The organism is Gammaproteobacteria bacterium (assembly GCA_030949385.1).
In the GTDB taxonomy this organism is placed as follows: Bacteria; Pseudomonadota; Gammaproteobacteria; order JAUZRS01; family JAUZRS01; genus JAUZRS01.
In genome coordinates this window covers 172270-402955 of the sequence record JAUZSP010000006.1, presented here as the reverse complement: position 1 = coordinate 402955, position 230686 = coordinate 172270, and the positions used below count along the sequence as shown (strand labels likewise).

The 230686-nt window shown below is 49.0% G+C and carries 200 protein-coding genes, 1 tRNA gene, 7 pseudogenes, 1 CRISPR repeat array and 1 riboswitch (1 of these 210 cut by a window edge); of the genes and pseudogenes, 61 read left to right on the top strand and 147 right to left on the bottom strand.

From position 1 onward, the window contains the following. Complete coding sequence (locus Q9O24_09225) at positions 1-813, top strand: inositol monophosphatase family protein (GenBank protein MDQ7075313.1); 813 nt, start codon at positions 1-3, stop codon at positions 811-813. 18 nt (positions 814-831) lie between these two features. On the opposite strand, the gene Q9O24_09220 is transcribed toward Q9O24_09225, so the two are convergent. The 3 genes from Q9O24_09220 to Q9O24_09210 all read right to left on the bottom strand — a co-directional run bounded on the left by Q9O24_09220 (position 832) and on the right by Q9O24_09210 (position 2283). Continuing rightward, the gene (locus tag Q9O24_09220; protein ID MDQ7075312.1) at positions 832-1257 is read right to left on the bottom strand and encodes an adenylyltransferase/cytidyltransferase family protein; all 426 of its coding nucleotides are present in this window, start codon (positions 1255-1257) and stop codon (positions 832-834) included. A 60-nt stretch (positions 1258-1317) separates the two neighbouring features. After that, positions 1318-1968: a CDP-alcohol phosphatidyltransferase family protein gene (locus tag Q9O24_09215; protein MDQ7075311.1), complete on the bottom strand. Its 651-nt coding sequence runs from the start codon at positions 1966-1968 to the stop codon at positions 1318-1320. Between the two features lie 225 nt (positions 1969-2193). Then, positions 2194-2283: transfer RNA gene (locus Q9O24_09210), tRNA-Ser, on the bottom strand. 190 nt (positions 2284-2473) lie between these two features. Between Q9O24_09210 and Q9O24_09205 the strand changes: the two genes are divergently transcribed. Next, positions 2474-3145, top strand: a complete 672-nt coding sequence (locus Q9O24_09205; protein MDQ7075310.1) for a Bax inhibitor-1/YccA family protein — start codon at positions 2474-2476, stop codon at positions 3143-3145. 57 nt (positions 3146-3202) lie between these two features. Here the strand turns inward: Q9O24_09205 and Q9O24_09200 are convergent, their stop codons facing one another. From Q9O24_09200 to Q9O24_09165, 8 genes are all read right to left on the bottom strand, one after another. Beyond that, the gene (locus Q9O24_09200; protein MDQ7075309.1) at positions 3203-4702 is read right to left on the bottom strand and encodes a translocation/assembly module TamB domain-containing protein; all 1500 of its coding nucleotides are present in this window, start codon (positions 4700-4702) and stop codon (positions 3203-3205) included. Positions 4703-4724: 22 nt separating this feature from the next. After that, positions 4725-7475, bottom strand: a complete 2751-nt coding sequence (locus Q9O24_09195) for a hypothetical protein (GenBank protein MDQ7075308.1) — start codon at positions 7473-7475, stop codon at positions 4725-4727. 65 nt (positions 7476-7540) lie between these two features. Further along, positions 7541-9346: a BamA/TamA family outer membrane protein gene (locus tag Q9O24_09190; GenBank protein ID MDQ7075307.1), complete on the bottom strand. Its 1806-nt coding sequence runs from the start codon at positions 9344-9346 to the stop codon at positions 7541-7543. Further along, positions 9343-9900 carry a heme-binding beta-barrel domain-containing protein gene (locus Q9O24_09185; GenBank protein MDQ7075306.1) on the bottom strand — a complete coding sequence of 186 codons (558 nt, stop codon included), beginning with the start codon at positions 9898-9900 and terminating at the stop codon, positions 9343-9345. The genes Q9O24_09190 and Q9O24_09185 overlap by 4 nt, the downstream gene beginning before the upstream one ends. 21 nt (positions 9901-9921) lie before the next feature. Next, positions 9922-13296 (bottom strand): hypothetical protein, encoded by a 3375-nt coding sequence (locus Q9O24_09180; GenBank protein MDQ7075305.1) that lies wholly within the window; start codon positions 13294-13296, stop codon positions 9922-9924. Then, positions 13293-13547, bottom strand: coding sequence for a hypothetical protein (locus tag Q9O24_09175; GenBank protein ID MDQ7075304.1), 255 nt, complete (start codon positions 13545-13547; stop codon positions 13293-13295). Before Q9O24_09175 ends, Q9O24_09180 begins: the two co-directional genes overlap by 4 nt. Positions 13548-13558: 11 nt before the next feature. After that, the gene (locus Q9O24_09170; protein ID MDQ7075303.1) at positions 13559-16750 is read right to left on the bottom strand and encodes a hypothetical protein; all 3192 of its coding nucleotides are present in this window, start codon (positions 16748-16750) and stop codon (positions 13559-13561) included. A gap of 12 nt (positions 16751-16762) precedes the next feature. Further along, complete coding sequence (locus Q9O24_09165; protein ID MDQ7075302.1) at positions 16763-17266, bottom strand: hypothetical protein; 504 nt, start codon at positions 17264-17266, stop codon at positions 16763-16765. Between the two features lie 39 nt (positions 17267-17305). Here Q9O24_09165 and Q9O24_09160 point away from each other — a divergent pair, with 39 nt between their 5' ends. Next, entirely contained in the window at positions 17306-17716 is a 411-nt protein-coding gene (locus tag Q9O24_09160; protein MDQ7075301.1) for a hypothetical protein, read from the top strand. Between the two features lie 81 nt (positions 17717-17797). On the opposite strand, the gene Q9O24_09155 is transcribed toward Q9O24_09160, so the two are convergent. From Q9O24_09155 to Q9O24_08985, 35 genes and pseudogenes are all read right to left on the bottom strand, one after another. Then, positions 17798-18820 carry a hypothetical protein gene (locus Q9O24_09155; protein ID MDQ7075300.1) on the bottom strand — a complete coding sequence of 341 codons (1023 nt, stop codon included), beginning with the start codon at positions 18818-18820 and terminating at the stop codon, positions 17798-17800. A gap of 22 nt (positions 18821-18842) precedes the next feature. Next, positions 18843-19052 carry a hypothetical protein gene (locus Q9O24_09150; protein MDQ7075299.1) on the bottom strand — a complete coding sequence of 70 codons (210 nt, stop codon included), beginning with the start codon at positions 19050-19052 and terminating at the stop codon, positions 18843-18845. Positions 19053-19154: 102 nt separating this feature from the next. Continuing rightward, positions 19155-19637, bottom strand: coding sequence for a 2-C-methyl-D-erythritol 2,4-cyclodiphosphate synthase (ispF, locus tag Q9O24_09145; GenBank protein ID MDQ7075298.1), 483 nt, complete (start codon positions 19635-19637; stop codon positions 19155-19157). After that, positions 19637-20347, bottom strand: a complete 711-nt coding sequence (gene ispD / locus Q9O24_09140) for a 2-C-methyl-D-erythritol 4-phosphate cytidylyltransferase (protein MDQ7075297.1) — start codon at positions 20345-20347, stop codon at positions 19637-19639. The genes ispF and ispD overlap by 1 nt, the downstream gene beginning before the upstream one ends. Positions 20348-20353: 6 nt before the next feature. Next, complete coding sequence (gene ftsB / locus Q9O24_09135) at positions 20354-20668, bottom strand: cell division protein FtsB (protein MDQ7075296.1); 315 nt, start codon at positions 20666-20668, stop codon at positions 20354-20356. A 9-nt stretch (positions 20669-20677) separates the two neighbouring features. Next, positions 20678-21952 carry a phosphopyruvate hydratase gene (gene eno, locus Q9O24_09130; protein ID MDQ7075295.1) on the bottom strand — a complete coding sequence of 425 codons (1275 nt, stop codon included), beginning with the start codon at positions 21950-21952 and terminating at the stop codon, positions 20678-20680. A gap of 90 nt (positions 21953-22042) precedes the next feature. Beyond that, entirely contained in the window at positions 22043-22882 is an 840-nt protein-coding gene (gene kdsA / locus Q9O24_09125; GenBank protein MDQ7075294.1) for a 3-deoxy-8-phosphooctulonate synthase, read from the bottom strand. 3 nt (positions 22883-22885) lie between these two features. Further along, positions 22886-24517: a CTP synthase gene (locus Q9O24_09120; protein MDQ7075293.1), complete on the bottom strand. Its 1632-nt coding sequence runs from the start codon at positions 24515-24517 to the stop codon at positions 22886-22888. A gap of 343 nt (positions 24518-24860) precedes the next feature. Further along, positions 24861-25148, bottom strand: a complete 288-nt coding sequence (nadS, locus tag Q9O24_09115) for a NadS family protein (GenBank protein ID MDQ7075292.1) — start codon at positions 25146-25148, stop codon at positions 24861-24863. Continuing rightward, complete coding sequence (locus Q9O24_09110; GenBank protein MDQ7075291.1) at positions 25141-25443, bottom strand: type II toxin-antitoxin system RelE/ParE family toxin; 303 nt, start codon at positions 25441-25443, stop codon at positions 25141-25143. Before Q9O24_09110 ends, nadS begins: the two co-directional genes overlap by 8 nt. Before the next feature lie 31 nt (positions 25444-25474). After that, positions 25475-25789: a HigA family addiction module antitoxin gene (locus tag Q9O24_09105; GenBank protein ID MDQ7075290.1), complete on the bottom strand. Its 315-nt coding sequence runs from the start codon at positions 25787-25789 to the stop codon at positions 25475-25477. An 11-nt stretch (positions 25790-25800) separates the two neighbouring features. Then, complete coding sequence (locus tag Q9O24_09100; protein ID MDQ7075289.1) at positions 25801-26094, bottom strand: type II toxin-antitoxin system RelE/ParE family toxin; 294 nt, start codon at positions 26092-26094, stop codon at positions 25801-25803. Next, on the bottom strand, positions 26072-27397 hold the full coding sequence (gene tilS / locus Q9O24_09095; protein MDQ7075288.1) for a tRNA lysidine(34) synthetase TilS: 1326 nt from the start codon (positions 27395-27397) through the stop codon (positions 26072-26074). Before tilS ends, Q9O24_09100 begins: the two co-directional genes overlap by 23 nt. Before the next feature lie 47 nt (positions 27398-27444). Beyond that, complete coding sequence (accA, locus tag Q9O24_09090; GenBank protein ID MDQ7075287.1) at positions 27445-28407, bottom strand: acetyl-CoA carboxylase carboxyl transferase subunit alpha; 963 nt, start codon at positions 28405-28407, stop codon at positions 27445-27447. A gap of 70 nt (positions 28408-28477) precedes the next feature. Next, positions 28478-29233 (bottom strand): protein phosphatase 2C domain-containing protein, encoded by a 756-nt coding sequence (locus Q9O24_09085; protein MDQ7075286.1) that lies wholly within the window; start codon positions 29231-29233, stop codon positions 28478-28480. A gap of 120 nt (positions 29234-29353) precedes the next feature. Beyond that, positions 29354-32863 carry a DNA polymerase III subunit alpha gene (gene dnaE, locus Q9O24_09080; GenBank protein ID MDQ7075285.1) on the bottom strand — a complete coding sequence of 1170 codons (3510 nt, stop codon included), beginning with the start codon at positions 32861-32863 and terminating at the stop codon, positions 29354-29356. Between the two features lie 94 nt (positions 32864-32957). Next, the gene (locus Q9O24_09075; GenBank protein MDQ7075284.1) at positions 32958-33293 is read right to left on the bottom strand and encodes a hypothetical protein; all 336 of its coding nucleotides are present in this window, start codon (positions 33291-33293) and stop codon (positions 32958-32960) included. Continuing rightward, a complete protein-coding gene (locus tag Q9O24_09070; protein MDQ7075283.1) occupies positions 33293-33760 on the bottom strand; it encodes a chemotaxis protein CheW in 468 nt (155 codons plus the stop codon). Before Q9O24_09070 ends, Q9O24_09075 begins: the two co-directional genes overlap by 1 nt. Positions 33761-33769: 9 nt before the next feature. After that, positions 33770-34528: a ParA family protein gene (locus tag Q9O24_09065; GenBank protein MDQ7075282.1), complete on the bottom strand. Its 759-nt coding sequence runs from the start codon at positions 34526-34528 to the stop codon at positions 33770-33772. A gap of 2 nt (positions 34529-34530) precedes the next feature. Further along, positions 34531-36465, bottom strand: coding sequence for a chemotaxis protein CheA (locus tag Q9O24_09060; protein MDQ7075281.1), 1935 nt, complete (start codon positions 36463-36465; stop codon positions 34531-34533). A gap of 8 nt (positions 36466-36473) precedes the next feature. Continuing rightward, positions 36474-37118 carry a protein phosphatase CheZ gene (locus Q9O24_09055; GenBank protein ID MDQ7075280.1) on the bottom strand — a complete coding sequence of 215 codons (645 nt, stop codon included), beginning with the start codon at positions 37116-37118 and terminating at the stop codon, positions 36474-36476. 102 nt (positions 37119-37220) lie between these two features. Beyond that, positions 37221-37607 carry a chemotaxis response regulator CheY gene (cheY, locus tag Q9O24_09050; protein MDQ7075279.1) on the bottom strand — a complete coding sequence of 129 codons (387 nt, stop codon included), beginning with the start codon at positions 37605-37607 and terminating at the stop codon, positions 37221-37223. A gap of 23 nt (positions 37608-37630) precedes the next feature. Then, the gene (locus tag Q9O24_09045; protein ID MDQ7075278.1) at positions 37631-38359 is read right to left on the bottom strand and encodes an RNA polymerase sigma factor FliA; all 729 of its coding nucleotides are present in this window, start codon (positions 38357-38359) and stop codon (positions 37631-37633) included. Further along, positions 38356-39238 (bottom strand): annotated as a pseudogene (locus Q9O24_09040) (MinD/ParA family protein). Before Q9O24_09040 ends, Q9O24_09045 begins: the two are co-directional and overlap by 4 nt. Beyond that, positions 39231-40475, bottom strand: coding sequence for a flagellar biosynthesis protein FlhF (flhF, locus tag Q9O24_09035; GenBank protein ID MDQ7075277.1), 1245 nt, complete (start codon positions 40473-40475; stop codon positions 39231-39233). Before flhF ends, Q9O24_09040 begins: the two are co-directional and overlap by 8 nt. Before the next feature lie 19 nt (positions 40476-40494). Further along, complete coding sequence (flhA, locus tag Q9O24_09030) at positions 40495-42585, bottom strand: flagellar biosynthesis protein FlhA (protein ID MDQ7075276.1); 2091 nt, start codon at positions 42583-42585, stop codon at positions 40495-40497. Positions 42586-42606: 21 nt separating this feature from the next. Then, entirely contained in the window at positions 42607-43746 is a 1140-nt protein-coding gene (gene flhB / locus Q9O24_09025) for a flagellar biosynthesis protein FlhB (GenBank protein MDQ7075275.1), read from the bottom strand. 6 nt (positions 43747-43752) lie between these two features. After that, a complete protein-coding gene (gene fliR, locus Q9O24_09020) occupies positions 43753-44526 on the bottom strand; it encodes a flagellar biosynthetic protein FliR (protein MDQ7075274.1) in 774 nt (257 codons plus the stop codon). A gap of 4 nt (positions 44527-44530) precedes the next feature. Continuing rightward, positions 44531-44800 carry a flagellar biosynthesis protein FliQ gene (gene fliQ / locus Q9O24_09015; protein ID MDQ7075273.1) on the bottom strand — a complete coding sequence of 90 codons (270 nt, stop codon included), beginning with the start codon at positions 44798-44800 and terminating at the stop codon, positions 44531-44533. Continuing rightward, on the bottom strand, positions 44800-45561 hold the full coding sequence (gene fliP / locus Q9O24_09010) for a flagellar type III secretion system pore protein FliP (GenBank protein ID MDQ7075272.1): 762 nt from the start codon (positions 45559-45561) through the stop codon (positions 44800-44802). The genes fliQ and fliP overlap by 1 nt, the downstream gene beginning before the upstream one ends. Further along, positions 45558-45875 carry a flagellar biosynthetic protein FliO gene (gene fliO / locus Q9O24_09005; GenBank protein ID MDQ7075271.1) on the bottom strand — a complete coding sequence of 106 codons (318 nt, stop codon included), beginning with the start codon at positions 45873-45875 and terminating at the stop codon, positions 45558-45560. Before fliO ends, fliP begins: the two co-directional genes overlap by 4 nt. Positions 45876-45964: 89 nt before the next feature. Then, on the bottom strand, positions 45965-46378 hold the full coding sequence (gene fliN / locus Q9O24_09000; GenBank protein ID MDQ7075270.1) for a flagellar motor switch protein FliN: 414 nt from the start codon (positions 46376-46378) through the stop codon (positions 45965-45967). 3 nt (positions 46379-46381) lie between these two features. Further along, entirely contained in the window at positions 46382-47386 is a 1005-nt protein-coding gene (gene fliM, locus Q9O24_08995) for a flagellar motor switch protein FliM (GenBank protein ID MDQ7075269.1), read from the bottom strand. A gap of 1 nt (position 47387) precedes the next feature. Beyond that, complete coding sequence (locus Q9O24_08990) at positions 47388-47909, bottom strand: flagellar basal body-associated FliL family protein (protein MDQ7075268.1); 522 nt, start codon at positions 47907-47909, stop codon at positions 47388-47390. Positions 47910-48119: 210 nt separating this feature from the next. Beyond that, complete coding sequence (locus tag Q9O24_08985) at positions 48120-48686, bottom strand: flagellar hook-length control protein FliK (protein MDQ7075267.1); 567 nt, start codon at positions 48684-48686, stop codon at positions 48120-48122. 49 nt (positions 48687-48735) lie between these two features. Between Q9O24_08985 and Q9O24_08980 the strand changes: the two genes are divergently transcribed. After that, positions 48736-49053 carry a hypothetical protein gene (locus Q9O24_08980; GenBank protein MDQ7075266.1) on the top strand — a complete coding sequence of 106 codons (318 nt, stop codon included), beginning with the start codon at positions 48736-48738 and terminating at the stop codon, positions 49051-49053. Between the two features lie 39 nt (positions 49054-49092). On the opposite strand, the gene cysG is transcribed toward Q9O24_08980, so the two are convergent. Then, the gene (gene cysG / locus Q9O24_08975; protein ID MDQ7075265.1) at positions 49093-50547 is read right to left on the bottom strand and encodes a siroheme synthase CysG; all 1455 of its coding nucleotides are present in this window, start codon (positions 50545-50547) and stop codon (positions 49093-49095) included. A gap of 319 nt (positions 50548-50866) precedes the next feature. On the opposite strand from cysG, the gene Q9O24_08970 reads away from it, so the two are divergent. Continuing rightward, positions 50867-52636 (top strand): tetratricopeptide repeat protein, encoded by a 1770-nt coding sequence (locus Q9O24_08970; GenBank protein MDQ7075264.1) that lies wholly within the window; start codon positions 50867-50869, stop codon positions 52634-52636. A gap of 91 nt (positions 52637-52727) precedes the next feature. Continuing rightward, entirely contained in the window at positions 52728-53999 is a 1272-nt protein-coding gene (locus Q9O24_08965; protein MDQ7075263.1) for an HDOD domain-containing protein, read from the top strand. A gap of 10 nt (positions 54000-54009) precedes the next feature. On the opposite strand, the gene Q9O24_08960 is transcribed toward Q9O24_08965, so the two are convergent. Beyond that, positions 54010-54567, bottom strand: a complete 558-nt coding sequence (locus Q9O24_08960) for a hypothetical protein (GenBank protein MDQ7075262.1) — start codon at positions 54565-54567, stop codon at positions 54010-54012. Between the two features lie 199 nt (positions 54568-54766). Between Q9O24_08960 and Q9O24_08955 the strand changes: the two genes are divergently transcribed. Next, positions 54767-56983 (top strand): adenylate/guanylate cyclase domain-containing protein, encoded by a 2217-nt coding sequence (locus Q9O24_08955; GenBank protein MDQ7075261.1) that lies wholly within the window; start codon positions 54767-54769, stop codon positions 56981-56983. A 48-nt stretch (positions 56984-57031) separates the two neighbouring features. Here the strand turns inward: Q9O24_08955 and Q9O24_08950 are convergent, their stop codons facing one another. Together Q9O24_08950 and Q9O24_08945 are read right to left on the bottom strand one after the other, a co-directional pair. Next, positions 57032-58912 (bottom strand): FecR domain-containing protein, encoded by a 1881-nt coding sequence (locus tag Q9O24_08950; GenBank protein ID MDQ7075260.1) that lies wholly within the window; start codon positions 58910-58912, stop codon positions 57032-57034. A gap of 193 nt (positions 58913-59105) precedes the next feature. Beyond that, positions 59106-60458 carry a hypothetical protein gene (locus tag Q9O24_08945; protein ID MDQ7075259.1) on the bottom strand — a complete coding sequence of 451 codons (1353 nt, stop codon included), beginning with the start codon at positions 60456-60458 and terminating at the stop codon, positions 59106-59108. A gap of 326 nt (positions 60459-60784) precedes the next feature. Here Q9O24_08945 and Q9O24_08940 point away from each other — a divergent pair, with 326 nt between their 5' ends. Continuing rightward, a complete protein-coding gene (locus Q9O24_08940; GenBank protein ID MDQ7075258.1) occupies positions 60785-61210 on the top strand; it encodes a DUF2914 domain-containing protein in 426 nt (141 codons plus the stop codon). On the opposite strand, the gene Q9O24_08935 is transcribed toward Q9O24_08940, so the two are convergent. From Q9O24_08935 to Q9O24_08925, 3 genes are all read right to left on the bottom strand, one after another. Then, positions 61207-63360, bottom strand: coding sequence for a bifunctional (p)ppGpp synthetase/guanosine-3',5'-bis(diphosphate) 3'-pyrophosphohydrolase (locus Q9O24_08935; protein ID MDQ7075257.1), 2154 nt, complete (start codon positions 63358-63360; stop codon positions 61207-61209). The genes Q9O24_08940 and Q9O24_08935 overlap by 4 nt on opposite strands. Positions 63361-63555: 195 nt before the next feature. Continuing rightward, positions 63556-63924: a DNA alkylation repair protein gene (locus Q9O24_08930; GenBank protein MDQ7075256.1), complete on the bottom strand. Its 369-nt coding sequence runs from the start codon at positions 63922-63924 to the stop codon at positions 63556-63558. Between the two features lie 7 nt (positions 63925-63931). Continuing rightward, entirely contained in the window at positions 63932-64360 is a 429-nt protein-coding gene (locus Q9O24_08925; protein ID MDQ7075255.1) for a hypothetical protein, read from the bottom strand. Positions 64361-64611: 251 nt separating this feature from the next. Between Q9O24_08925 and mfd the strand changes: the two genes are divergently transcribed. From mfd to Q9O24_08910, 3 genes are all read left to right on the top strand, one after another. Then, positions 64612-68046, top strand: a complete 3435-nt coding sequence (gene mfd, locus Q9O24_08920) for a transcription-repair coupling factor (protein ID MDQ7075254.1) — start codon at positions 64612-64614, stop codon at positions 68044-68046. Positions 68047-68083: 37 nt separating this feature from the next. After that, positions 68084-68923, top strand: coding sequence for a CsiV family protein (locus tag Q9O24_08915; GenBank protein MDQ7075253.1), 840 nt, complete (start codon positions 68084-68086; stop codon positions 68921-68923). 62 nt (positions 68924-68985) lie between these two features. Next, a complete protein-coding gene (locus Q9O24_08910; GenBank protein ID MDQ7075252.1) occupies positions 68986-69972 on the top strand; it encodes a LysR family transcriptional regulator in 987 nt (328 codons plus the stop codon). Here the strand turns inward: Q9O24_08910 and Q9O24_08905 are convergent. Beyond that, positions 69945-70667: a glycosyl hydrolase 108 family protein gene (locus Q9O24_08905; GenBank protein ID MDQ7075251.1), complete on the bottom strand. Its 723-nt coding sequence runs from the start codon at positions 70665-70667 to the stop codon at positions 69945-69947. The genes Q9O24_08910 and Q9O24_08905 overlap by 28 nt on opposite strands. A gap of 61 nt (positions 70668-70728) precedes the next feature. Then, positions 70729-72978, bottom strand: coding sequence for a DNA internalization-related competence protein ComEC/Rec2 (locus Q9O24_08900; GenBank protein MDQ7075250.1), 2250 nt, complete (start codon positions 72976-72978; stop codon positions 70729-70731). A gap of 105 nt (positions 72979-73083) precedes the next feature. Between Q9O24_08900 and Q9O24_08895 the strand changes: the two genes are divergently transcribed. Then, entirely contained in the window at positions 73084-73605 is a 522-nt protein-coding gene (locus Q9O24_08895; GenBank protein MDQ7075249.1) for a DUF2062 domain-containing protein, read from the top strand. 14 nt (positions 73606-73619) lie between these two features. Here the strand turns inward: Q9O24_08895 and glgB are convergent, their stop codons facing one another. Continuing rightward, the gene (gene glgB / locus Q9O24_08890) at positions 73620-75803 is read right to left on the bottom strand and encodes a 1,4-alpha-glucan branching protein GlgB (protein MDQ7075248.1); all 2184 of its coding nucleotides are present in this window, start codon (positions 75801-75803) and stop codon (positions 73620-73622) included. 180 nt (positions 75804-75983) lie between these two features. Here glgB and glgC point away from each other — a divergent pair, with 180 nt between their 5' ends. The 5 genes from glgC to Q9O24_08865 all read left to right on the top strand — a co-directional run bounded on the left by glgC (position 75984) and on the right by Q9O24_08865 (position 82450). Then, on the top strand, positions 75984-77252 hold the full coding sequence (gene glgC / locus Q9O24_08885) for a glucose-1-phosphate adenylyltransferase (protein MDQ7075247.1): 1269 nt from the start codon (positions 75984-75986) through the stop codon (positions 77250-77252). Further along, on the top strand, positions 77242-78939 hold the full coding sequence (locus Q9O24_08880) for a glycoside hydrolase family 57 protein (GenBank protein ID MDQ7075246.1): 1698 nt from the start codon (positions 77242-77244) through the stop codon (positions 78937-78939). The genes glgC and Q9O24_08880 overlap by 11 nt, the downstream gene beginning before the upstream one ends. 10 nt (positions 78940-78949) lie before the next feature. Then, positions 78950-80437 (top strand): 4-alpha-glucanotransferase, encoded by a 1488-nt coding sequence (malQ, locus tag Q9O24_08875; GenBank protein MDQ7075245.1) that lies wholly within the window; start codon positions 78950-78952, stop codon positions 80435-80437. 214 nt (positions 80438-80651) lie between these two features. Further along, a complete protein-coding gene (locus tag Q9O24_08870; GenBank protein ID MDQ7075244.1) occupies positions 80652-81698 on the top strand; it encodes a DUF4325 domain-containing protein in 1047 nt (348 codons plus the stop codon). 347 nt (positions 81699-82045) lie between these two features. Then, positions 82046-82450 (top strand): transposase, encoded by a 405-nt coding sequence (locus Q9O24_08865; GenBank protein MDQ7075243.1) that lies wholly within the window; start codon positions 82046-82048, stop codon positions 82448-82450. A 76-nt stretch (positions 82451-82526) separates the two neighbouring features. On the opposite strand, the gene Q9O24_08860 is transcribed toward Q9O24_08865, so the two are convergent. The 13 genes from Q9O24_08860 to Q9O24_08800 form a co-directional block, all read right to left on the bottom strand. Next, entirely contained in the window at positions 82527-82745 is a 219-nt protein-coding gene (locus Q9O24_08860; GenBank protein MDQ7075242.1) for a hypothetical protein, read from the bottom strand. 294 nt (positions 82746-83039) lie between these two features. Further along, a complete protein-coding gene (locus Q9O24_08855) occupies positions 83040-83735 on the bottom strand; it encodes a site-2 protease family protein (protein MDQ7075241.1) in 696 nt (231 codons plus the stop codon). Between the two features lie 80 nt (positions 83736-83815). Then, positions 83816-84301, bottom strand: coding sequence for a low molecular weight protein-tyrosine-phosphatase (locus tag Q9O24_08850; GenBank protein ID MDQ7075240.1), 486 nt, complete (start codon positions 84299-84301; stop codon positions 83816-83818). After that, on the bottom strand, positions 84298-85728 hold the full coding sequence (locus tag Q9O24_08845) for a dynamin family protein (protein ID MDQ7075239.1): 1431 nt from the start codon (positions 85726-85728) through the stop codon (positions 84298-84300). The genes Q9O24_08850 and Q9O24_08845 overlap by 4 nt, the downstream gene beginning before the upstream one ends. A gap of 135 nt (positions 85729-85863) precedes the next feature. After that, the gene (locus Q9O24_08840; protein ID MDQ7075238.1) at positions 85864-86445 is read right to left on the bottom strand and encodes a DUF302 domain-containing protein; all 582 of its coding nucleotides are present in this window, start codon (positions 86443-86445) and stop codon (positions 85864-85866) included. Positions 86446-86621: 176 nt separating this feature from the next. After that, the gene (locus Q9O24_08835) at positions 86622-87251 is read right to left on the bottom strand and encodes an AAA family ATPase (protein MDQ7075237.1); all 630 of its coding nucleotides are present in this window, start codon (positions 87249-87251) and stop codon (positions 86622-86624) included. Positions 87252-87256: 5 nt separating this feature from the next. Further along, positions 87257-88021 (bottom strand): hypothetical protein, encoded by a 765-nt coding sequence (locus Q9O24_08830; protein MDQ7075236.1) that lies wholly within the window; start codon positions 88019-88021, stop codon positions 87257-87259. A 1-nt stretch (position 88022) separates the two neighbouring features. Further along, positions 88023-88370, bottom strand: coding sequence for a hypothetical protein (locus Q9O24_08825; protein MDQ7075235.1), 348 nt, complete (start codon positions 88368-88370; stop codon positions 88023-88025). Positions 88371-88415: 45 nt separating this feature from the next. After that, the gene (locus tag Q9O24_08820) at positions 88416-88676 is read right to left on the bottom strand and encodes a hypothetical protein (GenBank protein ID MDQ7075234.1); all 261 of its coding nucleotides are present in this window, start codon (positions 88674-88676) and stop codon (positions 88416-88418) included. A gap of 10 nt (positions 88677-88686) precedes the next feature. Then, positions 88687-92106, bottom strand: a complete 3420-nt coding sequence (locus tag Q9O24_08815; GenBank protein MDQ7075233.1) for an efflux RND transporter permease subunit — start codon at positions 92104-92106, stop codon at positions 88687-88689. 89 nt (positions 92107-92195) lie between these two features. Beyond that, complete coding sequence (locus tag Q9O24_08810) at positions 92196-93401, bottom strand: efflux RND transporter periplasmic adaptor subunit (GenBank protein ID MDQ7075232.1); 1206 nt, start codon at positions 93399-93401, stop codon at positions 92196-92198. A gap of 200 nt (positions 93402-93601) precedes the next feature. Further along, on the bottom strand, positions 93602-94066 hold the full coding sequence (locus tag Q9O24_08805; protein MDQ7075231.1) for a Uma2 family endonuclease: 465 nt from the start codon (positions 94064-94066) through the stop codon (positions 93602-93604). Positions 94067-94129: 63 nt separating this feature from the next. Then, entirely contained in the window at positions 94130-95137 is a 1008-nt protein-coding gene (locus tag Q9O24_08800; protein ID MDQ7075230.1) for a diguanylate cyclase, read from the bottom strand. A 177-nt stretch (positions 95138-95314) separates the two neighbouring features. Between Q9O24_08800 and Q9O24_08795 the strand changes: the two genes are divergently transcribed. Further along, on the top strand, positions 95315-96613 hold the full coding sequence (locus Q9O24_08795; GenBank protein MDQ7075229.1) for a citrate synthase: 1299 nt from the start codon (positions 95315-95317) through the stop codon (positions 96611-96613). 76 nt (positions 96614-96689) lie between these two features. On the opposite strand, the gene lptE is transcribed toward Q9O24_08795, so the two are convergent. Continuing rightward, on the bottom strand, positions 96690-97217 hold the full coding sequence (lptE, locus tag Q9O24_08790) for an LPS assembly lipoprotein LptE (GenBank protein MDQ7075228.1): 528 nt from the start codon (positions 97215-97217) through the stop codon (positions 96690-96692). Next, a complete protein-coding gene (gene leuS, locus Q9O24_08785; GenBank protein ID MDQ7075227.1) occupies positions 97218-99668 on the bottom strand; it encodes a leucine--tRNA ligase in 2451 nt (816 codons plus the stop codon). 182 nt (positions 99669-99850) lie between these two features. Here leuS and Q9O24_08780 point away from each other — a divergent pair, with 182 nt between their 5' ends. Next, positions 99851-100357: a zinc ribbon-containing protein gene (locus Q9O24_08780; protein MDQ7075226.1), complete on the top strand. Its 507-nt coding sequence runs from the start codon at positions 99851-99853 to the stop codon at positions 100355-100357. On the opposite strand, the gene lnt is transcribed toward Q9O24_08780, so the two are convergent. Genes lnt through miaB form a run of 5 tightly spaced genes read right to left on the bottom strand, consistent with a single transcriptional unit; the run spans position 100354 to position 105589 of the window. Then, positions 100354-101874: an apolipoprotein N-acyltransferase gene (lnt, locus tag Q9O24_08775; protein MDQ7075225.1), complete on the bottom strand. Its 1521-nt coding sequence runs from the start codon at positions 101872-101874 to the stop codon at positions 100354-100356. The two genes, Q9O24_08780 and lnt, sit on opposite strands and share 4 nt — an antisense overlap. Then, positions 101871-102725, bottom strand: a complete 855-nt coding sequence (locus Q9O24_08770; protein MDQ7075224.1) for a transporter associated domain-containing protein — start codon at positions 102723-102725, stop codon at positions 101871-101873. Before Q9O24_08770 ends, lnt begins: the two co-directional genes overlap by 4 nt. A 45-nt stretch (positions 102726-102770) precedes the next feature. After that, the gene (gene ybeY / locus Q9O24_08765) at positions 102771-103238 is read right to left on the bottom strand and encodes an rRNA maturation RNase YbeY (protein MDQ7075223.1); all 468 of its coding nucleotides are present in this window, start codon (positions 103236-103238) and stop codon (positions 102771-102773) included. After that, positions 103238-104209 (bottom strand): PhoH family protein, encoded by a 972-nt coding sequence (locus Q9O24_08760; GenBank protein ID MDQ7075222.1) that lies wholly within the window; start codon positions 104207-104209, stop codon positions 103238-103240. Before Q9O24_08760 ends, ybeY begins: the two co-directional genes overlap by 1 nt. Positions 104210-104269: 60 nt before the next feature. After that, entirely contained in the window at positions 104270-105589 is a 1320-nt protein-coding gene (gene miaB / locus Q9O24_08755; protein ID MDQ7075221.1) for a tRNA (N6-isopentenyl adenosine(37)-C2)-methylthiotransferase MiaB, read from the bottom strand. 172 nt (positions 105590-105761) lie between these two features. On the opposite strand from miaB, the gene metK reads away from it, so the two are divergent. Further along, on the top strand, positions 105762-106928 hold the full coding sequence (gene metK, locus Q9O24_08750; protein MDQ7075220.1) for a methionine adenosyltransferase: 1167 nt from the start codon (positions 105762-105764) through the stop codon (positions 106926-106928). A gap of 71 nt (positions 106929-106999) precedes the next feature. Here metK and Q9O24_08745 read toward each other — a convergent pair whose 3' ends face one another. Next, positions 107000-108400: an undecaprenyl-phosphate glucose phosphotransferase gene (locus tag Q9O24_08745; GenBank protein ID MDQ7075219.1), complete on the bottom strand. Its 1401-nt coding sequence runs from the start codon at positions 108398-108400 to the stop codon at positions 107000-107002. A 190-nt stretch (positions 108401-108590) separates the two neighbouring features. Between Q9O24_08745 and rfbD the strand changes: the two genes are divergently transcribed. The 17 genes and pseudogenes from rfbD (at position 108591) to Q9O24_08660 (ending at position 126939) form a co-directional block, all read left to right on the top strand. Next, positions 108591-109496, top strand: coding sequence for a dTDP-4-dehydrorhamnose reductase (rfbD, locus tag Q9O24_08740; protein ID MDQ7075218.1), 906 nt, complete (start codon positions 108591-108593; stop codon positions 109494-109496). A 34-nt stretch (positions 109497-109530) separates the two neighbouring features. Beyond that, positions 109531-110088: a dTDP-4-dehydrorhamnose 3,5-epimerase gene (gene rfbC / locus Q9O24_08735; protein ID MDQ7075217.1), complete on the top strand. Its 558-nt coding sequence runs from the start codon at positions 109531-109533 to the stop codon at positions 110086-110088. A gap of 22 nt (positions 110089-110110) precedes the next feature. Continuing rightward, positions 110111-110920, top strand: coding sequence for a sulfotransferase family 2 domain-containing protein (locus Q9O24_08730; protein ID MDQ7075216.1), 810 nt, complete (start codon positions 110111-110113; stop codon positions 110918-110920). 19 nt (positions 110921-110939) lie between these two features. Further along, positions 110940-114566, top strand: coding sequence for a glycosyltransferase (locus Q9O24_08725; protein MDQ7075215.1), 3627 nt, complete (start codon positions 110940-110942; stop codon positions 114564-114566). Positions 114567-114572: 6 nt separating this feature from the next. Next, positions 114573-115421, top strand: a complete 849-nt coding sequence (locus tag Q9O24_08720; GenBank protein ID MDQ7075214.1) for a sugar nucleotide-binding protein — start codon at positions 114573-114575, stop codon at positions 115419-115421. Positions 115422-115434: 13 nt separating this feature from the next. Next, positions 115435-116448, top strand: coding sequence for a GDP-mannose 4,6-dehydratase (locus Q9O24_08715; GenBank protein MDQ7075213.1), 1014 nt, complete (start codon positions 115435-115437; stop codon positions 116446-116448). Positions 116449-116463: 15 nt separating this feature from the next. Further along, on the top strand, positions 116464-117489 hold the full coding sequence (locus Q9O24_08710; GenBank protein MDQ7075212.1) for a dehydrogenase: 1026 nt from the start codon (positions 116464-116466) through the stop codon (positions 117487-117489). Continuing rightward, a complete protein-coding gene (locus Q9O24_08705; GenBank protein ID MDQ7075211.1) occupies positions 117489-118073 on the top strand; it encodes a D-sedoheptulose 7-phosphate isomerase in 585 nt (194 codons plus the stop codon). The genes Q9O24_08710 and Q9O24_08705 overlap by 1 nt, the downstream gene beginning before the upstream one ends. Continuing rightward, a complete protein-coding gene (locus tag Q9O24_08700; GenBank protein ID MDQ7075210.1) occupies positions 118073-118765 on the top strand; it encodes a nucleotidyltransferase family protein in 693 nt (230 codons plus the stop codon). The genes Q9O24_08705 and Q9O24_08700 overlap by 1 nt, the downstream gene beginning before the upstream one ends. Beyond that, entirely contained in the window at positions 118762-119307 is a 546-nt protein-coding gene (gmhB, locus tag Q9O24_08695; protein ID MDQ7075209.1) for a D-glycero-beta-D-manno-heptose 1,7-bisphosphate 7-phosphatase, read from the top strand. Before Q9O24_08700 ends, gmhB begins: the two co-directional genes overlap by 4 nt. 10 nt (positions 119308-119317) lie before the next feature. After that, the gene (locus Q9O24_08690) at positions 119318-121300 is read left to right on the top strand and encodes an acyltransferase (protein ID MDQ7075208.1); all 1983 of its coding nucleotides are present in this window, start codon (positions 119318-119320) and stop codon (positions 121298-121300) included. Between the two features lie 38 nt (positions 121301-121338). Further along, positions 121339-122757, top strand: a complete 1419-nt coding sequence (locus Q9O24_08685; GenBank protein ID MDQ7075207.1) for a hypothetical protein — start codon at positions 121339-121341, stop codon at positions 122755-122757. 38 nt (positions 122758-122795) lie between these two features. Continuing rightward, positions 122796-123209, top strand: a complete 414-nt coding sequence (locus Q9O24_08680) for a GtrA family protein (GenBank protein MDQ7075206.1) — start codon at positions 122796-122798, stop codon at positions 123207-123209. Between the two features lie 14 nt (positions 123210-123223). After that, positions 123224-124027, top strand: coding sequence for a class I SAM-dependent methyltransferase (locus Q9O24_08675; protein MDQ7075205.1), 804 nt, complete (start codon positions 123224-123226; stop codon positions 124025-124027). After that, a pseudogene (gene rffA, locus Q9O24_08670) lies at positions 124024-125167 on the top strand (dTDP-4-amino-4,6-dideoxygalactose transaminase). The gene Q9O24_08675 and the pseudogene rffA overlap by 4 nt, the downstream one beginning before the upstream one ends. 106 nt (positions 125168-125273) lie before the next feature. Then, on the top strand, positions 125274-126224 hold the full coding sequence (locus Q9O24_08665) for a glycosyltransferase family 2 protein (protein MDQ7075204.1): 951 nt from the start codon (positions 125274-125276) through the stop codon (positions 126222-126224). Beyond that, entirely contained in the window at positions 126208-126939 is a 732-nt protein-coding gene (locus Q9O24_08660) for a GNAT family N-acetyltransferase (protein MDQ7075203.1), read from the top strand. Before Q9O24_08665 ends, Q9O24_08660 begins: the two co-directional genes overlap by 17 nt. Before the next feature lie 10 nt (positions 126940-126949). On the opposite strand, the gene Q9O24_08655 is transcribed toward Q9O24_08660, so the two are convergent. The 22 genes and pseudogenes from Q9O24_08655 to Q9O24_08550 form a co-directional block, all read right to left on the bottom strand. Next, positions 126950-127657: an ATP-binding cassette domain-containing protein gene (locus Q9O24_08655; GenBank protein ID MDQ7075202.1), complete on the bottom strand. Its 708-nt coding sequence runs from the start codon at positions 127655-127657 to the stop codon at positions 126950-126952. 2 nt (positions 127658-127659) lie between these two features. Continuing rightward, entirely contained in the window at positions 127660-129144 is a 1485-nt protein-coding gene (locus Q9O24_08650) for an ABC transporter permease (GenBank protein MDQ7075201.1), read from the bottom strand. Positions 129145-129154: 10 nt separating this feature from the next. Continuing rightward, a complete protein-coding gene (gene cysC / locus Q9O24_08645) occupies positions 129155-129778 on the bottom strand; it encodes an adenylyl-sulfate kinase (protein ID MDQ7075200.1) in 624 nt (207 codons plus the stop codon). Beyond that, the gene (locus Q9O24_08640) at positions 129771-130700 is read right to left on the bottom strand and encodes a glycosyltransferase (protein ID MDQ7075199.1); all 930 of its coding nucleotides are present in this window, start codon (positions 130698-130700) and stop codon (positions 129771-129773) included. Before Q9O24_08640 ends, cysC begins: the two co-directional genes overlap by 8 nt. 68 nt (positions 130701-130768) lie before the next feature. Further along, on the bottom strand, positions 130769-131653 hold the full coding sequence (rfbA, locus tag Q9O24_08635) for a glucose-1-phosphate thymidylyltransferase RfbA (protein ID MDQ7075198.1): 885 nt from the start codon (positions 131651-131653) through the stop codon (positions 130769-130771). Next, positions 131650-132737: pseudogene (gene rfbB, locus Q9O24_08630) on the bottom strand (dTDP-glucose 4,6-dehydratase). Before rfbB ends, rfbA begins: the two are co-directional and overlap by 4 nt. A 110-nt stretch (positions 132738-132847) precedes the next feature. Beyond that, on the bottom strand, positions 132848-134287 hold the full coding sequence (locus tag Q9O24_08625; protein ID MDQ7075197.1) for a mannose-1-phosphate guanylyltransferase/mannose-6-phosphate isomerase: 1440 nt from the start codon (positions 134285-134287) through the stop codon (positions 132848-132850). Beyond that, positions 134277-135398, bottom strand: coding sequence for a glycosyltransferase family 4 protein (locus tag Q9O24_08620; protein MDQ7075196.1), 1122 nt, complete (start codon positions 135396-135398; stop codon positions 134277-134279). The genes Q9O24_08625 and Q9O24_08620 overlap by 11 nt, the downstream gene beginning before the upstream one ends. 66 nt (positions 135399-135464) lie before the next feature. Beyond that, positions 135465-136757 (bottom strand): oligosaccharide flippase family protein, encoded by a 1293-nt coding sequence (locus Q9O24_08615; protein ID MDQ7075195.1) that lies wholly within the window; start codon positions 136755-136757, stop codon positions 135465-135467. Between the two features lies 1 nt (position 136758). Further along, positions 136759-137508 carry a hypothetical protein gene (locus Q9O24_08610; protein MDQ7075194.1) on the bottom strand — a complete coding sequence of 250 codons (750 nt, stop codon included), beginning with the start codon at positions 137506-137508 and terminating at the stop codon, positions 136759-136761. Position 137509: 1 nt separating this feature from the next. Then, on the bottom strand, positions 137510-138841 hold the full coding sequence (locus Q9O24_08605) for a hypothetical protein (protein ID MDQ7075193.1): 1332 nt from the start codon (positions 138839-138841) through the stop codon (positions 137510-137512). Positions 138842-138850: 9 nt separating this feature from the next. Next, the gene (gene pseI, locus Q9O24_08600; protein ID MDQ7075192.1) at positions 138851-139909 is read right to left on the bottom strand and encodes a pseudaminic acid synthase; all 1059 of its coding nucleotides are present in this window, start codon (positions 139907-139909) and stop codon (positions 138851-138853) included. After that, positions 139902-140414 (bottom strand): UDP-4-amino-4,6-dideoxy-N-acetyl-beta-L-altrosamine N-acetyltransferase, encoded by a 513-nt coding sequence (pseH, locus tag Q9O24_08595; protein MDQ7075191.1) that lies wholly within the window; start codon positions 140412-140414, stop codon positions 139902-139904. The genes pseI and pseH overlap by 8 nt, the downstream gene beginning before the upstream one ends. Before the next feature lies 1 nt (position 140415). Further along, positions 140416-141507, bottom strand: coding sequence for a UDP-2,4-diacetamido-2,4,6-trideoxy-beta-L-altropyranose hydrolase (pseG, locus tag Q9O24_08590; protein MDQ7075190.1), 1092 nt, complete (start codon positions 141505-141507; stop codon positions 140416-140418). After that, the gene (gene pseF, locus Q9O24_08585; protein ID MDQ7075189.1) at positions 141504-142193 is read right to left on the bottom strand and encodes a pseudaminic acid cytidylyltransferase; all 690 of its coding nucleotides are present in this window, start codon (positions 142191-142193) and stop codon (positions 141504-141506) included. The genes pseG and pseF overlap by 4 nt, the downstream gene beginning before the upstream one ends. Next, positions 142190-143338, bottom strand: a complete 1149-nt coding sequence (gene pseC / locus Q9O24_08580; GenBank protein MDQ7075188.1) for a UDP-4-amino-4,6-dideoxy-N-acetyl-beta-L-altrosamine transaminase — start codon at positions 143336-143338, stop codon at positions 142190-142192. The genes pseF and pseC overlap by 4 nt, the downstream gene beginning before the upstream one ends. Positions 143339-143353: 15 nt before the next feature. Continuing rightward, positions 143354-144361 carry a UDP-N-acetylglucosamine 4,6-dehydratase (inverting) gene (gene pseB, locus Q9O24_08575; GenBank protein ID MDQ7075187.1) on the bottom strand — a complete coding sequence of 336 codons (1008 nt, stop codon included), beginning with the start codon at positions 144359-144361 and terminating at the stop codon, positions 143354-143356. Between the two features lie 100 nt (positions 144362-144461). Continuing rightward, the gene (ssb, locus tag Q9O24_08570) at positions 144462-144995 is read right to left on the bottom strand and encodes a single-stranded DNA-binding protein (protein ID MDQ7075186.1); all 534 of its coding nucleotides are present in this window, start codon (positions 144993-144995) and stop codon (positions 144462-144464) included. A gap of 89 nt (positions 144996-145084) precedes the next feature. After that, positions 145085-145321: a MoaD/ThiS family protein gene (locus Q9O24_08565; GenBank protein MDQ7075185.1), complete on the bottom strand. Its 237-nt coding sequence runs from the start codon at positions 145319-145321 to the stop codon at positions 145085-145087. A 30-nt stretch (positions 145322-145351) separates the two neighbouring features. Next, positions 145352-145708 (bottom strand): annotated as a pseudogene (locus tag Q9O24_08560) (gamma-butyrobetaine hydroxylase-like domain-containing protein). A 39-nt stretch (positions 145709-145747) separates the two neighbouring features. After that, entirely contained in the window at positions 145748-146446 is a 699-nt protein-coding gene (locus tag Q9O24_08555; GenBank protein ID MDQ7075184.1) for a hypothetical protein, read from the bottom strand. Then, a complete protein-coding gene (locus Q9O24_08550) occupies positions 146427-149771 on the bottom strand; it encodes a M4 family metallopeptidase (GenBank protein MDQ7075183.1) in 3345 nt (1114 codons plus the stop codon). Before Q9O24_08550 ends, Q9O24_08555 begins: the two co-directional genes overlap by 20 nt. A gap of 189 nt (positions 149772-149960) precedes the next feature. On the opposite strand from Q9O24_08550, the gene Q9O24_08545 reads away from it, so the two are divergent. Next, positions 149961-150392: a hypothetical protein gene (locus Q9O24_08545; GenBank protein ID MDQ7075182.1), complete on the top strand. Its 432-nt coding sequence runs from the start codon at positions 149961-149963 to the stop codon at positions 150390-150392. A 191-nt stretch (positions 150393-150583) separates the two neighbouring features. Here Q9O24_08545 and Q9O24_08540 read toward each other — a convergent pair whose 3' ends face one another. From Q9O24_08540 to Q9O24_08515, 6 genes are all read right to left on the bottom strand, one after another. Continuing rightward, positions 150584-151483: an inositol monophosphatase family protein gene (locus Q9O24_08540; GenBank protein MDQ7075181.1), complete on the bottom strand. Its 900-nt coding sequence runs from the start codon at positions 151481-151483 to the stop codon at positions 150584-150586. Next, the gene (locus tag Q9O24_08535) at positions 151480-151905 is read right to left on the bottom strand and encodes a type II toxin-antitoxin system VapC family toxin (GenBank protein MDQ7075180.1); all 426 of its coding nucleotides are present in this window, start codon (positions 151903-151905) and stop codon (positions 151480-151482) included. The genes Q9O24_08540 and Q9O24_08535 overlap by 4 nt, the downstream gene beginning before the upstream one ends. Further along, positions 151902-152156, bottom strand: a complete 255-nt coding sequence (locus Q9O24_08530; protein MDQ7075179.1) for a type II toxin-antitoxin system Phd/YefM family antitoxin — start codon at positions 152154-152156, stop codon at positions 151902-151904. The genes Q9O24_08535 and Q9O24_08530 overlap by 4 nt, the downstream gene beginning before the upstream one ends. A 58-nt stretch (positions 152157-152214) precedes the next feature. After that, positions 152215-153192, bottom strand: coding sequence for a phosphotransferase (locus Q9O24_08525; protein ID MDQ7075178.1), 978 nt, complete (start codon positions 153190-153192; stop codon positions 152215-152217). Positions 153193-153311: 119 nt separating this feature from the next. Further along, positions 153312-154034, bottom strand: a complete 723-nt coding sequence (gene cmoA / locus Q9O24_08520) for a carboxy-S-adenosyl-L-methionine synthase CmoA (protein ID MDQ7075177.1) — start codon at positions 154032-154034, stop codon at positions 153312-153314. 6 nt (positions 154035-154040) lie between these two features. Next, positions 154041-155423 carry a class II fumarate hydratase gene (locus tag Q9O24_08515; protein ID MDQ7075176.1) on the bottom strand — a complete coding sequence of 461 codons (1383 nt, stop codon included), beginning with the start codon at positions 155421-155423 and terminating at the stop codon, positions 154041-154043. 187 nt (positions 155424-155610) lie between these two features. Here Q9O24_08515 and Q9O24_08510 point away from each other — a divergent pair, with 187 nt between their 5' ends. Then, on the top strand, positions 155611-156558 hold the full coding sequence (locus Q9O24_08510) for a PDC sensor domain-containing protein (protein ID MDQ7075175.1): 948 nt from the start codon (positions 155611-155613) through the stop codon (positions 156556-156558). On the opposite strand, the gene Q9O24_08505 is transcribed toward Q9O24_08510, so the two are convergent. From Q9O24_08505 to rluC, 7 genes are all read right to left on the bottom strand, one after another. Next, positions 156550-158571, bottom strand: coding sequence for an LTA synthase family protein (locus Q9O24_08505; GenBank protein MDQ7075174.1), 2022 nt, complete (start codon positions 158569-158571; stop codon positions 156550-156552). The two genes, Q9O24_08510 and Q9O24_08505, sit on opposite strands and share 9 nt — an antisense overlap. 53 nt (positions 158572-158624) lie before the next feature. Then, positions 158625-163283, bottom strand: a complete 4659-nt coding sequence (locus tag Q9O24_08500) for a DUF5011 domain-containing protein (GenBank protein ID MDQ7075173.1) — start codon at positions 163281-163283, stop codon at positions 158625-158627. 250 nt (positions 163284-163533) lie between these two features. Then, positions 163534-164751, bottom strand: coding sequence for an N-acetylmuramoyl-L-alanine amidase (locus Q9O24_08495; GenBank protein MDQ7075172.1), 1218 nt, complete (start codon positions 164749-164751; stop codon positions 163534-163536). Positions 164752-164884: 133 nt separating this feature from the next. Continuing rightward, positions 164885-165307 carry a tRNA (adenosine(37)-N6)-threonylcarbamoyltransferase complex ATPase subunit type 1 TsaE gene (tsaE, locus tag Q9O24_08490; GenBank protein MDQ7075171.1) on the bottom strand — a complete coding sequence of 141 codons (423 nt, stop codon included), beginning with the start codon at positions 165305-165307 and terminating at the stop codon, positions 164885-164887. Between the two features lie 9 nt (positions 165308-165316). Continuing rightward, positions 165317-166270 (bottom strand): S49 family peptidase, encoded by a 954-nt coding sequence (locus tag Q9O24_08485; protein MDQ7075170.1) that lies wholly within the window; start codon positions 166268-166270, stop codon positions 165317-165319. 30 nt (positions 166271-166300) lie between these two features. Further along, a complete protein-coding gene (locus tag Q9O24_08480; protein ID MDQ7075169.1) occupies positions 166301-166981 on the bottom strand; it encodes an HAD-IA family hydrolase in 681 nt (226 codons plus the stop codon). A gap of 6 nt (positions 166982-166987) precedes the next feature. Beyond that, complete coding sequence (rluC, locus tag Q9O24_08475; protein ID MDQ7075168.1) at positions 166988-167923, bottom strand: 23S rRNA pseudouridine(955/2504/2580) synthase RluC; 936 nt, start codon at positions 167921-167923, stop codon at positions 166988-166990. Between the two features lie 549 nt (positions 167924-168472). Here rluC and rne point away from each other — a divergent pair. Continuing rightward, complete coding sequence (gene rne / locus Q9O24_08470) at positions 168473-171832, top strand: ribonuclease E (GenBank protein MDQ7075167.1); 3360 nt, start codon at positions 168473-168475, stop codon at positions 171830-171832. Positions 171833-171873: 41 nt separating this feature from the next. Here the strand turns inward: rne and cobW are convergent, their stop codons facing one another. The 5 genes from cobW to Q9O24_08445 form a co-directional block, all read right to left on the bottom strand. After that, complete coding sequence (gene cobW / locus Q9O24_08465) at positions 171874-172950, bottom strand: cobalamin biosynthesis protein CobW (protein MDQ7075166.1); 1077 nt, start codon at positions 172948-172950, stop codon at positions 171874-171876. An 84-nt stretch (positions 172951-173034) separates the two neighbouring features. Further along, positions 173035-173316 (bottom strand): oxidative damage protection protein, encoded by a 282-nt coding sequence (locus Q9O24_08460; protein MDQ7075165.1) that lies wholly within the window; start codon positions 173314-173316, stop codon positions 173035-173037. An 80-nt stretch (positions 173317-173396) separates the two neighbouring features. Beyond that, a complete protein-coding gene (amrS, locus tag Q9O24_08455) occupies positions 173397-174491 on the bottom strand; it encodes an AmmeMemoRadiSam system radical SAM enzyme (GenBank protein MDQ7075164.1) in 1095 nt (364 codons plus the stop codon). 163 nt (positions 174492-174654) lie between these two features. Continuing rightward, positions 174655-175881, bottom strand: coding sequence for an aminotransferase class I/II-fold pyridoxal phosphate-dependent enzyme (locus Q9O24_08450; GenBank protein MDQ7075163.1), 1227 nt, complete (start codon positions 175879-175881; stop codon positions 174655-174657). A 140-nt stretch (positions 175882-176021) separates the two neighbouring features. Next, a complete protein-coding gene (locus Q9O24_08445; GenBank protein ID MDQ7075162.1) occupies positions 176022-177887 on the bottom strand; it encodes a hypothetical protein in 1866 nt (621 codons plus the stop codon). A 253-nt stretch (positions 177888-178140) separates the two neighbouring features. Between Q9O24_08445 and Q9O24_08440 the strand changes: the two genes are divergently transcribed. From Q9O24_08440 to Q9O24_08405, 8 genes are all read left to right on the top strand, one after another. Then, positions 178141-179511, top strand: coding sequence for a metallophosphoesterase (locus tag Q9O24_08440; GenBank protein ID MDQ7075161.1), 1371 nt, complete (start codon positions 178141-178143; stop codon positions 179509-179511). Then, positions 179508-180494, top strand: coding sequence for a hypothetical protein (locus Q9O24_08435; protein MDQ7075160.1), 987 nt, complete (start codon positions 179508-179510; stop codon positions 180492-180494). Before Q9O24_08440 ends, Q9O24_08435 begins: the two co-directional genes overlap by 4 nt. A gap of 208 nt (positions 180495-180702) precedes the next feature. Further along, positions 180703-181536: an NYN domain-containing protein gene (locus Q9O24_08430; GenBank protein ID MDQ7075159.1), complete on the top strand. Its 834-nt coding sequence runs from the start codon at positions 180703-180705 to the stop codon at positions 181534-181536. Between the two features lie 140 nt (positions 181537-181676). Continuing rightward, entirely contained in the window at positions 181677-181919 is a 243-nt protein-coding gene (locus tag Q9O24_08425) for a BolA/IbaG family iron-sulfur metabolism protein (protein ID MDQ7075158.1), read from the top strand. Positions 181920-182214: 295 nt separating this feature from the next. Next, a complete protein-coding gene (locus tag Q9O24_08420) occupies positions 182215-182406 on the top strand; it encodes a hypothetical protein (GenBank protein MDQ7075157.1) in 192 nt (63 codons plus the stop codon). 143 nt (positions 182407-182549) lie between these two features. Next, entirely contained in the window at positions 182550-184439 is a 1890-nt protein-coding gene (locus tag Q9O24_08415) for an ATP-binding cassette domain-containing protein (protein MDQ7075156.1), read from the top strand. Positions 184440-184563: 124 nt separating this feature from the next. Beyond that, entirely contained in the window at positions 184564-185835 is a 1272-nt protein-coding gene (locus Q9O24_08410; GenBank protein MDQ7075155.1) for a nitronate monooxygenase, read from the top strand. A 1-nt stretch (position 185836) separates the two neighbouring features. Further along, positions 185837-186106 (top strand): hypothetical protein, encoded by a 270-nt coding sequence (locus Q9O24_08405; GenBank protein MDQ7075154.1) that lies wholly within the window; start codon positions 185837-185839, stop codon positions 186104-186106. A gap of 54 nt (positions 186107-186160) precedes the next feature. Here Q9O24_08405 and Q9O24_08400 read toward each other — a convergent pair whose 3' ends face one another. The 3 genes from Q9O24_08400 to Q9O24_08390 all read right to left on the bottom strand — a co-directional run bounded on the left by Q9O24_08400 (position 186161) and on the right by Q9O24_08390 (position 188386). After that, positions 186161-187447, bottom strand: a complete 1287-nt coding sequence (locus Q9O24_08400) for an HDOD domain-containing protein (protein ID MDQ7075153.1) — start codon at positions 187445-187447, stop codon at positions 186161-186163. Positions 187448-187524: 77 nt separating this feature from the next. Continuing rightward, positions 187525-187929 carry a DUF2914 domain-containing protein gene (locus Q9O24_08395; GenBank protein ID MDQ7075152.1) on the bottom strand — a complete coding sequence of 135 codons (405 nt, stop codon included), beginning with the start codon at positions 187927-187929 and terminating at the stop codon, positions 187525-187527. Positions 187930-188029: 100 nt separating this feature from the next. After that, positions 188030-188386, bottom strand: a complete 357-nt coding sequence (locus Q9O24_08390) for a hypothetical protein (protein ID MDQ7075151.1) — start codon at positions 188384-188386, stop codon at positions 188030-188032. Positions 188387-188627: 241 nt separating this feature from the next. On the opposite strand from Q9O24_08390, the gene Q9O24_08385 reads away from it, so the two are divergent. Continuing rightward, positions 188628-189638 (top strand): OmpA family protein, encoded by a 1011-nt coding sequence (locus Q9O24_08385; GenBank protein MDQ7075150.1) that lies wholly within the window; start codon positions 188628-188630, stop codon positions 189636-189638. A 6-nt stretch (positions 189639-189644) separates the two neighbouring features. On the opposite strand, the gene Q9O24_08380 is transcribed toward Q9O24_08385, so the two are convergent. The 11 genes and pseudogenes from Q9O24_08380 to cas3 form a co-directional block, all read right to left on the bottom strand. Then, on the bottom strand, positions 189645-189974 hold the full coding sequence (locus Q9O24_08380; GenBank protein MDQ7075149.1) for a hypothetical protein: 330 nt from the start codon (positions 189972-189974) through the stop codon (positions 189645-189647). Positions 189975-190040: 66 nt separating this feature from the next. After that, entirely contained in the window at positions 190041-190565 is a 525-nt protein-coding gene (locus Q9O24_08375) for a hypothetical protein (GenBank protein ID MDQ7075148.1), read from the bottom strand. Positions 190566-190567: 2 nt separating this feature from the next. Then, positions 190568-190996 carry a hypothetical protein gene (locus Q9O24_08370; protein MDQ7075147.1) on the bottom strand — a complete coding sequence of 143 codons (429 nt, stop codon included), beginning with the start codon at positions 190994-190996 and terminating at the stop codon, positions 190568-190570. A gap of 839 nt (positions 190997-191835) precedes the next feature. After that, positions 191836-192126, bottom strand: coding sequence for a type I-E CRISPR-associated endoribonuclease Cas2e (gene cas2e, locus Q9O24_08365; protein MDQ7075146.1), 291 nt, complete (start codon positions 192124-192126; stop codon positions 191836-191838). Continuing rightward, positions 192107-193018: a type I-E CRISPR-associated endonuclease Cas1e gene (gene cas1e, locus Q9O24_08360; protein ID MDQ7075145.1), complete on the bottom strand. Its 912-nt coding sequence runs from the start codon at positions 193016-193018 to the stop codon at positions 192107-192109. Before cas1e ends, cas2e begins: the two co-directional genes overlap by 20 nt. Before the next feature lie 140 nt (positions 193019-193158). Then, positions 193159-196485: a CRISPR direct-repeat array (repeat unit 29 nt; unit sequence CGGTTAATCCCCACGACTGTGGGGAACAC). A gap of 98 nt (positions 196486-196583) precedes the next feature. Next, positions 196584-197255: a type I-E CRISPR-associated protein Cas6/Cse3/CasE gene (gene cas6e, locus Q9O24_08355; GenBank protein ID MDQ7075144.1), complete on the bottom strand. Its 672-nt coding sequence runs from the start codon at positions 197253-197255 to the stop codon at positions 196584-196586. After that, complete coding sequence (gene cas5e, locus Q9O24_08350) at positions 197255-197986, bottom strand: type I-E CRISPR-associated protein Cas5/CasD (protein MDQ7075143.1); 732 nt, start codon at positions 197984-197986, stop codon at positions 197255-197257. The genes cas6e and cas5e overlap by 1 nt, the downstream gene beginning before the upstream one ends. Before the next feature lie 3 nt (positions 197987-197989). Beyond that, entirely contained in the window at positions 197990-199093 is a 1104-nt protein-coding gene (gene cas7e / locus Q9O24_08345; GenBank protein MDQ7075142.1) for a type I-E CRISPR-associated protein Cas7/Cse4/CasC, read from the bottom strand. Positions 199094-199149: 56 nt separating this feature from the next. Next, on the bottom strand, positions 199150-199647 hold the full coding sequence (gene casB, locus Q9O24_08340) for a type I-E CRISPR-associated protein Cse2/CasB (protein MDQ7075141.1): 498 nt from the start codon (positions 199645-199647) through the stop codon (positions 199150-199152). Then, positions 199644-201243, bottom strand: a pseudogene (casA, locus tag Q9O24_08335) (type I-E CRISPR-associated protein Cse1/CasA). Before casA ends, casB begins: the two are co-directional and overlap by 4 nt. Before the next feature lie 282 nt (positions 201244-201525). After that, the gene (cas3, locus tag Q9O24_08330) at positions 201526-204252 is read right to left on the bottom strand and encodes a CRISPR-associated helicase Cas3' (protein ID MDQ7075140.1); all 2727 of its coding nucleotides are present in this window, start codon (positions 204250-204252) and stop codon (positions 201526-201528) included. Positions 204253-204407: 155 nt separating this feature from the next. Between cas3 and Q9O24_08325 the strand changes: the two genes are divergently transcribed. From Q9O24_08325 to Q9O24_08310, 4 genes are read left to right on the top strand one after another with little or no spacing between them, the layout of a single operon-like run. Beyond that, complete coding sequence (locus Q9O24_08325; GenBank protein ID MDQ7075139.1) at positions 204408-204638, top strand: AbrB/MazE/SpoVT family DNA-binding domain-containing protein; 231 nt, start codon at positions 204408-204410, stop codon at positions 204636-204638. After that, positions 204635-205033, top strand: a complete 399-nt coding sequence (locus Q9O24_08320; protein MDQ7075138.1) for a type II toxin-antitoxin system VapC family toxin — start codon at positions 204635-204637, stop codon at positions 205031-205033. The genes Q9O24_08325 and Q9O24_08320 overlap by 4 nt, the downstream gene beginning before the upstream one ends. Before the next feature lie 15 nt (positions 205034-205048). Continuing rightward, positions 205049-205882, top strand: coding sequence for a hypothetical protein (locus tag Q9O24_08315; protein MDQ7075137.1), 834 nt, complete (start codon positions 205049-205051; stop codon positions 205880-205882). A gap of 13 nt (positions 205883-205895) precedes the next feature. Further along, positions 205896-206336, top strand: a complete 441-nt coding sequence (locus tag Q9O24_08310) for a hypothetical protein (GenBank protein MDQ7075136.1) — start codon at positions 205896-205898, stop codon at positions 206334-206336. Between the two features lie 168 nt (positions 206337-206504). On the opposite strand, the gene Q9O24_08305 is transcribed toward Q9O24_08310, so the two are convergent. Together Q9O24_08305 and Q9O24_08300 are read right to left on the bottom strand one after the other, a co-directional pair. After that, positions 206505-208226 carry a hypothetical protein gene (locus tag Q9O24_08305; protein ID MDQ7075135.1) on the bottom strand — a complete coding sequence of 574 codons (1722 nt, stop codon included), beginning with the start codon at positions 208224-208226 and terminating at the stop codon, positions 206505-206507. Positions 208227-208619: 393 nt separating this feature from the next. Beyond that, the gene (locus tag Q9O24_08300) at positions 208620-209510 is read right to left on the bottom strand and encodes an ROK family protein (protein ID MDQ7075134.1); all 891 of its coding nucleotides are present in this window, start codon (positions 209508-209510) and stop codon (positions 208620-208622) included. Between the two features lie 711 nt (positions 209511-210221). Here Q9O24_08300 and Q9O24_08295 point away from each other — a divergent pair. The 5 genes from Q9O24_08295 (at position 210222) to Q9O24_08275 (ending at position 216219) form a co-directional block, all read left to right on the top strand. After that, complete coding sequence (locus Q9O24_08295) at positions 210222-213836, top strand: ribonucleoside-diphosphate reductase subunit alpha (GenBank protein MDQ7075133.1); 3615 nt, start codon at positions 210222-210224, stop codon at positions 213834-213836. Beyond that, positions 213826-214059 carry a hypothetical protein gene (locus tag Q9O24_08290; protein ID MDQ7075132.1) on the top strand — a complete coding sequence of 78 codons (234 nt, stop codon included), beginning with the start codon at positions 213826-213828 and terminating at the stop codon, positions 214057-214059. The genes Q9O24_08295 and Q9O24_08290 overlap by 11 nt, the downstream gene beginning before the upstream one ends. Continuing rightward, on the top strand, positions 214029-214202 hold the full coding sequence (locus Q9O24_08285) for a hypothetical protein (GenBank protein ID MDQ7075131.1): 174 nt from the start codon (positions 214029-214031) through the stop codon (positions 214200-214202). The genes Q9O24_08290 and Q9O24_08285 overlap by 31 nt, the downstream gene beginning before the upstream one ends. 156 nt (positions 214203-214358) lie before the next feature. Then, complete coding sequence (locus Q9O24_08280) at positions 214359-214964, top strand: hypothetical protein (protein ID MDQ7075130.1); 606 nt, start codon at positions 214359-214361, stop codon at positions 214962-214964. Between the two features lie 109 nt (positions 214965-215073). Continuing rightward, on the top strand, positions 215074-216219 hold the full coding sequence (locus tag Q9O24_08275; GenBank protein MDQ7075129.1) for a ribonucleotide-diphosphate reductase subunit beta: 1146 nt from the start codon (positions 215074-215076) through the stop codon (positions 216217-216219). A gap of 97 nt (positions 216220-216316) precedes the next feature. On the opposite strand, the gene groL is transcribed toward Q9O24_08275, so the two are convergent. From groL to Q9O24_08255, 4 genes are all read right to left on the bottom strand, one after another. Continuing rightward, on the bottom strand, positions 216317-217981 hold the full coding sequence (gene groL, locus Q9O24_08270) for a chaperonin GroEL (GenBank protein MDQ7075128.1): 1665 nt from the start codon (positions 217979-217981) through the stop codon (positions 216317-216319). Between the two features lie 51 nt (positions 217982-218032). Next, a complete protein-coding gene (groES, locus tag Q9O24_08265; GenBank protein MDQ7075127.1) occupies positions 218033-218323 on the bottom strand; it encodes a co-chaperone GroES in 291 nt (96 codons plus the stop codon). Between the two features lie 147 nt (positions 218324-218470). Beyond that, positions 218471-218917, bottom strand: a complete 447-nt coding sequence (locus Q9O24_08260) for an FxsA family protein (GenBank protein ID MDQ7075126.1) — start codon at positions 218915-218917, stop codon at positions 218471-218473. A gap of 54 nt (positions 218918-218971) precedes the next feature. Then, the gene (locus Q9O24_08255) at positions 218972-219322 is read right to left on the bottom strand and encodes a hypothetical protein (protein ID MDQ7075125.1); all 351 of its coding nucleotides are present in this window, start codon (positions 219320-219322) and stop codon (positions 218972-218974) included. Positions 219323-219469: 147 nt separating this feature from the next. Here Q9O24_08255 and Q9O24_08250 point away from each other — a divergent pair, with 147 nt between their 5' ends. From Q9O24_08250 to Q9O24_08240, 3 genes and pseudogenes are all read left to right on the top strand, one after another. Further along, entirely contained in the window at positions 219470-221350 is a 1881-nt protein-coding gene (locus Q9O24_08250; GenBank protein MDQ7075124.1) for a protein-disulfide reductase DsbD, read from the top strand. After that, the gene (locus Q9O24_08245; GenBank protein MDQ7075123.1) at positions 221347-222828 is read left to right on the top strand and encodes a YdiU family protein; all 1482 of its coding nucleotides are present in this window, start codon (positions 221347-221349) and stop codon (positions 222826-222828) included. The genes Q9O24_08250 and Q9O24_08245 overlap by 4 nt, the downstream gene beginning before the upstream one ends. Positions 222829-222990: 162 nt before the next feature. Next, a pseudogene (locus Q9O24_08240) lies at positions 222991-223521 on the top strand (transposase). Positions 223522-223762: 241 nt separating this feature from the next. Here the strand turns inward: Q9O24_08240 and Q9O24_08235 are convergent. From Q9O24_08235 to Q9O24_08190, 10 genes and pseudogenes are all read right to left on the bottom strand, one after another. After that, positions 223763-223963, bottom strand: a complete 201-nt coding sequence (locus Q9O24_08235; protein MDQ7075122.1) for a cation transporter — start codon at positions 223961-223963, stop codon at positions 223763-223765. A gap of 15 nt (positions 223964-223978) precedes the next feature. After that, on the bottom strand, positions 223979-224338 hold the full coding sequence (locus Q9O24_08230) for a diacylglycerol kinase (protein MDQ7075121.1): 360 nt from the start codon (positions 224336-224338) through the stop codon (positions 223979-223981). Beyond that, positions 224338-225797, bottom strand: a pseudogene (gcvPB, locus tag Q9O24_08225) (aminomethyl-transferring glycine dehydrogenase subunit GcvPB). Before gcvPB ends, Q9O24_08230 begins: the two are co-directional and overlap by 1 nt. 13 nt (positions 225798-225810) lie before the next feature. Then, complete coding sequence (gcvPA, locus tag Q9O24_08220) at positions 225811-227211, bottom strand: aminomethyl-transferring glycine dehydrogenase subunit GcvPA (GenBank protein MDQ7075120.1); 1401 nt, start codon at positions 227209-227211, stop codon at positions 225811-225813. Positions 227212-227285: 74 nt separating this feature from the next. Beyond that, a complete protein-coding gene (locus Q9O24_08215) occupies positions 227286-227855 on the bottom strand; it encodes a DUF3365 domain-containing protein (protein MDQ7075119.1) in 570 nt (189 codons plus the stop codon). 81 nt (positions 227856-227936) lie between these two features. Continuing rightward, positions 227937-228326 carry a glycine cleavage system protein GcvH gene (gcvH, locus tag Q9O24_08210; GenBank protein ID MDQ7075118.1) on the bottom strand — a complete coding sequence of 130 codons (390 nt, stop codon included), beginning with the start codon at positions 228324-228326 and terminating at the stop codon, positions 227937-227939. Between the two features lie 156 nt (positions 228327-228482). After that, positions 228483-229565: a glycine cleavage system aminomethyltransferase GcvT gene (gcvT, locus tag Q9O24_08205; protein ID MDQ7075117.1), complete on the bottom strand. Its 1083-nt coding sequence runs from the start codon at positions 229563-229565 to the stop codon at positions 228483-228485. Between the two features lie 138 nt (positions 229566-229703). Further along, positions 229704-229789: riboswitch (glycine riboswitch) on the bottom strand. Between the two features lie 93 nt (positions 229790-229882). Beyond that, positions 229883-230167: a type II toxin-antitoxin system RelE/ParE family toxin gene (locus Q9O24_08200; GenBank protein MDQ7075116.1), complete on the bottom strand. Its 285-nt coding sequence runs from the start codon at positions 230165-230167 to the stop codon at positions 229883-229885. Beyond that, a complete protein-coding gene (locus Q9O24_08195; protein ID MDQ7075115.1) occupies positions 230157-230408 on the bottom strand; it encodes a type II toxin-antitoxin system Phd/YefM family antitoxin in 252 nt (83 codons plus the stop codon). The genes Q9O24_08200 and Q9O24_08195 overlap by 11 nt, the downstream gene beginning before the upstream one ends. A gap of 217 nt (positions 230409-230625) precedes the next feature. Beyond that, on the bottom strand, positions 230626-230686 hold the 3' end of the coding sequence (locus Q9O24_08190; protein MDQ7075114.1) for a UbiH/UbiF/VisC/COQ6 family ubiquinone biosynthesis hydroxylase. 1139 nt of this gene lie beyond the right edge of the window; 61 of the gene's 1200 nt are visible here — the last part of the coding sequence; its start codon lies off the right edge, out of view; the stop codon is at positions 230626-230628.

Below are 230686 nucleotides of genomic sequence, written 5' to 3'. Positions count from 1 at the left end.
ATGAACCCCAAACAAGCCCTGTTAAACTCGCTCGAAACCCTGCTGCGCGATGCCGCCGCCACGGAACTGATGCCCCGCTTTCGGCACATGGAACGCCAATTCAAAACCGACGGCAGCATCGTCACCGAAGCCGATCACGCCTGCCAAGAAAAACTCACCCGCGCTCTGCAACAGCAGTGGCCAGAAATTGCCCTGCTGGGCGAAGAGATGAGCGAGACGCAGCAACAGAGTGTGATGGACAACAGCCAGAACGGCCTCTGGGTGCTTGATCCACTGGACGGCACCAGCAATTTTGCCGCCGGTATTCCCTGTTTCTCCATCTCCTTGGCGCTGCTGATCGACAATCAGGTGCAACTGGGTTTGATCTACGACCCAACGCGAGAAGAGTGTTTTAGTGCCATTGCCGGAGAAGGTGCGTGGCTGAACGGTGAACCACTGAACGCCACTGAACAGACGTTGCTGCCGCTGAATCAATGCATGGCGCAGATCGACTTCAAACGTCTGCCAAAATCCTTAGCCGCGCAGATGGCCAGCCATCCGCCTTACAGTTCACAACGCAGTTTTGGGTCAGGGGCATTGGATTGGTGTTGGTTGGCCGCCGGTCGAGTGCAGGTGTATCTGCACGGCAAACAGAAATTATGGGACTACAGTGCAGGTCAGCTGATTTTAACCGAGGCCGGTGGACAGAGTTGTACCCTTGAGGGTGAGGCCGTGTTTCAAAATGCCCTCACACCCCGTTCGGTTATTGGTGCATCTCAAGCGGGGTATTTTGACGTTTGGCGGAACGCTGTATTTGCAGCGCTGGCGTTGTAACTCATCAAAATGGGGTTATTATTGAACCCCTCTTTGAAATTGAGTCACAATACTTTGTTTTATTTTTGTCGAAGAGGTGCGTGGATTGTATTTAATTTGAACGATTTTTTTCCCTTGAGCGTTCAAATAATTTTCTACGCCTTGATTGTGAGGTTTTCTACCCCAGTCTTCTCCGATGACAAAAATGTCGGCTTTAACCTCCTTGCAGACAGAAATGTAATCAAGCTCATGGTATGGAAGAGCAATGTCCACACAGCTCAATGCTTGCAGCATTTCTATGCGTTGTTCAAGTGGGATAACAGGCACATTCGGTTTATACAACTTAACCACGTCATCCGCAGCAACGCCAACGGCAACCGTATCGCCTAATGTGGCACAATATTCCAACAATGCCAGATGCCCGACATGCAATAAATCAAACGTACCTACCGTGTAGACGACCATCGTGCTCATTAACTCCTAGATAAACATGGTTTTGCAAAATTTTTCTAATCTAAGTACCTCCTATAAAAGGAGCCAAGCATAAACAGCCGTTATTCCAAGCGTATAAAACGCCAGAATATACACATAGATGGGGTTGCCAGAAAATTTGGGGGTTTTAAGTTGCGACACATTCAACGCTGCCAGCCCTAAACCACTCATATAAAGAATGACAGAAAAAGTTCCCGTACTAAAAAGGCCTTCAAACAAAAAGATGAACACAAGTATAATGCTGTTGTTATCCAGAGCCAGCCCGGTGTATTTCGAACCACCAGAAAGACCGAATACGCTAAAATAACTTAACCTGATTGCACTCGCGGCGAGCATGATAAAAGCACCGAATAAAAAGATCGGCTCAAATTTCCCGTAGCTCAACAGCAGAATCGCTGGGGTAACACCATAACTCACAATATCAATTAAGACATCCAGCTGCCCACCAAACGCTCGATCACTGCCCGTTCGCCCTTTCATTCTTCGAGCAATAAGGCCGTCTGCCCAGTCAAAGGCAACCGCCCAAATCATTCCAATCATTGCCGCGTGATAAACGCCCAAAATGCTGAAATAAATGGCCAGCACCGTACAGGCCAAACCCAACAGCGAACACACGTTAGGAAGATCCTTCACAAAGGATACTATCGTTGGCGGTAACTCTGGAGATTCCGTCTTAGAGGTCATTAAAATCCTAAAAACGATCATTATAGCATCTATCTTAGTCAGGATCTGATGGATTTCACCAAAACCTCAGGCAGATAAAATTATGAGTGAGTCACTTCACTCTCTGCAACCACACTCGCATCAAGTAATGGGCATTGATGATCAGACCAGTCCTCTCTGTTTACTTCACTGATGTTACTTCAGACACAAAAAAGGCGCTCCTAAGAGCGCCTAGATCATTACATATGGCGGAGAAGGTGGGATTCGAACCCACGGAAGGGACAAACCTTCAACGGTTTTCAAGACCGCCGCTTTCGGCCACTCAGCCACCTCTCCAGAGCCGCGCATGATACTGAAATCCGTCCTGATTGGCCAGAGTTTTGCGAGAAAAAAGAGCGTTTTTCGCAAATTTCTTCGCAATGGCTGATTGACAACCCCTCAAAGCAGACGTAAAAGGAGACTCAGAGAACCAATCCCCCTTTTTATGATCCTAGAAAAGTACGCCTTTTTAAGCACGGAGATCCGCATGAAACAACAAGAAAACATCAGCTACGCCCCTCAAGAGAGCGTTCTAGCCAGCAACAAAGTCATTCGCAACACCTACATGTTGCTCTCCATGACTCTGCTCTTTAGCGCCGCCATGGCGGGTATTTCCATGACCCTCAACTGGCCCCATCCCGGCATGATCATCACTCTGGTCGGCTATTTTGGCCTGCTGTTTTTAACCAGTAAATTCAGCAACAGCGGCTTGGGTCTGCTGTTTGTCTTTATGCTGACCGGCTTTATGGGCATCACCCTCGGACCGATCATCAACAGCTACGTCAACGCCTTCTCTAACGGCACCGAGCTGGTCATGATGGCTCTGGCCGGTACCGGCACCATCTTCATCGGCCTCTCTGCCTACGCACTGACCAGCAAAAAAGATTTCAGCTTTATGGGTGGATTTTTGATGGTGGGGATTTTGGTCGGTTTTCTGGCTGGAATTGGCGCAGCGGTTTTTGAAATCGCCGCCCTCTCTCTGGCCGTCTCAGCCATGTTCATTCTGTTGATGTCGGGCTTGATTCTGTATCAAACCAGTGACCTCATTCACGGCGGCGAAACCAATTACATTATGGCCACCGTCACCCTCTATGTGAGCATCTACAACCTCTTCTTGAGTCTGCTGCATCTACTGGGCTTTATGAGCGGCGACGACTGATACATCCTGGGGCAGAACATTTTCTGCCCCTACATCCTCCGTGGAAATACAGACTCTCTAATAATCCCACTCCCACTTCAAACTGCTGCGGTTTTTATTCGCTTCCCCCACCCGACTCTCAAACTTCACCTCCGGCGAGATTTCGATCTCCACCGTCACTTCACTGTCCTCCGGTTGCGCGCCTTGCCGAACCCCCACATAAACACTGTCGCTGAGGTATTTTCCCATATCCACTGTCGCACCCTCTCCTTCGGCATCCCCCGCCCGAATACGCAGCACATCAAAACCAAACGCTTGACGCAACGCCCCCAAAATAGAATCCAAACTGACTCCACCACCACCGCCACTCAGCAAACCACTCAACTCCGCCACCGCTTGAGTTAACTCCAACACCTCCAATGGCGACAGATCCGTGCTGCCTTTATCAAACAGCATTTTGGACAACACCTCATCTTCAGGCAGATTGGGGTCATCGGAACTGAGGGTTAAGGTTGGTTTTGAAGCCAGACCAGAGAGCAAGAACTGCGTGGTCATGGAAGCCGACGGGTGACTGAGCAGAAAATCAAGCTGCGGGTCGATCTCATCACTGCCGTAAAACTCAATGCTGCCGCGCTCAAAATCAAACTGACGACCAACAAAAACAAAATCGCCACTCAAAACCTGCAACCGGCCACTCACACGCGGCTGTGCAGTGTCGCCTTTCACCTTCAACGAACCACCCCACTCCGACTCCAGACCTCGACCGCGCAAATAGACTCGTCGTGGCATATCCACATGCAGATCCAGTTTAATTCTATTCGCCTCCGCCGAAGCCGTGCCACCCTCAAGCGACAAAGCCTCATCGTTCAGCTCAATCACCTCCAGATCCACCACTGACGGAGGTAGCTGCTGCGCCAAATTCAACAACACCGATTTGGCTTCTGCTCGCCCACTCAACAGATAACCGTCAGCCTGATCAACAAAATCCAAATCCGCATCCGCTTGCAAGCGCAGGGCATCGTTGCGTAACAACAACGCATTCTTAATCACAATATTCAGAGCGGTTTTTTCTGGCGCAAACAGACCCACCGCTCCACTCAGCTTCACCGTCCCTCTTTGACCATCCTCGGCAGACAGTTGCAACAGCACACGTTTCGCCTCTTGCAACGTTGCTTGCAGAGTCACGTTCTGTAACAACGTCCCGTGAGTGAGATTTTCGTATTGGGCATCTGCCAGAGAAACGGCTCCCTGCCAACTGGGTTTATCGAATGAGCCTCGCAACGCCAAGGACATCGTCGCCTCGCCTTGCAGACGGTGTTCAGGCAATGGCAACAGCGTCCAAAGGGGTTCGATATCGCCCTGCCAATCCAGATTCATCTGTAATTTTTTATCCTCTTCGAGCTGCGGCAGATGACGTTCACCGCTGGCTTTTACGGGCAAGCTGGCACTCAAAATCAGCGGATTGCCTCGCGCCTCTTGCAACTGCGCGCTTAACGCCACCTTGCCTTTGCGCCACTCTGCCTGCACCTCAGCCTCAAACTCAGGACTGTCTTCCAATTTCAACTCACTCAGGCTCAACTTTATATCCGCTTGAGGATTTTTAGCTCGACCCTTGCAAACGCACCTGAGCGTCCAGCTGCCCCGACCACGCCTGATCTGGCAACAGCAACCGAATCACCTCCAGAGGCAACTGCTTGACTTCCAACGAAAGGCTCAGAGCCTGAGCCTGCATTTGAAACGCAGAGTCCAAACGTCCCTCACCCAGACCCAGCGAAAGGTTTTTCCAGCCCACGTTATCACCCAGCGCAATCTCGGTCGGTTGCAACAGCAGTAATTTCTGCTCAGCCAACCAACCGTGCAAAGAAGTGAGCTGCACACTCGACTCATCTAAATCCAGACGGCTGCTGAAATCCAGCTCCAGTCGTCCTGGCAACTCCGCCAATAAACGCCCTTCAACGGTGTATTTATCCTCCCTGCCAGCCACATCAAGCGAAACGTCCGCCTGCTGTAAAAGACCACTGCGAATCTGTTTGGCGCGCAGAGAGAGTTTCAAATCTTGTTTTGCCATCAGATCGTGCAGATCAATACTAAGGTGCAGATTTTGCACCCCATGCTGCTCAAATTGCAGCTCACTGCTGCGCAGATCCAGTTGTAGATTTTGTTCTTTGCCTTTCGCCGACAACGCCAAATCCAATTCAGCACGGCCTTGCAGAGCCAACTCCGATTCCGAAAGCGATTTAATCAACGTCATGCTCGGCATTTTCAAGTTCAGCTTGCCCACCAGCGGCAGACCTGAAGCAGGTACTTTCACCTCACCGCGCAGATCAAGATCCGCCGCCTGTAAGCTCAATTGGCTTAATTTCAGCTCACCTTTGACGCTGCGCTGTAGATCACCGCTCAAAAGGATCGCCCCCAAACTGCCGCCACTTTTTAGCGACAGTTTGCCTCGACCCTTTCCCAATAGATTGGAGAAGGTAAGCTGGCCTTGCAGGTCATCGAATTGATGCTGCTGCCAATTCAGCTTCTTTGATTTCAGCTTAAAATTCAAACTTGGGCGTTGCACTGAACCACCCAACTCGGCACTCAACAGAGCGGCTCCGCTCAACTCTACCGCCAAAGGATTCAAATCATCCAAAACCAGATCCACTTCTGCCTTTAAATTCTGATCAGATGTCAGCTTACCACTGGCTTGTAAATTCAAATGCTGCGCCCGCAATTGCAGCTGAGTTAAACGCAGCTCACCGCCCAGATCACCGCGACTCTCCAACTGCAATTTCACCTCAGACCCCAGCAACTGCTGCACTGGCTCAGATTTCAGCGCCAGTTTTTTCAGCTCAGTGGCCAATGAAAGCACATAGTGACTGCCCTCCAGATGCCCATGCAAATCAAGGTGCAAATGACCTTCAGCGGGAAATGCCAGCACCGTTGCCAAAGAGTTAATCTCAGCCACAGTTGCACGCAGAGAAGCCTTGGCTTGCTGACCATCCAGAGTCGTTTTTGCACTACCATCCAGTTTCAGCATCGAGCTGGTAAAACTCACGCTGGGAACCGTCAAGGTCTGATCCCTCAGATTCAAAGCCGCTTCCAGATTCAGAGCCAACCTGCCAGACAACAACGCCTGCAATTCAGCTGATGAAAAATTCGCTTCCGCTGCGCTCAATTTCAGTTTGATAACGTCTAAATTGCTCAGATCGGCCTGAGCATCAATCCAAAGGCTTGGAAACAAGGCTATCTTATCCAGCAACAGATCTTTGAGCCGCAGCTGCGCTGAAATTTTGGGTTCTGTCAGCGCACCGTGCAGCTGCGCCTTTAAGACCGCCTGCTGAATCTTCACTCCCTCCAGCCACGGCTGCATTAATTTAGGCTGTTTTATCCTCAATTTCAGATCGGTTTTTGAGAGCTGCAACTGCGGTGAAAGCACCCCGTTCAAACTCAGATCCGCCACCGCTGTTTGCAACTCAAATTGACGTAACACCAGTGGCGATTGCCAGTCGTAAGCCACATCCAACTCCAAAGCCAGACGCTCGCCCAACAGAGTGCGATACTGCACCGGCACTTTTTCTCTTGGACGAGCCAAGAGCTGCACCTTCAACTGTTGTGGCAAACGTAAATCAGCTCGCAGACCGCCCTCCAATTCACCCCAACCGGCCACGGTAGAGTGCAATTCGGCTTGCCACTCGGAAAGAGGCCCCCGACCGCTCAAATGCAATTGCAATGCGGGTGCATCAGGGTGTATCAGATGTGATAACAGTCCACCCTCTGGAGAGACCACACTCAGATCACCCTGCAAACCAACGTTGCGCTGCCAATTGAGCACCAGCTGATACGCCTCACCGCGTCGATCTTGGCGCACCAACGAAAACAACACTTGCACGTTTTGACCATTTTGATAAATGAGCTGCGCGTCAATGTCCAGCACCACCGCCTGCCCCAATACCGCTTCGGCCAGTTGAATGTTTTTCAGTGACAATCGATCCAACTGCACCCCAAAAGGCAGGTTCGGCAACTGTGGCAAACGGGCTTCCGTTTTAGCCGGTGTTGTGCGAGCCTGTGGCAAACGCATCACCTGCACCTCTTCAACCAACACCTTGAGCAGTTTTAAGTCACCGCGCAATAAAACCCACGGCGACCACTGCAACCTTACCCTTTCGGCCAAAAGCCATTCACCCTGTTCATCGCGCAGCGACAGGCCGCGCAGAGTAATATTTTGTGGGAATTGACCTTCGATTTTACGAACCGTAAAGGGGCTATTTTTAGGGGCAGAGTCGGCTAAGGGGATCACCTGTTGCAGCAGCCAACGCGCCCCATCTGGCTGTTGCCCCAGCAAAACCAACAGGCTCAAAAGCAACAAAAGTATTGCCAATAAGGACAACAGCGTCAGAAAAAATCGCCTCGGCATAGACACCACAAAAGAGATCAAAACACCTGCCCAATGCTAATGTAAATTTGATACGACTCATCAATGCCTTCACGCCGATCCAGCGGCTCGGCGTAATCAAAACGAATCGGCCCGATGGCAGTGTAATAACGAATGCCCAAACCCACACTGCGGCGCAGTTCCCGTTTGCCGTCGGGAAAACGGTCGTCGTAGACATTGCCTGCATCAAAAAAAGGCACCAACCCAAAACTCTCGCTGATGCGAGAACGCAGCTCAAAACTGAACTCCACTACTGACAGGCCGCCGGTGGGATTGTTGTTGCTGTCCAGAGGCCCAACCCGATCCAAACCGTAACCGCGAATCGCCCCGCCCGCATAAAACCGTCGGTTGGCCGGAATATCTAGCAAAGCTTCGCCTTGCAGAGAACCAAATCGAAAGCGACTGGCCAACAACTGCGAACCGCTTTTATTCAGACGCAAATAATACGAAGCCCGACTCTCCAGTTTAAGAAACCGCAAGTCCATCTCCAAGCTGCCCGCAAAGGGAGTGGCAATTAATTTAAATCGAAAACCATCGCGGGGATCAAGCAAGTCATCCCGACTGTCCCAACTCAAACTGTTTGGCAAACCCAGCAACACTGCTCGATGGTCGCCTTCGTTGTCATCCAAATTATCGTAACTGACCGAAATACCGTAGGTCCAACTCAGGTGCTCATTCAATTTCAGCTCTTGGCCTAAGGTGGCCTCAGCCCCGTATTGATCAAAGGCATCGCTCTGTTTTTGCGTTGCCGTACCGGTAAAAAAGAGCGTTTTACCCAAGTGTTCTAAATTCGGGCGGCGCAGCGTCACTTCTTGGTATTGGCGTTGCGGCAACCAATCCAAATCCACCCGCACATTATCCCCCACACCAGTAAAGTTACGATGCTGCCAAGAGCCTTCGATCCCCATGCCATCGGTGCTGGCGTAGGTAATCCCCGTGCCTAAGGTGCGGTGCTCATTTTCTACCAAGACCACCTGCAACGGCACCACGCCCTCATTTTCACTGCCTGCGCGCACCCTCACGGTCTCAAACAGATGGGTTTTAATCAGCCGTGAGCGCATCTCATTCAGTTGCTGCTGCTGATACAGATCACCTTCCAATCCATCACGCCGCGCCGCCACAAACGACGGTTTCACCTCTTTCAGACCCACAATCTGCACTTCACCCATTTTGGCCAATGGCCCCAAATCCAGATCCAATACCACCCGCAGACTTTTTTTGCTCTGCTGTAGATACACTTTGCGCTGCAACACACCCGGAAAGGGATAACCCCGCTCTTTAAACCAAGACAATAACAGACGCTGAGCAGCAATGATGCGCTCTGCTTTCGCCCCCATATTGACTCTGATACCCAGCTCTTTTAAAGGCGGCAACGCCGGACAATGTGCGTCATCTTTCAAGCAAGTAATTTCACCTCGATAGAGCCGAATTTGATACGCCGCAAGCCGGTAAAGCACGCCTTTTTTAATCGTGATCTGCACTTGGTAAGGGCTAAAATCACTCTGACGTGAACTGATTTTATGACGTAGATCAGGCTGGTAATACCCTTCGGAACGAAGCACCTGCTGAAAACGTTTTAGATCTGCTTGCAAACGTCGTTTCAACCCCAGCAGCGACTCTGGTGGTCGATCTTGCAAACTCTGCAAAGTAGAACTGCCTTGTAACAAGGGCTGCAAGCCGCGCGAATCCACCTCAATCTCCAACTCGTAAGCAAAGTCACGGCTCGACTCCGCACACAACGGCGAGAGCCAGAGGCTGAATAACAGCCCTAGAACAAGTGATTGATACCGTCCTACAAACCTCATACTTTAACTAACGTATTTTCATCCGTATGATTAAAAAGGGCTTCATTCACCGGTATCCATAATTGAGTGGTCTCTTTATAACTAAAACGGCCATTATCATGAATCACCACATCTAAAATATACTTCATGGTTTTATACGATTCATCCAAATATTTATTGGACAAGATCCCATACGTTTCAGAACCCACCTCGGCGGACAAATGCAACCGCTTACTCTCAACATACGCATCACCGCCCGCGTTAATCAACACCCCACGCGGCACCATAAAACAGCGCAACACCTGTTCATTGGCCGCATCCCACAACCAATATCCCAGCTCTTCATGAAACGCATCGTTTTCACCCAAGCGCCATGCCGTCATCGAGTAACGTAAGCCGTACAGCTCTTGCGGTCCATTTCTAACCGGGCCGAGCGCTTCAAAGGTCACCTTTTCACGATAGCGAGTCTCTTTCACTTTGCTGTGAACACGGGAAACATCAACGCCTTTATCTCCCTCCCAACAGCCAACAAGAGCCGCTAAAGGGCCCAATTTATTTGTTATCTTTTCGCTCATTTTATTCTCCTAATGGGTTATTCATTGTCCTAGCACACTCTCAGAATACCTTTCCCACAACCGGCGCAATCGCGCCTCTTGCTCCAGCAACACTTCAGAACGATAAACGGCACTTTCAAAACCCTGCAAAGCTGCGTTCACCCATTCGCCTAACGGCTCAAGCTGATGCTGCTTAGCTTCTTCGGGATGCAACAGAGAAAAACTAAGCCCATTAACCAAGCTACGATAAATCACCGGCCCCGTGCTGTTTTCACTCTCTTCACTCCACTGTGCTGCACTGTGCAAAGCGGCATTCATAGCTTGGAATGCCTCATCTAAACGCCCCACCTGTTCCAACGTCAACGCCAATTGCTGCTGATCTTTGCACAGAAACGAGAGACGGCTCGCCTCACTGTAAGCGTACGTTTCTGGTTCTGCTTCAATCTGCTGCCAAAGAGCGATCCGTGTTTGATGATGCACAACGGCCTTATCCGCCCCATTCAACTGCGCTAAAAAACCGTGCGCCAACAGTTGATAACGCACCGCATCGGTTTTCAACAGCTGGGTTTGGCTTTTTTCTTCTGGTTTCAATTGAGCACTTAATTGCAAAACCCGCTGATACTGATCAACGGCTTGCCTATTTTTCTGCTGTTTTTTCAGGGCATAAGCATACGCTAAACGGGCTTTAATTTGGTTGTTAACACTTAATTTATCCGACTGCGCCAACAGCGTTTTATAACGTTGCTCAGCCTCAATGTAATGCTCCGCTTGCAAAGTATAAAAAGCCCATTTCTCCAAAAAAGGCAACGACTCTAAGCTAGGGGCCTGTTTAGCCAACAGATAGGCTTGCTCGGCCTGCTGCTGCGCTTCTTGTGGTTGATTGCTGTAAAACAGCGCCCGCGCCGCAAACCAGCGCAGATTGGCCTCCCGTTTCGCATTTAAAAAAGGCGCAGTCAAGCGGTGCTGAAAAAACCCAGAGGCCAAACCGTAATGCCGCACATCCAGATGCAAGTGAGCCAAGTTCTCCCACACCACGGCATTGATACGCTGGTTTTCACGACCAAAATCAAGCGCCATCATATAATGATGATGCGCCTGCTGAAACAGGGGCTGATCAAAACGGTAGCCTTGCTGAGAACGACGTAACTGCCGATGGTAAATCACCCCCATTAACAGCTCCTGCATCGCTGGCGTACTGCTGCGGTGATCCATTGTTTGCAGCAGCGCCAGCGCTTTTGCCTCTTGCTCTTCGGTACTTTTTTCATCCAACATGAGTTGCAACGCCTGCACATAAGGCGCACTGACCGCCAACAGTTTCTGCTTTTCCAGTAGCTCATAAACCTGTTTCAGGTTCTCTTTTTTATTCAGACTCGGAATGGCCGCCAGCTCAATCAGCTGGTAATGCGCTTCCAGATCATCGGTCTGGCGAATGGCACTGTAAAAGGTATTATAGGCTTTGGCCAGCTGACTCTGCTGCATCAGACCATAGGCTTTATCCAACATAATGGTGGCGTATTGATCACGGCTGTTTATAAATTCCATCTCAGAAATATGAGTCAATAACAGCCAACTGCGCGACATCAACTCCATAAAATCGTAACGCTCAGCAGCAGCCAAAATTTGAATGGCACGAATATGAGCCACTTTACGCAGCAACGGCTGATGCTGGCTGTCACGCAACAGTTGGCTCATACGCGCAAAAGCCTGCTGCTGTTGCAGTGGCTCAGCGGCTTGCACCAAGGTTAAACCGGCCAGCTCAAGCGCAAACAACTTTTGCACCTCCGTTACCACGCTCTTTTTTTGCAATGTCAGCAACTGCTGGCGCTGTGCCAGATCCGGCTCCAATTGAGCCAATAATTTCAGATAGTGAAACGCATAATAAAGTTGTGCTTCTAGGGAAAAATCAGCGTGATTAAACATCTCCGGATAGAGACTTAACAATCGCTTTGAATCGCTTTCTTGCAGCAACAATTTATACAGTTCAAAGGCTAAATAACCCTCCAATGGAAACTGCCCTGCTTGCAAACCCACTTGATTCAAGCGCTGCAAAGCACTCTCTTGCTGTTCTAACTCATAATCAAGATAAGCATGAACTAAGTTTTTTAACTCTGGCCACTGCGACCCCTGTTGCAATTGCTGACGTTCATCTTTAACCCAGCGCTGAAAACGCGCGGTCACAATACCCACCGGTATTTTCTGCTTACTGGAGCGAATGGCTAACAAACGATTCAGGCTTTGGTAAAAAAGGGCTAAATTGGGCTGTTGACTCTTCTCCTGTTGCAACTGAGCCAAATAATAACGCGCCGCAGAAAATTCAGCGTTGTCCAAATGGTGACTCAAAATACGTTCGACAATCGAATTATCAACCGCAGGAAAACGGTAACGCAACGTATTGAGAATCAACAAACGCGCTGCATGGCTGCGCGCAGCACGATGCGCTTCCCATAACTGCTCCACTCCCCACTGCTGTGGCACCACACCTTGCAAACGAGTGCGGTAGATGTCCAGCGAACCTTCAAAAGCACAGGTCAAATAGAGGTGGCTATCACTCAGTTCAGGGAATTTACAGTTATTGCTTACCGAAGTAAGCTGCTCAGGCAGCAGCCGTTCTTTGGCGTGTAAAAAACGTTGCCACGGAATGCGAAAAATCACCCCATTATCATTGCCGTCAATCAGTTGATCGTTGTTGGTGTCGCTCATAAAACGGCTGAAATAGAGCCACTGACCGTCATTAGAAAAACGTTGAAAACCACTGATACCAGGCAGATCAAACTCAGGCAATATTTTTAGGGATTGATCCTCAAAATCATACCGTTTTGTTTGTCGCTTATTTTCTGTAGTGATTTCACTCAACAACAGATAACGACCGTCAACCGAGGCGGTGGCAGAAGAAAAATTACCGTGAAACAGCACCTGATCTTGTTTACTGTTCAGATCATACAGCACCAGTTGCCACTGCAACTGCAAGGCACTGCGACGCAGATAAGCCACTTTATCTTCACCAACCCAAAAGGGTGAGTGATCAATGGTCGCAGAATCGGTAAAACAGTCAGGCTCCTGCTGACCCAAGGTTAACAGACAGATATTACCTTGTGCATCACGCCGATAACGGGTAAACAGCAACCGCTTACCATCGTGGCTAAAAGTGGCATCTTTGGCATCGTCTCGCCCCCGCAACACCGCCTGTAAGGTTTTTTTATCTGGATCCAGCTGAAATAAATTAGGGATCTGATTACGGTCACGGGTAAAAACAACCTGTTGATCATCACGACTGACCGTGGCTTGAAAATTATCCCACGGCCCTACAGTGATTTTATCCAACAACGCAATGCGATTATTACGCCATTCGTCCGACTCTTCAGCTACAGAAACCGACACCAAACCCAGCAAAAAAAACAGCATCAATAACCGGTTCATTGCGACTTTGACTCCACCACAAATTCACCATTAAGAACGCTAAAGGCTCTTTTTTTACGCGGATCATCCTGACCGATGAGCAGCGACTCTGGCCCCAATTTTAGCGCCTGCTGTGCTAAACGTCGCTCCAGCTCTGGCCACTCACCCGACGCTTCAGCTTCCATTACCGTATGTCGATCAATTAAATAGACATCCGGAAGCGCCACACAACCAGAGACCAACACGCTTATTAAAAACAGTCCAAATTTCATCAACAACTCCTTTATTGCAGCGGTAACGCCTCAATATTATTCAATGCCTCACCGGCAAAACGTTCCAAAATGGGGCTCAGCGGTAAATTTTGTACCCGCAACGTACCTGGTATTAATGACAGTGACAGCTCCAAATCCAGCAAGCCTTTTTGCATCTTGAGCGCCAGCCATTCTGGATAAGCAATTTGCACTGCGGCACGAATTTTCGCCAACTGCTCATCTTCATAATTTGGATCAAACAGTTCCAGCAGTTGCAACAGCTGCTCACGACTGATATCACTGATGTCAACGCGGCCTTCCAACAAGCGCCGCTTGAGATCAAACTCCAACGCAGTACGCGCACTGATGGGGTTTTGTGGGCTGTCTTTATAAACTGAATCTTCTGCCAACAACGGCTGGAGGTTAATTTGACTGAGACGACTTAACAAACCAATTTTCCAATTGCCAGGCGTGGCATCAAGGTAAAACTGGCCGGTAATAAACCCTCCGTACAGCGCCAAATCAAACTGTTGCAACTTCAATAAATTTTGCTCCAAACCCAAGCTGGCGTGCAGCGGCCCCACTTGGTAATGATCGAGTTGCAGCTGTTCGATGCTTAAGTTTTGCCGACTCAACAATTGCGGTTGCACACGGCTGTAATCCACTCGTTGAAACGGATCAACGTGCAACAGATAACGAAAACCCACGGTATTATCGTCGTTGAGCTGCAACTCTTCGGCAATTTTCAGCGAGCCATTGATGTTATTCAGCGCCATTTGATCCAGTGACAGAGCAAAATCGGTAAAAGTCATCTCCGCCTCCAAACTCGCCCGCCGCCCCTCTTCGAGAGTCAGTTGCCACGGCAATGCCACACTGCCGCTGCCCGAGAGCGCCGGTTGATGCAATAAATGGGGGCGCAGATAGCTCTGCAACAGACCACTGGCCTGACCGCTGTTGTTCTGCGGATTAAAGTTAGCTGACAACTTCAGATTCAATAATTTTTTACTCAAGTCCACGTTAAATTCATCCAACACCAACTGCTGACCCGTTTGCCGCCCTTTGGCACTCAAGCGCACAGGAAACAGCAGAGCAGCGGTTTCAAAACCGTCTTTAAAAATCAGTGACTCTGCATCGGCAGTAAGTGTTAATTTAGCTTTTTTCGGGATTGGCACAACATCTGTTTCAAGCTGTAGTTGTGCTTGTAAATTTTTTGTTTTAAACAGATTGTTTACCTTTAAATGCCCCGCTGTGAATTGACTGGCCAACTCAAGTCCGCGCCCTGACCAGTTCAACTGCTGTTTTAGCTCAAGGGGTTGTTTAAACTGCAACAACGTACCGCGACTGCGCTGCTTCACCCTGATATTGGATTGCAGCTGAATTTGGCCTTGGGATAGATCCTCTGCCAACAAAGACAACAAATTCGGTTTACGATGCTGCAACGTGGCGTGCAGATTCCAGTTAAGGTCGCTGCGCCCCAATTGATCCAACTGCGCCAAATTGGAATGATAACGCCGCCACTTTGGATCTAACGTTAGATCCAAAGTGGCACTTATTTTTGCCTCTTTTTCTCGATCACTCAGCTCTAGTTGGTACGACAGTACGGGTTTTTGATCCAAGCTCAAAGAACCCTTGATGCTGCTCTGTTGCAGAGGCCATTGAAATTCACTGCTGTTTTGCCACTCAAGGGCAATGGCGCGTTTTAATTCGGCCAGTTTGAGCTGGGGGGCTTTAAGCTGCCATTCGACCTGATACCGACCCTCTTTTTTAAGGGAAAAATTCACATTAATTGGCTGTTTATAAATCGGACTGTTTTTCTGTTTCGGCTGACTTAACTGAGTCAAGCTCATTTGCCCTTCCACACTCGCAGGCCACTGCATAAAACGGCTAAAATCAGCAGATTGAATGTTCTGCTGCTGATGATGCAGTGTTACTTCGGCTTGCAATTCTATTTTTTGCCCTCCAAATTGAGCCAGCGGCTTGGCTAAATCACTGTAGGCCAATAAATTTTGCCGAACGTACAACATCAGATCAGGCTTTAACATCAAGCTATTTTCTGTATTTTCTGCACTTATATTCAGAGCAAGAAGCTGCTGACCTTGCAAAAAAAACTGGATTTCTAACTGCGGTTTAGTCAGAGCCACATCGCTGCTTAGGTGAATCAGCTGTTTTGTATTCACCCATTTTTTCAGTTGCGGCAACTGTAACTGCTGCTGAACCAGCTCACCCTGAAGTTGAATGTGACCCTTTTTATACTCACCACTGAAAACAGCCTGTTGTTTTGCCAACCGAGTCGTTTCAACTTTGCCTTTCTCTTCACGCTGCTGCTGCAACTCAAATCGCTCTATTAAAAAATTCTGTTCAAATTCAAAATATAAACTTTCCAGAGGCTTGCTTAACTCACTCAGATTACCATTAAGGCTTAATTGCCCTTGCGGTTGAAAAACTAATTGAAGCGTTGAGGTTTTGTGCAACAGCTTGCCCGCATTGAACTCTAACTCTGAATTAAAATCCAACTTGGGTTCATGCTTCAAATCCAGCAGATCCAGATCCAATTTCAGCGATAAATCCGCCTTAGATAAGGTCTGCTGCACCTTGTTATGCCACCGTGAAAAATTGAGAGCACTGAGTTCAACACGCTGTTGGCTTTTTATTTCATCTCCTTGCCACTGCAACTCGCCTTGATAATCCAAACCGGTCTCAATTTGCACTTTTTCTTCTGTTTTTAACAAGGTTATTTTCAGCTGGCTCTGCGTAAGGGATATGTTTTTTACCACCAGAGGTAAAGCCTGCTCGCTGATCTTCTGTTGCCAATCAATCGGTTCTTCGGTTTGTTTTTCAAGCTGTGCTACTGCCTGTAACTCCGCCTCTAAATCAAGCTTTTTCAACGTCAACGCTTCAATAAACAGACGTTGTTGCCATAATTCTGACAGAGAATAACGCAGTTCAAATTCAGCCAACTGCAACGAAACCCAGCTTTTTTCGTTGTCTTGCCAATGCAAGCTGAGGCCAGAAATTTTGATGCCACGCAACAGATCAATTTCCAAGGATTGCAATTGCTTAATGCGAAGGCCATTTTGTTGCAAAATGGGCTGTAATTGGGGCAATAGGGTGTGATAAAAAAAAGGAGATCTGAGCAAAAGATAACTGGAAAGCAATAACAAAACAGCAGCCACCAGCAAAGTTGAGAGCATAGCCAGCAGCCATTTAAACAGCCAATACATCATTCAATGTGCTTTTTAATTGTTCAGCGCCCCTTTATTGATCCATGAGGTCAGATCAACAATGCCTGTCGCACTCAAACTCACACGATTAGCAACATGGACGTTATATGAGGTAATGCAATTGGTGGCTGCGGCCAAAATATCAGACTGAGCTTGAACAAAGGTTGCCAGCAACATCGACTGAGCCGCATCACCTGGCTTGATAAAACTCAGTGCAAGGCTGCATGTGGAACCTTTAATCCAGAGAGGCGATAGATAATCCAAAGAATTTTTATTGACCAATGAAGTGCGAAAGGTCTCTTTAGTGCTCATATTAGGACCATTTTCCTCACTGCCGCCAGGAGAATGACAGTTCAAAGCGCAGCCTTTGAGTTCACGCTCAAATAGGCTGCTGAGGGTATCGGTTGCTGTATTGGTGTTGATGGTCGAGCCTCCATCACCACCACAGCTGGCTAAAAAAGTTGCGAACATCAATAACATGATAATTTTCAGTGGGTTAAATAAATTTTCTGAACTCATTGTAAATCTCCTTATACTGTCTGTTAACCATAGCTGAAAATGGTGCTCTGGCAAGCTTTTTTTCCTAACAGGATATTCATAATGGACAGCTCAAACACCAACACACGATCCGCTTTTTTAGCTTACTTGATGCCTCTCCTGGGTGTTATTGGCCTTTCGGTTGTTTTATGGTTTTTCATGCTGTTTCTAAATCCAGATGCCAGCACCACAGAGAAAGTGACCAATATCGCAGCGGGTTATATTTTCGCGCTGCTGCTGATCTTCTCTTGGCAAAGCTTGATCGAAAACGCATTTATGCTGATCTTATGGAACATTCTGCTCTTCACCCTGATGTTTGCCACGGGTGATGCATTAAGCGAGAACATGCGCCTGCTGGTTTGGTCTTTGCTGGCCACAATCTGGTACCTGCCGCTGTTTGTACTCTTCCTCGCACTGCCCTATCGTTTCTAAACCCACCCACCTCTGCACTGTAAAATAATACGGCCTTTATTCTAAAGGCTCATATTAATAGTCTCTCAGACACCCTAATTATTAATTAGTCATTCGATCTTGAATCGTTTTTTCAAATCCCGCAAAAATCAAATGACTCAAGGCATGTAAATCCTCAATACCACTGACTTTAACTCTAAAATCACCCAAAGAATTCTTTGGTAAGACCTCTAAATGAGATGGCATTAACTTTCTCCCTTCCTCTGGGTCAATATTAATTGCAATCCACTTCACCTTAACTTCCAAGTATAAACGCACAATCCACCAAGATGGTTTGTTAAAATAAACACCAAAATATCCAGTGGTATCTTTATAACCAAGCTCCAAGGGAGACATCTTTTTTATAGATGGATTATAAATCTCTTTATCAAAAAGGGATGAGCTTTCAAATTGCTTTTTTATGATAGCGAAACTGTCTAACTCAATATCTGTAGTAACAATCCCCTTTCTATTTCCTGAGGGTTTAACAACCTCATCTTGTTCTGAATCATTAGGTGACGACACAACATCTTTCGGATTATCTTCTTTCTGACAATCCTCAACTGGCGAGGATGAGACTCCCTCATCAATCGCTGCAACAGAGCGCCTAACAATACTCCTAAGCACTTTCTGAAGCGCATCTTTTGCAATTGGCCTAAAATGATCAACCACATTAGCCGTCACCCTACTTTCACACATACCTTTAGATGACAACAGCCAACGCATAAATGACTCGCTTAATTCTCCATCCCTTATATCTAATTCAAGCTTCAAAAAATCATACATTTTTTCAGTGTAGGTAAGCTCTGTGGCAAATTCCCTTATGGCTTCACCAGAAAAAACATCCTTTTGAAATCTAGCTAAAATATCCAGCCCATTATCTATTGAATCCAATTCTGCAACAAAAAATGGTAAATCATCTTGAATATTTATTTCACTCGTATCCGTAAAAAACCTATATTCAATACCATTAGTTAATATCCCTAAAGAAACTGAGGTTGTTGATGTAAAGTAACGTTTTAATTGACCATGATGGCCATCAAGATCTTCATCAATTGATTTAACCTCGACAAATATTTTTGGCACTCCATTAATTAAAATAGCGTAATCAACTTTTTCTTTTTGACCACTCTTTTTTTACTGCTGTATCTGCTTCAAATTCAGGACAAACTTCTGAGGGGTTCCAAATATCATACCCTAAAGCTTCAATCATCGGTAAAACCATAGCCTGTTTTGTCGCTTCTTCTCCTTTACCTTTCACCAACTCAAGTCTAGGCAGGATTTTTTCAACTGCTGTTTTAATCTCTTCTATTGACATCTATAAATCCTCGTATGTTAAAAACAAACCCATCAAATATTATCACTAATTAAAATACTAAGCAATTGCGAATAAACCAATCAACGCCAAAATTAGTAGCTGCTACTCAGCAAACACCATAACCACCGCATGAGCCGCAATACCCTCTTCACGTCCCGTAAAACCCAGCTGTTCCGTCGTGGTCGCCTTCACATTCACCTGCGCAAGCGTCACTTCCAGATCAACGGCCAAATATTGACGCATGGTGTTGATGTGCGGTGCCATTTTCGGCGCTTGAGCAATAATCGTCAGATCAACGTTGCCCACCCGATAGCCCTGCTCTTTCACCAACGCCATCACCTGATGCAACAGGTTTCGGCTGTCGGCATTTTTAAACGCCGGATCGCTGTCGGGAAAATGGCGACCAATGTCCCCCAAGGCCAGCGCCCCCAACAGCGCATCACAAAGCGCGTGAATCGCCACATCGCCATCGGAGTGCGCTTTTAGCCCCTTGGTGTGCGCAATTCTGACCCCACCGAGGATCACAAACGCCCCCTCTTCAAACGCATGAACATCGTAACCGTGACCGATGCGTGGCAATTTCATCAACCTAACTCCCCTCGTTGCTCTAATAAATAGATTTCCGCCAAACGCAGATCCCGTGGCCGAGTGATTTTGATGTTGTCCTCACAACCCTCGATCAATTTTGGCCGAAAACCCACCCGCTCCATCGCCGAAGCGTCGTCGGTAATGGCAAGACCCTCTTCGATGCACTGCTCAATGGCCGCTTGTAACGCCCCCAAACGAAACATCTGCGGGGTCAACGCATGCCACAACGCCTCTCGATCCACGGTCTCACTCACCTCACCATCCGAAGTCGCCCGCTTCATCGTATCGCGCACCGGCAAAGCCAACAAACCGCCCACCTCATCCTCAGCCAAGACCGCCAACAGACGATCCAAATCCGCGCGGCGCAGACAAGGACGAGCGGCATCATGCACCAGCACCCAATCGTTTTCATCCGCCTGCTCAGCAAGCACACTCAGACCGTTCAAGACCGAATGAAAACGCTCCTGCCCCCCCTTAGCACGTCTGATTTTAGGGTGTGATGCCAGCGGCGAATCGGGCCAATAGCCATCCTCATGCCCCAGAACCAACACCACACCTTTAATTTTGGGGTGGCTTAAAAAACAGTCGAGGCTCTGTTCAAGCACGGTTTTATTTAACAACGGTAGGTATTGTTTGGGGCAATCGGCCTGCATCCGCTTACCGACACCGGCAGCGGGCAGCAGCGCCCAAAAGGTCTGTTTTGACATAAAAAATTACTGCGGAAATAACTGTTCTGGCGGATCGCCAATGATTTGAAAAAAGGTCTCGCCCTCTTTCATCATACCCAAATCGTAACGGGCGCGTTCTTCAATCGCCCCCACGCCCTGCTTGAGGTCTTTTACCTCAGCGGCCAAAATGGCGTTGCGCTCTTGCAGGCGTTGCACCTGCTGTTGCTTCTCCGCCAAGCTCTGACGAAAACGCCAGACCTCCGCCAAACTGCCGCCGCCCACCCAAAGTCGATACTGCAAGCTGAACAACAACAGCAACATGACCGAAGCGATGACGACAACCGCCGTTTTGGCTTTCATAAGATCAACTTACGAAAACGCCTTAGCACCTGCATAAACGGCACGATCACCCAAAATCTCTTCAATGCGCAGCAGTTGGTTGTATTTCGCCACCCGATCCGAACGCGACAACGAGCCGGTTTTGATCTGGCCGGAGTTGGTCGCCACAGCCAAATCGGCGATGGTGGTGTCTTCGGTCTCACCGGAACGATGGGAAACCACAGCGGTGTAACCGGCTTTGTGTGCCATATCAATCGCTTCCAGTGTTTCGGTCAAGGTGCCGATCTGGTTCACTTTGATCAAAATGGAGTTGGCGATCTTTTTGTCGATGCCCTCTTGCAAGATTTTGGTGTTGGTGACAAACAGATCATCGCCCACCAACTGAACTTTGTCGCCCAGCTTCTCGGTCAGCAGTTTCCAGCCGTCCCAATCGCCTTCGTCCATGCCGTCTTCGATGGTGATAATCGGATATTTATCCACCCACACCGCCAAATAATCGACAAACTCCGCCGCTGTGAATTTACGCCCTTCTGAAGCCAGATCATAAACGCCGTCACTGAAGAACTCCGAGCTGGCCACATCCAGACCCAAAGCAATGTCTTTGCCTGGCTCGTAACCGGCCGCTTTGATGGCGGTCAAAATCACTTCGATGGCCTCTTCATTGGAAGAAAGATCAGGAGCAAAACCACCCTCATCACCCACAGCGGTGTTCAAACCTTTGTCCGACAAGACTTTTTTCAGCGCATGAAACACCTCGGTACCGTAACGCAGCGCCTCTTTAAAGCTCGGCGCACCAACAGGCACAATCATAAACTCTTGCAGATCAACGCTGTTGTCAGCGTGTGCGCCACCGTTGATGATGTTCATCATCGGCACCGGCAAGGTCACTGCCGCATCGCCACCCAAGTGCTGAAACAACGGCTTACCGGCACTCAACGCCGCCGCGTGCGCGTTGGCCAGCGAAACCGCCAGCAGCGCATTGGCACCGAGACGATCTTTGTTTTCATTGCCGTCCAGCGCCAACATGCAGCGATCCAAAGCGACCTGATCAAAGACATCAAAACCGAGCAGAGCGGTGCGAATTTCGCCATTGATGTTGGCCACGGCGGTCAAAACCCCTTTACCCAAATAACGGTTTTCATCGCCGTCACGCAGTTCAATCGCTTCGCGCACACCGGTAGAGGCACCGGAAGGCACCGCTGCACGTCCCATTACACCCGAGGCGAGATACACATCCGCTTCAATGGTGGGGTTACCACGGGAATCCAAAATCTCTCTTGCTTTGATATCAACAATCTTTGTCATGATGACTCTCCAGTTGTTTGAACTGCGGCTGTTGACCGCCTTGTTCGTGATTTACCTTGTGGGCAAAAAATTAAAATTCAGTTTACAACGCTACTTCATCAACTCCGTTTCCGGCATCGGGCGGGATTTCACCAGCTGATCCAGCTCCAGCAACGTCTCCAGCAATTCCTCCATCTGATCCAGTGGCCACGCATTCGGGCCGTCGCTCAAGGCCTTGGCTGGATCAGGGTGGGTCTCCATAAACAGACCCGACACCCCAGCGGCCACCGCCGCCCGTGCCAGCACCGGCACAAACTCACGCTGACCACCAGAGACATTACCCAACCCCCCCGGCTGCTGCACCGAGTGGGTAGCATCAAACACCACGGGGCACTCGGTTTGGCGCATCACCGCCAAAGAACGCATGTCAGAGACCAAGGTATTGTAACCAAAGGAGACCCCCCGCTCACAGACCATGATGTTCTCATTGCCCGTAGCACGGGCTTTATCCACCACGTTCTGCATGTCCCAAGGGGCCATAAACTGCCCCTTTTTGATGTTGATTGGCTTGCCGGTCTTGGCAACGGCTTGAATAAAATTGGTCTGGCGACACAAAAAGGCCGGAGTCTGCAACACATCCACCGCCTCGGCCACTTCGTCCAGCGGCGTGTCTTCATGCACGTCGGTCACCACCGGCAGGTGCAGTTCGTGGCGCACCTTCTGCAAAATCTTCAGCCCCGCATCCATGCCCAAGCCGCGAAAACTGCTCAAGGAGGAGCGGTTGGCTTTATCAAAAGAGGATTTATAGATAAAGGCTACATTGAGATTTTCACAGATCTCTTTAAGCTGCCCTGCGGTTTCCATCGCCAATGCTTCCGATTCAATCACACAAGGGCCTGCCATCAAAAACAGCGGCTGATCCAGACCCACATCCATACCACAGAGTTTCATCGCTTAACGCTCCCGATTTTTATGGTCTAAAGCGGCCTGAATAAAGCCGATAAACAGCGGATGAGAATCACGGGGGGTGGAGGTGTATTCAGGATGGAACTGACAACCGATAAACCACGGATGATCTTCCAGCTCCACCACTTCCACCAGCGAGTCATCCACGGATTTACCCGAAAACGTCATGCCCGCCTGCTGCAACGGCTGCAAGTAGTTGTTATTGAACTCATAACGGTGGCGATGACGCTCCACAATCGACGCTTCGCCGTACACCCGACGAATGTTAGAACCCTCTTGCAACTGGCAACGCTGACCACCGAGACGCATGGTGCCGCCCAGATCCGTATCTTCAGAACGGCTCTGCTTCTCACCGCTTTCAGTCTGCCACTCGGTGATCAGGGCGATCACCGGCTCGGCGGCCTCGCGGTTAAATTCGGTGCTGTGCGCCCCTTCCAAACCCGCGCAGTGGCGGGCAAATTCAATCACCGCCACCTGCATCCCCAAACAGATGCCCAGATAGGGGGTTTTGTTTTGACGCGCAAAATGCGCAGCTTCAATCTTACCCTCCACACCGCGATTACCAAACCCACCGGGCACCAAAATCGCATCCAATTCCGCCAAACGATCATCGCCTTCGGTCTCAATCTGCTCGGCATCCAGATAGACGATCTTGACCTTGGTGTGCAGTTTACTGCCCGCGTGAGAAAGGGCTTCATTGAGGGATTTATAGGATTCGGTCAAATCGGTGTATTTACCCACCATGCCAACCGTGACTTGATGTTGCGGGTGCGCCATCGCTTCCACCACCGCATCCCATTCGGTCAAATCTGCCGCTGGAGCCGGAATGTGGAAGCGTTTCAGCACGATGTCGTCCATGCCCTGTTTGTTCAATTCGTGGGGCAAGCTGTAGATGTTCTCCACATCAAAGGCGGAGATCACCGCCGCTTCTGCCACATTAGTAAACAGAGCAATTTTGCGCCGCTCCTCGTCAGGCAGGGGCAACTCAGAGCGGCAGACCAAAATATCAGGCTGAATGCCGATGGAGCGCAGCTCTTTAACCGAATGCTGAGTCGGTTTGGTTTTCAGCTCACCCGCCGAGCTGATGTAGGGCACCAGCGTCAGGTGCATAAAAAGGGCATTTTCATGCCCCATCTCAAGGCCCAGTTGACGAATCGCTTCCAAAAACGGCAAGGACTCAATGTCACCGACGGTACCGCCGATCTCGATCAAGGCGATGTCTGCCCCTTCGGAACCGGCACGCACACGGCGTTTGATCTCATCGGTGATGTGTGGGATGACCTGCACGGTGGCACCCAGATAATCACCACGGCGCTCTTTACGAATCACGCTCTCGTAAACGCGACCGGTGGTGAAGTTGTTTTTCTGGCCGGTGGTGATGCGCATAAAACGCTCGTAATGACCCAGATCCAGATCGGTCTCGGCACCGTCTTCGGTGACAAACACCTCACCATGTTGGTAGGGGCTCATGGTGCCGGGATCAACGTTGATGTAAGGGTCGAGCTTCATCATGGTGACGCTTAAGCCACGAGCTTCAAGCAACGCGCCCAGAGAGGCCGCTGCGATGCCTTTGCCAAGAGAGGAGACCACACCGCCGGTAACAAAAATAAATCGTGTCATATTGAGTTCAATTGGGAGAGTTAATCCGCTTAATTAAGGGCTGTAAAATCGCTGCGCAGCGTAGCAGAAAGCGCCTTTAAGCACAATTTCAAAAACACACTGGTAAAATCAAGTAATTGATTTTTAATGTTTTTTACTTTTCGAGGCACGGGTGTCAGACCGCCTGAGTTTGAACCCAGCGATCAATTGATCTTCACGATAAATCGGCGCTTGCTGTGAGGTTTGTTATGGAAGAGATTTGGCTTCCTTAAAGTGGTTGAATCAGGTAGGGGAAGATCACGCTGCTGTGGTTTAGAAATTAACGCTTAAGTGTTGGATTTGACCCTATTACAGCCAGACTTACCTACCCAGCCAATGCATTTAGAACAGCTTTGGGTTCTTTTTCTACCACATTTAAAAGAACCAACGCTGCTCCCTGAGGAACTCTATCGCCACGCTCCCAATGCCGCAGTGTACTGACACTAATCCCAAACGCTGAAGCAAACTCAACTTGGCTCATCGCCATTTTAGTTCTTATATTCCTTACATCAACAGGACTAAACTCGTGAACAATTGCTTTAGAAACAGTTCCTGTTGAATAATCTATTGCTTCGTTTAAACCCTGCTTAATACTTTCAAAGAATTCAGACATCGGTATCACCGTAATTTTTAACCAAGATTCGCATGATTTTAGCTAATTCATTTCTTTCGGCTTTAGAAAGATTAGCCTGCTCACTTTTACCAAATACTGATAAAAGGAACACTGGTACAGTTTCATTGTGATAGTAATACACGATTCGAACGCCTCCGCTTTTACCCTTGCTACCAGATGCCCAGCGAAACTTCCGAATACCGCCAGTGCCTTGCATAATCACACCTGAGCGGGGATGTGCAGCCAAATAAAGATTTAAAAACTTTATTTGTACATTTTGCCATAGAATAGTCATCGCTAAAACTTGACCCATCCAACACATCGGTTTATGCCATTTTTTTCATATGCTTATAATCTTGAATTGTTTCAATCTCTTCTTCCTCAATTCGTTGTGCTTTATACAACTCCCATCTCATTTGCAGTGTCAACCAAAAATCAGGGGATACAGCAAAAAACTTTGACAAACGCAAAGCGGTGCTGGGCGTAACCCCACGCTTTTGATTTACCAGTTCATTAATACGCTGATAAGGAACATGGAGTGCATCTGCCAATTCACGTTGAGTGATGTTCATTGGCAGTAGAAACTCCTCCCGTAACATCTCGCCCGGATGAGTTGGCTCTCGATCTGTTGGAATCCGCATCTATTTCACCTTTAATGATAATCCGTTATTTCTACATCGGTTGGCCCAAACTCACCCCACGAAAAACAGATCCGATATTGTTCGTTAATACGGATGCTGTATGAGCCAGCCCTATCTCCAAAAAGGCCTTCCAAACGATTGCCTGGGGGTACTTTCAGTTCTTCCAAATTTTGGACTGAATCTAATTGATCCAACTTTCTTGCCGCAATTCGCCATAAAGTTTGAGGGCAAGCCTTGCGCGCCAACTTTGAATTAACACCGTTAAAAAGGTCTTCTGTTGGCTTATCTTTGAAAGAAACAATCATAATCACATGATAACATGGACTCCATGCTAATCATCACCGCAACCAATTGATCCTCAAAATAAATCAATGGCAAACGCTCGCGCTGCCACGGGGGGATTTTCGCCTCTTGAAACCATTTTTTCAGTGGCTTGCTCACGCCCCGCCCCGCCAAACGCAGCACCTCCCCCCCTTGGCGAAAAGCGACCGTTACAGAAACACCGCGAGGCAACACCAACCCCAGCTCCCTCAACAACTCAGGCTGCAACGGCTCCGGCAGACCTTCAATACTCAAAGGGTGTTGTAAATCCCACGGATAACGTCGGCTTGCATCCCATTTTTGCAACGGCGGCATGGCGTAAATACGGCCATCAAAACGACGCAACTCCACGCCCGGCCAATGAACCAACGGCTGACGATCCTGCGCCGCCACCAACAATTCAGCACTCACCCGCTGCAACTGCGCGTGGCTCGGTGTGGGCAAGTTCAACTGCGCCAACCAGTAACGCAGCAGATTGTTCAAACGTGGCAAAGAGAGCTGGTGTAATGCCACCACCGGCAAACTCTCTTTTCCGTAGCTTGAATTGTGCTGCAACTTAGCCAGATCCTCCACCGCCACCTCTTGCAACAGCGCATTGGATTCCGCCACCCGCTCCGTGGCACGAGCGAGGGTTTTCACCGCCCCCAACCAGCGTTCACTGAGCCGAGGCATGATCTGATGACGCAAGTAATTGCGGTCGTAATCGAGCGATTGATTGCTCGGATCTTCCCACCACGACAGGCTGTGCCGCTGAGCGTAGGCCAATACAGCCGCGCGTGAATAGGTGAGCAATGGGCGTACTAAATGTCCCTGAGCAAAGGTTCGACACTCGGCCATCGCCGCCAAACCACTCAAACCACTGCCGCGCAACAGACGCAGCAATAGGGTTTCCGCTTGATCGTCTTGATGGTGCGCGGTCAATAACAGACCACCCGCTTGCAGATGTTGAGCAAACACACGGTAACGCGCCTCACGCGCCGCCGCCTCAACACCTTCCTTGCCTTGCGGTTGAGCGTTCACCCGCTCAATCACACAGGGCATCGCCAGCGTTTCACACCGGTTTTGGCAACCTTGCGCCCACAGATCCGCCTCGGATTGCAAGCCGTGATGAACGTGTATCACTTGAAGGTTAGCGGATTTAAAAAAAGGATCGTGGCAAATCTGTGCGAAGGCGTGCAGCAACACCACCGAATCCAGACCGCCACTGAGTGCCAACAAATAATGAGGCGCTGGCGGCTGTTGTTGCAGACGACGGAGCAGAAATTCAGCTTGGAAAGCGGCAGGCATTAAGGCAAGCGCATAAGATCAGGAGGTAATCTTATGCTTTAAGCGAATCAGGAAACGTCGTTGACGTTACCGATGGAGCAGAGACGTTCGTAACGCAGCTCCAACAGACGCTCTTCGGGAATGGCCTGCAACTGTTCAAGGGTCTCCAACAAAGAGTGCTTTAGAGACGCGGCAATGGCATCCATATCACGATGAGCACCACCGAGAGGCTCGGGAATAATGCGATCAATCAGACCTAACTCCTTCAAACGCTCGGAGGTGATGCCCATCGCTTCGGCGGCATCGGGGGCTTTATCGGCGCTCTTCCACAAGATGGACGCACACCCCTCAGGTGAAATCACCGAGTAGGTGCTGTATTGCAACATGTGGGTACGATCCCCCACGCCGATGGCCAACGCACCACCAGAGCCACCTTCACCGATCACCGTACAGATCACCGGCACACTCAGATCCGCCATTTCAAACAAGTTACGCGCAATGGCTTCGCTCTGACCGCGCTCCTCTGCGCCCACTCCTGGATACGCACCGGGCGTATCAATAAAGGTCAAAATCGGCAGACGAAATTTTTCCGCCATCTTCATCAGACGCAGCGCACGACGATACCCTTCAGGACGCGGCATACCAAAATTACGCTTCAGCTTCTCTTTGGTATCACGGCCTTTTTGATGGCCGATCACCATCACCGGCTTGCCGTCGATGCGTGCCATACCGGCCACAATCGCCGCATCATCCCCGTAAGCACGATCACCGTGCAACTCTTGGAAGTCGGTGAAAATACGTTCAATGTAATCAAGGGTGTAAGGACGCAGCGGATGACGCGCCAGTTGAGAGATCTGCCAAGGAACCAATTTGGAAAAAATCGATTCGGTTAAGCTTTTACACTTCCCCTGTAGATCGGAAATCTCTTCGTTAATGTTGATCTCGGCATCGTCACCGACGTAACGCAACTCTTCAATTTTCGCCTCAAGCTCGGCGATGGGTTGTTCAAACTCAAGAAAATTTGGATTCATTATTCTGTGTCTTGTTGCACATAAAAAGGCGTTGCAATGATACACCGAGCCACCTGCCACGGCCAGCGGCTTAATCAATCTTGGGCTTTTTATCCATTTTGGCTTCCACCACGGTCACGGTCACGTTGTCACGCGCACCTCGTTGCAGCGCCAACTCAACCAGAGCCGAGCTGGCTTTTTCCACCGAGCAGCAACCCAACAGAGTGGCAATTTCATCGTCAGCCACTTCGTTATTCAGACCATCGCTACAGAGCAAAAACAGATCACCTGAACGCACATCGAAGCGCCCCAGATCCATCTGCAAATGAGTATCCACCCCAACCGCACGGGTAATCGCACTGGAGATGGGCAAGGCTTCGGCCTGCTCACGATTCATAATACCTTGCGCAATCAACGCCTCCACTTGACTGTGATCGCGGGTCAAACGCTGCAAAATATGATTACGAAACCGATAGATACGGCTGTCGCCCGCCCAGAGACAAACACAATTGTTCTGCTCGGCCAATAAAATCGCCACCGTACTGCCGATGATGCGTTTACGGCGCAACGCGGCAATGTTAATCAACTGCTGATTGACCTTCTGCAAACGCTCACAGACATCCGCAACCAAGGCGTTTAGGTCTGCCGCAACAGAGTCCAAACGCAAGGAGTTGACCACCATCTGGCTGGCCACATCACCGGAAGCGTGCCCTCCCATGCCGTCGGCCACCACCCACAGCCCCATCTCACTCAGAGAGAGACAGGAATCCTCATTTAATTTACGCACTTTTCCCACATGCGTACGACTGGCCGAAGACCAGACAAACGAACCGGCACTGCTTATCATCGGCACCACTGTTTTTAAATGGCTGAAGTTTTGAACCCACCTCTTATCCTATGGGTTCTCCTTGATCTCCTCCTTCGATCCCACTCAAAAGAGGAAATTTTTTCGCCACTATAGCACAACTCATTCGTACAGCAGCTGCACCTGTTCCGCGCCCAGCAACTGACGCAAATTCAATAACAGCTCATCATCGGGTCGAATTGACCAGTTGCCAGCCAACAACAAACGCGCTTGAGCTGCCTTCGAGCCGTACTCCACCAAAACCCGACAGCCCTCATCAGAACGAAACGGGCTTAACTGCACAGCCAACGCTGGAATCAAGTCTGCGCTTAACTGTTCACTCTCCAGAGACAGCGACACCCCTTTCACGTACCTCGCACGCGCCTGATTTAGAGTGTAAATCGTCCGCGCCCGCAAGCGAAAACCGCCATTAAAATCATCAATGCCCAAACCGCCCTCCGCCACCAGCACCTGATCCATGACAATGCGATCCGCATAACGCTCGTAATCTTCAACGCCGATGACCACATCCACTCGACCACTGCGATCATCCAAGGTAGCAAAGGCCATCTTGCCCCGCTGCGTGGGGCGAGTGCGAAAGGCAATCACCAAGCCCGCCAACAGAACCTGTTTGTCTTTTTGCCGATAACGAGAGTCGGGCGCAGGATTGGCTGGCGCATCCAGCTGCGAACAGAGGTGATGAATACGCCCCGAGGTCATCTGATCCAGCTCTTGCAGGTGCTGCTCAATGGGGTGACCGGTGAGGTACAATCCTAAGGTCTCCTTCTCCCCTTGCAGACGCTGGCCATCGCTCCAATCGGCTTGCACTGGAATCTGCTCTGATAAAGAGGCCACGGTCTCACTCTCAAACGCAGCAAACAGATCATCAATACCCACAATCAGATTACGCTGCTGCTGCTCCGCCGCCTGCAGTGCCGCAGGCAAACGTGCGGTCAACGTGGCACGATTTTCCGCCAAAGAGTCCAGCGCACCGGATTTAATCAGCGAGTCCAAAACACGTTTATTAACCTTGCCGCCCATAATCCGCAAGCAAAAATCATCCAAGCTCTTAAAGTCGCCCTGCTGATCCCGCTCCGCCAACAGATTCTCCAGCGCCGCCTGCCCCACACCCTTAATCGCGCCCAAACCGTAGAGGATTGTTTTATCATCCAAGGCGGTAAACACGTATTTGGAGCGATTGATGTCCGGTGGCCCAACGTGCAACGTCATCTGTTCGCAATCTTCCATCATGATCACCACCTTATCGGTGTTGTCCATATCCGAAGAGAGCACCGCCGCCATGTAAGCCGAAGGGGAGTGGGATTTGAGCCACATGGTCTGATAAGAGACCAGCGCGTACGCCGCCGAGTGAGATTTGTTAAAACCGTACTTGGCAAATTCCGCCATCAGATCAAAGATGTGGGTCGCTTGCGCCTCCTCCACGCCATTTTTTACCGAACCCTCGGTAAAAATCGCCCGCTGCTGATCCATCACCTCGGCTTTTTTCTTACCCATCGCCCGACGCAGTAAATCCGCACCACCCAAACTGTAACCGGCCAGCACCTGCGCAATCTGCATCACCTGCTCTTGATAAAGGATCATGCCGTAGGTGGGTTTGAGAATCTCTTCCAGATCAGGGTGCGGGTAGCTGACCTTCTGCAAACCCTTTTTACGCGCAATAAAATCATCCACCATGCCCGAGCCCAGAGGGCCTGGTCGATAGAGTGCCACCAACGCCACGATGTCCTCAAAACAATCCGGCTGCATTTTTTTAATCAGCTCTTTCATGCCCCGTGACTCAAGCTGAAAAATCGCCGTGGTCTCAGCACGCTGCAACAATTCAAACGCCAAACGGTCGTCCAAAGGCAAGCGGCTGATGTCCAACGGCTCCTCTGCACTCGCCTCGCGCTGGAGATTAATCGCCTTCACCGCCCAATCAATCACGGTCAAGTTACGCAGACCAAGGAAATCGAACTTAACCAGACCCACCGCCTCCACATCGTCCTTATCGAATTGAGTCACCAGACTGCCGCCACCGGCCTCACAATAGAGCGGTGAAAAATTGCTCAGTTCCGAGGGCGCAATCACCACCCCACCGGCGTGTTTACCGGCGTTGCGCGACAGCCCTTCCAAACTCAGCGCCATCTCCAACAGCGCCGCCACTTCTTCATCTTCTTCGTTGAGCTGCGCCAACTCCGGCGACTCTTGCAAGGCTTTGCTCAGGGTCATGCCGATCTCAAAGGGGATCAGTTTGGCGATGCGATCCACAAAGCCATACGGATGCCCCGAAACCCGCCCGACATCGCGCACCACCGCTTTGGCCGCCATCGAACCGTAAGTGATGATCTGTGAGACTTTTTCCGCGCCGTAACGCCTCGACACATAATCAATCACCCGATCTCGGCCTTCAACGCAAAAATCAATATCAAAATCGGGCATGGAGACCCGCTCAGGATTCAAAAACCGCTCAAAAAGCAGGTCATAAGCCAGCGGATCAATGTCGGTGATTTTCAGCGCATAGGCCACCAACGACCCCGCACCGGAGCCACGCCCTGGCCCCACGGGCACATCGTTGTCTTTCGCCCACTGAATAAAATCCGCCACGATCAAGAAATAACCGGGAAAACCCATCTGAATGATGACCCCCAACTCCTCTTTGAGGCGCTCATCGTAGACCACTCGCTGCTGCTCAAAATCCGGCGCAGAGCGATCCAACAAACGATCCAAACGCCACTCCAAACCCTCTTCTGAAAGCTGGCTAAAATACTGCGCTTCGGTCAAACCATCAGGAATGGGAAAATCAGGCAGATAATAGGTTCCCAGTTCCAGAAGAAAATTGCAGCGTTTGGCAATCTCCACGCTGTTTTGCAACGCCTCGGGCAGGTCGAAAAACAACACCTCCATCTCTTCAGCAGAGCGCAAATACTGTTGGTCACTGTAATTTTTTGTTCGGCGTGGATCATCCAAAGTGCAGCTTTGGTTAATGCAGACCCGCACTTCATGACCGGCAAAGTCCGTCTGCTGCAAAAAACGCACATCGTTACTGGCCACCAAAGGCACCTTCTGCTCTGCCGCCAAGGCCACCGCAGCGACAATGTACGCCTCCTCTTGCGGTCGTCCTGTGCGCTGCAACTCCAAATAAAAGGCATTGGGAAAACAGACTTGCCAGCTTCCCAGCCGCTCTGCTGCCAACGCCTGATTACCCGCCAACAGCGCTTGCCCCACATCGCCCTCACGCCCCGCCGACAAGGCCAGCAAACCCTGACAGCTCTCTGCGTTCAACCAATCGCGCTGCAACACCGGAATACCGCTCTGCTGGCCGTGCTGATAACTGCGCGACACCAGCCGTGAGGCACTCAAATAACCGTCGCGGCTCATGCAAAGCAAAATTAAACGAGACACCCCTTCGCCTTCCGTCGCCTGCACCCAAACCTCCACGCCAAAAATCGGCTTGAGACCCGCAGCCAGAGCAGCACGCTGAAACTTCACCATCGCAAACATGTTGCTCTGATCCGTCAGCGCCACGGCGGGCATGTTCAGCTTAGCCACTTCGGCCATTAAAGGTTTGATGCGGTTGAGACCATCAACCAAGGAGTATTCGGTGTGCAGATGCAGATGGACGAACGAGGTCATATTGGCTCAATAACGATGATTGGGCCGACGAGTTTAAGGCTAAAAGGGCTATGAAGAAAGGCTGAGGAAATGCGCAGGGCAACTCAAAACGTGGCTAGGAGGAGGTTATTTTTTTCATTTTTTCAATTAAAGCCCGCTCTGCTTGCGGCTCCTCACTGCTGTTGCGGCACAGTTCAGCCTTCTGCTCCAGCTCATCCTGCTCGGCTTCCAAACTCAGTAACGAAGCAGGCTCCACCACCGGCTCGTGGCTCACCTTATCAGCCACTTCCAGCAAATTAACTTTTTTAGTCACCCCAACCAAGGTGGCTTCAATCACCGCGATGTGTTTTTCATAGGACAGTAATTTTTTTTTCAGATCCCACAGAGAAACTGCCGTATAAACCAGCAACGACAGGGCAATAAAAAACAGCAATAGGGGCAACACGGTCATCAAAATTCCTCAGAGAGATCTTGGTCAAGCAAGCGAGACAGCTCAACCAAAATCAACAAAAATCCTTCTCGGCTAACAATACCATGAATGTAACGAGCAGACTCTTCATTGCCAACATTAGGCGGTTTGCCCACTTCATCCTGTTGAACCTCCACCACCTCACCGACACTGTCAACGATGATTCCCACCGTTTGCTGGTCCATTTCAACAATGATGATTCGAGTTGATTCATCGGTCTCACGAGATGGTAAACCAAAGCGGTTTCGAGTATCAAGAACACTGACCACATTGCCGCGCAAATTGATGATGCCCATCACATATTCTGGCGCACCTGGAACGGGAGCAATATCAGAAACCCTCAACACCTCCTGCACCTGCATCACATTAATACCGTAACACTCACCTTCCAGATAAAACGTAACCCATTGCGCTTCGTAAAGAGAATCGACCTCAACCACAGCATTCATAACAGCTCCCTAATTTACAAGGTTATTGGTGATGTAATGATGATATTGCTCACAGCTTCGTGAATAACCGTCCAAATGAGACACCGGCAGAGACAACATGCTGGCGTTTCTTAGCTTAGTGTCCACTGAAATCACATCACCGTGCAGGTAATCGCCGTAACGTTCTTTAATGTCCCGCAGTGAACGTCTTGAAGCGTTGGTACGCCGATCGTACATGGTGGGCAAAACATGCCAATTCACTTCTGGTTTGGTCTTTTTTATCATCTCAATGGTGGAGTCCATTTTAGCCAAACCTTGCAGAGCCAAATATTCGGTCTGCACCGGCACCACCAACACATCACCCGAATAGATCACATTGATCATAATCAACCCCAACGTGGGCGGGCTGTCGATCAAGATAAAATCGTATTGATAAACAAATTTTTCCATATTTTTTTGCAACACCGTGCCCATGCCTTGTTTTAACCCCAGATCCCGCTCCAACATCGCCAAAGCTGAACAGGCTGGAATCAAATCCAACTTATTCACCTCGGTTTGCAAAATCAATTTGGAAGGCGAAAAAGGTTTATCTTGAAACAAGACATAAGAACAACGACTGGAACGCTCAGGAGTCAGGCGAAAATAAGAGGTCATCGAGGCATTTGGGTCTACATCAACCAACAAAACTCGATAGCCCATTTGCACCAAAATCCCACCAATAGAGACCACCGTAGTGGTTTTACCAACACCGCCTTTTTGACTCGCAATGGAAATTATTTTTGCTTTCATAATCAGTGGTAATTCCTCGATCTTAGCATGGTTGGAATATCAAGGATTAAAGCCACATTTCCATCTCCCGTAATAGTGGCACCGGCCAAACCAGTTACACCGTTTAAAAACACCCCTAAAGGTTTAATCACCACTTCTTCTTGACCAATAACTTGATCCACAACAAAACCCAAAGATTGATTTCCCGCTTGAATCATAATCACTTGCTCATTTTTAGATTCTTTACCTGATCTTATGCAATCAAACGATAACCAAGTTTTTAAAAAAAACAGAGGTGGTGCTTTGCCACGATTCAAAATCACATCTCTACCTCCAATCACACAGCGTTTTTTTGTGTTCAGCTCAAATATTTCATTTACAATCGAGAGTGGCAAAGCGTATTTTCTACCGTTCACAACCACCATCAAGGTCGGCAAGATGGCCAAAGTCAAGGGCAACTTAACCACAATATTAGTGCCTTCGCCAAGCGTAGACTCAATCTCAATACTGCCATTTAATTTAGCAATGCGTGTTTTCACAACATCCATACCCACACCACGCCCAGACACATCAGAGATGCTCTCTTTAGTGGTAAAACCTGGCATAAAAATAAGCTCAAAGCATTCGCTGTCCGTCATACTCAGCGCCTTTTCATCACTGATAATACCTTTTGTTAACGCCTTTGATTTCAACTGATCCGCATCTAAGCCTTTGCCATCATCACTTATTTTAAGTAGAATATGATCCCCCTCTTGCTCTGCCGAAAGCACCACTTTACCAACACGGTGCTTGCCTTTTTTCTCACGCTCAGATGGGGTTTCTATGCCATGATCAACGGAATTTCGAATTAAATGAATCAAAGGATCCGACAGCTCTTCTACCAAATTTTTATCCAGATCCGTCTCTTCACCCAGTAAAACAAGATCAACCTCTTTATTTAATGAACGTGATAAATCACGAATCATACGAGGAAAACGACCAAAAACCTTTTTAATCGGTTGCATCCGCGTTTTCATCACCGCAGACTGTAAATCAGCCGTGACAATATCCAAATTTGAAATGGCCTGAATGACTTTTTTATCGTTAAAATTATCCCGCAAAGCGGTTAAACGATTACGCGACAAAACCAGTTCACCGACCAAATTCATAATGTCATCCAAGCGGCGCGTATCCACTCTGACCGTGGTATCTGCTTTTTTAACCGTACTGGGCTTTTTCTCTTTTTTCGTCACCGCCTGCGATGCTGACTGACTTTTTTCAACCTTAGCCACCTGCGGCGGCGCTTCTGGCACATCTGTGCTCGCCGGCTTATCCTCTTTTTTTGCATTCAGGGTATCTAAAAGCTGTTCAAACTCTTCCTCCGTAATGGTCTCTGCTAAGCTGTCGCTGCTGATTGCAGACGTTTCAATCGAGTCCACCACCGGCGCTGACCCAGCACTCTGTTTCTCTCTCGTTGATAAAGAGGCCGTGATCATCGCTTCAAGCTCGGCATCATCAGAATCTGAAAATGCCTCGCCTACCACCTCAACGTCTACCCTAGCCTTTTCAACGAGCTGATCCCCACCCTCATGGCAAGAGAGCAAATACTCATTTAGCTTATGGATCAACTCATCATCTTGGCTTGGTTCCTCATTGCCCTCTCTTAAGGCACTGATAATCACATTAACGTAATCGGAGCCTTGTAAAATAAGATCCATCAAACCAGAATCAATTTTTATTTGAGACTGGCGTAATAAATTAAAAATATCTTCCAATTTATGGCATGAGTTCACCAATGAAGTGAATCCTAAAAACCCGCCCCCTTTAATGGTATGAAACCCCCTGAAAATAGAGTTTAATATTTCACTGTTTTCTGGGTCTTTTTCGAAATCTAATAACTCATCACCCAAGCGCTCTAAAATCTCAGAGGTCTCAATCAAAAAATCTTCTAAAATTTCATCATCCACATACGATGTCATGAGCGCTCCTAAAACCCCAAACTGGACAGAAGATCATCCACTTCATCTTGATTTTTCAAGCGGTTATCCTCCTTACTGTTTGGCACCATAGGCCCAAAACCATTGCTTTTCACAGGCTCACTCACCTCGTTTTTTTGACCCACATCGGAACCCGCAACAGAGACGATATCAATCAACTTATCTTCAGCTTCATTAACAATATCAATCACTTGACGAATCAATTGGCCACTTAAATCCTGAAAGGACTGAGCCATTAAAATATCCTGAAAATGCCCGCCCAAACTCTTATTTTTCACTTTCATATCTTCAATAAAGAACGAAATATCCGACACCAAACTCTTAAATTCATCTACCGACAGATCACGGGTTAAAAATTTCTGCCACTTCATTTGAATTTTATCGATTGAAGTATGAATCCCATCCACAATCGGCAAACCTGCTTCAACAGATTGCAGGGATTTATGCGCTGACTGCTCGGTTAGTTCAATCACATAGGAAAGTCGATCTTTTGCATTGGGAATGGATTCAGTGGCTAATTTTTCAACCAGCGGATCGCCTCTCAAGTCACGTAAAGATTCGTGCATGGTACGAGTTAAACGACCAATCTCTTCAAATATTTTCACCTCCCGGATGGTGGTTAACTCATCAATCAAGCGATTAACTTCACTGGCATCACCGCCCTCTAAGGCTTTAATAAGACCGTTTGTCCTATCAAAGTACTCTTGATTTGAAGCGGATGCTGAGGACACCCTCTGTTACGCCTCTATTCTTTCAAAAATTTTGTCAATCTTCTCTTTGAGTGTCACCGCCGTAAATGGCTTTACAATATAACCGTTAACACCCGCCTGAGCCGCCTCGATAATCTGCTCACGTTTTGATTCTGCCGTCACCATCAACACAGGCAATCCTTCTAAACGTTCATCGGCACGCACCGCTTTTAACAGCTCGATGCCCGACATACCAGGCATATTCCAATCGGTCACCAAAAAATCAAAGTTTCCTGCTTGCAAAATCGGCAAAGCCGTACCTCCGTCATCTGCCTCCTCGGTGTTATGATAACCAAGATCCCTCAATAAGTTTTTAATGATACGGCGCATAGTAGAAAAATCGTCTACTACTAAAATTTTCATATTTTTATCCAAAACAGACTCCTTAATTGATTCGGTTATTTGACCCAGTCACCCAACCTAGCCCTTAACCTAATCAGTGCTTGACCATGAATTTGACACACTCTTGATTCACTGACGCCCAGTATCGCTCCAATCTCTCGCAAATTAAGCTCATCATTGTAATACAATGACATAACCAAACTTTCACGCTCAGGTAAATTGCTTATCTCTTTTTTAATGTCATTAAAAAAGTCTTCTCGATGGATATGGCTCATCGGCCCTCTGTTTTTCTTGTCCTCAGGAACATATTGTATATCACCTTGAGACTCATCAGCTTGATCCAAGCTAAACACACGAGAAGCTAAACTTTCTTTTAATATCTTATGATAATCCTTTAAGGATATATCCATTTTTTTTGCCACATCGCAATCTTTCGCATCTCGCCCTATTCTCTGTTCTAATTTCCTGAGAACTTCTGATGCTTCTCTCGCTTTACGATGCACGGATCTTGGAGTCCAATCCGACTTGCGAATTTCATCCAACATTGAGCCTCTGATCCGAATACCAGCATAAGTATCAAAACTGGCTCCTTGCGAAGAGTCATAATGACGATGCGCTTCCAAAAGCCCAATCATGCCTGACTGAATAAGATCTTCGACTTGAACATTGGGTGGCAATCTGTTCAACATATGAAAGGCTATTCTTTTCACCAGTTTGGCGTGCTTTGCAATTAAATTATCCTGATCACCCTGTTGAATAGCAGTGTACATCGCATGAGCATTCATAATGACACCTCATTTTTGTCAGCATGATAATGAATCAAACGCTCTGCAAAAAATTCCAAATTACCTTCTGATTTTTTTGGAAAGGGCCATTGACTTATTTTCTTAGCAATATTTTTTAGCGCCACCGAAGCTCTGCTTCTTGGGAAAACTTCTACCACAGAGCGTTGTTTCTGAATTGCTTTTTGCAAACAAGCGTCATATGGAACCGAACCTAAATAGATCAAGTTGACATCCAAAAAATGATCTGTAACCTTGACCATCTTTCGATACAGGTCAAGACCATTTTGCGCTGACACCGTCATATTAGAAATCACATAAAACTTGTTAACATCATGCTCTTTGCTTAAAACTTTAATCATTGCATACGCATCTGTTATTGATGCTGGCTCATCACAAACAACCACAATAACCTCCTTGGATGCTCTAGAAAATGCCAAAACACTTTCACTCATCCCTGCTGAAGTATCAATAATCAATGTATTCACAGGGTTGCAGATGTTACTAAAATCCCGAATAATCCCTGCTGTTTGCACTGAATTCTAATCCCGCCATTTTTTCTATACCTGATGATCCAGGTACAACTTTTATGCCTGATGGACCATCGATGATAATTTCATTAATGGTCCTCTCACCCGAAATAAGATGCGAAAGATTGTATTTTGGATACAAACCTAATAACACATCAATATTAGCCAAACCCAAATCTGCATCCATTAACATCACATCCTCACCTGAAATAGAGAGGGATACGGCTAAATTAGCCGAAATATTACTCTTGCCAACACCGCCCTTACCACTAACAATAGAGATCACTTTAATAGGGCCTTGGTTAAGCGCCCGTTTCAAACCCACCTCTTGATCTGCTCTCTGCTCAGACATTTATGCGTGCCTTAATGCTGTTTTTATGAGCATAAACAAATTTATTTACCCCCCCAGACTCCGTCAGCCCCTCCATTATTATATTTTTTCTTGCTACCGTAATGTCTTCAGGTATTTTTTGACCTGAACAGAGATACGAAATAGGCAGATTACGCTTTATGCAAGCCGACAAAAAATCGCCGTATAAAATAGCTTCATCCAGCTTTGTAATCACACAACCCGCCAAAGAAACGTCTTTAAAAGCACGAATCGTATCATCAAGCGTGACGTATTGTGTGCTGGCAGAAAGAACCAGATAATTTTTCAATAATGGGTGACTGTCTTTAATAATATCAAGCTGAGTCGTTAATCGAGAGTCCTTCTGACTCAGACCTGCGGTATCAATCAAAACCAATTTTTTATCATAAAGTTTATTTAATGTACTGGATAGCTCTTCTTTATTTTCAACAAAATAGAGTGGTATATTCAATATTCTTGCAAAGCTGCTCATCTGATCATGTGCTCCCACACGCACATTGTCGATTGTAACCAAAGCCAAACTGTCACTGCCATTTCGAATCGTATAGAGAGCAGAAAGCTTGGCTATTGTGGTTGTTTTCCCCACACCTGTCGGCCCTACGAATGCAAAAATACCACCACTGTCAACCAAATCATCATTCACAACAGAAAGATCTGCTTCTATGTGTCGTAAAATCCGACTGACGTTATTATTAAAATCCAAATTCAATATTTTTTCATCAATGGATTCTTTATAAATGTCTTCTTTCAGACCCAAAGACCTAAAATACTCAAAAACCTCTTCTGCCAAAGGGCTCTTAAGATAGCCTTTATCACTCCCCACCGAGCCATTTAACAGAGACTTTAAGCTCTTAATGTCACCGCGCATCTCTTCCATCATCATTTTTTGTGATAAAAATTCATCTTCTTTGTTTACCGTATCATTGGACCAACTTACTTTTTCATTGTGCTTAACACTGCTCCTAGGCAAGGAAGTAGGATTGTTGAATTTTTTTATCTTATTTAAAACTCTATTTTTTTCTGAAACGTCACTTTCCGATCGATTTGGTTGAATTTTGTTTTTATTGAATTCACCCTCATCATAATCAATCGCAACAACGACTTCGACACCCTCACTTACATTGCGTGTTGATAAAATAACTGAATCAGCCCCAAGCTCCTCTTTAATCGCCTTCATCGCACTGCGAATATCGGGTGCTACAACACGTTTAATGTTCATATATGATGTCTCGTATCATTCATTGGATGTTATTACCAATGGTGGAAATAATTTTTATCTGCTTATGATCTGGTATTTCGTTGTAGCTCAAAATAACCAACGACGGAATCGCGTGTTTCAACCACTTAGCCATACCGTTTCTCAACGGTGGCGATACAGCCAAAACAGCAGGCTCCCCTCTGACCTCTTGCTGCTGAGCAATCTCATTCAATGCTCCATGCAGCCTTTCTGCCATGTTCGGCTCCAGCACAATAGTCTCATTATTCATATCTTGAACTGAGTTTTGCAACAACTGTTCCAATGCTGAGTCCAAAGTAATGACAGGTAATTTTTCATCTACCCCATTGATTTCTTGAACAATAATTTTACCCAATGCCACACGAACGTGTGCGATCAACACATTAGGCTCTTGGGTACGCGACGCAAATTCACTCAAAGTCTCAACAATGGTTCGCATATCCCGTATCGGCACCCCTTCCGATAACAGACTTTTTAACACCTTTACCACAACCGCCAGCGACAACATGTTCGGCACCAAACCTTCAACTAATTTTGGCGCCGTTAACGCCAAGCGATCCAATAATTGTTGCACCTCTTCATAACCCAGTAATTGTGCTGAATTCGACTGCAACACCTTGCTCAGATGGGTTGCAATAACCGTACTGGCATCCACCACCGTATAACCCAGGGTCTGTGCATGATCTTTTTGCTGTGCCTCAATCCATAAGGAGTCCATGCCAAACGCAGGATCCTTGGCTTCAATGCCTTGCAAAGAGCCATAAACAGTACCTGGGTCAATGGCCAACTCTCTATCACTGTAGATTTCGCCTTCACCTGCTAATACACCCGATAAATTAATCCGATACACATTGGGCAACAGCTCCAAATTGTCACGAATGTGGACAGATTGAATCAAAATACCCAGCTCCTGAGACACCTTTTTACGCACCCCCTTAATCCGCTCCATCAACTGCCCGCCCTGCTCTCGATCCACCAGTGGAATCAAACCGTAACCCACCTCCAAACCAATCGTATCCAATACCGGCACATCATCCCAACTCAATTCTTTCAGCTCTGTCACCGCCTCTGCTTCAAGATTCTGCTCAGGCAGCGGCTCCAATGCAGCCTCTCGATCACGTTTATTAAGTAGGTAAGCAGCACCACCTAAAAGAATCGCTAATGTCAAAAAAGCGACGTTTGGCATTCCCGGAATAATACCGATACCGCCCAAAATACTCGCTGTTACAATAAGTGGTTTGGGGTTACTGAACATCTGCTCACTGATCTGTTTGCCCATATCTTGAGCGGATGACACACGAGTAATAATCATCGCTGCTGCGGTTGACAGCATCAGGGAAGGAATTTGTGCCACCAACCCATCGCCAATGGTCAATAGGGTGTAGTTGTGCATCGCCTCATCAAACGAGAGATCATGCTGACTCATCCCAATGGACAGACCACCAATCACATTGATAAATAAAATAATAATTCCCGCCACTGCATCACCACGTACAAATTTATTCGCTCCGTCCATCGAACCGTAAAAATCAGCCTCCTGTGCCACATCTTTGCGTCGTTGCAATGCTTCATCTTGCCCAATCAAACCGGCATTGAGATCCGCATCAATCGCCATCTGTTTACCAGGCAATGCATCCAAAGTAAAACGCGCCGACACTTCAGCAATACGCCCTGCACCTTTTGTCACCACGACAAAATTAATGATTACCAATATAGAAAAGATCACCAAACCAACGGCGTAATTACCGCCAATAACAAACTCACCAAAGGCTTCGATGACCTTGCCAGCAGCTCCCGTTCCCGTATGCCCCTCCAACAAAACCACCCGTGTTGAAGCAATGTTCAAAGAAAGTCGCATCAAGGTCGCAATCAACAAAATAGTTGGAAATGCAGCAAATTCCAGTGGTCTGGCCACATAAATAACGACCATCAAAATAATCAGAGACAAAGCAATATTAAAAGTAAAAAAAAGATCCAGCAAAATGGCAGGCAGTGGCAAAATCATCATCGCCAAAACAATGATGACCAACAGCGGTGCTACCAAGCCCTGGTCGAGCATCTTTTTTAACAATGTAAGAGCAGATGAGTTCATAACCTGTTTCTCCATGACTTTTTATTTGAATGGCTCAACTTGATACTCATGGGGTATCTCAGGTTGAGGGATTGGAGGAGCTTGCTTACCCGCAGCCCGAGCTGCCCGCAGTTGAAAGACAAAAGCCAAAACTTGAGCCACGGCCATATAAAGAGGCCCAGGAATGGCTTCGTTTAAATCGGTATTAACAAACAGCGACCGAGCCAAGGGTGCAGACTCAACCACTTCCACCTCATGCAGTGCAGCCACCTCCTGAATTTTATGAGCAATCAAATCCGTACCTTTAGCGACCAACAGCGGTGCTCGCATGGTCTTCTGGTCATAACGCAGAGCCACTGAAAAATGGGTAGGGTTAACAATAATAACGTCCGCATTGGGTACTTCTTCCATCATTCTCGACTGCGCCATCTGCTGCTGAAGTTGTCGGATTCGAGATTTAACTTCAGGTTTACCCTCAGTATCTTTCATCTCATCACGAATTTCTTGCTTACTCATTTTTAATTTTTTCTTATGCTGAAACAGTTGAAATGGCACATCAATAAAGGCAATAACCACCAAACCCATAGCAAAAAAAATTACCCCCCAAACCAAGAGCTCAAACGTCTCCTCTAAGCTGACAAAAAATGAATATTGTGACAGAGACAAAAGCTGATCTAATGAATCCAAAATAACCCAAAAAGCAATCAATGCAACCAAAACAAACTTCAAAAATGCTTTTAACAACTCCACCAACCCATTTACGGAAAAAATACGCTTCAAGCCAGAAAAAGGATTAACCTTGTTTATTTTAAAGGCAATGGATTTTGCACTAAAAACCCAGCCACCCAACAACAGAGGTGACACAGCAGCGATAAAAAACATCAGCAGTAAAAAAGGTATTAGAAGAACAATAAAATTTATTATTATCTTTGACATTGAAGCATACAAATAATGTACATCACGACTGTTTTGCGCTGAAATCACAAATGAGTCGGCCAAAATAGCTTGCAACTGCTCCAACATAGAGGGACCTAAAAACAAAATACCCACAGAACCAAACAGCGTCATGGTCATGGTGGCCAAATCTTTGGAACGTGCAACTTGACCCTTCTTTTTTGCATCATTTAGCCGCTTGGGGGTGGGGTCTTCTGTTTTATCCTGACCGGATTCATTTTCTGCCATAACGAATTATTGCAACACCACGGTTCTAATAAAATGAAAGCCCGCATCAACATAACCCTCAAATAAGGAAGGCAGTGCAGGCAGCGTTAACAGCAACATCAGATAACCGGAAAGAATACCAATGGGAAACCCTATTGAAAAAATATTCAATTGAGGCGCTGCGCGTGTGATTACCCCCAGCGCCAAAGTAATGGTTAACAAAGTCGCAATGATCGGTAGGGCTATCTGCAACGATGCCTTAAAAATCAGACCAGCCCATTGCGCCAACTGTAAAAAATCACCTGTATCAACCCCCCTAACAGAGACCGGCAACAGGGTAAAACTTTCAAAAATCACCGTAATTAATACTGTATGGCCGTCATACACCAAAAACAGCAATGTACCCAAAATAAGTAAAAACTGTGAAATCACCGGCACACTAACGCCGTTTTGTGGGTCAATCATGGATGCAAATCCCAGCCCCATCATCGATGCAATCTGATGACCGGCCAACACCAAAATTGAAAAAACCAACTGCATAACAAAACCCATCATCAGACCAATCAAAATCTGCTGAATGGAGATCAACAAAGCTTGCCACGTTAAAATACCCACTTGTGGTACATCAGGTAACAATGGTGCAATCAACAACGTAATCGAAAAAGCCAATAACACGCGAATTCTAACCGGCAACAGACGGGTACCAAACAAAGGCATAGAGATAAACAACGCTGAAATACGCAAAAAAGGCCAAAAAAAACCGGCAATCAAGGCCGTCAGTTCAGCACTGTTAAAGGTCATGTTCTCAACCAATCATGTAAGGTATGTTTTCAAACAGGTTGCGAGTAAAATTTATCAACAACGCCAACATCCAAGGTCCTGCAAACAACAGTGCCACCACCAAACCTAATAATTTAGGAATAAAACTCAAGGTCATTTCATTAATCTGGGTTGCCGCCTGAATCAGACCAACCAACAGACCAATCACTAGAGCAGAAATCAATAAGGGAGCAGCCATCAGAGCCGTCACTCGCAGTGCTTGTTGTCCAATGTCTACCACCATTTCCGGTGTCATTATGAGGTTCCCAGATAAAAACTGGAAGCCAGCGTGCCCATAATCAAACTCCAGCCATCAACCAAAACAAACAGCATTAATTTAAAGGGCAAGGAGATGATCATCGGTGACAACATCATCATCCCCATCGCCATTAAAACACTGGCCACCACCAGATCAATCACCACAAAAGGGATAAAAATAATAAAACCAATTTGAAAAGCCGTTTTCAACTCACTGGTAACAAAGGAAGGAATCAAAATAGAAAAAGGCGTCTCTTCAGGAGTGGCAATGTCTTCATGCTCGGAAATGTTGACAAACAAAGCAATATCATCTTCGCGAGTCTGAGCCAACATAAACGCTTTAATCGGTTTAGCAGCCCGCTCCAATGCTTGCGACTGTGTGATCCGCTCTTCCATATAAGGCTGTAATGCATCGCCATACACTTTATCAAATACCGGACTCATAATAAAAAAGGTTAAAAACAAAGAGATGCCAAGTAAAATTTGATTGGACGGTGTTTGTGCTGTGCCCAAAGCCTGCCTTAAAATAGCCAAGACAATGATAATTCGAGTAAACGAAGTCATCATCAAAATCATTGCTGGCAGCAGGCTCAAAGCGGTCATAACGGCCAATATTTGCAAACTGACGGTATAAGTCTGCTCACCGTCAGCCCCAGGAGTCATGGTGACCGCTGACATGGAAAAATCTTGAGAAAATCCCTGCTCAGATAAAATCAGGCAAACAACAGCCAGTATGTACTTAATAAGATGAGCTTTCATGACAGGCTCTTTTCTGGTTTAGAGCTTATCTCTGGCTGATCCGCTTCAATCGGTTTTTTTAACCGATGCAACGTATTAATGCGATCTTGGCTGATGCCAAGCAAAATCTGTTCATCACCGATTTGAACCAAGACCGCTTTCTGTTTACTGCCGAAGGGCAGAACAGAAACCACTTTAAATTTTTTATGCATATTTGCACTAACTGGATTAAACCTCTTAACCACATAAGCCACAGCAAACATCAACAACAACACCAAAATAAAGGAACCCACCAACCGATACACCGACTCGTATGGCAATACGTTAGCAACCACGTTAGTGTCTATTTCAGCTTCGGCCAACAATCCATCCGAAAACACCAATAAAAAACAAACAACAAAAAATTTATCTCGAAAATAAAACATTATTTTATATTCTTGATCCGTTCAGAAGGGCTAATAATATCGGTCAACCGAATACCAAATTTTTCATTCACCACCACAACCTCGCCATGAGCAATCAATGTTCCATTCACAATCACATCCAAAGGCTCACCGGCAAGGCGATCCAGTTCTACAACTGAACCTTGATTTAACTGCAATAAATTTCGAATACTAATACGAGTACGGCCAATTTCCATCGCGATAGTGACGGGAATATCCAAGATCACATCAATATTAATGTCCGTTTCTGTATTATGATCACTCTCATCAGTCAAAGGCTCTATCTCTGCACGTTCAGCCACCGCCACCGAAGGCCTCGTTTGCTGCTCCTCTTGCATCGCCTCGGCCCACTGATCTTCAACCTCAGACTGCGTTCCAGATTCGTCAATGCTCATATTTTATAACTCCTGAAGTGGATCACTCGGCTGGTTCACTCGTACCACCTCATCTATTTTTAAGGCGTATTTCTCTCGTGAGACACCATAATGCCCCATCATAATAGGAATATCTTCCGCCATTAAAAAATTCACCTCCGGCATCTCAAAAGGAATAATATCGCCTTTTTTTAACTCCTTAACTTCACGCAAAAGCATTTCCACTTCCACCAGAGTACTGCTCACCTCCACTTTGGTTCGCATAATCTCCTCCCGCAAAGAGTTATTCCAGCGGTCATCTCGATCCATCTGATCGCTGTGCATACCTGCATCCAACAACGATCTAATCGGCTCAATCATCGAATAAGGCATGGTGAAATGCAGCTCCCCGCCACCACCCTCAAGCTCGACTCGAAAGCTCGACACCACCACCACCTCACTGGGGCTGACAATGTTGGCTAAATTTGGGTTAACTTCATGATTCAAATGAGTAAAGACAATATCCAACACAGGCTTCCACGCTTTTACAAAACCTTTAAACGCCTCTTCCAGTAAAATTTTTATGACCCTTAATTCAATTTGAGTAAACTCACGCCCCTCAATTTTTACCGGAAAACGACCATCACCGCCAAAAAAATTATCCACTATGGCAAACACCAATTTAGGGTCAACCATAAACAGAGCTGTACCCCGCAAAGGAGCCACTCGCACCAAAGTCAAACTGGTTGGCACATACAAACTGTGTACGTACTCTGAAAACTTCATCATCTGCACGCCCTCTACCGAAATATCTGCTGAACGGCGTAACATATTAAAAACACTGATTCTAAAATAGCGCACAAAACGTTCGTTTATCATTTCTAAAGTCGGTAAACGCCCCCGCACAATCCGATCTTGATTGGCAAAATCATAGTTGCATGCACCGCCCTCTAAAGCATCCTCAGGCTCATCGGTATCAACATCGCCACCGTCCACCCCATGCAGTAACGCATCGACCTCTTCCTGACTTAAAATGTCTTTTGTCGCCATCTTATTGCATCACAAATTTAGTAAAAAAAAGAGCCTCAATATCAAATTTTTCGCCTCGTTCAGACAAGACTTTTTTTACCGCATCCAAGGCTTTACTACGTAATATTTCTTTAGATTTAACATCCCCTAACTTCTGTGATTCCTGCTCGCCAAACAGCATTAATAAACTGTTACGAATTTCTGGAATATGACGTTGAATCGACTCTTCACTGTCGTCGTAATAGGTCAAAATAGAAACGGCAACTTGTAAAAACTTCGAGCTGCTGCCACCCATCAAATTCACCGTAAAAGCCGGATCCAGCTCTACATAAATGGCATTGGCCAATGGCTTTTCACTCACACTGGGTTCAACAGCAACTGCTTCGGTACTGGCTACCTGTGCGCTTGACTCTCCACCCATAAAAAACAGAGTCCCGCCCACACTCAAAGCAACCAACACTAGAGTTATCCCAGCAAACATCAACATATTATTTTTAGGTTTTTCTGCTTGCTCTGAATCAACGCTTTCTTTTTCGTCTGCCATTTTGACCACCCCTTCTAAAAGACCCAATGACTGAAGAGCAATCTAAATGCCAATAAAAAATATTCTATATTTTTCAATTACTTACAACATACAATCACTTAGGTAACCGTTTTTTGACAGACTGAAAAGGCCGGTTACAAAAAAATTCAGACGAAAAAAAACCTCATCCACTGCTCGACTGCAACGGTCATGAGGTTGTTTTAAACGGACTTAAGCGTAAAAATCGATGGCACTCAATGCGATATTAAGCTGATTTTGGCCAACCGTGGCCTGAGCAACGTCTTGATCATCTTCAGAGTCCAGCGCAGAACCCTTTCCTGACTCATTTTGCTGGAATCCATGACTATTTTGCGACCCCAATTGAAAACCCAAACTCATATTATTTTCCATCGACAACATCTCATGCAAACGAGGAAAAGCCCGCTCTAAGGCCTCTTTGACTTCGCGCTGTTCGGTGTGAAAGACCACCTGAGTTCCCGCATCATTCACCTGAATCTGCACATCCAATTTACCCAACTCTGGTGGATCAAGACGAATTTGAATGTGATTTGCCTGCTGTTGCAGCAACGCCTGCACCCGCTGTCCGACCGCAGCAGCCCATTCAGGGTGACGCACCGCAACGGACAAACGCGCCTCACCGTTCGCTTCAGACAGTGCTTGAACTCGATCAAAAAAAGCCACTTTAGGATCCGTAGTCATGCTGTTCGTTACACCGTCACCCACCACAGAATTGACTGTCAGTAACGCCTCAGCCTTATCTACATTAGGCAATGCCACAACCCATGCTTCCGGTAACGGCGGTGTTATAGGAGCAAGCGGCATTTGATTGGCTGGTAATGGCTCACCGGTCAGGCTTTCTGGAGTCAAAAAAGGCGTTACCTCCACCTGCTGCGGCGCAAGCCCCTCGACGGATAGAGGCGGCGCAGGAAACTCTGCAAAAGATTTTAATTCTTCAAAAGAGTCCGATAACGTCTGTGGTGATTTTTTTTCCGAGGAATTTAAAGTTTTTAACAGTTGCGAAAAAGGCGAAGCCACGCCGTCGCTGTTTGAATCAGGAGAAAACACAGCCCCCTCTTCAAAAGAAGAAAGAGCTGTTAATGCAACAGAAGGGGTTGGTGGTATCGAAATCACAATGCACTCCTAGTGGGTTACTCACTTGAAGTGCAAAATACAGGCTAGGTTTTTATGAACGGGAGTCCAAAGTGCGTCCATCCATGCCACCCAGAAGATGAATCGCTTCCGCTTGCACTGCATCACCGGGTTTGAACCAGCTCAATTTTTCATGCAGTTGCACCACTTCGCCGACAATGATCAGGGTCGGTGCTTTGACGTTGTTTTTCGCCACCAGCTCGGACAGATTACTCAAATCACCGATAAACACACGCTGATCCGGTGTTGTGCCCTGCTGCACCAACGCCGCTGGCGTGGATTTGTCACGCCCATGAGCAATCAACTGCTCACAAATAATCTTGACGCCGTGCAGCCCCATATAAAAGACCACCGTCTGATTGGCGTGCGAGAGCATCGGCCAGTTCAGATCCACACTGCCGTCTTTCAAGTTGCCCGTAACAAAAATACACGCTTGGGTATGATCACGATGAGTCAAGGGAATGCCCGCATACGTCGCACAGCCAGAAGCAGCAGTAATCCCCGGAACCACTTGGAACGTAACCCCCTCATCAATCAAAGTGGCAATCTCTTCCCCACCTCGACCAAAGATAAACGGATCACCGCCTTTTAAGCGTAGAACCCGTTTGCCCTCTTTGGCCAGACGCGCCAACAAAGAGTTAATTCCCTCTTGCGGAATGGAGTGATTGTCCCGCTCCTTACCGGCATAAATCCGTTCTGCATCGCGACGCACCAACTCCAAAATGGGTTCAGCAACCAGACGGTCATACACCACCACATCCGCTTGCTGCATCAAACGCAAGGCACGAAAGGAGAGCAGATCGGGATCACCCGGACCGGCTCCCACCAAATAGACCTCACCCGTATCACTGCTGACCTGCTCACGCTGAGAGACGGCTTGATCCAAAGCACTGCGCGCTTCGCCATCACGCCCAGCAAAGACCAACTCCGCCACCGAACCTTCCAAAGTACGTTCCCAAAACGCCCGACGTTTTTCCACATTGGGGAACGCCTCCTTCACCTTGCCACGAAAGCCATCCACTAAGGTTGCCAAACGACCGTAGGCAGCAGGGATTAAGTTTTCCAAACGGGTGCGTAACATGCGCGCCAATACCGGCGAGGCTCCACCGGTAGAGATGGCAATTTGAACCGGTGAACGATCAATAATCGACGGCATAATAAAACTGCACAAAGGCTGATTGTCCACCACGTTCACCGGCGTATTTTGCGCTTGACACAGCGCAGAGATAGCTTCGTTCAAGGGTGTGTCGCTGGTCGCTGCAATCACCAGCACCCGACTTTGTACATCAGCCGCCTCAAAAGGCCGTTTTATATGCTCAATTTCACCTGCTGCGACCGAACGAGCGACTTCCTGGCACAATTCCGGCGAAACCACCGTCACCTGCGCATGAGCCTGTTTTAACAACAGCACCTTACGCGCAGCCACCTTACCACCACCGACCACCAAACAACTCTGTGCTTTGATGTTTAAAAAAATGGGTAAAAAAATCCACAACTCACCTGTATAGTTTTATAGAAATGGAGAAATTCACCTTAAAGATGTCAAAAAACCCACATTTCAGAAAGAATATGACGCTAAAAAGCGGACACTAGCCTAGCTTTGAACCGAAGGTTAGGTGAATACTGCTTTAGAGATAGGAGAGAACATTAATCAATCTGATGAAAATAGGTACGCTGGGTTAAAATCGTCGCCGTTGTGCCGATAAATGTTAACTTAAGCCAATCTTAGCCGTGGCTCAAGAGAGTTACGGGATGTTTCACCATAAATCAGCCCGTAAGCAAAGATTAACCAACCAGAGCGGTGAGGCATGGAAAAGCCATCAATTAAACACTGTCATTTTATCGCCTTCTACGCCTATCAAGGCGGTGTGGGTAGAACTTTGGCTCTCGCAAATTGCGCCCGAACTCTAGCTGCCAGAGGAAAACGGGTGTTGGTCATTGATCTGGATCTCGACACCCCTGGCCTAGATCACTTTTCTGTTTTTAAACCAGCTGAGCCACAGGCGCAACAGACCTCTCTGTTACGCGGCATCGCCGAATACCTGCACATCAGTCAGCACCAAGGTGCACCAAAATCCCTGCAAGCCTACATTCACCGCTGTCAAAAGCAACAAGGTGATAAAGGCGAAGTCTGGATGATGCCTGCCGGACGCTACGGCGAAGCCTATTACTTAGAAATTCTTAATGCTCTGAATAAAAATTACAACCAGCCGGGCGAGCAATACGAACGATTGATCAAACAACTGCGTCGTCAAATTGTTGACGAAATTCGCCCCGACTACGTCTTGATCGACTCTCGCACCGGTTTTTCCGAGCTGGGCAGTGGCATCGCCACCCATCTATTGGCCAACTTAACCGTTTTGGTCACCAACCTTGACGCTCAAAACATCGACGGAATTCAGAGAATGTATCACTCTCTCAGCCAGCACCCTTTCATGCCCACCATGATGCTGATGTTCTCGCCGCTGCCCAGTATGAACACCGGCTCCAACAGCCCCTTTCAACGCCGCATGAGTTGGATCCAAAAAAATCTACCCAAAATTCACAACGTCAAAACACCCGCCATGATTCCCTATCAGCCACTGCTGGCGATAGAAAAACGAATTCTGGTAGATGAAAAGGACAATTCACTGCAACTGGCCTCCCCTTACTACCGCTTGGTGCGCCAAATCCAAGAAGTCGTACAAGATCTCGACATCTTCCTAGAGCGCGCCTCAAGCTGCTGGCGTGAAGGCCGTTTAGAAGACGCAGAAACCGCCCTCAGCAACGGTTTGCGCCAAAATCCGCAACACACCCACCTGCTTCACCAGCGTGCGCGGCTGCGTCTCGACATGGCCATGCACGGCAGTAAAAATTGGGATCCCGCTCTGGAAGATCTAAGTCACTTAGCCCAGCTCAAACCCAATGATGCTCGCTCTTGGATCAACTTAGGCATCGCCTTGGGGCAAGCCAACCGTCTATCCGATGCCATCGCAGCCCACCGTAAAGCGACTCAATTAACGCCCAAAAGCGCCAAAGCATGGGACAACCTTGGCATCGCTCTGGGACGCTCTGGACTCTATTCCGAGGCCATTGAAGCGCACCGAAAAGCGACCGAGTACAACAAAACAGATTACAAAGCATGGTACAACCTCGGTGTGGCGTTAATGGAGTCCGGTCGCCAATCGGCAGCAGCCGATGCCTATTTCAAGGTCATCAACCTACAACCCCATGACGCGCTTATTTGGTACAAATTGGGCAACGCCCTGCGTCACATTCGCCGTTACAACGAATCCATTAATGCCTATCGAACCGGCCTGAAACTGCAACCCAACAACCATCGCTGTTGGGACAGCATGGGCGTTACCCTAGGTCATGCACGCCGCTTTAAAGAGGCCATTACCGCCCATCGTCGCGCCCTAAAAATCAAACCTAAGGAAGCCAATATCTGGCACAACCTTGGCGTGGCTCTAGCAGAAGACAACCGGCACGATGAAGCACTTGAGGCCTATCGCAAAGCCTTGGCTCTCAAAAATCAAACGGATGAACAACCCCTACCAATCCAAACTGTAAAACAAGCCGACAGCGCCAGCGCTTAACGCCAGTTATTTCCACCACTGAGAAGTAATCTGGCTTACATATTGTAATTCTCATCTGAGGAAATCACTCCTCAGAAAGGCGAAAGACACTATGGCAACTGCGACCGCATTTAAACTCACCCTGCACGCCTTACAGAAACTCACCCCCCTTAAGAAACTGGATCAAAAATCCTTACTGCAACTGACCCAACAGAGCAAGCTGATCGAATGCCCCGCAGGCAAACAACTGCAAATCGAAGGCGACTCACAACACCACCTGTTGTTTCTGCTCGACGGCGAAGTATTATTAAATGAAACAGATAAAAAACAGACCTATTTGGTCAGCAACACCGCAGCAGCCAATCACGCCTTGGCCAGCAACCCACCGCGTCAGCTCAGCTTAACCACCCTCTCCGACATCCACTTAATTGACATCAACAAACCCCTGCTGGAAAAAATACAACGTCAAGAACCCGCACCACCGCCCCTCGAAACCATAGGGGTTGACACCACATTAAGCGGCCAAGCAGATGAAGCTCCAGACAATCCGTTATTCCAAGCACTGTTTCAACAGTACATGTGTGGCCAACTGGAAACACCGTCCTTACCGGCCTTAGCCATTCGCATCAGCAACGCCGTCAACAACCCCACCATCAGCCTAGAGCAGATTGCAAAATTGATCCAAGCGGATCCTGCCATCACCGGCCATCTGCTCGAAATCGCCAACAGCGCCCTCAATCGAGGCAATGTGCAGGTCAGCAGCTGCCTTGATGCCATCACACGGATGGGGCTGAATTTTACCCGCGATCTGGTCACCAGTTTGGCCATGCGACGGCTGTTTAAAACAAAATCAGCGCCGCTAAAAAAACGCATGGTGGCTCTTTGGCACCACAGCACCCAAGTCGCCGCCCTCAGTGCCGTGATTGCCAAACAGGTACCCAACCTAGATCCCAACCGAGCTTTGCTGGCGGGTCTCACCCACGATGTGGGCTGCCTTGCCATTCTCGCTTTTGCCGATGCCAATCCAGAACTGGCCACAAAGAGTGCTCACCTTGACCATTGTTTAGAAAAGTTACGCGCCCCTTTAGGTGCAATGGTATTGAAAAAATGGAATTTCGACGATGATTTAATCGAAGTGGCGCTGGAGTCGGAACAGTGGCAGCGAGACTCACAAAAGAGCGCCGATTACTGCGACATTGTCTTGGTAGCACAACTGCACAGCTACATCGGCACTTCTGAAATGGGCAAGCACCCTCGCCTGATTGATCTACCCGCCTTTCAAAAGCTCTCCCTTGGCACCTTGGCACCGAAAAAAAGTTTAGAAATGCTCAATATTGCCGAATCGGAGCTCAACCAAATGAAACGTTTGTTAAATGGCAACTAAACCTTTGTCATCACTTGTCCAGCGGTGAAACAGCAAAATGCAGCTTTTTGCCTTCTACTCGGGCGCGATCCAACTGCATCCCGCTGCGACCACTGGCCTTTTGCAACCCTTGTTGAAGAAACATATCTGCCATCCAAGTGGGCCACTCATCATCACCGACCTGCAAAAAATCGGTGCGCAGCTGCCCCTCCTCATCAACCGACATCTCCGCTCGTAGGTTGACAAATTTACCCTGCATTGGCACTGACATTTTTACCAATACGTTCTCGCCCAGCAACGTAACCTCACTGCCAATGCGGCTCTGCCTGCTGGTAAAGGTGGCTGCCGTACGCAAGATGTTTTCCAACTCCTTGACCGTCAATGAGATATCAGAAATTTCACCACTTTTCAGTTTTGCCACTGGATAACGCTGCAATAAACGCCGCACTCCGGCTTTAGCACTGCCGCCATCGGCACGCAGCGACACTGTGGGCTGTTCTTGCATGTTCATTCCTGCTGAAATAAACGGTGTCACCAGATACACCAGCAGAGCCAACAACAACAGAGTAATCAATAAAAACCAACGCACGACACACCCTCCTTGAAAAACAGATTATTTGGGCTGCCATTATACGAATTTCCTACTGCAATAATCCGATATTTTAAGCTAAAAAATACCTACAGCGACCGCCATCCATCACCACCCCCAAACTTAAAATTGTGCTACTGTTAAAACTGTTAAAATAACTGAATTTGGTCACGATCACGTTGCAAATACCCCATTCACCATGATTTCAAAACCACTGCGACACAAACTGCTGGCCATCAGCATCAATCTAATTTTTGTTTTTGTTGCCCTCAGTTGGCAGCAGACCGAGCTCTCCTTTTTTAAAAAACTCCGAGAACGACTGGAATTTATTGCCTTTGACCTGCGCTTTAACATCACCTTAAACGAACCCAAAGCACATGACACCGTAGTCATCGTTGATATTGACGAAAACTCACTCACAAAAGAGGGTCGCTGGCCTTGGCCACGGAGTAAAATGGCCGAACTGCTGCGCAAAATGCATCAAGATTACGGCGTAGTCGTAACCGCCATTGACGTGGTTTTTTCCGAAAAAGAACGCAACCCCGTTGAGCAAATACTCAAAGCCAAATCGCAACAAATCAGCCCCGCACTGCTACAGCAACTCACACAATTAAAACCAGAACTGGACGGGGATCTAAAATTAGCCGCCGTACTCAAAGAGTACGACGTTGTCCTAGGCGAGATATTGCTTGAATCGGGTTATCACAAAGGTCATCTCGGCCAGCCCCTGCAACAGAAAAACCCCAAACACGCTTCGGAATTAAACGTCGCTCGTAAGAATTTTTACACCGGTAATTTGGCCGCTTTGGTTGAAGCCTCCCCCAATGCGGGGTTTTTTAACATCGAAGCCGACAGCGACGGCATCTTCCGACATTACAATTTGATTATGGCTCACGACAACGACCTCTATCCCTCTCTCGGTTTGGAAACGGTACGTCTCTATCTGCTCTTGGATCAAATCGAATTAATCACCTCTAAAATCCAAAATGACCAACCACTGGAAGCGGTCTCTTTACCCGGCCTGCTTGATATTCCCACCGATCAAAGGGGGCGCATCATCATCCCCTTTCGCGGCCCCAGCCCCAGTTTTACTTACATCTCTGCCACCGACATTCTCAATGGCACCGTGTTGCCCAACTTGCTGAACGGTAAAATTGCCCTAATCGGCTCCAGCGCCAAAGGTCTGTTCGATTTTCGCAGCACCCCGTTAGCAGGCTCTTTTCCCGGAGTTGAGGTACACGCCAACGTCATCGCAGGCATTTTAGATCAGAAAATACCTCAAGAACCGGTCTGGGCCAAAGGCAGCAACTTCATCATTCTTTTGGCCATTGGCATTTTATTGGCTCTTCTGTTGCCCTTTATGGGCGCACTATGGCAACTGGGTTTTAGTACACTGCTGACGCTGATTCTGGCCAGTTTAAACCTCTGGTTGTGGTACGCCGAACAGTTGGCCACCGATTTTGTCTTGCCTCTGCTGACCATTCTCTTTCTGACCGCCCTCAATGCCCTCTACGGCTTTTTAAGTGAGAACCGCAGCCGTAACCTGCTGCAAGAGATGTTCGGCCAGTACATCCCCCCTTCCTTGGTGGATAAAATGGTTCACAGTGAGGAAGATTATGGCTTTGAAGGTCGAAGATTAGAAATGACCGTGCTGTTTGCCGACATTCGCAATTTCACCAACCTCTCTGAAGGACTCTCACCGCAACAACTGACCAACATGTTAAACCAGTACCTCACCCCGATGACCAGGATCATCTTTGATCAGCAAGGCACCATCGACAAATACGTCGGTGATATGGTGATGGCTTTTTGGGGCGCACCCCTAAGCGACAAACAGCACGCCAAACACGGCTTGGAAGCCGCCTTTTTAATGCTCGAAGCGGTCGAAAAACTCAAGGCCGATTTTAGCAAACAAAACCTACCTGAAATCACCATCGGCATCGGCCTTAACAGCGGTGTTATGAGCGTTGGCAACATGGGTTCCAGCTACCGGCGTGCTTACACCGTGTTGGGAGATTCCGTTAATTTAGGCTCTCGCTTGGAAGCCTTAACCAAATTTTACGGCGTTGATCTGATTGTCGGAGCCGCCACTCAAAAAGACCAAAAAGAGTATCTGTTTCGACCGCTCGACATTGTGCAGGTCAAGGGAAAAAGCAGCTCGGTAAAAATTTACCAGCCTCTGTGTAGACAACAAGAAGCCAGCAAAGCGCTAAAAAAAGAGCTAACAGAATACCGCTACGCTCGTCAACTCTACCTTGACCGACGCTGGGTTGATGCACGTAAAACATTCAAAAAACTGCTGAAAGAATACCCCGACACACGCATATATGAGATCCACCTAGAACGCATGGCCGCTCAAAGAGTGACCTCACTGCCAAAAGAGTGGCAAGGGGTCTACACCCACACCAGCAAATAAAAAAGGCTCCCTTAGGAGCCTTAGTTGATAGGTGGCTGGCTTGAGTGTTTACGGCTGCGCTTCAAACACACCCACAGCGGTTACACCGCGTCCTCCATTCGCATCCTGCAAACCAATGCTGCTAATGGCACCTTGAGCATCATTGCCAACAAAACCCAGACCTGCTGTACCGGTCACCGCTGTGCCAGCAGCACCACAATCCACGCCACTGCACGTACCACTGAGAGACATATTGCCTGCCATCGCCTCACTTAAACTCACAGAACCCGTACTCAAACCGGCGCTGTACTCGCGGCCGCTGTCCATGTTCAGCTGATAATGAGCCGAATCCACGGTTTGCGAGCCAAAGTTAACCGTAACCGATGAACCACTCATAGAACCCGTACCACCCAATTCATCCACCGCAGCGGGCCCACCCACATGGTTAAACTGCACAACACCGGTTTTTGAAGTAATCGTTTCAATGGGTGTCATATCAGGTGTGTAGATGTACAGCATTGATCCAGAGCTTTCTTGAAGATTATTTGAATCGTCCTCAACCTTAAAGCCATTCTGCCAACGCCCCCAATACACATCGGCACCCCCCACTGACATCATTGAAGCATCCGAGTTTGTGCTGCCATCTCTATCCAAATGGAAGCCCGTAGCACTGATATCGGCCTCTTCCAAAATACCGCTGTTGCTCACTTTAAGATCATCACCCTTTGCAACAGACAGCACCGACGTTGATGCCCCCTGATTTTGGGGACGATGAACCGTAACCGCACCGGCTGACTTGGGCGCATCCACCACTTTGTTGTCGAGATAATCTGACTCATCGTCCAGTTCAACATCGTCTGTAGAAGACGCACCAGAGTTGTTCAACTCTTCGTCCACATCCGGCTGATTCTGTTCTAAATCATGACGAACGTCATTGTCATCGCTTTCATCGGGTGGCTGCAGAGATTCTGGCATAACATCATCAGACGCTGAATCATCTATTTCCGTCGACGCTGACGTCTCCGAAGCAGAGGGTAACTCAACCTCATTATCGTTATCGCTGCTTTCCGCAGAGGCAACAGATTCTGTCGATACGACATTGTCTTGATTTTCAGCAGAATCACTCACCTCATCATCAGAAGGTTCGGAAAAATCCGATGACTCATCAGACTCACGCTCCGTTGAATGAGAATCATCATTAGAATTAGCATCCTGAGAGGAGTCTGAACTCTCTTCTTCACGGCTCTCTTCTCCACGCTCAGAACCACCATCACGGTCTTCAGATTGAGCGCTTTTATTCGGAGCACCGTCTGCAAACACAACCCCCGGCGGTTTTGTAAGCGCTCTAGGCAGTGCGTTTGAGTTGGCAACAAAGAAGTACTCATCACCACTGAAGCTCTTTTGACCGCCTGAATTGGTCACAATCACGCCGCCATTCACCACGCCACCGTAGAGTCCGGCTTCCAACTTAACCCCCGTTGCTGAAACACATTCCGACTCGCACCAATGTGCTCCCCAATGAGTCCCACGCAAACCAATGGTAGCCACCGGTGTCTCCACTTTGTAGTTCTTTTTATTGGTTTGACCAATCAATCCCGTCACCGTACGCATGCCACCCTTAAGCAAGCTGTAACTGGCTGCACGCTTGTTATAGTCGTCATCAAAATGATAGGTTTCAATCAAAAAACGGGTGTTCGCCTGCAACTCCAGCAAACCCTTATCAGAAAAACGAATCTGCACTCGACCGTTTTTACCGGTGACCAAAGTATCACCTGCAAAAATTTTGGCACGGCGTTTCAAAACACGCACAACGCCATCAAGCTGTTCTGCCACCACCTCACCACGGCTGACAATAACCCGTCCAACACTCTCATAAGCCGCCCAGCTCACACTGGGAAACAGCAGCAAAGATAACAACACCGTCTGTAGTACGCTTTTGAGAGAAGACATTCGCAAATCTTTATTGGTTAGACAGTGCATGAGGATCTCCTTTTTAAACACCAACAAATAGACCCATAAAGGGCAAATAGATAAACTTACGACCATTATTGGACAAGATGTTTGCTGCTGCTGTTGTGCTGCTCACAAAAACAACAATCACATTCTACGTTTTGGGCAATGGGTCACAGAACCCAGAGGAGGCTTAATAATCGTAACGCAAACTCAGTGAAAACTTATTTCTTTGATACTCTCTTAAGGCTAGATTGGATAGATTAACACTGCGACCCACGCTACCAATCAGACTCCACTTCTTTACGAGAGACCATTCATGATCCAATTGAACGTGCCAATAGTCGTCTTCACGAAGCGTGTTGAACACCGTATCGACCACCTCATACTGACTGCTTTCATACTGAAGCATGGCCTTCATAAGCCACTTTGCACTCAACTTCACCTTCGCCCGCACATCTAAGCCGTACACCCCTTTTAAAGAGAGTACCTTGGCATCAAGTAAATTCAGCACCGACGACTCATCGGGGCGATCATCACCAAAATAAACAGAACCCGATAGGGTGAGTGGGAATGCGCCAAGCGGCTTATAATGCCCGCCCATAAACAGGCGGGAACGAATGAAATCTCGGTTCACTTGACCTGGAAAACCTGCCTGCGCATAACCCAAAGAGCCATGTAAACCCGAACGTGCATCCACGCGATGATTCACTGCCAACCCTCCCGCCCACACATTCTGATTGGCCGTTTGATCAATATTGAGGCTCCGATTTCCCAACACCAAAGTCCAGCGATTACGCTTTTGTTTGTAACTGCCTGCAAGATGAAACTCCAAACTTTCCGTATCAATAAACCCCTGTTGATTGTCCACCCGTGTGTAACGCGCATCCGCCATAAACTCCAACCTCGACTGCACGAGCTTACTCACACCCGCACCGATGGCCGTTCTCATAAAAGCATCTGGGGTCTGTCTGGAGGTGGAAATCAGGGTGCCAACACCTTGTGGTGTACTGACACTGCTCACATCTGGAGCTGCATTCACATTGCTATCGTAACCCAAACCCGACATCGCAAAGCCCGTCACAAACAGAGTTTTTCGGCGCGCCCTTGCCTCTGCATGGCGACGTTCTATGGCAGATAAATAACTGCCAATGTTATGTTCAACAGGCACGGGAGGTTTTTTAGCCAAGACGATTTTAAATTCTGCCGCCGAGCGATCGTTCTCACCCGCAGCAAAATACCCTCGTGCCAATTCCAAACGAGCGCGATAATGCTTGGGATTGACCATCAACACCCGCTCTAAAGCAAAAATCCCTTCGCTCAGCTTACCCACATCAATGGCCGACACGCCATAATAGAGGTCAAAACGAGGCTCACCCTCCCATTCATCCAATAACGTCAGCGCCAAAGCATAAGCTTCTTGATTACGCCCAGCCTCAGAAAGACGCGCCAATTTTTCCACCTCAGGTGACAAAGAAAGTGGCATCGCCCCCCAAACAAGCACAGGCAACAAACTGGTAATAATAACTAACAATACTCTTTTCATGTTTTCCACACACAGCAACAACAGCACAGTCAAACACCAGCGAAGTCTATTCTTGGCAGCGCTCTGATACCAGCGCCCCCAAACAATTCACACTTCTTTCTTAGAGATGAGAATCACAAACTGACTAACGCGCACTTTTAAGACCTCGACGCGCATCATGCCACAAAATTCCTAACGGCTGCAAAACAGCCATCACAAAGAGAGACTGACCCAAAATTTACTCCATGAGTTTCCCAACAAAATGTTTTATGCTTGTCCGCATTATCTTAATCGAATCTTAATATTTAGTAATAAAATTACTGTTTATCGCAACTCAAAGGAAACCCATGATGCGACTGATACTTTTTTTGTCCGCCTTACTGCTCAGCCCCCCCACTTTATACGCCGCCACCAGCAGCCCTTCGGCCAGCAACAGTCCAGATGAACGTGCTTACGTCAGGCGCGCTTTTTTTACCTCAGGAATTGAAAATCGAGAACCTACCGGCAAAAGCGACTTTTTTTACACCACCAGCAACACCGTATTTTTCTTCACCGAACTGCGCGGCATGCAGGGTGAAACCGTGCGTTATCGTTGGAGTTACGCTAACAAAGTCGTCGCTGAAGTGGAGTTTTCGGTAACATCACACCGCTGGCGCAGTGCATCCAGCAAAGATCTGTTACCAGAGTGGATTGGCGAATGGAATGTCGAGCTGCTCAACAGCCAAGGAGAAATTTTGGTTAAAAAAAGCTTCACCTACAAAGAAGCCCCTTAACCCTCCCGCCCCACCTCCAAAATATTCGGCAGCTGCTCTATTTTGAGTAACACGCTGCCCAACTGACGCATATCCACAACCTCTAAAGTAAAATGAAAACGGGCGGTCTGTTTTTTAAAGTCCGAATGGGTGTTCAACGCCGTCACATTAATCTGTTCATTGCTCAGGATGGAGGTAATGTCTTTCAACAGACCCGTACGATCATACGCAATCACCCTCACGTCCACCGAATAATGACCTTTGCCCTCACCCCAAGACACCTCCACCAAACGGAGCTGCTCCGCATCAGAGAGGTTTTGCACGTTGTTGCAATCAAAGCGGTGTACCGTCACCCCCTTACCTTGAGTGATAAAACCAATGATCTCATCGTAAGGCACCGGTTTACAGCAATTGGCAATCCGCGTTAACAAGTTACCCACCCCCAGCACCCGTACCTCACTGGCCACCGAACGCTCTGCGGAGACCACAGGCCGACAGGGCTCTTCTGTTTCCAGCGGAGCCAACAGAGACTCAATGCCTTCCACCAGATGCCCTGCATTGATCTGATTTCGCCCCAAAGCCTCCAATAACTCGCTCTGTTTCTTATAACCCAGTCGATGTACCAGCGCTTCCAGATCCACATTTTTCAGGTTCAGACGTTTCAGCTCACGGGCTAAAATATGCCTGCCCTCATCCAGATGCTGTTCGTGATCTTGAATATTAAACCAAGCACGAACCTTGGTACGGGCACGGCTGGTGTGCAAATAAGACAAACTTTTATTCAACCAATCGCGGCTCGGTTTCGGCACATTGTTGGTCAAAATTTCCACCTGATCGCCGTTTTTAAGCACATAAGCCAACGGCACAATACGACCGTTTACCTTAGCCCCTCGACAACGATAGCCAATCTGGGTATGAACCTGAAAAGCAAAATCAAGGGGCGTAGCGCCTGCCAACAAATCCAAAACCTCACCTTTGGGAGTCAAAACAAACACCCGATCACCAAACATCTCGCCGTCGAAGCTCTCCAGCAAAACATCATCCTCTTGGCCAGGCTCCAGCAACTGACGCAACACCGCGATCCCATCGTCCAGCTTTGAATCGTTCGGTGTCCCATCTTTATAACGCCAATGAGCCGCCACACCGTGTTCGGCGTGTTCGTGCATCTCTCTGGTGCGAATCTGCACCTCCACCGACTTCCCTTCCGGCCCTAAGACAGCGGTATGCAGTGAGCGATAGCCGTTCGGTTTTTGATTGGCAATGTAATCATCAAATTCCTGTGGAATGTGCCTCCACAAGCTGTGCACCACACCCAGAACCGCGTAACACTCCGAGACCCGACTGACCATCACGCGTACCGCACGGACATCAAACAGCTCTTGAAACTCCATCCGTTTTTTCTGCATTTTTCGCCAAATGCTGTAGATGTGTTTGGGGCGACCGCTGATCTCAACCCTTTCCAGCCCCTCCTTATCCAACTCCTCTTGCAGCAAGATCATAAAACTGTGGATAAAATACTCTCGATCCTCACGGCGCTCTTCCAGCGCTTTGGCAATCTGCTTATACGCCAACGGCTCCAAATAACGAAACGCCAGATCTTCCAGCTCCCACTTCAACTCACCGATACCCAAACGGTTGGCTAACGGTGCATAGATGTCCAAGGTCTCTTTTGCCACCCGATGTCGCATTGCCTCATCTTCTTGATTGAGGTGGTGCAAACGCTGCGCACGATAAGCCAACTTAATCAGTACCGCGCGCACATCATTGACAATCGCCAACACCATACGCCGCACACGTTCGGCCTGATCGGCTGCCTCCGCATGCGCCTCTTTGTATTCCAAAGAGTGCAGCCAGCGGGTGCTTTTCACCAACGCCGCCACCGTCTCGCCGTACTCTTGCGCGATGAAGTCCAGTGACTGTTCTTGCTCCATCAACGGCGCACTGAACAAAGCCGCCATCAAAGTCTCCTCATCGGCACCCAAATTCTTTAGCCGAAAAGCCACCCTCAAACTGCTGACCAACACCCTCTGATTCTGCTCCAACAACCACGCCGCCTCAATCGCTTTCACCAGCAAAACACGATGCTCATCTGCAACGTGCAAACAGAGGTGTGTCGTCGTTTGAGACAATTCAGAAAAAATTTTATCCTGAGGCGTTAATGCATGTTTCATGATTTTTCCGTTAAAAATGTGCATTTTAGCGGCAAGTTAGCCACACAATCCGTTTTATAACACACCCAGACCCAATCTCGTAAGATAAAATCCATCGCGCCACAAAGCCAATAACAGTGACCAAGACTCCGTAACTCGCGGCAAGTTCCGTCCGTAATCCAAGCGTACAGAAATAGGCTCCATTACACCTGTAGATCAAATTCTTTTTCCCCAACAGAGACCCCGTTCAAGCGCTCTCTGCTCACCCTGTTTGATCAAACTGCGGCACGCATGACGAATCAATTGCCGCCGCTCTTTGCTCGCTTCGGTTATCCAATCTTCCACAAGCGACAACAGTGCAGCAGGGTTGTCCTTACCAATGTCATTAAGGTTGTTGGCCACCGAACGACGCACATAAGAATCCTTGTCGTCTTTAAGACGCTCCAACAACGCCAAAACCGGCAGCGGGTCTTTGATAAACAGCGGCAACCGCGTTGCCCACGGCAACCGAGACCGCGTGCCTTCTGACACCAAACGCCGCACATGTCGATCTGGATCACTGCACCACTGTTTTAAAACAGCCAAGGTCTTTTCAGGCTGCTTCAGCAGAAAAAAAACGGATGCCAAACTCCGATGAAAAACGTTGTGTCAGCGCTTTAAACAGCGTCATGGAAAGCTCAAAATGGTCTTGTCCATACAAACCCACATAATCAGCTAAAGGCATAATCGCCCAACCCGAAAGCCCCTGATCATCGCTTTTCTGAGGAAAAATACCTGGCTCCACAGCCGGACTTAATGTCTTTAATAACAGCTCACCGGTGAGCTGGAAATCCTTCGGCACGTATTCCAACATTGCCGTTACGATCTGCTGAGAACGGGCTTTCAGCTCCAACGTCTCTATATCATGAGAGGCAACATTCACAAAACCCTCCTGATCAAAACCCGCCCACTGACGTTGGAAATGATGCGCCATAATGGCAATCAATTCTTGATTAAAAACCGCTTTAAATGGCTCTGGCATGGCTTACTCTTTTATAAAATTACACTTGACTGTTCCAACTCTAATAAATTTTGTACCCCCATTAACGGCTCAATCCACCCAGTTCCAATCAAATAACTGATGTTACACACTAACAAGGATTTCTTGCTATTAGTTACTCAGCCATAAATACACACCCTTAACACCCCATAAACCAAAGCCAACCGACCAACAGACTTGCCCAAACAGCCAATTATGGGACAATAGCCCCTTTTTTTGCGCAGGCACCTCTCATGGCAGCAGCAAAACCCGCCTCTCTGCTGGTCAACTCCAACCACCTTCAACAGCCCTCGTGGGGCAAACTCTACGGCAGTGCCAAGGCGCTGGCCATTGCCGAAGCGGCGCGCAACCACGACGGCTTACTGTTGGTGATCACCCCCGACATGAAAACCGCTCAGAGCCTACAAGAATCACTGCGCTTTTTTCTGGCCGAGAGCTGCCCCACGCTGGTCTACCCCGACTGGGAAACCCTGCCCTACGATCACTTCTCCCCCCACCGCGAAATCGTCTCGCAACGCCTAGAGACCCTCTACCGCCTGCCGCAGCTCAAACAGGGCATTCTTATCGCCCCCGTAGCCACCGTAATGCAGCGTCTGCTGCCCATCGACTACCTCAATGCCCACTCACTGATGTTGGAAGTAGGCGAGGTCATTGATCTGGATCAGATGCGCTTGCAACTGGACAAAAGCGGTTATCGCCTCGTTACCCAAGTGATGGAACAGGGCGAATTTGCCGTGCGTGGCAGCCTCTTAGATCTGTTTCCCATGGGCAGCAAAACCCCCTATCGCATTGACCTGTTTGATGACGAAATCGACACCATTCGCACCTTCAACCCCGAAGATCAGCGCAGTCTGGAAAAAGTCGAACACATTCACCTGCTGCCTGCACGGGAATTTCCCCTCGACGAAACGGCGATCAAACGCTTTCGCAACGCCTTTCGAGACCGCTTTGATGTGGTAGCCAATGAGTCGCCCATTTATCGTGATGTCAGCAACGGCATCGCCCCTTCTGGGATCGAATATTATCAACCGCTCTTTTTTGAACGGCTCTCACGGCTGAGTGACTACCTGCCCGACAACACCCTGACTCTGGCGCTCGACGACTGTCAAAGCGCCGCCGAACTCTTTTGGCAACAGCTCAACAGCCGTTTTGAACAGCGCCGCCACGACCCAGAACGCCCGCTACTGGAACCACAACAGCTCTTTCTGCCCTGCGCAGAGCTGGCAACGGTGCTGGAAAACAGTCTCTCAATACAAAATTTTAAACAGGAAAACGGCCATAATTTTGCCAGCGAACTGCCCCCCAAACTGACCCTCGACAGCCGTGCTGAAACACCCTTAGCAGCACTAAAAGAGTTCTTAAACACCTTCGATGGCAAAGTGCTACTGCTGGCCGAATCCGCTGGGCGACGTGAGGCGCTGCTTGAACTGCTGCGCGACAACCAGATCAACCCCAAACTGAGCAAAAGTTGGCCGTGGTTTCTCAACGCCAAAGGTGCTCTTTATCTTGCCGAAGGCAGTTTAGAAGAGGGGTTGCAGCTGCCCGAAGCAGGCGTTGCGATCCTTGTCGAATCCCAACTGCTCGGTGAGCGAGTGCGGCAAAACCGTCGTCACAGCCACCCAACGCGGGATGCCGATGCGGTCATCGCCAACCTCACCGATCTGCACCTCGGCGCGCCCGTGGTTCACATCGACCACGGCGTCGGGCGTTACACCGGCATGGTAACCCTTGAGGTGGGCGGTCTGGAGACCGAATTCCTGCTGCTCGAATACGCTAAAAAAGACAAACTCTATGTGCCGGTTTCGGCGCTCAATTTGATCTCCCGCTACAGCGGCTCCAACCCCGACAACGCACCGCTGCACCGTTTGGGTGGCGAACAGTGGCAAAAGCTGAAACGCAAAGCGACAGAAAAAGTTCACGATGTGGCCGCCGAACTGCTGGAAATTCATGCTCAACGTGCCGCTCGTGGCGGACACGGTTTTAAAATCAACCCAACGGAACACGCGCTGTTTGCCGAAGCCTTTCCCTTCGAAGAGACCCCCGATCAACTGACGGCCATCAACGCCGTACAGGCGGATATGGTGCGAAGCCAATCTATGGATCGGGTGGTCTGCGGTGATGTGGGTTTTGGTAAAACTGAAGTGGCCATGCGCGCCGCCTTCACTGCCGCCAACGGTGGGCGGCAGGTGGCGGTCTTAGTGCCGACGACCTTGCTGGCACAGCAACATCAGCAAAATTTTCTCGATCGTTTTGCCGATTGGCCGTTTCGAATTGAATCCCTGTCCCGATTTCGCAGCAAAAAACAGCAAGACGACAGCCTCTTAGCCCTAGCCGAGGGCAAAGTGGACATCATTATCGGCACCCACAAACTGCTGCAAAAATCGATCAAATTCAAAAATCTAGGGCTGGTGATCATCGACGAAGAGCACCGATTTGGGGTGCGCCACAAAGAACAGCTCAAAACCCTGCGTGCCGAAGTGGACATTCTCACCCTCACCGCCACCCCCATTCCGCGTACCCTTAATATGAGCTTGGCGGGGATGCGCGACCTCTCCATTATCGCCACCCCGCCAGCGCATCGTCACGCGATCAAAACCTTTGTCAGTCAGTGGCAAGACGAGCTGATCGAAGAGGCCTGTCGGCGAGAGCTGGCTCGTGGGGGACAGATCTATTTTCTGCACAACGAAGTAAAAAGCATTGATCTGATCGCACGCCAAATCGAAGCCATACTGCCCGAAGCGCAGATTCGCGTTGCTCACGGCCAAATGCGTGAACAAGAGCTGGAACAGGTCACCCTCGATTTTTATCACCAGCGTTTTAATATTCTGGTCTGTACCACCATCATCGAGAGCGGCATCGACATCCCCACCGCCAACACCATTATCATCAACCGCGCTGACAAACTCGGTCTGGCACAGCTGCATCAACTGCGTGGCCGGGTTGGGCGCTCGCACCATCGCGCTTACGCCTACCTATTCACCCCACCCAAAAAACTCATGACCCCAGACGCACAAAAGCGCCTCAGCGCCATCGAAGCCCTGGAAGAGTTGGGCGTGGGTTTCACCTTGGCCAGCCACGATCTGGAGATTCGCGGTGCCGGTGAGCTGCTTGGAGACGGCCAGAGCGGACAGATTCAGGAGATCGGTTTCACCCTCTATCAAGAGCTGCTGCAACGGGCGGTCAACGCCCTCAAAGAAGGCAAAACGCTGTCGCTGGATCAACCGTTGCACACCGAAAGCGAAGTGGATCTGCATCTGCCTGCCCTGCTGCCGAGCGACTACGTGGGCGATGTTCACAGCCGTTTGATCCTCTACAAGCGCATCGCCAGCGCACGAGACAAAAGCGAACTGCGCGAGCTGCAAGTGGAGCTGATCGACCGATTTGGCCTGCTTCCGGAACAGACAAAAAACCTATTTCGACTCTCAGAGCTGAAACTGCGCGTTAAAGAACTGGAGATTAAAAAAGTCGAAGCGGGTCCAAAACACGGTCACCTACTCATTGATGAACAGGCCAGTATCGACATTGGCAAGGTGATTCAACTGGTGCAACTGCTGCCCAATGTTTATCGCTTTGCACCGCCGTTTGTATTACGCTTCAGCGCAGATTTAGAGCAGGTCGAAACACGTTTTGACTTTATCGACACACTGCTCAACAAACTCAGCGCCTAAACACAAGACTCAATTCACCCAGCCAAGACAGACTCTTATGAAAAAAATCATCACTGCGTTTTTTATCTTACTCAGCCTCTTGATGAGTGGCAGCACCCTGCACGCTGAAATAGAAAAAGAGCAACGTTATTACGACATCGAGATGATTTTTTTCCGTCATCTTGGCCCAACTGACCCCAATGAACAGTGGCCAGTGGGCTATTTTCCAGTAAATACAGAAAAGGCCTTAGAGTTGCACTGGAAAAAACCACAGGGTGGTTTTATCAGCTTACCAAAAGAAGCGTATCAGCTTACTAAAGAAGCCAATCACCTCAAATATTCAAAACGCTACCAGCTGCTGCAACACCTCGCTTGGCGACAACCTGGACTGGCTGAAAAAGAGGCCATTGCGATTCACATTCGAGCAGGCAAACCACTGGGGTTACGGCCCGAACTAGAAAACAAAGAAACGGAGCTGGCTGCCAATAGTTTCCGTTCTCGACCGTTGAGAAGCAGACAAAGAAGCAACAACGCCGAGGCCGAATTAGCCAATCAATTTGTCTACCCGCTTGAAGGCACCGTAACCGTAATACTGAAACGCTACCTGCATCTTTACACCGACCTGAACTTCACCCAGCAAGAGCAGATGCCCGTTGTGATACCAGAAGCCATTACGACAGAAAGCAGCTCGTCAGAAAACATTAAAAAGGTAATGACAACTGAAATTCAAGTGATGCCTCTAAACGATAATTCAACCCAAGAACCACGCTTCTATTTTCAATCCTATCCCGTTCAAGGACATCGAAAAATGCGCAGCAAAGAGGTTCACTACTTGGATAACCCACGTATTGGAATTGTGGTTTTGATGACGCCAGTGAAAATGGTCAAAAAGCCGTAATTTCTGCTGAATTTCAGGTATAAAAAACCAATGCCTTCCATTAAATCCATAGAGAATAATCTATGAAAAATGCGCTTACCAGAAATTTCATTCGCCAACTCACCCTGCGCCAAATGCAGATCTTTGAAACCGTCGTTCGCCTAGAGAGTTACACCCGCGCCGCCGAAGAGCTGCACCTCAGCCAACCCACCGTCTCCATGCAGGTGAAAAAGCTCAGCGAAACCATTGGTCAAACTCTGCTGGAAAAAACCGGCAAGCATCTGCACACCACGGTGGTGGGCGAGGAAGTCTACAACTCCGCGCTCGACATCCTCAGCAGTGTCATGTCGTTGGAAGAGTCCACCAGCGTGCTCGAAAGTGTCATTAAAGGGCCACTGCGCATCGCGGTCATCACCAGCGCCAAATATTTTATGCCCCATCTTCTCGGTGCCTTTATCCAACAGCATCAACTGGTGGAACCAAAATTGAAGGTCACCAACCGCTCACGGGTGCTGGAACGCTTGAAGTCCAATCAAGACGATTTGTTGATTATGGGCAAGGTTCCCAAAGAGCTGCCGGTCAAGTCTTACCCCTTTGTGGACAATGAACTGGTGGTGGTGGCGCACAGAAATCACCCACTGATCCACTGCCAGAACATCAGCCTGCAACAGTTACAAGAAGAACGTTTTTTGATTCGTGAAGCAGGCTCTGGCACACGACTGGCCATTGACCGTTTGTTTGCCGAACAGAATTTGAAAATCAAACCCTATATGGAATTAGGCAGCAGTGAGTCCATTAAACAAGCGGTGATGGCGGGCTTGGGGATCTCTGTTTTATCCAAACACAATTTACGTCTGGAATTAGAGCACAACCACATTGCCGTGCTTGATGTGCAAGGCTTCCCGCTGTTTCATCGTTGGTACGCCGTACATCTAAGAGACAAAAAACTCTCTTTGGCTGCGCGCACCTTTCTGGACTTTCTATTAATGCAAGGCAAAGAGATGCTGCGGACTGCGCCGGAATCAGCACCCAACCCACGGATCTACGCAATCAAACCCAACGCTCGATAGGTATCACGACCGGCAATGCCATCGGCCTGCAAACCGTGATTGCCTTGCCACTCACGCAAGGCGGCATCGGTATCTTCACCAAACACCCCATCCACCAACAGATCCAAAGCCTGTTGTAGGTTTTCCACCCAGACACTTCGAGAGCCGAGCTTGACCGTCTCATAATCAATCGAGGGGATAAAACCACCGGCCAATTTCAGCCCTTGTTTACGCACCCCTTCCACACGTCGCCCCCAACCCAAACCGAAGACCTTCCACGTTCGCAAGCTCTGTAAAAAGGCCAAACGACGATCACAAATCAAATCACACATCTGCGCTGGCTCTTTTTCCGCCACTTTAGCCAATGTTTTCGGACCGACGCCACCGTCCTGCTTGGCACCGATGACCCCTTGCAACCACTTAGCACTGCGTCCAGGCCCTGAGTTCACCGCACCATCAAAGACCACATAATCCACCCCCTCCGGCAGATCATCGCAGTGGCATTTATCCCAATAGCCCGAACGGTAAATCTGTTCCAGCTGAACATCGCTGATGTTACGCAGCTCTTCCTTACTGCGATCCTTGCCAAAATGCCGCCGAAAAGTGATCAACGTGACCCCCTTCATGGTGGCTCCACCCGGGTCTTTGGGATGATCTGCCCAACCGCCTTCATGAACCAGAACGTGTTTTAGTGCTTCTTTAAAATTATTTTTCATTCCTTGTGCCTCTCCAATTATTTTTTATAAACGATCTCCAACCAACCTTCCTAAGAGTAGTTTATTTCACTTTCATCGGCAACACACTTAGCGTAGAAGCCAAATGCACCCGCACCGCTCCCACCTCAGCGGTATTAAACGCCACCACCCCCAACGTCTGGAACCGCGCCACCACCGACGGATGAGGCAAGTGAAAACGGTTTTTATAACCGGTTGAATAAATCACATACTGCGGTCGCACCGCCTGAATAAAAGCCAAACTAGAGGAGGAGTTACTGCCATGATGAGCTGCGATCAACACCGCTGCCTGCAAATCAGCCCCCGCCCGTAACAGGCTCTTCTCCACTGGCTTCTCAATGTCTCCTGTCAACAAGACCGAACCCCACTGCGTCGTCACCTTTAACAAACAAGAATAATTATTATCGCCCTTTTCTTCTCTCTCTGTTGGGTGCAAAAATTCAAAGCGCACCTCATCCCAGACCCAGCTCTGACCGGCACGACAGACATCCACTCGCAAATGCGGCCAACGCTCTGGCTGACCGCTGCTCAACTGTTTTACTGGAAACACATCCAACAATGGCGGCAATGCCCCCACATGATCGCCATCATCGTGGGATAAAATCAGCCGATCAATCTGCTTAATGCGTTGCTGGCGCAGCAAAGGAATAATCACTGCCCGCGCCGCATCAAAACGGACGCTGAATTTCGCCCCCGTATCGTAAAGCAGAGTGTGCTGCTGTGTTTGCAGCAGTACCGACAACCCCTGCCCCACATCCAACACCGTCACAAACAGCTCACCCTGTTTTGGCCGCTGCGGCTGGTATAACAACAGCGGCATTAATAACGGCATAAACAACCAACGTGCTGGAAAACCACGGGGGGCAAACAGCAGCAGCAGCGCCAAAATTGTCGAGGGCAACAACCAAAGGGATGAAACAGCAAACGGCCACGCCGCCCACGGCACGTCTGCCAAACGTTGCAAAAATAACCACAGCAGCCACAGCGCCGAATTAGCCCATTCAAACAGCCAACCGCTCACGGCAGCATCCAATGGCAAAATCAGCGTAGCCAACAACGACAGAGGCACCACCACCATCGTCATCCACGGTACCGACAGCAGATTTGCCAATGGAGCCACCACTGAACTCTGCTGAAAAAAGAGCAGCAACAGCGGCGACAACCCCAGTGCCAAGGCTAAATGCAGACGACCCCACTGCAACCAACGCACTTCGTGCTGCAAACGCCCCACAAAGAGATAAAAAATCAGCGCCACCGCAGAAAACGAGAGCCAGAAACTGGCCGAAAACGCCGCCAAGGGATCAAGAAGCAACACCCCCAACAGCGCCAGAGAGAGGCCTCGCAACGGCTTCAAGGGTCGCTGAAAGATCACCGCACCCAGCCAGACCGACAGCATGATCAACGCCCGTTGCGTCGGTAGAGAAAACCCCGCTAACGCGGCATACACAAGCGCGAACAGCAACGCAAAATAGGCGGCAAAAACAAGCCGACCGATGCGCAAGCGCCAGCCGCCCAAACAGCGCCACAACAACGATGCCAGCAGATGCCCAAGAGCGGCTGCCAAACCGATGTGCAGCCCCGAAATAGCCACCAAATGTGCGGTGCCGGTTTTGCGCAGCACCCGCCACTGATCTTCCTCAATGCCGTTTCGATCCGCCAACACCAACGCGCGCAAAATCCCCTGCAATGAATCCTTTGGCAACAACCGTTGCAGTTGATCCGATAGAGTTTGCCGCCAACGCAGCAATCCGTAAGCCGCAGAGGTTTCCCCTAGAAAAACACGCTCCGCTTTAGGCCGCACATAGCCCGTAGCGTGAATGCCCTGCATCATTAACCAACGTTGGTAATCAAACCCCGCTGGATTTTTAAAGCCGTGCGGTCGTTTTAGTCGCACCAACAACGACCACGACTCACCGCCACGCAACGGTTTATCCTGACCGTATTCGCTCAATTTCAAACGCCACTTGACCGGCAGCCAGACCCCCTCTTTTTGCCATTCACCGACTTGAAACAAAAAGCGTTTTTTTGCCCCCGCAACCGCAAGCAGCGAAACCACCACTCCACGCACGCGCAGATCCTTTCCTTCCAGCTCCGCTGGCAACAAACGACTCTGATAGATCAATAGAGCACTGCTCGCCCAACACCAGCCCAGTAACAACCACATCAACCAACGCCAGCCAGCCCCATAATAAAAAACCAAAGCCGCCAGCAAAAACACCAACAAGAGTGGGATAAAAAAAAGGGTACTGATATGAATCAGAAAAACGCCCAGCAAAAAAGCGAGCGCGCTCACAAGCTGGTTCCTGTTTTGCTCATAAAGGTGGATAATGCCTAAATTGATTTATACGCTTCCCAAGCACACGCTGTGACAACTTTTCATTGAGACCGATACCCCCTCATGCCAAAGCAGATTTTCAAACGTCTTATGCCAGACCCGAACAAAGTTCGTAAACATAAGAACCTTCAATGCCTTGGCACGCTGCTGCACGACCCCAATCTATGGCACATTAACCGCCGCTCCATCGCCAATGCCTTTGGCGTCGGCCTCTTTATGGCATGGATGCCAGTGCCGTTTCAGATGCTGTTTGCCGCCATTGCCGCTGTACCCTGCCGCGCCAACCTGCCCATCTCCATTAGTTTAGTCTGGCTAACCAACCCTATCACCATGCCAGCGCTGTTCTACACTGCGTATGTGGTGGGTGCTGCTTTGCTGGGTTACGACGCGCAGATTTTTCAGTTTGAATTAAGTCTGGCTTGGTTTAGCAGCGGTTTGGGACAAATATGGCAGCCGTTTCTACTCGGCTGCTTGGTGATGGGCATCGTCAGTGCGCTGCTGGGCTATGCGGGCATGAGAATTTTTTGGCGCTATCATGTGGTGCAGGCGTTAAAAAAACGCCAACGACGAAAAGCCCTGCGTTAAATGCTCATACATCATTAACAGCGCCTTAAAATCAACCCCGCCAGCGGGGGTAAGGTCAACGCCACTGAATCCGATTTACCCATCCATGTCTCTGTTTCACTGTGCAAGCGAGTTGGATTTCCCACATTGCTGCCACCGTAGTAGGTCGAATCAGAGTTAAACACCACTTCATATTCTCCTGCTGCGGGCAAACCAATGCGGTAATTTTCCCTCGGTATAGGGGTAAAATTCAGCACCACCACAAGGGATTCATCCTCACTGTGACGCAGGTAACTCAACACGGACTGCGAGCTGTCATGGCAATCAATCCACTCAAACCCCTGACCATCAAAATCGTGTTTATAAAGTGCGGTTTGATTTCGATACAAACCGTTCAGATCCGCCACCAGCTGCTGCATACCGCTGTGTTTGTTATCCTCTGACAAATACCAATCCAGAGAGACATCTTCATTCCACTCACGATATTGAGCAAACTCACAGCCCATAAAAAGCAATTTTTTGCCTGGATAGGTAAACATATACGTGTAGAGCAAACGCAGATTGGCAAATTTTTGCCACTCGTCTCCCGGCATTTTTGCAATCATCGAGCCTTTTTCATGCACCACCTCATCATGAGAAAAGGGCAGAGCAAAGTTCTCTTGAAATGCGTACATCAAACCAAAGGTGAGTTTATCGTGATGATACTGACGATACACCGGATCTTGCTGAAAATAGTCCAAGCTGTCGTGCATCCAGCCCATATTCCATTTCATCGAGAAACCCAACCCACCCAGCCATGTGGGGCGTGTCACCTGTGGCCATGAGGTGGACTCTTCCGCCATCACCATCGCGCCTGGAAAACGGGCGTGAACGATTTCGTTCATCTCGCGCAAAAAAGCGATGGCCTGCAAGTTTTCGCGACCACCGTGTTCATTGGGAATCCACTCATCTGGCTCACGGGAGTAATCCAAATAGAGCATCGAGGCCACCGCATCCACCCGCAAACCGTCCAGATGAAACTCCTCCATCCAATAAATGGCGTTGGAGATGAGGAAGTTTTTTACCTCGCTGCGACCGTAATTAAAAATCAACGTACCCCAATCACGGTGTTCACCTTGACGCGGATCGGCGTGTTCATAAAGCGCTTCGCCATCAAAACGCCCCAACCCGTGAGCGTCTTTGGGAAAATGCGCTGGCACCCAATCCAACAACACCCCAATGCCGTGTTGATGACAGTGATCAATCAAATAGCGAAAATCATCGGGCGAGCCAAAACGACTGGTGGGGGCATAAAAACCGGTGGTCTGATAGCCCCAAGAAGCATCCAATGGATGTTCCGAAATGGGCAACAGCTCGATGTGAGTAAACCCCAGTTTTTTAACGTACGGCACCAACTGCTCGGCAATCTGCCGATAATTAATGAAACCGTTATCCTCACCGCGTTGCCACGAACCCAAATGCAACTCATAAATAGAGAGCGGCTCTTGCAACCAATCGCGCTTTTTACGCACCTCCATCCAATTGCCGTCTTGCCAACCGTATTGGGACTCACCCAACACCACCGAAGAAGTATTCGGGCGTTGCTCAAAAAACTGGCCATAAGGATCGGATTTAAGACTGATGGAGCCGTGTTGAGCGTTGCGAATTTCAAATTTATACAGCGAACCCAAAGGCAGTTCGGGGATAAACAGTTCCCAAACCCCACTGCCACCACGCACCCGCATCGGATGACAACGACCATCCCATAGATTGAACTCACCCACCACACTGATGCGCTCCGCACCGGGTGCCCAGACTGCAAACAAAATACCCTCAATGCCTTCGACGGTGCGTTGATGTGCGCCTAAAAAACGATAGGCATGCCAATGTTTGCCCTCGTTAAACAGATGAATGTCCAGCTCACCCAACTGCGCACCGAAACAGTACGGGTCATAGCGTTCAAACGATTGGCCGTCGCTCAACTCACCGCGCAAACGATAATGGCTCGGTAACTGTTCCTTTTCACCCTGCCAGATAAAAAAATCACTGCCCTCGATGCGCTGCAAAGCCTCACCGCTCTCGGCAAATTTAACCCACTGCACCTTGGGTAAAAACAGCCGCACCAACACCGAATCCGCCTGCTCGTGTCGCCCCAAAACCGAAAAGGGATCGTGATGACGGCTGTCGATAATGCGCTGCATCTCTGGCGTAATCTGCCGAATATCTACCTTGTGATCCATAAAGTGGCTACCTTGGAATTAAATTCCAGAATTTAGTATTCATTGTGAAAAGTCTGTGTTATTTATTAGTACTCTTATCCAGATGCTATGCTATTCGATGCAAAACAGAACAACAACACTCACGCATTACCTCGACCCTATGCACCCAGCCTTAGATGGCTCCAAAGGAGAAGTAAAAATATGCATCCTGATTATACCGCACGATTTGTAACTCACCCAACCCGAAATACACTGGCGTTGATTTTAGCGGGTGGTCGAGGCTCGCGCCTGAAACAACTGACCAATTGGCGCGCCAAACCAGCGGTTCCCTTTGGCGGAAAATTCCGCATCATCGACTTTGCTCTTTCCAACTGCGTCAACTCCGGCATCCGCAACATTGCCGTCTTAACCCAGTACAAATCCCACTCGCTGATCCGCCACATCCAAAAAGGCTGGGGTATTTTTCGCGGTGAATTTGGTGAGTTCATCGAGCTGCTGCCCGCTCAACAGCGCATCGTCAACAGTTGGTACACCGGCACCGCCGATGCGGTCTACCAAAATCTGGACATCATTCGCAGCCACAGCCCCGATTATGTGCTTATTTTAGCTGGTGACCATATTTATCGCACCGACTACGGCTTGATGTTGGCGCATCATTTGGAAAACAACGCCGACATGACCATTGGCTGCATCGAAATTGATCTCGATGCGGCCAAATCGTTCGGTGTCATGAGTGTTGATAACAAAAACCGCATCACCAAATTCTCAGAAAAACCCGAGCAACCCGAGGCGATGCCAAACAACCCCGATCGTGCGCTGGCATCTATGGGCATTTATCTGTTCAACACCGAATTTCTCTACGAACAACTCATGGCTGATGCCAAAATGACCGATTCTACTCACGACTTTGGCCACGACATCATTCCCGCTATTATCGAAAAACACCGTGTGGTGGCCTGTCCTTTATCTCATCTACACAAAGGCAATCAAGCCTACTGGCGTGATGTGGGTACAGTTGATTCCTTCTGGGAAGCCAATTTAGAACTGATCGGGGTCAGCCCAGACCTCAACCTCTACGACGAAGAGTGGCCTATTTGGACCTATCAAGAACAACTGCCACCGGCTAAATTTGTCTTCGACGATGACGAACGCCGTGGCATGGCAGTAGACTCGATGGTCTCCGGCGGCTGTCTTATTTCTGGTTCCACCGTACGTCACTCACTGCTGTTTTCCAATGTCAAAGTCAACTCCTACTCACTGGTAGAAGATTCCGTCATTCTGCCCAACGTTGAAATTGGACGACACTGCCGGATCAAAAAAGCGGTCATCGACAAAGGTTGCAAACTTCCTGAAGGTACCATCATCGGCGAAAACCCAGACGAAGACCGCAAACGCTTTCACGTCACCGACAACGGCGTGACTCTGGTGGTACCTGAAATGTTAGAACAGGTGATTCACCATGCACGATGAGCCTCCCTTAAATGTCGTCTTCTGCTGGCACATGCACCAGCCTGAATACCGCGATCACCTCAGCGGTGAATACCAGCTTCCTTGGACGTACTTACACGCCATCAAAGATTATGTGGACATGGTGGCGCATCTAGAAAACCACCCCGCAGCACGGGTGGTGGTCAACTTCGCGCCCATCTTGCTCAATCAGATCGAAGACTACGCCCAACAAGTCCAAAGCTACCTCAAAGAAGGCAGCGCCCTGCGTGACCCGCTGCTGGCGGCGTTGGATGCGGCGGTTTTACCCCGCCATTCCGAACAGCGACAAGAGCTGATCAGCGCCTGTCTGCGGGTCAATGAGCAGCGGTTTATCCACCGCTTTCCGCCTTATCAACGCCTCGCAAATTTGGCGCGTCTGGTGCAAAAAGAAGAGAACAGCACCACCTACCTCAGCGACCATTATCTGGCCGACCTGCTGGTCTGGTACCACTTAGCGTGGTTGGGTGAGACCGTGCGCCGTAAAGATAAACGTGTGCAAAAACTGATCGAAAAAGGCACAGGCTACACGCTTTCAGAGCGCCACCAACTGATGCAAATCATCAGTGAGCTGCTCTCAGGCGTGCTGAACCGTTACAAGGTGTTGGCGCAACGGGGGCAAATAGAACTTTCAATCTCTCCACAAGCCCACCCCATCGTGCCCTTGTTGCTCAATTTTGACAGCGCCCGTGAAGCAATGCCTGAGGTCAATCTGCCCATTTTGGCCGCCTACCCCGATGGGGAAACCCGCGCCCGTTGGCACATCGAGGAAGGCATCAACACCTTTGAGCACCACTTTGGCTTTAAACCAAAAGGCTGTTGGCCCTCTGAAGGTGGCACCAGCCAAGAGAGTCTGCAACTCTACGCCGATGCGGGAATAAAATGGCTCGCCAGCGGTGAAACCGTACTCAGCAACAGCCTACAACAGGCTCACTGGCCCCGAGACGAGCAGCATAAAAACTGGCTGCATCAAGGTTATCAAGACGACGCTTCCGGTACGCAGCTCTTTTTCCGCGACGATGGCCTCTCCGATCTGATCGGTTTCCACTACGCCAACTGGCACACCGAAGATGCGGTCGGCGATCTGATCAACCATCTGGAGGTCATTCGTCACGCCCGTGCTCAGCAACCAGGCAACGTGGTCTCGATTATTATGGACGGTGAAAACGCATGGGAACATTTCCCCGAAAACGGCTTTCATTTTCTCGATCAACTCTACGCTGCGCTGGAAAACCACCCCACCCTCAAGCTCACCACCTTTGCCGATCTGAGCCAACAAACGCACCCCTCCTCGCCCCCATTGGTGGCAGGCAGTTGGGTCTACGGCACCTTTTCTACTTGGATCGGTGACAAAGATAAAAACCGAGGTTGGGACATGCTCTGCGATGCTAAACGAATTTACGATGCCACTGTGGCGGAAAACACCTTTAGCGACGAGCAACTACACGCGCTGCAACACCAGCTGGCCACCTGCGAAAGTTCAGACTGGTTCTGGTGGTTTGGTGACTACAACCCCGAAGCAGCGGTGAGCAGTTTCGAGCAGCTGTTCCGCCAGCACCTGAGCAACCTTTATCTGCTCTTGGGCGTAAATGCCCCCGACTACCTCACTCAGCGTTTTGCCCACGGCAGCGGAGACCCCTCCCTTGGCGGTGTGATGCGCCCTGGTCAATAGGAGCTTCCTTTTGCACTCTGCTCATGCGACTTTAAATCAGCGCCGCGCCGGTCTGCTGCTGCACCCTACCTCTTTGCCCAGTGAAATGGGCAGCGGTGATTTAGGCGCAGAGGCCTACGCCTTTGTTGATTTCCTCAAACAGGCCGGTTTCAGCGTCTGGCAAACCTTGCCCTTGGGGCCGGTGGCCTACAACGCTTCTCCCTATCAAAGTTATTCGGTACACGCAGGCAATGCCTATCTGATTAATTTAGGGCAATTGGTGCAAAGCGGTTGGCTCAGCGCCGAGGCACTGCAACGCCCAAACGATGAACGCCCCGAACAGTGCCGATTGCGTTGCCTCAAGCTCGCATGGCAAGGTTTTAAACAGAGTGCAAGTGAGACGGATCGTCAGGCTTTGCAGGAGTTCAAGCAACAGCATCAAACGTGGCTCGACGACTACACCCTGTATCAATCTCTGAAAGAACAGCATCAAGGTCAACCGTGGTGGCTCTGGCCAGAGGCCGAACGCAATCGCCATGACGACGCATTACAACAACGGCGTTCCGAGTTGGCGGGCAGCGTCGCTTACCACCAGTTTGAGCAATTTCTCTTTTTTCGCCAGTGGCATCAGCTGCGGGAGTACGCCAATCAAAACGGCATTTTACTCTTTGGCGACATTCCGATTTTTGTCGCCCACGACAGCGCCGATGTCTGGAGCCAACCGGAACACTTTTTTCTGGATGAGAACGGCCAACCCCATGTGGTGGCTGGCGTGCCGCCCGATTATTTCTCTGCCACCGGCCAGCGGTGGGGCAATCCCCTCTACCGTTGGCAGGTGATGCAAGCCGATGGTTTTCAGTGGTGGTTGCAACGGATGCGCAGCCAATTGGATCTGTTCGATCTGGTGCGCATTGATCATTTTCGCGGCTTTGAGTCCTACTGGGAGATTCCCGCCAGTTGCCCCACGGCAGAAGAGGGTCGGTGGGTTAAAGCCCCTGGAGAGGCGCTGTTCAAAACGTTCCAAGACAATTTTGATCCGCTGCCCATTATTGCCGAGGATTTGGGCATCATCACTCCCGAGGTCGAGGCTCTACGCCTGAAATTTGAACTGCCCGGGATGAAGATTTTACAGTTTGCCTTTGAGGGTGGAGCCAGTAACCCCTATCTGTCTCACAACCATCAGCTCAACAGCGTGGTCTACACCGGCACTCACGACAACGACACCACGCTGGGTTGGTTTCAAAATGCGCCTGAGGATTTAAAGCAGCACATCAAGGGCTATCTCGGCCAGCCACAAGAAGCCATGCCGTGGCCGCTGATCCGCAGCACACTGGCCTCTGTAGCTCAGCTGGCCATTTTGCCCGTGCAAGATATTTTGAGTTTGGGCAGCGAAGATCGGATGAATGTGCCAGGGGTCAGCAGCGAAGAGAATTGGAGCTGGGGTTATCAAGCTGGGGCATTGAACGAAGAGCTGGCACAGCACTGTTTGCATTTGAATCGGCTTTATGGCCGAGTTTAGAAAGTGAGGGTTTTAAAAATCTCTTGCTTTTTAGGTAAAAGGAATTTAGCGTTTTTATTGTATTCAGGCTTGGTTATCCACTACTCTTAATCTTTTCTTATCCGGCTAACACATAGTTAGAGCTCAAATAAAAATCCACTTCTTTACAATCTACTACCAATACCTTTACAATGACGACTCTATAACTTGACAATGAATCTGTAACGGGTTGACAATGACTGCTAATTCATTAGGTAAAACAAAACGCTCAAGACTGATTAGAAAGTACTTACTAAGTGCTGTTAAGTCCGACAACCATCAAATGATTCATGATGGACAAGAAATTTTTAATGTCAGTCGCCAAACTATTCACACTCATCTATCTGCCTTAATAAAAATGGGGTACTTAGTTGCCGAAGGAAATACAAAAGCACGAATTTATGCATTAGGTGCCAAACGCTCTCATACCCAAGAATTTTCTCTTAAAAATCTTCATGAAAGTGATGTCTACTATAAAGATTTTAGTTATATTTTTAAAAACTTACCTAATGAAATTGAAGACATTTGCCATTATGGTTTTACTGAAATGCTAAATAATGCCATAGATCACTCTGGTGGAAAATCTGTATATATTAGTGCAAAAATAAATAATGACTATATAGAGTTTTTTATCTCAGATAATGGCGAGGGTATTTTTAATCACATTTCTCGTGTAATGAAGTTAAGCGACCCTAGGGAATCAATACTAGAACTTAGCAAGGGAAAACTAACGACAGACCCAGAAAATCATACTGGCCAAGGTATTTTTTTTACCTCTAGAACATTTGATACGTTTTATATTTATAGCGGAGATTTGATTTTTTCGCACAATGAAGGAGCTGATGACTATTTATTTCATAATGATAGCGAGCAAAAAGGCACAACCGTGTACATGAAAGTAGCTTTAGATAGCGCAATAAACCTTGGTGATGTTTTCGATGCATTTACAGGTACTGAGGATGAAGACTTTGCTTTTAATACTACTGTAGTACCAGTTAAATTAGTCTTGTATGAGGGTGAAAAGCTTGTATCTAGGTCACAGGCAAAACGAATATTAAATCGTGTAGAAAAATTTAATAATATACTTTTAGATTTTTCTGATGTGGATTCAATTGGACAGGCTTTTGCAGATGAAGTATTTCGTGTTTTCACTCGTAGAAACCCTCAGGTTAGTATCATGTCAGTTCATACTACTGATAGTATTGACAGAATGATTCATGCTGCTAAAGCCAATCCTGATTAGGTTCGCCCCAAGAACTGCTGATGATCGTTGTCCTTACAGCAACGTCTGTCTAAAACGGCAGTACCTTCCCTATTTCCCGCTATTCAAGCCGAGCGAATTCCGCAGCTTTCGGCACTGTAACCCCAGCTCCCTGAAAGTTAAGTTTACTGATTCAATTCACCCCCTGTGTCAGGGTAGTTTGGGTCGCTTCTTGATCAGCCCCAAGGCTCGATTAATATCCAGACCGAAGCGGTAGCGGCTCGCTGGGTTTCAAACAGAACACAGAGGCCCTGTGTGTCAACCTGCGTCCATACAGACCTTGTATGAGATAACATAGATATCAGGGTTAGAAACCAGGATGAAGCAGCATGCCAAACTCAGTTACCGAACTGCCCGAGACCCAAGTCACACCGAAGCCGGCTCTAGAGAAACGAACCCGACGTCGTTTCAATGCCGACTACAAATTAAAGATTCTTGCCGAGGCGGATGCCTGTAAACACGGAGAGCTGGGTGCCTTGCTTCGACGCGAGAAGCTCTACAACAATCAACTCTGTGATTGGCGACGAGACTACGAAGCACACGGCGTTGAAGGTTTGAGCAAAAGCCGCCCAGGACCTGCGTCCTCCAAGACCCCCGAGCAGCGCCAAAACGAACAGCTGCGCAAAGAGAACGACCGCTTGAAGCGCAAGGTGCAGATTGCCAACGACTGTTTGGATCTTCAAAAAAAAGCGTTGTCGATGCTCGATCATCTGAGCAGTGGGAGCGATGCATGAACACCGTCGTGGAGCACCGTCCCACAGACTTACCCATGAGTGTCGGAACGTGTCAACCTCAAATGGACGCTCAATTTCAAGATACCATCAGTTTCTCCTCTTCTTTGACGTAACCCGCTGCTGTCAGCGTTGGGAAATTCACCCGATCCGTCAGCATCTCCTCTCCCTCATCGGAGTACAGAGGGTTGATGGCCACGAAGGTCGGTGGCAACGGCACAGTTGGGGCTCCGTTCACAAAGCGTTCTGGGTGCTGCGCGTAGCGCAGATCTAAGACCGCTTGTTTCTGTTTTGCCACCGCTGTAACCTTTTACATCCAAAGAAGTCGGCACATTAAAATCATCAAAGATCAAACGATTCTGATTAATACCAGCAAAAACGTTATACAAGGCAAATAAAATCAATAAAACAAACACAGAACGAACAAAAGAAAAGCAGTAAAAAACCAATTTTTCTCTCAAACCACCACTAAAGGAAAACCGTGCCGTATCACTCACAAAAACGCTCCCCGCAACACAAACAATTTAAAATCTTATTTTTTGCCTAACACTCAATACCCATCATCATACACACTCCATCAATTTAGCAAAAATCAAGACAACAGGTGCCCCAGCACATTACTAAAAAGCTCCATAGGAATGCCCGCCACCGACAACGACAGCGCCAAACCCACTTCCATCATTGGCCAAATAATTTTTGCTGACAGACCGCTGACCAACAGCAAGACCAAAATCAAAAACCCCCAGCGTTCCAATTTCATCAGCCACACCGCTTGTTGCATCGGCAGCAGCGCCGCCAACACACGGCCACCATCCAGAGGCGGCAAAGGTAATAAATTAAACATCATCAACGCGGTGTTGATCAGCACCCCCGCCACCCCCATAAACAGCATGATGGAAGAGAGCAGTTCATTGGACTCTCCGACCCACAAACCCAGCTTCATTATAAAGGCCCAAAAAATCGCCATGACTAGATTGGCCGCAGGCCCTGCCAACGCCACCAAACCCATGTCTCGTTTTGGGTTGTGCAGCGCCGCCACATTCACCGGCACCGGTTTCGCCCAACCAAACACCATGCCGCTCATCCAAAGCAACAGACCTGGCACCAACACCGAACCCACCGGATCAATATGACGCACAGGGTTAAGCTTCAGCCGCCCCAAATTTTTGGCGGTGTTATCACCAAAATAACTGGCCGCCCAACCGTGAGCAATTTCATGTAACGTCACCGCAAAAATTACCGGCACAATCCAGAGTGCTATTTTTATCCATAATTCCACAACAATCACCTTCTTCAATTCAATTTTATACAGGCAAAAAAAAGCCTCAATCACTGCAACAATTGAGGCCTACAGAGACGACAAAAAAATCAGAGCTGATGCTGCTGACGAATCTGCGCTAACAAACCCACCGAAGCCTGTTGCACCAGATCCAGCACATGCTCAAAACCTTGATCGCCACCATAATAAGGATCAGGCACTTCGCTCTCACTGGCCTGTTCAGAAAAATCCAAAAACAGATGAATTTTGCCTTCAAATTCTGCTTTAGGCGAAATCAGCTTCAAATCACGCAGATTGTCTTTATCCATCGCTAAGATGTAATCAAAATAGGCAAAATCCTCTTTGTAGACCTCACGCCCCCGCAACCCACTCAAATCAAGACCGCGCTGCAACGCAGCCTCTTGAGCACGTTTATCCGGCTTTTTACCAATGTGGTAGCTGTGTGTGCCTGCCGAATCAATTTCGAAACGATCACTCAAACCCGCCTCACTCACCAACTGAGTAAACACACCCTCAGCGGTCGGTGAGCGACAAATATTACCCATGCAAACAAATAATACTTTTATATTTTTCATTTTTTTGGTGCCACCGTTTCGGTTTTTTTCGCTTCAGCGGCCACACCAGAAGGGTTGGTAAACTGATCATTCAGACGTTGGACAAACGCCGAAGACTTATTCATCACCGCAGTCAGGCGTTTTTTCGCCCGTCGTCCCCAACCGGTTGGGGTTTTCTGCACAACAGAACGCCAAAAACGGGTGTTTTTTCGCAGAGCAACAAGGTAGCTTTCATCTCCCGATTTTTTCATTGTTTTAACCATAAAACGCGTCACCACTTCCCGTGAAAAATGGTGCAGACCACCTAAAATTAAAACCGTCGATACCACAAACATAAGACTCATCTCAGGGCTGTTAAACAGACTTTCTATCCACGGCAGAGACACGCCTATCCAGAGTAAAAAGACCAATAATAGACCATAAAGCCCACCGTCCAGCCACATCACCCGTTGCCGCCAGCGTTGCAACAAGGCCGTTATCGCGGGTACATGACGCTCTTCAATGTCATGAGCCACCCGCTCCAGTTGACCGACAATACGATAAGCGCGCTCCACTTCCACTTGATGCATACGCTCATGAATGTCCGCCATATCCTGTTTACGCTTATTTTCATAACGCTGACGCACCGCATCGTCTTCAATAGGTACCGCCGCATCTTCATTGTAAATGGTGAAAAATCGCCCTGCGGTCAAACCTTTTTGCGACAAAGCACGCTGCCATGCAGCCACAATGTTTTCCAAATTATCTTCACGCGCAGCGGTATCAACTTGATTCAAAATATAGAGAAATTTATTCGAATCGTTACGCCCGATGGTGTCCTCAACCAAATGTTTCAAAGTATCGTGCATCGCACCAGGTTCAGGGTGACGCGCATCAAAAAAGACCAACACCAGATCAGACAGATCAATGATGTGTTTGGTGATTCTTAAGGTTGATGTGCGCTGAGCATCAGCATCAAACCCCGGTGAATCGATCAGAATTTTACCGCGCAAATTCTCCGATGAACTGGTTTTAAGCTGTAAATACGCATCGATGCGCCGACCTTCTCCTTCAGCGACTTTCTCAATTTCATCGCTGATTTTAAAAAAGGGAAAACGCATATCCGAGTCCAACGCCAAACCGGGCAAAACCCGTCCATCTTCGCCTTGGCTGTAGCAGAGCACCGAAAATTTATCGTCCACCGCTTGATTGCCGGTGGACTGCAAACGAGTACCCGTATAGTGATTAATAAAACTCGACTTACCCGCTGAAAAGGTGCCTAAAATGGATATCAATGGCCACCACGGAATTTGGGTGGCATAAGACTCATCCTTGGAGAGCAAACCCATCCCGTAAGCGACACGATCCAACTCACGAAAGCCCTCAATCGCCTCCAGTAAAATGGGGTTCTCTTGCTGCAAATGCTGTTGCAAACTTTGCAAACGACTCTCTAAAACAGTACTGCTCATAATTAACACATCCTATTAAGCTAACTTGGACCAGAATTTATCACAAATTTTTTGTCACTGAAACGAAACAGCCCTAGGGCTAGCAAAACTAACGCCTAGGGCTCTTTGTTGTAACCGATTACGCATCAAACAAAATTAAAAGTCGCCAGCAGCACCGCGACCCATAATGTCTTGAATCACCATCTTGACTCGCATCGCCTCTTCTTTTAGATCTGCAGGCAGAGGGGTACCACCGTAGATCATCATGTCCATATTCAAAGAGTAGAGCCACAATTGGCCGGTTTTATCTTCAATCAAACTGATACGACAAGGCAAATAAGCGGAAAATGAATCGCTGTAATCCATCATTTTTGCAGCGGTAAGTGAGTTGCAGAACATGTAAATTTTGGCAAAACGGTACGGTTTACCGGTTTTCATTTCCACGTCTTTGTACAGTGGCAGTTCACCCACATTGGACATGTTGTGTTCGTTAGCAACCATTTTCATCGACTGCTCAACGTCCGCTGCACTGAGTTCAGACTCGACCTTGACTTTCCATACGGTCGCCTCAGCGCTGTTACCGGTCTCCAGCAATTTGGTCACCATCTCCGTGTAGGTGGCTAAAGCACCTTCATCAAAACCTTTCATCTGTTCATAATAAGGGGCAAATTTGACCGCCCCAGCACCCAAAGCCAGCACCGTCACAAAACCAATCAAGGCAAATAAACTTTTAAACATACGTCTCACTCCTAAATAACGTCTATAAATTAAATTTTTTTAGTCATAAAACACCCAAACAGGGGCGTAATAATATCAGAAAAACCGGAATCCCAGCGTGAGAGGGTACGCACTAATGAATCAACGCGCCACAGTACGCCTCTTATTACCCCCTTATAGAGGGTCGCACATAACCACTATTGGGGATAAAGGTGTTTAGCCAACTTCATGACTTCCCATGCCGCTTTGCTTGAAGGGCCCAACTCAAAGACCGCCAAACCTTCACTAAAAGAGCGCCGAAAGGCCGTACGTTGATAGAGGCGCAACGGCAAATGGGTCAAACCAGGCAACGATTGCAACGCCTCTTCAGACTCCTCTGTTTCACGCACTTGATGATGTGTGTCCGCTCGATTGATAAACCCCAGCAGAGGCGGTTTTTTATCCGTGACGTGTTTGCGCACAATCGAGAGGAAACGTTGAGTTGACCAGACATCGGCCTGACTCGGCTGCACCGGCACCACAATACGGTCGGCCAATGCAATAGCGGTGGTCAAGGCCTCCATATCAGAGACCCCCACATCCACCAACACCTCAATATCTCCACCTTGCTTAGCCACCGCTTGCAACTCTGCTACCGAGTCACTCACCTGTAACCGAGGTTCATAAGCCTCATCCAGACGCACATCCACCACATCGGTTAAGGTTTTTTGTGGATCAAAATCAAACAGACGCACCTCTTTGCCAGACGTTTGCAACCAAACGGCCAGATTAAACGCCACCGTACTTTTTCCTGTACCGCCTTTTAGATTACCAATCAATGTAATCATCATCTCTACCTGCTTTTTTTAAAGGAAGTGCCTCCAGAAATGGACACTTCACGATAACCTTCAGGAGGCAAAAAGAGGGAAGCATCTTGATCCGCAAGCACAATATTACGCAATTCTCGAACAAAACCACCCGGATACTCTTCGCGGATGGCCATCTTAATCAAAGGGTCGTACCACTGACTGACAACGTGTTGATGACCGTCAGCGTCAATCGAACGGTACTGCCACTTTTCACTTTTACGACCGTTAATGACCCGCTGACCTTCCATGATCAAGGTGCTACTGGAGCCATCCGCCAACCGCTGCTTAAGCGGTAAACTGGCTTTTTTATCCACCCAAATCAAGCTGCGCTCTTCATTCTCTTTGTCACCGCTCAGCACTTGCCACTTCTGCGCCTTACGACCGGATATTTTTTCAGTGCCAAGCAACGTACAACGACGACTTTTTTTCGCACAAAAGGCTTTCATATTTATTTTATTGATCTGTGCTGTCGGTGCGCTGATCGACTCACCTTGCAACCAATAGGTTTTCAAGGCGGGATCAACAATCCAACTTTTACCCAAGGCTGGGTTGCTAATCTGAATCAAACGCTGTTTGTTTTCCACCAACTCAAAACGAATTTTGCCATCCGCCATATAAAGTTTGCCGTAAACCTGCTCACCCTGAGGCGCACTCTGTAAAGCATCTGCGGAAAATGAAACCGCCAAACTGGGCAAGGAAAAACAGAGCAACAACAGCCAAAGCGTAACTCGCCCCGCACCAATCACCACCTCAAGGCATCCAACCAAAAGGAAAACTCTGAGGAGAACTCCAAGCCTTCATTCCATGCCGTTGCGGTAAAACAGGCATCATCTGTGGTGCTTGTCCTTGCTGGGGATAGACATCAACCGTCTGCTGAGTTCGCCCGCCTTTTAACCAAGGATTGCCACTGGGCTGGACAAACTGCGCTTCTGAAGCAGGCACCGCTGCTCGTGTACGCCAAGGATTATTGTAATCAACAGCACGGTCGCTCATCGCAGCCCATTGACCACTCAAGGGAGGGTATTCCGATGCCACAGCGCCACCACTGCTCATCAATAACGCCAACAAAAAAATAAAACCGCTGTATCGTGCAATCATAAATAACCTTTCAAAATACCCAAAACCGAGTTGCCTGCAACGATGTTATTCGTCATCTAACGGTTTCAATTTAATCCCACGCCGAGCCGAGGCTTTTTTCTTCGCCACTGGCTTTTTGCTGGCCACTTTTTTAGACTGTTTTTTGACAACGGTTTTTTCTGTTGTCTCAGCGTCTGAGGTTTTTATTGCCCCCTTTTTAGCCACCCGTTTGGCACGTTTTTTAGCCACTTTTTTCTTTGCCACAACCGCTTCAGGCTCTACGACCACCTCAGGCACTGCCACGTCTGTCACCGCTTGTTCAGACACAGGGGCTGGTTTAACCTCCGGCTCCGCAGGCGAACGACTCGGCAGCAACATTAAAATCAAACGATAAATCGGACGTGATCACCGTCACCAAAAACATCACCGCAGAAATCAACCCTGACCAAAGGCTCAACAACAGAGGTGTTTTTTCAGAGACAACGACCACATGCTCTTCCTCTACGACATCACTGTAAGGGTCATGAGAAGGACAGTGACCACCAAAGGAACGGCTTGCGCTCATGCAACCCAGAGGAATCACCACCAAGGTCAACAAAGTCGCAACCAAAATACCAAAAAAGAGCGAAATCGCCATGCCTTGGAAAATCGGATCAGAAAGAATCACCACCGAACCGCCCATCAACGCCGCTGCGGTAATCACAATGGGGCGCGTTCTGGCTTTACAAGAGTTAATAATCGCTTCGGTTACCTCAATGCCCTCGCGCACCTGCTCACGGGTAAAGTCCACCAGCAAAATCGAATTACGCACAATGATGCCCGCCAAGGCGATAAAACCGATCATGGAGGTGGCGGTAAACTCCGCATCAAAGAGCCAATGACCCGGAATAATGCCGATCAAAGTCAAAGGAATGGGCGAGATCACAATCGCAGGCAGAGTGAAGTTACCAAACTCCCACACCACCAGCATGTAGATCAACAAAATGGCCACCCCAAAGGCAATGCCCATATCACGGAAGGTCTCATACGTTACCGTCCACTCACCGGTCCACTCAAAAGAGGAGTGATCGCCGTCTTTAGGCGGGCCAAAATAATAGCCCTCCAGCGGAACCCCATCGGGAGCCAGATAGCCTTTCAGCAGTTCATCCACTTCAAACATGCCGTAAATGGGCGCGGCCAAACGGGTGGTGACATCGCCAGTAACAAACTCAACGTCACGCAGATCTTTATGGAAAATCAGCGGATCTTGCATCTCACGCTTAAAACGACCCAGAGCCGAGAGCGGTACGGTTTCACCTTGAGCATTGGCAATTAAAAGATTGCCCAGACGAGAAAACTCCGAACGATTCGCCAAGGGCACCTGCAAAACGATGCGCGTTGGCTCCATCACATTGCCCTGCTTGATGTCACCTAAGCGATAACCGCCCATCGCCATCTCTAAGTTACGGTTGATGTCATTGACGGTAATGCCTTGGCGCACCGCTTTTTCCGTATTGACATCAAAGTGCCATATCTCATACGGCGCTTGCATCAAGTTATCTACATCGGTGATCACCGAACTCTGCTCAAACAGTTGAGTTAAATCCTCGGCTACCTTACGGCGAATCTCCGCACTCGGACCATAAACCTCCGCCACCACCGACTGCAATACCGGCGGCCCTGGGGGCATTTCAACCACCGCCACCTTTGCACCAGAGGCTTTCGCCAGAGGGGTCACCAATTCACGCGCCAACAAGGCAATCTCATGGCTGGTTTTATCACGGTCGCCCTTGTCCAACAGCTGCACCTGAATGTCCGCCTGCCAAGAATCCTGACGCAAATAATAGTGACGCACCAGACCGTTAAAGTTAAAGGGTGAGGCGGTTCCTACGTACGTCTGCACCGCCGTTACCTCTTCAATTTTGCGCAGCTTTTCCGCCAATTGAGTGACCAAATTGGCCGTCACTGGCAGTGCCGTGCCCTCAGGGAAATTAACCGTGACATTAAACTCAGGTTTGTTGTCCAGCGGCAGCATTTTTGCCACCACCCCGTGGGTGTAAAAGAAGACACAACTGAGGAAAAACAGAGCCACAATGCCGAACAAAAACAAAAAGCCTTTTTTACGATCCGTGGCCAGCGGCAAAATCAAACCACGATAGAGACCATCCAAGCGTTCACTGAGTTTGTGCTCACTCTCTTCTGCTTTTCGCAACGCCTGCATAGAGGGTTTGGTGCGCATCACCAACCACGGAGTAAAAATAAAGGCAGCAAACAGCGAAAAAATCATCGCCACCGACCCCAAAGCGGGGATCGGCATCATGTACGGCCCCATCATTCCGCTGACAAACCCCATCGGCAGCAGCGCCGCAATCACGGTGAAAGTGGCCAAAATGGTCGGGTTGCCCACCTCACGCACCGCGTCCACAGAGGTCTCTGTGTCCATCTCGCCTTTGATCAACCAACGCCGATAGATGTTCTCCACCACCACAATGGCATCGTCCACCAAAATCCCAATGGAGAAAATCAGCGCAAACAGGCTGACCCGATCAATGGTGAACTCCAAAATCCAAGCAAAAAAGACCGTGACCAAAATCACCACAGGAATCACCAAGGTCACCACAAAAGAGGCTCGCGAACCCAAAAACCACCACACCAACAAGGTCACAATGCCCGTGGCGATAAAGAGCTTAAAGATCAACTCATTGACTTTTTGATTCGCGCTTTCGCCGTAGTTTCGAGTCACGCTGACGTGTACGTTATCGGGGATTAAGCGGCCTTTCAACGCCTCCACTTTAGCCAAAATATCGTTGGCCACACTGACACCGTTGCTGCCTTTTTTCTTCGCAATCGCCAAGGTCACCGCAGGTGCGCCGTTGGCCACAGGGTTAGCGTCGCTGTAAGCCGCACCGGAATAATAATTGACCAACTGATTGGTCTCTTCAGGGCCGTGAATGACCTTAGCCACATCACGTACGTAAACTGGCGCACCCTCACGGATTGCCACTACAAGGCGTTCCACATCGCGTGCATTGCGCAGAAAAGAGCCTGTGTAAACACGGAAGCTTTTATCCCACGCCTCCACGCTGCCCACACCGCGTTTGCTGTTGGCAGTGCGAATGGTGTTGGCCAGTTGATCCAAACTGATACCAAAGCCCGCCATGCGCTCAGGTAAGGCTTCCACACGCAATTGTTCGGAGCGGCCACCAACAATGAAACTTTGGCTGGTGTCTTTGACCTCTTTAAGGCGCTGTACCAAATCCAAAGAGAGCAAACGAATGGCGGCATCGTCTAATTCACTTGACCACAGCGTCAAGGTCACCACAGGGGTGTCGTCCACCCCTTTCGGTTTCACCAAGGGTTGAGACACCCCCGGTGGAATACGGTCGGTATTGGAAGCCAGTTTGTCATACAATTTGACCAAGGAGTTTTCCATCTCCTCACCCACTTTGAACTGCACCGTCACCATCGCTGATTCACGTTGCGAAACAGAGTAGACGTGTTTCACCCCCGAAATTTCGCTCATCAAGCGCTCCAGAGGGTCGGCCACCAAAGTGGCCACCTGCTGCGAAGAAGCGCCTGGATACTGCACAAAAATGTCCACCATCGGCACTGAAATCTGCGGATCTTCCTGTCGTGGAGTCATGATCAAACCCAAGACACCGATGGCCAAACAGGCCACCAGCAACAAAGGAGAGAGTGGAGAGTGGATAAAAGCTCGAGCCATGTTACCGGCTAAACCGAGGTGTTTGTCAGCGTCGGGATGCTGTTGGTCTGTCATGCGCCAATCAACCGTTTGTTGTTTGTTAGCACAGCGAAATCACTGTGCCCGAAAGCCGAACCCGCTCAACGCAGGTGGCCACCGAAAGCTCAGTAAAAGTAGGTTTTACCGCTTTTTTGTTTATCGGAGTTCGTCTCTTCGGAGGCGCTTTTATCTGCGGCTGGAGTCCAACCAGAAGTGATGCCAGGAGGTGGATTCACCACCACCTTATCGCCCTCTTTCAAACCGGCAAGAACCTCCACATGGTCCGCATCCACCTCGTTGCCCACTCGCACAATGCGCAGTGAAGCACCTTCGTCAGCGGTCATCACAAAGACATAAGGCAAACTGCCACGGTGAATCAGTGCCTGCTTAGAGACCATCAACAGAGATTTTTCTGCCGCATTCAGATCAGGAATGGTCACCTCGGCGTACATGCCAGGACCACCGGCAATGCCTTTTGGCAGATCAAATTTGACCGTCACCGTGTGCCGTTTTTGATCCGCTTGCGGATAGATTTGCGCCACACGTGCATCCACACGCACATCACCCACATCCAATCGCGCTGGGACAAACATGCCACGACGTAAACCGGCTACCAAACGCGCAGGCACTTCGGCTTTAATACGCAAATATTCCGTCTGCGCAAACACCAGCAGTGCCTGACCGGGCTGAACCGTGTCACCCAGCTCCACCAGTTTTTTCAAAATCACCCCATCAAAAGGGGCAATGGATTGGGTGTCGCGCAAGCGCGCATCCAAAGCAGCGATATTAGCCCGCGCCGCTGCCAAGCCCGCTTGAGCTTGACTGACCTGCGTGCCTTGGGAAAAGAGATCAACCTGACGATCCAAATTAGGATTACCGTGGCCGCTCATGCTGCCCCAGTTACGGGTAAAGAACTTATCAAACAGTGAAGGCACCGCCATGCCGGGCATCTGATTGATGTCATCGGATTTTGGCGACCACAGCTCTTTAGAGTAGTGCATCTGCGCATCACGCAAACCCACTTCAGCCTGAGTCAGCTGTGCCAAGGCCGCATTACGTTGAGCGAGTAATTCAGCGTTACCAATCGCCACCAGCAACTGGTTTTGGCTGGCACGATCACCTTCTTCGCCAAGCAAAAATTCGATTCTACCTGGGCTTTGAGCCGTTAAAGCGACTTCTTTATAGGGGATAACGGTTCCGCCTAAGGTAACACCGCTGGCGGTTTTACTGACTTCTACCGAGACAATTTTCATCGCCTGAGCTGGGTGAGCTGACAGCAGCAGCAACAGCGCAAACCATGTGGAGCGCAAACGAATACGTTCAAGAAACATTGTGTGAGTGAACCTCAAGTTGTTATGTAGTCACAACCATCCATACGCGAAACTGAGTTGCCGGATCCGACGGCGAGCCATTCTAACACCATTCCATGACAAAGAAGCCACAAATCGCTTGGAATTATACCTTTTAAGCCTAAAATATGTTGTAAAAAGACTACCTCAACCACAAAAATGAAATACTTTTGAACGATGACCTAGCCTATTAACTCACCGACCTCTTCTGAATGCAGCAACTCGCCGCTGTGAGCGTAATATGACAGCTTGCCGACTTGGTTACAGAGCCACACTTCCTTAGCACCTTGATTCAAATAGAGACGAATTTTTTCCTGCATCTCTTCTTTCGAGTTTGAGGGACTGACAATTTCTACGCAAATTTCTGGAGCGACCTCATAAGGCGTTTCAAACCCGTATTTAGCAACAAACACATCAGATAACCAAGCAACATCGGCCACCTTAACCCCCTCTGCAGTGGCAATGGAACACTCCGTAATCACAACACCCGACTGCTTTTTTACTTTGATCATCAGGCCCACTTCAAACTGCCAACGGCCATGATTGTTGCTCGCGGGACTCATCAAAATATTCCCCCACTTATTCAATTCAATTTTGAAAGGCAGATTTTGCAACAAAGGATTATCAAGAACCTGTTGCCATTCCATAAACGACTCCTCAAAAACGTTTTTTTAAACAGCCTAAACAGATTCCCTTCTCTCAGCAAGACACTATTCAAACGCCACGGCTTGATTCCGTCCCAACCCCTTAGCGATGTAAAGTGCTTGATCCGCTTGCGTCAATAATTGATCACTGGACTGACGATTTTTTGGCGTCAAAGCCGCGACACCCAAACTGATGCTCAGACGATCACTGATCTCACTGCCGACATGTGGAATGCGTAGCTCATAAATTTTCTGCCGTAACTTATTTGCCAAACTCATCGCCCCCTGCAACGAGGTCAAAGGCAAAATTAGAGTAAACTCCTCTCCCCCATAACGAGCCAACAGATCCCCGCCTCGTGCGGCCACCGGCTCCAACGCCTTTGCCACCCGCTGCAAACAGAGATCCCCTTCCACATGGCCGTAAGCGTCGTTGTAGGCTTTAAAATAATCAATATCAATCATGATCACCGACAACACCGACCCCATGCGACAGGCTCTCGCCCACTCCGAAGCAAGTGACTCATCCAAATAACGACGATTAGCCACCCCCGTCAAACCATCAATATTAGAGAGTCGTTTTAACTCACGATTGCGCTCTTCCAGCTGCTTTGCCGTCTGTTTTAACGCCTCACACATTAATTCACGCTGTTGATAAAGACGATACGAACGCCCGTGATAACGCAAACGCGCCAACAGCTCCAAGCGATCCGGTGTCTTGCTTAAAAAATCATTGGCTCCCGTAGCAAAGGCATTCGCCTTAATTTCGCTGCCAATTTGACCCGAGAGCACCACCACCGGAATGTCCCTCCCCACAGCATCAATGCGAATCAATTCAAGCAACTCAAGACCACTCATCACCGGCATAACAAGATCCAAAACAATCACAGCGGGCCGAACCCCACGAATCATAGCGAGCGCTTGATCAGCCTCAAAACAGCAGTGCAGCAACAACCCCGAGTCTCGCAACATTTTTTTCAATGTCGCCGCCACAATGGGGCTGTCATCAATCAGCAACACAGATAAAACCTGTGCAGGGCGTTTCAGCTCAAGAGGCGTTTGTTCAGCAAATATCATTGATTTCGTCATTATTTCGTCATTATTTCGTCATTATTTCGTCATTATTTAGCACTTAAAATGCCAATTTTTGGCCGAAAAAAATTAAAGATCTAAACAATTCACTTTTCAATAAGGAACTGCCGTTATAAAGTAAGTTCATACTCAACATCCCGTCCCCAAGGCAAGGCGTTCATTATGAGTAAAAAAGAGATCAACCTCTGTGATGCAGAAGGCAATACCACCACCCTACCCCTCAAAACCGGCTCCCACGGCCCCACCGTCATCGACATCAGCAACCTCTACCAACAAAGCGGCTATTTCACCTACGATCCCGGCTTCACCAGCACCGCCAGTTGCCGCAGTGCCATCACCTACATCGACGGCGAAGAGGGTATTTTGCTCTATCGCGGTTATCCCATCGAGCAACTGGCCGCCCAGAGCAGCTACATCGAAGTCTGTTACCTTTTGCTCTACGGTGAGTTGCCCAACAGCGAACAGTTGGCGGAGTTTGACCACATCATCAAACACCACAGCATGGTTCACGAAGGGCTAAAAAACTTCTACTCCGGTTTTCATCACGACGCGCACCCGATGGCCATTATGGTCGGCACCGTCGGCGCACTTTCCGCTTTCTACCACGACTCCACCGACATCACGCAAGCGCGCCACCGCGAAATCTCCGCCCACCGCTTGATCTCCAAAATGCCCACCATGGCCTCCTACTGTTACAAATATTCCAACGGCCAGCCCTTTGTCTATCCGCAGAACCACCTCAGCTATGCAGAAAATTTTTTACAAATGATGTTCTCACTGCCCTCAGAGCCGTACCGCGCCAACCCCACCTTTGTTAAAGCCTTAGATCTGATTCTAATCCTGCACGCCGATCACGAACAAAACGCCAGCACCTCCACAGTACGCCTCGCCAGCAGCTCAGGTGCCAACCCGTTTGCCAGCATCGCCGCCGGTATCGCTTCACTCTGGGGGCCAGCACACGGTGGAGCCAATGAAGCGGTAATCAAAATGCTCGAAGAGATGGTCAATTCGGGTCAAAATATCGAGCACTACATCAAAAAGGCCAAGGACAAACAAGATCCCTTCCGCTTGATGGGCTTTGGCCATCGGGTCTATAAAAACCACGACCCACGCGCCAAAATCATCCGTAACATGTGTCACGAATTGGTCGATGAGCTGGGGGCGGAGAATCAACCGCTGTTTGAAATGGCGATGAAATTAGAGAAAATCGCCCTAGAAGATGAGTACTTTATCCAGCGCCGCCTTTACCCCAATGTGGATTTTTACTCCGGCATCATCCTGCGCGCCATGGGCATTCCGCTGAACATGTTCACAGTGATTTTTGCCATGGCACGCACCGTCGGCTGGATCGCCCACTGGCTGGAGATGATGGACGACCCACAACAGAAAATTGGCCGACCACGCCAGTTGTACACCGGCCATAAACGCCGAGATTACCGCAGCGTTGTAGATCGAGATTAACCAAAATGTAGGGCGCAATAACCGCAGGGCATTGCGCCATCAAACCACCGGTGCAATGCCCGTTAGTTATTGCAGCCTACTTGGCCGCCTGCAAACGATAAAAAATCAGCCGCGCCAAATCCCGCTGCATGTCTTCGCGCAGCAAAATCTCCTCCTGACTTTTTCCCAATACCCCAGCCACATCGTATTGATAAACCCGCTCCACCGACAACGTTTGTGCCTCGATAGAAAACGTCTGTCGCGGTACAGGGACGGTCTCAGGCAACTGTGGCTGATAAACCGAGAACGTTGCCTGATAACGCAATTCATACTCACCCACTTTGCCACTGTCATCAATGGAGAGCACTCGGCGCGAAAACCGCTCGCCGCTCAAACGCAGCACCGCACTGGCCAACTCCGCCTCCTCCACCAGCAACACACCGCTGTCCACCAAGCGTCGGCGTAGCCCATCGGCAATCAAACTGCCTGGCAACACCTGCAAAAAGGTACGCGCCATCTCGCTGGGCAGAGCCGCACGGCGGGCATCAAAACCACGCAGATGAAAACCGCACCCCACCAGTAGAAACAGCAGCAATACACCCGCCGTTGAACGCACCGAGTTCATTTAAGAAACCACAATATTAATCAAACGCCCCGGCACCACGATCACCTTACGCACGGTTTTATCGGCGGTAAAACGCTGCACATTTTCATCGGCCAGCGCCACCTGTTCACACAGTGCCTTATCGGCATCCAGCGGCAGTGAGATTTTGCTGCGCAATTTGCCGTTCACCTGCACCACCATCGACATGGAGACCTGCTGCAAAGCCGACTCATCAACGCTCGGCCACGCCGCAGTGGCGATGCTGCCAGAGTGCCCCAACTGCTGCCACAACTCATGGCAGATGTGCGGCACAATAGGGGCCAGCATGAGCAAGGCGGCCTCCAACAGCTCTTGACGCAGAGCGTGATCCGCAGGCGCATCGCCCTCAAATTTAGCCGCCTCGTTGAGCAGCTCCATCACTGCTGCAATGGCGGTATTAAACGTCTGTCGCCGCCCCACATCGTCGCTCACCTTGGCGATGGTCTGATGCAACTTAAACCGCAACGCCGCTTGAGTTTCGTTCCACTGCGCGGGGCGTTCGCCCTGTGTGGCCGCCGCTTGATGTTGATGCGCCAAACGCCAGAGGCGTTTTAAGAAACGGTGCGCGCCCTCCACCCCCGCGTCGTTCCACTCCAGAGATTGCTCCGGTGGCGCGGTAAACAGGGTGAAAAGACGCACCGTGTCGGCTCCGTATTGTTCCACCAGACCTTGCGGATCAACGGTATTGCCCTTGGACTTGGACATTTTGCTGCCGTCTTTGAGCACCATGCCTTGGGTCAGCAGTTTTTTGAACGGCTCGTCGTGCGTAAGCAGCCCCAAATCTCGCATCAATTTATTGAAAAAACGCGCGTAGAGCAGATGCAAAATAGCGTGTTCCACCCCACCGATGTAGTGATCCACCGGCAACCAATAATCGGCGCGCTGATCCAACATGCTCTCGCGGTTGTCACGGCAGGTGTAACGGGCAAAATACCAAGAGGATTCAAAGAAGGTATCAAAGGTGTCGGTCTCACGCTCCGCCGCTTCGCCACACTCAGGGCAGCTGACCTGATAAAACTCCGGCATCTTTTTGATCGGCGAACCCACGCCATCAAACACCACATCTTCGGGCAGCTTCACCGGCAGATCCGCTTCCGGCACCGGCACTGCACCGCAACTGGGGCAGTTGATTACCGGAATTGGCGTACCCCAATAACGCTGCCGAGAAATGCCCCAGTCACGCAGGCGGTAGTTCACTCGACGTTGACCCACGCCACGCGCTTCCACCGCTGTGGCAATGGCATCAAACGCCGCTCCAAAGTCGAGACCATCAAACTCAGCGGAATTAAACAAAACACCGCGCTCGGTAAAGGCCGCTTCAGAAACGTCCACCGTTGCTGCATCCTTAGGGCGAATCACGCTTTTGATCGGCACGCCGTATGTGTGCGCGAACTCCCAATCCCGCTGATCGTGTGCCGGAACGGCCATCACCGCACCAGTGCCGTAACTCATCAAGACAAAATTGGCGGCAAACAGCGGCACCGGCTCCCCAGTAAGCGGATGTTTAACCTCAAGCCCCAGACGAATGCCACGTTTCTCCATCGTTTCCAGATCCGCCTCAGCAGTACCCCCAGCGCGACACTCGTCAATAAAGGCGGCGATTTCCGTGCTGCTCTCAGCCGCCTGCAATGCCAGCGGATGTTCGGCGGCCACCGCCACATAAGTCACTCCCATCAGCGTATCGGGGCGGGTGGTGAAGACACTCAAGGGGGCTTGCCCTTCCACGCCAAACTGCAACTCCAGCCCTTCGGAACGACCGATCCAGTTTTGCTGCATGGTGCGCACCGCCTGCGGCCAGTCGGGCAGATCATCCAAGCCCGTCAGCAGTTCATCGGCGTAATCGGTGATGCGTAAAAACCACTGCGGGATCTCACGCCGTTCCACCAGCGCACCAGAACGCCAGCCCCTGCCATCAATCACCTGTTCGTTGGCCAACACGGTCTGATCCACCGGCTCCCAGTTAACCTGCGCGACTTTTTTATAGACCAAGCCCTTTTTCAGCAATTGAGTGAAAAGCCACTGCTCCCAACGATAATACTCAGGGTGGCAGGTGGCCAGTTCACGATCCCAATCGTAAGCAAACCCCAGACGCTGCAACTGCTCGCGCATGTAGTCGATATTGGAGTAGGTCCAGTTGGCCGGAGGGACTTTATTTTTTAGCGCGGCGTTTTCCGCCGGAAGCCCAAAGGCATCCCAACCCATCGGCTGTAGAACGTTTTTGCCCAACATGCGCTGATAACGGCTGATCACATCGCCGATGGTGTAGTTACGCACATGCCCCATGTGCAGACGACCACTGGGATAGGGGAACATGGAGAGGCAGTAAAACTTCTCGCGGCTGTGGTCGTTGTCTTGGCTCTGAAACGTCTTCTGCTCAGTCCAAAACTGCTGGGCTGCCAACTCTAAGGCCTCTGGATCGTATTGCTCATTCATGGGAAGTTAAGCCGTATTTTATCGAAAAAAGAGGCTAATCATACCGAGACTGACTCTGTTGAACAAACCACTAAAGAGACTATTTCTTCTCAATCACGGAGAAAATGGCGCATAAAATGGACTAAACTTTAAGAAGCCGCCTCATCTCTACACAACGGGTGCCACACAGGAGAGCCATCGCCATGAAAAATCAATCCAGCAACCACTTGATCGACGCTTACGAGCGCATGTTAGAACGCGCCAACCACCTCATTCACGATGCCGAAGAACAGCTCCCCGCCGTGCAGCAGGCACTGAAACAAGCGCAGAACAGCGCCATTGAATTGGGAGAACTGAGCAAAGAAGAGGCGAGCAAAATCGCCGGTTACATCAAACGCGATGCACAAGATGCGGCGCACTACCTCCAGCACAGCGGCAAAGAGTTAAAAGATTGGCTGCGCATTGACGCACAACTGGTGGAAGCTAAAGTGCTGGATCTGTTCAGCACACTGGCGGATCAAACCCGAATCGAGCTGGACAAATTGGCGGAACAGGCGCGCCACAGCAACGACTACTTTACCGGCGACATTACCAGCCCAGGCAGCTTAGAGTGCCTTAACTGCGGTCAAACCATGCAGTTTCATAAAACCAGCCACATTCCACCTTGCCCAAAGTGCCATAAAACCGCATTTCATCGCGCGAAGTCTTAAACAGACTTCGCCAATCGTGCTTTTTTTCCACGCCACCACAACACAGACAAAAGCAGCAGCAGCGCCGCCAACAGCGGTTTGCTGCCCCAGATCATGTAGCCGGTGCGCCCCTGACGGGGGACCACCTCAGCCGACATCACCCACTCGACAAACATCGGCCCACGCTGCAACAAATTACCTTTATGATCCACAAAGGCCGAAATACCTGTATTGGTGGCACGCACCAGTGGCCGAGACAGCTCCAACGCCCGCATCCGCACAATCTCCAAATGCTGCTCTGGTGCCAAGGAGTCCCCGAACCAGGCATCGTTACTGACGTTCACCAAAAAATCCGCCTGCGGCAGCGCCCCCGCCACCACCGCGCCATAAGCGCTCTCATAACAGATCGCCACCCCCGCAAAATGCCCCGCTACCGCCAAAGGCGGCTGTCGTTCCTCACCCGCAGCCAGATCGGACATGGGAATGACGATAAAACGCGAGAGAAAATCGAGCAAAAAACGCAACGGCATGTATTCGCCAAAAGGCACCAAATGCTGCTTATAATAATGTTCTTCAGGATGGAGTAGATTCAAAACAGCGTTGTAATAGCGTTTTTCTGCGGCATCGGCAAGAAACGTACCCAGCAACAGATCCTGTTTTTTTGCCGCCAACTCCGTCACCAAAGGCTGCAACAGCGCCTCGGCGTTACGAAAATAGGTCGGCACCGCCGTCTCCGGCCAGACAATCAGATCCGCCTCGCCCTGTTGACGGCTCAACTCCATGTAACGCTCAATGGAGCTGCGCATCCGCTGACGACGGTATTTTTTATCCTGCGGCACATTGCCCTGCAACAGCGCCACCTGAATCGGCTCACCCACCGGCTCGCTCCACTCAAACTGCTCCAGCAGCAGCCCGCCGCCCCAAATCAAGCTCAACATCAGCAGCAGCGAAGCCGCACGTCTGTTTTGCCGCTGCCAGAGTGAGCCGAGCAAAAGCAGCAGCAACACCCCCGAAAACAGACTCAACCAGCTCAACATCAACACCCCCAGCAGCGGCGCGTAACCGGCCAGCGGTGTGTCCAGATGCGCGTAGCCCAACAGCAACCAAGGGAAGCCAGTCAAAAACCAACCGCGAAACAGCTCCATCAACACCCACAAGGCCGGCCCCAGCAACAACAGGCGAGCCACTTTAGCCTCAGAGGGCAACGGAAAACGGGCAAACAGATAGCCCAGCAAGGCAAAAAAGAGCGCCAAAAACATCGCAAACAGCAGGGTTAAAAACGCCGCCAGTGGAGCCACCGCGTCACCAAACAGATGCAGGCTGTGATAAACCCACGACACCCCCGTGCCAAACAACCCAACCCCAAACAGCCAACCACGCCACGCCGCTTGTTTTGGCTTCAAAGGCAGCCACAGCCACAACATCAAAGCCGGAATCAGCACCGCCAACAGACGCACCTCAAACGGAGCAAACGCCAGCGTCAACAGCGCCCCCAACAGCAACGCCAACAGATCCGCCCAACGTCCAGACAGAGTCAAACAGACTGGCCTTCGTGTTGCCGCACCACTTGCAGCAGATGCACACGGCGTGAATCCGCCCCCAGCACTTTAAAATGCAAATTGGCCATCTGCAACGACTCACCGCAACGGGGCATGTGACCCAGACGGTTCATCACCAAACCACCGATGGTGTCGAACTCCTCATCGCTAAAATCAGACTCAAAATAGCGATTAAACTCCTCGATGGTGGTCAAGGCTTGCACCGTGTAACGCCCCTCGCTGTGCGGACGAATATTGATCTCCTCTTCCAGATCATGTTCATCATCAATTTCACCCACGATCTGCTCCAACACATCTTCAATGGTCACCAAGCCAGAGACACCGCCGTATTCATCCACCACCACCGCCATGTGGTTTTGGCTGCTGCGAAACTCTTTCAGGAGACGATTAAGGCGTTTACTTTCGGGAATAAAGACCGCTGGGCGCAAAATGTCGTTGATCTGAAACTCACCTTGCTCGCCTTCGGCGCAGTAACGCAGAAAATCTTTCGCCAGCAAAATACCCAACACCTGATCACGACTCTCACCGATGACCGGAAAACGCGAATGACCGGAGCCAATCACCAACGGCAAAATCGCCTCCAGCGGTGCGTCTTGCTCCACCACCACCATCATCGAACGCGGCACCATAATGTCTCGCACCCGCATGTCGCCCACCATAAACACACCTTCGATCATGGCCAGCGCATCGCTGCCAAACAGCTCACGGCGCTGAGCGTCGCGCAGCATCTCGATGATTTCGCCTCGGTCTTTGGGCTCACCACCCAACACTTGAATAAAACGGTCTAAAAAAGAGCGGCGATTGCGACTCTCAGAGGGATCTTCATTCATGATGGTGTTGGCCAAAACGGCCTCTGCTCTCCTCGAAAAACGGGTTTATGACGCTTCATAGGGGTTAGGATAGTGCAATTGAGAAAGAATAGAAATCTCTAGTGCTTCCATCTCCTGCGCTTGCTGCGCCTCTTGGTGATCAAACCCCAACAGATGCAGCAGACCGTGGATGCTTAAATGCGCCCAGTGAGCACGCTCTGCTTTATTCTGCTCCGCCGCTTCCCGCTGCACCACCTCGGCACAAAGAGCCAGATCACCGAGATAATCGGCTTCATCCTCTAATTCCGGAAAATCGCTCTGCCACGGAAACGACAAAACATTGGTGGGCTTCTCTTTGCCGCGATACTCGGCGTTCAATCTCTGGCTCTCTTCAGCGGTGACAATACGAATTGAAAGTTCCGCCTGCTCCGTTTGCGTCGCCTGCAAAACCGCCAACAACCAAAGACGAAACTCCGCCTCACTGGGCAAATTATTCACCTCACAAGCGAGCTGAAGTTCAAATTCCAGCCCCATCAATGGTCGCTGCGTTCAAAACGCTCGTAGGCGGTGACGATCCGCTGAACCAGCGGATGACGCACCACGTCCCGTGCTTGAAACTGGATAAAATTAACCCCTTCAATGCCCTGCAAAACGTTGTTCACCTGCTTGAGACCCGACAAAACGTGTTTCGGCAGATCAATCTGAGTCACGTCGCCCGTCACCACCGCCGTGGAGCCAAAGCCGATGCGGGTCAAAAACATCTTCATCTGCTCCACGGTGGTGTTTTGCGCTTCGTCCATAATCACAAAAGAGTGGTTCAACGTCCGCCCTCGCATGTAAGCCAAGGGAGCCACCTCGATCACATTGCGTTCGATCAATTTGGCCACCCGTTCAAAACCGAGCATCTCATAAAGAGCATCGTAAATAGGGCGCAGATAGGGATCGACTTTTTGCGTCATGTCGCCAGGCAGAAAGCCCAAACGCTCCCCCGCCTCCACCGCTGGACGCACCAGCACCAGTCGCCGTACCCGCTCTGCCTCCAAGGCCTCCACCGCACAGGCCACCGCCAGATAGGTTTTTCCCGTTCCGGCAGGCCCGACCCCAAAGGTGAGGTCGTTCTGTTGAATGCGGGTCACATACTCTTGTTGATTACGACCACGAGGGTTGATGTAAGCGCGTTTGGTCTGCACCACCACGTTATGCGCACTTTCATCGGCCTCCAGCAAGACCTCAATGCCTGACTCCTGCAAAGAAAGATGCACCATTTCGGGGGTCAAACTCTCATCAGCGGTCTGCCGATACAGCTCTTTGATCACCTCAGCTGCGGCCAAGGCCACCTGTTGATCACCTTTGAGCTGAAAATGACAGCCTCGGTTGTGAATCTCCAAGCCCAAACGGGTCTCCAGTTGGCGCAGATGTTCATCAAATGCACCGGAGAGATTGGCCAAACGTTCGTTGTCTGCCGGTTCCAACAACAGATCCAAGGTATCAAGGGAAGCGTTCAATAGGAGGTTCACTTTATGTTATAGAGTCTATTTGCACATCAAGGCGAACACAGGGTTCGCCTACAGCTCACCACGCAGGGAGTTGTTCAACGCCTCGGTGATGGTGACGGTGACAAACTGGCCGATCAAGGCCGCATCACCGCTGAAGTTCACCACCCGATTGTTCTCCGTGCGCCCCGCCAGTTGAGCGGGGTCTTTTTTCGATGGCCTTTCCACCAAAATTTTCTGCGTGCTGCCCACCATGCGCCGACTGATCTGCAACGCCATCTCATTGATGCGCTGTTGCAAGCGTGCCAGACGCTCTTTTTTCACCGCCATCGGCACTTCATCCAGCATCGAAGCTGCTGGCGTACCTGGACGCGCACTGTAAATAAAGCTGTAAGAGTGGTCAAAACCAACCTCTTCGATCAACGTCATGGTGGCCTCAAAATCGGCATCGGTCTCACCAGGGAAGCCAATGATAAAATCAGAAGAGAGGGTCACATCAGGGCGAGCAGCGCGCAAACGACGAATCTTAGATTTATACTCAATCGCCATATGGCCGCGTTTCATCGCCGCCAAAATGCGATCCGAGCCGCTCTGCACCGGCAAGTGAACAAAACTAACCAATTCTGGCACCTCACGAAAGGCCTCAATCAAGCTGTCGCTGAACTCCACCGGATGCGAGGTGGTGAAACGAATCCGTTCAATGCCCTCGATGGCGGCCACATAATGGATCAGCAGCGCCAAGTCGGCGAACTCACCGTCATCCATCACGCCCCGATAGGCGTTGACGTTTTGACCCAGCAAGTTGATCTCCCGCACCCCTTGCGCCGCCAGTTGCGACACCTCCACCAGCACCTCATCAAAGGGGCGGCTCACCTCTTCGCCACGGGTGTAGGGCACCACACAGAAGGTGCAATATTTACTGCACCCCTCCATCACCGACACAAAAGCCGTCGGCCCTTCGGCACGCGGCTCAGGCAGATGATCAAATTTTTCAATTTCAGGAAACGAAATATCCACCACCGGACGGTGATTTTTTTGCACCTCGCTCACCATCTTTGGCAAACGGTGCAAGGTCTGCGGACCAAAAACCATATCGACATAAGGCGCACGTTCACGCAGCGCAGCACCCTCTTGACTGGCCACGCAGCCGCCCACACCGATCACCAAATCAGGGTTTTTCTGCTTCAGCTTGCGCCAGCGTCCGAGCAGCGAGAAGACCTTCTCTTGCGCCTTTTCACGAATCGAACAGGTGTTGAGCAACAAGATGTCCGCCTGCGCGGCATCGTCGATCAGCTCGGTTTTTTGTTCAGCGTTGAGCACGTCCAGCATTTTAGCCGAATCGTACTCGTTCATCTGACAACCGTGGGTTTGGATAAATACTTTACGCACCATAACTCTACACACAAAAGATCAAACGCAGCATTTTACACGCATGAGAAGACCGTGCGCCAAAAAAAATCGCAAAAACAGCCCATTTCTTCTACAATCGCTCCCTGCCGCGCAAACCGGCGACCTTTTAACACGTCTTTTACCGACCAGAACAACAGGCAGGAAATACCCCGCTATGAGCAACAGCTACCTCTTTACCTCCGAATCCGTCTCCGAAGGCCACCCAGATAAAATCGCGGATCAAATCTCCGATGCCATATTGGATGCCCTACTAGAACAGGATAAAAATGCCCGTGTTGCCTGTGAAACCCTAATCAAAACCGGTGTGGTCATGGTCGCAGGCGAGATTAGCACCACCGCTTGGGTGGATCTGGAAGAGATCGTGCGCAACACCATTTTAGAGATCGGTTACAACAGCTCCGAGATGGGCTTTGATGGCTCCACCTGTGCGGTGCTCAACGCCATCGGCAAACAGTCCAGCGACATCGCCATGGGCGTGGATCGTTCCGCCCCCGAAGAGCAAGGTGCCGGTGATCAAGGCTTGATGTTCGGCTACGCCAGCAACGAGACCGACGTACTGATGCCTGCGCCCATCACCTACGCCCATCGACTGGTAAAACGCCAAGCCGAAGAGCGCAAAAGCGGCACCCTGCCGTGGTTGCGCCCCGACGCCAAAAGCCAAGTCACCCTGCGTTATGAAAATGACCAACCCGTTGGCATCGACGCGGTAGTGCTCTCCACCCAACACCATCCCGATGTCTCGCAAAAAGACATCCAAGAAGCGGTCATGGAGCTGATCATCAAGCCGGTTCTGCCCGCCGACTGGCTGGCTCAATGCCCTGCCGACAAGATTCACATCAACCCCACGGGCAACTTTGTCATTGGCGGACCGGTGGGCGATTGTGGTCTGACTGGGCGAAAAATCATTGTGGACACCTACGGTGGCATGGCACGTCACGGCGGCGGCGCGTTCTCAGGCAAAGACCCTTCCAAAGTGGATCGTTCCGCCGCCTATGCCGGTCGTTATGTGGCAAAAAACATCGTCGCCGCCGGTCTGGCGGAACGCTGTGAAATCCAGATCTCCTACGCCATCGGCGTGGTGGAACCCACCTCCATCAGCATCAATACTTTTGGCAGTGGCAAAATCGACGACAGCCGCATTGTGGAGTTGGTCAGAGCGCATTTCGATCTGCGCCCATACGGCCTGACCCAGATGCTGGATCTGATACGTCCAATCTACAAAAGCACCGCCGCCTACGGTCATTTTGGTCGTGAAGAGCCGCAGTTCAGTTGGGAGCGCACCGACCGGGCAGAGGCGTTAAAAGAAGCGGCTGGTCTATAAGCAGCGTAACCCGACAGAACAGATCCGACCCTGTTGGGTTACGCCCTTCAGGCTAACCCAACCTACGCAAATCAATAGGCATTTTTATTGACAAACCCCTTGAAAATGGTCAAAAATATAATTTTCAGATCCAGCCACAACGACCAATTTTCAATGTAATTCAGATCGTATTCCACCCGTTTTTGCATCTTGTAGAGGGTATCGGTTTCACCGCGATAGCCGTTCACCTGCGCCCAACCGGTGATGCCTGGTTTCACCTTGTGGCGCAGCATGTACTGCTCGATTTTATCCTTGAACTCTTCGTTGTGCGCCAAGGCATGAGGCCGTGGTCCGACAATCGACATGCGCCCCTGCAAGACATTAAAAAACTGCGGCAACTCATCCAGACTGGTGCGACGCAAAAACGCCCCAAAGGGGGTGATGCGCGCATCGCCTTTTTTCGCTTGGGTCACAACGCCCGCCCCCTCTTGATGCACCACCATAGAGCGAAATTTATAGACCCGAATTTCACGCCCATCCCAGCCGTGGCGTTTCTGTTTAAACAGCACCGGACCTGATGAGGTGAGCTTCACCCCTAATGCAATCAACAGCAGAAAGGGCGTGATCAAAATAAAAATCAGCAAACCCAAGAGACGATCTTCCACTGCTTTCACAAACTGATTCATGCCGCTCATGGGGGATTTTGACAGATCCAACACCGGCATCCCCGCCACTTCGGAAATGGATTGATTCAGCAGCTTAAAACCGAACAGATCCGGCACATAACGGATGTCCACCGTGGAGTGGCGTAGCAGATGCAGCACCCGTTTCAGCTCTGCGGCTTCGCTCAGAGGCAGCGCAATCCAAACTTGATCCACATGATTCGAAGAGAGGTAGCCCACCACATCCTCATAACCACCGGCAATCGGCACCCCGTTCAGCTCACCTTGCTCTAGATCACCAAAAGCCGCCACCACCTGAAACCCAGACCAAGGCGTTTTATTGATGCGCTGCACCACCTCTTCAGCCCCCGGACCACAACCGAGCACAATCAGACAACGCTGGTTATACCCTTGGCGACGCATCCAGCCCAACAGCAAGCGCAGCGCACCACGATAAAGGAGAAAAAAAGCCCACGAGAGCAAAAACCAAGAACCAAACCAGATGCGCGAGTAAAGCGGATTGCTTTTACTCAACACCCCCACCACCGCCAACAGGACAAACAGCGCCAGCAGAGCAAAGCTTAGACTGCGTAGCTCCAACCAAAACGGCGCACCACGCAAACTGCCGTAGACCGAAAAAAGCGGAAAGAGCAGCAGCGCCAATCCAGCACCCAAAACCAGCGGGTAAAAATAGATCGGCTGCAACTCAAAGGTGGAAAAATAGAGCCAATACGCGGCAAAAAAAGCCAGCAACAACGCCGTCAGATCCAGCACACGCATTAAAAAAGCCAGCAATGCGGCATGTTCTTGTATTACGCCTCGTTTAAGCACATTTTCACCCCTCTGCCTATCAATGCACGCTCTTATATCTCACTCGGCAACCAAAAGCCAGCCAGTAAAATCCCGCAAAAAAGACTAACCAAGTTGGCCGCTTTGGAGTCACAGGCATAAAATGTGTATACTGCGCTAAAAAAAACACCGATTAATGGTCGTTAAAGGCCTCCGTGGAACAACAAAACCAATGAAAATGTTACTGCTCGGCGCAAACGGTCAAGTGGGCTGGGAACTGCAACGCTCCCTCGCCCCTTTGGGAGAGCTGAAGATCTGCAACCGCTCCGATGTGAATTTGGCAAACCTTGACAAGCTAAGAACCACCTTGCGAGATTACCAACCCGATGTAATTGTCAATGCGGCCGCTTACACCGCTGTTGATAAAGCAGAGAGCGAAGCAGAGCAGGCTGAAAAAATCAACCACACCGCCGTTGCCCTATTAGCAAAAGAAGCCAAACACCTCAACGCTTGGCTAATCCACTACTCCACTGACTATGTTTTTGATGGTGAAAAAGAAGGCACTTACAACGAAACCGACCAAGCCAACCCCCAATCCGTTTATGGAAAAAGCAAGCTATTAGGTGAAGAAGCCATACGAAAAAGTGGCTGCCAACACCTGATTTTTCGCACCTGCTGGGTCTTTGCAGCTCGCGGCAATAATTTTGCTAAAACCATGTTGAAACTGGCCAAACAGCACGACGAACTCAGGGTAATCAAAGATCAATACGGCGCACCCACCAGCGCCGAGCTGATTGCCGACATCACCGCACTCTGTCTCTATCACCTCCAACAAGACAAAGGCAGCAACAAAAACATCATCGGCACCTATCATCTGAGTGCAGCCGGTGAGAGCAGTTGGTTTGAGTTCGCTCAATACGTCATCACCCAAGCTGAAAAACACGGCTGTACACTTTCAACCACACCTGACAAAATACGCCCGATTCAGAGCGATGAATATCCACAAGCTGCAACACGCCCAAAAAATTCACGACTCAGCTCACAAAAATTAACAGAAACTTTTGGCATTGTTCTGCCTATCTGGCAAACTCACGTCAAACGATTAATCACCGAATTAGTAATAAAAGAAAACTTATGATCTCGCTTCGACAACACCGCACACTCAGACGATCATGAAGACCACTCCATTAAGCATCCCTGATGTGATCTTATTTGAGCCACAAGTCTTTGGCGATGAGCGCGGGTTTTTCTTTGAAAGCTTTAACCAAAAAGTATTTCGGGATGCCACGAGGCTTGACGTCCAGTTTGTGCAAGACAATCACTCAAAATCCAGCAAAGGGGTCTTGCGAGGGCTGCATTATCAACTGCCACCCAAAGCACAAGGAAAATTAGTACGTGTGACTCAGGGAGAGGTTTTTGATGTGGCTGTGGACATTCGTAAAAGCTCGCCCACGTTTGGCCAATGGGTTGGCGAGGTGCTTTCAGCTGAGAATAAAAAGCAGCTCTGGATTCCAGAGGGCTTTGCTCATGGCTTTTTGACTCTTTCGGAAAATGCGGAGTTTTTGTATAAAACAACAGATTATTATAGCCCTGAACTGGAAGCAGGAATTCAATGGAATGACCCTCACATTAATATCCAATGGCCAATCCAAACACCTCCTTTAGTTTCCAATAAAGATCAAAAAAGCACACCTTTTCTTTCTCACCAAAAAACAACACCTAAACTATAAAATACCTCCCAAGGCCGCCAAAGTGAACAAGAAAAATTTAATTTTACATTGTCATATATTTAAAAATGCAGGCTCCACTTTAGACTGGGCTCTACAACGTAACTACGGGGAAAATTTCTGTGATCACAGAGAAGATGCCTTAATGCAGAAGCAAGGCGCTGGATACCTTAATGAGTACATTAAAAATAACCCGAGCTTCACGGTCATTTCAAGCCATCACATGCCGTTTACTCCAAACAAAATATCAAAAAGCTGGTGGCTCATCCTGCTTCGTGAACCTATTAGACGAGTAAAATCAGTATTTGAATTTGAAGAAAAACAACCTATAAGCTCCCTAGGTTCTAAAATGGCAAAAGAATTAAATTTTTCTGACTATATAATCTGGCGCATGCGTGATGATGTACCTTCTATTATAAAAAACCACCATGTCAGATATTTAAACAACATCAACAATCCTGCAAGAATCATAGATGACAATTTTGTAGAATCTGCTCTATCACATCTCAACCTAGATAATGTTCTGACTGGGACCGTAGAACGCTTTGATGAAAGCATGGTTGTATTTGAGCACATCCTAAAAACCAATTTTCCAAAACTTGATTTAGCCTACGTACCACAAAACACATCAAAACAACCAACCTGTCCACCACATGCCTTTCTTGATAAGCTCAGCAATGAAGCAAAAACAGCCTTACTGAGTAATAACCGACTAGACTCTCAGTTATACCATAAAGCCGATAAAAAACTATCAACCTCAACCAGAGAAATACCTGAATTTGAAAAAAAACTTAAAGAGTTTAAAAATCGCTGTCAGCTTCTTCTTAACACCTAAAAAACAACTGATAACTTAAATGAATAAAACCATTTTAATCATACTGGGGATGCACCGTAGTGGCACTTCTGTATCCACACGACTATTCAATCTTCTTGGCACAGATCCTGGCACAAACCTTATGCAACCTGCCGAGGATAATCCTACCGGTTTTTGGGAGCCCACAGATATTGTTGCTGTGCACGATGAACTACTCCAAAAACTCGGCTCCTCTTGGCAAGACCCAAACCCTTTGCCCAACACTTGGTGGAATCAAGCCGACATAAAACCCTTCGAGGAACAACTCTATAAACTTGCTCAACAACACTACACTGATATAGAACAACCAATTATTAAGGATCCAAGGCTTTGCCGCTTACTACCCATTTGGCAAAAAATATTAAAGCGGCTCAAATGGAATCACAATTACATTTTAGTGGGAAGATCACCCATTGAGGTAGCCGACTCTTTAAAAAAACGCAATGAACTATCCGCCAACCACAGTTACTTGCTTTGGTTAAGACATGTTCTCGAATCTGAAGAATGGAGCCGCGCACATCCTCGTATCTTCCTTATGTACGACCAACTCCTTTTAAACTGGGAAAAAGAAATAACTCGATGCTCACGTACATTAACCGACTTAACTCTTAATTTTTCTTCACATACCCTTAACAAAATCAATAAATTCATAGACCCAACCCTAAGGCACCACCATGCTATCGACAACACCCTTACCCATGATCCAAAACTATCCCAATTAGTCACCAAAACATGTAAAATATTTCAAAAGGCAGCGCTTGAAAATAGCTTGCCCAATAAAATAGAGGATGACTTTAACTTAATCCAATCAGAACTCGCCTCTACAGACAATCTCTATTCTGCCCTATGGCACTCACAATCTTATTCAAAAATAAGAAATAAAAAAGACAAGCCTGATAAAATCACAGTACAAGAAGGCAAAGACTATAACGCCTTGAAAAATGAAAACATCATGATCAAATCAAAGATTAAAGAAACTGAGGCCAAACACGCTTCCAAACTCAAAGAAACTGAGGCCAAACACGCTTCCAAACTCAAAGAAACTGAGGCCAAACACGCTTCCAAACTCAAAGAAACTGAGGCCAAACACGCTTCCAAACTCAAAGAAACTGAGGCCAAACACGCTTCCAAACTCAAAGAAACTGAGGCCGAATTACAACACAAAATAACCAAGCTAAACCATGAACTAAAACAAAAAACTCTAGAAAACAAAGAACTAGATAACCTGCACCTCCAGACAAGCAGCCAACTACAAGATGTAGAAACAACACTTAAGAATTTAAACAAAAGCATGAAAAAAATAGAAAATAAGGCTAATACATACGCACAGCTCTTAGCTCAAAGAGAACTGGAAGCACTTAATGGAAGGGCGCACATTGACCATCTAGAACACACATCAAAAAGACATCAAGAACATATTTTAAAGCTCGAACAAGTCATTAAAAAATTACACACAAGCAAATCCTGGTCGATCACAAGACCTCTACGTGCATTAAAGAAAAAAAGTAAACATGCCACCTTATCAGTCTCCAACACCCTAATTAATCTTGGGCGACGCATGTATCACAAAACTCCTCTAAAACCCGCAAACAAACTTGCACTAAGAAACACCGTATTTAGATTCCTTCCAAAATTATTTAATCGCACAAGTGAATTTAAGCATTGGCAATCATGGCAACCCTTACCAGAAAAAACAAACACTCCTATTCCCGATGACCATATAAAAAAACTAAGAAAAACAAACGTTTCTATTATCATTCCGGTCTACAACAACTGGGGTTATACCGAAAAATGCCTGCAATCCATCCGCAACCATCCTTCATTCTGCCAGATCGAAGTGATCGTAGTAGATGATTGTTCTACAGATGAGACACCCCAACAGATACACAACTTTCCAGAAGCAGTCTACATTAAAAATGATATCAACTCTGGATTTATCGAAAGCTGTAATAATGGCGCAAGCAAAGCTCATGGTGATTACGTTTTTTTTCTAAACAATGATACGACCGTGACAACCGGGTGGTTAGATGAGTTGGCGCTTACTTTTATCAGCTTTCCAAATACTGGACTGGTTGGCTCGAAATTAATCTATCCGGATGGCTCACTGCAAGAAGCAGGTGGCATCATGTGGAGCGATGGCTCTGCCTGGAATTATGGCCGAAATGGTGACCCTGAACGCCCTGAATTCAACTACATGCGAGAAGTGGACTACATATCAGGGGCAGCCATTATGGTTCCTAAAGCACTCTTTGATGAATTTAACGGCTTTGATTGCCACTATAAACCCGCTTATTGCGAAGATTCCGACCTTGCCCTAAAAATCAGATCGAACGGCAAAAGTGTTCTTTACCAACCTCTATCGGTCATCGTGCATCACGAAGGAGTCTCCTCTGGAACCGATCTCACGAGCGGAATCAAATCATATCAAATCACCAACAGCCAAAAACTCTTTAAGCGTTGGCAGGCTCAGCTTTCATCCCATCGACCTAACGGCATCGAACCCTACCTAGAGCGTGATAGACAATGTGATTTACGCATCCTTGTGATTGATGCCTCAACCCCCGAACCTGACAAAGACGCAGGCTCCATAACCGCCTATCATTTTATGCAATGCATGGTAAAGTCTGGACATCGAGTTACTTTTATACCAGCAGATAATTTTGCCCATTTAAATCACTACACCAGCAACCTGCAACGGATTGGTGTCGAGTGTATTTATAGCCCCTATTATCGCAATGTGAAGGAATACTTAGAGGGCTTTGGCAAACACCTCGATACTGTTTTTCTTTATCGAGTCACTTATGCGTCCCAGTACATCGCACTTGTCAAAGAACTTTGCCCAAATGCACGCATCGTCTTCAATACAGTGGATTTACATTATCTAAGAGAAGAGCGACAAGCTGAAATCGAAAATTCCGCTTCACTGCTCAAAAAAGCAAAAGAAACCAAAAAACTCGAATTAAGCGTTATGCAACAATCTGACGCGACGATTGTCTTATCCAACACAGAAAAAGAGATCCTTGTTGAGGAAATTTCAGATGCCAACATTCAGGTCATCCCCCTGATTCTGGACATCCCTGGCCGAAAAAACCCTTTTCAAAAAAGGGAAAACATCCTTTTTATCGGCGGATTCCGCCATACCCCCAACGTAGATGCCATTCTATATTTTATTGAAGATATCTGGCCACTGATAAAAGAAAAACGCCCCAGTCTTAAGCTGACCATTATCGGCAGCCATCCACCGGACGAGTTACTTAATATCAAAGCCGATGGCATTGATGTCGTCGGCTTTGTCGAAGACATCAGTAACTATTTCGACACCGCCCTTCTTTCCATTGTACCTTTGCGGTATGGCGCTGGCATTAAGGGAAAAGTTGGCACCAGCCTCAGCTACGGAGTTCCTGTCATAGCCACATCCATAGCAACCGAAGGCATGGGTCTTAAAGACAACATCAATGTTCTTGTTGCCAATGAAAGCCAAGAATTTGCCCAAAAAACCTTAGATCTTCTCAAGAATGAGACCCTTTGGAACGCTTTGTCTGATGCAGGCCTATCATTTGTTCATGACGAATATTCCATCAGTACAGGACAACGTAAACTGATCTCTTTACTTGATGAGCTGAGGTAAAATCACATGAACACCTCAAAAAAAACCATCCTCATTGGTGGCAACGGCATGATAGGGCGTTGTTTAGTTGCCAAGCTACCACCAAACACAGTGGTAACGACATCACGTCATGAATCTGGAAAACGACAGCTAAACTTAGCGGACTTCAAGACTGATAATTTAAAATTCATCCATTCAGGTGATACGGTATTGCTAACGGCAGCCATATCCTCTCCTGACATCTGCAAACAACAACCTAAGCTTGCTTATGCTGTTAATGTCAGCGGTACAAAAAAACTAATTTCTCACTGTCTATCTCAAGGTGCAAAAGTAGTTTTTTTCTCAAGCGATACCGTCTATGGAGAAACCACATCCCCTGCTAAAGAGAGTCAAGCACTTACTCCCGTCGGAGATTATGCAAGAATGAAAGCCAATGTTGAGGAACACTTTCATGACACACAAAATTTCTTAGCTCTACGACTGTCCTACGTCATATCCAAGCAAGATAAATTTACACACTACTTATCAGAATGTGCAGATAAAAACCGATCAGCTGATTTATTTCATCCTTTATTAAGAAATGCTGTCTGGATCGGTGATTTGCTGGAAGTCATCATCAATCTCACAAAAAAATGGCCAACAACGTTACACACTTTGAACATAGGGGGACCCACTCCAATATCCAGAATTGATATAGCAGATGCGTTCTCTAGGCAATACAGCCCCCTCCTGACATACAACATAACCAAACCAACCGCAGACTTTTACAGTGCCCGCCCTGTAAATATATTTATGAATATAGAACAACTCACACACTATCTCGGCAGAAAACCGTATAATGTCGACACAGCGTATTTAAAAGAACTAAAAGGCTAAGAGGATTGCAAAAATGACTCAAAAACGGGTACTTATCACCGGCATCACCGGCATGGTTGGCTCTCACTTAGCCGACTACTTACTGGAAAAAACAGATTGGGAAATATACGGTTTATGTCGCTGGAGAAGCCCTCTGGATAATATCGCCAACTTACTGCCAAAAATAAACAGAGGTGAGCGCGTTCATCTACTCTATGGAGACCTAAGGGATTACCATTCAATTCATGAAGCTGTTAAACAGTCCAAACCCGACTATGTCTTTCATTTAGCAGCACAAAGCTACCCAAAAACCAGCTTTGACTCTCCTCTGGATACACTGGAAACCAATATACAAGGCACAGCCAACGTATTGGAAGCCCTGAGAAAAAATGACGTCGATGCCATAACTCACGTCTGTGCATCATCCGAAGTCTTTGGCCGCGTTCCAAAAGAAAAGCTCCCCATTGATGAAGAATGCACCTTTCACCCTGCGTCTCCTTACGCCATTTCCAAGGTTGGAACCGACTTAATTGGCCGTTATTACGCTGAAGCCTACAATATGACGGTTATGACGACCCGAATGTTTACCCATACCGGTCCACGCCGTGGGGATGTGTTTGCTGAATCCACCTTTGCCAAACAAATTGCCATGATTGAAGCAGGCCTAATCCCCCCTATTGTTAAAACAGGTAACCTAGATTCTTTAAGAACCTTTGCCGACGTACGTGATGCTGTGAAGGCCTATCACATGTTGGTGACCATTAACCCCATCGCAGGAGCCTATTATAATATTGGCGGCAACTACACCTGCTCCATCGCCGACATGCTAAACAGCCTTATCGCCCTCTCGACCGTAAAAAATATTCAAGTCGAAACAGACCCAGAGCGCCTACGTCCAATTGATGCTGACTTACAAGTTCCCAATACGGATAAATTTAAAGCGGTGACCGGCTGGGAGCCTGAAATTCCTTTTGAAACCACCATGAAAGACCTCCTTGAATATTGGAGAGAGCAAGTGAAATCAGGCCGAGACTTTTTAACTCGGTAACTCAGGAACAATCATATGATCATCCGAGCACGGGCACCGTTGCGTTTAGGTCTAGCAGGAGGGGGAACTGATGTTTCTCCCTATTGCGATGAACATGGCGGGTATGTTCTCAATGCAACCATAGATCGCTACGCCTATGCGGTAATCACCCCTCTAACTGAACCCGTTATAAAATTCATCTCTACGGATCAACAAGAGGAAACCGTGCGGCTGCTCACCGCCCCTTTAGAAATTAATGGTAAAATGAACCTTCACCAAGCCGTGTATAACGAAATCATCACTACCTACAACAACGGAAAAACCATTCCTTTAGAATTAAGTACATTTTGTGACGCGCCTGCTGGCTCAGGGCTTGGTTCATCTTCTACTCTAGTCGTAGTTATGATTCGAGCCTTTGCCGAACTGCTGAACCTTCCTCTTGATGACTACACAATCGCTCGTATGGCCTACAAAATAGAGCGGGAAGATTGCGGCTTAAACGGCGGCCACCAAGATCAATACTCTGCCACTTTTGGCGGCTTTAATTTTATGGAGTTTTACACAAAAGGAAGAACCATCGTTAATCCCCTCCGAATCAAACACTGGATTATTTGCGAACTAGAAGCATCACTGTTGCTCTTTTACACCGGAGTATCCAGAGAATCAGCAAAAATCATTACCGAACAAAGCAGCAATGTCAGTACAGGCGACCAAAAAGCCATTGATGCCATGCACGGCATAAAACAAGAAGCACTTCTCATGAAAGAGTGCCTACTCAGAGGAGATTTCAATGGCATGGTTGAATCAATGCAACAAGGATGGGAAAATAAAAAACGTTCAGCCAGAAGCGTCTCTAATTCACACATTGATGAAATATACGAAACGGCCATTGCATCTGGGGCATTAGCAGGCAAAGTCTCCGGAGCCGGTGGTGGCGGATTTATGATGTTTTTTACCCCACCAGACAAACGCATGGATGTTATTCGCTCCCTCAACGCCTTTGATGGGCAAGTTAGTAATTGCCACTTCACAAAACACGGCACACAAGCATGGAAAGTCTAATGCAACGTGACATCATTGAGCAAATAACCGAAACGCAGAGCGTCATATCCAAAATTCTCAGCGATACTGCCCTGATTTCGAGCCTCGAAACTGTAGTGCATGTATGTGTTGAATGTCTAAACAATGGTGGCAAAATCATGCTCGCTGGCAACGGAGGCAGTGCTGCCGACGCTCAACACATTGCCGGTGAACTTGTCAGCCGTTTTGCTTTTGACCGCCCAGGTCTACCAGCCATAGCATTAACCACTGACTCATCTATCCTTACCGCCATAGGCAATGACTATGGTTATGAAAAACTCTTTTCTCGACAAATACAAGCTCACTCCCGCTCAGGAGATGTGTTCATCGGCTATTCAACCTCAGGCCAATCTGCCAATATTCTGCATGCCTTTGCAGAAACAAAAAAATACGGCGTAATATCTGTTGGATTAACCGGTAACAAACAAGGAAAAATGGAAATACTCTGCGATCATATTTTAGCTGTCCCTTCAGCACAAACCCCCAACATTCAAGAAGGCCATCTAGTTTTAGGACATATCTTGTGTGGCTTAATAGAAAAAAGTATTTTTAAGGATCAAGCCTAATGGAAGCCATTGTTTTAGCCGGTGGATTCGGTACACGCCTAAAACAAGTCGTTCAAGATGTGCCAAAGCCTATGGCTCCTATAAACGGCCATCCTTTTTTGGAAGTTTTACTTACGACCCTTGCATCAAAGGGATTTAAAAGAGTTGTCTTGTCCTTGGGTCATATGGCAGATAAAATCAGCCATCATTTCGGTAATCACTTTGCCGACCTAGAGCTTATTTATGAAATTGAAACCACGCCCTTAGAAACAGGCGGTGCTATACGATCTGCCCTGTCACATTGTAAAAATGACCATGCTTTTATTTTTAACGGCGACACCTACTTAGACTTAGAAGCCGTAGAGATTGAGTCTCTATGGAAAAAGTCACAACAGCCCATCATTGTGGCTTGCGAAGTAGCAGACAGATCCCGATACGGCGGTCTAAAAATAAAAAACAATCATGTCATTGGCTTCTTAGAAAAGGGTCAATCCGGAAAAGGACTCATCAATGCAGGCTGCTACCTGTTACCCACACACATCCTCGACCACTTTCCATTAGGACAAAAATTTTCTCTAGAGAATGAATTTTTGACACCAGCAGTATTAGATCAACCCTTTCAAGTTTTTATAACTCAAGGTCAATTTATTGATATTGGCATACCTGAAGATTACTCAAGGGCTCAAACACTTTTAGCAAAGGTTTTAGAGTGAACTCTCAAGCTGCTCTTTTTCTTGATCGAAATGGTGCTATCAACATTGATCATGCCTATGTTTATAAAAAAGAAGACTTTGAGTTCATTGATGGAATATTTTCACTGTGTCAAAAAGCCAATCAACTTGGGTACCTAATTTTTCATAATAATCAAGCGGGGAGCGGGCGCGACTATTATACTGAAACAGATTTTTTGGCGCTCACAAACTGGATGCTTGAAGCATTTTCCAGAAAGGGTGTTGATATTACAAAAGTGTATTTTTTCCCCTATCACCCGACTCATGGCATCGGTAAATATCGTAAAGATGCTACCTGTCGTAAACCAAATCCAGGAATGATTCTTCAAGCTCAACGTGAATATAATGTAGATTTATCGAAATCACTCTTAGTCGGAAATAAACAAAGTGACATACAAGCAGGATTATCAGCCAAAATCAACTTAAATTTACTCTATAATAAAAAAGGTAGCTTAAATACACCACTTTTCCCAAATATATGTTCTACAAACCATTTAAGCTTAATACAACAATTACTTCACTAAAAGCATACATATGACAACCACACACACATACCATCGCCATATTGACGGCCTAAGAGCCATATCAGTACTTAGCGTTATTTTTTATCACTTTGGCCAAACAGCATTTACAGGTGGCTATGTTGGTGTCGATATTTTTTTCGTAATCAGTGGGTTTTTAATAACAAAACTTATCTTAAGTGAAATAGAAAATACTGAAACATTCAATTTTAAACGATTCTATATCCGACGTATGCGCCGACTCATCCCTGCATTGCTTGCCACGCTAGTCGGTAGCTTGCTCTGTGCAGCCATACTTTATTCACCAGAACAGTTCTCAGCATTTGGAAGATCTTTAGCAGCTTCAATATTATCCGTATCCAACATATTATTCTGGACAGAAAGCGGTTACTTTGATACAGACTCTCATTTAAAACCACTTTTACACACTTGGTCACTCAGTGTGGAAGAACAATTCTATCTATTTTGGCCTGCTATACTCGTCTTCTGCATAAGTTTTCAACGAAACCATTCAAAAATAATATACACTCTTCTTTTCATTGGCTTTTTTAGCTTCATCCTCAATGCTATATGGGTAAATGGAAATTTCGATAGCGACTATAAATCCACTATATTTTATCTAACTCCCTTTCGTATTTTTGAGCTAACACTCGGTGCCTTAACCATTTTCATAGCAGCTCGACTCCCCTCAAACCAAAAATATCATGAAATTAGCATGGCAGTAGGCCTTTTTATGGTGGCTTATTCTATATTCGGATATACAGATAACATTATATTCCCTTATTACAATGCCTTAGTACCCTGCATTGGTGCAATGTTAATTATAATAAGCTCCAATTCAAAAATTTTTGGGTACATTCTAACAAATCCCATATCCGTTGGCATCGGACTAATAAGCTACTCAATGTACCTCACTCATTGGCCAATACTGGTGTTCTACGAATACTTTAAATTTGATACCATTCACGATTCAGAATATATTCCTATATTCATAGCAACACTGTCTATATCTATAGCCATGTATTTCTTTATAGAAAAACCCTTTAGAAAAAAATCACACACCACAAACCAAAAGCCATTTATTACCACTGTATTCATTAGCATTCTAGCCATCACAGCCGTAGGATTACAAATCAATGCATCATCAGGCTGGGAATGGCGATACAATGACATCACCCTATCCAATACAGCCATAAATGAAGGTAAAAAACGACGATTTTCTCTACTTCATTCAGGGTGTAATTTAACTCGACTTCAAGATGAAAAATATTGTAATAAAGACGCACTTTGGAAAATATTAGTTATCGGAAATTCTCATGAGCCTGATGGGTACAATGCATTTCAGCATATATACAAAGAAAACCCCAATGTTAGCCTTATATACTTTGGAACACTAAATAAATGCGCTCCCTACATAACGGATTCAGGAATCATCTCAGACAACAATGACAGGGCATGCAAGAAACGAATTTCTATTTTAAACAGCCCTAAATTCATCTCTTCTTTATCAGGTCTAATTTACAGCTCTAATTTCCCATTTTCACAAAATAAAAAAATAAGCTGGGAAATAATATCTTACATGAAAAAAATAAACAAAAAACTTCCTCTCGTAGTAATGGGGAGTTACATCAACATGAAAAAAGACTGTTCAGAATTAATAAATCACTTCAAATCATATCAGGCCTGCATAAACCCAAAGTTCGTTTCCTATGGGCCAGAAACAGATGAAACCAAAAATCCTAAAATAAATAAAACAGATTTAAAATACTTATATATTAACAAAATGGGTATGCTATGCTCCAAAGGAAAAATCAGCACTTGTCAGACAAAAGCTAACAAGGAACCATTTACCTATGACAAACATCACTTATCATTAGGATTTGCGATTTACATAGGAAGCCTTATAAAAAGAACATACAATATGGATTTAGAAAAAATTGGTTTTCCACCCATAAAGCATACCCATGCCCCCCCCAAAGTCTTACCCCATACCTAAAAAACCAATTTAACCAACGCTGAAAGAACTAAAAATCTATGACCCCTTCAAAAAAAATACGTATCTTGCCACTCGCCATCCAAAAAAAAATATTCTGGGGAATATTTTTTTTATTAGCGGCAAATATATTCTGGTTTTCATTCCAAAACACCCTCCCTTATATAAAGGCAGATGGCTGGCGATTTATAGATATTTATCTAATACCGTGGAACGAAGGAACCCTTACATTATCAAGCCTATTTAAAGACCATCACCCCCAGCCTATTGTTGCCACCCTCTTTATCATCAACGCAGAGCTATTTAATTTAAGGATGGATTATGAAGGTTTGTTAGGGGTATTGTTCATAGTTCTAAGCAGCCTAATTCTAATCAGAGAATTTGAAAAACACTCTCTTGGCCTACTAGCCTCAATAGCCTCTGCTATCGTCATCATGAGTTTAGTAAGCACCAATGTATACACCTGGTCACTGGTAACTATCGGATATATTGAAGGTCTCTTTAGTTTGCTGGTGATAATTAAATTAAACAAAGCATCAGAAGAAAAATTTAACTATCGAAACTCGTTTATACAGATCATTTGGCTCACAGCATTTCTGACGTTTTTTGGAGATGGTGCGAAACTAGTAGCTGCCGCCATTATATTAGCCTTTCTTATTAGCAGCCTTCTTAAAAAAGACTTTATCTATTTAAAATTATCTTCAGTAATATTAATTTCAATTTTTTTAAATAAACTCATATATTCAGCACTAGGCCTACAATCAAACACACAGTATTCCATAACAGCTGACACCATAAATAAAACCCTAGAACATTTTGTCAATTTAACACAATACATCGGAATCGGCCTCATGTCTGCCTGGGGGAATATTTCCGACTACAAGAAAATATTTGACTTAAATAATCAAGACATTGAAGTAGGAGGAACAATAATCCTTCTAGTTTATATTTTAACATTTTTTATTTACTATAAATCGAAAATACACCTCAAAACACAGACCCCGATCACCTTAATTATCTTAGGCATACTGACAGCCTTAGCTGGATGGATATTTAGATACAATCCCGACATGCAGGAACCTATCTCTGCAAATATTCCAAGATATTATCGTATGTATTCACTCAGCTTAGTTGGTATTATATGGGTATGGGTAGAATACATAAAAAATAAGTCAATAGAGGTAAAGGCTGGAGTAAACTTCGCTATTATTCTCATAATCAGCTCTCATTTATGGGCAACCACAAGTGGCTGGAACATGTCAAAATACATTAGAAAAGGAATATCCAATGTAAATAGCACTATCATTACCCATGGAAACAACGACTTCAATGCTCGTCCATCATATTTTGTGACAGGCAACAATTATCCCGAGCCATATAAAAAATCCATAAAATATATCAAAGAGAATAAAATGAATTTATTTATGGAAAAAGGATTTATTGAAAAATATAACAATTAAGATGAAACCACCTCCTAACAAAAAAATTTGTAGATATAATGAAAAAAAAATTCAAACACCACCTCCCTCCTACTCATGAAATAGTTAAATATGGGCTGATTGGCATTATAAGTAATACAGTCATTTTTATTTTATACTTAACAGGGATTTTTTTTGGCATGGATCCTAAAATCATCATGACTATATTATACATATCGGGAGCCTCTCTCAGCTACTGGGCTAACAGGAAATGGACTTTTTCTCACACAGGAAATATAAAAACATCAGGTACACGCTACTTTTTCTCACACTTTGTAGGCTACACCGCAAATCTTTTAATTCTTATTGCGATGATTGACTTACTCGGCTATAATCCTGCACTCAGTCAAGGATTTGCTATTGTCATAGTAGCCTTACTTCTTTTTCTCTTGTCCAAGTACTTTGTCTTTTCAAAAAAAACCAATCAAACATAGCAAAATAAAATCCTATGGATCACAAAAAAAGCATCACAATCGATGGTATCACTTGCTTCAAGCCTGAAGTTAGTGAAAATCATACTGACTACCCATCATCTGGCTTAGATGAACTCTATGCAGTAGAAAAAGAAAATTTTTGGTTTATTACGCGAAGAGAACGAATAATTTCAACATTTACTCGATATGTTTCAAAAACATCTCAAATATTTGAAATTGGTGCAGGAACAGGTTATGTGGCTCAAGGCCTACAAAAAGAAGGCTATAAAATAGCTATTGGTGAAATCCATCTATCAGGGCTTCGATATGCAAAAAAAAATGGCATATCCGAATGCTATCAATTTGACCTATTCACCCCGCCATTCCAGAATGAATTCAATGCCATTGGTATGTTTGATGTCCTAGAACACTTTGAAAAAGACGTTCTAGCACTTACTCAAGTATCAAAAATGCTCAAACCAGAAGGGATTTTACTTGTTAGCGTTCCAGCACACCAATGGCTGTGGGGACAAGATGATATACTAGCAGCTCACAAACGCCGATATAATAAAGCATCACTAATAGCCACTATAAATAAATCTGGCTTAGAAGTATTAGAAGCTAAATATTTTTTTATTACCATTCTCCCCTTACTTTATCTTAGAAAAATTTTAAACAGGAATAAAGAAAATGAAAAAATTAGAAATAACTCCTTTCATATCCATCCTATGCTAAATAAAATACTACTCTCAATAATTAGACTAGAAAACCATATATCAAACTGGCTTCCAAATATAGCTGGCGGAAGTTTATTAATCGTTGCCCAAAGAAAAAAATGAAAAATATTCCTTTCAATAAGCCCTATATGACAGGCAAAGAGCTTTATTATATTGCTCAATCACACTTCAATGGAAAATTATCAGGCGATGGCCCGTATACTCAACATTGTCACAAGTGGCTAGAAAAAAAATACCGGATGTAATAAAGCACTACTCACCCATTCTTGTACCGCAGCTCTAGAAATGTCAGCCCTATTATTAGACATTCAGCCTGGTGATGAAATTATCATGCCGTCTTACACCTTTGTATCCACTGCCAATGCTTTTGTACTTCGTGGAGGAGTACCTGTATTTATCGATATACACGAAGACACCCTTAATATTAATGAAAATCTAATAGAATCTGCTATTACCCCTAATACACGCGCCATTGTTCCCGTTCATTATGCAGGTGTAGCCTGTGAAATGGACACTATAATATCTATTGCCAAAAAATATAAGCTTAAAGTAATAGAAGATGCGGCCCAAGGAGTTATGGCAAGTTATAAAGGACGAGCTCTTGGAAGTATAGGAGATATAGGAACTTATAGCTTCCATGAGACTAAAAATATAATTTCTGGAGAAGGCGGAGCATTATTGGTCAATAACCCAGAATTAAGCGTACGATCTGAAATTATTCGTGAAAAAGGAACAGACCGAAATCAGTTTTTTCGTGGTGAAATAGATAAATACACATGGCAAGATATTGGCTCTTCATTTCTCCCAGGTGAATTAATTTCTGCCTTTCTATGGGCTCAAATTGAAGAAGCGAAAATAATTACACAAGAACGCCTAAATATTTGGCAGCGTTACCATCAACTATTGGAACCACTAGAAAAAAATGGCATCCTTCGTCGTCCTATCATACCGAGCACCTGTCAACATAATGCCCATATGTACTATATTTTACTTGAAAAAAACATAAACCGACAAAAAATACTTCAAGAACTTAAATGTAATGGTATCAATTCGGTTTTTCACTATGTTCCCCTTCATTCATCTCCTGCCGGAAAGAGATATGGCCGCACACATGGCTCTCTTAACGTAACGAATACCTTATCTAAACAATTAATTCGCCTACCCCTCTGGGTTGGCTTAAGTAATGAACAACAAGACTATATCATTCTGAACCTTAAAAAATCCCTTAATCTTATAAGTTAAATTTTTTAAAAACTAGCTATAAAAATTTTAATCACCATTAAGATTCATAAAATATACACAATTTTTTACTTACTCGACCGAAACAAGTGAAGGAAATAATAGCTTAATGAAGCTCTCCATTGTTACAACACTTTACCATTCATCTATACATATAGATGAATTTTATCGACGCACTAGTATTGTAGCTCAGAAGCTCGTTGGTAATGATTATGAAATCATACTGGTAAACGATGGCTCACCAGATAATAGCCTTAACATCGCATCTGAATTTACTGAAATTGACCCACATATAACTGTAATTGATCTATCACGCAATTTTGGTCACCACAAAGCCATGATGACGGGACTTTCCTATGCTAAAGGGGAGCTTATTTTTTTAATTGACAGCGATTTAGAAGAAGAACCTGAATGGTTACTCAATTTTTTTCATGAAATTGAAAAGCAACAATGTGATGTTATTTATGGCTCACAGATTCAAAGAAAAGGTGGTATATTTGAGCGCTGGAGTGGACAGTGGTTTTGGTACATATTCAATAAAATGACAGGTATGTCTCTAACAGAAAATAGTGTTACTGCTCGCTTAATGACTAAACGATATGTCAATGCACTATTACTCCACAAAGAACGAGAAGTATTTATAATGGGACTCTGGCATCTTACAGGGTTTGACCAACAGCCACAAAAAATAAAAAAACATAGCTCAAGTAAAAGCACATACACTATTCATAAAAAAATTTCTTTACTTGTTAATGCCATCACCTCATTTAGCAACGCACCATTAATCAGCATATTTTACTTGGGATTTATAATTTCTTTTTTATCTGGAACCTATATTACGTACCTAGTCATCCAATGGATATTTTTTTTAAAACCATTATTAGGGTGGACATCGGTCATAGCGTCTATATGGTTTCTTGGAGGCCTTACAATGTCATCCCTAGGTGTCATAGGAATATATCTCTCTAAAATATTTTTAGAGACGAAAAAAAGACCATATACCATTATCCGTAAAATTTATACTAAAAAAAAGGGGGGAGGAGATGAAAAATATAAATAAAACATACTATGAAAACTTAAACTGGGACACTGATTTTTTTGGACTACAAACTTCTAAAATAACAAGAATAAATTTAAACAATGAGGAATTGTCAACAATCCTTATCCAGCTAAAAAATAACAACAAAAAACTCGTCTATTACTCATCTATTAACAAAATAAACCCATGTATTTTGAAAAATTTTAATGGAAAACTTACAGATAAAAAAACCACATTTAACATCAACCTAGACCAATTAGAAAACATAAATAAACAATATTATCATATGATAAAGCCATACGACAAATCAATGCCAACCAAAGATATTGAAAACTTAGCAATACAAAGTGGGGAATATTCAAGATTCTCTATAGATAAAAACATACCAAGAGAGAAATTTATTGCCTTATACAAAATATGGGCAAATAAATCCATAAAAAAGGAAATTTCAGATGAAGTCCTTGTTATTCAAGAAAAAACAAAAATAATAGGGATAATTACACTAGGAAATAAAAACGGAGTCGGTGATATAGGCTTAGTTGCCATAGATAGAGACCATAGAGGGAAAAAATATGGCGAAAAACTTGTTCGATCAGCTCAATCCTGGTTTATCCAACATCGGTATAAATTCGGACAAGTTGTCACTCAAGGAACAAATATCCCCGCATGTAATCTTTATAAAAAATGTGGATATTCCATACAAAAAGAAGAATATTTTTATCATTTTTGGTTATGATAAAAATTTATCAACTATTACCCGTAACATTTAATCGACCTTCGTATATTTTAAGAACATCACATGGCCTTCCAGAAATCACACTCACCCCTTCATCAATCAACACAGCACGATCACACAAACGTGCAATCTGATGATGGGAATGTGACACTAAAACCACGGTCTGTTGAGATTGCATTTTTGCCACCATCGTACGTTCTGCCTTCTCTTTAAAATTTTTATCACCCACACTGAGTACTTCATCTACCAACAACACATCGGGGCTAATAATCGTGCTAATAGAAAACCCCAACCGAGTTCGCATGCCCGTCGAGTATGTTCTTACCGGCTCAAAGAAAAAATCTCCCAACTCAGAATACTCATGAATTTTATCCAACTCTTTTTCAACGGCTACCCGAGAACATCCTTGTAACATACCACCGATAATTGCATTATCCCTTCCACTTAAATTAGCATCGAACCCTGCCTGTAGAGCCAATAGAGAAACAGAAACACCACGATTAACAACGCTTCCACGATCCGGACGAATCACCCCAGAAATAAGTCGCAATAAAGTTGATTTACCTGCACCATTACGACCAAGAATACCTAACGATTCACCAGAGTAAATATCCAACGTTATTGACTTGAGAGCCTCATAATAATTTTTTTTTCTGAACAGGCCTCCACTACGCTTGTATCTTACCGCCACATTCTTCAATGAAATAACCGGCTCCATCTTTACTCCATAACCACTCTAGGAAAAATATATCGCAATTTCTGATACAATAATAACAACATAAAACAAGCCGTAACACTACCAGCTCCCCACCACGCTAGAGTCACCAAATCTGGAGAAATGCCATCCATTAATATTTCCCGGTAACACTTCAGTAAAAAAGCCATTGGGTTAAGTAAGAATACATCCTGCCACTCTTCCGATATATTTCGATAATCGTAAAAAATTCCCGACATAAACATTAAAAATGTTAACCCAGTAGGCACTAGATAAGATAAATCACGTATAAAAGGAATCACGGCCGCCACAACACAGGCACTAACCATCACTAAAAGCAGCTGAACAATAACCACTGGGATTAAAACCCACCAATGAATGGAGGGAGAATTTCCCTGCAACCAAACAAATCCCAATAATAAAATAAATACAGGTAATTGCTTAATCGTCGCTTGTAGAATGCTTACCAATGGAAAGACAATAGATGGCAGACCAACTTGTAGCATAAGATTTTGTCCAGACAAAATACTACCACTACTCGTGCTGACAGCTTTCATAAACCACATCCAGGGAACCAAGCCCGTCAGCAAAAAAACGGGGTAATCCTGCCCTCCCCGACTCAACAGCAGACCAAATACAACATAATAAACAATCATGTACATTAATGGCTCAAGCACCCACCATCCATAACTAAGATAATTACGATGCACTTCCGAACGTAAGTTAAACTTTGCTTTAGTCCATATTAACTCTATCAATCCACCCACATTCGTATGGCCAACATGCGGTATTAAAGTACGTTCATTATTTTGAAAATCATCAGAAATGTTAGTCCCATATTGCTGTGCCAAAGTCAATTGACGAGCCTCTTTACTTCGCCCTAATTTTCGGGAAGCCTCAGCGGCACGAAGATAACCCACAGGTAAGTCTGGAAAGTTCTTTCGCAATAACATCCACCGACCTAAAGCCTTCTCCCACTGATTGGCTTTCATTGCTAATTCAGCATATTGAATAAAAGGATCTGGCAAATTTTGGTTCAGTGAACACAGTCGAACCTGCTCACTGTACACATCAAATTGATCAGCATCACCTTGATGCAATGCGTATTCTGCCGATTTTACCCAAACCGAAACTACATTAGGAAAAAATTCACGCGCTTGACTCAATAAAACATCAGCCTCTCTCCATTTCTTCTGGCGACATTTTATATCAGCGGACTGTACAAAAGTATTTGGATTGTTTGGAAAATGTTGACGAGCGTAAACTAAAAGTTCTTCTGCTTTATCCAGCTCACCCAATTCAATATATACAGCCGACGCTTGACACCAAACAGCAGGGTGTTCTGGATATGCTTTTCGTAATACAGACCAACGAAAAATTGCCTCTAGCCAATTTTTTTCACGCATAGCCTGATAAGGCCACTCAAATGATTTATCTGGAGAAGACAACCAATCATCTAAAGAATGGAGAAGAGGAGAGTTTTTTTTCATATAACTACTGCTATAAAGTGTGCTTTACCATACCTCGAGAAACAAGCAATTCCATAACCTGATTCACGCTTTCATTTAAAGGCAAGCTTCCAGTATCAACAATTAATTCTGGCTTCACAGGCTCTTCATATGGTGAATCAATGCCAGTAAAGTTCTTAACTTCACCAGCGCGAGCACGTTGATACAAACCCTTAACATCGCGCTCTTCACAGATACTTAAAGGGCATGAACAAAAAATTTCCAAAAATTCACCATGAGGAAACATACTACGCACTCGATTTCGATCCTCCTGAAAAGGGGAAATAAAAGCGGTTAAAGTGATTACACCAGCCTCAACAAATAATTTAGTGCTCTCACCCACTCGCCGAATATTTTCCTGTCGATCATGCTCTCCAAATCCTAGATCACCACATAATCCATGACGAACATTATCGCCATCCAAAACAAACGTACGACAATCTCGTTGATAAAGTTCTTCCTCTACCGCATGCGCTAACGTCGACTTACCTGAACCTGACAAACCAGTAAACCATAGAACTACACCTTTATGGCCACTTTGTGCCTCTCTTCTCTCTCTTGTGACAGTAGCACTATGCCAAACGGTGTTACTGCTCTTCATACCCTCACTAGACATTTTTATTTTCCCAAAAATATTTTTGATAACTCAATATTTTTTTAATTTTAACTGGAAAGTATTTTTCTCTTCTTCCTATCCGATAAAAAATATACTTTAAAAAATTTCTAACAAACGCCGAAGGAAGAACAAAAGGATTTTTTTTAACAAGATAATTAAACTCTGATTTCATATATCGGAAACCTTCGCCTTCAGGCTCTCCAAACGTATCTATAAACCATTCTTGACTGGAATGAGCGACCCCAATGTCAAAATACCTCTGCGCTTCTTCCATCAATTTAAAATTATGGGAATGGCGCACTGTGGAGTCAGCAGTATAGACAGTACTATACCCTGCCAGCAACATTTTGCCTGCTAATAAAGCATCTTCACAAACAATTATATTTTTCTCAAACCCCCCAACATTACGTAATACCTCCACACGGTATGCAGAAAAGGAATCCGACATAAACGTTGCTTTCATGCCAAGTTTTGAAATATCATTTTTTGTAAAAATAGATGAATTATTTTTGTAATTATACAATCTAGAATGCGCAGCTATTAGGTTCGCATTGTGATGTGGAAGCTGCCGACCACAAACCGCACCTATGGACTTGGATCCATCTTTCTTAAAAGAATCCATCAATATGGCAAATGATTTCGGTGAATTAAGTAAGACGTCTTGAGTCATAAAAACAATCACATCATTACTTGATAACATTTCCACAGCAAGTTGTCTGGTACTTCCGTGATTAAACTCATCTCTTTTTATTTCATGAACATTACACCCAGCTTTCTTTGCTAAAGAAACAGTATCATCACATGACCCTGAATCAATCACTAAAACTTCATCGGGCTGTAACGTTTGTTCAGATAAAGCCTGTAGAAAATCTTTCCATAATTCTCCAGCATTAAGTGTCGGTACCGCCAGTGAAAATCTCACAATAAAAGAGCCTAACGCCTGAAAAAAATAAAAAAATCGTATAATTACAATATTAAAACACGCTAAGCCTACGAAAGACCAGAAGATAAAATCTTCATCAAATACGCCCCATAACCATTTTTCATCAAAGGTACCGCCAACGCTTCCAGCGCCTCATCATCAATATAACCCATACGCCATGCAATCTCCTCAGGACAAGAGACTTTCAGACCCTGACGACGCTCCAAAACCTCAACAAACTGTGAGGCTTCCAGCAATGAACTGTGGGTACCCGTATCCAACCAAGCATACCCTCGCCCCATCACAGAGACATTCAACTCACCCTGCGCTAAATAACAACGGTTTACATCGGTGATTTCCAGCTCACCCCTCGCAGAGGGTTTAATCTCTGAAGCAATATCCACCACTTGATTATCGTAAAAATAGAGCCCAGTAATGGCGTAATTGGATTTTGCTTGCTCTGGTTTTTCTTCTAAGCTCAACACTTTACCCGTCTTATCAAACTCAACCACACCGTAACGCTCAGGATCACTGACTTGATAGGCAAACACCGTAGCGCCGTGCTCTTGCTGCTCGGAAGCAGGCACAAGAAGCTCAGTAAAATCATGGCCATGAAAAATATTATCACCCAGAATCAGCGCAGAGGGATCATTACCGATAAATGTTTTGCCAATCAGAAAAGCCTGAGCCAAGCCATCAGGAGAGGGTTGAACCTCATAACAGATGTTCAACCCCCAGCGCGCGCCACTGCCCAATAACCGCTCAAAACGGCCAATGTCTTCAGGAGTAGAGATGATCAAAATATCTCGGATGCCCGCCAACATTAAGGTGGAGAGCGGATAGTAGATCATCGGCTTATCATAGACCGGCAACAGTTGTTTAGAGACCACCTGCGTGATCGGGTACAGCCGCGTACCAGAGCCACCCGCTAAGATAATCCCTTTTCTGCTCACCCTCGCTCTCCGTAATTTTCCGCCAACCAATTTTGGTATTCACCGGAGACAATTTGCTCCACCCAACTCTGATTTTCAAGGTACCAAGTCACGGTTTTTCGAATACCCGACTCAAAGGTCTCTTTAGGCTGCCACTGAATTTCAGTAGCAATTTTGGTTGGATCAATGGCGTAACGACGATCGTGACCAGGGCGATCACTGACAAATTTAATCAGGCTTTTATGTGGTCTGTGTGATGACTCGGGCAGCAATTCATCTAAAATATCACACACCGTATGCACAATATCCAAATTGCTTTTTTCATAATCCCCCCAATGTTGTACACCTCACCCAAGCGCCCCTTTTCCAACACCGCTCGAATGGCAGCACAATGGTCACTTACATAGAGCCAATCTCGAATATTTTGACCATCACCGTAAATAGGAATTGATTTACCTGCCAAAGCGTTATGAATAATCAGTGGAATCAATTTTTCTGGAAACTGCAACGGACCGTAATTATTCGAGCAATTGGTGGTCAAGACCGGCAAACCATAGGTGTGATGATACGCACGCACCATATGATCCGAGGCCGCTTTAGAAGCCGAATAGGGGCTGTTAGGAGCATAAGGGTGCCGTTCTGTGAACGCAGGCTCCTGCATATCTAGGGAGCCATAGACCTCATCAGTAGAGACATGTAAAAAACGAAATTCAGCCGCCTCTGTCTCACCCAACGCCTGCCAATAGACCCGCACCGATTCCAATAGGTTAAAAGTGCCCATCACATTGGTCTGCACAAAGGCCTCAGGTGCATGAATCGAACGATCCACATGGCTCTCTGCGGCAAAGTTAATCACCGCACTCGGCTGATATTCTTCCAGTAGCTTGGCCAACAACTGGCGATCTCCGATATCACCTTTAATGAAAATATGCCGAGGATCTGAAGAATAAGCCGCCAAGCTGCTTAAATTACCCGCATAAGTCAGTTTATCCAGGTTGATAACTCGACTGTTCTCTGTCAGTGCAAGGTACTCCAACACAAAGTTAGCGCCGATAAAACCGGCTCCTCCCGTCACTAAAAGGGTCTGTCTGTCACTTAATGGCATAAATAGTACACTTCACTCGCCCTAAAGCAGTAGGAGCTGGTCAAAATTGGCGACATTCTACACGATATGTATAAAAATATAAGCCATTTTAAAACATAACTTAAGTACTCTTAACGTCCATATAGATCATCAAAACGCTCAATGTCATCCTCTTCCAGATATTCACCCACCTGAATTTCAATCAATTGCAATGGGATCTTGCCTCGATTATCCAAGCGATGCTTGCTCCCCACAGGGATGTAGGTGGATTGATTGCAGGTCACGATTTTCACCTCATCATCACAGGTCACAGTGGCCGTTCCCGACACCACCACCCAATGCTCCGAACGGTGTTGGTGGCGCTGCAGAGAGATTGAAGCCCCTTCATCAACTGTAATGCGCTTCATTTTAAAACCTAGGCGCTGCTCAAGCACGGTGTATTCGCCCCAAGGGCGGCGCACGGTTAAATGTAAACGTTGTTCTTGTGCATTACGCCGCTTCAACTCATCCACCACCTCACGTACGCGCTGCGTTTCGCCTCGTTTGGAGATCAACAGAGCATCGGCGGTTTCAACCACACAGAGATCCTCCACCCCCACCGCCGCAACCAAACGGTGACTGCTGTGAATCAAGCTGTTTTTGCAGCCCAAGGCCACCGCATTGCCCACCAACACATTGTTAGCTTCATCTTTTGGCAACATCTCATGCACGGCGTCCCAACTGCCCACATCAGACCACGCCAGATCACAGGGAAAGACCAACAGCGGAGTACCTGCTGCAATCACCTTTTCCAACACACCGCAATCAATGGAAATGTTGGGCATAGAAGGAAACAGATCACTGATCGCCTGTTGATGCTCCACCCCTGCTTTCCAAGCGGCCTCAATTTTCTCAAGCACAGCAAACAAATCAGGCAAATGGCACTCAATCTGCGCCAATATGCTAGAAGCTTTCCAGACAAACATGCCTGAATTCCAAAAATAATCGCCCTCATCCAGATAGCGTTGGGCTGTTTTGGCATCCGGCTTTTCCACAAACTTCACCACAGAGCAGCGGCCATCCTTCGACTCTGACGCCCGTGCTTTAATGTAACCAAAACCGCTGTCCGCTCGGCTGGGCTGAATGCCAAAGGTCACCAACGCCCCCTCTTTTGCAGCCAACACGCTTTTTTTCAACACCGCATGAAACGCAGACACATTTTGAATCAGATGATCTGCAGGTAAAACCAGCATCACAGGGTCACATTCAGACTCTTGTTGGCGTAAAAAAAGCGCCGCCAAACCAATGGCAGCGGCGGTATTTCGCCCCACCGGCTCCAGCAAGGTCTGATAAGCCGACAACAGCTGATACGCCTCGCCAGAGGCTTGCTGATCGTTTGTTACAATCAACACGTCTTCTTTGTCAAGGTACGGCTGCAAACGCTCCACCGTCGAGGCCAATAAACTTTTATCCCCCGCCAGATTAAGAAACTGCTTGGGTAAATGTTCCCGTGAATGAGGCCAGAGACGCGAGCCACTACCACCGGCTAAAATCACTGCTTTCACATTGGAAAAAATCGTTTTACTCTCCACGCTGCTCTAACCCTTGCCATCTTTCACTAACAAACCGCACAAACTCATCTCTAAACCGCTCAGCGGAAAACTGCAACGCCTGCTCACGGCACAACGCCGTATTGCCAGACCAATCTTGACTTTCAAATTTTTCCACCGCATCACAGAGTGCAGAAACCGTTTGCTGCTGAAAAAACAGACCCGTGCGCTCATTCACCACCGTTTCACACGCACCGCCTTTTTGCAGCGCAATCACCGGCGTTCCACAGGCCTGTGCCTCCACGGGCATAATGCCAAAATCTTCCTCAGCGGCAAAGACAAACGCCTTAGCGCGTTGCATGTGCTCTTTCAAAACCTCAAAAGACTGATAACCCAAAACGCTAATGTTATCCGTGGCCTTTTTTTGAATTTTTTTCATCTCAGGCCCATCGCCAATCACAATCAGACGTTTCTCCGGCATCTGTGCAAAGGCATCCACCACCAAATCCACCCGTTTATAAGGCACCAGCCTTGAAGCGGTTAGATAAAATTCTTCTTTATCTTCAACATAAGAGAAGGCAGAGACATCTACAGGGGGGTAAATCACCTCCGACTCACGTCGATAGACTTTTTCAATGCGCCGCGCAATAAACTTTGAATTGGCGATAAAGTGATCCACACCGTAGGCGGTGCGACAATCCCAGATTCTTATTTTATGCAACATCCACTTAACAAAAAAGCCCCTCACCCCCGTCGCCAGCCCCGACTGTTTTAAATACTCATGTTGCATATCCCAAGCGTAACGAATCGGCGAGTGAACATAGCTGATGTGCAATTGATCTGGGCCGGTCAGAACCCCTTTTGCCACTGCATGGCTACTGGAGATAACCAAATCGTATTGAGACAGGTCAAACTGCTCAATGGCCAGCGGCATCAAGGGCAAATAGGCACGGTATTTTGATTTTGCCCACGGCAATTTTTGCAAAAAAGAAGTCTTAACGCACTTCCCCTGCAAGAAAGCCCGCTCATCTTCCGGCAAAAAGTCAATCAAGCTAAACACATCCGCATCGGGGTAACAAAGCAGCATCTGCTCAAGCACTTTTTCAGCACCCGCGTACGTCACCAGCCAATCGTGAACCAAAGCCACCTTCATCATCAACGCCTATCATCATTATCGCGCCGCCGCACGAATTTAAGGAGGGTAATATAACACAGCAGATCAAACCACACTGATTTGATCTGACAGAGAAACACCGACAAACAAAATGAATAACGCCACGGGCGAGAGCCATTTTAAACAACGCACACTCTTCGCTGTTTTTCCCAACCGTTCTAACGTTCGAATTTGCCACCCCACCGTCACCATCAAGCCCAGCAACCAAGCCCATAAGACCATAACGATCTGATCCATCTCTCCCCACACCAGCAAAAGAAACGTAAAAACCAACATCGAAGAGAGACCCAACACAACGGCAAACAACTGCTTTTTAGCCTGCTCATCTCGAAACAGAACCCCTTCCAACAGAGCCGTCAAAGACCAAAAAAAGAGGCAGAGTGCGATAATGGCTTGACGCTGCACAGACTCATTCAACGCCGAATACTCTCCCAGATCAAAAACCGCCTGCGTTACCAGAAGATGCAAAACACCAAAACCCAGTACCACTACAAAAAACACAGCTAACGGAACCCACAACAGCACACGAGAAAAGTTTTCAAAACTCATCTGAAAGATATTTTTGAAAAATAGGGTTAGCACAAATTGATGTACTACAATGGCGATGGCAGCCAAACGAAACAGTAGGGAAAATTCAGCCAATTCTGACAAAGAAGCAAAATAACCCAAAAAAAGCCGAGGAAAAAACAACATCAGCATGGACATGGATCCAGCCAACATCATAGGAAAACCGGCTTTTAAAACCCCTTTAAGATCATATTGAACCCTCTGCAAACGTTGTTTGATTTTTGACTGCAACAAGACAAAAACCAACAACATAGCAGCAGAGAGCAGAGTGTAAAACACCACAATCCAATCATATCGGTTTGGCGCAATCCATAAAAAACAGAGAAACAACAGCAAACCCAGATAAAGACTGCTCTCCACCACCGAAGCATACGCGCCCATTCCTGACGCTTTCATGTACGCCGCTAAGCCACTCTGCCCTACAAACAGGCCTAACATTGACACGACCAACAACAGTGAAAAAGAAAGTTGGGAAGCAAACAAAAAGCTTCCAACAAAATTCATCAACAGAAACACAGCAAGCAATAAAATCAAATAGCGCAACGCTGAAACCACACGCGCCCAAGCCTCTTGCTTGACAATCGCATACGCAATAACGGCAGGCATCCCCATAGAAAGAAAAACCGCCAACAGAGAGGCCGTTGCCAAAGCCCGCTCCAGTTCACCATAATCGTCAATAGAGAGTAAATAAGCAGCAAAAAAAGGCGATATTAAAACCGCTACTTTTGAAATAGAAAACAATGAAGCATGTAAAAGAACACGTTGCCACATCTTAATGTGGTAACTTTTTATTTACCACAGTTTCAACCAAATTAGGAACCTGCACTTCGGGATAACGCGCTTTTACCGCCATATAATCCAAAGGAATGTAACGCAATTCTTGGCTGACATACAGCCCCGGTTGCAACAGTGACTTTGCAATTGACGAATGCGCCCCAAGGGTGATTTTATCGCCAATTTTAACCCCCGGATTAATCACAGAAGCAGAACCAATATAAACGTTATTACCAATAGTGATGCGACCATCAAGGCGAAAACGACCCGCCCCTGTCGGCGCATGAAGATAGCCGTGTGTCCACATTTGGCTACCTCGCCCTGCCAGAATAGAATAATCACCCACCCTTACTGAACGACAGCAATCAACAACATGGTGAGAGGTGATTTTTGATAAATACCCAAGTTTTAACATGGAGCGCCCCCAAACAAGCGGTTTTTTAGCCCTCTTAATCACATTAAATACACCAATGCCCGCCTTTTTTTTAAGCACACACGCAAACGGACCAGACAAGCGATTTACATGTTGAATATAGGCGAATTCTTCCATAACCAAAAGATCATTTTTAATAAAATTAGCATGACCAATCACCACCCCCTCCGCCAGCAAGACAGACTTCACCTCAATGTAAGAAAAACCAATGCGCACACGGCCTTTAATCCGCCAACCCAGCAGGGACAGAATATAATTCTTTAAAAAAAAGGGCGGTAAAATCAACGCAACAAGCGCTGCAAGTTTCTGTTTCACTTTATTTACCCTGCACAGCAGCGTGAATCACCGTTGCCACCTGTTTTATGTTTTCAGCATCAAGACAGGTGGGCGCATGGCAAGGATCACTGATCAAACCCGCGTAACTGCTGCTGAGCAGGCGACGGATCAAAGCCCGTTTCTCCTCTTGCGTAGCCGTAGGAAAACCCGCCGCCAAACGTTCCAGAGCCGCACTCAGCTCCGCAGCTTGATCCAGCCAAATCACCCCTGCACCGCCCTTCACCACACTCTCCCCCAACAGCGCCAACGGTTTTCCGCTTAACACCGCCTCAATGGCAATCGTGCCGGTCACGGTAACAATCAAATCCGCTTGAGGAAAAACCTCTTCCATCTTCACTGCCAATGCCAACGGCACACTGTTTTTATTCTCGCGCACCCGCGCCAACAGAGCCTCATTCAATTCGTATTTTACTTTAGGGTTTGCCTTCACCAACAAACAGCAATCATCAGGCAACGCCTTTGCCAGCATCGCCACCAACTCCGCTTGATCGCGGTGTTTCTGCCCCCACACATCAAGATTGGCTTCCGGCTGCATCTGCAAAGGGTACAAAATGATTTTTTTATCCGCCATAGAATCAGCGCGTTCGGCTGCCAAGGCATTCCACTCAATTTTTAATTGGCTTAGACGGCGATCGTGCAATAATTTTCGCAACGGGTGCGGGGTGTTGTAACGCTCCCCAGCAGCGTAAGCCTGCAAAATAATATTGCGATCACGCCACGAGCCCGGCTGCGGGTAGGTTTTATCATCATCAAACGCCTGATCCACTTGATGCTTCAACATATAATCGGGTTGAATTTTGCGCTGTGAAATCGCCTCAATAAGCTCATCACAACGCGCATCAGAACAGGTCTCAGCACTGCCCCTATAAGCCAACTTGGTATCGTATTGATACAACGAAAACCGATTTTTTGGATAACTCGAACTGCTCGGGTTAAGGTAAACAATCTCTTCTTCACGACAAATCTGAATCGCCAACAACTCATGAAACACCGTCGCTTCACCCACCACTAAATCAGGCTGATACTCTGCAATCACTGCTGAAATTTTTTCATAATAAAAACGATAGTGGTGACTGTTACCTGCAAAACAGTTGCAGCTTCTGTCGGCTGTTTCTATAAACCCAAACTCAGCCCCCGAATCCACACGCTCTTTTTTGCGCGGATACGGGATCACCGCATTAGGAAAACCCTCCACCTCAAAACGGTGGTTTTGAATCAAGAAGAGAACCTCACAGCCCCGCTCTTGCAGCTCCGCCGCCAGAGCTTTCCAGAAATGAGTTTTATAGCGATTCTCAATAAACAGTATTTTCATAATGTATGATCAAACATCGGCCAACAGTTCAAAACGAACGGCGGTGTTAGCTGAAACAGAGTGCAACAAACGCCGCCCCAGAATCGCATCCAAATACTTAGGAGCCAAACCAAATCCAGGTCGCACACTGCGCACACACTCTGCTGCAATCACCTCACCGGCCTGCATATCTTTAACGAAATAGAGCGAACGACGAAACTGCACATTACCCTGCTCACTCGATTTCCGACCGTAATTGACTTTACCCAAGGCCGACCATGCTGTTTTAGCACCTTCACAGAGAGCAGCCAACTCTTTTGGCTCCAAAGAAAAACGGTCATCCGGCCCACCCCCGCTGCGATCCAAGGTGACGTGCTTTTCAATAATGCACGCACCCAAAGCAACACTGGCAATGGCAGTAGTATTGTCGATGGTGTGATCAGAAAGACCAATGGGCAGGTCAAATTTCTGCTGCATATCCACCATCGTACGCAGATTGTAATCCCCCGCCGGAGCGGGATAACCACTGACGCAATGCAGCAAAGCCAGTTCCTGACAGCCGCCATCACGAGCCGCTTGCACCGCTTCGGCCATCTCCTCGGCATTGGCCATGCCGGTGGAGATGATCATCGGTTTTCCCGTTGCAGCGACGTACTTAATTAAGGGCAGATCCACTGCCTCAAAAGAAGCAATTTTATACGCCGGTGTATTTAGATCTTCCAACAGATCCACGGCACTGTTATCAAAAGGCGAGCTGAACATCGTAATGCCTAATTTCTGAGCATACTCAAACAGCGGTTTATGCCACTCCCACGGCATGTGCGCTTCTTCATAAAGCTCATACAAAGTACGCCCATCCCACAAACCCCCTTTAATTTGAAACTCTTCAGAGTCACAATCCAGAGTGATGGTATCGGGGCGATAGGTTTGCAGCTTCACCGCATCAGCACCTGACCTTTTTGCCACCTCGATAATCTGCAAGGCCTTTTCTAACTGGCCGTTATGGTTCGCCGACAGTTCAGCAATCACATAAGGCGGTTCGTTTCGCGCAATCCGGCGTTGCGCAATGTTTATCGCCTGTTTATTCATTTTGCCCTACCCACTTCTCGCACCACTCCTGTTGCAACAGACCAAAACAGAGCAGAGTGCAATGCCGTTCACCGTCAAAATGATGATCACGCAACTCACCTTCACGCCGAAAACCCAGCTTATGATGCAACGCAATTGAACGGCTGTTATCGGCCAAGGCCTGTCCTGCAACCTTGTGCAGAGCCAACGTCTCAAACGCATAACGCAAGGTCGCCAAACCCAGCAACGTCCCCGCGCCTTTTTTCGCCCCAGCAGCCAAATAAAAGCCCCACTCCGCCACCGTGGCATTAATGCAGCTCAAATGGGCAAAGCCCAAAGAACCCTCCTGCTCAAAAATAAACAAGCGCTTGCGCGGATCTCGGCTGGCTCGTTCAAACCAAGCACAATGCTCATCCCAACGAATCTCATGTTGAGTCAACATACAGCTGCGCACCTCAGGGCGATTGCGCCATTCAAGCACCGATGACAGATCCTCACGCCGCATGATCCGCAAAGGTGAACCCATGTTATGCCACCACCGATAAACAAGACACCACCCGCCGCGCCCCCAAGCCATCACACAGCTTCCGTGCATTAACGCTCAAATCCGCCAGCACGTCTGTCACAGCCATTCGCTGCATCGCTTCTCGTAGATCATCAGGCAGAGACTCGCGGCACAACAACACCACCGACCCCGCCTGTTGCTGCGCCTGAGCACTCACTTTTTGGTTCTCCGCCAACACCAGCAGCAACGTCGGCAGCCCCAAACAACAGCGCTCCCAAGAGCTGCTCCCTGCCGCACCGATGGCCAAATCACTTTGCGCCATCACCTCAGCCATCGTGCTGATATTGACCCGCACCTGCGTCAACCACGGCATCTGCGCTGCCGCAGCCTGCACCGCAGACAAATGCGGAGCCTGCGCGCCCATCACCACCGTAATCTGGCACTCTTCGACTAAAGAGACTGTTTTTAAAGCCGCCAACACCTGCCCCGTCACGTTGTCCTGATCCACGCCCCCCAAGCTGATCAAAATGTGCCGCAACTCAGGCGCTTTCCGCCGCTGCAAACTTCGCTCACGCCACTGAGCAAATTCAGGTCGCAACAGCGCGTAGTCTGACCCCGTCACTGTTTTGCAGTCTGACGGTACCAAATTAGCGTACTCCACTGCCAAACGCCCCAGAGTCTGATCCAACAACAGATCACAATCGTGCTGCCGATCCGCCAAATCATCAATCACCATAATCTGCTGACAACAGTCGCGCAGTTCAGATTCCCAGCGCGCATCCAAGGCATAATGGTCTACCACCAACCACTCAAGCTGAAGGCTCTGAATCTGTTGCCGAGTCTGCTGTGCATCCACCTGCCAATCACAGCCCAACCACGGCGCGTGTGCAGGTAAATCATCGTCTCGACTCAACTCAACGTCCTGATTGCGTGGCAACAGAAAAACCTCAAAACCGCGCTGCCGAACAAACTCAGCCATGTGACCAAGATGTTCACGGCAAACAAAAAGTACATCCGCGCCCTGTGTTCTCAACTCCTCGGCCAAGGTCAAACAGCGCATCAGATGACCACTGCCCATCTCCAATGAGGCATCCACTCGAAAGGCAACCTTCATCGGCTGGCCAACATCGCTTTAAACAGCCACTCCGCCCGCCGCCAATCCTCTTCCGTGTCGATGTCCTGTACTCGATGAGAGGGCAAAATCAGCGGTAAGGCCGATTCAAACACCGGCTTTGCACTCAGCCACGCTGCGCTTTTGCCCCAATAAAACTGCCCCGCATCGTGGTACGCCTGCTCCAAATCCTGTGAACGTGTTTGAAACTGCTCAGGCTGAAACATCGCCACCGAACCGTCGGCCTGCAAACGCAAAGCGCGCTGAATGGGAAAGGCGTAATCGGTGACGCTAAAAACATACTCTGCCTGCGATTCACGCAAACGCTGCAAACCGTCGCGCAGATCCTGCGCTTGCACAAACGGCGCGGTGGCATAAAGGCAGCAGGCCTCCTGCGCCTCACGGCTCTTTTCCGCCAACCACGCCACCGCGTGTGCCATCACCGCTCCCGTAGTTGCGTAATCGTCCGCCAACTCAGCGGGACGCACAAAAGGCACCTCTGCGCCGTGCGCACGAGCAAGCTCAGCAATCTCTTCATCTTCCGTGGAAAGCATCACCGCCGCAAAACAACCGCTCTCTAGCGCCGCTTCAATAGACCACACCAGCATCGGTTTGCCACAAAACTCGCGCAGATTTTTCCGAGCAATGCGTTTGCTGCCACCCCGAGCGGGAATCACACAGACCGTCACGTCAACGCCTTTTGCAGCGCCACCACCACCTCATCCTGTTGCGCCTCGCTCAAAGTGGGGAACATCGGTAAAGAAATCGCCCCCTGATAATAGGCTTCTGCTTGCGGAAAATCGCCCCAAGCAAAGCCCCTTTTTTGATAAAAAGGCTGCGTGTGCACGGGGATGTAATGCACATTCACCCCAATACCGGCTTGTCGTAAGTCATCAAACACCCGCCGTCGCTCGGCAGGATCATGCAGTTGAATCGGATAGAGGTGCAGCGCCGAATGGCTATCAGGGTGCTGCCACGGCACGGTCAAAGGCAGGTCAGACAGCAGCGCATCGTAACGCTGCTTAACCTCATCGCGGCGCTCAATGTAAGCCGATAAACGCTGCAATTGACTGACACCCAAGGCCGCATGCAGATCGCTCATGCGGTAATTAAAGCCCAATTCGATCTGCTCATAATACCAACCGCCCTCATCCTGAGCGGAGATCACACTCGGATCACGAGTCACGCCGTGGCTGCGCAAACGCGCCAGAGTAGCGGCCAGTTGTTTACTCTTGCAGGTTGCCACTCCGCCCTCAGCGGTGGTGATGATTTTCACCGGATGAAAACTAAACACAGTGATGTCCGCGTATTGACACGCACCAATGGGCTGATCCAAATAACGCCCACCAATGGCATGTGAAGCGTCTTCGATCAGGCAAAACCCGTACTGATCTGCCAGCGCCTTGATCTCAGACATCTGACAGGATTGACCGGCAAAATGCACCGGAATCACCACCTTGGGCAATTTTCCCGCACCTTCCGCCCAGCGCAGTTTTTCCGCCAAGGCATCGACGCACATATTGTACGAACGAGGATCAATATCAACAAAGTCCACCTGAGCGCCACAGTAGAAAGCACAATTGGCCGAGGCGACAAAGGTGTTCGGCACCGTCCAGAGCCAATCCCCCGCACCCAAACCCAGTGCCAAACAGGCCACATGCAGCGCCGAGGTGGCGCTGTTAAAGGCCACCGCCTGCGCGGCGCCCACCTCCTTGGCCAAGGCCTGCTCAAACTGCACCACCGCCGGCCCTTGAGTGATGAAGTCCGACTGCAACACCGCAACCACCGCCTCAATGTCTTCTGCCAAAATTTCTTGCCGACCGTAAGGGATCATAATTGAGTAACTCGGTTAAAATTCCGTGAGCGCCGCTTGATTAAACTCTAAAATCTCTGGCACCGATAAAAAATGTGGATTAGTACCCGAGTTGTATTCAAACCCCTGCGCCACCAAACGCCCCTTTTCCGCCAAATTATTTTCGGTGTAATCCAGCTCCTGATGATAAAACTTAATCGACGGTTTGATCACATAATGGTCATCAAACTCCAGCGTCAAATGAGCATCATCACAGGGACACATAATTTCGTGCAGTTTTTCACCAGGACGAATGCCGACAATTTTTTGTGCTAATTTCGGTGCCATCGCCGTGGCCAAATCAACGATGCGCGCCGAGGGGATTTTGGGGACAAAAATCTCTCCGCCGTGCATACGCTGAAAATTTTTCAAAACAAAATCAACCCCTTGCTGCAAGGTGATCCAAAAACGGGTCATGGCGGCATCGGTAATGGGCAGATGTTCGCTGCCCTGATCAATCAACTTATCAAAAAACGGCACCACCGAGCCCCGCGAACCCACCACATTGCCGTAACGCACCACCGAAAAACGGGTGCGCCGACTGCCCACCATGTTATTGGCCGCCACAAACAGCTTATCCGAAGCCAATTTAGTCGCCCCGTAGAGATTAATCGGGTTGGCGGCTTTGTCCGTGGAGAGGGCAATGACCTTTTCCACGTTGTTGGCCAACGCCGCTTGAATGACATTTTCAGCGCCGTGAATGTTGGTTTTAATGCACTCCATCGGGTTGTATTCTGCTGCCGGAACTTGTTTCAGAGCGGCAGCATGAATGACATAATCCACCCCCTGCATCGCTTCGGTGAGGCGTTCCCGATCACGCACGTCACCGATAAAATAACGCATTTCAGCGTGAGAAAAAATCTGCTGCATCTCAAACTGTTTTAACTCATCCCGTGAGTAGACAATGACTTTTTTCGGCTGAAACCGTTTCAATAAAGTGTCGGTGTACTGCTTACCAAACGAGCCGGTACCACCAGTGATTAAAATGGATTTATCACGAAACATAATGTCTACTCAGACCAAAAGAGAAAAGAAATCATCGACAGAAAAAAACCCACGACGCGGTGGGTTTTTTGCTCATAAAACAGCGTACTCAAACCATCACTTAAAACGGGATGTCGTCATCAAAATCGCCATCCATGCCGCCGCTGGGAGCAACGTAACCCGACTGCTGCGCAGGTTGCTGCTGCTGTTGCGGCGCTTGTTGCTGTTGCATTCCCTGCTGTTGCGGCGCTTGTTGTGGCTGTCTTGGTGCGTACTGCTGTTGTGGGGCTTGGTATTCAGCACTGCCGCCTGTGCGACCGCCCAACATCTGCATCTCATTGGCAACGATTTCAGTGCTGTAACGATCCGCACCGGTGGCTTTATCCTGCCATTTGCGGGTACGCAGACGGCCTTCGATGTAGACCTGCGAGCCTTTTTTCAGGTATTCGCCCACCACTTCCGCCAACCGACCAAAAAAGCTAACCCGATGCCACTCAGTCTCTTCCTGTTGCTGACCGGTCTGTTTGTCTTTCCAAGAGCGAGAGGTGGCCAGAGTAATGTTGGCCACTGCGCTGCCGCTGGGCATGTATTTGACTTCGGGATCGTTGCCCAAATTGCCCACCAAAATGACTTTGTTAATGCCTCGTGCCATCACTCACCCCTTATAGAAAAACGCACCCCTCGGCGCAGCGCCGTATATTAGCAGTTTCAGCCCACCACTGGGTAGTGCTGACTGCAAAATTATCACACTGGCGCAGGTACCAGCGCGATCTCATCGCCGCTTTTGATCGTGGTTTCAGGGTTGGCAAACTGCCGATTGACCGTCACCTTCACCAGACCTTTGCCCAAACACTCCTGCCACACCTTGCCGCGTTTGCACAGATGGGTCAGCAGCAATTGCACCGTATTGACCTTTTCAGGCACCTTGATCTCTTCCGACTCACGACGAAACTTGGTCGCAAAATCAACAAAATAGAGCATATTCAAGGTTTTCAGGCCACTTTCCGGTTTGGCCTGTTGCATTTCCAAACGAGTCACTTTGTATTGCAGCCAATTTTTGCTCTGCTTCTCTCCCAGCTCATACAAGGTCTTCCAAGAGTAGATGCCCGTATGGTGGCCATCATCAAAATGGAGCTGCACCGCGTAACCACCTACGGGTTCGATGCGCTCAATGTTCACATCTTCTTTACCCAACACCACCTCGCCCCGTCCCAAGATAATGCGCACTTCAGCGGAGGGTGAAAAAACCCGCAAATACTCACAGGAAAGCTCAAAGTGGCTGTCGTCGTCAAAACTGACCTCCAGCATTTTCTGCTGCCGATGCAGCTTCAATTCCGTGGGGGTGTGGGAAAATTTTTCATTTGCCATAACTAAAAACCTAAAACACTCAATTTAATAAGAAAAGTCTCAATGCAGACGCTGCTGCTGAGAAAAAAGCTGGTGGTAGTGACTCATCACCTTACGCACCCGCTCGGGGTAATTCAGTGCCACCATCTGTTGCATCCCCTCGCTGAAAAACGACGGCGCATCCAGTGGCAAATGATGCACTAAAGCATCAAACGCCGCCTTCATCAGAGCCGGATCGTGGCTGCGGGTGGCGATAATAGCCCGATTCAACAGCAGCAAACGCCAAGGTCGATTCGGATTGGCGTTGTCCATATCGTGGCTGACCGTCGCCGTCACCTGCTGGATCAAGGCTCCAATGGAGGCCGACAGACCCGCCAGCACTCGCTCATCACTGACGCTGTTGGCCAAGCGCGCCAACGCATTCACCACCCCCTGCAATTCATGCAGCTCCGCACCGGCGTTCACCAGCCACAGCGCCAACGGAAAGCAGAGATCCTCAAACGCCTCAGCAAACATCTGCAAGCCGCGTTTTTCCAGCAACAACGAAAGCTCACCCAGCAGCAACAACATTGCTGCGCCTTGTTCGCTCACCTGCACCGAATCCGCTGCACGCGGCACGGCAGGCAATTGCGCTGACATCTCTGCCCAACGATCCCACAGTTTCTGTGCTTCGACGGCAATACCCGGCTGCTCAAGCAACAAGCGTTGCTGTAGCTGCTTAAACTCCGCCTCTATTTTTTTAATCTCTGCTGGAATCACATCCCTTCCCACTGTTCCCAAAACGCGCCCATTGTCGTTGCACACGCCCAACTTGTCTAGCCAAAGAAAGCCCCCATATCAATAAGAGGCCAAATAGCACAAAACCACTGACCCCTCCCTGTCCCTCAACCGCTACCACATTGCCACTCAAAGAGACCGACAGAACCGACGGCTCTCCCGTGGTCATAAAACGCAAAGTTGAGGTTTTCACCCCCGAGCTGCGCGGCACAAAATTGATCGCCAAGGTGACACTGCCGCCAATCTGCAAACGCAGATTGCTGCCGTTATGGCGAAAATTATCGTCATCCAACTCAATGGAGATCACATCCAAAGGGCGATTGCCGCCATTGTGCAAAGTCACCAAGCGTGTTTTCAACGCCCCCAGCGCCACCTCGCCAAAATCCAACAACATCGAACTGGCCTGCAAACGCGCCGACAAATCTCGCATCCCAGCACGATGCATGATCGGCATGGCCACCGCAGCGGAATTCAACGACGTTACCCCACTGGTCACGCCCTCCCAAGCACTGCTCTCCGTACCCAAAGGCACTTGGCAAACAGAGACCTCTGCTGCACTGTTCAAAGGCTGCTGCACAGTCAAAGAGAGGTCGTCACCCCAAAAACTCGGCACCCCCCAAAAAGGCTCATCACGGCCAAAACGCACATAGTCATAAACCGTATTGATGCGTTGCCCTTCAAAATCAATGGTCACCACCCGCGAACGCACCCCATTGGCATCCCGCTCAATCAAATCCAGCGCCATCACCGAAGTGCTGTTGGCAGCAAACACCGGATAACCCAAGCTGATCGACGGATTTTGGCTAGCAAAGGGAAACCGAAACAGCGGTACTTCCGCCGTTGAGCGTGCCAGATCGAGAAAACCAATCGACCAGTAGTTGTAACCGGAACCGTCGTTCTCCACCAAACAGGGGCGCTGCGGCTGCGGCACACAGACCTTCATATCAAACAGCAGAGTGCTGCCACTGTAATCAAAACTGAGCGAATCGGCGTAGCGCACCAAACCCAAAGAGCTGTCGCCACCCTGCTGATAATTGGGCAGTGGAATGGCAAAACTGCGCTGTTCAACATCACCGCCTGCATAAGAGAGCAGATGAATTCGATTGTCATCCAGCGCCGCCGTGGTGTAGGCAATCGACTGGCCATCAGGCGAGACCGCCACACTCCAGAGGTTGCCCTCGGTGGTCAAACGCCGTGTGCGCGAAAAAAGCGGCAGACTCAGATCACTGCGATACAGGTTCAGATCCTGTCCCACAAACAACACATGAGTGCCGCTCAGATCGGTAAACAGCGCCGCCTTGCTGTAAAAGGCCGCCTGCAAACTCACCTTCTGCGATGCCGCTGCCGGATCACTGAGATTATCCAGATAGAGAAAATAGTTCTCATCAACGCCGCCGTCGTGGCTGCCGTCTTCGGGGCGTAAATAGACCATCAACTGATCCCCCTCCACCAGCGGAGCCGCTTGCGGCTGATTGTCGCTGGCCGAACTCAAACTGCCCTCCAACACCCCCACCTGATCCCACGCCTCAGCCACCGCTTGCGCCTCAGCCGAACCGCTGCCGTAGAGATCCACAGCCGCCTGAATCAACGCCCGACGGGCATCAATAAACTGCGCCGAAGAGGTCAAGTAGCGAGTCAAAGCGTGATAATAGATCTCTCCCATCACACGTCGCCCATCGCCACCCAAAGCCTCAGCGATCAAATACGCAGCACGATTTGGAATACCACTGTTGATGTGTACCCCGCCGTTGTCGCCTTCTGGGGTATTGGGCAGATTCAAGTACTCCTCCATGCTGCTCGGTTGGCGCAACCGCCCCAGATGGGGGTCGGCCAAACTGCGCAGGTAATTTGGCGCTGCCAACGTGCAGTCCTCACCAATCAGCCAATCCTTATCATCCACCAGCGCGGCAAACACATCGGCAAAGGATTCGTTCAGCGCCCCGCTCTGATTTTCATAACGCAAATTGGCCGAGCTTTCGATCACCCCGTGGGTCATTTCGTGTGCCGCCACATCCAGACACTTGGCCAACGGTTCAAACAGAGTATTGCCATCGCCGTAGACCATCATGCTGCCGTTCCAAAAGGCGTTGTCTTTACGATCACCAAAATGTATTGCCACCAGCAAATTTTTATTTTCATCATCCAAGCTCTGCCGCCCGTGCTGCTGCAAAAAATAGTCGTACACCTGCCGTGTGTGTACCATCGCACTGACCGCCACCGGATCCCAACTCCCGTTTTGTGTGACAAATTCCAGCTGTGTGCCATCCCCCTGCTGAGCATCATAGATAAAGGTATCGCCTTTGCTTTTCGGGCCATTGAGAACCGGGTCATCAGCGGGTTGCAGATCATTGAGAGGGATCTGCGGATCAATCAAGTAAGAGAAACCGTCTTGTGACCAACTGCTGAAGGTCTGCGCTCGCCCCAACAGATCAACCCCGCTGCTGCGCTGCACAGCCTCATGTAGATTGTTTAAACGATGCAAAATCTCACCGCTGCTGGCATCAACAAAATAAAGCCAACGACTGTCCAGCGTGGGGTTCACATCCACGCGATAAGTCAGACGGGGGGGGTTATCGCCGTAAATCACCTGTTCAAGCTTAATCTGCCACGCCTTAACAATTCTCAGGTCAGCCAAAACACGCTCTTTCACCTCTTGCTCAGAGAGTTGCACGCGGCGGGGTGCGGTGACAAACGAGGGCTGATAACGACCGTTAAAATAGAACACTCGGTCCAGTGCATCGAGATGCACCACCAACTGCTTACCCCACACCGGCACACCGTGATGCAACTGTTGAAAATGCAGGTGGCGATTGCCCAGCGCATCGGTACTGCTGCGCAGCAGCAGCAACTCCTGCTCGGGCTGGTACAGTTTTAACAGCTCACGAAAGTCGTTTAAAAAGCGCCGCGCCACGGTTTCTGCGCTGGCTTTTTTTCTTATGTTGGTTTTGTTTGCCGCAGGCAGTAAAAAACGCAGCGCCGTCGGCGTGCCGTTGTCTGGATTAAAATGCGCCGGATTCACCCCCCCACTGAACTGCGCCAAGCGCGCCAAACTTCTCTGCTGCAATAGGGTTATTTTTGGCTCAGAAGGTTGAAAGAGTGCCGATCTCAACTGTTGGGTAAGTTGGGTGTGGTTGACCTTGATCGGGCGTTTGCTGCGCTGATTGATCGGCGCGGTGGGTAAAACGGCAGCTGAATCCAGCAACTCCGCTGCCCACGGTGCGGCATCAATGGACAATACCTCCGGCATGGCCTGTAGATGAGAACAGCTCAGCAACAACCCCAACAACAAACCCGCTTTGTAATCCATCCCACCCCCTCCTATTTTTCAAAGGAGAGGTGCAACTTCTTCGCCAGAGAGCAAACAGTGTAGACAACAATTTTATACCTGCTTTATTTTCCAATACTTCGGACAGTTTTAGCGGGAAAAAGGTAGGAACTACAAGCGGATTCTGAAAAAATACGATTCTCTAAAAGCGACAATCAAAGAAGGCCGCCTGTGGAATTCGTAGTAGAATCTGTTTTGCTCTCCCTGTCCAGCATTAAAAAACCGCAACGTCTTTTTCTTGCAGCTCTGTTTTCCGCTTTGATGGTTTTTCAAGGCAAAGCTACTTTCCGTACTTTAAGCCGTTACAGTTCGTTGCATGAAAAACGTCTGTCACGCTGGTTTCGGCGTTCGTTTGATTTTGCTCAATTCAACGGAGGTCTGCTTCAACAAGAGCTGTCACAAGAGAACGATCAAATTGCCGCCATTGATGCCAGCTTTATGAAAAAAAGCGGCCAGAAAACGGCAGGATTGGGCTGGTTTTATAACGGCGCTTTGGGTCAGGCGATGGTCGGTTTGGAACTGTCGTTGATTTGCCGTATTGATCTTCAAAGTCGAACGGCGTACGCATTGGATGCTCGGAGAACAGTTCCGAATCTTCGGTGATTTCCATTGCTTTGTGGCGACGTAAGAAATTCAACCAACATTTGATGAACATACTTTTTGACAAGTTGGGTTTGGACAGATCGTGTCAAAAAGTCGAGTTGGTTTATGATGAGTTGAAAGCATCGTCGGTCCCGGTGTTGCCGTGGCCACAAGAACAATCACAAAAAACGTTGCAATAGATTCGAGCGACATCAACCTTTCTCACTGTTTATGATTTGCCGATACAAGCCCATAATCTGCTCAGCCACGCTCTCATCACCAACATACAATAACCCACGATGGTTCATAAAGGTCGTAGCCAAACGATTCAGCTCCAGCGGTTGCCCCTCAATGTCTGATGCCACCGCACCTACTTCATGAAACAGACAGGCAGTGGCGGCGTAATCCCACAGACTGCCCCCGCTGGCACCCTCTCGTGGATATTTAAAATAACAGTGATTTGGCGTTTCTAACAGATGGCACGCATTAAGAACCGCACCGATGCGAAAACGAATTTCAGCGCCCGGCAAATCCAAAGCATTCGCAATGGCCTCTAACCCCGTTTGGGTCTGCTGCAACCACGGATGCTGCTGAAAACTGAAATCAGTGGTTAACACCAAGGGCTGAGCCTGATCCAATGTAGGCCGCTGCATTAAACAGCCATTTTTATACGCTCCCTGCCCCCGAACAGCGCTGAAAATCGTTTCGGTAACGGGATCAAAAACCACTCCAATCCATGCTGTGCCATTTTGTGCCACCAGCGCAATGGAGACCGAAAAACCAGCCACCTGCTTCACAAAAGCCAAGGTGCCATCCATAGGGTCAATGCACCAAAAAGCCGCTTTCTGATGACGCTGGCCATCGTCATTGGATTCTTCAGTCAAAAGAGCCAAGTCATACAACAAACAACTGGGCTGTAAAATGGCCAGAATGGCCGCTTGGGCTTTGTGATCCACTTCGGTCACGATCTGCGACGCGGCACTGCTGCCGATGTCTTTTTGCTGGATATGAAACGAGCTGTGACGATGAGCGTTGATGATCGCCCCTGCGGCAAGGGCGGCTTTAATCGCCAGTTGTTTTAATTCATTTAACTGTTGAACGTTAAAATTCAACTGTTTTCCCAAGGATTATAAAGCTCTACTGAACTCTGCTGCATATCTGAAATATTGCGCGTCACCACCACACAGTGATTGATTAAACCCGTCACCGCAATCAAACCATCAATGGCGGGCAAGGGCTTACCCACGATCTCTGAAGCACCCTGTATTTCACCCCACTTTGATGCAACACGCAGATCAATGGGTAAAACTCGTCCCTTGAAACGCTGTTTTAAATCATTCTCAAGCCATAATCTAAAACGGTTTTTTCTAATCTCATCAGACGATTTTTTTATGCCTTTCTCAATTTCACCAAAGGTGAGTACACTCAGATAAAGTGCTGACTCATCCTGTTTTTGCAACCATTGAATCACGTTTTTATTCGGTTTAGGTCTGACTGCTTCAGAAATAACACAGGTATCCAACAGATACTTCACAGATCAATCTCTCTCGGTAATTTTTTATCTCGGATTGTTTCAAGTTCCAACTCAGCCAGAGGAGAATCGCGCAGAAAATCGACTAAATCCGTTTTTGGTTTGGTTATTTTTGTGTACTCTTCAAAAGAAAGTACCACCACCGCTTTATCACCGTGTTTGGTCACGATCTGCGGCTCCTTGTGCATGGCATCTTCAACCAACTGGCTAAACCTGCTCTTTGCTTCCTGTAATTGCCACGTATTGTCTTTCATCATCACACCCCCAAATCAAACCAGTATGACTAGACACTAATCGTTATTTTCAGGTTTGTCAAAAAGCCAACGCCGCAACCACCTCTTTGGCCAGTCGTTCACTGTAACGGTGAATTTTCCAATGATCAGGACTCCAGCCCTTGAGAAAACGGTAAAAATCCGTCCACGCCACGGGGTAAAGGGGTCGCCAAGCGGCCTCCACTTCATCAGGATTAATCTCTGGTTGGTGCTCTGACAAAGCAACGTTGAGAGCAGAGAAATAATGCGTCAACAAGACGTCTTCCAGACGCTCACATTCCGATTCATTCAGACAACTGCCGATAAAATAAGCCACATCTTTCATGCCGCAACCGCCACCGACGTACTGAAAATCCACTGCGGCCACAAGATCACCTTCAGCGGAAAAACAGAAATTAGCCAATTTGGCATCGCCATGAACAACGGTTTGAAACGGCGCAGTCGTTAACAGCTTATCCAACGCCTCAGCGGCTTCTTTCAGCGCCCCCTCTTCCATACTGGCCAACTCATCAGGGCGCGTTTCCAAGTGCCAATAACAGCCCACCGGCCACAAACCCGCTGGCGTTTCGCCCATAAATTGCGCATGAAAATGGGCTAACCAACTCAAACAGACGCGCATCTCATCCAGCGTCACCTGATCTTTGCGTTGCGAATAACCGGAGCTGTCCAGATCCTCCAAAACCATCAACCACTCACCCTCATGCTGCTCCAATGCCAGACATTCGGGCACACGCGCTGACTCGCCACAACGAGCCGACCACTGGCGATACCATTCGCTCTCCACTTGGTAGGAGCGTACTTTTCGCTGATGAGAGCGGTCGCTGTCCCAGCCCCGTGGGTGTTGACTCTGATCCGGCAAACGAACGTGTTTCACCACCACACTGCTGCGAGATGAACCGATCAAGCCGTAACGGTCGATGCTGCCGTAACCGCTCCAGAGGCTTTGAATGGTGCCAGCGTCGAAGAGGTCTGTAGCTTTGGTGGTTTTAAGAATGATTTTATTCAGAGGTATTGACATATTTTATACATCAGAAAGAACGTCCCAATTATCAACAAAACCATCACAAACCCGCCAAAAAATCGCTTTATCTGTCATATTCACTCCTATAAATTTTCTATCCAATTTTATTAAAAAACTCACTTCACCGCCAACAACGAAACAAAATTCCAACACTGAAACCAAACCTCAACCGATTCAAACCCCACCGCCTGCAACCGCTGTTGATGCTGCTGCACGGTCTCAGGAATCAAGACATTCTCCAGCGCCGAACGTTTTTGACTGATTTCCAGATCACTGTAACCATTGGCGCGTTTAAAGCCGTGGTGCAGATCAACAAACCGCTGCTCTTTTTCTGCCGATTCCAGCGCGATTTTCTCCGATAAAATCAACACCCCGCCACGATTCAAACCGGCGTAAATCTCCGCCAACAACGCCTCACGCTGCGCCAACTCCACAAATTGCAGGGTAAAATTAAGCACCACCACCGATGCATTTTCGATTTTTAGCTGAGTAATATCGGCACAGCGCAGCTCGATGTTCTCACCCTCACCAGCACGGCGCAGATGTTCATCGCAACGCGCCAACATCGCCTCGGAGTTGTCCACCGCCACAATGGGCACCTGCGGATTTTGCCGCCGCAAAGAAAAGCTAACCGCCCCCAAAGAACAGCCCAGATCGTAACAACGGCTGCCTGTTTGGTAAAATTGCGCGCCGATCACGCCGATGTTCTCCACCAGAGTGAGGTAACCGGGCACCGAACGCTGAATCATATCGGGGAACACCTGCGCCACCGCCGCATCGAAACTGAACCCAGCCACCTCCGTCAACGGCTGCTGGTAAATCTGATCTTTAACCTTCACCGCTGCCTACAACCCACCTTGAGTTAATTTGGCCGGATCAAGCAGACGTTTCAATTCCACCTCTGATAAATCGGTATTTTCCAATGCCACCTCCAGAACAGGGCGGTTTTCACGATACGCCTGCTTGGCAATGGCTGCGCCTTTTTCATAACCAATCACGCCGTTCAGCGCCGTGACCAAAATGGGATTGCACTCCAAAGCGTGACTCAAATGCTCATCATTGACCGTGAAACCCGCGATGGCTTTTTCTGCCAACACACGACTGCCATTGGCCAGCAGGGTGATGCTCTGCAACAAGTTATACGCGATCATCGGCAACATCACATTGAGCTGAAAATTGCCCGCCTGCGCGCCGACGGTAATCGCGCTGTCATTGCCCATCACCTGTGCTGCCAGCATGCAGATCGCCTCCGGCACCACCGGATTTACCTTACCTGGCATGATGCTGCTGCCCGGTTGCAGCACAGGCAGTGCGATCTCACCCAGCCCTGCCAGCGGCCCGCTGTTCATCCAGCGCAGATCGTTGGCGATTTTCATCAAACTGATGGCCACCACTTTTAGCTGGCCGCTCATCTCTGCCGCCGCATCTTGGCAGCTCAGCGCCTCAAAATAGTTCTCCATCGTCACGAAGGGCAAACCGCTCTCAGCGGCCAGCACCCGCGCCACCCGCGAACCAAATTCAGCATGAGCGTTGATGCCCGTACCCACCGCCGTGCCACCGGAGGCGATCTCCAGTAGACGCGGCAAAGAGGCTTCAATGCGCTCAATGCCGTGGCGAATCTGCGCCGCCCAGCCCCCCAGTTCTTGATCCATACGCACCGGCATCGCGTCCATCAGATGGGTGCGACCGGTTTTAACCTTATCTTTTAGTTCGTCGGCACGCGCCTCAATGGCTTCGGCCAACTGCACCAACGCAGGCAGCAGTTGTTCGTGCAGCGCCAGAACAGCGGCGATGTGAATCGTACTGGGAAAGACATCGTTGGAACTTTGACTCATGTTCACATGGTCGTTGGGATGCACCGTCTTATGACCGTACTCGCTGGCCAAATGCGCCACCACTTCGTTGCAGTTCATGTTCGAGCTGGTACCGGAACCGGTCTGAAAAATATCCACCGGAAAATGAGCGTCGTGTTGACCGGCGGCGACCTCCAGTGCCGCCTTTTGAATCGAGCCGCAGCGATCTTGGCTGAGCAGCCCCAGATCAAAATTGGCCTGCGCGCAAGCGTGTTTTAACAGCCCCAACGCACGAATCATCTCACGAGGCAGGCGCAACCCACTGATGGGAAAATTCTCCACCGCTCGCTGGGTCTGCGCCCCATACAAGGCCTCTTTCGGCACCTGTAGCTCACCCATGCTGTCGTGTTCACTGCGAAACTTCACCTGACTCATAACACCTCCTCCAACCGATCACAGACAAATATGGGCGCAGTTTAGCGGTTTCCCGCCCACAGGCCTAATCTTCTGCACCACAAAGGAGCGTTCCATAAATCAGCCCCAAACAAAGTAAACAAAAAAGTCACCAGCCCGTCACAACAGTTGGGTATAATTAAGACTTTGTTTACTTTATGGACGCCTCATGAGCAGCAGTTTAAAAGAAGCCATTTACCGTCAGCGTGAACACCTCGCAGTTCTGTTGAGCAAAAGCATGCGCACTTTGGCCAAAAACAGCGCCACACAACTGCATGATCGCACCGCCTTAGAGAAGATGCTGCAACAGGCTTTGACTGAAATTCGCTGCAAACACCTCTATATAATGGATCAAAACGGCATTCAGTTGACCGACAACGTCACCGATGACGGCCTTGATGAAGCTCATTTTGGCCGTGATCGTCTCGACCGTCCTTACATGCAAGACATTATCGGCAGCACCGATTTTAAACTCTCCGAAGCTTACATCAGCCGCAACAACAAACGCCCTTCCTTGACCGCCATTCATGTCATTCGAGATGCTGAGCAGCAACACATCGGTTTTCTCGGGGCGGATTACGACCTGCGTGAACTGCCAGGCACCGAGGAAATTTACCAAGAGTCGCAAGATTGGCGACAGATCAAAGGCGACCCCGCCATTCGTGGCGGCCTGTTTGCTCAGCAGCGAGCGGAGAGCGCGATGGATGGCAACCTCGACACCATTCTGCCGCTGATGAACGAACTGATGGTCAACCACGGCGTGTTCCACTGCAAACTGCATTTTTCCAGCAGCCGTGCCACCATTTGGGCGCTGGACAGCCCGTACGCCTATCGACTGCTCAATTTCGATGAGTTAATTGATCCCGACACCTGTCTCGCCTACCCACGTCGCCCTTATCTGCAACAGGCTATTGTGGCTCCCAATGAGATTTTACCCATTTTGGAAATGGGGCAGCAGCTGCGTTTTGCCGATGAAACGGTTTATCTGCGCTCTCTTTCGCTAAACCTCTGCAACGGCATGGTGGCGCTCAATTTTTCTTGCGACGGCACTCACTACCTGCGCTTTGATGAATTTCTCAAACGCGGCATAAACTTCTGGTTTGGCGAATTATTTTGATCCGCCATTAAAATAGAGCATGTAACGGGCGGTTTCATAAAAGGCGCGTCCGTACTCTGCAAGGCGCTGCGCTTCATCAGGAAACTCTGCCGCCACGTCCAGAGCCGGTGTTTCACTATCCAGATCATACAAATACGTTTTATTCTGCTCGGCTCTAAAATCCGTAGCCGAGACAAAACGCTCGCTCATCACCCCCAAACGACTGTTAAAACCATAAAGAAAAGCCAACGAATCGGCATTCTCATTTCGTTGCAGTGCGTCACGTCCCAAGGTGGTATTTTTATAACTCAAACCGGCCAAACCGGCTAAGGTCGGGAACACATCCACTTCACTGGTCACCTGAGAAATACGCCGAGGCTGCACATAGTTTGGTGAGTAGATAATCAGCGGCGTGTGGTAAGTGAATAAATTCAAAGCATCATAGGCTTTACCCATGTGCGGCGAGGGGCTGCTGGTAATGCCGTGATCACCATGAAAAACATAAATCGTATTCTCGCCATAACCCGCCTGCTCACCCAATTTAATTAATTCACCGATAAAATAATCCACCAGACGCACACCGTTGTAACGCCCCTGCAAGGGAAAACCTTGCCACTGCTTTTTATCTTCGGGTAAGGCTTTAATTTCAAAATCCAAATTATCTTCAGGAATGGTAAAAGGCGGGTGATTACCGGCGGTCTGAATCAGCGCAATAAACGGTTTATCTGCATCACGCTGAACAAACACCCTGCTGGCTTCACGAAACAGATCCAGATCCGAAATGCCCCAAACATCAACTTTGGGGGCGGAATAACGCCCCTCTTCGTAAAGATTTAGATCCTTGATGTTGTTTTGCAACACCCCCCGAATATTGCCCCAACTGGCGCTACCACCGATAAAATAGTACTTTTCATAACCCTCAAATTGACTCAATAACATCTGCTGATTGACGATCAACGGGTTGCGGCTGGCGGTGCGCACTGGCGAAACATCAGGGATACCGGTCAGCAAGGCAAACACCGAGCGCGCCGTGCCACCCACTGGCACATAAAAACGATCAAAAAACAGCCCTTCACGCGCCAGACGATCCAAATTGGGGGTGGCATTCAGCGTGTTACCAAACAAGCCCAATTGATTCGCGCCCAAAGACTCCACCAGCACATAAACAATATTGGGTTGTTTCGCTGGTTTACGTTGACTCACCACCTCACGTCGATAACTCAGCGGCTCTGTCGCCTCACCCTGCGACAAACCTAAAAATCGGGTCATTAACGGATAAGCAAAGCGCGTTTGCTCCGCATCGTAAGGCTGAGCCACCTCGTATTTCAGCGTATCAAAATAGAACAGCATCGGATTGAGCGCCAACGCCGAGGCAAAGGCGTTGTTCTCCACAAAGGCATCACTCCAACGCAACGGATACCACGATAATTTGCCGTACAGCCCCGACACCATGACAACGAACACCAGCAGCGCCGCGATTAATTTCTCACGCCAACGTAAATCAGATGCTTTTCCAGTCAAAAAACGCTGAGTCAATTTATGCAGAAAAAAGGCGTATAAGCCCACTAAAAGCAACCATAACAAGGTTATTTTTACTATGGGGTAACTCTGCCACAACATACTGGCGGAGATCTCAGGGTTATCAACAAAACGCAACACAGAGGCGTTCAGGCGCTCTTTCAAATAAGCGTAATGACCAAAATCAAGAAAGTAGGCCAACGAAATAAAAGCCATGACACACACTAAATAGAGCTGCCCCAATGTGCGTACCCAGAGCGAATGCAGCAGATTAAACCGTGGCAAGGCGGCCAGAAACAGAATTGGCAAACTCAGCAGCATCACCAAACGCAGATCAAATTTGGCTCCCAGATAAAAGGCTTGCACCGCACTGACAAACGAAATCGAATCAGACGGCCAAAAGGAGAACAAAAAGCCAAGCCGAAACAGCAGAAAGGCAGCAAAATGAAAGAGAGTTAAAAAGAATAAAAAACGCAAACGGCGAGAATGCCAAAAAGAGTCGCTCTGACCAGACATACAAAAAAACCTTAACTGAACAGTGGATAAGCAGAGCTCACCATTTTAAGCCATTAAGGCAACAGAGTGCGAATTTCCACCCGTCGATTTTCTGTCCGCCCAGCAACCGTTGCATTACTCCGCAACGGCTGACGCTCACCATAACCGTTGACTTGCAAACGACGGCCACTCACCCCTTGCTGAAGCAGATAATCCCGCACCGCATCGGCACGTTCTACAGAAAGACGTTGATTGTAATCTTGACTGCCACGACTGTCCGCATGTCCCTCCAGCAATAAAATCGCCCCATCACGTTCGAGCAACTGCAAAGCCAGAGCGTGCAAAACTGTCTGCTCCGCCTTAGATAAAATAGACTGATCGTAGGCAAAACCGATTCGAAATTGAATCAACAACGGCTCAACCTGAACAGGTTTTTCTTTAACTTCAACCACCTGCCTTTGTACGACAACAGGGGGTGGCAGCGAAACGGTGTTCACCACACTAGAAGAGCGATCCCAACGCGCCTGAAACGCCAGCGCCAACACTTGAGCATCACGATCAAAGTGGCTGTAATCCAGCTTAATGCCCCACCGAGAATTGATTGGCCACAAAAAACCGGCACCCCAATGGATGCCGATGTCATTCAAATTGCGTAATGCAATTCTCGAATCCGTAGCCTCAGTACTCAACATATGCAACCCTCCTTTTAGATAAGGTCGCAGCTTTTTTTTCGGCGGCTGAATCAGGTATTCGAGGCTCAAACCATAGGCTTTGTAAGCCAAACTGCCCAGCTCGCCAATTTGCGCCAAACGATGTTTGAGACGCACCTCTCCCAGATTCAGCGCAAAACCTTCCAGTAACCACTCTTTATGCCATTGGAAACCGACTGCAACACCCAAAGCGGTGGAACGATTGTCTACTATATCAACGCCAAACTGGGTACGGCTCGGCTGCAAACGACTGATGCCAGTCAAAATATTTAGAGACCAGGTTGGGTTCGGTAACGGTTCAAGGTTCGCATCGACAGCAGTGGAAGTCCGACTGTAGCTGACCGGTGAAAAAGCCAACATCGGCAAAAAAGAGAGCGCCGCCAATTTCTTCCGCCGCAAAATCAACAGAGAAAACAGCATCAACAACCAAAAGGGTTCCGCGCTGCCCACTCCCGTCACCGAGGTACTCAGAGCAAATTTAAGATCATTGTCCAGTTGATCCACCACACCATCTTGATTGCTGTCCAACATCGGCAGCGGCTGAGCGATGAATTGATCCGACCAACCATCACCGTTCTGATCAATAAATAGATCCACTCGACCGTCGTTGTCGTAATCCATACCACCGGCTTCAATGATGTCCATCAAGGTATCGTTGTCTGAATCGTTATCGAGATAATCGGACAGGCCATCGTTATCCGTATCCATCGGCTGCAACGGCATCAGCAACAAGCCATCGGAAAGACCATCACCATTGAGGTCTACAAACTGATCCCATAGACCGTCGTTGCCCTCATCCACACCCAAAGCTTCCAGTAGATCCGGCAAGCCGTCGTTATCGCTGTCCAGATCCAAATAATCAGGAATACCATCACCATCGCTGTCTAACAGACCTTCCACCCGATCTGACAGACCATCGTTATCGTCATCCAGATCAAACTCATTCAAAATGCCATCGCCATCAGTATCCAAAATACTAATCACCCAGACCGTACGAATCAGCTCGGGGGCTGCATTGCCCGAACTGTCACTGACGCCGTAACGTAAGGTGTAAATCCCAGCCACCTCACTCTCCACCTGACCGCTCACCTGAACCTGAGCAGAGAGATCTCCCTCCACCTGATCCAACGCTTCAAAACCAGGCTCTTGATAAAGCTCACCTTGCAAGATAGAAAACGACGCCTCACCCAATAAGGTGAGACGGGGCGCAGTGAGATCCAGCAACGTCACCTTCTGCTGCGCTTGACTCTGATTGCCATAAAAATCGCTGGCCACCCAAGTGACAAGGGTCTCACCAAGAGGAAAACGGCTTGGCGCATCGTGGCTGAGGCTCACTGGAAACAGATCGTTTGCTGTAGCCTGACCAAAATCAACCGCCGTCAACAGCATCTCCGTCACCACGATCACGTCTGCTGGCAGCGTCAACACAGGCACAGTGGTGTCTTGCACCTGTACCGTGCGTTGCACAGGCACGCTCAAATTTCCTGCTGCATCACGCACACTGTAATTTAACTGATAGTTGCCTGGCAGCGCACTGTTGACCTGCCCTAAGATGTGTACTGCTGCGCTAAGATCAGCGTCCACAATATCGGTTGCAATGACACCCGCCTCTTGATAAAGCTCACCCGCTTCCAAAGTCACATTGGCCAGACCCAACAACGACAGCGACGCAGGCGTACGATCCAACACCGTCACCACCCGACTCAACTGCGCAGAATTGCCAAATTGATCACTGACCTGATAGAGCACCGAATAAATCCCAGGAACATAGATATTAACCGTACTGCTAACCACCACATTGGCACTTAAATCATTACCCAAATCGTCCAGCGCCGTGGCACCGACATCCTGATAATCATCACCCGCTTCCAAGGTGACATCGCCACCATTAAGCGTGATCACTGGAACGTGCAAAGGCACTACCTGCACCGTTCTTAAGACAAAAGAAGCATTACCTCGACTGTCTTGAACATCGTAACGCAGGGTGTAACTACCCAAGGTAAAAGGGTCAACCATACCGCTGACCTGTACTGACGCACCCACATCCCCATCCACCAAATCAACAGCAGTCACTCCCAACTCTTGGTAAGGAGTGCTGATTTTTAAGGTCACATTGGCATTGCCATTCAGCCCCATCAAAGGCCCTTGAGTGTCCACTACGGTCACCGTCTCTATCGCCGTAGCACGATTACCAACCACATCCACCGCTGTCCAAGTAATGGAGGTGACACCCAAAGGGTACCCATTCAGCCCATTGTGACTCAAGGTCACGGGCGAGGTGTCCAGTACCGTTGGCGGCGTTAAGACCAACGTACTGATTACGCCTGTCGCCTCTAAAAGGTGATTCAGTGGTGGCGTAATTTGGGGTGCTGTTTGATCAATCAACAGCGTCACCGCAGCGGCTGTTGCACCCACATTACCTGCCACATCCATCGCCGTGGCACTGATCGAATAATGCCCTTCAAGAAACAGATGCGATATTTGCCACTGACCACCGGCATCCGCACTCACCAAAGCAACAGAAACACCGTTGGCAAACAGCTCAACGGTACTGTTCGCTTCCGCCTGACCCGACAAAATGTGATTCGCTGCGGCACTGTAAGTAGGATGAACTGGGCTCACAATCTGTGGTGCTGGCGGGGCTAGCGTATCCAACAACAGCGAGGTACTGACAACAGCAGACTCTTGCACGAGACCGTCGCGGAACTGCGCAAAAATCGTTTTCAAACCGTCTCCAGCCGGTAAAATCCAATTCACACTGGGAGCATAAGCCTGCCAAGCAGCCCAGTTTAGGCCATCGTTACTCAAACGCATCTCCAGACAACCACTGAGGTCATCACTGCAAGAGGCGCTGACGTTCACACTCAAACCATTGGTGATGGCCACGGTGCTGATTAAACCAGAGGGGGCGGCAAGATCCAGTGCCACACGTCGAATCCGATGGTTGTCCTTATCAGCAATAAAGAGAAAACCCTGTTGATCCACCGTCACCGCAAAAGGACGATAAACCGATGCCGTATCAGCGGCAATGCCATCGCCGTTAAAATAGAGCGCTCCCGTACCGGCCACGGTGGTGATCACACCGTGTTGATCCACGCGCCGCACGCGATGATTTTCCGTATCGGCAACGTACACATTGCCCCAGCGATCCACCGAGAGGCCGGACGGCTCGCTCAAATCCGCTTGCAATGCTGGAATCTGATCGCCGTTGTAACAGGGTTGCGGAGCACACTGAACGGCTCCATTAGCAACATTGCCCGCAAGGGTGGTAATGATGCCGCTAACGGCATCAATTTTGCGCACATAACCGTACCAACGATCCAAAATGTAGAGGTTATTCTGGTCATCCAAGGCCACATCACTGGGCAGATTCAATTTGGCATTCACGGCCAAACCCAGATCACCGGTAAAATTAGAGACACCGTTACCGGCAAGAGTGCTGATGGTGCCACTGCTGTCCACTTTACGCAGCCGATGATTTTTAGAATCGGCAATATAGAAATCCCCCCCATCGTCCACAGCAATTCCTGTTGGAAAATTCAACTTGGAGAGTGTGGCGGGAATCAGATCAGCAGAAAAGCCCGCGATGCCTGTCCCAGCAACCGTACTGATCACACCCGCTGGGGTCACTTTACGAATTCGATGGTTGGCCGCATCGGCAATGTAGAGGTTGCCATTTTTATCCAGCGCCAAATCATAGGGTGTATTCAGTTGCGCTGCGCTAGCCAAACCACCGTCACCGGCAAACCCAGCCACGCCCGTTCCAGCAATGATGCGCATCACGCCCGCAGCATCTATTTTATGAATTTGATGATTGCCACTGTCAGCAAGGTAACGATTGCCAAAACCATCAAGCAACACATCACGTGGGAAATTCAACGGATTTGAGGTTGCCAGAACATTGCTCGTGGCCACACCCCGCAGACCATTGCCTGCAACGGTTTCGATGACTCCTGCTGCACTTGCACTTTGCGAAACAACACTCCCAAAGCCCAACAATAATAAAAAACACCAACGATTCATCACACTTCCACCTCCCTATTTCTCTGTTACCCAGAGTCCCTGACCGCACAAAATCCGCTCTAGCGCACGGCAGTCCCTTATCTGCGAGCAGAATCGCACAACTCAACTTATTAATTTCTTGCTTTCCAACACGAAGATCAATCTGAAAGGAATAAATATCATGATGAAAAAGCAAAAATCGATCCAGAACGGATCGATTAAAAAGGCAACCAAGAGGCTTAGGCAGAATAGCAAGCGTGGAAATTAAAACTCACGTGTTGTACGTAGAAAGCACCGTCCCAGGAGGGGCATTACGATACAAATAGCCTTTAACGCCCTTCAAAATGGCACGAGCAAGGCGTTGTTGGTGTTTGTGACTGCGCAATTTTCGCTCTTCTTCTCGATTGGAGATAAACGCCGTCTCCACCAAAATCGAGGGAATATCAGGCGATTTCAAAACAGCAAAACCGGCTTGTTGCACCCGACGTTTGTGTACCCCGCCGATTTTTTTCAGATTCTTCAACACATCGCTACCCACATCCAAACTGGATTGAATCGTGGCGGTTTGTGACAGATCTAATAACACCTCGGCAACCAGATCGTCTTTGTCATTCAACGCCACACCACCGAGCAGATCAACGGCATTTTCTTTGTCAGCCAACCATTTAGCAGCCTCAGAACTGGCACCGTTAAGCGACAGTGCATAAACAGAAGCGCCTTTGGCACGCCTATCCCGATAGGCATCGGCGTGCACAGAAACCAACAGGTCGGCTTTATACAGACGAGCCTTTTTAACTCGATCACGCAAACTGATGTACTGATCCTTATTGCGAATCATCACCGGTTTGATCCCCTTTTCTCTTTTAAGGAAAACGTATAATTTTTTCGCCACCGCCAAGGTAACGTCTTTTTCACGGGTTTTATTGTAGCCCGTCGCTCCAGGATCTCGACCGCCATGACCGGCATCAATGGCCACCACCAACTTACGTAAAGGTTTTTTATCCTGTTTCTTGAGTTTTTTACTCGGTTTTGAATAGAGGCGATTGTCGGTCAAATCAATCACCAAACGGTAACCGTGTTGGCCATTGGGACGCAGCAACTGACTTTTTGAACGTACGCGGTGGTTTAGGTCCAATACCACCCGCAAATTTTTACCTTCCCGAGTCGCACTGCGCACCCGTTTTAAAATGCCACCAGCGTTACCCACGTTGGGCAAGGTCTGCAACAGGTGTGCATCATCCAGATCAATCACCACCCGCTCTGGTCCACTCAAAGAGAACAGGGTGTGACGCACGGGGGCATCGAGATCAAACACCAAACGCAAACTCTCCCCATCACTGGAAAGACGCAACTTTTTAACGCCTGCTTGGGACTTTGCCAACACGTTTTGTGGCAACAGACCCAGAGCAGCCACGCCACCCAAACCCGCTAAACGCTGCATAAACTGGCGACGTTCAGAGAATTTTTTCAGGGAAAATGGCTTATTCATTGGGATACTCCATCATTTATCGAAACAGCATAACTCCATACTACCCACAATTGTAGTAGAAACCCTATGACTTATTCAATCTAATTCAAGAAGATAGAGCATATTGTTAAAGCTTTGCAGTAAATTAGGAAATTTACGTTGTCTCAATACGCACAGAACGGCCTGATTGACGGTATTCAATGGCAATTTTGTGGCTGGGCAAGGGCAACACGGAGACAAATTGCTCCGGCCACTCAATCAAACAGACGGTGTTTTCTGCAAAAATGTCACGCAAGCCCAGATAGTCCAACTCTTCAGGGTCATTCAGACGATAGAGATCCAAGTGGTAACAGGTCACATCACCGCACAGATAAGATTCGATCAAGGTGTAGGTGGGGCTTTTGACCGCGCCCTGATAACCCATGCCACGCAAAAAACCACGCACCAAAGTGGTTTTCCCTGCACCCAGCTCCCCCTGCAAAAAAATCACCGCCGGAGCCGAACACCCCTGAGCCAACTCAAGCCCCAAAGCCTCCATCTGTTCGCCTGTATCCGGCATGTATTCAACGCGCGCCATCGTTACGACCTACGGCAATAACTGCGGCGCAGTGCTGTTGGAAGCAGAAAATAGGTTCATCATGCTGGCACCCAGACGATCAGAAAAGCGCGTTAACAGATCATCGCTTTCAGTGAAGTTGACTATTTTTTCCTCACCCACCACATCTCTGGCCACTTCATTGACATTGGCCAACGCATCCACCAACCCTTTTTTTACCCCTTCAGCGCCACTCCAGATCAGACCACTGAACAGCAAAGGGTCATCCTGAAGGCGATCCCCTCGCCCCTCTTTGACTTTGTCGATGAACTGCTGGTGAATTTCATTCAACAACGTCTCAATGTGGGCGCTCTGCTCGGCTTTTTGCGGCAGAAACGGATCCAACAACGCCTTATTGCTGCCTGCGGTCAACAGACGACGCTCCACTCCCAAGGACTTCATCGCCTCAACAAAACCAAAACCGTCCATCCGTACCCCGATGGAACCCACAATGCTGGCCTGATCGGCGTAAATTTTATCGGCAGCCGACGCGATGTAATAGCCGCCCGAAGCACAAACATCGTCCACCACCGCATACAGCGGCGTTTCAGGGTACTTTTTACGCAAGCGACGCATCTCATCGTAAATAATACCCGACTGCACAGGGCTGCCGCCCGGACTGTTGATGCGCAAAATCACCGCCGCGCTGTTTTCATCCTCAAAGGCCGCCGTCAAGCCCTTAATGACTCGGTCTGCATCGGCCTTCTGGCCGCGTGCAATCACCCCTTCCAGATCCACCACCGCCGTGTGTTTGCCGCTCTCAATGGGCTCGGCTAGCCATTCAGGTTCAGCAATCATCAGCAAAACCGTGATCAAATAACTGAACATCAGAAGTTTGAAAAAAATACCCCAACGCCGAGAACGCCGTTGCTCCGTCAGCGCCGATGACGCCAAACGGGTAATCAACTCTTGTTGCCACTCTTGATCTTTTTCCTTCTCACTCATACTTAAAACTCACTTGTAATTTAATCCAGTTCAGCAGCCGCTTTCGCAGCCTGCCGCACCCAAGGTCTGCAACCACGCGGGCAACGCACGCACATCCTGCAACACACCCACAGGCTTACAATCCCAGAGACGATCCACCTCATGTGCGCCACACGCCACACCTAGCCCATCCACTTTGGCCGCCCGCGCCATATTCAAGTCGTACTCCGTATCGCCAATTAACAAGGTCTCATCAGGGCGGAAATCCAACTCCTGCATCAACTCAAACAACATCATGGGATCGGGCTTGGAACAGGTCTCCTCAGCGGTGCGGGTGGCGTGAAACAGCCCTTTCATCTCCGTTTCCGCCAACACTTTACGCAGACCCGCTGTGCCTTTGCCGGTGGCCACTGCCAACCAGTAGCCCTCTTCCAGCAGTTCGTCCAAAACCGCCCGCACACCCGGAAACAGCCTTGATGGCGTTTGATTCTGATGAAAAAACTGCTCACGATACGCGTCCCGCACCGCCTGCACAAACACGCCGCTCTGCTGTGGAAACAACGCTTGAATCGCCTCTTTGAGACCCAAACCGATGATGTTGCGCACCTGTGCATCGCTGCGCACTTCTCCACCCGCATCGGCGATGGCCGCCTGCATCGAGGAGATGATCAACGCTTGCGAATCCATCAACGTACCGTCCCAATCAAACACCAATAATTTATAATCGGCCATACATTCTTAATCCAATTTATTTAACAGACGTTCCAGCGCATCGGGTAATGGCGCACGAAACTCAAACGGTTTGTACAAGGTAAAACTCAAACGCTCCGCATGCAAAAAGAGTCGTTTCAAACCCAACTTTTTCAGTTGACGGTTAAACCCCCTGTTGCCGTATTTTTGATCACCCGCCAGAGGCTGGCCAAAATGAGTCGCATGAACCCGAATTTGGTGAGTGCGACCGGTTTTAATCTCCACATCCACCAACGTCGCCTGCTCAAAACGGCGCAGCGGTTTAAAAAAGCTCAACGCCTCTTTGCCCTCCGCCGAGACCATCACCATGCGTTCACCGCCGCGCACGCTGTTTTTCTGCAACGGCGCGTCAATGGTCTTAATCCCCCCCTGCCAAGCACCTTGTAGCAAGGCCAAATAATGTTTTTCAACCCCATCGCCTTTGAGCTTTTCATTCAGACTCAACAAAGTCTCACGCTCTTTGGCAATCAATAGACAACCACTGGTGTCACGATCCAGACGATGCACCAGCTCCAAAAAATCGCCCTCGTCTCGCAACGAACGTAACACCTCAATGACCCCAAACTCAATGCCACTACCCGCATGAACCGCCATGCCCGAGGGTTTGTTTAGAACTAAAAAACGCTCATCTTCGTACAACACCGCCTCTTTAAGCTGTACTTGCATAGAGTACGGCACCTCACCCTTTTTGCGCTCTTCAATTCTCACCGGCGGAATGCGCACTTTATCCTCTAACTGCAAACGATAGGTCGGCTTTATGCGCCCACCGTTCACCCGCACCTCTCCCTTACGCAAAATACGGTAGATGCGACTTTTGGGTACGCCTTTCAACTCCGTGAGCAAAAAGTTATCAATACGCTGACCGGCATTATTTGCATCGATTTGAAGCAAACGAACCGTTGCTGAAGGTTGACTGTTTTCCATGACGCGGATGATAACAATTCACACAGAGGTTTGAAGCATTTTGTTATCACTGATATAGTCCACTGTGGATTTTATCCAATCGTGTATTGGCTAAAACAGACGCAGTAGCGTCTTCAGTGGGTCACAATTATTATAAGCTTGTCATTCGATGCAGCTAAAACTCGAAAACAAGCCAAATCAATAGGCCGAGTTACCCCCCTGATTCCTCTGCGTACTTTGGCATAGATTAACGTATGCAGGAAAAAACTTCGCTTTTGGAGCCAACCGTGCATGGTTAGCTCCACGAAACAGAACCGATTTTCAGCACTCTCCAGCCAATGGAGCCTGCCAATAACAACGTACACCGTTTCAAACCGGTGATTTTTATGATGAATTTTTACGACGCCTTCACGCTTTGGTCCTTTTGCCTCCTCGGTGGTTTTCTGCTGCCCGTGGCAAACGTTGCGCTGCGCCCATTCAACTCAGCACGAGAGAATGTATCAGCGGATTTTTCCGCTTTGGCGACCGCCCTGACTGATCGTTTACGGTGTCCAACGGATCGTAAAACCCATGAAAAGAATGCTCATCAATGCCACGCAACAAGAAGAGTTGCGTGTCGCCATCGTCGATGGCCAAAAACTCGACAACCTCGACATCGAACACTGCTCACGAGAACAGAAAAAGTCCAACATCTACAAAGCGGTCATCACCCGCATCGAACCCAGCTTGGAAGCGGTGTTTGTGGACTACGGTGCCGAACGCCACGGCTTTTTGCCCTTTAAAGAAGTCGCACGCAGCTACCTCTCGCCTGAAGCCCTCAAAGGCAGCGGTCGCCCTGCGGTCAAAGACGGCATTAAAGAAGGCCAAGAGCTGGTCGTACAGGTGGAAAAAGAGGAGCGCGGCAACAAAGGCGCAGCTCTCACCACCTTTATCAGCCTCGCTGGGCGTTATCTCGTCCTGATGCCCAACAACCCCCGTGCTGGCGGCATCTCCCGTCGCATTGAAGGCAAAGAACGCTCCGATCTGCGTCAAGCCATGGCGCAAATGGACATCCCCGAAGGCATGGGCACCATCGTTCGTACCGCCGGAGTCGGTCGCACCGGTGAAGAGTTGCAGTGGGACCTGAACTACCAGATGGAAATCTGGAACTCAATCCATAAAGCCTCCGAAGAGGCCAGCGCCCCCTTTCTGATTTATCAAGAAAGCAACGTCATTATTCGCGCCTTACGGGATCATTTCCGCAAAGAAATCAGTGAAATTCTCATTGATCACCCCGCCACTTACGATCAAGCGCGTGAATTTGTTGAACAGTGCATGCCTCACAATCTACGCAAACTGAAGTTCTACGACGACAGCATTCCGCTCTTCAACCGCTTTCAGATCGAAACTCAAATCGAATCGGTCTTCCAACGCGAAGTCAGTCTTCCCTCCGGCGGTGCCATTGTTATCGACCACACCGAAGCATTGATCGCCATTGACATCAACTCCGCCCGTGCCACCAAAGGCGCAGACATCGAAGAAACCGCCACCAACACCAACCTCGAAGCGGCGGACGAAATTGCCCGCCAACTGCGGTTACGTGACTTGGGTGGCTTGGTGGTGATTGATTTTATCGACATGATGAACAACAAAAACCAACGTGCCGTTGAGAGCCGCATTAAAGACGCACTGCAACTGGATCGAGCACGGGTACAGATTGGTCGCATCTCCCGTTTCGGTTTGTTAGAGATGTCACGCCAACGGCTGCGCCCCTCTTTGGGCGAAGGCTCCGAAATGACCTGTCCCCGTTGCAGCGGTCACGGCACCATCCGCGACGTTGAATCCTTAGCGTTGGCCATTTTGCGCCTCATGGACGAAGAGACCATGAAGGAAAACACCGCCCGCGTCATTGCCCAGATGCCAATCTCAGTAGCAACCTATCTGCTAAATGAAAAGCGCGATCAAATTGCCGAGATTGAAAAACGCAATAACTCTCGTCTAATGGTCGTTCCCAATCCCGATATGGAGACGCCTCACTACTCTGTCGAACGCATTCGCCAAAACGAAGGCGAACACGTCAGTGATGGCAAATCGAGCCATGAATTGGCCGACATTAAACGGGAAACCTACCAACCGAGCGCCAACGAAGCGCCCAAACCGCCCGTTGAGCAACCGGCAGTCAAAGGCGTTTCTCCAGAACTGCCTGCCCCAGCTCCGGCTCCAACACCTGCACCTGCACCTGCTCCAGTCGCGCCAACGCCAGCAACCGTGCCCACTCCAGTGGCAGCTCCTCCGGCGGCAAACTCTCCACCACCTGGAGTAATCAGCCGTCTCTGGACAGCTCTGGTCGGCAGCGAAACAACACCAGCCGAAAGCACTCCAACCACGACTGAAGCGCCAACGGCTCCGGCTGCACGACCACAACGCAGTTCACCGCAACGTCGAGGTCGTAACAACGGTCGTCCAAACCAAAGTCGCCGCCGTGAGGGTCGCAACAACGAAGGTCGACCACCCGCACGCAACGCAGACGGTGGCCGAAGTGAAAACAGCCGTGGTAAACGCGGCCAGATGCCCCCACCCAGCGATGACCGTCAACAAGCGCAAAATTTGTTGCGTAGCAAAGCAGCTGCGGCTCAAGAAGCACAGCAGAAAGGCAGCAAAAACACCCCTCCCACTCCCGTTGTTCAAGACGAGGTCGAGGTAACTGCGATTGCAACCACAACCGAGACAGCGGCGACAAACACACCCGTTCAAGAAAATAGCAACAAACCGAACGGACGTCGTACCCGTCGAGGTCGCCGTCGTCGCAGTGGTCAAGATCGCAACAAGAGCGCAGATGCAGAACAGCAGCAGAACAGCGAGGAAGATAACCTAAACCAAGAAACGCTTGAGACCACTCCAGCGCCCGTTCAAGCAGCCACCCCAACCGTGCAAGCGGCTGTGGAAACAGAAGAAAAAACACCCCCAACGGCTTCTGAGCCGGACGTTCAGGCAGAAAAAGCCAGCGCCCCAACCTCCGACCCCATCCGTGTCTCTGCACGCCAACCGAGCGAATTAAGCAGCTCGGTTAGATCTCTGGCGATGGAAAAAGAAGGGAAGAAAAAAGCCCATCAAGAACAAGACAACGCCACTGATGATGCAGCGGATGAGAAGCAGCCGTTGAATAACGACAACGTCGATCCTATTGCCTCTGAGCCAAAAAAATCGAGTCGCAACCGCCGCTCACGCGGTCGCAGAAACAGCTCAAACGGAGACAATAATGGCAATGTGCAGGAGAAAAACGCTGACGCAGCGGAGCAATCCCCACAAACGACTTCCGTAAACAACACCTCAGAAGGAGAGCAGCCTACAACGGCTCCCATAGCAGAACCAGTTGTCGAAAAAACCGAAGCCGCTGCACAAGCACAAGCCGCTGCACAAGCCGAAGCCGCTGCACAAGCCGAAGCCACGGCACAAGCCGAAGCCACGGCACAAGCCGAAGCCACGGCACAAGCCGAAGCCACGGCACAAGCCGAAGCCACGGCACAAGCCGAAGCCACGGCACAAGCCGAAGCCACGGCACAAGCCGAAGCCACGGCACAAGCCGAAGCCACTGCACAAGCCGAAGCCACTGCACAAGCCGAAGCCACTGCACAAGCCGAGGCCGCTGCACAAGCCGAGGCCGCTGCACAAGCCGAGGCCGCTGCACAAGCCGAAGCCGCTGCAAAAGCCGAGGCCGCTGCAAAAGCCGAGGCCGCTGCAAAAGCCGAGGCCGCTGCAAAAGCCGAGGCCGCTGCAAAAGCCAAAAAGGCCAGAGCAGCCAAAAAGGCTAAGAAAGAAAAGGCTGAAAAGGCTGAAAAGGCTGAAAAAGTTATCGAAATCAAAGCCGGGCTGTACAAAGCCAAACCCGCAGAAAGTTTAGATACGGCAACCCCACCTCAAACAGAGAAAAAAGACGACAAAGCGGAGTAAGTTAACTCCGCCGTAAAACGGTCTAGTCGAGGCAATCTCGGCTAGAGTTCTGCCTGTTGCAACACCTTCATCAAACGCTCATGCTGCAACGACTTACCAATAAACACCAACTTTGTCTGAGGCGTTTCCGCCTGCCACAAACGATCAAAGTGAACCTCTAAACGCTCACCCACCACCTGCAACACCTGCCGCATCGGTTTATTCGCCAACGCCACAAACCCTTTCACTCGATAAATCTGCTCATCAATCAATAACTGCTTAATCACAGTCTGCAATTTTTCACCGTCCACCACCCCCAAGGTCAACACATGGGAATCAAATTTTTCATGCGCGTGTTCATGATGTCCACCGTGCGCATGATGATGATCATGATGGGTGTGTAACGCTTCAATCTGCTCTTCTGCTGCGGCATTGATCCCCATCACCACATCCAGTGACGCCTCGCCGTGATTGATGTAGCTGATTTTTACCGAACTGGACACCTTAGCCAAAACGGTTTTTTCCACCTGCTTGCGCTGAGCATCGTTCAACAGATCATTTTTACTCACAATCACCAAATCCGCTGCACTGAGCTGATCATCCAACAACTCTTGCAGATCAGGATCGTGATTAAGGCTCTCATCGGCACGGCGCTGCGCTTCAACCCGCTCCACATCATCGGCAAAGCGCCCTTCTGCCACCGCCGGTCCGTCCACCACCGTGATCACCGCATCCACCGTGCAATGCTGTTTAATCTCCGGCCAATTAAAGGCCTGCACCAACGGTTTGGGCAGCGCCAAACCACTGGTCTCAATCAGAATATGGTCGATCTCATCCCGACGGCGCACCAGCTCCTGCATCACCGGCAAAAACTCCTCTTCCACCGTGCAACAGATGCAGCCATTGGCCAGCTCATAAATGCCATTTTTAGCACTGGTTACAGCGCCCTCCTGACCCTCATCGCACTCCAAGGGGCAGTTACGCAGCAAATCGGCATCAATGTCCAACTCACCAAACTCATTGACGATCACCGCAATGCGTTTGCCGTTGGCCTGTTTCAACATCTGCGACAACAGCGTGGTTTTGCCACTGCCCAGAAACCCCGTCACCACCGTGGCAGGGATTTTATTTAATTGCATATTCTGCTCCTTAGAACGTTAATATTGTCCTCCGCACCTTTATCTCAGGCACCACGAAAACAATCTTACTCAGTTAAGATAAACTTACTTTTTAGCGCCCGGGGCCTGGAAACCATCAGGAGTTTGCCCCATATCCCCTTCGCCAAAAAAGAAACCCAGCATGTGCTGCTCAATCACACCGACACTGCGAGGGTCAGCGGTGCTCAGGCCGTTTTCATTGATGATCATGGTCAGACGCTCCAGCCACTTCTGCCAACCTTCTTTAGAGACGTTTTCAAAGATTCGTATGCCTAATTCACCAGAGTGAGGCACGTTATCAAGCGCCTCTGCTTCGTGTTTTAACACCACACAATTGACTTTATTCATTGTATTTCACCTTCAACTTTAATAAAAATTCCATTGCATAACGGCCATTTATGCCGTTCAATCCAAGAACTGCGAGCATCCTATCCAACTTTGCCATCAATACTCGCCACCTGTTCGTATTTTTTTAGCACGATGCCTTCATCACCACAACAGTCCGATGAAGCGCACTTTTTCACTTGATGCAAATCCTCAGCTGAACCGCTTAAATAGGCTTCCAGTGGCAAATTGCCCTCAGCACAATCGCAGCCTTTATCTGCTTCCAGATAGACGTTGTTCAAACCCACGGCAAGGCCATTGTCGTATGCGGTCTGCATGATCGGGCGCGGTGTGGGCGGCACATCAGAGAGCTTGTAAGCAGGGAAAAATTTGGTGATGTGCCACGGGCTATCAGCGCCCAAATTGTCTCGAATCCACTCAGCAATGGCTTTCAACTCCGCTGGATCGTCGTTTTTACCTGGAATGATGTTGGTGCGCGTCTCCACGTGAATGCCCAACTGAGCGGCTTTTTTGATGCTGCCCAAGACCTGCGAAACCTTGGCCGTCGGACAGATGTCGTGATAAAAATCATCACTCAAGCTTTTGATGTCAGAACAAAGCACATCCAGATAAGGTGCTATCAGCTCCAGTGCTTCGTCGGTAACAAAACTATTGGAGACATAGACCGTATACAGCCCCGCCTCTTTAGCCAGTTTAGCCGTATCCAAGACGTACTCCAACCAAACCGCCGGTTCCGAGTAGGTAAAGGCGATGCCCTGCGCACCGCTGCGCAACGTCGCCGCCACCATCTCCGCAGGGGTGACGTAAGCGGCTTTGGACTCACCCTTGGCCAGATCATCCAGCGCCGTCACGCCCCAAGAGATCTCCAGATTATGGCAACCACCGCAGCGGAAATTACAGCCGTAGCTGCCAATAGAGAGCACCTCGGTACCAGGACGAAAATGACGCACCGGCTTGCCCTCAATCGGGCCTTTGTCCATCGCAGAGATGATGCCGTAGGAAAGGTTATAAAGCGTACCGTGGCGATTGACGTGCGCCTGACAAAACCCGCGCTGACCGTGTTTCAATTTGCAGTGCCAAAGACAGAGGTTGCAGCGGGTCAGGCCGTTGTCCAACTTCTCTTGCAGACGGGTTTCCACCAGCTGGTAATCACTCTGGTTGGGGGGGGCAACGTTCATAACAGACTCTCCAAAAAAAGGGCTGCCTCATCGGCAGTGGAATTCCCGACAATTCTACTGGGTTAAAAGCGAGAAACCCACAAAAAAGCCGCTGACTCAACGAAAAAAACGTTGTTGCAGCGGCTCAAGCCACACCAGAAATCGGTCTAGGAGGATCAGATCATCACAGAGAGTCTAAAATAATTGCACCAATCTGCTCAATGTCCTCCAGCGTAAAGGTCAACGGCAGACGCAAATCACAGGTGTAAGAAATGATTTCAGCGGTGTTGTGCATCGCAGGAACCTCCTCAAAGGAGTATTTCCAATTACGAAAATCCCGAGCATTTTCCAGCGTACCAAAAATTTGTATGACCACCCCACGAGCAGCAGTTTTAGCAATAAAGCGCTCTTTTTTAGCTTGATCAAAACCCAGCAAGGTGAACTGCAAACTGTCACCGACGTTCTCCGTTCCCACCACGGGTGCGGGAATATCCAATTTAACCGACACCGACAGAATCTCAATGATGCGTTCATATTTATTTTTGTATGAGGCAATGCGTTCATCAATCAAGGCCACCTGAGGCCGCAGCACGGCGGCAATCAAGTTGTTCATCCGCAAACTGAAATTAGGCACCTGAAATTTGATGGCCTCAAATAACTGATCGTCCGCCGGTCGGGCCAGATGTTTTTTATACAACTGTTCGTAAGAACCGGCGGCCAAGATGCAATAGGCGGCCAATTGATCGTCATTGGTGGCAATAAAGCCACCCTCTCCCGAGTTCAACATTTTATGTGATTGGCTGCTGTAACAGGCAATTTCACAATGATGCCCCACAAACCCCTCTTTGTTGCCGTGGTTGTCGGTGTTCCAACGTTTGCCCAAGCCGTGCGCACAATCTTCAATAAGGCGAATATGATGCTCATCACAGAGGGTTTTGATTTTATCCAACTCAGCAACGTGGCCTCGCATATGCGACAAGATGAAGTAGTTAATATCAGGGTTCGCTTCGATTTGAGCATTCAAGCTCTGCAAGTCAACCACATATTGACGCGTACACTCCACGTACACCGGCACCCCACCTGCGTGAACAATGCTGCTAGGGACGGCTGTAAAGGTAAAGGCGTTGGTGAGAACCTTATCCCCCTGCTTGATGCCCATCGCCTTAAGTGCAATAAACATCGCACTGCCGCAGGAGTTCACCGCAACGGCGTATTTATGCCCCGTATAATCACAAAACACCTGCTCTAATTTAGAAACTTCACTGGCATCCGCAGGCAATCCATCATCGCTTTTATGCGCCTCATCCACATGACCATAACGATACAACATGCCGTGTTTCATCAGCGCCACAGCAGCGTCAATGGCCTCATCAGGAATTGGATTAGGTGTATCAAAACTTTTAGTAAACATAAAAACCAGTCAAACCTCATTGTTAAAATATTATTTACCAACCGATCATTGTGCCACATTGCACTTAATTGGGACAAAAAAACATAAAAAAAGCCCCGTAAAAACGGGGCTTCATCAATTCAACCGATAAAAAAGGGTTGTTATGCAACAAACTGGCGGCGCAACACAGCAGCCCCCAGCAACATCAGCAACAACATCGGCGCAGTAGAGCCACCAAAGCCTTCATCGTCGTCGTCATCATCCCCTGAAGCACTGCTGACCGAATCCACAGCCGATCCTCCTGAACTCAACACCCGACTGCTGATGTAGGATGCAATCTGAGTGGACTCTGCACTGGTGGAATACTGCGTACCGTGCTGCTTGCTGATTTCACTGGCAGAGGTACCACTGGCAATGTCTTGTCGGTCGTTAATCGGATCTGCACCGTGACAACCCGCACATTTACTGGCATAAAGCGCAGCACCACCGCTGCTCGTACCCGTTACTGGCGTTGTTGCCGTACCAACACGACTGCTGATATAGGCTGCCAAATCAACGGCATCAGCTGATACAACAAAGCTGTGAGTACTGGTAATAACCAATGCAGAAATGCCGTTGGCAACGTTCAATCCATTGTTTATCGGATCTCCACCGTGACAATTTGCACACCCAGCCGCATAAAGAACTTGTCCGTTAGCACTGCTGCCTGTTGTGCTTGTCCCCGTCGCTGGAGTTGTTGTCGTTGTACCCGTTACTGGAGTGGTTGCCGTACCGACACGACTGCTGATGTAAGCAGCTAAATTCAATGCATCGGCTGCACCCACAAAAGCATGTTGGGTAGTAATGATGCCCGCTGAGGTGCCATTAGCAACTTTTAGAGTATTAGTCACCGGATCGGCACCATGACAACTCGCACAACTCGCCACATAGAGTGTTTGTCCAGTAGCACTGCTGCCTGTTGCAGCGTTACCCGTTGTAGTTGGTGCAGTCGTCGTTGTCGTGGTTACCGGCACAGCCATCATATCGTTCGCCACACTGCGAACACGCTGATTGTTGCTGTCCGCAAAATAAAGCACCCCCGCACTGTCCACTGCTAAACCGACCGGCAAATCAATCTCAGCCAAACGCCCCTGACCACCATCACCAGAAAAACCACCGACACCCAGTGAACTGCCCACTCCGGCAACCACGGTCACCAGTTGTGTTGCAACGTCCCACTTCAACACTCGATTGTGCCCCACATCACTGATGTAAAGATTGCCTGCACTGTCCAAAACCAAGTCCGTGGGGGTTTTCAAATTCGCTTGCGCACCTGTGATACCAGGGTTAGCAAAATTATAGAAGGTCTTCCCTGTGCCACCGGCAACAGTAAACAAGGTTGCAGGAGCTGCACTCAAATCAATCACCCGCACCCGCTGAGCCAAAGGCTCAGCCACAAACAGCTTAGTACCGTTAATGGCCAACCCCTGCGGGCTGTTCAAGGCCGTAGCGGCCGCATCCAGCGCCAACACCGTAGAGGTTGCAGGCGTGACACTGACATCCACCTTTAAAATTTGATTGGCACCGGCATCGGCAACATAAACCATGCCCGTGTCATCCACCGTCACCCCTTGTGGGTCGGTCAGCTGGGTGCCATCCAGCACCACTGTAACCAGACCGGTGGCCAGCTCCAAACGCTTCAGTGATTGATTATTCTGATCAATGATGTAGAGATTACCGACGTTATCCAAAGCCAGATCAGAAGGTAGATTAAACACCGCCGTGGTGCCGTCACCGGCCAGAGTGGTTACCACCCCATTTTGAATGCTGCGAATGCTGTGAGAATCAGACAGATACAAGGTGCTACTGACACCGTCCAGCGCCAAAGCCATTGGCGCACTAAATTGCGCCACACTCAAAGCACCGTCCTGATGGCCATTGGTACCTGAACCGGCAAACGTGCTGATGGTGCCCGCCAAAGCAGCCCCACTCAGCAAACAACCCAAAGTCAAAGCAACAAACTGTCGTGATCGTTTCAATGTAAACATAATCATGCTCCCTAAAAAATTTTATGGTTTCCGTACCTAAATGCCAACTGAAAACCAGCCAACACCGACAGACGCAAACAAAACTAGCATGAAGGGTAAGTTTAAAACCTTACCCTTAGGTTAAAACCCTTAAGGAAATACTAATAGTGTGAACCAGTTCTAAAAATTCATGCCAATTTTCAAGTTAAGACTAAAAAACCCTTAAAGCCAGAACGGGTATAATGCCCCTCCCCAAACTGATGAGAAACGGCTTGTGAAGCTCCTGTTGCGTTTTATTCCCTTACTGCTGGTAATCGCTATGGGTATATGGATTACCCAACCCAACGATTTTGTTATTCTAAGACCTCGCCTCGGTGTACCGGCTGTTCAGTTAGCTGGAGAGACCTTTGAAATCGTGGTTAAACAAACTCAACCCTTTGGCCAACGACAGTGGCAAGCGATGCTGCAACGCCCGCATCAAGACGATGTAATCTTACCCATCGAAAGCGAACGTCAACAGGGAGCCAAGCGCATTTTAACCGTCCGCATTCCCACCGAGGCGCACAACGGCGCTTACAGCCTGCAACTCAGCCAAGGCGAGCAATACAATCGACAAATTAAAGCAGTACACATTAAAACCTCTTTTGATAACAACGTCCGCTTTATCCATCTGGCCGATCAAGAGGGCATTGTCGGTGACGAAGAACGCTACACTCGCATGTTGCAGCAAATAGAGGAGATCAACCTGATCAACCCCGACTTTGTCTTGATCAGTGGCGACATTGCCGGTAACGGACGCTGGCCTGAATACCAACGCATGAAAGAAATTTTAGCCAAACTTGATGCCCCCGTTGTGGTCGCGCCTGGCAACCACGAATACCGAGGTTGGGGCGGTTATCTGGCCACCTTTGCCTACCCCTATCATCAGGTGGACATCGGCAATTACAGCATTTTGAGCCTCAACTCCAGCCACGGACGCGATCAACTGACTCAATCTCAATACCGCTGGGTGCGCGCTCAACTAAAACAACACCGCACCCAAGTTAACTTGGTACAGATGCACCACCCGATGTTTTTTCGGCGCAATTTAATCGGCATGCGTGACGAATTGGTCAACGAGTTTAACCACTATCAAGTACCGGCGGTGTTTGCCGGACACTGGCACAGCGACGCTATTTTTAACAACAAAGGCGAACGCCAGATGTTGAGTTACATCTTTCCTGGCACCAAATACATCATCACCACCGCCGCTGCCGCTGGCGCACGCCCCTCCGATGCCGTCGCCCCACCCCACAACGGTTACCGCTTGGTGCGAATGCTGGGCAATCAAATTCGCAACTACAGCACCGATTTTGACGGTGACGGTTACCGCGATGCCGACAGCTCCATTCCCAGTGGAAAAATACAGATCAACACACAGGCCGACGGCAGCATCAATGTCATTAACGCCCTCTACGAAGATTTTAAACGCGCCACCGTCACGCTCAGCGCCCCAGCGGATCAAAAGATCTCCGCTGTTAACTACGGCCACATTGTGCAAATCATCTCGGCAGGAAAACAAAAACAGTATCAGATCGAATTTGATCTGCCCGCCGACAGCCGCATCACCCTGAAACTGCGCACCCAAAAAGAGCTCAAACTGTGATCCATCACTTGCTGGCACTGCAATTCACCCTACTCTATCTGCCTCTGACCTATATTGCCTTGGGGGTCTACGGTTCCAATTTTAAGGGTCTCATCGGCGCCGCCTATTTGGCTCCTCTACTGCTGATTCCGCTGCTGCAACGCATGTTAAAAAACCGTAGCCACCAATTAAGCCAGCCTTGGGTAACGATTCTGCTGCCCTTGATCGGCACCCTCAGCGCCCTACTGCTCTATTCTCCACTGCATTTACACCACTGGGACGAATACTCAGTACGCCAAGCGCTGCTCACCGGTCTGCTTGGCATCGTCTCCTACCTTATTGCCTACAGTTCAGCGCTACAGCTGAAAAAACCCAGCAGCCAGCAACTCTTTAGCGCGTTATTGATCCTCGCGTTTTGCTGGAGTTTGAGTTGGTACTCTCCTCTGGCCGGATTTTTTATGCTGGCGCTTATTTTTTCCCTCTCCCCTTTTGCACACGTTCAAAGACTGCAACCGCTGACCCTCAAACCTCTAGCGGAACTCTCCGCCGTGCTCAGTTACAGTTTAATGTTGCTGATTTTCGATCTCACCATGGTCGTATGGGACTACCAAGAGATGCAGCAATGGGCGCTGCACTTTACCGTTGCCCTACTGGCCATCGCCCTGAGCATGCTGTTTCTGCGCTCGATCCTCTTCAACATACTCATTCTACTGGCGGCGATCAGCAATTTTATCTACTGCATCTTAGTCCCCAGTTATCTGCTCAATCTAAGCCACAGTGCTCTGGCGGGGCTGGCCATTGGTGTGCTGTTGTTTTACCGCAGCTTAGATCAAACAGGAAAACTCAACCCACAAAGCTGGATCAGCCTAAGCCTGCCAGTCTTCGGAGGCTTTTTTCTCAGCTTTGCCTTCTACCACAACCTGCCAATACTCGCCTATCGTTGGTTGTTGGTCATCCCTTTGCTTCTCTTGCTACGGCGTTATTACAAACGCAACATCGCTTAAGCAAAGAGAACAACAGAAGGAAAAACAGGCTATTAAGCGAGATTTAAGCGGTGGCTGATTTAATCAGAGCAGTATAAAAAGCGGCAGACAACAACAGATTAACGTACATTACGGCCTCTATTAGCGAAATCTGGCTTAGCCAGCAGGTAACATTGACACCCATTAAACCCACTTTGATACTATTTTTTAGAGATTGAAAGGAACTATTTTGAGCAATGCATTAAAAGTCGGCGTCTTTGTCGATGCTGAAAACATTAAACTCAATGGCGGCTATCAACTGCGTTACGACGTACTGCGCAACTTTGCCGGACGTGACGGCGGCCACCTATTACGACTCAACACCTATCTGGCCTTTGATAAAGACCGCGCCAAAGAGGACATTGAATACAAGAAAAAATCCGATGCCTATCAGCAGATGGTGCGTGATTTTGGCTGGAAGATCATCGTCAAATTTGTCCGTCGTTACACCGACGATGAGGGCAACGTCACCACCAAAGCCAACGCCGACCTCGATTTGGCTGTGGATGCCATGTTGCAAGCCGAAAACCTCGACTCCATTTTGCTGGTCACCGGTGACGGCGACTTCTTACAAGTCGTCACCGCACTGCAAAATCGCGGCTGCCGTGTAGAGCTACTGGCCTTTAAGAACATCTCGCGCCAACTGAAACGCCAAGTAGATGCCTTCTACTCTGGGTATCTGATCCCCAACTTGCTGCCCTACTCCTACGAACCCAACAACGAATGGGGCGAAGTCGGCTCCTGCGTGCGTGGGGTCTGTACCAAATGGTTCCCCGACAAAGGCTACGGCTTTTTACGCTTCATCAAACGTCTTGACCCCAACCTCTGGATCACCGATTCACGGGAAGAGAACTCACCTTATGAGAGCGTTTTTTGTCACGCCAACGAATTGGCCGAAGGGGTCAGCGTCGATGACCTGCTCAGCCGTGAAACCATCCTTGATTTTTACTTAGCCGAGAGCGATCAAAAAGACAACGGTAAAATCGCCACCAATGTGCGTTTGATCCACTCTACGGGGCGCTAACGTCCTCTGTTCCAGCCGATCAATCTGCTGATCGGCTCCTTTACCCCCCCTGTAAATTCCCGACTCACACAGCACTCTCGAATCTTAAACAGATTTACGGCTATAATGGCCGCCTAATTTTTAGCCAATGAGACATCACAATGAACATGGACTATTTTTCCCAGCAAATTGAAGCCGGTATCAACAACAGCAAAGCCACCGTAACCGGTGACGGCAGCAAATTTGAAGCGGTGGTCATCAGCGAACAATTCAGCGGCCTCAGCCTGCTGAAAAAACACCAGCTGGTCTACGCCACCCTAAATGAACACATCACCAGCGGTGCCATTCACGCCCTCACCATCAAGGCGTACACTCCAGAAGAGTGGCAAGCACAGCAGCAATAAACACACTCCTAATACGGTTAAGAAGAATATACGAACAAACTTTTACGCTAAACCGGTACCTAAGTCATAGAAAGCGAACAGAAAACGGCTTTTAATAACACACAACTGAGCACGAAGGCTTGGAAACCGGTAAATTGCCCCTACCTTACAAGGCAAGGGTGACTCAAAGTTCTCTGCAACGGGGTCGATAGCTTTGCTAAGAGTGAAGTCAAATCCCAGTTTTTGCTGTTATGATGAAGTTCATTAAAGAACAAAAGCGAGATAAGTCTTATCTTTTTAACCAAGGAGTTGACGTATGCACAAGCCACGAATCCAGACCGCCGCTGAGATTGCTCCGCTGGAGCTTGTTATTCAAAAACGCCAACAAGAGCAAGCGCGTTACGAACGCCCTTACGTTCAACCCGAATGTGACTGGGCTGATGCCTACGAACATGAACGTCAAGCGCCAAAACCTCAAAGCATCGACTATTGGGATGAGCTTTATTAAAGCAGTTTCGCTCTAAAACAGACGTTCTCGCGCGCTTTTCTGCGCGCAACCCACTTGGGAACACAAACAAACCCTTTTCAGTCCTGCCCTAACTCGCTACCCTAGCGTCGTTTCGCCTTGCCCTTTTAGTTATCGAGATCGTCATGCCCCTGTTACAGCTCAAATCAATCACCGCCGGATTCGGTGGCGCACCTCTATTGGAAAACCTCAACCTCAGCATTCACGCCGGTGAACGCCTCTGCTTGATCGGACGCAACGGCACCGGCAAATCCACCCTGATGAAACTCATCAGCGGCGAATTCAAAGCCGATGAAGGCGAACGTCAAACCCGTCAACAACTGCGCATTGCCCGCCTCAATCAAGAAGTCCCCAGTAACACTGACGGCAGCGTCTTTGATGTGGTGGCAGAAGGTCTCGGCGAAGCAGGCGCACTGCTGGCACGTTATCAACACCTCAGTGCTCAACTGATGCACGACAGCAGTGATGCCTTGATGAAAGACCTCGAAGAGACCCAGCACCAACTGGAAGCCAAAGGCGGCTGGCAATTTCAGCAGCAGATCGACAGCGTTATCTCACGCCTCAAGCTGCCTGCCGAAAGCGCCTTTGATTCTCTCTCTGGAGGACTAAAACGCCGTGTGCTGATGGCACAAGCACTGGTACAAGAGCCGGATCTGCTGCTGCTTGACGAACCCACCAACCACCTCGACATCGAAGCCATCAACTGGCTTGAAGAGCTGCTTTTGGGTCTCAAAACCACCCTGCTGTTTGTCAGCCATGATCGGCGCTTTTTACAAAAATTGGCCACCCGCATCATCGAGCTGGATCGTGGCCGCCTCACCAGCTGGCCAGGCGATTACCACACTTACCTAGAACAAAAAGCCGCCGCCCTGCACGCCGAAGATGAAGAAAATGCCCGCTTTGATAAAAAAATGGCACAAGAAGAAGTCTGGATTCGCCAAGGCATCAAAGCGCGCCGCACCCGCAACGAAGGCCGTGTACGCGCGCTGAAAAAGATGCGCGAAGAGTTTAGCAGCCGCCGCCAAAAAATGGGCAAAGTGCAGATGCAAGTGCAACAAGCAGAACGCTCCGGCAAGATTGTCATCGAAATGGAGCAGGTCAGCTACCGCTACGCCGACAAAGCCATCCTCAACAACGCCAGCACCACCCTCATGCGCGGCGATAAAATCGGCATCATCGGCCCCAATGGCTGCGGTAAAACCACTCTGATCAACCTGCTGCTGGGCAAACTGCAACCCAATAAAGGCAAGATCAAATGCGGCACTAACCTAGAAATCGCCTACTTTGATCAACTGCGCGCCCAACTGGACGAAACCCAGAGCGTGATCGAAAACCTCGCCCACGGCAGCGAGATGATCGAGATCAACGGCCAACCGCGCCATGTGATCAGTTACTTACAAGATTTTCTCTTTTCGCCACAACGCGCCAGAACCCCCGTCAAAGCCCTCTCCGGCGGCGAACGAAATCGCTTGCTGCTGGCACGTCTGTTTGCTCAACCCAGCAACCTGTTGGTCATGGATGAACCCACCAATGATCTGGATGTAGAAACTCTGGAGCTTCTAGAAGAGCGTCTGATGGATTATCAAGGCACTCTGCTGCTGGTGAGCCATGATCGAGTCTTTCTCGACAACGTCGTCACCCACACCTTGGTGTTTGAAGGCAACGGCAGCCTCAACGGTTACATTGGCGGTTACGACGACTGGTTACGCCAACGCCCCGTTACAACAGCAAAACCGCAAAAAAACAGAAGCCAAAAAAAAGCCAAGGCTGCTCCGGCAAACGTGGTCAATAAAACCGCCAATAAACCCAGTTACAAAGATCAACAAGAGCTGAAACAGCTCACCAAACAGATCGAAACACTGGAGCAAGAACAAGCAAAACTGCACAAGATCATGACCGATCCGAGCTTTTATCAACAAGAACCGCAGCAAAGCGCCACCAGCACCGAACGACTGGAACAGATTGAAACTGAGCTGGAAAGTGCCTATGCTCGCTGGGAAAGCCTAGAAGGCTAATTTTTAATCGCAAAACCACTGCCAAACCGCAAAAATCACAAAAGGGGTTTGGCAAAAAAGCGCCCAAAGCGGCATAATTGACAGATTGGCCAAAACTTGGCTCCAAACTGTCCACGGAGAACTAATGAAACAACTCAACGATTTCCGCTTGAAACTCGGCAACCAGGAGCTGGTACCGCTTATTGTCGGTGGCATGGGAGTGGACATCTCGGCAACCGAATTAGCACTTGAAGCCTGTCGTCTCGGTGGCATTGGCCATATCTCAGATGCCATGACCCCCACTTTGACCGACCGACGTTACAAAACATCGTACGTCAAAGAGAAGCTGAAAAAATACAAATTCAACGTCAACAACAGCGACAAAGCGGTGGTGCAGTTCGATCTGGGTGAAATCGCCGAAGCCAGCCGCCTGCACGTCACCAAGACCATGGAAGCCAAACAAGGCTCTGGTCAAATCTACATTAATATCATGGAAAAACTGGGGATGAACAACCCCAAAGAGACCTTGCGCGCGCGCATGATCGCGGCGATGGATGCTGGTGTGGACGGCATCACCCTCAGTGCTGGATTGCATCTGGGTTCGATGGCTCTGGTAAAAGATCACCCCCGCTTTCGTGATGTCACCATCGGCATCATCGTCTCCTCACCGCGCGCACTGAAACTCTTTTTGACCAAATCAGCCCGCCTCAAACGACTGCCCGACTTTGTTGTGGTTGAAGGCCCATTGGCTGGAGGTCACTTAGGTTTTGGTGACGACTGGGCCGACTACGACCTGAAAATCATCACCGCCGATGTGATGAAATTTCTCGCCGACGAAGGTCTGAACATCCCCGTCATCCCTGCCGGTGGCATCTTCACCGGTACCGATGCGGTGGAGTACATGGAGATGGGCGCAGCAGCAGTACAAGTCGCCACCCGCTTCACCGTCGCCCACGAATGCGGCCTGCCGGAAAAAGTGCAGCAAGAATACTTCAAAGCCAATGAAGAAGACATTGAAGTCAATCTGCTCTCTCCCACCGGCTACCCGATGCGGATGATCAAATCCTGCCCTGCGACTCGCTCCAGCATCCGCCCTAATTGCGAATCCTACGGCTACCTACTGGATCGCAACGGCAAATGTGCCTACATCGACGCTTACAATCGTGAAGTGGAACTGCACCCCGACGCACGCAAAGTGGTGATTCCTGACAAAACCTGCCTCTGTACCCACATGCGTAAATTCCAGTGCTGGACCTGCGGCCAATACACCTACCGCCTCAAGGACACCACCCATCAACGCGCCGATGGCAGCTACCAGATTTTGACCGCCGAACACATCTTTAAAGATTACCAGTTCAGCGTCAATCACGAGATCAGCCTACCCGAGCGTGAAACCGATCCAGTGGATGCCAACTAAGATGATGAAGACCCAAATCAGACGTGCCACCAGCATGGCGGCCTATGCAGAGATGCTCAAGCAAGCACGCTATGAAGTAGATGATCTGCGCGCAGCGATTGAGTTTGACAGCGAATCCATGTCCTCTTCAATCCCCTTGCTTGATCCCATTGAACATGAGATCAAAACACTACAGAGCGCTATGGAAGAAGGCAGCTACCAATTTTCTGGCCAAGATCTGGCCATGATGCCGCTGGTTAACCAGCACCCACATCAGCATGTTGCCGTTTAAATTTCTGCTCAGCCAGATCAACGAAACCCACACCCAAGGATTAGAAGAGGCCGACTAAATACGTCCGCTTTTTTTGCCCATCAACAGCTGCCGCATCTGCACAATGTCTTCTTGGGCACGGTGCAACACCTTCAAACTCTCTTTTGGGCCTTTATCGCTCAGTGGCAGCTTTTTAAACGCCGGTACCTCCACCAAACGCGGATACTTTTTTTGCTCAGGTGTACCGACAAAACTGTGCAACTGCGCCACCAACACCACATCACAATAATCAATTTTTTTCGTATCGCGCATCCACTCATCGGACTCCAGCGCCACCTGCACCAGGTCGTCACCCAACTTCCATTTCCTCAGCACCATTGCCCCCACTTGAGCACGCAACGTCGCCAACGTACTGTCCACCAAATTGGGATCAAAATTATCCGTACCCAACTTATCAATCAGCGCCAGCAGCACCAATATCCCAATGTCGTGAGTCAAACCCGCCAACAACGCACGATCTGGGTTTAAACGCGGTACCGAACGGGCAATCACCGCACTGATCGCCGCCACCGACGTGCTGTGTTTCCACAGCGCCAACATGCGCTTTTTTACCGACGGAGTTTTAGCGCGAAACAAACTGTGTAAGGCAAAGCTGGTGACCAGATCGCGAGTGGTATTGAGACCCAAACGTGCCACCGCTCCTTGGCAGTCCGCCACCGCCACCACGCCACGATTCAACACGCTGTTGGTGGCCTGAATCAGACCGCTGGCAATGGCCGGATCGGATTGCACCAGAATAGCCACCTCACTCAAAGCGATCTCAGGATCCAACACCGCTTTACGTACCCGCAGAGCCAAACCAGGCAAGCTGGGAATGGCCAGATCATCTCTCATGTATTGGTGATACACATCAAACAGCAGACGATTTGCGTACAGAGGGTCATCTTCAGTCAGCTCTTCAACTTCAATCTTACCCAAAGAGTGCGATTCGCCGGTCAGTTTTTCCAAAAAGGCTTTATTGACCCGTAGCAGCTGCACATCATTGAGTGAGGTCAACATGGTGTCTTTGTCCGCTCGATCACAGAGGCAATGACGCGCACTGTCACTGCCACTGACGATCAACAGCGATCCCCCGAGAGGATCATCAAAACGCAATTCACCGGCCAACAGGAAAACCGAATAACGAGACTGACGACCCTCGATGAGAAGGCGGCGATGAGCGGAATAATTAAGCAGTTGCCCACGCGCCATCACCTCTTCAAGCATCCTCTCAGACAATGCTTGCAGAGGCTGAAAAAAACTCAGTGATACGGGATTGATGGATTGAGCCGCGCAACCGGTGTCGGCTTGATTCTGTGCCAATATGAGACCCTCACGAGGTTGGGCAACCTACAGCTCATATCGCGGCCAAAATAGAACTTTCTTTACCTCTAAGAACATCAATAAGGCAGGTTTCGATACTCAAAATGTTTGCTCGCCAACACCACCCCCGCAGCGTTCAGCACCTCAGCCCGCCAATCACCGACCCAACTTTTTGGCAAACTCTTCTTAGTAGAGGCGCGCCACAAATGTGAACGCACGGTTACTTTCACCTCAGAGACCATCTTATCGTTGTAAAACCAGCGGTGTTTTAACACCTGACCTTTGAAACCATACAACTCAGTGAAAAAGTAGAGCTGCGCACAGGTGGTATAAAAATAGTCACTGCTGCCCATCGGCTCAAAATCTTTCACACCTGGGGTAAAAATCGCCCGCATCACCTTTGCGTCAGCCGGTTCCGCAGCGATGAGCAAACTTGGGGATAAAACCAGCGAAACAGCGAAAAACATCACGAAACGAAGCATAAAAAATCCTACCCCTGGACAAAACCCACACCACACAAAAACGGCCTGCCAAGAAACCTTGGCAGGCCGTTAAAACGAAAATCGACTCAGATTATGCCGCTCAGTACGCCACGGGGCAAGAAGGAAAGCTGCGTTGCACCATAGAGGAAAAACGACTCTGCTGTTTGCTCAACAGGTCATACGAACCGTAACCCAATTTTGCTTTGCTGCGACGCGCCACTTCGTTGTAGCACTCTTTCAAGACTTTATCGACCCGCGACGCTTTGTTAACCGCCAGTTTCCACACCATGCCGGTCACCAAAAAGTCCAAGCTCATCAAGTTCCAGCCGCTCATATCAACGCCCATCGCGTTAAAAGCGATGAAGGCCATGCCAACCATGCCCGCCAACCAGAAAAAGACCAGTGGCACTGTTTCGTTAAAATCGAGGGCTGCTTTTTTATTTTTGTTGTTTTTCATCAGTCTCTACCTCTGTCTTAAATAAGCTTCGTTGCGAGTCGTCCCCGCCGTTGAGGTGTAATTTAGCAAACGCTCCGCACAGGAAAGGGAAGCAGTTCACAGATTCGAAGGCCAAATGCCGCATTGTTTGATCGAATCGACATTTTTCTGACATCGCGCCACAAATCAGCCCAAAAGTTGAATAACCCTCAACAAAACAGGATACTGGCGCACCAGACCAAAACGCTGCGGAGAACAAACAATGCCAAAATTAGGCCACCCAATCCTCACCCTCTTGACCCTCATCGCAACGTTACTGCTCAACGGCAATGCACAGGCTCAAGTGGTCAGCGAAACCCTGATCTTTCTGGAGCCGGACGGCCATAACTTCCTGCGCCAACGGGTAATTCGCTCCGACTTTAAGCGCCACCGTTTTCATGTAGACAAAACATTACAACCCAACGACCTCAGCTACGTTGACCCTAACGAATTTGAGTGGGACAGCAGCAGCGACCCAAAAAACAACATCCTGACCTTCAACCAAGGCAGTTACACCATCATTCATCCGGGCAAATTCAGCCGCAGCGAATTAACTCAAGATACCCAAGGCGTAATGACCTACCGCAGTTGGGACGGCTACACCCGCCCCGATGGCCACTACGGCATGTGGCACGAACCGGGCAATTACGACCGCTTTAACTACGCTTGGCTGCTGCCCGCCAATCTGGAACTGATCGACTACCGCAGCAATCGCCCCGGCAACTGGGTCAAACGCAAAAGCACCCTCACCTTCTTTGCCGAAAAGGTCAACGACCTCACCTTCGTCATTCGTTACCGCGAACGAGACAATGACAACGACGGCGTTTCCAACAGCCGTGATCTCTGTCGCGCCACACCGCCCAACACCCCCGTTGATGAGATTGGTTGCCCCATCAAAATCGCCATCCACCTCAAAGGGGTCAACTTTCACCACGACTCAGCCGAGCTGACCCGAGACTCCCTACTCATCCTCAATCGTCTCTCCGTCACCCTGCTCAAACACCCCGACCTCAGTTTAGAGATCGCTGGTCACACCGATGCCAAGGGCAACCAAGAGTACAACATAGAGTTATCCCAACGACGGGCAGAGAGTGTGCTCAGATACCTGCGCCAACAAGGCGTCAGCAGCCCACTCATAGCCCAAGGTTACGGCAAAAGTCGCCCATTGGCAGACAACCACAGCGAAACGGGGCGCGCCAAAAACCGCCGAGTCGAATTAAAACGCCTCAACTAGAGCCGCTCACTCGCAAGCGCGAGCCGCCACGGTGCAGCGCCAATGCCCCTCGTTCTGTTCACAGCCCGTATCCGGCTCCCGTTCGGCTTTAAACCACGAATATTTTTTGCCGTATTTACTTTTCGCCTTGTGGCTCCAAGCGCGCACCGCATGAAACTGCCCCGCCTCTTTGGAGCGCGCCATTTTGCCCGTCACCCGCAGCACCTCCGGCTGACAGACCCGCTCGGGCAGCACCTCCTCTTCCAATAACATATCCTCGTCCAACAGCAGCTCTTCTTCCTCTGCCGCCATGAGCAAAGCGGGTAATAACAACAACACCATCCATACGTTTTTCATCGTTCAACTCCTTTAAGATATTTAATCAGGGCAGATATAGAATCTGCCCCTACAATACATCGCACCTCACGGACGATTATTTAACAATTTTAATGCCTGATCCTTGGCCTGCGCCAAACTCATTAAACAGAGCGAGCGTTTTGCCCGCAACGCCTCATCATCCACCAATGTCACCGCCGCCTCACGCCGCTGCAACGCCACCAGCGCCAACTGGCGCGACATCGTGCGCCACTCGTACAGCCCTTGCAGACCGCACAATTTGGGCAATGGAAACAGATCTTGTTGCCACGCCAACACCGCTGCCGGTTGCCACTGCAACGCCTCACCCACCGCCATGCCGATCATGGCGCGATTCTGTCCCTCTGCCACCTCAGCAAACACCTTGGCCAGCGCCAACCACTCCGGTGTACCGGAATCCATCGACAACAGGACAATATTCATCGCCGTGTGATCGGCAAACAGCGCTTCCAGCAGCGGTTTTGCGCCCTGTTTTTCAATCTGAGCCTGCAACGAGATCGGGGTCAGGTCGTAATTAATCTCCGCTTGCGCCAGTGAACAGACCAGCAGCAACAGGCCATAAACAGCTCTCATACTCAACTCCAGAGTTTGTTCCACCAGCGACGGCGATTGTTAGGCGGTGGCAGCGCCACCTGTAGGTCAATGGGCGGCAACTTCGACAACACCCAACCCGGCAGCGGTGGGTTGTCACTAAAACCGCAGCTCACACCCAAGTTGTTCGGGTCATAAATTTTGATAAACGTCGGGCTGTGCAGATCATCGGCGTAAACAATGCCACAGTAATCCTCTTCGTGTTCCCGTCTCAAGAGTAAATCCATTTCAGCTAAAAAACGGTGAAAGCCATCACGGCTGGCAACATCCATCGGCGGCGCTTCACCGACGGCGTAGAGGTACCAATCCTCACCCGATTGCGCTTTTAAACGCAGCCAAAAATCATCCAGATCAGACCAGCGCAACAGGCTGGTGAACGCGCCTTTAAAGGCGGTGAGGTACGCATCGGACATCGTGAATACTCGCAATAAAAGAAGGGCGATTGTATCACAGGATTTTGAGGGTCAATTTTCAAGCACCGTAGGGCGGCACCAACCAATCGACTGACTCACACCGCACCCTTCCGTAGGGCGGCACTAACCAAAGGGCAGTGCGCCGGTAAAAACAAGCAAGAGCACATCCCCCTCGCCCCCTTAGTTCCCCATGCTCCTGCGTGGAAACCAGCGAAAGGGCGGGAAATGTTCCGCCCCTACCGTTCTTGTTCAGTGCGTAACATCTGTTATTCTAAACACAACTCGGAGAAAAAATGATGCAGCAACTCAACCTTTATGAGACAAAAATCCACCTTTCACAACGGGTCTAAGAGGCCAGCAAAGGCAGCAGTTTTATCATTGCCAAACCGGGCAAACCCCTTGCTAAGCTCGTTCCTCTCAATGAAAAAAGTGGCCATAGTAATACCTTCTGTTTTGGCAGCTTAAAAGGGAACCCCTGATTTTACTCACCCAAGATAAAATATTAGCGCAATACAGCGAGTTAGTTCAGCTGGTTTAAAGGCTATGCTATATTCAATTTGCCAGCTAACGATGACGACAGGAAATTACGGCGGACCTGCCTAGGGCAACAGCGCTGGATATGGTGGAATGGCCGACCACCCATCGTTATCTGACACCCAACAAAAAAGAACCCATACAGCACCCTTCGTAGGGCGGCACTAACCAAAGGGCAGTGCGCCGATAAAAATAAGCAGAGCACATCCCCCTCGCCCCCCTTCTTCAAAGCGGGAAGCCAAAGCCCTAACCCCTCAGTAGATTTTAAACAACCGGGCTGTATTTTTTTACTCGCTTCTCTAATTTCAAACAGAATCATCCAAAGGAAAAAAAGAGACCAATTTCAAACCATCAAATTCAACAGGGATACGCCGATTTTTACCCAGCGTTAAAAAATCAAAACCACTCTCCGTATTGGTACTCCAAGCCATCACGGCATTACCCTCTTCCAAACCGGCTTCAACATCTGACCACATTTTTTCACGCACGCGGGCTGAAGAGTTCCCCACATACACCCCGGCTCTTATTTCAACCAACCAGACTGCCAAACGGCCTCTCAAGCGAGGCGGCACATTTTCAACTACGATGACCAACATCACCAATGGACTCCGAATTAGGGATTGCAATAGGCACTGACTCTTTTGAAGGTGTAGGGCGCTCCAAATCACCGGCCAACAACACCTCTTCAATCAATGGAATAATTTTAGCCAATATTTTTTGGCTACGAAAAAGATCACGGCACCCTAAACGCACCTCTCTTTCTGGGGCGGCATGTGTCCGCCCTGCGATTTGAAAGGCCAGTGGCACCACCGTTTCAAATTTAAACAGATCTGCAATATCGTAAACGAACGACAACGGCTTTCCCGTATGAACAAACCCCACCGCAGGAGCGTAACCGGCAGCCAAAACCGCCGCCTCGGTAATGCCATAAAGACAAGAGGTGGCCGCACTCAGACAACGGTTGGGAATATCGGCTGCATCCCATTCCTGTCGGTCATAATTTCGATGTCGCCAGTCCACTTTATGACGTTTTGCTAACTGTTTATAAATTTCTCTCACTCTCGCCCCTTCCATGCCACGAAGCTGCTCAACGCTGCGTTTTTGAGGCGGTGCTTCACCAAAACGTATTTCATACATTTTACGCACGACCTTCAATCTCGCTTGTTCATCCAGAGCCAATTTTGCCTGATACAGCAGACGATCTGAACGCGCACCGCCTGGTTGTCCTGAGGCATAAAGACGCACTCCCGCCTCTCCAACCCAAACCAATAACGTACCTACTTTTGCAGCCAAAGCAATGGCCATATGAGAGACCCGTGTTCCAGGTTCGAGCATCAAGCAAGCAATAGAGGCAACCGGTATTTGAGTACGAACACCGGTTTTATCGATCACCACAAAGGCTCCATCACGCACATCAATTTGCCCTTTTTCAATAAACAGCATTGAAACTCGTTCTTTCATTGCAATCGGTTTTAATGGTGGCAACATCTATTTTTCTCCTTAATTCACAGCTAAAAAAGACAGTGTTAACTGGCCAAATTTAATTTCAGAAAAAATTAATTTTTCCAGTGCTTCACCGAACAGCTCTAGGGAACAGGGCTGTTTTGAAACGGCCAACTTTAATGATAACGATAATCCCCACGGTCGTGGGGAACACTTGGTGCGATTAGCGGCCATTTTATAGATAGAGGGTCGGTTAATCCCCACGGTCGTGGGGAACACTTATTCGGAATGCCCAACATCGTCGCAGGCAGCGGTTAATCCCCACAACTGTGGGGAACACTTTCCACTTTTACTGCTGTGTCTAAATCAGTGCGGTTAATCCCCACGACTGTGGGGAACACACCGACACCGGCCATAATAGCCAGACCTTTAACGGTTAATCCCCACGACTGTGGGGAACACTCCCCACCAACCCCAAACCTACCCCCACGACAGCGGTTAATCCCCACGACTGTGGGGAACACTTGACCTTGTCTGATCTGGTTCTTCGTGTTGACGGTTAATCCCCACGACTGTGGGGAACACCTCAGGAGTTTGAGAAAGGTATGCCTGCCGGGCGGTTAATCCCCACGACTGTGGGGAACACTGATAAAAAATGATTGAGCGGGACGGCGACCTGCGGTTAATCCCCACGACTGTGGGGAACACAAATGAATTACTCGGTTTTTTCCGCCGGGAAACGGTTAATCCCCACGACTGTGGGGAACACTGTGTAGGCTTTTAGCTTACCTAGCGCCTGTTCGGTTAATCCCCACGACTGTGGGGAACACTATTAGTTCCCCGGCCACAAATATTGTTGTGTCGGTTAATCCCCACGACTGTGGGGAACACACAGCGATAAAACAATTATGGCATCGACGTGCCGGTTAATCCCCACGACTGTGGGGAACACGAGGATATTTTAGAGGCGGTCAAACCTGTTCTGCGGTTAATCCCCACGACTGTGGGGAACACCCGCTATTAGCCGTGGCTCTCCATTGGATGATCGGTTAATCCCCACGACTGTGGGGAACACAAACAGGATCAGATACATGTTTGAGATAGAAACGGTTAATCCCCACGACTGTGGGGAACACCAGCACCCTCTGCCCTTAATACGCTGCAAGAACGGTTAATCCCCACGACTGTGGGGAACACGACTGTGGATGTGATTTTTCCCTGTTCTGCTACGGTTAATCCCCACGACTGTGGGGAACACACAGCGATAAAACAATTATGGCATCGACGTGCCGGTTAATCCCCACGACTGTGGGGAACACGCAGTTAATTAACGCCGTTCATGGTCATGTTACGGTTAATCCCCACGACTGTGGGGAACACGCAGCGCGATTACATCGAACGTCAAGGCAGTTCGGTTAATCCCCACGACTGTGGGGAACACCTCGCGTGTCTAATTTAAATAACGGTTGGACAGCGGTTAATCCCCACGACTGTGGGGAACACTACGGCAGGCGTTGGCCTGCTGAATTTCTCATCGGTTAATCCCCACGACTGTGGGGAACACAGGATGGCGAAAAATGGATTTTAGCAATTGGCCGGTTAATCCCCACGACTGTGGGGAACACTACTAAAGTCAGAACTAGCCGATGACCTTTACCGGTTAATCCCCACGACTGTGGGGAACACATCTTTCGCCTTGTTGGTGCCCACCAAATACACGGTTAATCCCCACGACTGTGGGGAACACCATTTATGGCAGAAAAGGCAGTAGATAGAGCACGGTTAATCCCCACGACTGTGGGGAACACATCTTTCGCCTTGTTGGTGCCCACCAAATACACGGTTAATCCCCACGACTGTGGGGAACACCATTTATGGCAGAAAAGGCAGTAGATAGAGCACGGTTAATCCCCACGACTGTGGGGAACACAACACCCAGAAACTTCGGCCTGTTAAACCATCCGGTTAATCCCCACGACTGTGGGGAACACCCGCCTAACGCCAAATTCAACAAAACTGCATACGGTTAATCCCCACGACTGTGGGGAACACATTCTGCATAGTTTAGGCGCTCTTGATAGCGCCGGTTAATCCCCACGACTGTGGGGAACACCGCAGCCCCAGTGATTTGAGAATCATCCATCCCGGTTAATCCCCACGACTGTGGGGAACACGGTCGATTATCGCGCTAATAATTTCAGAGGGCCGGTTAATCCCCACGACTGTGGGGAACACTTTTCTAGCAAGCGCCAATTGATTGGCAGTGGCGGTTAATCCCCACGACTGTGGGGAACACCTCATCATCCGACTCAGGGACCAAAACAACAGCGGTTAATCCCCACGACTGTGGGGAACACAAATTACTAATCAAATTTATTTTCAGTCATTTCGGTTAATCCCCACGACTGTGGGGAACACGAAAGGCGATGGTATTCCCTGTTATTTCTGATCGGTTAATCCCCACGACTGTGGGGAACACTTGGCTGAAATAGAGAGCAAAAGCTTATTAAACGGTTAATCCCCACGACTGTGGGGAACACGCATGATCCCGGCAGATGCGCGCCTCTCCAGGCGGTTAATCCCCACGACTGTGGGGAACACAAACTCACCAAGCGCATTTTATTCAGAGTCGGCGGTTAATCCCCACGACTGTGGGGAACACAGGAGTGACGAATCGGTCACTGATCATCATCGCGGTTAATCCCCACGACTGTGGGGAACACTACACAATGACAATCACGATCAATGGGCAGCTCCGGTTAATCCCCACGACTGTGGGGAACACCATCGCAACCTTTACCCCCACTCCTGAACTACCGGTTAATCCCCACGACTGTGGGGAACACAGATTTCAGAGGGTTACTGCAATTACAAGCGTCGGTTAATCCCCACGACTGTGGGGAACACCACCACCAATACCCCACCAACTGCATAAATGGCGGTTAATCCCCACGACTGTGGGGAACACGTAACCCGGATAAAATCAGAACCCTATCAGCACGGTTAATCCCCACGACTGTGGGGAACACTGAGGTAATTAAATCACACGAGTCACTGCATCCGGTTAATCCCCACGACTGTGGGGAACACAGGATGAGGAGTGGGTCGTGGTGGCTGAGAAAGGGTTAATCCCCACGACTGTGGGGAACACCGCAGGAGTATGAGCATGGTATGCCTGCTGGCCGGTTAATCCCCACGACTGTGGGGAACACCATCGAAACCTTCACACCCACGCCCGAACTACCGGTTAATCCCCACGACTGTGGGGAACACTCAGACAGTTTCGTATAGGTTCGGATTGGGATTGTCGGTTAATCCCCACGACTGTGGGGAACACCAAAGACCAAGCAGTACTGGTGAGGCGAGCGGTTAATCCCCACGACTGTGGGGAACACTGCACCGTCGGATACCGGGCTACGCTGGGCAATCCCCACGACTGTGGGGAACACAGTTCTATAGTCTCAGCGTGAGGATTAGCCTGTACGGTTAATCCCCACGACTGTGGGGAACACACTTAGCAAGTATAACTTTATTATCATAGAGTTATCTGCCCTTGACAAAAGTTACCAAATTTGCTAGTAAAAAGTCTCAATTGTAAAAGAGCAAAAATCTACAGGGGTTTTACCAACAACAGGCCACAACCAAACCCCTTTGCTGACCCCAAACCCTGATACAGGGTTTGCAAAAAGTCATCCACCTGCGTCACCGTCAACACCCCGCTCAAATCCAAGGTACTAAACCTAATCCCACGCTTTTTATCCAAACGCTGTTGATCGTAGCCCTCCACCAGCATCTCACCTGACTCACAAGAAAAGCCCTGTTTTTCCGCTCGTCTTTGCAACCATCTAGCCCCCTCTTGCTGGCACAACTGCGCCATACTTGGCCACTGATCTTTAGGCACAGCTTGACGCTTCAACTCATGTTTGGCGTTCATCACCACATCATGCCGACAATGCCGCCCCTTTTCATCGCGGCGCGTTACCACCGGATTCACCCGCAAGCGAAAAGACAACCGCTGCCCCACATGCAACACCGGCTTATAAGGACGGCTCTCAATCTGCCAAACACCCGCCTCATCCTGTGGCCGATCTTCGGACAATAAATAATAACAAGCCGTCTCTGCCGATTGATCTCGATGATACAGAAAAGCGCGTTTTTCCATTTCAGCAGAGAAAAACCGCCACACCAATTGATGCTCACGATACCGATCCGCCAACGCCCACTGAGCCAACTGATGATGAGAAAGGTCAGGTCGCAACCGAATCCGACTAAAATAATGCATCACTCTTCTCCTCCCAAATGCTGAAACTCCTGACGATTAGAAAACTGCCACCGCTTACGGCTGACCAATTCATCACCACGAATCAATTGCAGATCCGCCGACATGCCCGCCTGTTGCGGATTCAGATCCTCCCAATAATGAGACACCTTGCCCCGAGGCAACGCCTTAAGAAAGGCATCCCCTCGCCACTCAACACCATCGAAAGCGGCTTTTAAACTCTCCGAACTCACCACCTGAGCCTCTATCGGCAAGCCAAAAGGACAGGATTTACGCCCCAAATAGAGCGCAAATTTCGGCTCGCACAGCGCCTCTTGCAACACACTCAAATCGTATGGCGCTGACTCACGAGACCAAAAAGCAACGCTGTAACACGCATCAAGATGATAATCCCGTTGTGACAAAATCGTATTGATTTTCTTCTTCTCAGTCTTCTGCAACTCCTCACGACGAGTGGCGTAAACCACCTTTTCCTGCGCCGACGGCACTTGTGTGGTGTGATAATCCCGCAACAACTCCCCAGCGGCTTCCACTCTCACGGCAAAACCGTACCCCCGCTGCAACGCCAACAACGCTTTTTCTTCTGCACGATGCACCCCCAAAGCAGCGGCCAACAAACCCACCACCGCTGATTTCGTCGGACGGCCTGCCGATAAGCGCGGTCCACCAACGGCATGTTCACCCCACGAGGCCATCGCCCCATACAATCGAACCAACAGATACGATCTCATCATCACTTACTCCGTGGCACACGCGATCAACTCAGCCAACGTCCCCTCACCCTGCACCACATTCACCGCCACTCGACGATCCGCACACGCCCCATAAGCCCGATCCATATTTTCATAACAGCTCTCCAAGGCCTTGATTGAATCGCCCAACAGATCCGCACCCCAGACCGGTTTTAAAAACGCCACCGACAGCGAACGCGGTTGCTGATTCCCCGCCTCACACAACAGATACGAAGCCCGCGCCCGAGAAGCAAAACTGTTCTGTTTTCCCGTCGGAGCCACCGTTGCCGCCGACTCAATCAACGCCGCCAGAGCATTCTTGGCCAACGTCTCATCGCCGCCTAAATTATCCACCAGCAAACTGTAATCAATACAGAGGTAGAGATAAAACAGACCAGCGGCAAACTCCGTCTCCCCCATGTGACCCGCACCCATATCTTCATTACCGCTGTTCAGATCATCCACTGCGGTAAAAAAATCATCCTCCACCATAACTTTATGCACCGAAATGGCGTGAGCAACTTGTGCCGCTGCTTCGGTATTAAAGCTCGGAGAGGAAGCCAACATGCGCCCAAACAGCGCAATATCCACCGCCGTATGATCCTTACGCAACAGTTTCAATTCGTCTTCTGTGGGAGCCTCTTGACGCTCAATCACCACCGCCACCAGATCATCAATGGCCGCTCGCTCCTCAACACTGAAGTGCATTAACTGCTCAATCTGCACATTTTCTCGATAGAGCTTCAAACGCTCCTCATCGGATGCATTCGATTCTTTTAATTTTTTCGCCAGATCCTTATCCACTTTTAATTTACCAAACGGCTCAGCAATTGATTTTGCCCACTCAAACGCCTGCTTCTCTTTTACCTCAGCCTCAATAAAGCGGTTAAAAATCTCACCCCCCATTGACTTGGTGCGTGTTCCCACATGGCCATTCATCGCCTCTTGAAACAGATCTGAGGTTCGCCATGCGCGCTTCAAACTCTGTGAAGAGACCCGTAAACGCGGCGCTCCGCCCATCACTGCGGTTTTTGGCCGACCCAAATCATCACGGTTTAAATTCGCAGGTGGATAAGAGGTTAAAAGATGCAACTGAATAAAACGGCTCATAAAATACCACTCCTAACAACAAAATAAAAAAGAGAAAAAACACATCAACCTTCGCTTTATTTGACAGACGCTTTAGCAAAATAAGCGTACGCCCATCGCTGCTTTACTTTATCTCCCCAATAAAAAAGACTGTTAGCCAAATCAAAAATATTGGCTTTTCGATCCAACATCGGCAACACCCGCACCAGCGCCAACCACACATCATCACGGCTGCGTTGCAGCAGACGACGAAAGCGTAAATTACTCAAACGAGCGTTGCTCCCCCCCGCTTTAGGGCTGGCCAACTGCATCGCAATCTCCTTATTATCGGCCTGCTTCACATGCGCCAAGACCACCGCAATCATGGCCAGACGACTCGGCCAATCCCCCCGAGCGGAGCTCAATAAGGGTCTAACTTGCCCATAAAGTCGTTGAAAACAGGGAGAGACAATTACCGTCGTCAACGTCTTCGCCCGCCGCAATTCCGCCCGTCCACCGTTATCCGACTCCAGCGACAACCACCATGCGTGCATCGCCTGACCTAATTCACTTTCAGCGGAAAATTCAATTTTCATGTTGCGCTCCTTTTATTTAAAGGGGCCATATTTAAAACAGCCCTTATTTTTTTACCACGTAATAACCCAGATAATTTTTTATGCGCTGCACTGATGCGCTGTGGATCAGAAAATACAACCCCCCCCCTTACCACCTGCTCATCAAACAGCGCACGCGCATCCAAACTCAATTTCTGATACCAGAGCTCCATTAAATCTCGGCACTGCTCTTTGTTCTCGGCCACCGTACTCAGCGCCGCCAACTGTCGATAAAATGCCGCTTCACTGCGCTGATAAAAGGTCGCAGTTAAAAAACTCACATCCCCCTTATGATCTTTTGGACGCTTAAACCACGCCTCCTTAATGCAGCTTCGGACATACCCCTCAACCTCTTTGGCTCCCAACAACATGGCTCTAACTTCATCAATAAAACAGGTACGCCTTTCAGCATCATCAATGATATAGAGTGGAAAATAACCTTCATGCCAGCAGCGCGCTTTCATGTTGTCCATGTCATAACCAAAGACCCACAAACGCAACTGCGCTTCTTTTATTTTTCTCTTGTTGTAACGCTGAACAATCGTGGCAGCAGAACGATTCTCGTCTTTATTATCTTGAGAAAAAGTAAGCCAATATCGGTACGGAAAGCCACCGGGCTGTGGATGCTCACACAGCGGCATACCCTGTTTGTCACTGTAGTGAGGTGAAAGTGGGTGCCGCCAAGCACCGCTGTAATTCACCCCATAGTTTCGCGTCATAAATTGCTCTATTAGTGAATCACTGACCTCGCCGCACACAGCACACTCCGCCGCAGGCAAATCACTTTCCAGCAGTCGAATCCGGCGCGGCATCCCCCAATACATCTGCAATGGATGCACATCTTCCGGTGTCGTATCCACACCGCTTTTTTCACTGCTGCGCGTTGCCGCCAACCACGGAAAAGTCGCACTCTCTGCCGTCAGTGAAGCATTGCCGCTGCTGCTCTCTAATTCGGAACGCAGCAGAACATTCAACCAAAGATCTCGCCATAAAGAAGGCGGCGTGTCCTCATCGTCCACAATGGGATCGGCACAGACCAAAGTGGTCAACGGCCCCCCGCCCCGCAGTGACGTACGATGCCCCGCCCCCCCACTTGGCGCATTGGTTTGCAGAGTAAATAAGGCCGTGGCCGCACAACAGGGGCAAAGCGCCGCAGCTTGACCGCGTTTAATAAAGTGATCTGTATTTTGTTTCAGCGTATTTTCACCTGGCGTTTCAATCAACAGAGCCGCAATGGGCTTAGCCCCACCCTCCAATTGAGATTCAAAATCTTGCATAAAACAGGGCTGCTCTCCCAGCAGTTCAAACGCCTTTTCATGTTTTTGAAAGTGAGACTGAAGCGTCTCAGGGGTCGGTGGGGTCAGCAAAAAAATCCAACCACTCATCTTCATCTTTTGGCGCAAACGCCGTCTGCAACAGACCCAAGATAAATTGCACCAAAGCCGCATTAAAATCAGCCCGAGGCGATGCCAAAGCCAACACATCGGGATCAGAGATCTGCCATACAGGGATTTTTTTTAATCTTCCATCCAGACAGCGCACCGCTAAAAATGGCTCTTGCAGTAAATTGAAACTCATCCGATTTCCCTCTTAATCTCAAAGACAGATGAACTGTACTCCCAGAAAAAGAAAAGATCAACAAAAAATTAAGTGTTAATCGTTAATTATTTTATGCCGAAGTGAAAAGCAAGACAATGGAGGGGAAATAAGAAAGGGGCTGGGATTTGAAAACCGAGCTGATACACTGCACACGTTCCCACACGCCTGTGGGATCAACCGTGTTAGTCGTTGATTAACGCCCCGTTCCCTAACGTTTTAGGGCAAGAAGCGGTGTCGGAAAAGCCAACACCGCCTTCTTTTTTATTCGACACGCACCCCTTGCCCCCTGTCACACAATAAACGCACCGTTTCTCCCTTGGCATTTTTGCCACATCCGACCCAGATATCACCCTGCTGTTCCAGCACCATAAGCAAGCTCCACTTACCCTGAGCCGGTAACTGTTGCTGTATCGCTTCATATTGAGATTCGGTGACTTCTTTTGGCAAAAAGGTCTCCACCAGCAGAGATGTACGCAACTGAACCGCACTGTAATCCCACTGAAACGCCGCCTGATCTGCCGCCCACGCGTGTAAACAGCCCCCCTCCCAGCGCGCTAAATAGGTCGTCATACTTTCCTCATCCGCCAAACGAGTTGGCGTAACCGCCTCCTCCCACCAATTAAAACTACTATCAAAACAATAGCCTAACTCAATGTTCAGAGCATTTTCTTTTGCCACACTGCTGCGCCCTTTTGCGACACCCTGCGCTTGAAAACAATTGCTCAATAAACTCTCAGGCAATTGATCCTCCGCCTCAACGCCGTAAACGCCCTCAATCAACAAACGTGCATCTTCCGGCATATCAAACCCACCACGTTGCTGCAATAAACGCGCAGTGAGCCAAAGCTGAGCATGATCTTCATAGACCTTTTGCGCCCTTGGGAAAAAATCACGAAACCAATCCGCATTGGGATCAGCCGTCACTTCAGGACTGTACACCGTCAACACCGCCCCTCCACGCTGATCTTCTGTCTCAACCAACCGCCCTTGAAGATCACGGCTGTGACGCTGCAAACGCCCCGCCCTCTGAATTAATAGATCCACCGGAGCCAAATCTGTAACCAGAACATCAAAATCCAGATCCAATGACTGCTCCACCACCTGTGTCGCAATCAAAACAGCACCACGCCGCCCAGCAGCATCCCCCTGTTTACCAAACCGCTTCACCACCTCTTGCTCAATTCTCAAACGATCCGACAAACTAAAACGAGCATGAAACAGCACAATATTCCATTCTGGATGCGCCTCTTTCAATTCAGAAAAACTCTTCAGCGCATCCTTAACGGTGTTGCGTATCCAACACGCGCATTGACCTTTTTCAACCACTGACTGCAACAGAGAAACCACAGACTCACTTTGATGGACAAAATCAACCGTCACAAAACGACTGACACTGGGGCGACTCTCAACGACCTGCTCACTCAACCCTGCGCGGCTCCAGTGACTCAAGAGGGGGTAATCATTCAAACCTTGTTGTTGCAACTGAACAGGATCACCATCACGGCCTTTTGCATAGGCGGTCAGCAACTCTTCACGCTGTTTAAAAGGCAAAGTAGCCGAAAGTAAAATAGCCGATCCTCCCGCTTGTGCATGTACCGTCAATAGATGGCATAAAAGACGGTGCATGTAACTGTCACACGCATGAACCTCATCCACCAACAGCACCTTATCCAACAAACCCAACAAGCGCAGAGATTGATGCCGAGCCGGTAAAATCGCCAATAACGCTTGGTCAATGGTGCCAACGCCCACCTGAGCCAACAGGGATTTTTTACGACTGTCTGCCAACCACGCGCTGCAATGCAGATCTGCCGGTACAGTGTCATCACCGTAACGTGCTGATGACGCTGCAAAGGTCGGTAAATAACTGCTGCGAAACGCCTCCGATAGCTGCCGCGCCCCATGTGACAAAACCAAAGAAGGTTTCGCTCCTTCTGCTTGATACAATTTTCGATACACCGCACCCAAGCGGTCGTACATGGCATTAGATGTGGCCATTGTCGGCAGGGCAAAATAGAGTCCATTGGCCAAATTTGCCGCCATCAAACGCTGTGATAAAATCAAGGCCGCTTCCGTTTTACCACTGCCAGTTACATCTTCCAAAATAAACAGCTGAGGCTCTGATCCTATCTCACACTCAACCGCTTGCTGCTGCAACGGAGTAGGTGAATCCATATACGCACCGAACAAACGCGTTAAATTTAATTCAGTATCGCAATGTGACGGAGTTAATTCCGCCAACTGAACGACGTTATCAGCCCGTGGTAACGCCGTATTTCGCCAATAATCCATCAAAGGAACAAGGTCTGTTTTATAGCAAAAAACCTCTGCATTCGACCCTAGCCAATCACACAGAACGGTAAAACCACTCAACCACCACGCCGCTGTTTTAATTTTTTTCGCATCAGGTAATACAGGTTTATCAGGCAATAATAATTCAATTATCGCCCCAACAAATTGTTTCACCGCAGGCAAATCATCCTCGCCCGTATAATTTCTTAAGCCACCAAAATCCTCTTTAGGTGGCTGGCCATGATGACCCGTCACCGCTCTCACCCAATGATCCAAGCCATCTTCTTTGGCTGCTCTACGCCGCTTAGCAGGCAGCCCCCAGCTCTCTTGCAAGTGCGCCCTCACACCCAGCTCTGCACTCCACAATAAAAACCCCAAGCTGTCGTGACGCATAGAGGCTTCCGCGCCTTCTCGCCCCTGTAATTTTTTTTGCACATCCGTTCGAAGCTGCTGAAAACTATCGGTAAATTTTCCCAGATCGTGCAACACCAAAAAAAAGATCATCCACTGCTGAAACACCACTTCATCCAAACCACACAAACGTGCCAACAACCTACGCAAACGAGGCTGCTGGTTTAGTAGCACCTCACCCACCGCAGCCACATCCAGACAGTGATAAGGCAACAGGTGGTAATCCAATGATTGCCCCTCTTTTTGTCGCCCCGCCTTGCCCCAATAACGATAATAATCTTCCACTCACTTACTCCATAATGTTGTTGACCATCAAAAATTTCGCATAACATTAAGATGGATAAATAGAATACCCAGACCAAGATAAATTATCTACATTGACATTCTCCCCCTACCCTCTATACTCATTGGTATTACAAAAATCAAAAGGTAATACAAAAATGCAGACATCCAACCTAACCAGCAAAGGGCAAGTAACCCTACCAGCCTCCATTCGTAAGCAATTAAATTTAAAAACAGGGGATCGCATCGTCTTTACCTTGCAAGACAATAAAATCATTGCCGAACCGCTGTGCAACGACATCAGCAGCCTATTTGGCATCATTAAGAGCGATAAAGCGGTCTCTTTGAATGAAATTGAAGAAGCCATCGCACAGGTAATGCTCAAATGATCGGCATTGACACCAACGTCTTAGTTCGCGTATTGATTGACGATCACAAAGCAAAAAAACAGTGTGAACAAGCTCGGTCACTGTTGTTAAAGCATGAAAAAACCCTCATCACCGACACCGTGTTGATCGAGACAATTTGGGTCATACAGCGTGCTTACAGTATTAAAAAACCTCAAATCATCTCAACCATAGAGCGTTTGTTGTTACAAAGCACCCTCGTATTCGATGATAAAAATACGCTTGAAAACGCTTTAGAGACGTATCGAAGCCATGCTTTTGAGTTTTCCGACGCACTGATTTTAACTAAAAATCAAGAAAAACAATGCAGCCTCTACACCTTTGATAAAAAACTATCGAAACACGCATCAGCGACTCACTTAAACCAAACCGAATAAAATAAAACCCACACCATGAACTTCTACCACATCACCGAACACGACCTACACGACACCAACCCACTGTTTCAAAAAAGTTGCGAACAACGCAACATTCTCTACCTAGAAATCACCGCCGAAACCTTTGATTATCAGCGCACCCCACGCCCCGAAAAAGGCGACCTGATCTACCGATCTGGTGCCGACATCGCCTGCATTCGACTGGAAAAATTTCTGTTTAAACATGGGGTCTGTGGTCTCTATCAACAGCCCTTTTTTGAATGCTTAGAACAAACTATTTTATTGCAAAAAGCAGGCATCCCCACCCCGAAAACCGTCTACTCGCTGCGCGCTGATCGGCGTTTATTAACCCGCCACATTGAATATTTAGGCGGCTTTCCGCTGGTGATAAAAATACCGGGCTCCGAGGGTGGCATGGGTTTGATTCAGGTGGATTCCTACCCCGCCCTGACCTCCTTACTGGATCACTTAGGTGGTTCGCCGCTGTTGATGGAATACATCGAACACCGCTGCTCTTATCGTTTGGTGGTGCTCGGTGATGAGGTCATCGCCACGAAAACCCTCTACCCCGCCACCGCTGATTTTCGCAGTAACAGCCACGGCGGTCAGAGCGATTATCAACCTGAGGTGCCAACAGCAGCAAAAGAAATGGCGCTGCACGCCGCGCAGATTTTGCAACTGGAATTCGGTGGGGTGGATATTTTAGCCCAGCCCGATGGCCGCTTGATGTTTGCCGAGCTGAATTTCCCCTGCTATTTCGCCGACCAACAAAATGAAGGCGGTGTTGATATCAGTGGTAAAATATTGGATTATTTACGTGCAAAAAGCAGAACCGAAAAAACAACCTAATCTGGAGAGTCTTATGACAACACGCCGCCGATTTTTAACCTACCTCGCCACCGGCCTACTGGCCAGCGCCCCGATTCATCATCTGCTCGCCGATGACGATGACGATGACGACGACAAGAAAAAACGCAAAAACAAACACCATGACCGTGATGACGATAATGACGACGACGATCATGATGATGACAAAAAAGACCGTTATCACAGCAGCAACCCTCACCAGCCACCAATGGACAGCACCAGCTCTGCAACCCAACGCCGCATGAGCCCACAAGAGTGGCAACGTTACATGCAGTCTCAAATGCCCTACCCTGCCAACCCGCACCAAAATCGTCAGCCCGCAATGCCACGCCCCATGCAAAATGCCGAACAACAGGCCAAGCAGATGAAACACCGCGCCATTCAAGCCGAACAACGCAGCAAACAAAACGCCGAACAACGTTTCAAACAACAGTAGGGGCAACCCTTGTGGTTGCCCTTCTGTAGCAACCCTTGTGGTTGCCCTTCCATAACAACCAGAATAGGGCGGAAAATGTTCCGCCCCTACGGGTAAACAAAAACACCCACAAAAAAGCCCCCGCCCTGTTCAACAGAGCGAGGGCTTTTTTTAGCGAACAATAAAAGCTTAGAGAGCGGCAACCATCACCGCAGCACCAGCAATCAACACCCGAGTAGTCGTACCTGTCAGCGCATCGTAACTCATCTCATACACTGCAACACCCGCATCCAACTGCGCTTGAGTGCCCCAATAACGCACTTTGACTTTGACCCGACCATCGGCCTTCACCTCCTGTTTGCCTTCACCCACCTGCTCAGAAACAACATTGGCATCATTAGGATCACCCACATAAAGCTCAAAGCGTGTTTTAACTTCTTTCAGCGGCGCAACGGGGGTCACCACTGGCAGGCCACTGACCGCTACTTTAACCAAGCGACTGGTGGCCGCATTGGCCGCCGCATCCAAAGCATCGTCGTCCAGTTCGCGAGCAAAGACACCGACACCGTTTGGATCATGAATCTGCCAGTTGGTGTCCACCGCCACACCGTTGGTATCAAAGCAGCTGTCGCCGTTGGCATCATTGATGTCCTCATCACGGCAGAAGGTGGCCAACAACAGACCGCCATTGGCATCAAACTCTTCTTTGCGGTGTTCAACCGAGGAGAGACCCTCTTCATCATCCTGCTGCATGCTGCGTACAAAACCACCCGTGTCATCCGCACGGCCTTCAACGGTCGCCGCTTCAGACTTGGAGATCACCGCACCGTTTTTGGTCTTGGTTTTGGATTCGTTCTCACTGAAACTCAACTCCACACCGCTGATGGCCGTTTCAGAAGGCACCTCTTTAATCGTCAACAGAGACTCTTTCAGCTCGGTTTTGTCTTTTTCAGTCTCTTCCTTGCTGCCCGTCACCGTCATGCTGTCGCCATTCACAGCGTCAGCAATAAAGGTGTACTGGAAGGATTCAATCTCGCTGCCTTTGTTAATCTCTTCCAATAAGGAGACCCGAGACTCATCTTCAGACCATTGCAGGGTGAAATCTGCGACTTCATTTTCAGCAAAGTCACGCAATTGAACGGTTGTTCCGCCAGCTCCAGCTCCAGCTCCAGCTCCAGCATCCGATGCACCATTACCCGCTGCATCTGCGGCTGGGGTGCTTGCAGGCAAGACCACCACGTAGTTCAACGGTGCAGCAACCATTTTCAGACGATAGAGATAATCCGTTGCCAAAGCGGTCGTTAAAGTAGTGAACTCAAACTCGTTATCAATCGCGATCAAGCTGCCCACTTTAGGCCATGCACTGTTGGCTCCCACACCGTTGGCACGATCTCGTGCCGCCAACAAAGCGGCATCAACCTCTGCTTTGCTGAGATCATCGTCATCCAAAATTTTGGCTTCCAACGCCGCATAAACCGCGTCTGCCATCGTTTGGGTGTAGGTCAGCTCAAAGGTGCCTTTGGCCACAGAACACACGTCATCAACCACAGTCAATTGACACTCGGCCACCAGCGAATCCCACAATTTATCCACTAAAACAAACTGATCGGCAATCTGTGCCTGACGGGCTTTCATATTGCGAGCAAAAGCCTGCAAACGCTGATAACCAAAACTGACCGGCGCTGCCACCGTAGGCGAGGGATTCACCACAACGGGCGTTGTACCATCCGCCACCCGTAGGCTTTTCACCGTGCCGTTACTGAGCAATGATTTAGGGATATTAATACTGTAGGTCTCAGGCACGTTTTTCAGCAAGCCCGTATCAACGGGGGTCGAACCGCCACCGCCGCCACAAGCCGCCAACACCAAAGCACTTAATACGGGTAGGGACATTTGCCATTTCTTGTTCATAACACGCTCCTTGAGGACAATAAATAACGGATCTATAAGCCATCATAGAAGCTGAAGCGCATTCCACCAAGTCCTAAGGTGCTGATTTGGGAGCTGAGTCTCATACTTGATTGCCAAGAAAATCATATCGGTGCGTAATACCCGTTAATAACTGATGTTACGTAATTGGTTAAAAAATAAGTGCATCGTAACCCCCGTCATTCCCGCGAAGGCGGGAATCCACATGAGAATTTGATCGTCTTGTATAGATTCCCGCCTTCGCGGGAATGACGAGCAAGACCACTGTATATCATGATTCGGGGCTTGTTTTATCGGCGCACTGCCCTTTGGTTGGTGCTCCCTACGCAGTCCTAAACTGCTTGCCTTCACTACTGCGTAATACCCGTTAATAAGCTAAACCAACCACGCCGCACCCCGAACCCCACTGCTGTCGCCATGCACAGGCGGCAACAAACGGGTGTTCACCTGATCAGAAAACACATACTTACCCCAAAGCTTGGGCACGTTGTCATACAAACGGCTCACTTTAGAGAGTCCTCCCCCCAATACAATCACCTCAGGATCCAGCACATTGATGATCTGCGCCAAGGAACGCGCCATGCGATCCTCATAACGCCGCAGGGTTGCCTCACAGACCACATCTCCCGCGCTCGCCTGCGCCACAATCTGTTCACCGGACAAAGCCATCGAAGTAACCGCCAAATGATCCCGCGCCAAACCGGTACCGGAGATCCACGTCTCAATGCAGCCCTCTTGGCCGCAATAACAACTCGCTCCAGGCAGCTCCTCTTCCCTCGGCCACGGCAGCGGGTTATGCCCCCACTCACCGGCAATGGCATTGGAGCCGTGCAACACACGCCCATGAACCACTACGCCACCACCGCAACCGGTACCGACAATCACCCCAAACACCACATTCGCCCCAGCCCCTGCACCGTCGGTGGCCTCCGACAAAGCAAAACAGTTGGCATCGTTGGCCATCGGCACCGAACGCTCAAGCCGTCGCTCAATGTCCTGCTGAAACCGTTTGCCATTCAAACCCACATTGCTGGAGTTTTTATGCAGCCCCGTGGCGGGCGAGATCGCCCCCGGAGTACCCATACCCACACTGCACGAACACCCCACTTGTGCCTCAAACATCCGCACCAGATCCACCACCGCTTGCAACGTAGCGGAGTAATCGCCTTTAGGGGTTGGCACCCGTTGGCGCTGCACAATCAGACCGTCCTCTTGCATCAGCACCGCTTCAATCTTGGTACCACCCAAATCAATCCCAATTCGCATCTTATGTTCACCTTTTTGCACTTGACATTGGATACTTATACACACACTCTTTTTTTAGATTTAAAAACCTATCAAAAAATGTCCTAACAGACAAAAAAATTTTAAAAAAGATTAACTCATTGTTTTTTATTGACTTTATTTTTTTGATCAAAAAAACATCATTTTGTTTCAAAGCCCGTCAAAACGTCCTCAATGAGCCTAATTAACAACTAATCCACAGAGTTATCCACAGAGTCTGTGGATAATGATAGTTTTCCCTAAATAATGAAGAAGTTAGCTCAAAAACACCCCAACAAAGACTTAAAGTTCTAGTTATCAAGGGCTTGACAATCCCCTACATTACTCAAAAATTTCTCTCGAATTTAGTCTGAAAAAGAGGCGAAATTCTAACAAAACCAACTTGACATCATCGTTTTTATTTCATTCAAGCAACAATCAAAAAATCCCGCTTTTGATTCAAACACAAGATATAGAAACAAGCCGCAAAAGTAAGTTGTTCAGCAACCTTCTACAGCGCCTCAATCAGCCGCAACAACAGTGGCTTAAGGCCCATATGAAGACCTTATTTACAACAGAGGAAAAACACCATATATAGCCACAAACACAACAAGTTGTGTTTTGCGATAAAAATTAACCCATGGTATTGTGCCTGCGCCAATTAAGTGGAACGCCCAACCCAACTCTTATTCATTAAAAAAAGACCGAACAAGCATGTCCAGCGAACAACAGAAACAAGCCAATACTTCGATCAATTACCGTGTTATGCGCCGTAATGGCAAAACCACCCCGTTTGACAAAGAAAAGATCAAACTGGCCATGAGCAAAAGTTTTCTGGCCGTTGAAGGCGACAGCGCCTCCGCCAGTCGTCGCATCCATGAAGTGGTCGATAAACTCACCGAACAGGTCAGTTACGCCCTCATGCGCAGCCGCCCCAGCGGCGGCACCTTTCATATCGAAGACATACAAGATCAAGTCGAGCTGTCACTGATGCGCGCTGGCGAACATAAAATTGCCCGCGCATACGTCATCTACCGTGAAGAACACGCCCGCAAACGCGCTGCCAACGAAGCTGAAATCCAGTCCAGCGTCCCAGAAAGTGAAGAGATCGCCCCTACGGAGATCATCACCGCTCTGCAAGAGAGCCAACTGTCTGTGCTGCTGAGCAACGGCAGCCGCAAAGCCCTTGATGTGGCGCGTCTGCAAACCATCATCACCGAAGCCTGCCAGAACTTAGCAGAGGTCGATCAAGAATTGATCCTCAAAGAAGTCCGCCGCAACCTCTACGACGGCGTGACGGAAAAAGAGCTCAGCAGCGCCCTGGTGATGAGCGCCAGTATGTTGATCGAACGGGAGCCCAACTACAGCCAAGTGGCGGCACGTCTGTTGATGGATCACATGCGCCGCGAAGCCCTCAGCTTCCTCAGCGGCCACAACAGCGAAGCCACCCAGAGCGAAATGGCCGAACGTTATCCGCACTACTTCGCCCAATACATCAAACGCGCCGCTGAGCTGGAACTGCTAGACGAAAAACTGGCCAACGAATACGACCTAGAACGGCTCGGTTACGCCCTGCTGCCCGAACGGGACAACCAGTTCACCTATCTCGGTCTACAAACCCTCTATGACCGCTACTTTATCCACCACTACGACACCCGCATTGAACTGCCACAAGCCTTCTTTATGCGCGTCGCAATGGGACTGGCGATCAACGAAGTGGACAGAGAAACCCGCGCCATCGAGTTCTACCAACTGCTCTCCAGCTTCGACTTTATGAGCAGCACCCCAACCCTGTTTAACTCCGGCACCTTGCGTCCGCAGCTCAGCTCCTGTTATCTGACCACCGTGCCCGATGACCTTTACGGTATTTTTGATGCGATCAAAGACGATGCCATGCTCTCCAAATTTGCCGGAGGTCTGGGCAATGACTGGACCCCAGTACGGGCGATGGGCTCGCACATCAAAGGCACCAACGGCAAATCCCAAGGGGTGGTGCCGTTTCTGAAAGTGGCCAACGATACGGCGGTGGCCGTGAACCAATGTTTTGCCCCCGACACCCTGCTGCACACCGGCGATGGCATCAAAAAAATCAAAGACGTGCAGGCCGGTGATCTGGTCTTAGGCCAACGAGGTCACTACCGCGAAGTGCAAAAACGCTTCGCCTACAACCAGACCGATGCGATGGTGGAAATCAAGGTCAAACACGCCATCTCACCGCTTCACGTCACCAGCGGCCATCCCCTTTGGGCGTTGAGTGGCCTTCCTCTGGGGCAAACCAACCAACGCAGTTACCGCCAACTGGAGAGCGGCAAAGTCAGCCCACAGTGGCGTGATGCCGGTGAACTGAAAAAAGGCGACTTTGTTGCCCAAGTGATCCCCCAAGAAGTCACACCGGTTGACGGCTTTGACGACGACGACGCTCGCCTCTACGGCCTGCTGCTCGGCGACGGCCATTGCAGCAAAAACGGCCTTGAGTGGGGCATCTCCCCCAACCCCAACAGCGATGCCCATCTGGATTTTATCCGCAATTATCTGGAGGCTCGCGGCTTGCACTATTGGCAGAGCGGCGAGAGAGAAAATGATCTGCAAATTCGCTGGGCGCAAAACTGCGGTCTCGCCCGTGAAGCCACCAGCGGTCAATTTGTCCGTGGCAGCGCCAGCGGTTTTACTTTCAGCCGCGAAGACCTCTACGACCACCACGGCAAAAAACGCATTGCCCGCCGTTACGCTCACCTGCCCCGCTCACAAACCCTGTCTCTGATTCAAGGTTTGATCGAAACCGACGGCAACGTCAGTCGCGGCAAAGAGATCACCTTCAGCAACACCTCTCAAGCCCTGATTGAAGGTTTGCGTTATCAACTGCTGCGTTTGGGTGTGCCCTCTGCCGGTCAGTACCGCGAACGGCAACAGAACCATCAAGGCCAACGTGCCGATGGCAGCACCATTCAGTTCAACGGCCTGTGTACATCCTACGATCTGCGCATTCCAGCCACTCAAGAGATTGCCGAGCGGGTCAACTGCCAACCCCTCAAAAAGCAGAACTGGCTGAGCTGGAACGGCCACATTTTCAGTCGGGTACGCTCCGTCACCCCCCTCACCGCTGTGCCGTTTGTCTACGATCTAAAGGTCGAGGGCGATGAGTCGTACATGACCACCAGCGCGCTGGCGCACAACGGTGGCAAACGCAAGGGAGCCATGTGCGCCTATCTGGAAACCTGGCATTTGGACATCGAGGACTTTTTAGAGCTGCGCAAAAACACCGGTGACGAGCGTCGTCGCACCCACGACATGAACAGCGCCAACTGGATTCCCGACCTGTTTATGAAGCGCGTCTCCGAAGAAGCACAGTGGACGCTGTTCTCGCCCGACGACACTCCTGATCTGCACGATCTCTACGGCAGCGAATTTGAAACCCGTTATTGCGAATACGAAGCCAAAGCGGAACGCGGTGAGATCAAGCTGAGCAAACAAATACCGGCATTGGAACTGTGGCGCAAAATGCTCGGTATGCTGTTTGAAACAGGCCATCCGTGGATCACCTTTAAAGATCCGTGCAACATTCGCTCACCGCAGCAGCATGTGGGCGTGGTTCACAGCAGTAATTTATGTACAGAGATAACTTTGAACACCTCTGCCGACGAGATTGCGGTCTGCAACTTGGGTTCGATCAACCTGCCTGCGCACATCGGTGACGACGGCACGCTGGACACCGCCAAATTGCAGCGCACCATCACCACCGCCATGCGGATGCTCGATAACGTCATCGACTACAACTACTACAGCGTCCCCAAAGCACGGCGTTCTAATCTGCGTCATCGCCCCGTAGGCATGGGTTTGATGGGCTTCCAAGACGCGCTCTATAAAATGCGTGTGCCCTACGGCAGCAACGAAGCGGTCAGCTTTGCCGATCTGAGCATGGAGACCATCAGCTATTTTGCCATCCAAGCTTCCAGTGATCTGGCCGCCGAACGGGGCAGCTACAAAAGCTACCAAGGCTCTCTCTGGGATCAGGGCATTCTGCCCATCGACTCTTTGCAAACCTTGGCCGACAGTCGCGGTGCCTATTTGCAGACCGACATGAGCCAGAGCCTAGATTGGGACAGCCTGCGCCAGACGGTAAAAAAACAGGGGATGCGCAACTCCAATACGATGGCCATTGCACCCACCGCCACCATCTCCAATATCTGTGGGGTGACCCAATCCATCGAGCCGACCTATCAGAACCTGTTTGTGAAATCGAACCTCTCCGGCGAGTTCACCGTCATCAACCCGCACTTGGTTCACGACCTGAAACAGTTGGGGTCTGTGGGATCAGGTGATGGTCAATGATCTGAAATACTACGATGGCAGCTTGCAGACCATCGACCGCATTCCTGAGGAGCTAAAAGCCCTCTACGCCACCGCTTTTGAGATGGACGCTCGCTGGTTGATCGAGGCCGCTGCACGGCGACAAAAGTGGCTTGATCAAGCCCAATCGCTCAACCTGTACATGGCCGAACCCTCGGGCCGAAGCTGGACAACATGTACAAACTGGCGTGGATTCGCGGTCTAAAAACCACCTACTACCTGCGCTCCATTGGCGCGACGGCAGCAGAAAAAACCTCTGGGGACAGCGGCGATGCGGTGGAAGAAGAGAGCAACAAAGCACCCAAAATGTGCTCAATCTTAGAACCGGATTGTGAGGCGTGTCAGTAGGAAATCCTCCCCAACCCTCCTTTGTCAAAGGAGGGCGCGCTGCGTTTAAACTCTTGCCCGAGACTTTAACAGCACTACACCTTCCCCTTAGAAAAAAAGGAAGGGTAGGCCTTAAAACACTTAAAAATCAGCATATTATAAAGAACTAATTTAATTATGGAACAAGACAACCCACCAAAAATAAGCACTCTAGAAAAATACAAGATTTACCATAAAATTGATAAGTGGGGATTTTGGTTTTTTTGGCTATCTACATTTATTATTATTTTTTCTTATCCAGCTCACTACGCCATCCAAAGCTACAACCAAAATCTATTCTTCTTCGATCGTTTTGGAGCACTAGCCTTAGCTCTTTTACTTTTTAGCGAGTTCAGGATTAATGGAAAAATACTTTCCTCCAAGGCCATAATCCTAGATATGAAGAACGAAACAATCAAAAAAATAATAAATTTTCATGGGAAAAAATCAGATCTTTCAATTCATTCAGCACTTGACTCAAGCTTATATACCATCAACATCCTGCATGACATGGGTGATGAAAAAATACAAAAAAGCAAAGAAAAAGTTAACCAAAGCAATGCAGAATTAGCAGAGTATCTAACAAACCTCCCAAAAAATATTGAAGAAGAGCTGAAGCCATTATTGGAATTAGAGCTTAAAAAAAAATTTATATCCTTCAACATAGAAACCATTCAGTCTCATATATTATCCTCCATCATAATAGCAACCATTATTTGGGGATTTGGTTCATTATTATATTAATAATTTAATATCAAATAAATAAACACAAGCATCTCAAACCACCAATACACAACCAAACATCGCGTGGACACAAAAAAGTATCCACCCTACGAATCAAAGGAACAACACCATGCTCAATTGGGATGACCCACTAGCAAACGCCAAACCGGCCAGCAGCACAAAAACCTCAGCCGTGGCAGAAACAACAGAAAACAGCGCCCCTGCCATCGAGAACAGCAGCACCCCCACGGCCAACAAAGCCCCACAAGGTCTGCAACCGGTCAACCCCGATGACAAACGAGTCGTCAACGGCAAAACCGACATCAACCAACTGGCACCGTTTAAATACCCGTGGGCGTGGAGCTACTTCCTCAACGCCAACAAAAACCACTGGACTCCCTTGGATGTCAACATGACCCAAGACATCCACGACTACCACCACAAACTCACCGCCGAAGAGCGCCACGTCTATGAAAACGTACTCTCTTATCTAACCACCTCCGACATCATGGCGATGCGTAACATCGGCTTGGCGGTGATGGAGAAGATGACCGCACCTGAATTGCAGATCTACCAAGCCCGCCAAGTCTACGAGGAGGCACTGCACACCTGGACCTACCAACACTGCATCGAAACCATCGGTCTGGATCAATCGGAGATCTACAACCGCTACCGTGTCGTGCCGGAGATCAATGCCAAAATCCAGCTGGCAGATCGTCGTCTCAGCTCCATCATGCGCCCCGACATCGACCTCACTGACCGCGACGAACTGCAAAACTTTGTCATGGCCTACATCTTCTTTGCCGCCATTTTCGAAGGCTGCTGGTTCTACAACGGTTTCAGCCCCATCTTCGCCCTGCAACGGCGTGGCTTGATGAAAGGCACCGCCGAACAACTGCAATACATCATGCGTGACGAGGTAATGCACTGCTCCTTTGGCATTCGAGTGGTGAAACAGATCATCCAAGAAGAGAACATCACCCTCGACCCCAAGGCGATTCGTGAGATGTGGGACGAAGCAGAAGCCGCCGAAAAAGGCTACGCCAGCTACATTCTGCGCAACCCCATTTTGGGCTACTCTGCTGAAGGGCATTTGGGTCAGTTCCACTTTATCGCCAACCGCCGCGCACGCAGCTTAGGGCTAGAAGAACCCTTCCCCGGCGCTGAAAATGCGCTGCCGTGGCTGGACGAACAGGCCAACCTACGCAAAGAGAAAAACTTCTTTGAAACCCGCGTCACCGAATACCAAACCGGCGGTGCATTGAATTGGGATTGATCCCATACAGAAGCATGAAAACCCAACATTAAAAAAACCCACAAAAAAAGCCCCGCCAGATCACTCCGACGGGGCTTTTTAGCGTTTGAACGCTGAGTTACATGCCCATACCGCCCATGCCACCCATACCGCCCATGCCGCCCATGCCGCCACCCATATCACCCGCAGGTGCAGCACCTTCTTCGACCGGAGCCTCACACACCATCGCTTCGGTGGTGATCATCAGACCCGCAACTGAACCGGCGCTCTGCAAAGCAGAACGGGCCACTTTAGCGGGATCCAAAATACCCATTGCCAGCATATCGCCGTACTCGCCATTGGCTGCGTTGTAGCCGTAAGAACCTTCACCGTTCACAACGTTGTTCAATACAACGGAAGGCTCATCGCCTGCGTTAGCGACGATCTGACGCAGAGGCGCTTCCATCGCACGACGTGCCAGAGCGATACCCATATCTTGATCGTGGTTATCGCCTTTCAGATCGGCCAACACCGCACCGGCACGAATCAACGCCACACCACCACCAGGAACCACACCTTCCTCAACCGCTGCACGAGTCGCGTGCAGAGCATCATCAACGCGGTCTTTTTTCTCTTTCATTTCCACTTCGGTAGCCGCACCGATTTTAATCACCGCTACGCCGCCTGCCAATTTAGCAACCCGCTCTTGCAGTTTCTCTTTGTCGTAATCAGAGGTGGTTTCCGCCATCTGCGCACGAATTTGATCAACACGCGCTGCGATGTCGGCTTTCACACCACCGCCATCAACGATGGTGGTCTCTTCTTTAGAAATGGAGATTTTCTTAACGCGACCCAGATCATCCAGAGTCACTTTTTCCAACGACAAACCCACTTCTTCGGAGATCACTTGACCACCAGTGAGGATGGCCAGATCCTGCAACATCGCTTTACGACGATCACCAAATCCTGGTGCTTTCACCGCACAGACTTTAACGATGCCACGAATGCTGTTAACCACCAAAGTAGCCAACGCTTCACCGTCCACATCTTCAGCAATGATCAGCAACGGTTTACCCGCTTTCGCCACGCCTTCCAAGGTAGGCAGCAAATCACGAATGTTGGAGATTTTTTTGTCATACAACAAAATGTACGCGTCTTCCAAATCAGCAGTCATTTTCTCTTGATTGGTAACGAAGTAAGGTGACAAGTAACCACGGTCGAACAACATGCCTTCAACCACGTCCAGCTCATTCTGCAAAGTGGACCCCTCTTCAACGGTGATCACACCCTCATTACCCACTCGACCCATCGCTTCGGCAATGATGTCACCGATGCTGCTGTCACTGTTGGCAGAGATGGTGCCCACTTGGGCGATGGCTTTATTGTCACTGCAAGGCTCGGCAAAACGCTTGATCTCGGCCACAGAAGCCGCCACAGCTTTATCGATGCCGCGCTTCAGATCCATTGGGTTCATGCCCGCAGCAACCGCTTTCAGACCTTCACGCACGATGGCTTGAGCCAATACGGTCGCGGTAGTGGTACCGTCACCGGCCACATCAGAAGTTTGAGAAGCCACTTCCTTGACCATCTGTGCGCCCATGTTTTCGAACTTATCTTTCAGCTCGATCTCTTTAGCAACAGAAACACCGTCTTTGGTCACCGTAGGGGCACCAAAAGACTTGTCCAAAACCACGTTGCGACCTTTAGGGCCGAGGGTCACTTTTACCGCATTAGCCAGAATATCAACACCTTTTGCCATGCGGCTGCGGGCATCATCACCAAAACGAACTTCTTTTGCGCTCATCTTTAAAATCCTCTATAAACTTTTTAGCGAAATTGAATAAAAAACAAAGGCTTAGCCTTCGATTACAGCGACCAGATCGTCTTCACGCATCACCAGCAACTCTTCGCCATCCAGCTTGATTTCGATGCCTGCGAATTTGCCAAACAGCACCATGTCACCGACTTTGACATCCAAAGGACGCACATCACCTTTGTCGTTTACTTTGCCGTTGCCCACTGCGACAATTTTGCCACGCACGGGTTTTTCGGTTGCGGAATCAGGGATCACGATGCCGCCTGCACTCATACGCTCTTCTTCCATACGCTTGATGACCACACGGTCATGTAATGGACGAATGTTCATTGAGGAACTCTCCTAAAAATAAGTTATTGAAAATAGGCTGAAAACAGCGCTCGTTAGCACTCAACCCAAGTGAGTGAGCTAATGATAGGGACGGCTTTTGAGAATTCAAGAGCCAAACAGAGAAGAAAGGGGGATATTTTTGCAGAATCAATCGTCGCGGCGGAACTCACCCTCAATGGTGTTGTTTTGCTGGGAACGCGAAGCAGAGTGTCCGCCACCCATGTTCATGTCACTGAATTGAACGCGTTTCACAATGAAGTGAAACATCAACGCCCGCAGCGGCGGCATCAGACAAGCAAAACCCAAGGCATCGGTGAAAAAGCCAGGGGTGAGCAAAAACGCCCCACCCACCAGCAAGAACAGACCATCCACCATCTCACGGGCAGGCAAAGATCCTTGTTGCAGCGCCGTTTGTGCCCTCGCCAAGGCCGACATCCCCTGAGAGCGCAACATCGCACCGCCCAAAATGGCGGTAAACAGCACCAAAAAGATTGTCCACGGCGCACCGATGATGCCACCCACCTGAATCAGCAGATAGATTTCCAGCACCGGCACAACGATAAAAATCAGGGTTAAGATGGCGAGCGGCTTCATTACTTTTTATTCCTTGTTAGGCTTGATGGCGTTCATCATACGGCAAGGTGACTTTTAATGCCCCGTATTCAACGCATCCAAATTCAAAGCCCAGCCGCCCAAAAAGCACAACAGCGCCAACACCGAGCCACCCAAAATAAGATAAAAGGGCAGCAAACCACGGCTGTCATCCGCCAAAATCAAACGCATGGATTTAGCCAACACCACCATCTGCACCAGCAACGCCAGCGCCGGAATCCACCATAAATAAGCCTGCTCTTCGGGCAGTGCTTTTCCCGCAATCGGGGTCAACATCAAAAACACCATGCTGTAAAACAGCACCGCACCCACAGCAGGCACCGACAGCAACCAAAACACCACCCGCACCCACGTTTCTGTCTTCTCAAACTCAACTTGCTTGCTCATCACACACCCCCTTTAAGAAAAAATACCCGCACCCTAAAGCCCTGCCTGTGGATAGGCAAGTGCCGTGATGTACAATAGCGCCCACGAACTTGCTGGCCTGCTTTCGGTCTTTAAAGAATCTTCAACCTCAAACACACCCAAATTATTATGATCAAAACCATTACCGCTCTTCTGCTCACCCTGTTGTTCAGCGTGAGCCAAACCCCACTGGCCAATGCCAGCGACTCGGCTCAAGAGGCCGTTCAACAGCTCTCCCAATTCTCACAACAACTGGGCAGCAACCGCTCTCAAGATGAGATCTTGATGCCCGACCAAGCCTTTATACCCAGCGCCAGCCTGAATGAACAGGGCGAAATCGAGGTCAATGTCAAGATCGCCGAAGGCCACTACCTCTATCAAAAACGCTTTAAATTCAGCCTTGCCAACGCCGAGGCTCTCAGCCTAGGCACACCTCGGTTTGCCCCCTCCGAGAGCAAACTTGACCCCTTCTCCGGTGAGGTACAGGTCTATCATGACAACGCCAACATCGTCCTGCCCATCGTTGGTGACAGCAGCAACAGAGAGGTCGAGCTGAAACTGCGCTACCAAGGCTGCTCAGAGATCACCGGCATCTGCTACCCACCGCAGGACAAAGTCATCCCGCTGCAACTCAGCGCCAACGGCAGCACAACCACCGCCCTCAGCACAGAGAGCAACAGCCCCCCTTTAAGCGAACAAGATCAAATCGCCAAAACCCTCAGCGGCAGCGGTTTTTGGACAACGATTTTGGCTTTTTTTGCCGCCGGTCTGCTGCTGGCACTGACCCCTTGCGTCTTCCCCATGATCCCGATCCTCTCCAGCATCATCGTCGGCCAAGGAGAAAAAGTCACCACCCGCCACGCCTTCACCCTTTCGCTGGTCTATGTGTTGGCCATGGCCGCCACCTACACCGTGCTCGGCGTGGCGGTGGGGCTTTCTGGGGTCGGCATCCAAGCGTGGTTCCAGAACCCGTGGATCTTGAGCCTGTTTGCGGCGCTCTTTGTGGCGCTCTCCTTCTCCATGTTTGGCTTCTACGAACTGCAAATGCCGAATCGCATCCAGAGCAAATTGACCGCCTTTAGCAACAAACAGCACGGCGGCAACTACCTTGGGGTGGCCATTATGGGCTTTCTCTCCGCCCTGATCGTCGGCCCTTGTGTCACCGCCCCTTTAGTCGGCGCGCTGATCTACATCGCCGACAGCGGCGATGCCCTGCTTGGCGGAGTGGCTCTGTTTGCGCTCGGCATGGGCATGGGCGCACCGCTGATCGCCATCGGCACCTCCGCAGGCAAACTGCTGCCCCGCGCAGGCGGCTGGATGGATGCGGTCAAGGCGGTCTTTGGCGTGATGATCCTCGGCATGGCCATCTGGATGCTGGAACGCATTCTGCCACTGGCCATCACCATGCTGCTCTGGGCGCTGCTGCTGATCAGCTCCGCCATCTACATGGGCGCGCTGGAGCCACTGAAAGAAAACATCTCCGGCTGGGTCAAACTCTGGAAAGGTTTCGGTCTGGCGCTGCTGCTCTACGGCGTGATGCTGATGATCGGCGCAGCAGCCGGTGGCACCAGCCTGCTTACACCCCTGAAAGGCTTGGCGGGCGCTCCAGTCATGATGAGCAATGGCAGCACCGTCAACGGTCAGCTCAACTTTCGTAACATCAAAGGCATCGACGGTTTGGAACAAGCCTTGGCGCTGGCGAAAAACAACGGCCAGACGGTGATGCTCGACTTCACCGCCGACTGGTGCATCTCCTGTAAAGAGATGGAAAGTTTCACCTTCAGTGATGCCACGGTGCAGAGCGCGTTAAAAAACAGTCTGCTGCTAAAAGCCGATGTCACCGACAACGACGCACAAGACCAAGCTTTGCTGAAACACTTCGGCCTCTTCGGCCCACCGGCCATTCTGTTTTTTGATAAAAACAGCCTAGAGCAGAAACATTACCGCGTAGTCGGTTTTATGAACGCCGAGAACTTTGCCGCCCACACTCAAACAGCACTCAAACCATGAAAACACTCAACGATTTAAATTGGCACAACGGCTTCGCTCAATTGGGCGATGACTTTTACGCCAAGCAAAACCCCACTCCGGTGAGCAACCCCTATCTGATCAGCGTCAGCCCTGCCGCTGCGGATTTGATCGACCTTGATCTTGCCAGCACCACCAGTTCTGACTTTATCGAAACCGTCAGCGGCAACCGCATCCCTCCCGAAGCTCAGCCCTTGGCGCAAATCTACGCCGGACATCAATTTGGCCATTTTGTGCCACAACTCGGTGATGGCCGCGCCATTTTACTCGGTGACGTAGAGGGCAAACATGGCCGCTGGGAACTGCAACTGAAAGGCGCAGGCCCGACCCCCTTCTCTCGCAACGCCGATGGCCGCGCCGTGCTGCGCTCCAGCATCCGCGAGTACCTTTGCAGCGAAGCGATGGCCGCACTGGGCATCGCCACCACCCGCGCTTTGGCCATCACCGGCACCCCCGATGAGGTCTATCGTGAGCAGATCGAAAGCGGTTCCACGGTGATGCGCATGGCCCCCACCTTTATCCGTTTTGGTACCTTTGAGCTGTTTTATTATCGTGGTCAATACGATCAGGTACAGCAACTGGCCGATTACCTCATCGAACAGCACTACCCCGAACTGCAACAAGAAGACGAGCCTTATCTGGCGCTGCTGAAAGTGGTCAGCCAACGCAGCGCCAAAATGATCGCTCAGTGGCAGTTGGTCGGTTTTGCTCACGGGGTGATGAACAGCGACAACATGTCTGTTTTAGGGCTGACCATCGACTACGGCCCGTTTGGATTTCTGGATCAGTACGACCCGCATTTTATCTGCAACCACTCCGACCACAGTGGGCGTTACGCCTTCGATCAACAGCCGCAAATCGGCCTCTGGAACGTGAGCTGTTTTGCCCAAACCCTGCTGCCGTTGCTGGATGAAGACCCCGAAACAGCGGCAGAAAAAGCGCAAAAAGTACTGCAACAGCACCAAGGCCACCACCTCACGTTTTATCATCAAGGACTGCGGCAAAAACTCGGCCTGCAAACCGAGCAAAAAGAAGACATCGAATTAGCGCAGGCGTTATTGGGCTTAATGCAGTTACAAGGTGCCGATTACACGTTGGTCTTTCGTCATTTAAGCCAGATTAAAGTGGCTGATAAAAGCGGCGATGAAGGTTGGTTAACGCAGTTTAAAGAAGCGGAAAAATTACAGCCGTGGTTGGAGAGTTATCGCGCACGTTTGCACGCCGAAGAGAGCAAAGATGACGAACGCCAACAGCAGATGAATAAAATAAACCCGAAATACATTTTACGCAATTATTTAGCGCAAAATGCCATCGCCAAAGCAGAGCAAAAAGATTTCTCTGAGGTGGAAAACCTGCTCAAGCTGCTGCAACAGCCGTTTGATGAGCAGCCCGAGATGGAAGCCTACGCCGCCAAACCACCGGAATGGGCAGCGGAAATCAGCGTCAGTTGTTCTTCGTAGACTCCGATCCGTAGGGCGCAATAACCGCAGGGCATTGCGCCATCACGCCAAACAGGTGCAATGCCCGTTGGTTATTGCACCCTACAAACACACCCCATAACAACGTAGGGCGCAATAACTGCAAGGCATTGCGCCATTATTCCTAAACATTTGACTATTAACATGCCCAACTATCGCCGTCTTTGGCATTCTGGAGGCACCTATTTTTTCACCGTTAATTTATTGCACAGACGCAATAACAACTTACTCATCCAACACATCGCTTCGTTACGAGCGGTGGTTCAATCGGTCAAAAAACGCCATCCTTTTTTAATTCACAGCTGGGTCGTTTTACCAGAACACATGCACTGTATTATTGAGCTTCCACCTGATGATGCAGATTTTTCTCTGCGTTGGCGATTGATAAAAATGGAATTTTCCAAGCAACTGCCCGCTACAGAACAACGCTCGGATGTCAGAATAAGACGAGGAGAGCGTGGCGTATGGCAACGCCGTTTTTGGGAGCACTTAATTCGAGATGAAAATGACTACCAAGCCCACATGGATTACGTTCACTTTAATCCGGTAAAACACGGTTGGGTAAAACAGGTTTCTGATTGACCCTATTCAACGTTTCACAAATATGTGAAAGAGGGGATTTACCCAGAAGATTGGGCGGGAGAGTGTGAAATAAAATTGGGTTACGATGATTAAATTAAATCGAAGTTATGCTGTTTTTTTATCAACGGCGCATCGAAGTTATGCCATTTTTTTATCAACGGCGCAATGCCCTTTGGTTATTGCGCCCTACGCAGAACACCATTGTAGGGTGTAATAACCGAAGGGCATTACACCTTTAAAACAACGCAACGCAACGCAACGCAACGCAACGCAAAATACCATTGTGGGGTGTAATAACCGAAGGGCATTACACCTTTAAAACAACAAAACAAACCTAAGCCACAACCGCCTCATAACCCTCTTCAACCACCGCCGCAATCAAAACATCAACCGCCGCAGAACCGTCCACCGTGGCCGAATTAGTCTCCAGATCCACCGTCACACTCTCAACACCCGCAACGGCCAACAAGGCTTTTTCCACTGCCGCAGTGCAGTGACCACAGCTCATACCGGTAATATTCAAGATCATCATAATTTTAATTTCTTCCGTTTAACAGAGCACCAAGCCCCAAGTTAACAGCACCAGCAACAGCGCCAGCAGCACCGCCGCCGAACCCATGTCTTTGGCCATACCCGACAGCTCATGCCACTCATCACCAAAACGATCCACCACCGCCTCGATGGCCGAGTTTAACAACTCGACGATCAAAACGATCAGCAAGGATCCCAGCAGCAGCGCCTTTTCAACACCGCCCTCACCAAACCACAACGCTAAAGGTGCCAACACCAAAACCAACCACAGTTCTTGGCGAAAGGCCGCCTCACCACGGTAGGCGGCTTTTAGACCCAGCCACGAATAACGCCCCGCATTGAGGATGCGTTTCAGACCGGTGTTGCCGGTTTTAGCCACTACTCGTCGGCTTTGGCAGGCGTGTAGGCCAAGTTCAATTCCCGCGCCGCTTTGACATCATCCAGACGACGCACGGGCAAGGTGTAAGGCGCGCCTTTCACCAAGTCGGCGTTCTCTTCCGCTTCCGCTTGAATGGTTTTCATCACCTCGATAAACCCGTCTAACTCCGCTTGGGTTTCCGTCTCCGTCGGTTCGATCAACAAACATTCAGGAATCAGCAAGGGGAAATAGGTGGTCGGTGCATGGTAGCCGTAATCCAACAGACGTTTGGCAAAATCCATCGCATTGACACCCAACTCTTTGGCCTGTCGTTTCAAGGTGACGATAAACTCATGGGTGGCGCGCCGATCTTTGTAAGCCAGATCAAAACCCGCCTCCGCCAAACGCACCATCATGTAGTTGGCGTTCAAGGTGGCATACTCTGCCACCCGTGGCATTCCCTCTCGTCCCAACATGCGCGCATACACATACGCCCGAATCAACACCCCTGCGTTACCGGCAAAGGCCGATAAGCGCCCGATGGAGTCAGGGCAATCCTTTTCCAACAACCACTTATAACCGTCTGCCGCTTTGGCCACCATCGGCACCGGCAGGTAGGGAATCAGACGTTCGCTCACGCCCACCGGCCCCGCTCCTGACCACCGCCACCGTGCGGGGTGGAGAAGGTTTTATGCAGGTTCATGTGAATCACATCAAAACCCATATCACCCGGACGCACCTTGCCCAAAATGGCGTTCAGATTAGCACCGTCGTAATAGAGCAGACCCCCCGCGTCATGCACAGTTTTGGCAATCGCTTCAATCTGGCGATCAAACACCCCCACCGTCGAAGGGTTGGTGAGCATGATGCCCGCCGTCTGGGGGCCCACCACCGCTTTCAGCGCCTCCACATCCACATCGCCACTCGGGCCGGTGGGGATTTCCCGCACCTTGTAGCCACACATCACCGCCGAGGCGGGGTTGGTGCCGTGGGCTGCATCGGGGACTAAAATTTCACAACGTTCGCTGTCACCACGGGCATCGTGGTAGGCGCGAATCATCGCCACCCCCGCAAATTCGCCCTGCGCGCCTGCGGCAGGCGACAGAGAGACCTCTTTCATCCCCGTTACTTCTTTGAGCATCTCTTGTAAATCGTACATACAGGCCATAAACCCTTGGCTGTGACTCACGGGAGCCAAGGGGTGACGCGCCACCATGCCAGGCAGCATGGCCAAGGTGTTGCTGGCGCGTGGGTTGTACTTCATCGTGCACGAACCCAGCGGATAGAACTGGGTGTCAATGGAAAAATTTTTCTGCGACAGCGCGGTGTAGTGACGCACCACCTGCATCTCCGAAACCTCGGGCAGAGCGGGCGGGGTGCGGCGCAGCAGTTCTGCTGGAATGCCCTCCACCTCGACGGACGTGGCGGGCATCTGTGCTGACGCACGACGAGTGGGTTTGGATCTTTCGTGAATTAACATCATCGTACCTCGATTAAAATTTAGGCTGCACAGGACATTGACCGCTGCCACGCAGAGTCAAAACACGCTCGACTTTCTGCACATAAGCATCAAAGTCCGCTTGCGTGTGTACTTCGGTGGAACAGATCAACAGCGCGTTGCCCAGTTCAGGGTACTCCTCGCTCAGATCATAACCGCCAAGGACGTTGTGCGCCGCCAGTGCGGTTAACATTTCACTCACCGGCACCTCGTCAAAAGTGATGACCGTTTCATGGAAGTGGCTGCCCGTAAAACGAGACGCAACCCCCTGCAACGCGGTCAATTGCTGCGCCAAACTGTGGGTGTTACGGTGGCTGCTGCGCGCCACGCGACTCAAGCCTTCTGGCCCCAACAGCGCCATGTGAATGGTCGCAGCGGTCACCATCAAACCTTGGTTGGTGCAGATGTTTGAGGTCGCTTTGGAACGGCGAATGTGCTGTTCTCGCGCCTGCAAAGTCAAAGCAAAACCGCGCTTGCCCTCCAGATCGACGGTCTGACCGACAATGCGTCCGGGCATCTGCCGCACCAAGTTTTTATTGCAGCACATAAACCCAAAATAAGGGCCACCGGAAGCCAGCGGTACACCCAAAGGCTGGCCTTCACCGATGACAATGTCCGCGCCTTTAGCCCCCCACTCGCCAGGTGGCTTGAGCAGCGCCAAGCTGATGGGGTTCACCACCGCGATGAGCAAAGCGCCGTTGGCGTGAGCCCAATCGGTGATCGCATCCACCTCTTCCAAGGAGCCAAAGAAGTTGGGCTGCTGAATCACCACGGCGGTGATGTCTTCACCGGCATGAGCTTCCAGTGCGCTCATATCAACCGTGCCTTGCTCCAAAACAAAGGGCAGCTCTTGCAAACAAACCTTCTGATTATTGACGATGTTGTGCGTCACTTTGCGGTAACTGGGGTTAACCGTGCGCGGCAGCAAAATGGTTTTCGATTTGCTTTTGCGATTGGCGCGCACCGCCATCAAAACCGCTTCCGCCAGCGCCGAAGCACCGTCGTAAAGCGAGGCATTGGAGACCTCCATCCCCGTCAACGCGGTCATCATGGATTGGAACTCGTAAACCAACTGCAAGGTGCCTTGGCTCGCCTCCGCTTGGTACGGTGTGTAGGCACTGTAATACTCCCCACGGGAGACGATCTGCCAGACCGCAGCGGGAATGTGATGGCCGTACGCACCGGCACCGATAAAACAGAGCGCCTCGCCGTCTTGGGCGGCGCGCTGTTTCATCAGCCGGGAGATCTCCATCTCCATCATCGCGGATGGAACCTTGTCCAGCTCGCCAATGCGCAAATTAGCAGGCACTTCATCAAACAGATCTTCAATGCTGTTCACCCCAATGGTGGTCAGCATGGCTTGAACTTCATCGGGGGTGTGGGGAATAAATGGCATAACTTTTATCCAATCTAATAAAAAAGCGCCCCGACAAAGCGGGACGCCAATACAACAGATAACTCAGAGAAACCTCAGTTCATCGGTTGACTTAGGGTGAACGCACCACGAATGTCACCCAATTTGTAACCGCGAGCTTGATCCTCTGAATACAAGGTATTGAGGCGCATGATCACAGCCACATCGAGTTTTTCTCCGTGACACTGCAAACAGATCGGACCGGTTGGGATCGCTTTCATATAACGAAATTGCTTCTCACCATAACGGTCTACGACTTCATAAAAGTCCATTTTCTTTACATTTTCACCGGCTTTTTTGCGCTGTTCAAATTTGAGCAGCACCGCTTTTTCCCAAGCGTCCGGGTCGTTCATGTGATTACGCACCTTCAAACTGGTACGACCCACATCCCAATTGGACGTGGCACTGGAATTAATCGCAATATGAGTTGCGCGCAGATTACAGACCTTAATCGCCTTAGTCGGCCCACCGGCTTTCATCCCCGCTTTCATCTCACCTTTAAGGGTGGTAGCAAACTCTTTAATCACTTTCCGTGCATCTGCGGCGCGCTTCTCCAAATCTTCAGCATAAAGAGGCGTACTCAGCATCAGAGCGGCAACTGACAATAACAATCCTTTTTTCAACATATTGAGATCCTTTAAGTACTTTTTCAATGAAAACCAGAGCCATTATGCCCTTGATTTTCAAATCAGGTACAGTAAATCAGGCTACTCGTCTTCTTCCAACAAGGCTTCGTATTGCTCAACGGTCAGTAAATTATCCCACTCAGCACCGTCGCTTTTAATCGTGAAAATCCAACCGGCCTGATAGGCATCGTCATTAATCGCTTCGGGGGTGTCGGCCAATTCACCGTTGGCCGAGGCCACGATACCGCTGATGGGCATGTAGATGTCAGAGGCGGCTTTCACCGACTCCACCACCGCACAACCGTCACCGGCTTCAATCTCAGCGTCTTCTTCTGGGGTCTCGACAAAAACGATGTCACCCAATAACTCTTGGGCGTGGTCGGTGATGCCGACGGTAAAGGTACCGTCTTCGTTGTTGCGTACCCACTCGTGGCTTTGGGTGTATCTCAATTCTGTTGGCAGATCGCTCATGAATATCTCCTCGTTTATTTGCTTTAGATTATAAATCATTCTGTGAAGGCTGACCTATGTGACCGTAGGGGCTGACCTATGTGTCAGCCCTCAAACCCCGCATACAATTCAGGGCGCACACACAGGTGCGCCCCTACGTCTATTTTTAAAAAACGCTTAATTACAGGCTTTGCCGTCGCGCACAAAGGGGTATTTCACCACCTCTGCGGCAACCCATTTACCCCGAATTTCCACCTCGCAAGTTGCACCGATGTTGGCTGGAACCCGCGCCATCGCAATGGCGTAACCCAGCGTAGGCGAAAAGGTACCGCTGGTGGTTTCACCTTCACCGCCATCGGCCAGCTTCACTTTTTGATGCGAGCGCAACACACCGCGCCCACTCAATTTCAGCCCCACCAGCTTACTCGGCACACCCTCGGCTTTTTGGCTTACCAACACCGCTTTGCCGATAAAATCACGTTCGTCGTCCAGCACCACCGTCCACCCCAGCCCCGCCACCAGCGGCGTGGTGCTTTCGTCCATGTCGTTGCCGTAAAGGTTCATGCCCGCTTCCAAACGCAAGGTGTCCCGTGCGCCGAGACCAATCGGTTTTACTCCGGCGTTAGCCAACGCCGACCAAAACTCCGCCGCCTGCTCTGCGGGCAACACCACCTCGAAACCGTCTTCGCCGGTGTAGCCGGTGCGCGCCACAAACCAACCCTCGCAGTCGGTGGCAAAAAAACGTTTCAGTTCCGCAGAGGCGCTGGCCACTGCGGGGGGCATCACCGACAACGCCCGATCCCGCGCGTTGGGGCCTTGCACCGCGATCATGGCCAGCTCGTCGCGTTCCGTGACACTCACGCCAAAGGCAGCGGCTTGTGTGTTGATCCACGCGAGATCTTTTTCGCGGGTACCGGCGTTCACCACCATGCGGAACCAGCGGTCGTCCATGTAGTAGACGATCAGATCGTCAATCACGCCACCGGCTTCGTTCAACATGCAGCTGTAGAGCGCCTTGCCCGAAGTTTTCAGCCGTGCCACATCGTTAGCGAGCAGGTTACGCAAAAAGGCAATCACCTGTTCGCCTTCGAGATCCACCACCACCATGTGGGAGACGTCAAACATACCCGCATCGCTGCGTACTTGATGATGTTCTTGGACTTGCGAGCCGTAATGAATCGGCATATCCCAACCTGCAAAATCGACGATCTTGCCACCGTGGGCTTCATGGAGGGCGTACAACGGGGTGCGTGCGTTCATCTGTGTGGCTCCGTAATGAAAAAAGGGACGCGGTTGCAATAATGCAACGGTCGCCCCTCTGTCCTGTTACCTGAGAGATACCGGTTCCAACGGAACCATTCCCCTTCGGCGGGCGCTAAAGCCACTCTCCAGAGCCAACTCTCTACTGCGGTCCGTTTGCCTGAGCGTTTCCGGACGGGTTGCGCCTTCGGCTTCCCTTGGTGGGAATCTCCCGCAGTAGATCATGCGTTGAGGCGCGTACTATAAACCAGATGATTGAAAAGGCCAAGTGTGCGCTTAGGTTGGATTTTGCCATTTGTTTTAACGGGAAAATTCATCTACTTTCGTTTTTCTGCTTTGCTGTACACCAAACCTCGGTCTCTTTTACCCACAGCAATGACATAAACGATGACTTCACTGTCGTTTACTTCATACACCAAACGATACCCCACTGAGCGTAATTTGATTTTATACACGTTTGTAAAGCCATGCAGTTGGCTTGCTAGGTTGTGTGGATTTTTTACCCTCTCTTCAAGCTTTTTTTTGAATTGCTTACGTATCGGAGGAGCCAGCTTTTTCCACTCTTTCAAAGCACTCGGCAAAAACTTGATGTTATAAATCATCAAGATCAATTTCTATTGCCTGTGATTTTTCACCGGCTCGATCCCTCACAATTTGCGCCAGCTCAACGTCTTCCAACTTATCCATTAACCACTCATAGGTTTCTGCTGGTATGAGATAGGCTGCTGGAACATTGTGATTGAGTATCGCAATAGGCGCACCTTCAGCTTCATTCAGCAGTGCCGTGGGATTTTTCTTTAATTCTGAAATACTTGCGGAGCAACTGGAGAGTATTTGCCTCATAATAACACCTCAATAAGATCCATATTAGGCGCTAAATATAGCATCTAATATGGATCTTATATGGATCTAATTCAAGTCTGAGCAACAATTTTGGAATTAGCTCCTAATCTTTGGCCAGATTTACTTGATCACTACAGTCTGGCGGAGAGGTGTATTTTTTGCTCGTCATTCCCGCAAAGGCGGGAATCCATAGGGTCTGTCATAGATTCATGTGGATTCAACTGCGCGACAACTCCGGCAAATCGCCCTCCAACCCCATCGCATGACGCATCAACTGC

Coding starts and splice junctions, on each gene's coding strand:
- Q9O24_09225 (MDQ7075313.1), top strand. CDS start 1: ATGAACCCCAAACAAGCCCTGTTAAACTCGCTCGAAACCCTGCTGCGC.
- Q9O24_09220 (MDQ7075312.1), bottom strand. CDS start 1,257: ATGGTCGTCTACACGGTAGGTACGTTTGATTTATTGCATGTCGGGCAT.
- Q9O24_09215 (MDQ7075311.1), bottom strand. CDS start 1,968: ATGACCTCTAAGACGGAATCTCCAGAGTTACCGCCAACGATAGTATCC.
- Q9O24_09205 (MDQ7075310.1), top strand. CDS start 2,474: ATGAAACAACAAGAAAACATCAGCTACGCCCCTCAAGAGAGCGTTCTA.
- Q9O24_09190 (MDQ7075307.1), bottom strand. CDS start 9,346: ATGAGGTTTGTAGGACGGTATCAATCACTTGTTCTAGGGCTGTTATTC.
- Q9O24_09185 (MDQ7075306.1), bottom strand. CDS start 9,900: ATGAGCGAAAAGATAACAAATAAATTGGGCCCTTTAGCGGCTCTTGTT.
- Q9O24_09180 (MDQ7075305.1), bottom strand. CDS start 13,296: ATGAACCGGTTATTGATGCTGTTTTTTTTGCTGGGTTTGGTGTCGGTT.
- Q9O24_09175 (MDQ7075304.1), bottom strand. CDS start 13,547: ATGAAATTTGGACTGTTTTTAATAAGCGTGTTGGTCTCTGGTTGTGTG.
- Q9O24_09170 (MDQ7075303.1), bottom strand. CDS start 16,750: ATGATGTATTGGCTGTTTAAATGGCTGCTGGCTATGCTCTCAACTTTG.
- Q9O24_09165 (MDQ7075302.1), bottom strand. CDS start 17,266: ATGAGTTCAGAAAATTTATTTAACCCACTGAAAATTATCATGTTATTG.
- Q9O24_09160 (MDQ7075301.1), top strand. CDS start 17,306: ATGGTGCTCTGGCAAGCTTTTTTTCCTAACAGGATATTCATAATGGAC.
- Q9O24_09150 (MDQ7075299.1), bottom strand. CDS start 19,052: ATGTCAATAGAAGAGATTAAAACAGCAGTTGAAAAAATCCTGCCTAGA.
- ispF (MDQ7075298.1), bottom strand. CDS start 19,637: ATGAAATTGCCACGCATCGGTCACGGTTACGATGTTCATGCGTTTGAA.
- ispD (MDQ7075297.1), bottom strand. CDS start 20,347: ATGTCAAAACAGACCTTTTGGGCGCTGCTGCCCGCTGCCGGTGTCGGT.
- ftsB (MDQ7075296.1), bottom strand. CDS start 20,668: ATGAAAGCCAAAACGGCGGTTGTCGTCATCGCTTCGGTCATGTTGCTG.
- eno (MDQ7075295.1), bottom strand. CDS start 21,952: ATGACAAAGATTGTTGATATCAAAGCAAGAGAGATTTTGGATTCCCGT.
- kdsA (MDQ7075294.1), bottom strand. CDS start 22,882: ATGAAACTCTGTGGTATGGATGTGGGTCTGGATCAGCCGCTGTTTTTG.
- Q9O24_09120 (MDQ7075293.1), bottom strand. CDS start 24,517: ATGACACGATTTATTTTTGTTACCGGCGGTGTGGTCTCCTCTCTTGGC.
- nadS (MDQ7075292.1), bottom strand. CDS start 25,148: ATGTCTGAATTCTTTGAAAGTATTAAGCAGGGTTTAAACGAAGCAATA.
- Q9O24_09110 (MDQ7075291.1), bottom strand. CDS start 25,443: ATGACTATTCTATGGCAAAATGTACAAATAAAGTTTTTAAATCTTTAT.
- Q9O24_09105 (MDQ7075290.1), bottom strand. CDS start 25,789: ATGCGGATTCCAACAGATCGAGAGCCAACTCATCCGGGCGAGATGTTA.
- Q9O24_09100 (MDQ7075289.1), bottom strand. CDS start 26,094: ATGATTGTTTCTTTCAAAGATAAGCCAACAGAAGACCTTTTTAACGGT.
- tilS (MDQ7075288.1), bottom strand. CDS start 27,397: ATGCCTGCCGCTTTCCAAGCTGAATTTCTGCTCCGTCGTCTGCAACAA.
- accA (MDQ7075287.1), bottom strand. CDS start 28,407: ATGAATCCAAATTTTCTTGAGTTTGAACAACCCATCGCCGAGCTTGAG.
- Q9O24_09085 (MDQ7075286.1), bottom strand. CDS start 29,233: ATGATAAGCAGTGCCGGTTCGTTTGTCTGGTCTTCGGCCAGTCGTACG.
- dnaE (MDQ7075285.1), bottom strand. CDS start 32,863: ATGACCTCGTTCGTCCATCTGCATCTGCACACCGAATACTCCTTGGTT.
- Q9O24_09075 (MDQ7075284.1), bottom strand. CDS start 33,293: ATGACCGTGTTGCCCCTATTGCTGTTTTTTATTGCCCTGTCGTTGCTG.
- Q9O24_09070 (MDQ7075283.1), bottom strand. CDS start 33,760: ATGAATGCTGTGGTTGAGGTCGATTCTCTTTACGAAGCGCAATGGGTT.
- Q9O24_09065 (MDQ7075282.1), bottom strand. CDS start 34,528: ATGAAAGCAAAAATAATTTCCATTGCGAGTCAAAAAGGCGGTGTTGGT.
- Q9O24_09060 (MDQ7075281.1), bottom strand. CDS start 36,465: ATGACATCGTATGTGGATGATGAAATTTTAGAAGATTTTTTGATTGAG.
- Q9O24_09045 (MDQ7075278.1), bottom strand. CDS start 38,359: ATGAATGCTCATGCGATGTACACTGCTATTCAACAGGGTGATCAGGAT.
- flhF (MDQ7075277.1), bottom strand. CDS start 40,475: ATGAACATTAAACGTGTTGTAGCACCCGATATTCGCAGTGCGATGAAG.
- flhA (MDQ7075276.1), bottom strand. CDS start 42,585: ATGAACTCATCTGCTCTTACATTGTTAAAAAAGATGCTCGACCAGGGC.
- flhB (MDQ7075275.1), bottom strand. CDS start 43,746: ATGGCAGAAAATGAATCCGGTCAGGATAAAACAGAAGACCCCACCCCC.
- fliR (MDQ7075274.1), bottom strand. CDS start 44,526: ATGACCTTTAACAGTGCTGAACTGACGGCCTTGATTGCCGGTTTTTTT.
- fliQ (MDQ7075273.1), bottom strand. CDS start 44,800: ATGACACCGGAAATGGTGGTAGACATTGGACAACAAGCACTGCGAGTG.
- fliP (MDQ7075272.1), bottom strand. CDS start 45,561: ATGAAAGCTCATCTTATTAAGTACATACTGGCTGTTGTTTGCCTGATT.
- fliN (MDQ7075270.1), bottom strand. CDS start 46,378: ATGAGCATTGACGAATCTGGAACGCAGTCTGAGGTTGAAGATCAGTGG.
- fliM (MDQ7075269.1), bottom strand. CDS start 47,386: ATGGCGACAAAAGACATTTTAAGTCAGGAAGAGGTCGATGCGTTACTG.
- Q9O24_08990 (MDQ7075268.1), bottom strand. CDS start 47,909: ATGGCAGACGAAAAAGAAAGCGTTGATTCAGAGCAAGCAGAAAAACCT.
- Q9O24_08970 (MDQ7075264.1), top strand. CDS start 50,867: ATGGAAAAGCCATCAATTAAACACTGTCATTTTATCGCCTTCTACGCC.
- Q9O24_08965 (MDQ7075263.1), top strand. CDS start 52,728: ATGGCAACTGCGACCGCATTTAAACTCACCCTGCACGCCTTACAGAAA.
- Q9O24_08955 (MDQ7075261.1), top strand. CDS start 54,767: ATGATTTCAAAACCACTGCGACACAAACTGCTGGCCATCAGCATCAAT.
- Q9O24_08950 (MDQ7075260.1), bottom strand. CDS start 58,912: ATGTCTTCTCTCAAAAGCGTACTACAGACGGTGTTGTTATCTTTGCTG.
- Q9O24_08945 (MDQ7075259.1), bottom strand. CDS start 60,458: ATGAAAAGAGTATTGTTAGTTATTATTACCAGTTTGTTGCCTGTGCTT.
- Q9O24_08940 (MDQ7075258.1), top strand. CDS start 60,785: ATGATGCGACTGATACTTTTTTTGTCCGCCTTACTGCTCAGCCCCCCC.
- Q9O24_08935 (MDQ7075257.1), bottom strand. CDS start 63,360: ATGAAACATGCATTAACGCCTCAGGATAAAATTTTTTCTGAATTGTCT.
- Q9O24_08925 (MDQ7075255.1), bottom strand. CDS start 64,360: ATGCCAGAGCCATTTAAAGCGGTTTTTAATCAAGAATTGATTGCCATT.
- mfd (MDQ7075254.1), top strand. CDS start 64,612: ATGGCAGCAGCAAAACCCGCCTCTCTGCTGGTCAACTCCAACCACCTT.
- Q9O24_08915 (MDQ7075253.1), top strand. CDS start 68,084: ATGAAAAAAATCATCACTGCGTTTTTTATCTTACTCAGCCTCTTGATG.
- Q9O24_08910 (MDQ7075252.1), top strand. CDS start 68,986: ATGAAAAATGCGCTTACCAGAAATTTCATTCGCCAACTCACCCTGCGC.
- Q9O24_08905 (MDQ7075251.1), bottom strand. CDS start 70,667: ATGAAAAATAATTTTAAAGAAGCACTAAAACACGTTCTGGTTCATGAA.
- Q9O24_08895 (MDQ7075249.1), top strand. CDS start 73,084: ATGCCAAAGCAGATTTTCAAACGTCTTATGCCAGACCCGAACAAAGTT.
- glgB (MDQ7075248.1), bottom strand. CDS start 75,803: ATGGATCACAAGGTAGATATTCGGCAGATTACGCCAGAGATGCAGCGC.
- glgC (MDQ7075247.1), top strand. CDS start 75,984: ATGCATCCTGATTATACCGCACGATTTGTAACTCACCCAACCCGAAAT.
- Q9O24_08880 (MDQ7075246.1), top strand. CDS start 77,242: ATGCACGATGAGCCTCCCTTAAATGTCGTCTTCTGCTGGCACATGCAC.
- Q9O24_08870 (MDQ7075244.1), top strand. CDS start 80,652: ATGACTGCTAATTCATTAGGTAAAACAAAACGCTCAAGACTGATTAGA.
- Q9O24_08865 (MDQ7075243.1), top strand. CDS start 82,046: ATGCCAAACTCAGTTACCGAACTGCCCGAGACCCAAGTCACACCGAAG.
- Q9O24_08850 (MDQ7075240.1), bottom strand. CDS start 84,301: ATGAAAAATATAAAAGTATTATTTGTTTGCATGGGTAATATTTGTCGC.
- Q9O24_08845 (MDQ7075239.1), bottom strand. CDS start 85,728: ATGAGCAGTACTGTTTTAGAGAGTCGTTTGCAAAGTTTGCAACAGCAT.
- Q9O24_08840 (MDQ7075238.1), bottom strand. CDS start 86,445: ATGTTTAAAAGTTTATTTGCCTTGATTGGTTTTGTGACGGTGCTGGCT.
- Q9O24_08835 (MDQ7075237.1), bottom strand. CDS start 87,251: ATGATTACATTGATTGGTAATCTAAAAGGCGGTACAGGAAAAAGTACG.
- Q9O24_08825 (MDQ7075235.1), bottom strand. CDS start 88,370: ATGATTGCACGATACAGCGGTTTTATTTTTTTGTTGGCGTTATTGATG.
- Q9O24_08815 (MDQ7075233.1), bottom strand. CDS start 92,106: ATGACAGACCAACAGCATCCCGACGCTGACAAACACCTCGGTTTAGCC.
- Q9O24_08810 (MDQ7075232.1), bottom strand. CDS start 93,401: ATGTTTCTTGAACGTATTCGTTTGCGCTCCACATGGTTTGCGCTGTTG.
- Q9O24_08805 (MDQ7075231.1), bottom strand. CDS start 94,066: ATGGAATGGCAACAGGTTCTTGATAATCCTTTGTTGCAAAATCTGCCT.
- Q9O24_08800 (MDQ7075230.1), bottom strand. CDS start 95,137: ATGATATTTGCTGAACAAACGCCTCTTGAGCTGAAACGCCCTGCACAG.
- Q9O24_08795 (MDQ7075229.1), top strand. CDS start 95,315: ATGAGTAAAAAAGAGATCAACCTCTGTGATGCAGAAGGCAATACCACC.
- lptE (MDQ7075228.1), bottom strand. CDS start 97,217: ATGAACTCGGTGCGTTCAACGGCGGGTGTATTGCTGCTGTTTCTACTG.
- leuS (MDQ7075227.1), bottom strand. CDS start 99,668: ATGAATGAGCAATACGATCCAGAGGCCTTAGAGTTGGCAGCCCAGCAG.
- Q9O24_08780 (MDQ7075226.1), top strand. CDS start 99,851: ATGAAAAATCAATCCAGCAACCACTTGATCGACGCTTACGAGCGCATG.
- Q9O24_08770 (MDQ7075224.1), bottom strand. CDS start 102,725: ATGAATGAAGATCCCTCTGAGAGTCGCAATCGCCGCTCTTTTTTAGAC.
- ybeY (MDQ7075223.1), bottom strand. CDS start 103,238: ATGGGGCTGGAATTTGAACTTCAGCTCGCTTGTGAGGTGAATAATTTG.
- miaB (MDQ7075221.1), bottom strand. CDS start 105,589: ATGGTGCGTAAAGTATTTATCCAAACCCACGGTTGTCAGATGAACGAG.
- metK (MDQ7075220.1), top strand. CDS start 105,762: ATGAGCAACAGCTACCTCTTTACCTCCGAATCCGTCTCCGAAGGCCAC.
- rfbD (MDQ7075218.1), top strand. CDS start 108,591: ATGAAAATGTTACTGCTCGGCGCAAACGGTCAAGTGGGCTGGGAACTG.
- rfbC (MDQ7075217.1), top strand. CDS start 109,531: ATGAAGACCACTCCATTAAGCATCCCTGATGTGATCTTATTTGAGCCA.
- Q9O24_08725 (MDQ7075215.1), top strand. CDS start 110,940: ATGAATAAAACCATTTTAATCATACTGGGGATGCACCGTAGTGGCACT.
- Q9O24_08720 (MDQ7075214.1), top strand. CDS start 114,573: ATGAACACCTCAAAAAAAACCATCCTCATTGGTGGCAACGGCATGATA.
- Q9O24_08715 (MDQ7075213.1), top strand. CDS start 115,435: ATGACTCAAAAACGGGTACTTATCACCGGCATCACCGGCATGGTTGGC.
- Q9O24_08710 (MDQ7075212.1), top strand. CDS start 116,464: ATGATCATCCGAGCACGGGCACCGTTGCGTTTAGGTCTAGCAGGAGGG.
- Q9O24_08705 (MDQ7075211.1), top strand. CDS start 117,489: ATGCAACGTGACATCATTGAGCAAATAACCGAAACGCAGAGCGTCATA.
- Q9O24_08700 (MDQ7075210.1), top strand. CDS start 118,073: ATGGAAGCCATTGTTTTAGCCGGTGGATTCGGTACACGCCTAAAACAA.
- Q9O24_08690 (MDQ7075208.1), top strand. CDS start 119,318: ATGACAACCACACACACATACCATCGCCATATTGACGGCCTAAGAGCC.
- Q9O24_08685 (MDQ7075207.1), top strand. CDS start 121,339: ATGACCCCTTCAAAAAAAATACGTATCTTGCCACTCGCCATCCAAAAA.
- Q9O24_08680 (MDQ7075206.1), top strand. CDS start 122,796: ATGAAAAAAAAATTCAAACACCACCTCCCTCCTACTCATGAAATAGTT.
- Q9O24_08675 (MDQ7075205.1), top strand. CDS start 123,224: ATGGATCACAAAAAAAGCATCACAATCGATGGTATCACTTGCTTCAAG.
- Q9O24_08665 (MDQ7075204.1), top strand. CDS start 125,274: ATGAAGCTCTCCATTGTTACAACACTTTACCATTCATCTATACATATA.
- Q9O24_08660 (MDQ7075203.1), top strand. CDS start 126,208: ATGAAAAATATAAATAAAACATACTATGAAAACTTAAACTGGGACACT.
- Q9O24_08655 (MDQ7075202.1), bottom strand. CDS start 127,657: ATGGAGCCGGTTATTTCATTGAAGAATGTGGCGGTAAGATACAAGCGT.
- Q9O24_08650 (MDQ7075201.1), bottom strand. CDS start 129,144: ATGAAAAAAAACTCTCCTCTTCTCCATTCTTTAGATGATTGGTTGTCT.
- cysC (MDQ7075200.1), bottom strand. CDS start 129,778: ATGTCTAGTGAGGGTATGAAGAGCAGTAACACCGTTTGGCATAGTGCT.
- Q9O24_08620 (MDQ7075196.1), bottom strand. CDS start 135,398: ATGAAGGTGGCTTTGGTTCACGATTGGCTGGTGACGTACGCGGGTGCT.
- Q9O24_08615 (MDQ7075195.1), bottom strand. CDS start 136,757: ATGTGGCAACGTGTTCTTTTACATGCTTCATTGTTTTCTATTTCAAAA.
- Q9O24_08605 (MDQ7075193.1), bottom strand. CDS start 138,841: ATGAAAATACTGTTTATTGAGAATCGCTATAAAACTCATTTCTGGAAA.
- pseI (MDQ7075192.1), bottom strand. CDS start 139,909: ATGAATAAACAGGCGATAAACATTGCGCAACGCCGGATTGCGCGAAAC.
- pseH (MDQ7075191.1), bottom strand. CDS start 140,414: ATGGGTTCACCTTTGCGGATCATGCGGCGTGAGGATCTGTCATCGGTG.
- pseG (MDQ7075190.1), bottom strand. CDS start 141,507: ATGAAGGTTGCCTTTCGAGTGGATGCCTCATTGGAGATGGGCAGTGGT.
- pseC (MDQ7075188.1), bottom strand. CDS start 143,338: ATGATCCCTTACGGTCGGCAAGAAATTTTGGCAGAAGACATTGAGGCG.
- pseB (MDQ7075187.1), bottom strand. CDS start 144,361: ATGTTTCGTGATAAATCCATTTTAATCACTGGTGGTACCGGCTCGTTT.
- Q9O24_08565 (MDQ7075185.1), bottom strand. CDS start 145,321: ATGCTCTATTTTGTTGATTTTGCGACCAAGTTTCGTCGTGAGTCGGAA.
- Q9O24_08550 (MDQ7075183.1), bottom strand. CDS start 149,771: ATGGATTACAAAGCGGGTTTGTTGTTGGGGTTGTTGCTGAGCTGTTCT.
- Q9O24_08530 (MDQ7075179.1), bottom strand. CDS start 152,156: ATGAAAGACAATACGTGGCAATTACAGGAAGCAAAGAGCAGGTTTAGC.
- Q9O24_08525 (MDQ7075178.1), bottom strand. CDS start 153,192: ATGTCAATACCTCTGAATAAAATCATTCTTAAAACCACCAAAGCTACA.
- Q9O24_08515 (MDQ7075176.1), bottom strand. CDS start 155,423: ATGAGTCAGGTGAAGTTTCGCAGTGAACACGACAGCATGGGTGAGCTA.
- Q9O24_08510 (MDQ7075175.1), top strand. CDS start 155,611: ATGAGCAGCAGTTTAAAAGAAGCCATTTACCGTCAGCGTGAACACCTC.
- Q9O24_08505 (MDQ7075174.1), bottom strand. CDS start 158,571: ATGTCTGGTCAGAGCGACTCTTTTTGGCATTCTCGCCGTTTGCGTTTT.
- Q9O24_08500 (MDQ7075173.1), bottom strand. CDS start 163,283: ATGAATCGTTGGTGTTTTTTATTATTGTTGGGCTTTGGGAGTGTTGTT.
- Q9O24_08495 (MDQ7075172.1), bottom strand. CDS start 164,751: ATGAATAAGCCATTTTCCCTGAAAAAATTCTCTGAACGTCGCCAGTTT.
- tsaE (MDQ7075171.1), bottom strand. CDS start 165,307: ATGGCGCGCGTTGAATACATGCCGGATACAGGCGAACAGATGGAGGCT.
- Q9O24_08485 (MDQ7075170.1), bottom strand. CDS start 166,270: ATGAGTGAGAAGGAAAAAGATCAAGAGTGGCAACAAGAGTTGATTACC.
- Q9O24_08480 (MDQ7075169.1), bottom strand. CDS start 166,981: ATGGCCGATTATAAATTATTGGTGTTTGATTGGGACGGTACGTTGATG.
- rluC (MDQ7075168.1), bottom strand. CDS start 167,923: ATGGAAAACAGTCAACCTTCAGCAACGGTTCGTTTGCTTCAAATCGAT.
- rne (MDQ7075167.1), top strand. CDS start 168,473: ATGAAAAGAATGCTCATCAATGCCACGCAACAAGAAGAGTTGCGTGTC.
- cobW (MDQ7075166.1), bottom strand. CDS start 172,950: ATGCAATTAAATAAAATCCCTGCCACGGTGGTGACGGGGTTTCTGGGC.
- Q9O24_08460 (MDQ7075165.1), bottom strand. CDS start 173,316: ATGAATAAAGTCAATTGTGTGGTGTTAAAACACGAAGCAGAGGCGCTT.
- amrS (MDQ7075164.1), bottom strand. CDS start 174,491: ATGAACGTTGCCCCCCCCAACCAGAGTGATTACCAGCTGGTGGAAACC.
- Q9O24_08450 (MDQ7075163.1), bottom strand. CDS start 175,881: ATGTTTACTAAAAGTTTTGATACACCTAATCCAATTCCTGATGAGGCC.
- Q9O24_08445 (MDQ7075162.1), bottom strand. CDS start 177,887: ATGTTTACATTGAAACGATCACGACAGTTTGTTGCTTTGACTTTGGGT.
- Q9O24_08425 (MDQ7075158.1), top strand. CDS start 181,677: ATGAACATGGACTATTTTTCCCAGCAAATTGAAGCCGGTATCAACAAC.
- Q9O24_08420 (MDQ7075157.1), top strand. CDS start 182,215: ATGCACAAGCCACGAATCCAGACCGCCGCTGAGATTGCTCCGCTGGAG.
- Q9O24_08415 (MDQ7075156.1), top strand. CDS start 182,550: ATGCCCCTGTTACAGCTCAAATCAATCACCGCCGGATTCGGTGGCGCA.
- Q9O24_08410 (MDQ7075155.1), top strand. CDS start 184,564: ATGAAACAACTCAACGATTTCCGCTTGAAACTCGGCAACCAGGAGCTG.
- Q9O24_08405 (MDQ7075154.1), top strand. CDS start 185,837: ATGATGAAGACCCAAATCAGACGTGCCACCAGCATGGCGGCCTATGCA.
- Q9O24_08395 (MDQ7075152.1), bottom strand. CDS start 187,929: ATGCTTCGTTTCGTGATGTTTTTCGCTGTTTCGCTGGTTTTATCCCCA.
- Q9O24_08390 (MDQ7075151.1), bottom strand. CDS start 188,386: ATGAAAAACAACAAAAATAAAAAAGCAGCCCTCGATTTTAACGAAACA.
- Q9O24_08385 (MDQ7075150.1), top strand. CDS start 188,628: ATGCCAAAATTAGGCCACCCAATCCTCACCCTCTTGACCCTCATCGCA.
- Q9O24_08380 (MDQ7075149.1), bottom strand. CDS start 189,974: ATGAAAAACGTATGGATGGTGTTGTTGTTATTACCCGCTTTGCTCATG.
- Q9O24_08375 (MDQ7075148.1), bottom strand. CDS start 190,565: ATGAGAGCTGTTTATGGCCTGTTGCTGCTGGTCTGTTCACTGGCGCAA.
- Q9O24_08370 (MDQ7075147.1), bottom strand. CDS start 190,996: ATGTCCGATGCGTACCTCACCGCCTTTAAAGGCGCGTTCACCAGCCTG.
- cas2e (MDQ7075146.1), bottom strand. CDS start 192,126: ATGTTGGTCATCGTAGTTGAAAATGTGCCGCCTCGCTTGAGAGGCCGT.
- cas1e (MDQ7075145.1), bottom strand. CDS start 193,018: ATGTTGCCACCATTAAAACCGATTGCAATGAAAGAACGAGTTTCAATG.
- cas6e (MDQ7075144.1), bottom strand. CDS start 197,255: ATGCATTATTTTAGTCGGATTCGGTTGCGACCTGACCTTTCTCATCAT.
- cas5e (MDQ7075143.1), bottom strand. CDS start 197,986: ATGATGAGATCGTATCTGTTGGTTCGATTGTATGGGGCGATGGCCTCG.
- cas7e (MDQ7075142.1), bottom strand. CDS start 199,093: ATGAGCCGTTTTATTCAGTTGCATCTTTTAACCTCTTATCCACCTGCG.
- casB (MDQ7075141.1), bottom strand. CDS start 199,647: ATGAAAATTGAATTTTCCGCTGAAAGTGAATTAGGTCAGGCGATGCAC.
- Q9O24_08325 (MDQ7075139.1), top strand. CDS start 204,408: ATGCAGACATCCAACCTAACCAGCAAAGGGCAAGTAACCCTACCAGCC.
- Q9O24_08320 (MDQ7075138.1), top strand. CDS start 204,635: ATGATCGGCATTGACACCAACGTCTTAGTTCGCGTATTGATTGACGAT.
- Q9O24_08315 (MDQ7075137.1), top strand. CDS start 205,049: ATGAACTTCTACCACATCACCGAACACGACCTACACGACACCAACCCA.
- Q9O24_08310 (MDQ7075136.1), top strand. CDS start 205,896: ATGACAACACGCCGCCGATTTTTAACCTACCTCGCCACCGGCCTACTG.
- Q9O24_08305 (MDQ7075135.1), bottom strand. CDS start 208,226: ATGAACAAGAAATGGCAAATGTCCCTACCCGTATTAAGTGCTTTGGTG.
- Q9O24_08300 (MDQ7075134.1), bottom strand. CDS start 209,510: ATGCGAATTGGGATTGATTTGGGTGGTACCAAGATTGAAGCGGTGCTG.
- Q9O24_08295 (MDQ7075133.1), top strand. CDS start 210,222: ATGTCCAGCGAACAACAGAAACAAGCCAATACTTCGATCAATTACCGT.
- Q9O24_08290 (MDQ7075132.1), top strand. CDS start 213,826: ATGGTCAATGATCTGAAATACTACGATGGCAGCTTGCAGACCATCGAC.
- Q9O24_08285 (MDQ7075131.1), top strand. CDS start 214,029: ATGTACAAACTGGCGTGGATTCGCGGTCTAAAAACCACCTACTACCTG.
- Q9O24_08280 (MDQ7075130.1), top strand. CDS start 214,359: ATGGAACAAGACAACCCACCAAAAATAAGCACTCTAGAAAAATACAAG.
- Q9O24_08275 (MDQ7075129.1), top strand. CDS start 215,074: ATGCTCAATTGGGATGACCCACTAGCAAACGCCAAACCGGCCAGCAGC.
- groL (MDQ7075128.1), bottom strand. CDS start 217,981: ATGAGCGCAAAAGAAGTTCGTTTTGGTGATGATGCCCGCAGCCGCATG.
- groES (MDQ7075127.1), bottom strand. CDS start 218,323: ATGAACATTCGTCCATTACATGACCGTGTGGTCATCAAGCGTATGGAA.
- Q9O24_08260 (MDQ7075126.1), bottom strand. CDS start 218,917: ATGAAGCCGCTCGCCATCTTAACCCTGATTTTTATCGTTGTGCCGGTG.
- Q9O24_08255 (MDQ7075125.1), bottom strand. CDS start 219,322: ATGAGCAAGCAAGTTGAGTTTGAGAAGACAGAAACGTGGGTGCGGGTG.
- Q9O24_08250 (MDQ7075124.1), top strand. CDS start 219,470: ATGATCAAAACCATTACCGCTCTTCTGCTCACCCTGTTGTTCAGCGTG.
- Q9O24_08245 (MDQ7075123.1), top strand. CDS start 221,347: ATGAAAACACTCAACGATTTAAATTGGCACAACGGCTTCGCTCAATTG.
- gcvPA (MDQ7075120.1), bottom strand. CDS start 227,211: ATGCCATTTATTCCCCACACCCCCGATGAAGTTCAAGCCATGCTGACC.
- Q9O24_08215 (MDQ7075119.1), bottom strand. CDS start 227,855: ATGTTGAAAAAAGGATTGTTATTGTCAGTTGCCGCTCTGATGCTGAGT.
- gcvH (MDQ7075118.1), bottom strand. CDS start 228,326: ATGAGCGATCTGCCAACAGAATTGAGATACACCCAAAGCCACGAGTGG.
- gcvT (MDQ7075117.1), bottom strand. CDS start 229,565: ATGAACGCACGCACCCCGTTGTACGCCCTCCATGAAGCCCACGGTGGC.
- Q9O24_08200 (MDQ7075116.1), bottom strand. CDS start 230,167: ATGATTTATAACATCAAGTTTTTGCCGAGTGCTTTGAAAGAGTGGAAA.
- Q9O24_08195 (MDQ7075115.1), bottom strand. CDS start 230,408: ATGAGGCAAATACTCTCCAGTTGCTCCGCAAGTATTTCAGAATTAAAG.